Below are 225,748 nucleotides of genomic sequence, written 5' to 3'. Positions count from 1 at the left end.
AGCTCGGTCCGGGTGGGGACCTTGTAGGTGGCCTGGGCGATCTCCATCTGGTTCTCGTCGTTGGAGAGGCACTCGACGAACTCGGCGGCCTTCGCCTGCTTGGCGTCGTCGCCGGTCACGGGCACCGTCCAGACCTCTCCACCCAGGGGCGCGATCGGCGTCGTGCCGGCCTCGTTGACGGGCACCTGCACGGACGCGTATTCGACGCCGGACTCCTCGAGCGCGGGGATCTGCCACGGCCCGTTGACCATCATCGCCAGGTTGCCGGCGACGAACTGGTCCTTGACGTCGCCCTGGGACCAGTTGAGGACGCTCTCCGATGCCGAGCCGGAGTCCACCAGGTCGACCCACAGCTGCAGCGCCTCGGCCGCCTCGGGGCTCGTCAGGTCCGTCTCGTCGGCGCCGTTGCTCCACATGAAGGGCAGGAACTGCCAGGCGCCCTCGTAGGTGGCGACCGCGGAGAAGCCGACGCCGTAGCGGTCGCCCGTGGTCAGCTCCTCGGCCGCGGCCTCGAGCTCGTCCCAGGTCTCCGGCGGCTCGATGCCAGCCTCCTCGAGCATCTCGACGTTGTAGAACAGCCCGAGCGTGTTCACGACCGGGCCGATCCCGTAGACCTCGCCCTCGTACGTGGCCGCGTCCAGGATCCCCTCGGCGAACCCGGAGGTGTCCACGCCGTAGTCGCTCAGCGGGGAGAGCCCGCCCGACTGGGCGATCTCCTGCACGTCCGGGTTGTCGAGCATGAGCACGTCCGGCAGCGTCTTCGAGGAGGAGCGCTGGAGCACCTTCTGGATCAGGTCCTGGCCGGGCACGGTCTCGCGGTCGATGGTCACGCCGATCTCCGCGCCGCAATCGTCGATCGCGGCTTGCATCAGAGACTTGTCCGGCTCGTTGTTGTAGTAGTCCAGGACGGTCAGGGTGTCCGGGTCGGAGCCCTCGCCGCCCGATCCGCCGCCGCAGGCGGTCAGGACCAGGGGCACGACGGCGGCGGTCGCCGCCGCGGACAGCAGCCGCCGGCGGGTGGTGCGTGCGGGTGTCTTCTGCATGGTGTTCTCCTCGGTGGATGTGATGCGTGGGTGGGAAGGTGCGGGCGGATCAGGGGCGCCGGCCGGCGACCGGGGTCATCCGGGAGCCGTCCGCGGAGCTGGCCTCGACGGCGGCGAGGACGCGCTGGACGTAGCCGCCGTCGTCGAACGAGGGCGCGGGGTCGGCGCCGGAGGCGATCGCCCGGGCGAACTCCACGGCCTGGTGCACGAACACGTGGTCGTAGCCGAGCCCGTGCCCGGGCGGCCACCAGGCGCCGGCGAACGGGTGGTCGGGCTCGGTGACGTGGATCCGGCGGAACCCCGCCTCGGCCGCGGGCAGCGTGTGGTCGTGGAACCAGAGCTCGTTGAGGTTCTCGAAGTCGAAGTACACCGAACCGGCGGCCCCGTTGACCTCCAGCTGGATCGCGTTCTTGCGGCCCGTCGCGAAGCGGGTGGCCTCGAAGGAGGCCAGGGCGCCGCCGTCGGTCCGGCCCATGAAGAGCGCGGCGTCGTCGACCGTGACCTCGCCGGTGCCCGCGCCGGCCGTCGCGGAGAGCCCGCCGGAGGCGTCCGGCAGGGGGCGCTGCTTGACGAAGGTCTCGGTCATGGCGCCGACTTCACGCAGACGCTGGCCGGTGACGAAGGCGGCCATGTCGACCAGGTGGGCCCCGATGTCCCCCAGGGCGCCCGAGCCGGCGCGTTCACGCTGGAGCCGCCAGACGAGCGGGAAGTCCTCGTCGACGATCCAGTCCTGCAGGTACCGGGCGCGGATGTGCCGGATCCGCCCCAGGCGGCCGGCCTCCACGAGCTGCCGGGCGTAGGCGATCGCCGGCGTGCCGCGGTAGCTGTACCCGACCATGGACCTCACGCCGTGCGCGGCCGCGGCGCGGGCTGCGGCGACCATCGCCTCGGCCTCCTCGGGCGTGTTCGCCAGCGGCTTCTCGCACAGAACGTGCTTGCCGGCCTCCAGCGCCGCGATGGCGATCGGCGCGTGCAGGTCGCCCGGGACGCAGATGTCGATCACGTCGACGTCGTCCGATTCGACGAACCGCCGCCAGTCGGTCTCGACCCGCCCGATTCCGAACCGCTCCGCGAACTCCCCCGCGCGTCCGGCGTCGCGGCCGCAGACGGCGACGAGTTCGGGCCTCGCGGCGAGGTCGAAGAACTCCGGGGCGCGCCGCCACGCCGCCGCGTGGATGCTGCCCATGAACGAGTGGCCGATCAGGCCGACGCGCAGCCGCCCGGTGTTCGTTGACTCCGGCATCCCGTCTCCTTTCATCGACCGGCGGGCGGGTCGGACCCGCATTGACGTCCCGCCGGTTAAGCGCTTAACTTATTGAGAGTCGAGTATGGAGTGATGCGATTCACATTGTCAACACCCCCGCCGGATGCCGGCAGGCATAATGTGGGGAAACCCCGAGAAGGAGGACAGCATGGCCACCATGCAGGACGTGGCGCGGCGGGCCCAGGTCTCGATCGCCACGGTTTCGTTCGTCCTCAACAACACCAAGCCGGTCACCGCGGCGACCAGGGACCGGGTGGAGGCCGCCATGGCCGAGCTCGGCTACCGGCGCAACCCCGCCGGCAGCGCCCTGGCACGGGGCCGGACGGACATCATCGCGCTCCTCTACCCCGCACTCCAGCGGCAACTGCACGCGACGGCGACCCGGTTCTTCACCAGCGCCGCCGAACGGGCCAGCGAGCGCGGGTTCAGCCTGGTCCTCTGGCCGGCCGCCAACGAGGCCGCGCAGATCGACGAGCTCACGCGCAGCGGCCTCATCGACGGCGTCCTGCTGATGGAGGTCCAGCTGGAGGATGCGCGCGTGGACGCCCTGCGGCGCGGCAGCACGCCGTTCGCGCTGATCGGCCGCACGCAGGATCCGACGGGGCTGCCCTTCGTCGACATCGATTTCGAGCAGACGGTCGTCTCCGCAGTCGAGGAGCTCGTCGCGCGCGGGCACACGGACATCGCGTTCGTCTACGACCATTCGGGCCCCACGACGCTGCACGCCTACGGCGCCATCGCCCGGGCCAGCCGGACGTTCCACGACACGCTGGCGCAGTCCGGGCTGACCGGCACCTCCGTCGACTGCCGCGAGAACCCGCGCGCCGGACGCCGCCTCGGGGAGACCTTCCGCGACGACTTTCCGGACGTCACCGCGGTGCTCATCATGAACGAACTCGCCAGTCCGGGATTCACGACCGGGCTGCGGCGGTCCGGGACCGCGGTCCCGGAGGACCTGTCGGTGCTGTCGATCGTCTCCTCGGAGACCGTCGCCTCGATGTCGGACCCGGAGTTGACGTTCATGCGGGCGCCGGCCGTGGAGCTGGGCCGGCTCGGCGCGGACGCGATCATCGACCGGATCACCGCCCCGGACTCCGCGCTCCCCCACACGCTGGTGCCCTGCGAACTGGTGCCGGGTTCCACGCTCGGCGACGCCCCGGCACGCTAGCCCGCCCGGGCCGGGCAGGCACGCTAGCCCACGTGCCACTCACACTCCGGGGTGATCCGCCGCGCGAACTCCTCGTCGTGGGTGACGAGCAGCAGCGCCCCGCCATAGCCCTCGAGCGCGCTCACCAGCTGGTCCACCGAGTCGAGGTCGAGGTTGTTGGTCGGCTCGTCGAGCAGCATCAGCTGCGGGGCCGGGTCGGCGAGCAGGATCCGCGCCAGCGCGACCCGGAACCGTTCCCCGCCCGAGAGCTGCCCAGCGGGCTCGTCGACGCGCCCGCCGCGGAAGTGGAACCGCGCCAGTTTGGCCCGGATCTCCGCGTCCGTCGATCCCGGCAGCACGGCCCGCACGTTGTCCAGCACGCTGGCGTCGTCGCGCAGGCCCTCCCACCCCTCACCTGCACCGAGGCGTTGGCGCAACCAGCCGACCGGCACGACGGCGGTGCCCGCAACGTACGCGAGCAGCGTCGACTTGCCGGCCCCGTTGCGTCCCGTCACGCGGACGCGCTCCGGGCCGCGCAGGTGCAGGCGCGCGCCGGCGACGGGCGACTGCTCGACGGTCGCGCCGCGGGGCAGCGGGACGTCGTCCAGCGGAACGTCGAGGACAGTACGCCCGGCGGGGACGAGCGTGTCCGGCAGGTCGATGCTGATCGCGGTGTCCGCCGGCAGCTCCTCGCGGGCAGCGTCGAGGTCCGCGCGGGCTGCCCCTTCCCTGCCCGCCCTCATCGTCCGCGTCCGGCCGGCCGTGGCCTCGGCCTGGTTGCGCCGGGCATTGGCCAGGATCTTGGGCATGCTGTCGGCGGCGGCCCGGCCCGACCGCGCGCTCCGGGCGAGCTTGATATCCGCCTCGATCCTCTGCCGGCGCTCGGTCGCGAGGCTGGACTCGGCCTCGCGCACGCGCCGCTCGGCGCCCTCCCGCTCGGCGGCGAGGCCCTGCTGGTAGACCTCCCACGCGTCGTCCGTCCCGGAAGCGCTGAAGGTGCGCAGATCCGCCCGATCGGCGAGCATCGAGCGCACGCCGACGGGGCGCAGCTCGGCGATGGTGTCGACGCGGCGCAGCAGTTCGACGTCGTGGCTGGCCACCATCAGCGTGCGGTCCTCCCGGCCCGCGTTCCACCGCTCCACGGCTGTGTAGAAGCGGCCGCGGGCCACCGAGTCGAGGTTGTTCGTGGGTTCGTCGCACAGAGTGAGGGCTGCACCCGCGCGCTCGACGCCGGCGAGCGCGACGATCATCGCCTCCCCGCCGGAGAGCGTCCCGACGCGGCGGGTGAGGAACCCGGGCCCGTCGACGGGCAGCCCGTACTCGGCCAGGAGCGCGACGCTGCGTTCCTCGAGGTCCCACTCGTCGCCGACGGCCTCCAGGGCGCGGGTCAGGGCGCCTCCGTCGAGGTCTCCGCCGAGCACCCCGCGCAGGGCGGACAGCTGGGAGGAGACGCCGAGCAGGTCCGCGACGGTGTCGTTGGTGCGCAGGGTCGTCTCCTGCGGGAGGTACGCGACGCCGGCGGGCGCGCGGAGGCTGCCCTCGGTCGGCGCCAGGCGCGAGGCGGCGAGCTTGAGCAGAACGGACTTGCCGGTCCCGTTGGGGCCGACGAGGCCGACGGTGCCGGTCAGCGTGGCGGTGAGTTCGTCGAAGATGCGGCGGCCGTCGGGCCAGACGAAGCCGAGGCGGTCGAGCCGCAGGGATGTGCGTGACGAATCGTGACGCGGCATGCGAGGGCGTGCTGACGAGGGGGTTGAAGACATGGGGGCGCTCCCGGGAAGAGATGGATGCGCCGGCGGGGTGCGGCGCGATTCAGCGGAGGGTACGCACGGTCTTCAACGGAATGCCTTGGCTCGACGACGGGAGAACCCCAGCATCCACCATGTCATTGACATAAGTCAACCACTGGCCGGGAACCCGGCACCCAGTGATGGGTGCCACACGCCGTCGGCGGGACTTGAATTAAGAACGAGTTGTATGCGCTTAATGTCATCGCATTAGGCAAGCCTTACTTAAAGGTCGAAGTTTCGGCGGACTGCCCCCCAGCCCACCGCCGCGTCGGCCTCCGTGCTTGTCAGGGATCGAATCATCAGGAGAGTCCATGACACCCGTGAGCACCACCGACCGCTTCGGCGTCCCCCTCGGAACTGCCGAGGCCGCAGTGCCGCTGCACCCGCTGGCGGCCGCCAACCAGCTGCTGGCCGGCGAGACCGTCCACCAGTTCATCGCCGAATCCGGGGCCGCGACGCTGCTGGCGGCCTCCGCCGTCGCCGGCGCGCGCGGCCCCTCGACCGGGCCCACTCCGGAATCGCTCGGCGCGCGAATCGACGCGGTCGACCTCGCCGCCCCGCTCGGCGGCACCAACGCCGCCCTCACGGAGGCTGCGGACCTCTATCTGAAGGACGCGGTCTACTTCCACCATCCCCGCTACCAGGCGCACCTGAACTGCCCGGTCCTGATCCCCGCCGTCGCCGCCGAAGCCCTGGTGACCAGCGTGAACTCCTCGATGGACACGTGGGACCAGTCAGCCGGCGCCACCCTCATCGAGCGCCGCCTGACCCGCTGGACCGCCGCGGACCTGATCGGCCTCGGCGCGGACGCCGACGGCGTCTTCACCTCCGGCGGCACGCAGTCCAACCTCCAGGCGATGCTCATCGCCCGCAACCACGCAGTCGCGACCCGCACCGGCTCGCTGCCCGAGCGCCTGGCCGGCCTGCGGATCTACACCTCGGCCGACTCGCACTTCAGCATCGCCAAGGCCGCCACCCTGCTCGGCATGGGTGAGGACGCCGTCGTCGCCGTCCCGACCGATCGCGCCCACCGCATGGACGCACACGCCCTGCGCGCCGCGATCGAGGCCGACACCGCCGCCGGCCTGACCCCGATGGCGGTCGTGGCGACGGCGGGCACCACGGACTTCGGCGCGATCGACCCGCTGGCCGCCTGCTCCGCCCTGGCCGCCGAGCACGGCGCCTGGTTCCACGTCGACGCCGCCTACGGCTGCGGCCTCCTGGTCTCCCGCCACCGCGACTGCCTGGCCGGCATCGAGGCCGCCGACTCGGTCACCGTGGACTTCCACAAGTCGTTCTTCCAGCCCATCGGCTCCAGCGCGCTCATCCTCGCCGACGACGCGCACTTCGGCCACATCACGCACTACGCGGACTACCTCAACCCGGCCGGCGAGGCCGGCACCGTCCCGAACCAGGTCGACAAGTCGCTGCAGACCACGCGCCGCTTCGACGCGCTGAAGCTGTGGGTCTCGCTGCGTTCGATGGGCACCGACGCCATCGGCGCGCTCTTCGACGAGCTGATCGACCTCGCCGCGACCGCCGCCTCCCTGGTCGCCGCGCACCCCGACCTCGAGCTGGCCGCCGACGTCCAGCTGAGCACCGTGGTCTTCCGGTACCTGCCCGCCGCGCACGACGGCGCCGCACCCCTGGATCCGGCCGCGGTGAACGCACTGCAGGACAGCATCCGCGCGGCCCTGTACTCCTCGGGCGAGGCGATGGTCGCGGCGACGACCGTCGACGGCGCCCGCCACCTGAAACTGACACTGCTGAACCCGCGCGCCACGCTCGCCGACCTCGACGCGGTGCTGGCCGCCGTCGTCGTCGCGGGCGACCGCCTGAGCCGGGAGGCCACCCGATGATCCCCAACCACACCACCGACCTGGCCGATGGCCAGATGTTCGACGCGGTCGGCATCGGCGCCGGCCCCTTCAACCTCGGCTTCGCCGCCCTCGCCGAGGGGGCGCCGGAGCTGCGCGTCGCCGTGTTCGACGCGGCGGACGACTTCGCCTGGCACCCCGGCATGATGCTGCCGGGCACGCACCTGCAGGTCCCGTTCATGGCGGACCTGGTCACACTCGCGGACCCGACCAGCGGGTACAGCTTCCTGAACTACCTCAAGGCCTCCGGGCGCATCTACCCCTTCTACATCCGGGAGAACTTCTATGCGCTGCGCCGCGAATACAGCGACTACCTGCGCTGGGCAGCGCACCGCCTGGGCTCGGTGCGCTTCAACCACGCGGTCACGGACGTCACCCACGACGGCGGCGCCTACCGGATCACCCTGCAGACGCCAGCAGGGACGCGGGAGGTGCGCGCGCTGAACCTCGTCCTCGGCACGGGCACGCAGCCGTGGGTCCCGGACACCGTGGACCCCGTGGCGCTGGCGACGGGCGACGCGTTCCACACCAGCGGGTTCGCGCACCGGCGCGAGGAGCTCGACTCCCGGCACCGGATCGCGGTGGTCGGCAGCGGCCAGTCCGCCGCCGAGGTCGTCTCCGACCTGCTGGAGAACTGGGTCGACACCCCGCACGCCGAGACGGGCGAGCCGCGCGAACTGGTGTGGCTGACGCGCTCGCCGCGGTTCTTCCCGCTCGAATACACCAAGCTCACCCTGGAGCTGACGTCACCCGAGTACATCGACCACTTCCACGGCCTGCCCGCGTCCCGCCGCGACGCCCTGGGGGCCGCGCAGAAAGGCCTCTACAAGGGCATCAACGCGGACCTGATCGACCACATCCACGAGCTCATGTACGTCCGCGACGTCGAATCCGCTCCCGGCCGCGTGCGCCTCATGGCGGCCACCGCGCTGGACGCGCTGACCTCGCGCGTCGACGGGCTGCGCCTGGACGTCCACAACGACGACGACGGCGGCGCCCACGCTCTCGACGTCGACACCGCCGTGCTCGCCACCGGGTACGGCTACCGCGAGCCGGGCTTCCTGTCCGGGATCGAGGACCGCATCCGCCGTCTGCCCGACGGCCGGTTCGACGTGGACCGCGAGTACTCGATCGGCGTGCATGCCGACATCCTGGTCCAGAACGCCGAGCTGCACACGCACGGCTTCACCGCCCCGGACCTCGGCATGGGCGCCTACCGCAACTCCGTGATCGTCAACCGGATCGCCGACCGCGAGGTCTACGCGGTGGAGCAGCGCATCGCCTACCAGGAGTTCGGCTCCCCCGACCCCGACGCCCATGATTCCGCCCGCACCGCAGCACCTCAGGAGGCCACCCGATGACCCTGACCACCGACACGACGCCGGCCGCGACCACCCCCGCCGGCACCGCACCCGGCACCGCCGCCACGTTCACATTCCGGCCGGTGCGCCCGGAGACTGACGCCGCCCTGCTGCACTCCTGGATCGCTACCGAGCACGCCCGCTTCTGGGGCATGCCGGAGGCCACCGAGGCCGAGGTCAGGGACGAGTACCAGCGCCTCGACGCGGACCCGCACCACCGGGCGTTCATCGCCGAATCCGACGGCGCCCCGCAGTTCCTGGCCGAGGTCTACGACCCGGCGCACTCGCAGCTGGCCGGGCAGTACGCCCACCGGGACGGCGACGCCGGGCTGCACCTGCTGCTCCCGGCCGCCGACTCCCCCGTGCCCGGGTTCAGCGAGGCGGCCATGACCGCGGCGCTCGGACACGTGTTCGCGGACCCGTCGGTGGTGCGCGTCGTCGTCGAACCGGACGCGGCCAACACGGCCGTGCACGCGCTGAACTCGCGCGTCGGGTTCCGCCCGCAGGGCCGCGTGGATCTTCCGCCGTTCGGTTCCGACCCCGCCAAGCGGGCGCTGCTCTCCTTCTGCGACCGGTCCGACTTTGCCCGCGCCACCGGCGCCGCCTCGACGATCGCCGCCCATCTGGACCCGCAGCGCTGGGCGGCTGCCAATCGGCACGTGGTCGCCAAGGCGATCGGCGAGTTCGCCCACGAGCGCCTCTTCGAGCCGGAGGCGACGGGCGGCGGGAGGTACGTGCTGAGCGGGACCGGACGCGACGGCGTCGTACACGAATACGCGTTCGCCGCGACGCGGCACCTGCTCAACCACTGGCGCGTGGACGCGGGCTCCGTCCGGCACACCGCCGGCGGGGCGGAGCAGAGCGTCGACGCGCAGGAGTTCGCGGTGCTGTTCCAGGACACGCTGGGGATCTCCGACGCGCAGCTGCCGACGTACATCGAGGAGCTCGGCTCGACCCTGGCCAGCCACTGCTACAAGCAGCTGCACTCGACCGCGACGGCTGCCGAACTCGCCGCCGGGACCGGGGAGACGATGGGCGACTTCCAGCGGATCGAGGCCGCGATGACCGAGGGTCACCCGTGCTTCGTCGCCAACAACGGGCGGCTCGGGCTCGGCGCGCAGGACTACCTGGACTACGCGCCGGAGACCGGGAACGCGGTGGCGATCGAGTGGGTGGCGCTGCACGCATCCCGCGCCCGGTACGACGCCGTCGAGGGGCTCGGGCACCGCGAGCTGCTGGCCGCCGAGCTGGGCATCGGAACGCTCGGCCGGTTCGACGCGCGGCTCGCGGACGCGCTGGCCGGGACGGACCTGGACCCGCGCGACTACCTGTACCTGCCCGTGCACCCGTGGCAGTGGGAGCACCGTCTGGCGGTGACGTTCGCCCCGGACGTGGCGACGCGGAGGATGGTGCATCTGGGCGCCGGCGAGGACCTCTACCAGCCGCAGCAGTCGATCCGGACGTTCTTCAACCGGACCCACCCGGAGAAGCGGTACGTGAAGACGGCCCTGTCCGTGGTGAACATGGGCTTCCTGCGCGGGCTGAGCGCCAAGTACATGGAGTCGACACCGGCGATCAACGAGTGGCTCGAGGAGGTCGTCGCCTCCGACGCGGAGCTGCACGAGCGCCGCGTGGAGCTGCTCAAGGAGGTCGCCGCCGTCGGGTACCGGAACCCGCTCTTCGAGTCCGCGACCGACGCGACGAGCGCGTACCGGAAGATGCTGGCGGCGCTGTGGCGCGAGTCGCCGGCGGACCGGGGCGGCGAGGACGAGCAGCTGGCGACGATGGCCTCGCTGCTGCACGTCGACGCGGACGGCAACTCGCTGGCCGCGGCGATGATCCGCCGCTCCGGCGTGGGCGCCGAGGCGTGGCTGCAGTGCTACCTCGACTCGTACCTCGTCCCGCTGGTGCACTTCCTCGTCCGCTACGACCTGGTGTTCATGCCGCACGGCGAGAACATCATCCTGGTCACCCGCAACGGGCTGCCGGACCGGATGCTCATGAAGGATTTGGCGGAGGAGGTCGCCGTGATCGGGCCTCGCACGCCGCTGCCGGAGGCGGCGGAGCGCATTCGCGTGGACGTGCCGGCCGAGGAGCGCGTCTTCTCGATCTTCACGGACGTCTTCGACTGCTTCTTCCGGTTCCTCGCTCCCCTGCTGGCCGGCGAGGGCCTGATCGGCGAGGACGAGTTCTGGGCCGTGGTGGCGGAGCGGCTGCGCGCCTACCGGGAGCGGAACCCGGAGCTGGCCGCGGACTTCGACGAGCTCGGGCTCTTCGCCGGCGAGTTCTCGCTGTCCTGCCTGAACCGGCTGCAGCTGCGCAACAACCAGCAGATGCTGGACCTGGGCGACCAGGCCGGCGGGCTGATCTACGCCGGGAATCTGGACAACCCGATCGCGTAGCCACCGCGCGCCCCTCCGCAATGACGAGTGGCGGTCCGGCTCCCGAAGCGTGGCCGCCACTCGTCGTTGCGCATCGCCTTGAACGGCCACGCAGCCCGCATCTGAGCCAATACTGGGAGGTGCACCACCGTCGATGGCTCTTGCGCGAACGAGTTCCTGCCCCATGAGATCCGGCCCCGCCCGGCCCCATGTTTGTGGCCGGCCCGCTACTCACGCATGCGTAAGCTGAAGCCATGCGAAAAGCACTCGTACTCGGCGGAACTCAGTTCCTCGGCCTCCACCTTGTGGAGCGCCTCATGGATGCGGGGTACGACGTCACGCTCTGCAACCGCGGGCAGACGAACCCCGGAGCCTTTCCTCAATTGCGGACCATCCCGGGCAACCGTGACGGGAACATGTCCGGTCTAGACGGGACCTGCTGGGACGTCGTCTTCGATCTTTCCGCTGACGGCCCTGAGCACGTAGCGAACGTTGCCGGGCGGATCAATCGCGACACGCGCTACGTCTTCGTTTCCACGATCAACGTCTACGCGGACACGTCCGGGCACGGCCCCGTTACCGAAGACGATAGCGTCTTCACCACGCCGTCGGAACGAGTCGATCCAGAGTCGGCGGAATCGTACGGGCAGCTCAAGGCTCTCGCTGAGTCCGAGGTCCGTAGCAGCTTCCGTGATCACCACATCGTCCGGCCCGGCGTGATCAGTGGACCCGGTGACCCCAGTGACCGACTGGCCTATTGGGTGACCCGGTTCGCTGACTCGGGGTCGCACATCGTCCCGGAACCCGCTGATGCTCCCGTCCAATTCATCGACGTCAGGGATCTCGCAGATTGGCTTGTTGAGCTGGGAACAGTGGCCGGCAACGTCACCTGCAACGCTGTCGGGCAGCGCACCACATTGTCTGCACTGCTCACCGCAGTTGAACGAGTAAGCGGCAGCTCGGTTGAGCGCGTCGCGCTGACTGTAGCCGAGATGCGGAAACACCAGGTTGCGGCGTGGACGGACATCCCGCTGTGGCTCCCGCCGTCGGACACGTCAAAACGATCCTTCTTCAACATGGCCGCGATAGAGGCTGAAGCACAAGGACTTCAGGCGCGCTCGGCTGAAGAAACTATCCAGGACATCCTCAGCTGGGCTGACACGGAACAGCTTCGTTCCGCCCCTCGCTACGGCCTGAGCGCAGCTCGCGAAGCCGAACTCATCTCAGCTATCCGGTCGGAATGATTCACTAGACTGCTCGGACACTGGCGCCAGGGGGTCGGACTGCCCAGCAGCCAGTGGAATCCCCCGTCTACGAGCTAGATGTTCAGGTAATTGCACGATTCGGTTCCGCACGGAATACACGAATTAGCCGAACATCAGGCCGACGAGGCCATGCACTCCACTTCGGCAAGACCAGCAGCCGGCGGATCGCCTCCAGCTCGCCATCGCTCAGCTCGGCGGAGGCTCCGGCGGAGACGTGAATGGCGTGCCATCCGGGGCCTACGCCTGCGCCGCCATCGACGCCCCCATCCGTGATCGAACATGGGTATCCGCGCCGATGCGGGGCCACAAGGCCGGGCCTACTCTCAAGGCATGGACACCATACGCGAAACCTTCGCCACGTTTTCTGCTGATCGAGAGGCTGCGAAAACCGCGCCGAAGGTCACCACGACGCTGAACAACGGATTCGCCCGTGCATCGGCCGGTCCGTTCAACTGGGACATCGACCTGCCGGGCCCCCTCGGCGGCGGCAACCAGTCGCCCTCGCCCACGGCATACTTCCTGGGCGCATTGGCCGGATGCGCCGTCGCATTCATCAACGACACACTCGCCCCGGAATTCGAGGTGGAGATCGAGGGCATCTCGGCGACTGCCGGATGCACTGCCGACCTGAGCGGATTGGTCGGCGTCCCCGGCGCCGACCCTCGTCTGGGTGACCTCAGCCTGACAGTCGAGATCACTTCGACGAGCTCCAGCGAACGACTGTCCGCGTTGCGGCAGGCCTGGAGCGAACGCTGCCCGATCTACCTCGCCATCACGGAACCGAACGACATCGAACTCACCTTCACCTGAACAGGAGTACCATCATGAAACTCCGTCTCGCCCTCGCTTTCGCCGGCGCACTCTTCGTAGCCGGCATCGCCGGTCCCGCGGCCGCGTCCCCGCCGGTCAACCCCGATCAAGGTGGCCACGTGCACCACGTCTGGCTGGGAAACGGCGAATGCCACGAAATCGACGCGGTCACGTGGGAGGCCGCCGACAACGGAATGCACCGGGGCGCCAACTCGTCTGGACCGGGCGCCGGTCCATGGCACGGACCGTGCCCCGCGTAGAGCTACTGTGACAGCAAGCGGGCCACTGCGGCGGCCCGTGCGCTGTGTCCCGAGATGTCCAGTTTGCAGTACACGTTCTGGAAATGCCGCTCCACGGTGCGGACACTCAAGGTCAGACGATCGGCGACCGCATGATTGTCGAGGCCCGTGGCCGCCAGCTGCAAGAGCTCCCTCTCCCGGACCGACAAGGCGGTGATATCTGATTTGTCGGGTTCTCCGGTGCGCAGGAAATGCGCCACCTCGTCTTGGAAGACCGTCCAGGCCGGTTCATCGGCCAGGAGGATGTGGTTTTTGGACTCCAGCGTCACGAGTCGCGCATCGGCAATTGCGGAGCTCAGCGCCGGCCCCCAGCCGAAGGGTGCCGCCTGATCTTCACGCGCATGGAGCACGAGCGTCGATGCGGCAATCAGCGGAAGCTGGCTCTGGACGTCTATCTTCCGGCGCGCGATGCGCGACGCAACGGCGTTCTCGGTGGACGTCGACACACGCTGCAACTCGTCGAGCCAGGTCATCTGTTCCTCGGTCGCGTCGGGGATGAAGACCGAGGTGAATACCCGGCGGAACAAATGCTCGGGCCGCGCCCACCCCGCACGGATCATTGCCTCGAAACCTGCTTCGGCCGCCTCGTCGTCGGTATCGCCGAAGCAGCCGCTGGCCAGGGCCCCGTAGAGTACGAGCCGGTCGATCCTCTCCGGGTGACCGGCAGCGTAGGCGAGTGCTACCGGAGAACCTCCCGACATCCCGAGCATCGAAAAGCGATCGAGGCCGATGTTGCCTACCAGGGTCTCCAGATCACGAAGCCTGGCCTGGAAGCTGAAATCGGTGACATCCCAATCGGACAGGCCGAACCCGCGCTCGTCGTACCGGTAGACCGTGGCAATCGTGCCCAGGAAATCAAGAAAGTGCCGCCATATGGGACTCTGCCAGTCATACTGCAGATTACTCAACCAACACGACGCGATCAGCAGCGGCGGACCCGAACCGTGACGCGCCCATGCCAGCCGCAAACCGTCCTCGGTGCGGCAGAGACGTACTTCCTGCGCCGCCGGCGCAGAGGCTTCGTTGCCCACAGGCGAAATTATACGCCGATCGGGTCCCGCCCACGGTTGCGGGGGCACCCCTTGCCCGTGGCCGGGCGTCGGCTTACGATTCAGGCCAGCAGCCGGCGGATGGCATCCAGCTCGGCGTCGCTCAGCCCGGCGGAGCGGTCTCCGCCCGGCGCCCGGAGCAGCGCCTCGACGTCGGTCGCGGCGAGGAACACGTGCAGCCGCTCGAGCTTCTCAGCCAGCAGCGGACCGATCTTCTCCTCAGGCAGGTGTTCCTCGTACGGGTGCTTGACCGGGCTGACCGCATGCCACGCGTTGATGCCGCGCAGACCCGACGCGTACTGGGATTCGATCAGTTCGGTCCGGCCCGCGAACTTCAGAGCCAGGCTGATGATCAAACCCGTCCGGTCCCGGCCGGCCGAGCAGTGCACGACGACGCCGCCCCCGTGTCCGCCCGCCTGCGCCAGCGCCCGGAACGCTGAGGCGATCCGCTCGGGGAACAGCTCGGCGTTCACCGCGTAGTAGGCGGGATCGCTCAGGTATCGGCCCACGCGGGCCATGAACTCGGCGTTGCCCTGGTCCTCGGTCGGAGCGGACAGCACGCGCACGTCCGGCAGCAGTCCGGCCGGAACCTCGGGGTCCGTGGGACGCCTGACCCGTTCGTCGGGGTTGCGCAGGTCGACGACGGCGCGGACCCCGTCGTCGTACATGTGCTGCCATCCGGCTGCGGTGAGCCACTCGCGCCGGCCCATGCGAAACAGCCGGCCGGCGACGTGGTGGGCGTTGACGGCGCCGTCCCACGGCAGGCTCGAGTGCGCGTCGGGGGCCGTCATGCGCCGTAGCGGGTGAGCCGGTGCCGCAGGTGGGCCCTGACCTGCGGCCACTCGGACTCGACGATCGAGTAGACGCACGTGTCGCGGAGTGCGCCGTCGGCCGTCCGCCGGTGCGCGCGCAGCACGCCGTCGAGCTTCGCGCCGAGTCGCTCGATGGCCTGCCGCGACTGGTGGTTCATCCAGTGGGTCCGGAACTCCACGGCCGGGCAGCCGAGGGTGTCGAACGCGTGCGTCAGCAGCAGCAGCTTGGACTCCGCGTTGGTGCCCGTGCCGTGGGCCGAGACGCGGTTCCACGTGTAGCCGATCTCGACGCGCGGCAACTCGCGGTCGATGTTCGCGAACGTCGTCATGCCCAGCACCTGGCCTCCGGCCGCCACCGCGACGAACGGCATCATCTCGCCGCTACGCTGGCGGGCCAGGCGGGACTCGATCTCCGCCGCCATGGCCTCGGGCCTCGGCACAGTGGTGTACCAGAGGTTCCACAATTCGCCGTCGCCGGCCGCGTCCACGAGCCCGTCGTGGTGATGTTCGGCCAGCGGCTCGAGGGTGACAAGGCGCCCGGAGAGGGTCGGCGTGGTCCACAGTGTCATGACAGTATTCTGCCGCATGCCCAGGTTCAGACGGTCCTAGCACGTTACGCAGGGACAGACCGGGTTCGGCTGCGTCAGCTCCAGTCGAAGAAGCCCTTCCCCGATTTGCGGCCCAGCTCGCCGGCGGCGACCTTGTCGCGCAGGATCTGCGGCGGGGCGAAGCGCGGGCCCAGCTTCGACTCGAGGTACTCGGCGATCCCGAGGCGCACGTCCAGGCCGACGATGTCGGTGGTCTTCAGCGGGCCGGTCGGGTGCTTGTAGCCGAGCACCATGGCGTTGTCGATGTCCTCGGCACTGGCGACGCCCTCTTCGACCATCCGCATGGCCTCGAGCGCGATCGCCACGCCGAGCCGCGACGATGCGAAGCCGGGGGCGTCGTTGACGACAACGGGCGTCTTGCCGAGCGCCTCGGTCCAGCCGCGGGCAGCCTCGACGTGGGCCTCAGCGGTCTGCTCGCCGATGACGACCTCGATCAGGGTCGACGCCGGGACCGGGTTGAAGAAGTGCAGGCCCAGGAACTGCGCCGGGCGCTCCAGCTCGCCAGCCAGAGCGGAGACGGACATCGACGACGTGTTCGAGGCGAGCACGGCGTCGGCGCCGAGGTGCTCCTCGACGGCGCGCAGCGAGGCCACCTTGAGCTCCCAGATCTCGGGCACCGCCTCGACGACGAGCTCGCGGTCGCCGAAGGCGGCGTAGTCGGTGCTGACAGTGAGCTTGTCGAGGTAGTCGCCGTCCGGCAGGCCGCGCTCGAGCGACTTGGCCACGCCGGATTCCACGCGGCCGCGCGCCGCGGTGGCGGCGTCGTCGTTCTGCTCGACGACGACGACATCGGCGCCCTTGATGAGGAAGGCGTGGGCGATGCCCGCGCCCATGCGGCCGCCGCCGAGGACGCCGACGCGAGTGGGGAGGTTCTGTTCTGTCATGGGGTTCCTTCGTTCGTTTCCGGCGCCACGGCTACTTCTTCTTGCGGTCCAGGAAGTCCTGCATGCGCCGGAACTTCTCCTCCGACTCGAAGAGCATGCCCTGGGCGAGCGTGTCGATCATCGGGTGGGTCTCGCGCGGGGCGTGGAAGACCGACTTGGTGAGGCGCACGGCCAGCGGGTCCTGGGCGCCGATGCGGTCGGCGAGGGCGTGCGCGGCGTCGGTCAGCTCCCGGCCGGGGACCAGGTCCGTGATGAGGCCGACGCGCAAGCAGTCCTCGCCCTTGAGGATCTTGCCGGCGAGCAGGATCTCCTTCGCCAGCGGCTCGCCGACGAGCTCCTTGAGCCGCCAGGTAGCGCCGGCGGCGGCCATGATGCCGAGGCCCGTCTCCGGCTGGCCCATGCGCAGCTCGGGGGTGCCGATGCGGAAGTCGGCGGCGTAGGCGAGCTCGGCGCCGCCGCCGAGCGCGTACCCGTCGAGCGCCGCGATGACGGGCATCGGCAGCTTGGCCAGACGGTCGAAGAGCCCCGAGTTGATGCCGGCGAGGGCATCATCACGACGGCGTTCGCGCAGCTGGGCGATGTCCGCGCCCGAGGCGAAGATCCCCTTGACGCCCTTCGGGTTCTCCTCGGTGGGCGGCTGCGAGGAGGTGCCGGCCAGGATCAGGATCTTGGGGCTGGCCTCGAGGTACGCGCAGACGGCGTGCAGCTCGTCGACCATGGCCTGGTCGATCGCGTTGCGGACCTCGGGGCGGTGCAGGCGCACCTCGAGGCGGTCGTCGGCCTCGGTCAGGCGCAGCGTGGTGAAGGCGTCGCCGTTCAGCGATTCGGCCATGGTCAGACCCTTTCCAGCAGCAGGGCCGAGCCCTGGCCGACGCCGACGCACATCGTCGCCAGGCCGAGGGAGCCGGGGGCGGCCTCGCGCTCGAGCCGGCCTAGCAGCGTAATCGCCAGGCGCGAACCCGACGAGCCGAGCGGGTGACCCAGCGAGATCGCGCCGCCGTCGTTGTTGACGATCCCCTCGTCCAGCCCGAGCTCGCGCACGCAGGCGAGGGACTGGGACGCGAAGGCCTCGTTGAGCTCGACGGCGGCGAGCTCGTCGATGCAGCGGCCCGTCCGGTCCATGAGCTTGCGGGTGGCCGGGACCGGGCCGACGCCCATGATCTCCTGCGGGAGTCCGGCCGAGGCCCCGCCGACGACGCGCGCCCGCGGGGTGAGCCCGTACTTCTCGATGGCGGCCTCGGAGGCGACGATGACGGCGGAGGCGCCGTCGTTCAGGGTCGAGGCGTTCCCGGCGGTGACCACTTCGCCGCCCTTGACCACGGGGCGCAGGCCGGCGAGCACGTCGGCGGTGGTTCCGGGGCGCGGGCCCTCGTCGGTGTCGACGATCGTGACCTTGCCCTTGCGGCCCTTGACCTCGACGGGGACGATCTCCGCGGCGAAGCGGCCGGCCTCGATCGCTGCAAGCGCGCGCTCGTGGGAGCGGGCCGCGAACGCGTCGCAGTCCTCGCGGCTGGTGCCGAAGACGCGGGCGACCTCCTCCGCCGTCTCCGGCATGGAGTAGGTGGCCTTGCCGTCGCGGGAGAGCTCGCCGGAGAGGAACTCGGGGTTGGGGAAGCGCCACCCGATCGACGTGTCGTAGGAGGCGCCGGGCTTGGCGAACGCCGTCGTCGGCTTCTCCATCACCCAGGGGGCGCGGGACATCGACTCGACGCCGCCGGCGACCACGATGTCGGCCGCGCCCGCGGCGACCATGTGCTGGGCCATGGTGATGGCGGACATGCCGGACGCGCAGAGGCGGTTGACCGTGATGCCGGGGACGGAGTCCGGGTAGCCGGCGAGCAGCCAGGCCATGCGGGCGACGTTGCGGTTCTCCTCGCCGGCGCCATTGGCGTTGCCGAGGATCACCTCGTCGACGAGCTCCGGGTCGACGCCGGCCCGCTCGACGGCGGCGCGCACCGTGAGTGCGGCGAGGTCGTCGGGGCGCACGGAGCTGAGGGCCCCGCCGTACCGGCCCACGGGGGTGCGGGCACCGCCCACCAAGAATGCTTCTGCCATGAGTGCTCCTTCGGCGTTCGCGACGCTCATCATCGAGCCGCGCCGCGCGTGACTTACTGACCGTTCGTTCACTAATAGTGTCACTCGTCACGACACCGGTCAAGCACTGAGCGCAGCCGTCCAGCGCACACGACGACGCCACCCGCGCCGCGAGTCGTCGCCCAGCACAGTCGGCACGGAACCCTTGCCACGGTGCGGCGCCGGACCTATCTTGTGGATATGAGACCCACGATCCAAATCGTGCTCGACGCCGCCGACCCGCACGAGCTCGCCGCGTGGTGGGCCGAAACCCTGGAGTGGGAGGTCGAGCCCACCGACGAGAACTTCATCCGCAAGATGATCGACGACGGCTACGCGACCGAGGCCGACACCCGAGAGTTCCGTGGGCAGCTCGTCTGGCGGGAGATGGGAGTCATCCGCGAACCGGACGGGCCGGGCCGGATGCTCTTCCAGTTGGTCCCCGAACCGAAAACCACCAAGAACCGGATGCACCTCGATGCGTACTTCGGCGATGGCTCGAGCCCCGTCGCACCGACGGAGCAGGCCCGCGACGAGATCCGGGACCGGCTCGTCGCCCGCGGGGCGACGTTCCTCTACAGCGAGACGCAGGGCCCGTTCGCGTGGCACACGCTCGCCGACCCGGAGGGCAACGAATTCTGCATCGCGTAGGGCCGAGCTCCCTGCGTCGCGCATGGCAACGACCCCCTGGACGCGGCCGTGCTGCCGGCCACCGGCCAAGACCTCATCAGGCGTCGATGCGCTCGTTCTCCAGGCCCGCGGCGGTCGCGTTGCGGCGCACCTTGCGCCAACCCAGCCAGAGGGCGACGGCCATGATCGGCACGCAGCAGATCGTGTAGAGGCCCAGTCGGAAGACCTCGCCCGTGTTCGGGTCGACCATGGTGTCGAAGCTGATCAGGAACCCGATCACCGTCAGGGAGATGAGGCCCGCCCAGCTGGTCCACGGCGATCCGGCCATCGGCAGCTTCGAGACGCGGCCCTTCTGCCGGCGCAGCATGATCTGGCACGCGAAGATCGTCGACCACGTGAACAGCACGCCGATCGAGGCCGTGTTCAGGGCGAGGTCGAACGCGTAGGTTCCGCCGAGCCAGATGTTGACCAGGATGCCGACCAGGTAGACGGCGCCGACGGTCAAGATCGCGACGAACGGGACGTGACGGCTGCTCATGCGGGTGAGCCACGACGGGGCGTGGCCGTTGTTCGCCATGGTGCGGAAGACGCGCCCCAGCGAGTAGAGACCCGAGTTGCAGGAGCTCAGCGCGGCGACGATCACCACGAAGTTCATGACGTCGCCGATCCAGCCGACGCCCAGCTGCGCGAACACGGTCACGAACGGGCTCTCGCCCGCCTTGTACTGGTCCGAGGGCAGCAGCATCGCCAGCAGCAGGACGGAGCCGATGTAGAACACCACGATGCGCACGACGACGGCGCGGATCGCCTTGGGGACTTCGCGTTCCGGGTTCTTCATCTCGCCGGCCGTGATCCCGACGAGCTCCACACCGTTGTAGGCGAAGATGACCGCGTTGAGCACCAGGATGGAGACGAGGAAGCCGGCCGGGAACATGCCGCCGTCGGCGGCGAAGAGGTTCCCGACCGAGGCCTGCGTCTCGCCGACCTGGGCGTTCATGATGACGAGGACGGTGCCGGTCGCGAGGAAGAGCAGGATCGCGGCGACCTTGAGGAACGAGGCCCAGAACTCGACCTCGCCGAACGCCTTGGCGCTGAAGAGGTTCACCGCCACCAGCAGGACGAGAGCGCAGAGTGCGGAGACCTCGACGGAGACGTTCGGGAAGAAGAACTGGAAGTACAGGCCGATCGCGATGAGCTCGGCGATGCCGGTCATGACCCAGTTCAGGACGTACATCCACCCGGAGACGAACGCGCCCTTGGGCCCGAAGAGCTCGCCGGCGTAGCTGACGAACGACCCGGAGGTCTGGCGGTACATGATCAGCTCGCCGAGGGCCCGCATCAGGAAGTAGGCGATCAATCCGGCCAGGGCGTAGGAGAAGACCAGTGCCGGGCCGGTCGAGGCCAGCCGGCCGCCGGCGCCCATGAAGAGGCCGACGCCGATGGCGCCGCCCATGGCGATCATCTGGACGTGGCGGCGGGAGAGGGACTTCTGGTAGCCCTCGCTCGTCAGGTTCGAGGCGGCACCGTTGCCGCCGTCGTGCTGGTCTGCACCGTTCGGCGCGGACTCTCGGGTGTTCGTGGACACACTGACTCCTTGGGATGGTAGAGCCAAATTCGTAAAGAAGGTCGCAGATCGCGACATTTCAGTGTAGGGAACGTCCCAGACACCCGTGAGGCGGGACACCCTGCCGGATGCCCGGGATCACGCCACCCGCACCCGTGGGCACGAGACGCAACTCACACGGAAGCGCTCGCCGAAAGCAGCAGCCGCCGAGCCGTGGCGCGCGTGGACGCGGGCGATAGACTCGGATCGTGAATGCTGAATCGAATGCCCTGCCCGAGAAGGTCTCCGACGTCTTCGACCCCACGCAGTGGCGCATGGTGGAGGGCTTCGACTTCCAGGACCTGACCTACCACCGCCAGGTGGAACGGGACGGCTCGGGGGCCGTGCTGCGGGACCTGCCGGCCGTGCGCATCGCCTTCGACCGGCCCGAGGTGCGCAACGCCTTCCGGCCCGCCACCGTCGACGAGCTGTACCGGGCGCTCGACCACGCCCGGATGACCCCCGACGTGGCGACCGTCCTGCTCACCGGCAACGGCCCCTCCCCCAAGGACGACGGCCACAGCTTCTGCTCGGGCGGCGACCAGCGCATCCGCGGCCGCGACGGCTACCGCTACGCCGGTGGCGACTCCGCTGAATCGATCGACCCGGCGCGCGCCGGCCGCCTGCACATCCTCGAGGTCCAGCGCCTCATGCGCACCATGCCCAAGGTCGTCATCGCCGTGGTCAACGGCTGGGCGGCCGGCGGCGGGCACTCGCTGCACGTGGTCGCCGACCTGACGATCGCCTCCCGCGACCACGGGAAGTTCAAGCAGACGGACGCGACCGTGGGCTCCTTCGACGCCGGCTACGGCTCCGCGCTGCTGGCCCGGCAGGTGGGCCAGAAGTTCGCCCGCGAAATCTTCTTCCGCGCCAAGACGTACACGGCCGACGAGATGGTGGCGATGGGCGCCGTCAACGAGTCCGTGGAGCACGGGAAACTCGAAGAGGTCGCCCTGGACTACGCCGCGGACATCGCCCGCCAGTCCCCGCAGGCCATCCGCATGCTCAAGTTCGCGTTCAACCTGGCCGACGACGGCCTGGCCGGCCAGCAGGTCTTCGCCGGCGAGGCCACCCGCATGGCCTACATGACCGACGAGGCCGTCGAGGGCCGGGACGCCTTCCTGGCCAAGCGCGACCCGGACTGGTCGGACTACCCCTACTACTTCTGAGGCCTCTTGCTCTCCGCTCCCCTGCAGTCCCTGTACTCCCAGCTGGCCGACGCCCTCGACGAGGGGCCGGCGGTCGAACCCGTCGATTCCGGGCTCGCCGGGGACCCTCTCGTGGCGCACCCGGAGGACGGCCCCGAGGGCACCGCCGTCGTCATCCGCACCTCCGGGTCCAGCGGGACGCCGAAGCGCACGGCGCTCACCGTTGAGGCGCTCGCCGCCTCGGCCGAGGCGACGGCCATGCACCTGCGCGCGGACGGGCAGTGGCTGCTCGCGCTCCCGACGCACTACGTCGCGGGCGTCTCCGTCCTCACGCGCAGCCTGTTCGCCGGCACCGCACCCGTGGGGCTCGACGTCGACCAGCCGTTCACCCCCGCCGCGTTCACCGCGGCCGCGTCCGCGATGACCGACCGGGTCCGCCTCACCTCGCTGGTTCCGACCCAGCTCCAGCGCCTCCTGACCGACCCGGACGAGGCGACGCTCGCCGTGCTCAAGCGGTTCGACGCGATCCTCGTCGGCGGCGGCCGCACCCCCGACGCGGTCCGCGCCGAGGCCGCGAAGCACGGCCTCCAGGTGCGTCTGACCTACGGCATGAGCGAGACCTGCGGCGGCTGCGTGTACGACGGCGTCCCGCTGCCCGGCGTGCAGGTGCGCGCCGAGAACGGCCGGCTCTCCCTCGGCGGGCCGATGGTCGCCGCCGGGTACATCGGCGACCCCGGGCTGACGAACACCCACTTCAGCACCGACACGACCGGGGAACGCTGGTTCCTCACCGACGACGTCGGCTCCTTCGACACCGACGGCGGCCTGGTCGACGTCGAGGGCCGGGTCGACGACGTCGTCATCACCGGCGGCGTGAAGGTCTCCGCGGCCGCGGTCCAGCGCGTCGTCGAGGCCGCCCCGGACACCGGGGACGCACTGGTCGTCGGGGTCCCGGACGCGGAGTGGGGCGCCGCCGTCGCGTGCGCCTACACGGGCGGGGCCGACCCCGCCGAGCTCGGCCGGCGCGTGCGCGACGAGCTCGGCGCCCCCGCCGTCCCGAAGCGGTGGCGTCGCGTCGACCTGCTGCCGCGGCTGGCCTCCGGCAAGCCCGACCGCCAGGGCGTCATCGCGCTCTTCTGACCCCCTCGCCCGGCACCCGGATTTCGCCCGGGGCCCCGGAGGAGGGAAAATGGGGCGCTGACGCAACAAATTTCTACCCGAGGGAGACGACGTGGCGAGTCTTGGCCAGTGGATTGAGGGCGCCCGGCTGCGCACGCTGCCGATGGCGGTGGCCCCCGTCATCATCGGCACGGCCGCGGCCTACGACGTCGACGAGAGCTTCCACTGGGTGCGCGCGCTGATGGCCGCCGCCGTCGCACTCCTCCTGCAGATCGGCGTCAACTACTCCAACGACTACTCCGACGGGATCCGGGGCACGGACGACGCGCGGGTCGGCCCGCTGCGGCTGACGGGTTCAGGCGTGGCCGCGCCGAAGCACGTGAAGCTCGCCGCATTCGCCTGCTTCGGACTGGCCGCCCTCATCGGAGCGGCGCTGGTGTTCGTCTCGCAGGCCTGGCCGCTCCTGCTGGTCGGCGTCGCCGCGATCTTCGCCGCCTGGGGCTACACCGGCGGGAAGAACCCCTACGGCTACCAGGGGCTCGGCGACGTGTTCGTCTTCCTGTTCTTCGGACTGGTCGCCACGCTCGGCACCACGTTCACGCAGGTGCTCCAGCTGACCGGACCGGCCTGGGTCGGCGCGGTCTCGACGGGCCTGATCGCCTCGGCGCTGCTGATGGCCAACAACGTCCGCGACATCCCGACCGACCGCCAGGCGGGCAAGATGACGCTCGCCGTGCGCCTCGGCGACGAGTGGGCGCGCGTCGCCTACATCCTGATGCTGGCGCTGGCGCTGCTGCTCCCGCTGCTGCTGATCGCTGAGCACCCCTGGCTCATGCTGGTGGCGCTCGTCGCGCCGCTGTGCGTCGCCCCGTCGCTGACGATGATGCGCTCGGGCCACGGGGAGGGCGCCTCGCGCGGCGCCCTGGTCCCGGTCCTCAAGCAGACCGGTGCCATCAACCTCGGCTACGCGGCCCTCTTCGCCGTGGGCATGGTCATCACCGTGGTGCTGCGCAACAGCTAGTCGCGCCCGCCCCGCTCCGGCTCGTCGCGTTCGGCGGCCTCGGCGGCCGCATCCTCCGCGGCGGCATCCTCGTCGGCGACCTTGTTGCGCTTGGCGCCCCGTCCGGAGACCCGCGCCGCGAGCTCCTCCGAGGCCGACAGGCGCAGGCCGTTGAAGAAGAGGTAGCTGATGGCGAAGGCGAACACGAGGCCGATCCCGGCGCCGATCCACAGGTTCCAGCCGAACACCCAGTAGATGAGCGAGAAGACGGCGGCGAACAGGGCCAGGCGGAGGAGGGTGAATTTCAAGAACTGCACCCCTCGAGTCTACCGGTCCGGCCTGTGGCGGCGGTCCGAACCACTGCCCGTCTCAACTAAACTGGGGGCATGGTCATTCGCCTCGCAATCGCAGCTTCGATCGTCGCGCTGTTCGTCATCATCTACGCGCTGGTGGACTGCCTCCGGACGCCCCCGCACGCCGTCCGCAGCATCTCGAAGCCGGCGTGGGTGCTCACGATCATCCTCCTGCCGCTCATCGGCGCCCTGCTCTGGTTCTTCCTCGGGCGCCCGCGCCCGGGCAGCGCGCCGGAGGAGTTCCGGGCTCCGGGCTCGTCCTCGCGTTCGTCGGCGCCCGACGACGACGCCGCCTTCCTGCGCCGGATCGAGTGGGAGCGCGAGCAGCAGGCCAAGGAGGCCGAGTTCAAGAAGCGCGAGGACGAGCTGAAGAAGCGCGAGGGCAAGAACAAGAAGGATGACGGCGACGAGCCCGACGACGGCAGCGGAAACGGCACCGGCCCCGCGCCGAACGGGCCCGCCACGGACCCCCGCAACAACTGAACGCCGCAGCAGCCGGCGTTCAGCAGTCGAGAAACGGCGGGCCCCCGAGTGCAGATGCGCTCGGGGGCCCGCCGTTGTGGTGCGGGGTCCCTAGACTCCGGCGTAGGAGTGCAGGCCGTCGAAGTAGACGTTCACCACCGTGAAGTTGAAGATCAGGCACGCGTAGCCGACGATGCTCAGCCAGGCAGAGCGGACGCCGGTCCAGCCGCGGGTGGCGCGCGCGTGCAGGTAGCCCGCGTAGACCACCCAGATCACGAAGCTCCAGACCTCCTTGGGGTCCCAGCCCCAGTAGCGGCCCCATGCGGCCTCGGCCCAGATCGCGCCGGCCATGACGGTGAACGTCCAGGTCACGAACGCGACGGCGTTGATGCGGTAGGCGAGGTTCTCCAGCGCGCCCGCGCTCGGCACGAGGCGCAGGAACGGCATGATGTCCCGCCCGCCGGCCTCGAGCTTCGCCTGGCGGCGGTGCTGCATCAGCTGCATGACGCTCGCGACGAACGTGATCGTGAACAGCGCCGAGGAGAGCACGGCGATCGAGACGTGGATGATCAGCCAGTAGGACTGCAGCGCGGGCACCAGGTGTCCGACCGGCGTCGGGAAGCCCATCGTCGCCGCGCACAGCATGACCGTGACCAGCAGCGTCACGAAGACCCCCATGAACCGCAGGTCCTTCTTCAGCAGCACCAGCAGGTAGACGATCGCGACCAGGAGCGCGCCGGTGGAGAGGAACTCGTACATGTTGCCCCACGGGACGCGGCCCGCGGCGAGCGCCCGGGTCACGACGGCGGCGGTGTGCACCACCGCTGCGAGCCAGGTCAGCACGACGGCGATGCGCGCGATGCCGCGCGTGCCCGAGGCCGCCGTGTAGTCCATGGAGTCGTCGACCAGCTGCCTCGGCGGCTGCGCTCCCCCGGTCGATGCGTACGGGTTGGAGTCCGGGGCGCCGACGGTTGCGAACTCCTTCGCCTCGGTGCGCAGCACGTCCTCCTCGATCGCGCGGATCGTCGAGTTCGACTTCGCCAGATCCCAGGCGAAGACGATCAGGGCGACCGCGTACGCGAACGCGGCCAACAGCATGAACATGTCGCTGTACGCGCCGAGTTCCTCATTGATGACTGGCAACATCTGCTACTCCTGGTCCTCGCCGGGCGTGCCCGGACGGTGCTCGGCCGCGGCGGCCGAGAGTTGGCGGCGGATTTCGGTGGCCTCGTGCGAGAGTCTCGGGTCCTCACCGCGGGCCAGCAGCCCGTATTCCATCGTAGGCCCGGCCGCCTCGTCGTCCTCGGCGTCGGACACCTTGACCCAGACGCGGCGGCGGGGTGTGAACAGCGAGACCGCCAGTCCGCCGAGGGCGAGCGTGGCGAAGACCAGCACGGGGGCCTTCGACGGATCGTACTGGATGTCGAGGCCGGCGAACCGCTGCAGCCCGTCGAAGGAGATGGACCCCTTGCCCGCGGGCAGGTCCACCGTCTCTCCGGGGTTGATGACGAGGCCGCCGGCGTCGAGGTTGCGGCTGTTCAGCTCGGTCATCTCGTCCGTGTCGAGCACGTAGACGTTCTGCGGGGTGCCGTCGTCGAGCCCGAGGTCGCCGGTGTACGAGTTCAGCTGCAGCTGCGGCAGGGCCGGGGACGGGTCGAGGGAGATGCCCACACCGTTGGCCTCGCCGGCGGTCGGCAGGAACAGGCCGACGAATCCGAGCTGCTCGGGCTGCGCATCCGGGACCTTGAGCACCATGAGCGAGGTGAAGACGGAGTCCTGCGGCACCGCCGGCATCGGCCCGCGGAACGCGACGTCTCCGTTGCCGTCGCGGACCGTCACCACGGGCGCGTAGCCGTTGCCGACGAGGTAGACGGAGGCGCCGCCGATGCGCAGCGGGTGGTTGACCTTCAGGGTCTGCTCCTGCGGTGCCTCCCCCGGTTCCCGCGTGGTGACGGAGGCCTCGAAGTCGATCTGCTGGCCGAACGAGCTCGTCGTGTCCCGGTCGTAGGTCACCTCGAAGTCGTCGAGGACCACCGAGAAAGGATGCAGCAGCTCCGGGGTGAAGGCCGTGCCGGAGCTGAACGAGTCGTAGGAGACCATCGTGTTCACGAACGACTCCTCCTCCACGAGGATCCGCTGGCCGTTGTAGCCGAACGCGCCGCCGACGGCGACCGAGGCCAGGATGCCGACCAGCGAGATGTGGAAGACGAGATTGCCGACCTCGCGCAGGTAGCCGCGCTCCGCGCCCACCGAGGCGACGGCCCCGCCCTCGCCGGCCGGCCGCTCCTGGACCCGGTAGCCGCGCTTCTTCAGCACGGCCGCGGCGCGGCGCATCGCGCTGTTCCGGGCCTCGTACGACGACGGCGCGCCGCCGTCGTCGTGCCCCCCGCCGCCCGCGGCGCCGAGTCTGAGCGTGCCGTGCTCGGGCAGGCGCGACAGGCGCGCCGGCGTGCGCGGCGGCGGGGTGCGCATCGCCTGGGCGTGCTTCTTCGTCCGCGGCAGGATGCAGCCGATGAGGGAGATGAACAGCAGCAGGTAGACCGCGGAGAACCAGATCGACGAGTACACGTCGAACATCTGGAAGCGGTCGAGCCACTCGCCGGCGGTCGGGTTGTTCTCCAGGTAGGCGGTGACCGCGGCGTCGTTGGCGGCCCGCTGCGGGAACAGCGACCCAGGCACCGCGGCGACCGCGAGCAGCATGAGCAGGAACAGCGCCGTGCGCATGGTCGTCAGCTGGGTCCACGCCCAGCGGATCATGCCGGTGAACCCGAGCGCCGGAGCGGTCACGTCCTGCCGCCGGGCGTTCCGGCCGGGCTTGTCCGGCCCGGCACCCTGCGCCTCGTTGGCGCGATCTTCTCGTACGTTGTCTTCAGCAGCCATCAGATCGGCAACCTCACCTCGTTGGCGAACCAGTTCTGGAGTTCGGCGACCCACGCGCCCCACAGGCCGGTGGCCATGACGAGGCCCAGCACGATCAGCATGGACCCGCCGAACATCGACACCGCGCGCTTGTGCCGGCGGAAGAACGCGAGCGCCCCCATGCCGCGGCGCATCCCGAGCGCGATCAGGATGAACGGGAGCCCCAGACCGACGCAGTACGCGAACGTCAGCAGCGCGCCCTTGCCGATGTCCGGGTTGGCACCCGAGCTGATCGCGAGGACCGCGGCGAGGGTCGGGCCGATGCACGGCGCCCAGCCGAGTCCGAACACGAACCCGAGCACGGGAGCGCCCCACAGCCCGGCGGGCGGACGGTAGCCCAGTTTCCGGGTGCGCTGGAACATGCTCATGCCACCCATGAAGACGAAGCCCAGGATGATCACGACGACGCCGAGCACCTGGGTGACCCACGCGCCCTGGAACCGCATCCAGATGCTGATCTGGGCGAAGAGGACGCCGGCGAGCATGAAGACAGCCGTGAAGCCGAGCACGAACAGCCCGATCCCGGCGACCATGCGGCCGCGTTTCTGCTCGGCCAGGTCCGCGCCGGTCAGGCCGGTGACGTAGCCGAGGTAGCCGGGGACGAGCGGGAGCACGCACGGCGACAAGAAGGAGACGAGACCGGCGAGGACCGCCACCGGCAGCGCCAGCAGCATGGACCCGTCCATGACGATCTCCGCGAAGGGATTCACGCGCCCTCGCTGAGGCGGTCCTCGATGAGCGCGCGCAGCGTGCTCTCCTCCGCCACACCCAGGATGCGGGCCGCGACCCGCCCCTCGGCGTCGAGCACGAGCGTGGTGGGGACGGCCTGCGGGTTCACGTACTTCGTGAGGGAGAGCAGGATCGACCCGTCGGTGTCGGGGGCTGACGGGTACGGGATCTCGTAGGTGCGCTCGAACGCCTCGGCAGTGGCCTTCTGGTCGCGGACGTTGACGCCGTAGAACGAGACGCCCCGGTCCTCGAACGCGTTGGCGAGCGCGGCCAGGTGCGGCGCCTCGACGCGGCAAGGGGCGCATGCGGCGTACCAGAAGTTCAGAACGGTGACCTGGCCGGGCCAGGCGGCGGAGTCCAGTGCCTCGCCGTTGTAGAACGTCCCGGTCAGCTCGACGGGATCGCCGCGGTCGGCCTCGTCGTAGACCTCCACGGAACCGTCGCCGGCGATGTAGTTCTGGTTCGAGACGCCGTCGGAGAGCGGATCGTTGGCGGTCCCGCACGCGGCCAGCGGCGCGGCGGCGGCCAGCAGGACGGCCGAGCGCAGCAGGCTGCGGCGGTTCAGGCCGTTTCGGCCGTTTCGGCCGTTCGCTGACGGTGACAGGTGGGAGTTGAGCATCTCAGTCGGATTCGCAGTACGTCGGGGGAAGGATCAGGCGCCGGGGAGGTTCGCGGCGTTCACGAGCAGGTCGGCGCAGGGTTCGACATAGCGGACGGCGACGAGCTCGTCTCCGTCGAAGTCGAGGCTCGTCACGGAGGCCAGGCTGCAATCGCGCTTGCGCGGGTCGTGCCAGAGCGGGCGCTGCTCGGCGGCGAGCCGGGTCACCCAGATCGGCAGCTGGTGGGCCACGAGGACGGCCTCCGCCCCGTCGCCGGCGGCCTCGACCGCGCGGTCGCGGTGCTCGCGGACGGCCTCGAGGACGCGGTCCGCCTGGTCACGGTAGGGCTCGCCCCACGACGGGCGGAACGGGTTGACCAGCAGCGGCCAGAGGCGCGGATCGCGCAGCTGCTCCTTGACGTTCGACAGGCCCTCGAAGCGGTTGCCCGCCTCGACGATGCGGTGCTCGACGCCGGTCTCGAGGCCCAGCATCTGCGCGGTCGGACGGGCGGTCTCCTGGGCCCGCAGCAGCGGCGAGGCGGCGACGGAGACGATCTTGGCCCCCTGCTCTCGCCGGGCGGCGAAGTACGCGGCCAGGCGGTCGGCCATCTCGTACCCGAGCTCCGAGAGGTGGTATCCGGGCAGGCGGCCATAGAGGACACGGTCCGGGTTGTGCACTTCCCCGTGGCGCGTCAGGTGAACGGTTGCGTGAGCCATGGCCCTCATTCTCTCACTGCTTCCTGTGCTCTCCTAAACGCCCGCCGCCAGTCACAGCGCGCTTTCGGGGACCGCAGGCGCCCCCTCGGGCGGACTCGCCGCTTGACTTCGACGTTTTGTAGAAAACAGGGTCTCCACACCTTTCGCCACCAGCGAACACCCACGCTGAGCGGGTCCGATCCGCGCCAGCGGCAGCTGTTCACGGAGAATTCTCCGGAAACTCGACCCGAGGGGGTAGATATATGCAAAAGCATGTATTATGGTGGTATCAACGGCCCCGCAAGGAATGCCGGTGACCACGCTCCGCACGGGATGCGCGGTCAGCACCGCACACATCCATATCTACCCATCAGGAGACAAAAATGGCCCTCACGACAGAGCTCACCGCAGGCACCTGGAACATCGACAACTCGCACTCGGAGATCGGCTTCTCGGTCCGCCACGCCGGCATCAGCAAGGTTCGCGGCCGCTTCAGCGACGTCGAGGGCACCCTCGCCGTCGCCGAGAACATCAAGGACTCCAAGCTCGACGCAGTGGTGCAGACCGCCTCGGTCGACACCCGCGACGCCAACCGCGACGCGCACCTGAAGAACGAGGACTTCTTCAACGTGGAGGAGTACCCGACCATGACCTTCGCCGGAAAGGACCTGATCGGCGAAGGCAACGAGTTCAAGCTGCACGGCGACCTGACCATCCGCGGCACGACCCTCCCCGTCGAGTTCGACGTCGAGTTCCAGGGCACCGCCGTGGACCCGTTCGGACTGACCCGTGCGGGCTTCGAGGCCACCACGGTCATCTCCCGCAAGGAGTTCGGCCTGACCTGGAACGCCGCCCTCGAGGCCGGCGGCGTCCTGGTCGGCGACAAGATCACCATCATCCTGGACCTCTCCTTCGTGAAGGCCGAGGCCTGATCACCGGACGATCCGGCGGGCACCTGCCCGAAGCATGAACGGCCCCGGCCGCGGCAGTCGCCGCGGCCGGGGCCGTTCCGCGTCTCCACCGCCGCCCGACACTCTGTCTCCAGTGGGGAACTCCCGATAGGCTGAGATCAGGACCATCGAAGAGGAGTGCCATGAGCCAGGACCGGCCAGAGAACAACGACCCCTCCCCGCAGGAGGGATCCCAGCCCTCGCCGCAGCACCAGGAGCCGCCGCAGTACGGCGTCCGGCTGCCGCAGGGGCAGAATCCGCAGCAGCCGAGCCAGCCGGAGTCCAACCCGTCGCCGTACGGGCAGACCCCGGGACAGTACCCGCCGCCCCCGCCGGGCGCCTACGGCCAGGCCGGGCCGGCCCAGGGCGGACAAGGCGGCTACGGCCGGCCGTCCCCGTACGGCCAGCCGGGCGGCTACGCGCAGCCGGCAGGCGGCATGCAGCCGCCGCAGGCACCCGGCAATCCCCCGAAGCAGATCATGATCTCCTTCGGCCTGATCATGGCCGCCGGCGCGCTGACCCTGCTCTCGGGCATCATGCTGCTCCTCACCCCGGTCAACGAGCTGACGCGCGTGCTGGACGAGGTCTACGCCTCGGACCCGATGCTGCAGGAGCAGCTCGCGGCGGCGGGCATGAGCACGGAGACGATCGCGCAGACCGCCAAGACCTTCGGCTTCGTCTTCATCGTCATCGGCGTCCTGCTCTACGCCCTGATCGCGTTCTTCATCCGCCGCGGCAGCAACGGCGCGCGCGTCACCGGCACCGTGCTGGCTGCGATCTCCCTGATCGGCCTGTTCGGCGGCGACATCCTGGGCGTCGTGACGATCCTGCTGGGCATCGCCGGCATCGTCATGGCCTGGACGGCCCCCTCCTCGGCCTACGTCCGGGCCGTGAAGGAGGCCAAGCGCTGGCGGCGGTGACATCCCGTCAGTAGCCGAGAAGGGGGCCGGTTCTTCCGAACCGGCCCCCTTCTCGTGCGCTGCCGCCGCTACGAGCCGACGTCCTCGGCCGGCACGGCGTCCTGGTGCCCGATGTCCTGGTGGGCGTAGTAGGCGAGGATCTGCAGCTCGCGCGACATGTCGACCTTGCGGACGTTGACCCCGTCCGGGGCTTGCAGGACAACGGGCGCGAAATTCAGGATGTTCCGCACGCCGGCCGCGACGAGGCGGTCGCACATCTGCTGGGCGGACGCGCCCGGCAGCGTCATCACGGCCATGTTCACGTGCTCCGACTCGATGGCGGCCTCGAGCGATTCCGCGGGGCGCACGGCCAGCCCGTTGACGATGTTCCCGATGACGTCCGGGTCCATGTCGAAGATCGCCGTCAGCTCGAACCCGTTGTTGCGCAGACCCGCATAGCCGGCGAGGGCCCGGCCGAGGTTTCCCGCGCCGACGATGGCCACACGCCACTGCTCCCGCAGCCCCAGGGTGGTCGCCAGGTGCTCTGCGAGGCGTGCGACGTCGTAGCCGACGCCGCGGCGGCCGAAGCTCCCGCCGAGCAGCGAGAGGTCCTTGCGCAGGATCGCCGAATTCACGCCGGCCGCGTTGGCGAGCACGTCGGAGGAGAGCGTGACCTTGCCCTCGCCCTCGGCGACGTGCAGCACGCGCAGGTAGACGGTCAGCCTCTCCAGCGTGGCTTCGGGGAGCCCCCGGGCGACGGCACCCGCGTCGGGCGCGCCGCCGCCGTCGTGCCGGCCTGCGCCGGTCTCTGCAGCAGGTCTCACGCGCTCAGCAGCCTTTCCAGACGGTCCGGATCGATCACCCAGAAGTCCCGCTGGACACCGTCGATCATCAGGACCGGGACCTCCTCGGCGAAGCGTGCGCGCAGCTGCTCATCGTCGTCGATGCTCAACTCCCGCCACGCCATCCCGTGCCGGGCCACGACGTCGGCCACGGTCTTCCGGGCATCCTCGCACAGGTGGCACCCCTGGCGCGTGATGAGTTCCACGCGGGGTGCGCCGTCAGCCGAATGCATGCCTCCAATGTATCGCCCCGCCGGTGTCCGCCGTGTTTCGAGACCCTCGCGAGTCACGAACACGACGTGAGCCTGTGGGCCGACTCACCGCCGGAGAGCGCGGCGCTGCGGACGTTCCCCTAAACTGGAGGCATGCCCCAGCCGAGTCGCGGTGCCGCCGTCCCCGTTCCCGCTCCCGGCGCCGGAGGTTCCGCGGCGGCCTTCTTCGACGTCGACAACACGATGATGCGCGGCGCGAGCCTCTTCGCGGTGGCGCGGAACACCTACCGGCGCCGCCTGTTCAGCCTCCGGCAGGCGTCCTCCTTCGCGCTCAAGCAGTTCTTCTTCACCCTGCGCGGCGAGACGCTGGGCGACATCCACTCCGTCAGGGACTCCGCACTGAGCATCGCCCGCGGCGTGCCGGCCTCCCTCATGAAGGAGATCGGGGACGAGGTCTACGACGAGTTCATCTCATCACGCATCTGGCCCGGGACCCGCGCCCTCGCGGAGCAGCACCTGCGCTCCGGCCGCCAGGTCTGGCTCGTCACGGCCACCCCGACGGAGGTGGCCGAGGTCATGGCCGCACGACTCGGGCTGACCGGCGCCCTCGGCACCGAGGTCGAGAAGGTCGACGACGTCTACACCGGCCGGCTGGTCGGCGACATCCTGCACGGGCCGGCGAAGGCCGCGGCGGTGCGCCGCCTGGCCGCGCAGACGGGGCTCGACCTGGGGAGCTGCTGGGCCTACAGCGACTCGTCGAACGACGTCCCCCTGCTCGAGGCCGTCGGCCACCCCGTGGCCATCAACCCGGATGCCAGGCTGCGCCGGCACGCCATGGAGCAGAACTGGCCGATCTACGACTACCGCGCCGGCCGGCGGGCCGCCATCTGGGGCCTCAAGGCGCTCACGGCCTCCGGGGCCGCCTACGGCGCCTGGCGCACCGTCGGCCGCCTCACCGGCCGCAGGACGTAGCCGGCGCGCCGTCGTCGTGCTTAAACGCCCGCGGGGTGCGTACCGTTCGGTACGCACCCCGCGGGAAGCACAAGCGGCGTCAGCCGCGCGCCGCTACTTCTTGTTGCGACGCTGGTGACGGGTCTTGCGAAGCAGCTTGCGGTGCTTCTTCTTGGCCATACGCTTGCGGCGCTTCTTGATAACAGAGCCCATTGATTCCTCACTTATCACTTGATTGCATTCCGGCCGCAGGCACACGAGCGCAACCAACGGACGTTAAACGTTCCTTAACAGATTACCTGCTTAAAGCGGTCCTCGCGGACACACCGGTTCCCGGGACGACCGGAAGGCCCTCAGGCGGTGGCAGAGGTCCCGTCGATACGAGCCTTGCGCAGGTATTCCTCCACCGCGGTCTCGGGAACCCGGTAGGAGCGGCCGAAGCGGACGGCAGGCAGTTCTGCGGAGTGCACCAGACGGTACACGGTCATCTTGGAGACGCGCATGACGTCGGCGACCTCCGCCACCGTCATGAAGCGAGCGTCTGCGAAGTTCTGACCTTCCGCCATTGTCACATCTCTCCTGCCTGCGTTCGTCTCGCCCCGTGCACATCCGCTCGTCGCGGCGTGCGGCCATCTCGTGGTCATCGGAGCGCAGGGCCACGTGAGCCCATGCCGCCTCGTAGAGTAACGATAGTGGCCCGTGGGGAGAAAGTGAAACCCCGGCCGACTGTGAATCCGCCGCACGCCGCCTCCGGTGAGGGCCTACCGGCCCTGCGCGACGGCGTCCGCGAGCCGGGCCAGCGCCTCCTGGGTCACGTCCCAGCCCATGCACTTGTCGGTGATCGACCGGCCCCTGACGAGGTCCGCCGGATCGTCCTGGCCCGGCGTGTACTTCTGGGCGCCCGGCTCGAGGAAGCTCTCCGCCATGATGCCGGCGATCTCGGAATCCCCGGCTCCGATGCGCTCGGCCAGTTCGTCGAGGACGAGGGCCTGCCGCTCGTGGTCCTTGCCCGAGTTCGCGTGCGAGGCGTCCACGACGACGCGCGGGTTCTGCCCGGCGGCTGCCATCTTCGCCGACGCGGCGCCCACGGCGTCCGCCGAGTAGTTCGGCCCGCCCGAGCCGCCGCGCAGGATCAGGTGCGCGTCCTTGTTCCCGCGGGTCGCGACGAGGGAGGCCCGGCCGTCGTCGTCGATGCCGAGGAACGCCTGCGGCGCGGACGAGGCCTGGGAGGCGTCGATCGCGACCTGGACGCCGCCGTCGGTCCCGTTCTTGAATCCGACCGGCATCGACAGCCCGGAGACGAGCTGGCGGTGGATCTGACTCTCGGTGGTGCGGGCGCCGATCGCGCCCCACGAGACGAGGTCGGCGACGTACTGCGGGCTGATCGGCTCGAGGAACTCCGTGGCCGTCGGCAGGCCCAGAGCGCCGACGTCGAGGAGGAATTGGCGGGCCGCGCGCAATCCCGCCGGGATGTTGTGGGACCCGTCGAGCTCCGGGTCGTTGATCAGGCCCTTCCACCCCACGGTCGTGCGCGGCTTCTCGAAGTAGGTGCGCATGACGATCAGCAGGTGCTCGCGGTGCTTCTCGGCGAGCCCGGCGAGCCGTGCGGCGTACTCGCGGCCGGCCTCCACGTCGTGGATCGAGCACGGTCCGACGACCACGAGCAGGCGGCGGTCGACGCCGTCGAGGATCGCGCGGATCTCCTGGCGGGCCCGCTCGATCCGGTACTCGAGGACGTCGCCGGCCGGCAGCTCGGCCAGGATCTCTCCCGGGGTCGGCAGCGGGGAGAACTCCGAGACCCGCACATTGTTGGTCGAGTGGGACGGGTTCGCTGCGGTGCCGTGTTCGGTGGCGGTCATGGTGGGCCTTTCGGTGTGGACGGCCCTGCCGCGTCGCCAGCAGAGCCTGAGGAATGAGAAAAGGACCTCGGGCGACTGCCCGGGTCCTCTCGGCTCTGAAGGAAAGTTGGATGCGCTAGTTAGCCGCAGGCCCCTCCAGAGCCGACGCAAAATACGCATACCAACGAGTGTTCATGCGGTTCAGATTACACGGACGGGACCGGCCGTCAAACCGGTCCCGTCACATTCGCTCCGTCCGGCGTCAGCGGCGGCGTCCGAACTTCGGCTTCGGCAGCCGCCCCAGGAGAAGCTGGGCGCGGTCGGCCACCTGCTCGACGGTGGCGTTCACGGACCGGCCGAACTCCTTCGACCCGTGCTCGTCGTCAGCCGCCGGGACAGCGGGCACGACGGCGGCAGCCGACCGGTCGCCGGCGGGGACCTCGCGCTGGGGCCGGGCCCCGGGCCGCGACGGCGCCCCCGGCCGCTGGGCTGCCGGCGGGGCCGCCACGGGTTCCGGCGCGGCATGGGCGATGAAGGGGGCGAACCACGCGGAGGCGGCGGCCAGATCCTCGGGCTCCAGGCGGTAGTAGCGGCGCTGGCCCTCGGCCCGCGTCGAGACGAGTTCGGCGTCGCGCAGGACCTTCAAGTGCTTGGAGACCGTCGGCTGGCTCACGCCGAGCTTCTCGACGAGCTGGCCCACGGCGAGGTCGCCATCAGCCAGCTCCTCCAGGATGCGGCGGCGGGTGGGTTCGGCGAGGACGGGGAAAACTGACTCGTACACCATGTCCATCACCATATCCGCATATACGCAGAGCGGCATTTTAAGGGCGCAACATTTCGACGCGCCCGCGCCGGCCTCAGTCGAACCAGGGATCCAGGCCGTAGAGCGGGAACACCTCTTTGCGCGTGGCGACGATCGCCCGGTCGACCGCGTCCGCCGGGTCGTATCCGACCTCCCACGACCGCCACCAGGTGTCCGCGTCATCACCCATCAGCCGCGGCGCGTCGACGCCGAATCGCTCCCGGACATGCTCGCGCCAGGGCTCGGGAATCTCGGTCCGGAGGGGCACCGGCTGCCCCGATGCGATCGCCAGCAGGTGCGTCCACGCCCGCGGGACGACGTGGGTGATGTTGTACCCGCCGCCGCCGAGCGACACCCAGCGCCCCTCGGTGTGCCGGGCGGCGAGCTCCGCGATGTCCAGCATGTTCTGGCGCTGCCCGTCGACGCTGAGCATGAGATTCGTCAGGTCGTCCTGGCCGTGGCCGTCGCAGCCGTGCTGGCTGACGATGACCTCGGGCTCGAAGGCCGCGGCCAGTTGCGGAACGACCGCGTGGAAGGCCCGCAGCCACCCGGAGTCGCCCGTGCCCATCGGCAGCGCGACGTTCACCGCGCGCCCCTCGGCCTCCGCGGCGCCGATCTCGTTCGGGAACCCGGTCCCGGGGAAGAGGGAGATCCCGGATTCGTGCAGCGAGACCGTGAGCACCCGGTCGTCGTCCCAGAAGATCTGCTGGACGCCGTCGCCGTGGTGGGCGTCGACGTCGATGTAGAGGACGCGCCGCACTCCCCCGTCGAGCAGGCGGCGGATCGCGATCGCGGCGTCGTTGTAGATGCAGAAGCCGCCGGCCCTGCCGCGTCCGGCGTGGTGCATGCCGCCGGCGAAGTTCACGGCGTGCAGCGCGCTCCCGTCCAGGACCGCCTCCGCGGCGAGCACCGAACCTCCCGCCAGCCGGGCGCTCGCGGTATGCATGCCGGCGTAGGCCGGATTGTCCTCGGTCCCGAGCCCTCGCTCCGGGTCGGGAGTCGACGGGTCGGCGCTGACGGCCTTGACCGCCTCGATGTAGTCGGCGTCGTGTACCGTGCGCAGCTGCTCGTCGGTCGCGACGTGCGGCTCGACCACCGTGATCTGCTCCCGGCCGAGGACGTCGAGTGCCTCCGCGAGCCGGACCGTCAGGTCGAGGCGCCGCGGGTCCATGGGGTGGGTCTCGCCGAAGCGGTACTCCATCATGTCCTCGCACCACGTCACCGTCGTTTTCGCCGGGGCGGGTTCGTTGATTCTCGTCACACGGTCAGGCTATCGAAACTTTGCCCGGCTCCCCGACACCCGGCGCCCCGGTGCGCGCATTGCGGACCGGCGGCGCGCCGCGGGCGTGGACTAAGGTGGGGGCATGCCCGCACCGCCGCCCACGTCGACCGTTTCGTGGCCCGTGCGCACCCTGAGCCGGCTCCGCGACGCCGTGGATTCGATCGCGTCCAATTCGCCGTCGCGCCTCTTCCTGTCCGCGCTGTTCCTGGTGATCCTGCTCTTCACCGGGCTGCTCTCGCTCCCGGCGTCCTCGTCGAGGAACATCGTCACACCGATCCACGACGCCCTCTTCACCGCCGCTTCGGCCGTCACCGTGACGGGCCTGACCACCGTCAACTCCGGCGAGCACTGGTCCCAGTTCGGCCTCTCCGTCATCATGGTGGCCATGTTCGTCGGCGGCCTCGGGGTCATCACGCTGGCGTCGATCCTGGCCCTGGCCGTCTCCCGCCGGCTCGGCCTGCGCGGGAAGCTGCTCACCCAGCAGGCCATGGCCGCGGAGTCCAGCGGCCGCCTGGGCGAGGTCGGCACCCTGCTGCGGATCATCATCACCACGACGACGGTCATCCAGCTGGCGCTGGCCGTCCTGCTGATCCCGGCCTTCTACTTCGACGACCACGACCTCGGCGAGGCCCTCTTCCACGGCTCGTTCTACGCCGTCTCCTCGTTCAACAACGGCGGCTTCGTCTCCCACCCCGACGGGCTCGCCGGCTACGAGAGCAACCCGTTCGTCGTCGTGCCCGTCATGGTCGGCGTGTTCGTCGGCAGCCTCGGCTTCCCCGTCCTGATGGTCCTCCTGTCCCTGCGCCACCGCTTCTCCAAGTGGTCGCTGCACGCCAAGCTGACCGTGGTGGTGAGCCTGCTCCTGACCCTCGTGGGCGCCGTCGTCCTCGGCGGGCTCGAGTGGAACAACAAGGCGACGATGGCCGACCTAGGGTTCTGGGACAAGGTCCTGCACTCGTTCTTCGCCTCGGTCAACACCCGCTCCGGCGGGTTCACGCTGATCGACCAGAACGAGATGCACGCCTCGACCATGCTCATCACCGATGCGCTCATGTTCGCCGGCGGCGGCTCCGTCTCCACCGCCGGCGGCATCAAGGTGACCACGATCGCCGTCCTCTTCCTGGCCATGGCCGCCGAGGCGCGCGGCGATTCGGACATCCGCACCTTCGGCCGGCGCATCCCGGACGGCGCCATGCGCGTGGCGCTGTCCGTCGTCGTGCTCGGCGCGACGCTCGTCGCGCTCGGCTGCGCGCTGCTGCTCTGGCTCACCGACGAACCACTCGACCGGGTGCTCTTCGAGAGCATCTCGGCCTTCGCGACGTGCGGCCTCTCCGTGGGGCTGAGCGCGGAGCTCCCGCCGGCGGGCAAGTACGTGCTCGTCGCCCTGATGTTCGCCGGCCGTGTGGGTACCATTACTCTGGCCGCGGCGTTGTCCACCCGCCAGCGCGAGATGCGCTTCCACTACCCCGAGGAGAGGCCGATCATTGGCTGAGAACCGCACCGACCACAACGCACCGGTCCTCGTCATCGGGCTGGGCCGCTTCGGCTCGGCCGTGGCCGAGCAGCTCGTCAAGCAGGGGCGCGAGGTCCTCGCCATCGAGCGCAACTCCTCCCTGGTGCAGAAGTTCGCCGGCGTGCTGACCCACGTCGTCGAGGCCGACGCGACCGACATCGACGCGCTCCGCCAGCTCGGCGCGCAGGACTTCAGCGCCGCCGTCGTCGGGGTCGGCACGTCGATCGAGTCCTCGGTGCTGATCACGGTGAACCTGGTCGACCTCGGCATCGAGCACGTCTGGGTCAAGGCCATCACGCCGGCCCACGGCAAGATCCTCACCCGCATCGGCGCGAACCACGTGGTCTACCCGGAGGCCGACGCCGGCGTCCGCGCCGCCCACCTCGTCGGCGGCCGAATGCTGGACTTCATCGAGTTCGACGACGGCTTCGCGATCGTGAAGATGTACCCGCCGAAGGAGACCCAGGGGTTCACTCTCGGCGAGTCCCAGGTCCGCTCGAAGTACGGCGTCACGATCGTCGGCGTCAAGAGCCCCGGCGAGGACTTCACCTACGCGCAGCCGGACACCAAGGTCTCCCGGCGCGACGTCCTGATCGTCTCGGGGCACGTCGACCTGCTGGAGCGCTTCGCCGCGCGCCCGTAGCGGCTCTCCGCAGCGCCGCATCGGTGCGCCCGACGCCGGGCCGCCGGCCGGGCGCACCCGGACGGCGTTCCGGCGGTCTGATCAGCTGCTGAGGTCGCGCGTGAGCTCGCGGGAGCGCTCGACGCAGGCCGTCTCGGCCTTCAGGACCATCTCCTCCAGGCCCGACGCGGCGAAGCTGTCCAGAGCCGCCGCCGTCGTGCCCTTCGGGCTGGTGACGTTGCGGCGGAGCTGGGCCGCATCCGCGCCCGGCTCAGCGAGCATGCGGCCGGCCCCCGCGACGGTGGCTGCTGCCAGCTCGCGGGCGGTGCCGGCATCGAGCCCGAGCTTCTCGCCGGCGGCGGCCATGGCCTCGGCCATGTAGAAGATGTACGCGGGCCCGGACCCGGAGACGGCCGTGACCGCCTCGATCTGGTCCTCCGCGACGACCTTGACGACGCCGGCGCCCTCGTAGAGCTTCACCACGCTGTCCAGGGTCGACTCGTCGATGCTGGTGCCCGCGGCCACGCCCACGGCGCCCAGGCCCACGGTCAGCGGGGTGTTCGGCATGGAGCGGACCACCGGCTGCCCGTCGCGCAGAGCCGCTTCCATGGCGGCGACGGTGATGCCCGCGGCCACGGAGACGACGGCGGCCGCCGGCTTGAGGGCACCCGCGATCTCGCGGCAGAGGTCCAGGATGCCCACCGGCTTCACGCCGAGGAACACGACGTCGGCCTCGGCCACGGCGGTCAGGTTGGCGTTCTCGTCGTCCTCGGTGGCGATGGCGTTCACGCCGGTCTCGTCGGCGAGGGCGACGGCCTTGGAGGGGGTCCGGACGGTCGCGGTGATGCGCTCCGGCGCGTGCCCGGAGGCGATGATGCCCCGCATGATGGCACCGTTCATGGATCCGGTGCCGAGGAAGGCGAGGTTCAGGTCAGCGGTCGAATTCTGTGCAGTCGTATTGTCGGCCATCCGGCCATTGTGCCAACGAACAGCAGCGAATCCCAGCCGGACCCCGACGGTGACGCCGTGCGCGACGGCGCTGCGGCCGCTACCGGGCTTCGGCCTGCTTCTCACCCGGGACGCCCGAGGTCTCGGCCTCCGGGGCCAGGTGCGCGCGGGCGAAGTCCAGGGTCTCCGCCAGCCATTCCTCGCGGCTGCCGGCCCCCTTGGCCTTGCGGGTGGCCACCTCGACGGCGACGACCCCCTGCCACTTCGTGTCCCGCAGGTGGTGCATCGCCTCGGTGACCGGCTGGGTCCCGCGCCCGGGCACGAGGTGCTCGTCCTTGCCGTTGTTCTGCCCGTCGCACAGGTGCACGTGGGAGAGGCGCTCCCCCAGGTCCTTGAAGGCCTGGTGCGAGTCCATTTCGGCAATCGCGGCGTGGGAGAAGTCCCATGTCACGAAGTCGTAGGGCTGCGGCACCGGGTCCCAGTGCGGCAGGTACATCTTGGCCTCGCGGCCTCGCGCCCGCCACGGGTACATGTTCTCGACGGCGATCCGCACGCCGGTCTCCTCGAAGATGCGCTTCACGCCCTCGGCGAAGCCGGTCGCGTAGGTCCCCTGCCAGCGGAAGGGAGGATGCGCGACGACGACGTCGCACCCGACCTCGCGGGCGAGTTCCGCGCTGCGCTCCATCTTGTTCCAGGCCGAACCCCAGACCTGCTGGGTCAGCAGCAGGGTCGGCGCGTGGATGGCGTGGATCGGCTGGTCGTACCGTTCGACGAGGGACAGCAGCTGGCGCCCGTCCTGCGAGATCCGGTTGCCGGTGACCATGACCTCGACCCCGTCGTACCCGAGGTCGTGGGACACGGCGAACGCGTCGTGCACGTTCAACGGGTAGACGGATGCACTGGAGAGAACCACTGGCGGTACGGCAGTCATGCGGAGCTCCCGTCGGAGGCGGTCAACTTGTCCACGTCTCCCCGGCCGGCGTCGAGCGGAGTCGCCGCCGACGAGGAGATGCTGGGCTCGCGTCGCTGCTGCTTGAGCAGTTCCACGTGTCCCACCCCTACCGTATCGCCGTAGGGTGCCGGACTGTCCAGCAGAAGATGGTCGAATCTTCGCAGAATCAGCCCCTCGCGCAGTGCCCAGGGGCAGATCTTGAGGGACTTCACCTTGAACGCGGCCATCGCCTCGTGGGCGACGATCGCACCGGCGAGCAGTTGCGGGGCCCTGATCGTGGAGACGCCCGGAAGCTCCGCGCGCTGCTCGTGCGTCATCGCGGCCAGCCGGTTCATCCAGAGTTTCAGGTCCTCCCGGCGCAGCACGCGCTTGACGTACGGGCCGTCGCCCGACGGGGCAGCGCCCGTCACCCGGGCGAGCGAACGGAAGGTCTTCGACGTGCCGGCGACGAGGTCCGGCTTCCCGTGCTCGCGCAGCTGGGCCACCGGCTCGGCCAGCACCTCGCGGACGTGGGCGCGCAGATCCCGGATGGCGGAGATCGCCGGCGGATCCTCCGGCAGCCAGTCCCGGGTCAGCCGGCCGGCGCCCAGCGGCACCGAGCGGGCAGAGCGCGGGAACTCGTCCGTACCGACGGCCATCTCGAACGAGCCGCCGCCGATGTCCAGGTCGAGGATGTGGTTGGCCTGCCACCCGAACCAGCGCCGCACGGCGTAGTAGGTCATGCCGGCTTCCTGCTCGCCCGTCAGCTCGGTCAGGTGGACCCCGGTCTCCGTTTCGACGCGGTCGAGGACGGCTTCCCCGTTGGCGGCCTCGCGGATGGCCGACGTGCAGAACGCCAGCATGTCCACCGCCTGGTGCTTGACGGCGAACTCGCTGGCCTCCGTCACGAAGTCGAGCAGCTCGCGCTGCCCGACCTCGTTGATGGCGCCGCCCTCGTCGAGGTACCTCACGAGAGAGAGCGGCCGCTTGTGCGACGCGAACGCCACGGGGCGCGCGCCCGGGTAGGCGTCCACCAGCAACAGGTGGACCGTGTTGGATCCGATGTCCAGAACTCCCAGGCGCATGCTCTGACCTCCCGCGGCTATTTCTTCTTGGCGGTGGTCTTCTTGGCTGGCGCCTTCTTGGCGGGAGCCTTCTTCGCCGGCGTCGTCTTCTTCGCCGCACCCTTCTTGGCCGGCCCCTTGGCGCGCTTCTCCTCGAGCAGCTCGACGGCGCGCTCGCGCGTCAGCTCCTCGACGGAGGAGGACCGCGGCACGGTGATGTTCGTCTCGCCGTCCGTGATGTACGGGCCGAAGCGGCCGTCCTTGACGACGATCGCCTTGCCCGACGTCGGGTCCTCGCCGAACTCGGCCAGCGGCGGGGCGGCCGCACGGCGCCCGCGCTGCTTCGGCTGAGCGTAGATGGCGTTCGCCTCGTCGAGGGTGATCTTGAAGATCTGCTCCTCCGAGTCGATCGACCGCGAGTCCGTGCCCTTCTTCAGGTAGGGACCGAAGCGGCCGTTCTGGACGGTGATCTCCTTGCCCTCCTCATCCACGCCGAGCACGCGCGGCAGCGACAGGATCTGCAGGGCGTCCTCGAGCGTGATCGTCTCGACGTCCATGGTCTTGAACAGCGACCCGGTGCGCGGCTTGACCTTGGCCGGCTTCTTCTTCGGCTTGGGCTTGCCGTTCTTGTAGTACTCGGTCGGCATCGCCTCGAGCTCCTCGTCGGTCATCTCCGTGATGACCTCTGTGACGTAGGGCCCGTAGCGGCCGTCCTTGGCGACGATCGGCCGGCCCGTCTCCGGGTCGGTCCCGAGCTCGCGCTCCTCGGGCCCCTGCTGCTCCATCAGCTCGACCGCCTTCTCGGCGGTCAGCTCGTCGGGGGCCAGATCCTCGGGGACGTTCACGCGCTGCGGGGCCGTGCCCTCGGGCGAGTCGGCCGGGACCGGCTTCTCCAGGTACGGCCCGAACTTGCCCACGCGCAGCACGATCGACTCGGCGATCTCCACCGAGTTGATGGCCCGCGCGTCGATGTCGCCCAGGTTCTCGACGACGTCGCGCAGCCCGCGCACGTCGTCGTCGCCGAAGTAGAAGTGCTTGAGCCAGGCGCCGCGCCCCTTGTGGCCCTTGGCGATCTCGTCGAGGTCGTCCTCGAGCGCGGCGGTGAAGCCGTAGTCGACGTACTGCCCGAAGTGCTCCTCGAGCAGGCGCACGACGGAGAACGCGACCCAGCTCGGCACCAGGGCGCTGCCGCGCTTGGACACGTAGCCGCGGTCCATGATCGTCGAGATCGTCGGCGCGAACGTCGAGGGGCGCCCGATCTCGCGGGCCTCCAGCTCGGCGACGATCGACGCCTCGGTGTAGCGCGCCGGCGGCGTGGTCTCGTGGCCGGAGGCCTCGATCCCGGTGCCGACCAGGGCGTCGCCGTCACTCAGCTGCGGCAGGCGGCGGTCGCCGTCGGCCGCTTCCCTCTCCTCCTCGGAGACGTCCTTGCCCTCCTCGTACGCGGCCATGAAGCCGCGGAAGGTGATGACGGTGCCGGAGGCTGCGAATTCGGCGGCGCGGCCGTCGGTCGCGGTGCCGGTCAGGCGGATGGACGCGGTCGAGCCCTTGGCGTCGGCCATCTGCGAGGCGACGGTGCGCTTCCAGATCAGCTCGTAGAGCTTGAACTCGTCGGCCGAGAGCTGGCTGCGGACGTCGCGCGGGCGGCGGAAGGAGTCGCCGGCGGGACGCACGGCCTCGTGGGCCTCCTGCGCGTTCTCGCTCTTGCCCTTGTAGTACCGGGGCTTGTCCGGGACGAAGTCGCCGCCGTACAGCTCCTCCGCCTGGCGGCGGGCGGCGCCGATGGCCTCGTTCGACAGCGCCACCGAGTCGGTACGCATATACGTGATGTAGCCGTTCTCGTACAGCCGCTGCGCGATCTGCATCGCGATGCGCGAGGACCAGCGCAGCTTGCGGGAGGCCTCCTGCTGCAGCGTCGACGTCGTGAACGGCGCGGCCGGGCGGCGCGTGTACGGCTTGGTGTCGACCCCGGTGACGGCGAAGTCGGCGTCCGTCAGCCCCGCGGTCAGCGACGTCGCCGCCGCCTCGTCCAGACGCACGACGCCGGCGCCCGCCTTGGCGCCGCGGGCCTCCTTGAGGTTTCCCCGGTCGTCGAAGTCGCGGCCGGTGGCCACGCGGGCCCCGTCGACCGAGGCGAGCTTGGCCTTGAAGGATTCGCCGGCGGTGGTCGCGAACTCGCCGGTCAGGTCCCAGTAGCCGGCGGAGCGGAACGCCATGCGCTCCCGCTCGCGCTCGACGACCAGGCGCGTCGCCACGGACTGCACACGGCCCGCCGAGAGGCCGCGGGCGATCTTGCGCCACAGCACCGGGGAGATCTCGTAGCCGTAGAGCCGGTCGAGAACGCGCCGCGTCTCCTGCGCGTCGACGAGGTCCGTGTCGAGCTCGCGGATGTTCTCGAGGGCGCGGGCGATGCCCTCCTTGGTGATCTCCGTGAAGGCCATGCGGTACACGGGGACCTTGGGCTTGAGCACCTCGAGCAGGTGCCACGCGATGGCCTCGCCTTCGCGATCGGCATCGGTTGCGAGATAGAGCTCGTCGGCGTCCTTGAGCGCCGTCTTGAGCTCGGACACCTTCTTCTTCTTGTCCGGGTTGACGACGTAGTACGGCTCGAAGTCGTTGTCCAGGTCGATCGCGAACTTGCCGACGGACGTCTTCTTCAGCTCGGTGGGCAGCTCTGACGGCTGCGGCAGATCACGGATGTGCCCCACGGAAGCGTCCACGACAAAGCCCTCGCCCAGGTACTTGGCGATCGACTTGCTCTTGGCCGGGGACTCTACGATGACTAGCTTCTTGCCGGTCTTTACCTTCGCCTTGGCGGGCACAACACTCCTATTAGCTGCCGGGGTCGAGCGGATGGGCCCCGTGAACTTCACGAATCCCGCTCATACTCGCACTAGGTTAGCGGTTTCTACCTCTTCGGCAAGCCGGGCCTGGTCCACGGCTGGTCGCCGGCGGCGTCTTCGGACTCCTCGAACTCCGGCAGGATCGACAGCATGTAGTAGACGCGTTTGGCATCCACGCTGCGCTCCTCCGGGCCCGCCATCGCCTCGTACTCCCGCATGAGGTCGTACACGCGCGTCATGAACTCCTCGCGCTGGTCGTCGTTGAGGAAGACCATGCCCGTCGTCAGGACGGGCGCCCGGTCCTCGGGCGGTTCGATCCCCGCCTTCGCCTCGGCCTCGCGGCGGGCGATCTCGACGGCGAGGCGGTCCCGGAAGGCCCCCAGCTGGACGTTGAGGAAGGCCCCCTTGGCGGACGGAGCCTGGTTGAAGGACTCGACGATGAGCCGGTCGCCGGCCGCTTTCCAGCGGCGCTCGCGGGCGTCGCCCTCGCTCGCCGCCCGCTCGACGTACCCGTACTTCTCGAGGGCGCGCAAGTGGTAGCTCATGGCGCTCGGCGTCAGCTTGCAGCGCGAGGCGAGCTCCGTCGCCGTCCGGCTGGACTGCGACGCGAAGAGCTCCTCGAGCGCCTCGAGCCTCGCTTCGTGGGCGAGGGCGCGGATCGCCTGCGGGTCGTTGATGACGACCGGGTTGTCGGACTTAGAGCGGGCCACGATGGACACCCTTCCCTGTAGCTTTCACGTCGTCGCCGGGGGTGTCGGGCGCGTCGTGGCGCACATTCGGGGCCCTGCCGGCGCGGCACGTGTCGTAGGTCATATCCGAAAACCTTAGCGTCTCTGAACAGTTTGAGTGAGAAAACCTTCCAGAATAAGTCGGCGCACCCCGGCGAGCAGCGTCGGCTTCAGCTCCGGGTCCTCGTCCCCCAGCAGCGCGGAGACGGCCCCGGCGATCTGGCCGACGCTCAGCTCGCCGTCGCACGCAGAGACGAGGCCGGCCTCGGCCGTGCTCAGCAGGGACGTCCGGCGGAGGCCCGCGCCCTGGCGGAGCAGGATCACGCCCGGGTGCTCGGCGCCGGGGCGCTGGTGCCGCTCCTCGGTCACGTCCTCGGCGACGACCACGTGCAGCCGCTCGAGCGCCGCGTCGGCGGCCGCCGTGTCCCCGCCGGGTGCGGGCACCGCCGCGGCTGCCGCCAGCTCGTCGGCGGCGGCGACCGCCGCCCCCAGGTGCGGACCGACCGGCTGCTCGATCGGGTGCTCGATCTCCTCGAACCGGCGCCCCACGGGCCGGCGGACGGACGCGGAACCCCGCGCGGCGCCGTCGTGCGCCGCGGGACGGCGCAGCCAGACCATGCCGAAGCCGATCTGCTCGACGTCGCGGGAGGCGAAGTCGGCGAGGTAGTCGGCGTAGCGGCGCCGGTAGTGCTCCGGGTCCCGGGCCTCTGCGGCGTCCCGCAGCCAGATCTCGGCGTACTGGAGCGGGGACTCGGTGTCGCGCTGGATGAACCAGGCCTCGGCGCCGGTCTCGGCCGCCGCGCCCGTCTCGAGCCACGCGGACGGGCGCTCGGACCAGTGCCCGGCCCCCGCGGCGACCTCCCAGTTCGCGAGCATCTGCGCGGTGCCGCCCGGCGTCAGCAGGCCCGGCAGCCCGCTGACGAGGTGCGCGACGAGGCTGTCGCCGGGCAGGCCGCCGTCGCGGTACGTGTACCGCTCGCCGTCCGCCTCCCCGGGAGTGCGCGGCGTGATCACGAACGGCGGGTTGGAGACGATCAGGTCGAAGGTCTCGGTCGCGACCGGCTCCAGCAGGCTGCCCAGTCGGAGGTCGACGCGCGCGGACAGGTCGTCCGGGTCGATGCCGAGCGCCGCGTGGTTGAGCAGCAGGTTGAACCGGGTGAAGGCCAGCGCGCGCTCGGAGATGTCGGTGGCGACCACGTGCTCGGCGTGGGCCAGCAGGTGGAAGGTCTGGATGCCGCAGCCGGTGCCGAGGTCGAGGGCGCGGGCGGCCGGGGTGCGCACGGTGGTCTGCGCCAGGGTCAGCGAGGCCTGCCCGATCCCGAGCACGTGGTCGGTGCGCAGCACGCCGGGGCGCTGGTTCGAACCGAGGTCCGCCGCCACCCAGATCTCCGCGTCGGCGTCGGAGGCGTGCGGGCGCAGGTCCACGCGGGAGCGCAGGCCGGCGCCGTGCGGCTCCGCCAGGCCCAGCGCGACCAGGCCGGCGGCGCCGGTGCGCGGCAGGGCCCCGTCGAGGGTCCTGGCCGGCACGGTCCCGGCGATCAGGAAGAGCTCGACGACGACGGCCAGCGCCCGCTCCCGCGCCCCGGCCCCGGCAGCCGGCCCGGAGGCGAGGACGATCCGCGCCGGGACCGTCTGGTCGCGGCCGAGCGCGGCGTGCGCCTCGGCGCCGAGGAGGGCCGTGACGTCGTCGAAGTAGAAACGCGCGTCGGCCAGGTCGGCGGCCAGGGCGTCGAGAAGTCCCTGGTCGCTGCTGACCGGCACATCCGGCAGCGGGGCGCTCACGCGGAGGCTCCCGCGTGAGCGGCCGGCGAGGTCCCGGGCTCCGCCCCGCTGCAGTCCGGGCAGAGGCGCAGGGCGTCGTCGGCGGCGCACACCGCGCAGAACAGGCGCAGGTTGCGGCAGGAGGGGTTGGAACAGTTCTCGAACTTGTTCGTGGCCGCATGGCAGCCGACGCACTCGCCGATCGTCACGGCGTCGGGCGTGAACTCCAGGTGCATGCGCTTGTCGAACACGTAGAGGGACCCCTCCCAGAGGCCCGCGTCCCCGTACTTCTCCCCGTAGCGGGCGATCCCGCCCTGCAGCTGGTAGACCTCGCTGAACCCGCGCTTGACCATGAGCGCGGAGAGGACCTCGCAGCGGATGCCGCCCGTGCAGTACGTGACGATCGGCTTGTCCTTGAGGTCGTCGTACTTGCCGGAATCCAGCTCGGCGATGAAGTCGTGGGTGGTTTCGACGTCGGGGACGACCGCGTTCTTGAACTTCCCGATCTGGGCTTCGAAGGCGTTGCGGCCGTCGAAGAAGACGACCTCCTCGCCGACGGACTTCCTGGCCTCGACCAGCTCGTGCACCTCCTCGGGGCGCAGGTGCGTGCCGCCGCCGACCACGCCGTCGGCGTCGACTTCGAGCTCGCCGGGGGCGCCGAAGGAGACGATCTCGGCGCGGGCCTTCACAGAGATGCGCGGAAAATCCTCAGCGGAGCCCTCGGACCACTTGATGTCCATCTTCTTGAACGCCGGGTATTCGCGGGTGGCCTTCACGTAGGCTTTCACGGCCCGGATCTCGCCGCCGGCGGTCCCGTTGATGCCGTGCTCGGAGACGATGATGCGCCCGCGGAGCCCGTGTTGTTCGAGCAGCGAGCGCTGCCACAGGCGGACCGCCTCCGGGTCCGGCAGAGGGGCAAACGCGTAGAAAAGGACGATTCGGTTCAAAGCCACGCATTAAAGGGTACTGGCCCCGCTCCGGGCGCGCGTGCCGGACATGGCCCTCCCCGCCCCGCGCCTCCGCCGCGGGGTCGCCGCACCGTGACGGCGGCCACTCCGGAACGGACCCACAGGCGGCACGACGGCGGCTCTCACCTGCGACGTCGACGTTGCTTGCGGTTGGGCAACAGTTGAGTACGGCCCCTGCACCGCGCACTGAAGTCGGGGTAGGGTCATCCCATGGGATCCTCCGCAAGCGATGAACTGATTGGAACGTGGGTCACGGGCTGGTCCTCCGGCCGTGGTTACGAGAGCCGGCACGAGGGCCGCGTCCATGCCGCCCTGCGCCACGACACCATCGGCGACTGGGAGTACGTCGTCTGCGAGCCGACCGACGAGGAGCTCGTGGCGGTCGCCGAGACCCTGGCGAAGCACCCCGCCCGCCGGCTGACCGCCTTCGTCAACGAGTCCAACTCGTTCGTCGAGGCGGCTCAGGCCGCCGGCCTGACCGTCCAGCAGGCCGACGAGGTCCTTATGGTCGCCGACATGGAGGACCAGGACGTCGAGGACCCCCGCAGCCCGGACGGCTTCACGATCCAGACGGAGCGCGACGGCACCAACGCCTACGTCTCCGTGCACCTCGAAGAGGACCCGAGCATCGTCGTCGCCAGCGGCCACGTCGCGGTCGTCGAGGAGTACGCCGTCTTCGACCGCATCATCACCTCCCCCGACTTCCGCCGCCGCGGCCTCGGCTCCCTCGTCATGCGCGCCCTGGCGGCCCTGGCGCTCGAACACGACGTCGCCGAAGGCCTCCTCATCGCGACAGTCGACGGCCAGGGACTCTACGGCTACCTGGGCTGGACGACGCTCGGGAACATGGTCACGGTGGAGGCCGCGCAGAACTGAACGACCAGAATCCGCCGGCCGTCTCCGGGCAGCCGGCCTCCGACTTCCAGGTCAGCCACGGCTCGCTGATCCCGCTCCTCGGGCACGGTCAGGCCCCGGAGTCGCTGCAGCACACCCGCGTCCTGGAGGCGAGCGACGCCGTGCACGCGCCGTGGCCGGAGTGGACGCATCCCGACGTGCTCGCCGCCTACGAGCGCCTCGGCATCCACGAACCCTGGCTGCACCAGGTGCAGGCGGCGATGGCCGCCGAGTCGGGCGAGCACGTGATCGTCGCGACCGGCACGGCCTCGGGCAAGTCGCTGGCCTACCAGCTGCCGGCCGTCAACCGGATTCTCACGGCCGGCGAGGCGAGCGCGAACGGCGACGGCGCCGTCGTGCTCTACCTCGCGCCGACCAAGGCCCTGGCCGCCGACCAGCTGGAGGCCGTGGCGTCGCTGCGGCTCCCCCAGGTGCGCGCGTCCACCTACGACGGCGACACCGGGCAGGGCGAGCGCCGGTGGATCCGCGAGCATGCGAACTTCATCCTCGCGAACCCGGACATGCTGCACTACGGCATCCTGCCCAACCACGCGTGGTGGTCGCGCTTCTTCAAGCGGCTCGCGTTCGTCGTGGTCGACGAGGCGCACAGCTACCGCGGCGTCTTCGGGTCCCACGTCGCGAACCTGCTGCGGCGGCTGCGCCGCGTGTGCGAGCACTACGGGGCTGACCCCGTGTTCATCGGGGCCTCCGCGACGAGCGCGGAACCGGACGAGTCCTTCGGCCGCCTCATCGGCTCCCCGGCGACCGCCGTGACGCACGACTTCTCGCCCCGCGGGGCCAAGACGGTCGCCCTCTGGGAACCGCCGCTGACCGACCTGCTCGGCGAGAACGGCGCCCCGCGGCGGCGCACCTCGATCGCCGAGACGAGCGACCTGATGGCGAACCTGATGTGCGAGCAGGTGCGGACGATCTCGTTCATCAAGTCGCGCCGCGGGGCCGAGACGATCTCCTCCATCACGCAGAGCATGCTCGACGAGGTCGACCCCGCGCTGCGCGGCCGGGTCGCGGCCTACCGTTCCGGCTACCTGCCCGAGGAGCGGCGGGAGCTCGAGCGGCGGCTGCGCACCGGGGAGCTGCTCGGCATCGCCTCCACGCCGGCCCTCGAGCTCGGCATCGACGTCTCCGGCCTGGACGCCGTCCTGGTGGCCGGCTGGCCTGGCACCCGGGCCTCCTTCTACCAGCAGATCGGCCGGGCGGGCCGGGCCGGTCAGGACGCCCTGGCCGTGTTCATCGCGAGCGACGACCCCCTCGACACATACCTCGTCCACCATCCGGAGGCGATCTTCGATACGCCGGTGGAGGCGACCGTCTTCGACCCGCTGAACCCGTATGTGCTGGGTCCGCACCTCTGCGCGGCGGCCGCGGAGCAGCCCCTGCGTCCGGAGGATGTCGAGCTCTTCGGCCCCACGGCCCAGGAGCTGCTCGATCAGCTGGTGGAGCGCGGCTACCTGCGCCGCAGGCCCTCCGGCTGGTACTGGACGCACCCGGAGTCGGCCGCTGCGATGGTCAGTCTCCGGGCCGACGGCGGCGGACCGGTGAGCATCATCGATTTCGAGACCGGCGCCCTGCTCGGGACCATGGACTCCCCGCAGACCCACTACCAGGCGCACCCCGACGCCGTTTACGTCCACCAGGGCGCGAGCTACGTCGTCGAGGAGCTCAACGAGCAGGACCACTGCGTGCTGGTGCGCCGGGCGAACCCGAACTACTACACGCAGGCCCGCGACATCACCACGGTCGAGGTCCTCGAGGAGGCCGTCAGCCGGGACTGGGGCAGCGTGCGCGTCCACTTCGGGGACGTGAGGGTGACGACCCAGGTAGTGGGGTTCCAGCGGAAGTCGGTCTCCAGCAACGAGATCCTCGGCGAGGAGCCGCTCGAGCTGGAGCCGCGCGACCTGCACACGAAGGCCGTCTGGTTCACCATCTCCGAGGCGGACATGCTCTCGGCCGGTCTGGTCGCGGGCGACATCCCGGGCGCGCTGCACGCCGCCGAGCACGCGGCGATCGGCCTCCTCCCGCTGGTCGCCTCGAGCGACCGGTGGGACATCGGCGGCGTCTCGACGGCCATCCACGCCGACACGGAATCGCCGACGATCTTCGTCTACGACGGGCACCCGGGCGGCGCGGGGTTCGTCGAGCGCGGGTACCAGAAGGCGGCGGACTGGCTCTCGGCGACCCTCGAGGCGATCCGCGCCTGCGAGTGCGAGACCGGCTGCCCCTCCTGTGTCCAGTCCCCCAAGTGCGGCAACAAGAACAACCCGCTCTCCAAGGCCGGCGCCGAGACGCTGCTCGAGCGGATCCTGCGCGACGCCGGCTGAGGCGGCGGCCCGCGCCGCAGATCCGCGGCGTCAGCCCTCGACCGTGACCTCGACCCGGCGGTTGAGCTGGCGCCCGGCGTCGGTCTCGTTGTCCGCGATGGGCTCGGACTCCCCGCGGCCGGAGACCTCGATGTCGACGCCGCCGCCGAGTGCGGAGGCGATCTCATCGGCGATCGCCTGGGCGCGCCGTTCGGAGAGCCGCTGGTTGTGGTCCTCGTCCTGGACGTCGTCGGTGTGCCCGAGGACGGTGAGTCGGGCCGGGTCGCGCTCCTGCAGTTCCCCGATGAGCGCCTCCAGCTCCCCCTCCGACTCAGGCGTGCGCGTGTGCTCGTTCGGTGCGAAGAAGATCTCGGCCGCCAGCGTGATGGTCTCGCCCTCCTCCTTCACGCCCCCGGAGAGGGTCGCGGAGCCGAACGTCAGCTCCTCGACGGGGAACGTCAGCTCCTCCACGCCGAAGTCCAGCACCTCGACCGGCCCCGGCGCCCCGACCGTCGTCGAGCCGGCCGCCACGGCCGGAGCCCCCGCGACTGCGGCGGAGAGAACGGCGGCGGCGAGACGCCCGGCGCCTCTCACCGCTGGATCTCCACGCCCTCGAAGGCGCCGGCGCTCGGGATGTGCACATCCACGGCGTCGACGGATGCCGGCGGGGCGGCGAACACGGCCGAGTAGGTCGTCGTCGCGCCGGGCTCGGTGTTGCCCTCCACGTCCGTCGAGCAGGCGCAGAGCCCGTCGGCACCCCGGCCGACCAGGTAGCGCTTGCCCTCGCCGGTGACCACGAAGACGCCGTCCACACTGTAGCGCTCGGCGGAGCGCAGCGATTCGTCCTCCTCGTCGGCGGCGCCGTTGCCGAATTCGGACTGGATGTAGAGCTTCTCGCCGTCCGCCTCGTTGGTGTTGGTCAGCGAGAACGTGACCGTCATCGTCGAGTCGTTGGCGCGCACGCTGTTCAGGGTGATGCGCGAGCCGGGTGCCAGGGTGTCCTCCCGCGCGCCCAGATCGCCGAGCGGCTCGCCGGCGGACGAGGGGGCCGCCTGGCCTCCGCCCTCCGGGGCGGAGGAGTCCTCGGCGCCGGTCTGCGCGGCGTTCGCCGCCGGGCCGGACGCGGCCGCTGCTTCCGGGCTCGCGCCGGACGGCTCCCCCGCGCTCGAGCACCCTGAGAGCAGCACCCCCGCGGCCGCCAGCGCGGCCATCTTCCGCCATGTGCTCTGGAGCAACTGTCCCTCTTTCCCGTGAATACCTGCTGACATCGGCTTCGACCCTAGTGCGCGCCGCCGCCGAGTTCCAGACGGCTACCCGGGCAGTTCTGCCCAGGGCGCTGGAGGAGGTCCCGCCCGCGCGGTGGCCCGCGCTTCGAGGCCGACGCCTTCCAGCACCCCGATCCCCTCGCCCAGCCGGACCGCGACGGAGACGTCGACGACGGTCCCCTCCGGGTTGCCCAGCGCGCAGGACGTCACACGCGCGCCGTTCCGTCCGGCCACCCTCGCGGCCACGGCGCAGGTCTCGCCGTCGGTGACGCCGCGGGCCGTGTCGGCGGCGGCCAGCGCCGCGAGGTCCGCTGCCGTGGTCGCCCGCGTGGCCGCAACGGCCGCCTGTCCGATCGTCAGCACGGCCGCCCCGGCGAGCAGCACCGCCGCGGCGAGCCCGACCATCAGCACGGTCCCGGCCCCGCGCGCGCCGTCGAGTGGACCATTCTCAGCCGGCACCGGGGCTCTCCGTCCTGGCCTCGGCGTCGGCGCTGAGCGTGACCACGTGGGTGCCGACAAGCGGGATCCGCACGTCGCGGCGGATCGATACTCTCGAGTAGTCGCCACCGGGGTCAACGGAGATCAAGGCGTCGCCGCCCGCGTGCCGGCGCGCGGCGTCGGCCGCGGCCGGAGCAGACTCGCCGCGGGCCAGTTCCCGGGCAGCCACCCGGGCGCCCTCCTCCAGCTGGATCTGCGTGATGCCGAGCCCGCCGGCCCCGAGCGCGAAGGCCAGCAGGACCGCGAGGGCCGGCAGCAGCACGGCGACCTCGGCCGTGCTGCTGCCGGTTTCGGACCTGCCGGAGTCCCGCCGGATCGGCGGTGCCCTGTGCTGGTTCCTCCCCATGACCGTCTCAGGCCTGCAGTGCCTTGCGGACCAGGGCCATCAACATCTCGCTGACGTCGCCGCTGGAGAGGATGACGACCAGCAGGCCGGCGAAAGCGACGGCCGCGAACGTCACGATGGCGAACTCCGCGGTCGCGATCCCGGCCTCGGCCGCCAACTGCCCGCGGAGCCGTTCGCTGCCGTGCTCCGTCGTGTGCTCCGGCGGCCGGTGGTCGGCCAGTTCGACGACGTTGTCCGGCACGTCGGAGACGGACTCTGCGAGAACCCGGTTCTGCTCCATGATGATGTCCTTTCGTAGTGGATGATCGAGCCGCCGTCCCGGCCGCTCCCCTTCAGCCTCCGCCGCCGGCGGCTCCCCCGGGGCGCCCGGGCCGACGTTCTGGAGAACTCCGCCGGGATGCCCCGCTGTGGATGACAAGTCCACCAGGGCCCGGGTGCCCGTACGGCTACAGGTCGGGCAGCAGCGACACGACCAGCGGGACGATCCCGATGCAGACGAACGCGGGCAGGGCGCACACGCCCAGCGGCACGACGAGCCGCACGGCGAGCGCGGCGGCGTCCTTCTCCGCCCGGCGGACGGCGCTGCGGCGCTGCTCGGCGGCCGTGGTGCGCAGCAGGGTCGCCGCGGCGGCGCCGGACTGGTGGGTGAACCCCAGCGCCTGCACGAGGGGCCGGAATGACTCCGGTGCGGTCTCCCAGGCCCGGTCCCAGGCGACCGAGAGTTCGAGCGCCCGGGCGACCCGGTGCAGGGGTATGCAGCCGGGCACCGTGTCGGCCAGGTGCGTCAGCACGCCGGACACCGGCTGTCCGGCGGCGAGCAGGCTCGCGCTGAGTTCGAGCAGGAGGGCGACGTCGGCGTCGGCCGGCCCGCGTCCGGGCCGCGCGCGGGGGCCGGACGGGTGCCGTCCGCGTTCCCGCCGCCGGAGGCCGAGTCGGCCTCGGGGACCGGGGAGGAGGAGGATCCACACGGCGGCCGCTGCGAGGAGGGCTGCCGGCAGGACGCCGGTCACCTTCGCTCCTCGCCGCCGGCGGCCCGCAGGAGACGGCGCGTCCACCACCAGTGGGCCGCCCAGAGCCCGGCGCCGGTCACGAGCGCGATGCGGCCGGCCGGGTGCCCGATCAGCACGCCGACGGGGTCGGCCCCGAGCAGGGCCGCGAGGGCGAGCCCGAAGGCCGGGAGCAGTGCCAGCATCCGATTCGTCGTGCGGGGCCCGGCGAGCGCAGTCGCTCTGGCCCGTCCGAGGTCCTGTTCGGACTCGAGCTGCTCGGCGACCCGCTCGAGCAGTCCCGCCAGCGACGCGCCGGTGCGCTCCGAGAGCTCGAGGCACCAGCTCACGCGCTCCCACACCCATCCGAAGTCCGAGTGTTCGGCGTGGCCGCCCAGTCCGGTCGAGGTGCGCTGGCCGACGGCGTGGGCCGTCTGGGCCGCGACGGCCGCGGCATGGATGTCTCGGGCGGCTCGGGTGCCGGCGGCTCCGGCATCGCCGGAACCGTCCTGGCGCCCGGTCCGCGCCGGGGGCGCCTCTGCGGCCCATGCGCGGCCCAGCTGGTTCCATGTCCGCTCCGGGGTGCGACCGGTCTCGAAGAGTGCGGCCAGCTGACGCAGGGCTCGCGCGTGTTCAGCGATGTCCTGGGGCTCCCGGCGGACGGCGTCCCTCCACCGCGCCAACGCCCGGGACGGGGATGCGCCTCCGCGCGGCCGGGCGCGCGGCGACGTGCCCCGGGACCGCCGCGAGGCGCCCGTCCCGCCGAGGACCCAGGCGGCGGCCGCGGCGGCGAGGGTGGCAGCGGCGATGGCGGCGCCGCTCATGCGGGAGCCCACCGGATGGCCGCGTCGTCCATGCCCGCGTCGAGCAGCGGCCGGATGTGTTCGCGGGCAGCGGGCAGGAACCGCGGTCCGTCGCCGTCGTCGTGGGCGAGCGGGCGGGCGGCCATCCCGTGCCCGTCGGCGGAGCGCACCAGCTCGAGGACCGCGAGGGTCGCCGGGCCGCGCTGCCCCGGGCCGTGCCCGGGCCTGCGCATCTGGACGACGTAGTCGAGGGCTCCCGCGGCCTGCAGCGCCGTCGCGTCGGCGGTCATCCCGGCCAGGGCGCCCATGGCGGCCAGCCGGGCGGGGACGGCCTCGCAGGAGCTGGCGTGCAGCGTGCCGCCGGCCCCGTCGTGGCCGGTGTTCATCGCCGCGAGGAAGTCGCGGATCTCCGCGCCACGGCATTCGCCGACGATGAGCCGGTCCGGCCGCATCCGCAGCGACTGGCGGACCAGGTCGTCGAGGCCGATGCCGCCGGCGCCCTCGACGTTGCCGGTCCGGCACTGGAGGCTGACCACGTGCGGGTGGTCCGGCTCGAGCTCGCGGGCGTCCTCGCAGACGATGAGGCGCTCCGAGGCTCCGGCCTGACCGAGCATCGCCCCGAGGAGCGTGGTCTTCCCGCTCCCGGTCCCGCCGCTGATGAGGAAGTTGCGGCGGCTGGCGACGACGGCGCGCAGCACCTCGTTCCACGGGCTGCCGGCGCCGAGGATCTCCTCGAGCTCGAGGCGCCGCCGGTGCCGGACGCGGATGGACAGCAGCGGCCCGGCCGCGGCGACCGGCGGCAGGACCGCGTGCACGCGGTAGTCGCCGACGACGACGTCGCCGAACGGCTCGGCGTCGTCGAGCCGCTGCCCGCCGCTGCCCAGGAGCCGCACGGCCAGCCGGCGCACGTCCTCCGTGCTGGCGAAGGTGTATCCGGCGCGGGTCAGGCGGCCCTCCGCCTCGACCCACACGGCCCCGGTCCCGTCGACGAGCACGTCGCTGACGCCCGGCGCGTCGGCCAGCGACTGCAGCGGCCCGAGCCCCGTGAGCTCCTCCTGGAGCATCCGGATGACGTGGGTCGCAGTGCCGCTGCCGACGACCAGGCCGGAGGCCCGCACCGCCTCCGCGACGTCCGCACCGCTGATGCGGCCTCCCTGCTCGATCGCGCGCAGCCGCACCGTCTCGAGCAGTCGCTCGTCCACCTCGCCTCTCATGCCGCACCCGCCCGGTCGGGCCCGCCGTCCCAGAGCGCGGAGACCGGCGCCATCGCCCGGGCCGGGACGCGCTGCCGCGCCAGGTCGAGGACGGTCCCGTCCGCCGCGGCGCGGCGGATCGACCGCAGCGGCGGGACGTACGTCAGCAGCGGCATGCCGGCCTCCGCGGCGATCGAGAACGCGTCGTGCCCGTTCGGCAGCTGCCCCGTCACCAGCGCGAGCCAGTCGACGTCCCCGTCCAGCGCGGACAGCGCCCACTGGCGGTCCGCCGGGAGCACGCAGATCGCCGCATCCGGTGCGCCCCACGCGTGGCCGGTCATCGAGGCGGGGCCGGCCCGGCCGCTGTCGAGAACGACGACGTCGAAGGCCTGCCGGGCCGACGCGACGACCTCCGAGAGCACCCCGGGCGGGACGGGCCCGTCCGGGGCCGGGATCCCGGGGGCGCGCCATTCGGACCAGGTCAGGAACGAGAGCCCCCGTGTGGACGGCAGGACGTCCGCGAGCTGGTGGGGTGGGAGGCGGCCGTCGGCCGTGGCGATGTCGTTCCAGGTGAGCCCCGCGAACGGGGCCGCCCCGCCCGGTTGCGCGTCCGTGCCCGGTCCGCGGGGCCGCCCGAGCGACCGGCCGTCCGTGCCGAGGCGGTGGAAGATCCCGCCGCTGGCCGGGTCCGCATCGATCAGGAGGGTCGTGCGCCCGGCGCGGACCGCGGTCGAGGCCGCCAGCACCGCAGCCGTCGTCGTGCCCGCGCCCCCGACGGCTCCGGCGAACGCGAGCACCTTCCCGGCCCCGCCGCGCAGGCCGCGCTCGCCCAGGAACTCGCCGAGCCACGCCGAGGCCTCGGGCAGAACCGCGACGCGGGTCCCCGGGGTCGCGGCCGCCGCCCGCCACATCCGCTCGTGGTCGCCGGCCCACCCCACCAGGACGGAGTCCGCCCGGCCCGGCGCATGCAGCGGCCCCGTCGCGCCGTCCAGCTGCTCGAGGCGGTCCGCCCCCAGCAGCACCAGCTCGTGCGGGTCCGCCGCCGGCACCGGTGCACCGTCCGCCGCGGACAGGATCCGCAGCTCCGTTCCCGCGGCCGCGACGACGAGGGCCACGTGGTCGATCAGTTTCTCGTCACCGGTCACGAGCGTCGCCCGCGGTACCCGCGGCGGGTCCGGCGGGGCGGCCGGCGGTCCGGATGATCGGGGCGGGCGGCTGGCGACGAAGGGGCGTTCAGTCATGCCCCCACTGTTCGCGCCGGCCGCCGGCCCCGCCACGGGTCAGCGGCCGGTTGTGGAGAACACGGCGCCGGCGCGCGCCTGTGGACGGAGAGTCCGGCGGCCATTCCGCGGCCGCGGCCTGCCACAATGAAGGCGTGCCCATCCCCTCGACCATCCCCGACGGCGCCGCGCCGCGCTTCGTCCTCGTCGCCACCCACGCCGAAGGCGACAGCGGCGTCTTCGACGTGCACGAACTGCGCGGCGAGGACCCGCGCACGGCGCAGCCCTCCCAAAAGGAGTCCCTCCGCGAGGGGCAGGAGCCGGCCGAGGAGTCGCCGGCCGGCGTCGTCCTGATCCTGGACGAGGCCCTGCGGCCTCTCACGGGGCCGCTGTCCTTCTCCTACGAGGACATCGGCGACCTCGTGACCTGGGCCGAGGCGCGCGCCCTGCGCTGGGTGTGGGAGTCCACGCGCTACTGGTACGGGATGTTCCTCACCGACGGGATGACGGTCGAGCGGTGCTGGGACCTGGGGCTGTGCCGGACGATCCTGTCCAGCTCCCCCGCCACCGCCGGCGGCGGCTACGCGGCGGACGCCCGCGACGCACCGGCCGGCGACCTCGACGCGGCGGCCCCGGCCGGACCCGAGCCCGGCGCGCAGGGCTCCCTCTTCGCGGCCCCGGCGCCGCGCGGGGCGAGTGCCCAGACCGTCGGCCGCGAGTTCGCCGCCCAGCGCGCCGCGGTCCCGCGGACGACGGCGGGGCGCAAGCTGGAACTGCTGCTTGCGGCCGAGTCCGCGGGCGCCCTGATCGCCGCCGAGATCCGGGCCACGGGAATGCCGTGGAGCACCCGCGTGCACCGGGCCCTGCTCGAGGACCAGCTCGGCCCGAGGCCGCCCGAGGGCCACCGGCCGCAGAAGCTCGAACGGGTCGTCGAGGAGCTCCGGGCCGCCCTGGGCGCGCCGAAACTGAACCCCGACTCCCCGCAGGAACTCCTGCGCGCCCTGCACCGGGCGGGGATCGACGCGGCCAGCACCAGTCAGTGGGAGCTGGCCGACCACGAGCACCCCGCGCTCGAGGTCCTCGAACGCTACAAGAAGCTCTCCCGCCTCTTCACCTCGAACGGCTGGGCGTGGCTGGCAATGTGGGTGCGCGACGGCAAGTTCTGGCCGGACTACACGGTCGGCGGCGTCGTCACCGGCCGGTGGTCGGCCCGCGGCGGCGGGGCCCTGCAGATCCCGGCCACCGTCCGCTCCGCCGTCCGGGCGGACCCCGGGTGCAAGCTCGTGGTCGCCGACGCCTCCCAGCTCGAACCACGCATCCTGGCCGCGATGAGCCGGGACGAGGCCCTCGCGATCGCCTCCACCGGCAAGGACCTCTACCAGGCGATCGCCAACCGCGGGTTCGGCGGGGACCGGGCGAGCGCGAAGATCGTGATGCTCGGCGCCATGTACGGTCAGACGAGCGGCGATGCCGGCCGGCTCATGCCGCAGCTGGCCAAGACGTACCCGCAGGCCGTGGGGCTGATCGAGCACGCCGCCCGCGAGGGCGAGGCCGGCCGCAACGTCTCCACGTTCCTCGGCCGCGGCTCCCCCGGACCCGACGACGCGTTCGCGGCGGCCCGGCGCGCGGCCAACTCCCTCGACGCGACGCCGGCCGACCAGTCGCGCGCCGACTCGATCGCGCGGTCGCGGGGGCGCTTCACCAGGAACTTCGTCGTCCAGGGGACGGCCGCCGAGTGGGCCCTCTGCTGGCTGGGCCAGGTGCGCCTCGGCATCCGGCGGCAGCTCCCGGATCTGAGCTCGCGCATCGTGTTCTTCCTGCACGACGAGGTCATGCTGCACGTGCCCGCCGACCAGGCCGACGAGGTCGTGAGGATCGTCCACGCCGCCGCGGCGCGCGCCACGGAGCTCGTGTTCCGCTCGGACCTGGTGGAGACGCCCGTGACGGTCGCCGTCGTCGACTCCTACGACCAGGCGAAGTAGGTCTCAGCGGACGCGGTGCTCCCGGGACGCGTCCCAGTCGAGCGTCCAGCCCAGCTCGTCGAAGAGCCGCGAGACCACGATGCCCGTGAACCCCCAGATGAGCGCACCCTGGACGAGGAACGCCGGCGACGTGAACTTCTCCCGTCCCCGCGACACGGAGGCGCTGACCCGGTTCGCGGGGTCGAGCAGGTCGGCCACGGGCACACGGAACACGTGCGCCGATTCGGCCGGGTCGACGGCGAACACCTCCGACGGGCGCGCCCACCACCCCAGCACCGGGGTGACGAGGAAGTTGCTCACCGGCAGCTCGGTCTCGGCCAGCGCACCCAGGACGTCGACGCCGGCCGGGTCCAGGCCCGTCTCCTCCTCGGCCTCGCGCAGGGCCGCGGCGACCGCGCCGTCGTCTCCGGGATCGACCTTGCCGCCCGGGAAGGCGACCTGCCCGGCGTGCTTGCGCAGGGTGTCGGCGCGGCGGACGAACAGCAGGTCGAGCTCGCCGGGCACGACGTCGTGCGGGTGCTCCGCGGGCTGATCGTCCAGCCGGCCGAAGAGGATCAGCACGGCCGCGCGCTTGAGCGCCGCCGGGTCCAACCGCGCGAACCGCCACGACTCGGGCAGGTGCGCATCCGCCGTGCCGGCGGCGACCCGCGCGGCGTGGTCGGCCGCGAGCGCCTCGAGCTGCGCCCGCGCACCCGGCAGTGACTCCGCTCCCCCGCCCGGGGTCGCCATCACGCGTCCAGCCCGTAGCCGAGGGCGCGCAGCTCGCGCCGCGTCCGGCCCGCCGTCATCGCCTCGAGCAGTTCCTCGCGCCCCGGCGCCAGCTCGTACTTGAGCAGCTGGCGCGCGGCCTCCGGCTCGCGCTCACCCGCCCCGAAGGACGGGCACAGGTAGGCCACCGGGCACGCCCCGCACGCGGGCTTGCGGGAGTGGCAGACGCGGCGCCCGTGGAAGACGACGACGTGGGAGAGCATCGTCCAGTCGCGCTTCTCGAACAGCTCCCCGACCGCGTGCTCGACCTTCACGGGGTCGTCCTCCCGCGTCCACCCGAAGCGGCGCGCGAGCCGCCCGAAGTGAGTGTCCACGGTGATGCCGGGGACGCCGAACGCGTTGCCGAGCACGACGTTCGCCGTCTTGCGGCCCACGCCGGGCAGGGCGACCAGGTCCGCCAGCCGGCCGGGTACCTCGCCGTCGTGCTCCTCGACGAGCCGCTGGGCAAGCCGCAGCACGTTCGCGGCCTTGGCCCGGTAGAAGCCGGTCGCGCGGATCAGCTCCTCGAGCTCGATGATCTCCGCGGCGGCCATGGCGCGCGCGTCGGGGAACCGCTCGAAGAGCGCGGGGGTGATCGCGTTGACGCGGACGTCGGTGGTCTGCGCCGAGAGCACGGTCGCCACGAGGAGCTCGAACGGGTTCTCGAAGTCGAGCTCCGGGACGGCGTACGGGTAGGCGTCGACGAGCTGCCGGTAGATCTTGCGCGCCCGGCGCTTGCGCCCGAGCTCCGTCTCCTCACGCGCCGCCACGTCAGGCACGCTCGATTCCGCCGGTCTCGCGCAGCAGGCCCACTCGGCCATCGGCGTGCTGGACCAGCAGCGCGTCCCCGCGGTCGGCGAGCGCGAGCACCCACTGTCCCGGCTCGAGCGTGAACGCCCACATGCCCGTCTGCTCGTCGAAGGCGTCGCGCGGGTGCGGCACCGCGAACCAGAACGGCCCGGCCCCGGGACGGGGGCCGGGCTCCACGGCGGGCTGCACCGCGCCGGTCGGGGGCACGACGGCGTCCGTGGCGGTGCCGGGCACGACGGCGTCCGTGCCGGTGGCGCCCGGGGCGCCGAACGCGTCCGCTCCGGCACGGTCCGTGCCCCGGGCCGGTGCGGAGGGCTTGATGTCGCGGGCGAGCAGGTAGCCGTCACCCGGAACGAAATCGACGGCGAAACCGCCGACGACGTGGGCCGTCGTCGTGCTGGCGACGAGCGCGAGGGCGCCGACGAAGCAGAGCAGGAAGGAGAAGCCCATGCTGTTGACTGCCGCGAAGAAGTAGTAGGCCGCGGCGAGCAGGCCGATGACCGACCCCCACTGGTCCAGGGTGAGCGAGAACAGCGCGACCCGGGAGCGGCCGGCCAGGCGGCGCCACGCGAAGCCGACGGCGATCAGCAGCGGGGCGAGCAGGAAGACGAACTGGTTGAACTGGGTCTGGCTGAACATCCACGCATTGACGATGCGCGTTCCCGCGGCGAAGGGGATGAGCGAGCCGAGCAGGATGACGGCTCCGGCGATCATGACGACGAGTTCGCGCAGCGTGAACGGACCGGCGACGCCGATTGCGGACTCCCCCGGCCCGGTGCCGCGGCCCGCGTCGGCGGCGAGCGGTTCGTCGGGTGTGCCGGCTGGCATGGTCATCGTGCGGCTCCTGCGGTGGCTGGGCGTGCGTTCGCCTCCGAGCTTATCGGTCGGTGGTGTGCGCACCCGAAGCCGCCGGACCGTTTACCGCAGAATCACCCCCATCCACCGGCAGCGGGTGTGACCGCCCGCACAGGGAAGGGCTGCCGGTGTGTAACCTGAGACACAGAATCGAGCCGTAGAGGCACTCCCTGTGACTGAAAGGACCCGTCGTGACTGATGCGACCTCCACGCTGGACAACCTGATGCATGAAGAGCGCGCCTTCGGGCCCAGCGCCGACTTCGCGGCGAACGCCGTCGCCGACGCCTCCCGGTACGAGCGAGCGAAGGCCGACCGGCTCGGCTACTGGGCCGACCGGGCCCGCGAGGTCCTGACCTGGGACACCGACTTCACCGAGACTCTCGACTGGTCGGACGCGCCCGTCGCCAAGTGGTTCGTCGGCGGCAAGGTCAACGCGGCCTACAACGCGCTGGACCGCCACGTCGAGGCCGGCAACGGCGACCGCGTGGCCATCTACTTCGAGGGCGCGCTCGGCGACACCACCACCTACACCTACGCCGAGCTCACCGCCGCCGTGAAGAAGGCGGCCAACGCGTTCGAGTCGCTCGGAGTAGCCAAGGGCGACCGCGTGGCGGTCTACCTGCCGATGATCCCGGAGGCCGTGATCACCATGCTGGCGTGCGCCCGCATCGGCGCCGTCCACTCGGTCGTCTTCGGCGGGTTCTCCGCGGACGCCCTGCGCTCGCGCATCGACGACGCCGAGGCCAAGCTGGTCGTCACCGCGGACGGCACGTGGCGCCGCGGCAAGCCGAGCTCGCTGAAGCCGGCCGTCGACGCCGCCCTGGCCGCGCCCGGGCACACCGTGGAGAACGTGGTGGTCGTCAAGCGCAACTCCGAACCCACGGAATGGAACGACGGGCTCGACAAGTGGTGGAACGACGTCGTGCTGACCGCGAGCGAGGACCACGCCCCGGTCGCGCACGACTCGGAGCACCCGCTGTTCATCCTCTACACCTCCGGCACCACGGGCAAGCCGAAGGGCATCCTGCACACCACCGGCGGATACATCGTGCAGTCGGCGGCGACACTCAAGGACACCTTCGACCTGCACCCGGAGACGGACGTCTACTGGTGCACGGCCGACGTCGGCTGGGTCACCGGACACTCCTACGTCGCCTACGCGCCGCTCGTCAACGGTGCCACCCAGGTCATGTTCGAGGGCACCCCGGACACCCCGCACCAGGGCATCTGGTGGGAGATCGTCGAGAAGTACAAGGTCTCGCTGCTCTACACGGCGCCGACGGCGATCCGCACCTGCATGAAGTGGGGCCGCGAGATCCCGGACGGCTACGACCTCTCGAGCCTGCGCGTGCTCGGCACGGTCGGCGAGCCGATCAACCCGGAGGCCTGGATGTGGTACCGCGACGTGATCGGGGCCAACGCCGGGAAGAACGGCGAGAAGAAGGAGCACCCGGCCCCGATCGTCGACACCTGGTGGCAGACGGAGACCGGCTCCCACATGATCGCCCCGCTGCCGGGCGTGACGCACACGAAGCCGGGCTCGGCCCAGGTGGCCGTGCCGGGCATCTCGATCGACATCGTGGACGAGATGGGCGAATCGGTGGGCGACGGCGAGGGCGGCTACCTCGTCATCCGCGACCCGTGGCCGTCCATGCTGCGCGGCATCTGGGGCGACCCGGAGCGCTTCAAGGAGACGTACTGGTCGCGCTTCGACGGGATGTACTTCGCCGGCGACGGCGCCAAGTACGACGAGGACGGCGACCTGTGGCTGCTCGGCCGCGTCGACGACGTCATGAACGTCTCCGGGCACCGGCTCTCCACCACGGAGATCGAGTCCTCCCTCGTCGCCCACGACAAGGTGGCCGAGGCCGCCGTCGTCGGCGCGAAGGACGCCACGACGGGCGAGGCCGTGGTCGCGTTCGTGATCCTCCGCGGCAGCGCCGAGGAGGGCGAGGACATCGTCACCGAGCTGCGCAACCACGTGGGCAAGCAGATCGGTCCGATCGCGAAGCCGCGCCACGTGCTGGTCGTGCCGGAGCTGCCGAAGACCCGCTCCGGCAAGATCATGCGCCGGCTGCTCAAGGACGCCGCCGAGGGCCGCGAGGTCGGCGACGCCTCGACGCTGGCCGATCCGAGCGTGATGACCAAGATCGCCGAGGACATGCGCAAGTAGTAATAGACGCGCGGCCTCGCCCGAATCGCTCGGGCGGGGCCGCGCGCGTGTGTAGGGTACTTTTATGGCTTCGATTCTGATCCTCAACGGCCCGAACCTGAACCTGCTCGGCACGCGCGAGCCGGAGGTGTACGGGCACGAGTCGCTGGCCGACGTCGAGGCGCTGTGCCGGGCGGAAGCCGCGACGCACGGGCTGGACGTCGAGTTCGCCCAGTCCAACCACGAGGGCGCGCTCATCGACGCCCTCCACGCCGCCCGCGGGACGCACGCCGGCGTCGTCTTCAACCCGGGCGCCTACACGCACACCTCCGTCGCGCTCGCGGACGCCGTCTCCGGCATCCGGCTGCCCGTGATCGAGGTCCACATCTCCAACGTGCACGCGCGCGAGTCCTTCCGGCACCACTCCTTCATCTCCCCGGTGGCGAAGTCGATCGTCGTGGGCGCCGGCACGAACGGCTACCGGCTCGGCATCGCCCAGCTCGCGCACCTCATCGGCTCCGGCCGGGGGTAGCCGTGACCGGCCCGGCCCGCGAGGCGACCGCCCACCTGTTCACCCAGTACGCGCGCGTCTGGTTCCCGTCGCACTCGGCGCTCTACGCCGAGTGGGCCCACGGCGTCGCCGCCGACGCCGACCTGGTCGCGAGGATCGCCACCCTGCCGCCGAACAAGCAGCAGCCCAACCTCGTCTTCGCGGTCGCCCGGTTCCTCGGCTGCCCGGACGCCGGGTTCGCCACGCTCGCCGCGTTCCTGCGCGAACGCTGGGACGACGTCGCCGCGGAGCTCGCCGTCCGCATGACGCAGACCAACGAGCCGGCCCGCTGCGCCACCCTGCTGCCCGTCTTCGAGCAGATCCAGTCCGACTCGGGCAAGCCCCTCGCGCTCATCGAGCTCGGCCCGTCGGCGGGCCTGTGCCTGCTGCCGGACCGCTTCGCCTACCGGTACGACGGCGGCGACGTCCTCGGCGCCGAGAACCTCGCCGCCGGCGCCCCGCTGCTGGAGTGCGCGACGACGGGGAACCCGCCGCTGCCGACGCGCCTGCCGGAGATCGCCTCCCGCACGGGGGTCGACCTGAACCCGCTCGACGGCGCGGACCCGGAGACGGCCCGCTGGCTCAAGTGCCTCGTCTGGCCGGGCCAGACGGAGCGGCTCGACCGCCTGAGCGCGGGCCTCGACGTGCTGACGTCGCTGCCCCGGGACGACCCGGGCGGGCCCGTGACCCTGGTCCGCGGCGACCTGCTCGCGCACGTCGAGACCCTGGTGAACGCGGTCCCGGCGGAGCACACCGCCGTCGTCTACCACTCGGCGGTGACCTCCTACCTGCCGCCCGGGCTGCGGCACGCGTTCCTCGAACTCGTCGCCACCCTGGACTGCCGGTGGATCGCCAACGAGGGGTTCTTCATGTCCGACGCGACCGACGGCGAGATCGCCGTGCCCCGCGAGCGGTCGGGCATGTTCGTCATGACGCTCGACGGCGTGCCGCAGGCCTACACGCACCAGCACGGCGTACAGCTGCACTGGGAGGCCGACGGCGCGTGGCCGGAGGACGGCCAGTCCATCTAGCGCCGCGGCCGCCCGCCGGAGCGGCCCGGCCTCAGATCCAGCCGTTCTCCCAGGCGATCCGCGCGGCCTCGTGCCGGGTGTCGACCCCGATCTTGGCCAGGATCGACGAGACGTGGTTCCGCACCGTTCCCTCGGCGAGGTGCAGCCCGGCGGCGATGACCGCGATCCGGGCGCCGTCGCGGCCGACCCGCAGCACGTCGAGCTCGCGGTCGCTGAGAGGGCATTTCTCCCCCGTCAGGGCGCTCGCCGCGATCTCCGGGTCCACGTAGCGCTTGCCGCGGGCGACCTCCCGGATGACCCGGGCCAGCTCCTCCGCCGGCATGGACTTGGGCGCGAACCCGTTCACGCCCTCGCGCAGCGCCCTCCGCAGTACTCCCGGCCGCGCGTGGCGGGTCACGATGAGCGTCCGCGAGCGGACGCGGCGGCGGATCGCCGCGGCCGCCACGATGCCGTCCGTCGGCGGCATCTCCAGGTCCAGCACGCACACGTCGGGACGGTGCCGGGCGGCCAGCTCCACGGCCTCCTCGGCATCGCCGGTGCTGGCGACGACGCAGAGGTCCTCCTCCAGCCCCAGAAGCGCGACGAGCGCCCCGCGGATGAGGTCCTCGTCGTCCGCCACGAGCACGCGGATCACGGCGCCGTCCGTCCGTCGGCGCGGGCGGCACCGGCGGGTGCGGCCTCCGGCAGAGCGGTCGCGTCGGCGGGCACCGAGGCGGTCACCACGAACCCGTCGCCGCGCGGCCCCGCCTCGAACCGGCCGCCGAGCTGCTCGATCCGGTGCCGCAGCCCCAGCAGTCCGGACGGTTCGACGCCGGCCGGCGACTCCGCCGGGTCCCCGGCGGGTTCGGGCGCGGCGGGCGCGACGCCGTCGTTCTCCACCGTCAGCGTGACCCACTCCCCGTCCTCGACGAGCCGCAGCTCGGCGCGGGTCGCCTGCGCGTGGCGCAGGATGTTGGTCGAGGCCTCGCGGATCACCCAGCCCAGCGCCTGGCGCGGGGCCCCCGTGAGCTCGTGGCCCCAGCCGTGGACGCTGCAGTCGATCCCCGCCGCGCCGAGGACGTCGGCGGCGTTCTCCGCCTCCGTGGAGAAGCCGACCCGCCGCAGGCCGCTGACCACGGCCCGCGTCTCGCCCATCGCCTCGGCCGCGGCCACCCGGACCTTGCCGATCTGCTCGAGTGCGCCGGCGGGGTCGCGCTCGACCAGCCGCTCGGCCAGCTCCGCCTGCAGGGCGATGACCTGCAGGTGGTGCCCCTGGATGTCGTGCAGGTCCGCGGCGATGCGCAGCCGCTCCCGGGCCACGGCCAGCTCGCGCTCGGCGGCCCGGCCGCGCTGCAGCCGGACGATCGCGTCCCACCACCACACCGACCCCAAGACCACCAAGGGAATGAGGAACCCGTAGATCAGGGCGATGAGGCTGTCCGGCGTCCCTGCGACCGACGCGGGCTCGGCCCACCACGCGCCCTCTGGATGCAGCACGAGGAACACGGCGGCGATGAGTACGACGAGGGCCAGCCCGAACCAGAACAGGCGCCACCGGCTGGGCTTGGGCAGCAGCCCGGCGATGTGGGAGACCGCAAGCCAGAACGGGAGCAGCGGCGCGAGACCGCCGGCGTCGTTCCCCCAGGAACTCAGCGCCAGCAGCAGAGGGGCCGTTCCCACGGAAGCGACCGTGCGCCACGGGGTCCGCCCCTCGTCGGGCCAGCCGGACCGGAAGCGCAGGGAGGTCTGGAAGGCGGTGAGTGCCGAGGCCGCCAGGAGGACCACCTGTACCGTGCCGAAGAGCCGGTTGGCGGTGCCGTCGCCGGCGGCATCGTTGCCGATGACCAGGTGTCCGAACGTCACCAGATACATCACGGCGTAGAGGAAGATCAGCGAGGCCCACGTCCACCACCAGAAGGTGTGGAAAGCACGCCGGGTGTTTCGCTCGTTGAAGGTGCTCGGCAGGGTCATGGCTCCAGCGTAGGCCAGTGACATTTGTCAGGGGCACGGCCTGACATCCTCCCGGTGGATACGGGCCGCCGCGGCACTTCTCCACCCCGCCCGCCGCTGATGGACTGGTCCCCTACCGAGCACGACCACCGATCAGGAGAACACCATGGACATCATCAACTGGCTCCAAGAACTCGCCGCACCGCTGCCCGGCTGGCTGCAGTCCTTCGTGATCGCCCTGGCCGGGGCCATCCCGTTCGTCGAGTCCTACACGGGGTCGGTGATCGGCGTGGTCGTCGGACTGCCCGTCTGGGTGGCGGTGCCCGCGGCGGTCGTCGGAAACTGGATCTGCATGTTCCTGCTGGTCACCCTCGGTGCCGGCATCCAGCGCCGGCTCGCCGAGCGGTCCCGCCGGGAGCCCTCCAAGGGCCAGCAGAAGTTCCTGCGGATGTTCAACCGGTTCGGCGTCCCCGGCGTCAGCCTGCTGGGCCAGTGGGTGCTTCCGAGCCAGATCACCTCCATGCTCATGGTGGGGATCGGCGCCGCGAAGAACCAGGTGGTCCTGTGGCAGTCCATCTCGATCGCGCTCTGGGGGGCCGGATTCGGCACGCTGGCCGTCCTCGGCCTGACCGCACTGGGCTCGGTGTAGCCGCGCCCCGGTCAGGCGGCCTTGCAGGCCCCGGAGGAGACGACGTCGTCGTACCCGGCGGCGGCATCGACGAGCGGGGCGACCTCCTCGAGGGAGAGCGCGTAGCCGACGTCCTCGGCGCCGCGCGCCTTCGCGAAGACGACGCCGATGAGGCGCCCCTGCTCGTCCACGAGCGGTCCACCCGAGTTGCCCTGCTCGATGTCCGCACCGAGCTGGTAGATGTTCAACGACGACGGCTCGCCGCCGTAGATGTTCTGGACGGGCACGTCCTCCACCGACTGCACGGTGGCGCCGAGCGCGCGGAACGGCCCGCCGGCCGGGTGCCCCATGAAGACGCTGGTCTCGCCGGTCGCAAGGTCCTGGCCCACGGGGAGCGGGCTCAGCCCCAGGCCCTCGACCTCGAGAACGGCCAGATCCGCGGCCGGGTCGAAGTGGGCGATCGTCGCGGGCAGGGCACGGCCGTCGCGGGTCGTGACCACGGGGTCGGTGACACCGGCGACCACGTGGGCGTTGGTGATGATCCGGTCCTCGGCGGCAGCGAAGCCGCTGCCGGTCTGGTTGACGCCGCATTCGAACGCGGTGCCGCTGACCCTGACCACGGAGTCGGCCGCCGAGTCGATGCCGGGTCCGTCGGGCAGTTGCTCGGGCTCCGGGGCGGGGGCGCTCTCGGTGGGGGCGAACGGGTCGATGAGCTCGGGGATCGTCCCGCCCATGACGGCGGACCGGGCGGAGGCGAGGGCCTCGTCGACGGGCTCGGGGGTGTACTCGCGGATGGTGCTGATGACCTTCGAGTCGGCCAGCGCCTGCGACAGGACGGGGATGCCCATCGCGGCCACCGAGAAGGACAGGGCGGAGACCACGACCGCCGCGACGGCGGTGTTGACGACGGCCCCGATCAACCGGTCGAAGGATTTGAGCGCGGGATAGTTCAGCCACAGGCGGATCCTGGCTCCCAAAGCCGTACCGATACCCTGTCCGATGATGACCAGGACGACGGCGACCGCGACGACCCAGAACAGGCGCCAGCCCGGACTGTGCACCCAGCCGGACACGACGGGCACGGCGTAGAAGGCCGCGACGGCGCCCGCGATCAGGCCGACGATCCGGCCGAGGGTGACGAAGAAGCCCTGTCGCCACCCCGACACCAGGAACGACAGCAACACGATGGCCAGGATGATGTCGAGCCAGCTGAATCCGAAAATCATTGCTCCCGATTCTACGCACGCGTTCTGTGAGTGCTCTGAGCTTAATTGACGCATGACTCACACCGTTTCGCCGTGTGGAAGTCGTCACAAGAGCACTTTGTACGGCAGAATACTCGTTAGCGCTATCTATTTTTTTGGACAGGAGATTCCATGGACATCGAGGTACTTCGCCGCGCACCGCTCTTCCAGACGCTAGGTGACGACGTTTTCTCAGCCCTTACCGACGAACTGACCGAGGTCGACCTCTCCCGCGGCGCTTCCGTCTTCCGCGAGGGCGATCAGGGCGATCAGCTCTACTTCATCGTTTCCGGCAAGATCAAGCTGGGCCGCACGGCGCCGGACGGCCGCGAGAACCTCCTGGCCGTCCTCGGCCCGGGCGAGCTCTTCGGCGAGATGGCCCTGTTCGACCCGAGCCCGCGCAACGCCACCGCCACCGCGGTCTCCGAGACCCGGCTGGCCGGCCTGCGCCACGAGAACCTGCGCAAGGTCATCGAGACCTCCCCCGAGGTGTCGATCCAGCTGCTCCAGGCTCTGGCCCGCCGCCTGCGCCGCACCAACGAGTCGCTGGCCGACCTGGTCTTCTCCGACGTTCCGGGCCGTGTCGCCAAGGCCCTGCTGGACCTGGCCGACCGCTTCGGCCGCCCGGCCACCGACGGCATCCTGGTGGCCCACGAGCTCACGCAGGAGGAGCTGGCCCAGCTGGTCGGCGCGTCCCGCGAGACCGTCAACAAGGCCCTGGCCGAGTTCGTCCAGCGCGGTTGGCTGCGCCTCGAGGCACGCGCCGTCGTGATCCTCGACATCCAGCGCCTGCGCCAGCGCTCGCGCTAAGCGCTCCGCGCCGAGTACGACGACGGCCGCCCCGCCTTCCACAGGCAGGGCGGCCGTTTCGCTCTCACGGACCGGGGCTCAGCGGGACCGCCAGCAGATCCCGCCCTCGCTGGCCGTGCTCACGGAGACCTCGAGGACGAACTGCCCGCCGGCGCTGACCAGTTGCGGGTGGAAGGTCTTGAGCTCGCGCCGGTGGGCCAGGTAGGCGATCGTGCCGCGCGTCGTGGCGATCTTCTCCAGGATGACCTCGACCGCGGGCACCGTGGCCTGGCTCAGCGTCAGGCCGACGGTCTCCTGGTGGTCCACCTCGTCGCCGAGGGCCGTGGTGCCCCGGTCCTCCAGCACGTCCGCCGCGGACTTCCACGCGGACCAGGTGCCTTTGCCCTCGAGGAGCCTGGCCTGCTGCCGCACGGGCATCGCCGCGGCGAAGTACCACGTGTCGAAGCGCCGGTGCGCGAAGTCCGGGCTCACCCAGCGGGCCAGCGGCCGCAGCAGATCCGTGCGCAGCCCGAGCCCCCGCCCGTTGAGGAGCTCGGAGAAGGAGATGTCCTCCTCGGCGACGGCCTGCCGAAGCTCCATCCACTCGTTGCTGGAGCAGTCCTCCAGCACCGAGAGCTCGTCGCCGCCGGCCAGCAGGACGCCCGTCTCCTCGAACAGCTCGCGGGCTGCGCACACGATCCGGGCGCGGGCCTCCCGATGGTCGAGGATGCCGAGCTTGTCCGCCCACTGCCCCGGCGTCGGACCGAACCAGGCGACGTTCGCGTCGTCGTCGTTCCCCTCGCTGCCGCCCGGGAACGCGATCGTTCCGAGCGGCGAGTGGCCGCGGCGGTAGCCGAGGTACGTCTCGACGCCGCGGGTGCCGTCGCGAAGGAGGACCACCGACGACGCGCGACGCGCCGCGCGCGGGGTCCGCTCCCCGTGGTTCACCCAGTTCTCGGCGGCCGGCTGCTGGTCCGGCGGCAGCTCGAAGTGCCGGCTGAGCGTCTCGGTCGCGGGCGCGCCGAGGGAGCGCGCACCGAGGGTGCGCGCTCCGCCTACCGGGCGGCGGCCGTCAGGAGAATTCCGCGACCAGTTCAACTTCAACCGGAGAATCGAGTGGCAGGACGGCGACGCCGACTGCGGATCGGGCGTGGATGCCGGCCTCGCCGAAGATCTCGCCGAGCAGCTCGGAGGCGCCGTTGACGACGCCCGGCTGGCCGGTGAAGGAGGGATCCGAGGAGACGAATCCCACGACCTTGACGATCCGGGTGATGCGGTCAAGGTCCCCGATGACCGACTTCACGGCGGCCAGCGCGTTGAGGACGCAGGTGGCAGCCATCTCCTTGGCGGCCTCCGGGGTCACGTCGGCCCCAACCTTTCCGGCGGCTGGGAGTTCGCCCTTAATGAAGGGCAGCTGGCCGGAGGTGTACGCGTGGTTTCCGCTCGTGACGGCGGGCACATACGCCGCCACCGGCGCGGCGACCTCGGGCAGCGTCAGGCCCAGCTCCACCAGGCGGTTCTCGATGGCCGAAGCACTGTTCGGCGATGTCTTGTTTTCCATGCTGTTCCTCGTCAGAAAGGGGTTACTGCTTCGGGCGCTTCATGTATGCGACATGCCCGGCACCGTTCGGCGCCGGAGTCACGGTCACGAGCTCCCAACCTTCGGAGCCCCACGTGTCCAGGACGTCCTTCGGGGTGTGCAGGGGCAGGGGCGTGATGGTGTATTCCCAAGTGGTCATACCGGCAAGGGTAGTCCCTCCAGTTAGACTGATGGGTATGGCCGGTAGTAAGTCTCCTTTGTTCGATACCGCAACCACCCTCGGCAAGATTGTTGCCTTCTTCGGTGTGAGTGCGATCTGTGGTGTGTTGGCGGCGGGATTGCTCGTCCCGATCGCCTCTCTTGCGGGTTCCAGCGCGAACGCCAGCATCGAGTTCTTCGAAGAGCTCCCGGAGGAGCTGCGGAAGGATCCGCTCTCCGTTCCGTCGACGGTCCTGGCGAACGACGGCACGACGCTGGCCACGTTCTTCGCGGAGAACCGGCAGCCGGTGTCGATCGATAAGATCTCCCAGCCGATGCAGGACGCGATCGTCTCCATCGAGGACGAGCGCTTCTACGAGCACGGCGGCGTCGACCTGCGCGGCACACTGCGCGCGGTCGTCTCCAACTTCACGTCGTCCAGCCAGCAGGGCGCCTCCACCCTGACGATGCAGTACGTCAACAACCAGATCATCAACTCCGGCGTGCTCGCCGGCATCCCGGCCGAGGAGCTGACGATCTCCGGCACCAAGGACTACGGCGACAAGCTCCGGGAGATGAAGCTGGCCATCGCCGTCGAGAAGGAGATGAGCAAGGCCGAGATCCTCGAGGGCTACCTCAACCTCGTCCTCTTCTCCGGCCGGAACTACGGCGTCGAAGCCGCAGCGCAGCGGTTCTTCTCGAAGCCGGCGGCCGAGCTGAACATCCCCGAGTCGGCCATGCTGGCCGGCATGGTGCAGATCCCCAACGTCTACAACCCCCTGACGAACCCCGAGCTGACGCAGAAGCGCCGCGACACGGTGCTCGCGGCCATGCTGCGCAACAGCACCATCACGCAGGAGGAGTACGACGACGCCGTCGCAACCGATCTCGAGTCCATGCTCAAGCCGAGCAACACCAGCTCCGGGTGCATCGCCTCATCCACCGCCCCGCACTTCTGCGACTACGTGACACACCAGATCCTCTCCAACCCGGCGTACGGCGAAACCGTGGAGGCACGCGAGAACCTGCTCTACCGCGGGGGCCTGAAGATCCAGACCACCCTGGACCCGAAGGCCCAGAAGAAGGCCCTCGAAGCCGCGCGCAAAGCCGTGCCGGCGGACGACTCCTCCAACCTCGGCAGCTCGATCGTCTCGGTCGAGCCCGGTACCGGCAAGATCCTGGCGATGGCCCAGAACAAGGAGTACGGCCCGCAGGACGATTCCTCGCATACGGTCTACAACTTCAACGTCGCCCGCGAGGACGGCGGATCGAACGGATTCCAGGGCGGTTCGACCATGAAGCCGTTCACGACGATCGCCTGGCTCCAGTCGGGGCACAACATGTGGGACCGGGTCGACGCGAGCCGGGACGGGTATCCCGATTCCTATCGCTGGAAAGCCTCGTGCCTGACGAAGGGGTACACCCAGACGGTGACGGAGGACGGAGTCTGGGACGTCAACAACTTCACCCGCGGTTACAAGCGGCCCATGACCGTCGAATACGGCCTCTACTGGTCGATCAACACCGCGACCGTCGCACAGGCCGCCCAGGTCGATCTCTGCGACATCGCCAACGCGGCAGACGCGGTCGGGATCGTCGACCAGGACAGCCGCGACGAGGAGACCGGCGAGGCGAGGCCGATCAACCCGGCCAACCCGGCGATGGTTCTCGGCTCCGCCAAGGTCACCCCGTTGTCCCAGGCCGCCGGTTTCGCGGCCTTCGCCAACAACGGCGAATTCTGCGAGCCGCGCGCACTGGTCTCGGTCACGGACTCCTCCGGGAACAGCTACAAGGTCCCGGAGCAGGAGTGCCGACAGGCGCTCAACACGAACGTGGTGCGCAACCTCAACGGGACGCTCTCGAAGATCGCATCGAAGCGCGTCGCCAAGGGCACCATCTCCTCGCCGGTCGCCGGCAAGACGGGCACCAGCAATGGTGCGGCGTCGACGTGGTTCGTCGGGTACACCACTGGTATCTCGACCGCCGCTTGGGTCGGCCGCCACGACGGCAACGCCGACGTGTTCGGGCTCGAGGTCAACGGGGTCACCCCTGAGAACCCGGACTCCTCCTCCTGGGCGGCGCCAATGTGGCTCGACTACATGACCGACGTCATCCCGAACTACGAGGCTGACGAGTTCGGCAGCGCCGATTCGAAGCCGGCACCGCCCCCCGCCCCGGAACCCGAGCCGGAGGACAGCGGCAGCGACGACAACGAAGGCTCCGGCTCGGACGACGAGTCCGAGTCCGAGAGCAGCTCCGAGGACGATTCGAGCGGCGACACCGGTGAAGACGAGGGCAGCGAATCGAGCAGCGCACCGGCCAGCGATTCGACCGGCGACGCCGGGTCCGGCAACACCGACACCCAGCCGGGCGGTCAGGGCGCCGGAAACGGCAGCAATGGCAACGGGAACGGCAACGGAAACAGCGACGACTAGCACGCGGGGGACCGAGACGACATGGCAGATGCGCTGATCCGAGGACTGCGTCGAGGGGCCACCACGGCGGCCGCCGCCGCGGCCGCCGGGACGATGGCGGTGGGCTACGGCCTGTGGGAGCGGAACCAGTTCACGGTCCGCCACGAATCGGTACCGGTACTGCCTCCCGGGGCCCCCACGCTCAAGGTCCTGCACCTCTCCGACATCCACATGGTTCCCGGGCAGCGTGCGAAGGCGGCCTGGCTGAGATCGCTCGCGGACTGGGAACCGGACCTCGTGGTCAACACCGGCGACAACCTGAGCCACCAGCGGGCCGTCGGCCCCCTGCTGGACGCTCTGGAGCCCCTCATGCGCTACCCGGGCGTCTATGTGCCGGGATCCAACTGCTACTTCGCCCCGCGACTGAGCAACCCGTTCAAGTACTTCGCCGGCCCCTCCGCCGCCAAGCGGCCGGACGAGCGGATCGGACTGGACTGGCGGACGATGCACCGCGCCTTCGGCTCGGCCGGCTGGATCAACCTCTCCAACCGGAGCCAGTCCGTGCCCCACGGGCGCCTCCGGCTCGATTTCACCGGCGTGGACGACCCGCACCTCGGATACGACTCCTTCGCCGGCTGGCCCCGCGGTTCCGCCACCGGATCCGACGCGCCCCACGTGCGGATCGCCCTCGCCCACGCGCCCTACCAGCGCGTCCTCGACGAATTCACCGACGCCGGGGCGGACATCATCTTCGCCGGCCACACGCACGGCGGCCAGGTCTGCCTTCCGGGCTACGGCGCGCTCGTGTCCAACTGCGACCTGCCGACGTGGCGCGCCCGCGGGCTCACCACGTGGGAGCACGAGGGCCGCCGGGCCCCGCTGAACGTCTCCGCGGGCATCGGCACCTCCCGGTTCGCCCCGGTGCGCATCGCGTGCCGCCCGGAGGCGGTCATGCTCCGTCTCACCGCGCGCGACGCCTGACGGCCGGGTACGGCTGGTCTGCCCTCGGGGCACGGGCTGACATTCGACGTCGTAATATCTGAAATATCCCCTGAACAGCCGCCGACTAGTGGCAAACTAGAGATCGAATCCAATTGGGCAAGCCCAACCACTGCCACCGGGCACCCGATTGCCAGTCGTCCATTCCCGAGACATCGATCGAGGCTGCCCCGTGGCGCACCACCAGCGAAGCGGCCGGGCTGACACCCGGACCACGACCCTGACCGAGACCTTCGGTCGACTTGTCCCCCACCTTCGACCCATCATGGCGCGGCTCGTCCTCGGCGGCCTCTGCGCACTGCTGGCGAGCGTCGTCGCACTGACCATCCCGCGCGTGCTCGGCTGGCTGGTCAACACAGTCCTCACCGGCGAGGGTGCGGCCTCCGCCGTCTGGCTCGGCGTCGCGATCGTCGCGCTCCTCGGCGCGTTCGAGGCCCTCCTGATCTGGCTGCGGCGCGTCTTCGTCATCTCCCCGACCGCGGGTATCGAGACGTCGCTGCGGCTGAACCTCTTCCGGCACCTGCAGCAACTCCCGGTGGCCTTCCACGACCGCTGGGGGTCCGGCCAGCTGCTCTCCCGCTCCATGGGCGACCTGTCGCTGCTGCGCCGCTGGATGGCTTTCGGATCGATCATGCTGGTCGTCTCCTCCCTGACCGTCATCGCGGGTCTGGCCTTCATGTTCTCCTCGAGCTGGATCCTGGCCCTGATCTATCTGGCCGGCGCCATCCCGATCACCATCCGGGCGTTCAAATTCCGCACGGTGTTCCGCGACGCCAGCCGTCTCAGCCAGGATCAGGCCGGCGACCTCGCCACCACCGTGGAGGAGGCTGTCCACGGCATCCGCGTCATCAAGGCGTTCGGCCGCGGCCGCGAGGCCCTCGACGGGTTCCACGCCCAGGCGCAGAAGCTCCGCGACACGGAGATCCACAAGGCGCGCACCCTCGCAGGCTTCATGGCCCTCGTCGTCGCGCTGCCGGAGGTCACGCTCGGCCTCGGCCTCTTCACGGGCCTGTGGTTGACCGCGGACGGCCAGCTGCTCGTGGGCGATCTCGCGGCCTTCTTCGCGACCGCCGCCTTCCTCGCGGGCCACGTCGAGGGCATCGGCATGCTGCTCGGCATGACGCTGACCACCAAGACCGCGCTCGACCGCCACTATGAAGTCATCGACTCGCCCGCCACCATCACCTCGCCGGATCACCCGCGCGTCCCCGAGAATCCCGCGGGCCACCTCGTGATGCGCGACGTGTCCTTCACCTACCCGGACGCCCCGGGGGCCGCGAACGTCGTCGACGGGCTCGACCTCGAGGTCCGCCCCGGCGAGACCATGGCGCTCGTCGGCGGCACGGGCAGCGGCAAGTCCACGCTGCTGCACCTCGTCCCGCGCCTCTACGAGGCCACCGGCGGGGCCGTCGAGCTCGACGGTCTCGACGTCCGCGAGTACGACGTCGAGGCGTTGCGCACCGCGATCGCGGTCGCCTTCGAGGACTCCATCCTGTTCTCCTCCTCCGTTCGCGAGAACGTCCTGCTCGGCGCGCGGCCGCAGCCCGGACGGACGGCGGACGATCAGCTGGCCGAGGCGCTCGACGTCGCCCAGGCCCAGTTCGTGCACGACCTGCCCGACGGCGTCGAGACCCTCATCGGCGAGGAGGGCCTCTCCCTCTCCGGCGGGCAGCGCCAGCGCCTCGCCCTCGCCCGGGCCATCGCCGCCAAGCCCCGGCTCCTGGTATTGGACGACCCGCTCTCCGCCCTCGACGTCCGCACGGAGGAGGCGGTCACGGCCCGGCTGCGCAGCGTCCTCGAGGGCACGAGCACCCTCATCGTCGCCCACCGCCCGTCGACCGTCATGCTCGCAGACCGGGTTGCCCTGATGGAGCACGGGCGCATCAAGGACGTCGGCACGCACAGCGAGTTGCTCGCCCGGAGCGCGCACTACCGGTTCGTGATCGCCGCCGGCGATGAACCGCCCAGTGTCGAGGAAGTCCTCGACACCGAAGACACCGCCACGGAAGGAGACCCGGCATGAGCGGGATGTCCGGCGTCGCCGGAGAAGACAACATCGAGCTGGGCGCGGACGACCGGCGGCGCGTCCGGCGTCGTTCCCTCCGGCTGCTGAAGACGCTGGCGGGGCCGATCAGAGGCAGGCTCGCCGGCACGGCCCTGCTGGTCCTCGTCTCGGCCGGAGCACGCGCCACGCTGCCGCTGCTGGTGGCCTGGGCGATCGACTCGATGCTGCCGCGCGTCATCGACGGCGACCTGGCCGCGCTCGGATTCGTCGGGGGCGCCTACGTCGCCACGGCCATCACGGCCGGCGGGCTGCTCGGCGTCTACACCTGGGCCGCCGCCAACGTCAGCCAGGCGATGCTGCTGGATTTGAGGCTGCGCGTCTTCCGGCACACGCAGCTGCTGAGCCTCGAATTCCACGAGACCTACACGTCGGGGCGCGTGATCTCCCGCCAGACCTCCGACCTGGAGACCCTGCGGGAGCTGCTCGACCAGGGGATCTCCCAGCTGGTCTCCGGCATCGCCTTCGTCCTCTTCACCGCGATCAGCATGTTCATCCTCGACTGGAAGACCGCGCTCGTCGTCGTGGGTGCCGCGGTCCCCATCGCCATCATCTTCCGCTGGTACCAGGTCCGATCGGAGCTGGTCTACCGCGAATCCCGGGTCTTCTCCGCCCGGGTGATCACCACGTTCGTCGAGACGATGACGGGCATCCGGGCCGTCAAGGCCTTCCGCCGCGAGGCCGCCGGCGACGAGAAGTACACGGACGTGGCACACGAGTACCGCGACAACACCCTGCGCAGCATCTCCCTCTTCGGAATCCTGCAGCCCGTGCTCATGCTCATCGGCAACCTCACCGTCGCCGCCGTGCTCCTCGTCGGCGGCTTCCGGGTCCTCGACGGCTCCCTCGCCGTCGGCGCGCTCATCGGGCTCCTGCTGACCGCCAAACGCGTGTTCCAGCCGATCGAGGCGATCGCGATGTTCTACAACTCGTTCCAGGCGGCCACGGCGGCGCTCGAGAAGGTCTCCGGCCTCCTCGAGGAGCGCCCGACCGTCGTCGAACCCGCCCGGCCGCAGCCCCTGCCGGCCGCCGAAGGCGCCGTCGAGTTCAAGCGGGCGGTCTTCGGGTACGGCGACGGCCCGGTGGTCATGGAGGAGTTCGACCTGACGATCCCGGCCGGGCAGACCGTCGCCGTCGTCGGGCAGACGGGTGCCGGCAAGTCGACGCTCGCGAAGCTGATCGCCCGCTTCTACGACCTGACTGCCGGAGAACTCACCCTCGACGGCGTCGACCTGCGCGATCTCAGCCAGGACGACCTGCGCCGGGCCGTCGTCATGGTCACCCAGGAGGCGTTTCTCTTCTCCGGCTCGGTCGCCGACAACATCGCTCTCGGCCGGCCGGAGGCGACCCGGGAGGAGATCGTCCTGGCCGCCCGGGCCGTCGGCGCCCACGAGTTCATCGAATCGCTGCCCGAGGGCTATGACACGGACGTGAACAAGCGCGGCGGACGCGTCTCGGCCGGGCAGCGGCAGCTGATCTCGTTCGCCCGCGCGTTCCTGGCGGACCCGAGGGTGCTGATCCTCGACGAGGCCACGAGCTCGCTCGACATCCCCAGCGAGCGGCTGGTCCAACAGGCCCTCGAGCGCCTGCTCGGCGAGCGCACAGCCCTGATCATCGCCCACCGCCTCTCGACCGTCGAGATCGCCGACCGGGTGCTCGTGGTGCACGACGGCCGGATCGTCGAGGACGGCAGCCCCTCCGAGCTCATCGCCGCGGGCGGCCGTTTCACCTCCCTGCACCAGGCGTGGCGGGACTCACTGACCTGAGAACGGATCGGCCCGGAAGACGACGCCGGCCCGCAGCGTCCGTGCGGATGCTGCGGGCCGGCGTCGTGCGGGGTTCGCCCATGCCTCAGGCGGCGAACGTCCGCCCGGTGAGGCGCTCGTAGGCGTCGATGTAGCGGGCGCGCGTCTTCTCGACGATGTCGGCCGGCAGGGCCGGCGGCTCCTCGCCGCTCGACTTGTCCCAGCCGGAGGCGTCCGAGGTGAGCCAGTCGCGGACGAACTGCTTGTCGAACGAGGGCTGGGCGCGGCCGGGCTCGTAGGTCTCCGCGTCCCAGAAGCGGGACGAGTCCGGGGTCAGCACCTCGTCGCCGAGCGTGATGGCGCCCGTCGACGGGTCGAGGCCGAACTCGACCTTGGTGTCGGCGAGGACGATGCCGCGGTCGCGGGCGATGGCCTCCGCCGTCGTGTAGACGTCGAGCGTGAGGCGCGCGAGCTCGGCGGCGACGTCCGCGCCCACACGCTCGACGGCCTGCTCGTAGGTGATGTTCTCGTCGTGCTCGCCCACCTCGGCCTTGGCGCTGGGGGTGAAGATCGCCGGCTCCAGCTTGGAGCCGTCGACCAGTCCGGCGGGCAGCGGCAGGGAGCAGACGGTCTGCTCGGCCCTGTACTCGACCAGTCCGGAGCCGGTCAGGTAGCCGCGGGCGATGCACTCGATGGGGTACATCTCCAGCTTCTTGCAGACCATGGCCCGCCCGTCGACCTCGGCCGGGACGTCCGTGGAGATGACGTGGTTCGCGACGGAGAGCTGGTCGAACCACCACAGGCTCAGCTGGGTGAGGACCTTGCCCTTGTCGGGGATCTCGCTGGCGAGGACGAAGTCGTAGGCGCTGATCCGGTCGCTGGCGACCACCAGGACGCGGTCGGTCACCGAGGCGTCCGCGGGGACGTAGAGGTCGCGGACCTTGCCCGAGTAGACGTGCTTCCAGCCGTCGAGGACAGGTGCGTCGGTCTCGAAGCCCGCCATCAGTTCGCCTCCCCCGCCGTGCCGGCCCCGGCGACGTGCCGGCCCCGGGAGGCGTTCGGGACGCTGATCTGCCCGGCCGCCGCCTTCTCGGCGATGTCGCGGCGGAACTGGACGCCTTCCCAGGAGATGCGTGCGACGCCGTCGTACGCTGTGGCGCGCGCGGCGGACAGGTCCGCCCCGAGGCCGACGACGGCGAGCACGCGGCCGCCCGAGGTCACGACCTCGCCGGCATCGTTCGTGGAGGTGCCGGCGTGCAGGACGGACACGTTCTCCAGCGCGGCGGCGGCGTCGATGCCGCCGATCGCGTCGCCCTTGCGGGGACTGTCCGGGTAGTTCGCCGACGCCAGGACGACGCCGACGGCGGACTCGCTGCGCCAGTGCAGCTGCTCCGCATCGTCGAGCTCGCCCTTCGCGGCCGCGAGCAGGACGCCGCCGAGCGGCGTCTTGAGGCGGGCGAGGACCGGCTGGGTCTCCGGGTCGCCGAAGCGGGCGTTGAACTCGATGACGCGCACGCCGCGGCTGGTGACGGCAAGACCGCAGTACAGGACGCCGGCGAACGGGGTGCCGCGGCGCTCCATCTCGTGGATCGTCGGGTACGCGACGCGCTCCATGACCTCGTCGACGAAGCCGGCCGGCAGCCACGTCAGCGGCGTGTACGCGCCCATGCCGCCCGTGTTGGGCCCCTCGTCGCCGTCGAAGATGCGCTTGAAATCCTGGGCGGGCGCAAGCGGCACGGCGTGCTTGCCGTCGGAGATGACGAACAGGGAGACCTCCGGGCCGTCGAGGAATTCCTCGATGACCACGGTGCCGCCGGCGGCGAAGCAGGCCTCCGCGTGGGCCAGCGCCTCGGCGCGGTCCTCCGTGACGACGACGCCCTTGCCCGCGGCGAGGCCGTCGTCCTTGACGACGTAGGGTGCGCCGAACGCGTCCAGGGCGTCGGCCGCCTCCGCGGCGTCGACCGCGACGCGGGCCATTGCCGTCGGGACGGACGCCTCGGCCATGACGTCCTTCGCGAACGCCTTCGAGGCCTCCAGCTGGGCGGCCTCCTTCGACGGGCCGAAGACCGGGAAGCCGGCCGCGCGCACGGCGTCGGAGACGCCCGCGGCGAGCGGGGCCTCCGGTCCGATCACGACGAGGTCGACGCCCAACCCGGTCGCGAGCGCGACCACGGCGGTGGAGTCCTGCGCATCGACCGCATGCGTCGCGACGTCCTGCGCCATCCCGGCATTGCCGGGGGCTGCGTGGACTTCGCTGACGTACGGATCTGCCAGCAGGGAACGGACAAGAGCATGCTCGCGGCCTCCGGGGCCGATCACCAGAACCTTCACGGTCCCCAAGCGTACCGGTCGTCGGCACCCGCGCGGCAGTCGCCCGGCGCGGATGACGCGCACCGCGTCGGCACCACGAGTCGTCGCTGACGGTTGCTCCGGGCCATCCATTCGTCGCTGACGGTTGCCGGGAAGCCGAAACACGACATTCCGCGACGACTCGCGCCGTGGGGCGGGGATGAGGCGGCGTCGACTTCGGCGCATCGGCATGGCGGCGGGACCGAACCAGCGTGCGCGGTCCTGCGCCGGCATGACGCGCGCACCCGCCGGCGTAGGGAACAATGGGGACCATGTCAGTCTCTCCCCGCTCCGGAACGTTCACCACCGGCGACGCCGTCGACCTGGCCTTCGTCGACCGCAACGGATTCGTCGAATCCCGGCACCTCGGCTCGGCCGTCGTCGTCGACCCGGCCGGCGAGGTCCGGCTCGAGCTCGGCGACACCACCACCCCCGTCTTCCCGCGCTCCTCCCTCAAGCCGTTCCAGGCCCTGGCCTCGATGCAGTCGGGCGCCCCGCTGGTCGGCGAGCAGGTGGCCCTGGCCTGCGCGAGCCACGTCGGCAGTGCCGAGCACATGGAGCTGGCCGAGCAGATGCTGCACGCCGCCGGGCTCACCGAGGACCACCTGCGCTGCCCGACCGCCTGGCCGCAGCACGCCGCGACCCGCACCGCCCTGACCCGCGGCGAGCTCGAGATCGGCGGGCGCACCCTGGACGCCGCGCAGTCGCGCCTCTCCTTCAACTGCTCCGGCAAGCACGCGGCGTTCCTGTGGGCGTGCGTGGAGAACGGCTGGGACCTCGAGACCTACCTCGACGCCGACCATCCGCTGCAGCAGCGTGTCGTCGACATCGTCGAGGAGTACGCGGGCGAGAAGATAGCCCATCTTGCGGTCGACGGCTGCGGCGCCCCGGTGCCCGCGATCTCGCTGCGCGGCCTGGCCCGGGCCACCGGCAAGCTGGCCGCGGCGCCGTCGGACAAGTCCTCCAATGCGCGGGCGGCCACGATCGCGACCGCCATGCTCGACTACCCGTGGGCCGTGCACGGGCACGGCGAGGAGAACACCGTGGTCATGGAGGACCTGGGCATCGTCAGCAAGCTCGGCGCCGAGGGCGTGCTCATCCTGGGCGCGCCGGACGGTACGGCCTGCGCGGTCAAGATGCTCGACGGCAACGGCCGCGGGGCCACCCTGGTGGGGCTCACGCTGATGGCGGCGGCCGGAGTGATCGAGGCGAACGCCCTGGGCCCGGTCCTGGCGAAGACGCAGAAGCCGGTCCTCGGCGGCGGCGAGCCCGTCGGCAACGTGCGCCTCGCCGCGCCCGTCGTGGAGATGCTGGACTAGGCACATGGGAGTACGACGACGGATCGCACCCGACGCCGGCAGCGCCGCCGTGGGCGCGTGGCTGCGCGAGGCGGGCTTGGATGCCGCGGCGCCCGAGGCCGAGGTGCTGGCCGCGGTCGACGCGGTCGCGCTGGACCGCAGGACGCTGGCGACGGCGGTGCGGTACGCGCTCGAGGAGCTGTCCGAGGCCGCCGAGGGCGACTCGGTCGAGGTCCGGGTCCCGCCGTTCGGCGTCGCCCAGTGCATCGAGGGGCCGCGGCACACGCGCGGGACCCCGCCCAACGTCGTCGAGATGCCGGCCGGGATCTGGCTCGCACTCGCCACCGGGCGGCTGAGCTGGGACGCGGCGAAGGGCACGCCGACGGTGTCCGCCTCGGGCATCCGCGCCGACCTGGGCGCGGTGCTGCCGCTCGTCTGAGCCGCCCCCGCCCCTGTGCGGCAGGTGTTCTATCTTCGGTAGAATTCAGGTATGGATTCGCACGAGACCCCGGCCACCCCGTCCTCCATCGACGTCGAGGTGCGCCGCTCCCCCAGGTTCTGGCCCTTCATCGGCGCCGGCGCCGCGGTCGGCATCCTCGCGGCGCTGATCTCCGCCTACTCGGGCGAACCGCACGCCGAGTTCACCCGCGGGGCCGTCGCCGGGTTCCTGATGGTGTTCTTCGGGCTCGCCGGGGTGTTCCTGGCCGCTCTGGCCTACCTGCTGGTCGACAAGGTCATGCTGAAGAAGTCCCGGACGATGCGGGCCGAGGAGATCCAGGGCCGCGATGTCACGGACCCGGACCCCGAAGCCTAGTTTACGGAGCTATCGCGTAGCAGAAGAGACGTCCGTCACGTACCCGGACCCGGCTCGTCGAGTACCCGCCGGCACGTGAGAGAATGGGCCTCATGGCGCGAGGCGATGGAATGCTCAATCATGATCTTCTGCCCGATGAAAAGGGGCCGCAGGACGAGTGCGGTGTCTTCGGAGTCTGGGCACCCGGCGAGGACGTCGCGAAACTGGCCTACTACGGCCTGTACGCGATCCAGCACCGCGGCCAGGAGTCCGCGGGCATCGCCACCAGCGACGGCGACCGGATCAACGTCTACAAGGACATGGGCCTGGTCTCCCAGGTGTTCGACGAGAACACCCTGAACGCGATGACCGGGCACATGGCCGTGGGCCACTGCCGGTACTCCACCACCGGCGCCAGCCACTGGGCCAACGCGCAGCCGACCCTGGGCGCGACGAGCGACGGCACGGTCGCCCTCGCCCACAACGGCAACCTCATCAACTCGGCCGAACTGATGGACATGGTCCGCGAAGAACAGGGCGAGAACCTGCGCGGCGAGCTGGCGCAGGGCAATACCACCGACACCGCCCTCGTCACGGCCCTGCTGCGCGGCCACGAGGGCACCACGCTCGAGTCCACCGCCATGGCCCTGCTGCCCAAGCTCCAGGGCGCGTTCAGCTTCGTCTTCATGAACGAGGGCACCCTGTACGCCGCACGCGACCCGCAGGGCGTGCGGCCGCTCGTGCTCGGCCGGCTGGACCGCGGCTGGGTGGTCGCCTCGGAGCAGCCCGCACTCGCCACCGTGGGCGCCAGCTTCATCCGCGAGATCGAGCCCGGCGAGCTCATCGCGATCGACGAGAACGGCGTGCGGAGCCGCCGTTTCGCCGAGGCCAAGCGCGCCGGCTGCGTCTTCGAGTACGTGTACCTGGCCCGGCCGGACGCCTCGATCAACGGCCGCTCGGTCTACGAGTCACGCGTCGAGATGGGTCGGCAGCTCGCCCGCGAGAACGACGCCGAGGCGGACATCGTCATCCCCGTCCCGGAGTCCGGGACCCCCGCCGCGATCGGCTACGCCGAGGAATCGGGCATCCCGTTCGCCCACGGGTTCGTCAAGAACGCCTACGTGGGACGGACATTCATCCAGCCGTCGCAGACGCTGCGCCAGCTCGGCATCAAGCTCAAGCTCAACGCGCTCGAGCCCATCATCAAGGGGAAGCGCGTGATCGTCGTCGACGACTCGATCGTCCGCGGCAACACCCAGCGCGCGATCGTACGGATGCTGCGCGAGGCCGGCGCCGCCGCGATCCACGTGAAGATCTCCTCGCCGCCCATCAAGTGGCCGTGCTTCTACGGCATCGACTTCGCCTCGCGCGCCGAGCTGATCGCCAACGGCGCCACGATCGAGGAGATCACCCAGTCCGTGGGCGCCGACTCGCTCGCCTACATCTCCGAGGACGGGATGATCGGCGCGACCGAGCAGCCGCGCGAGCGGCTCTGCACCGCCTGCTTCACGGGCGACTACCCGATCAAACTGCCGGAGGCGAACCGCCTGGGCAAGAACCTGCTCGAGAACCCGGCCGACCCCGCCGACGGCCCCGAGGGCGGCTGCGACCCCGGGCCCGATGCCGAGTTCGAGGAGTCCCTGACGGACGCCGACCGCATCGCCAACTCGCACGCCTGAGACGCTCCCACCCCCACGACGTAAGGAACCGAAAGCCGCATGAGCGCCCCTGAGAGCAAGTCCGCCGGTATCACCTACGCCTCCGCAGGCGTCGACGTCGAAGCGGGCGACCGCGCCGTCGAACTGATGAAGGACGCCGTGAAGGCGACCCACAACGAATCGGTCCTCGGCGGCTTCGGCGGCTTCGCCGGGCTCTTCGACGCCTCGCGCCTGCTGACCTACAAGAAGCCCCTGCTGGCCACCTCCACGGACGGCGTCGGCACCAAGGTCGCGATCGCCCAGGCCATGGACATCCACCACACCATCGGCCACGACCTCGTCGGCATGGTCGTCGACGACATCGTCGTGGTCGGCGCCGAGCCGCTCTTCATGACCGACTACATCGCCTGCGGCAAGGTCGTCCCGGAGCGCATCGCAGACATCGTCCGCGGCATCGCCGAGGCCTGCTCCATCGCCGGCACCGCCCTGGTCGGCGGCGAGACCGCCGAGCACCCGGGCCTGCTCGGCGAGCACGAGTACGACGTCGCCGGCGCGGCAACGGGCGTCGTCGAGGGCGATTCGGTCCTCGGCCCGGAGCGCGTGGCCGAGGGCGACGTCGTCATCGCGATGGCCTCCTCCGGCATCCACTCCAACGGCTACTCGCTGGTCCGCCGGGTCATCAACCACGCCGGCTGGGCGCTGGACCGCGAGGTCTCCGAGCTCGGCAAGACCCTCGGCGAGGAGCTGCTCGTCCCGACGAAGGTCTACGCGGCCGACTGCCTCGATCTGGTCAAGACCCTCAACACCGACGGCGCGGCCCCGCTGCACGGTTTCAGCCACGTCACCGGCGGCGGCCTGGCCGCGAACCTGGCGCGCGTGCTGCCGCAGGGCCTCATGGCGACCATCGACCGCAGCACGTGGGAGCTGCCGGCGATCTTCCGCGTGGTCGGGCAGCTCGGCGGCGTCCCGCAGGCCGACCTCGAGCGGACCCTGAACCTGGGCGTCGGCATGGTCGCGATCGTCGAGGCCTCCGCGGCCGACGCGGCGGTCGCCCGCCTCAACGAGCGCGGCGTCGCCAGCTGGGTCATGGGCTCGGTCTCACAGGCCACCGACGAGGCCGCGACGGCCGGCTCGGACTTCGTCCAGGGCGCCAAGGGCGTCGACGGCGGCGCCGTCCTCATGCAGGGCGCCTACGCCGGCTGATCCCGCCCGCCCCGCGCAGGGCCCGGCACCGAGCACGGTGCCGGGCCCGCGGTCTGTCCGGAGGGCGGGCCCGTGCGGGACACTGGGCCCATGGGCTCCTACGTGGTGGTGGTCTTCGTCCACCCGCTGGCGGCCGGAACCAGGTTCGGCCGCCGCGAGTGGCCGCTGCATGCGACGCTGCTGCGCTTCGACGCCGCCGGCCCGCCGGCGCTGATCCGACGACTGGCCGGCGGAGCCGTGGCCCGGGTCCGGCGGGGCACCGCCCTGGTGGGCGCCGACGACCGGTTCGGCCGCGGGGGCTCGGTGCCGGTCTCCCTGCTCGCGGAGGCCGAGACGCTGTCGGCCCTGCACCGGGAGCTGCACGCGGCGCTGACCGGTGACCCGGAGGCCGGCACCCGGCTGCCCGGGCCGCGGCACGCCCTCGGCGGGTACCGCCCGCACATCAGCCACACGACGGGACGTCCGCATCCGGGCGAGCGCCTCGAAGTCGCCGAGGCGGCCCTCGTGGACATGCGCCCCGACGGCGACAGCCGGTACCGGAAGGTGCTGGCGGTGTGGCCGCTGGACGACGGCGGCCGCTCCCCGCACGGGGAACGGCCGCCGTCGTCGTCCGGGACGGGCTAGAGCAGATCGTTGCGCAGGCGCTCGAGGGCCGTGCCGACCCGGGCCCGCCACCGCCAGTCCGCCTTGGCGTCGGCGCGGCTCGGCCCGCCGTTGATGATGCCGACCGGCTTGGACTCGCGCACCGCGTCGAGCACGATCTTGTAGCCGCTCATGACGGCGAGCGAGGAGCCGACCACGAGCACCCCGCGCGAGGCGGCCTCCAGTTCAGCGACCGCCTTCTTGCGTTCAGCCGGGACGTTCTCCCCGAAGTAGACGACGTCGGGCTTGAGCTCGACGCTCCCGCACACGATGCACCCGACCATGACGAAGGCGTCCACGTGGCGCTCCTCGAGGGTGACATCGCCGTCGGGGTTCACCGCCGACGGGTCGAGCTCGATGCGCTCCAGGTAGCCGGGGTTGGCTTCGACGAGCCGGGCGTCGAGATTCGGCCGCGACTCGACGTTTCCGCAGTTCAGGCACCGCACGAGCGAGAGGTCGCCGTGCAGCGGGATCACGTTCTCGGAGCCCGCGGCGACGTGCAGGCCGTCGACGTTCTGGGTCACGATGCCGCTGAGCTGGCCGTGCCGCTCGAATTCGGCGAGGAGGTAGTGGCCCCTGTTCGGGGCGGCGGTGTGCATGTGGCGCCACCCGACGAAGCTCCGGGCCCAGTAGCGGTGGCGGGCCGCCGGGTCGTGCTTGAACTCCTGGTAGGTCATCGGCCGGTGCCGCTTGAGGGACCCGTTGGGTCCGCGGTAGTCGGGGATGCCCGAGTCCGTCGAGATGCCGGCGCCCGTGATGACCAGGACGTCGCCGGCGGCGAGCATGCTGTAGATGCCGGCCTCCGCGCGCGCGGGATCCTGCGGCTCCGCCGTCTCGTCGACGACGCGGGCGATCGAACGCAGGGCCGCCTTGTGGGCCGTGTCGATGGCCAGCTCGGCGGCGGGACCCGCACTGCTTAAACGTCCGCGGCCGGGGGTGGCTTCACCACTCCCGGCCCCGTTCGCGAGGACGTTCTCAGCCGAACCGTCGCTCATCCTCATCGTCGCCATCGGCGTATTTGTCCGCGTACTCCGATTCAAAGGGATCGTCGTGCTGCTCCGCCGCCTGGCCGGTGGTACCGAGCTCGCGTTGGAGGGCAGACAAATCAGTGGCCGGGGAGTAGTACTTGATGTCCCGGGCCTGCCGTGTTGCTTTTGCCTTCTGACGGCCGCGCCCCATGGCGAGACCCCCTTCGCGGTAGTGATCCGGAGTTGGTCCCTCAGTCACGAGGGAGGCTCCGGATTAAGTGACTGGATCGTTCGTATTCCAAGGTTAACATGTTTCAGCAGTGAACGCGGCCCGCATGTGACCTATCTCGACATGGCCGATCCTGCGCCCGCAGGCCGACCCGCACCGATATGGTGGTAGTGAAATCGCCGCCTGAGTCCCAACTGCTTGAGCAGGAGCTACGTGGAACCCACCCGTGAACCGGAGTCCTCTCCCTACCAGCCTCCGATACCCGCCGAAACGCAGACCCGACGCCCCTCGCGCGTCTGGCTGCTGGTCGGGATCGTCGCGGTGGTCCTGCTCGTCGTCTACGCGGTGTTCCGGCTCGGCAGCAGCGGCGAGGCACCCCCTGAGGCGGGCGACGACGTCGTGCGCGATTCCGATCCCGGCATCGACGGGATCATCGCCGCGGACGCCCCGGCGTCGAGCTTCGTGGTGGGCGACTGCCTGACGTCGTTCACGAGCCCTCTCGAGCCGGCGACGATCGTCGAATGCGAGACTCCCCACACGGCCCAGTTCATCGGGACCGCCGACCTCGACCCGGACATCCCCTACCCCGGCAAGCCGGACACCACGGAGAAGGCCGCCGAGGCCTGCAAGCAGATCAAGCTCGACACCGACGTGCTGACCTCCCAGCGGTGGGAGTACCAGTTCAGTCAGCCGACGGGCGGCTCGTGGGAGGCCGGCGACCGCTCGGTCGACTGCTTCCTGGCCGTCACATCCCCCGACGAAACCGCGACCGGAACGCTCCTGCCCGCCGAGTCCGCCGAGGAGACCGAGTCCTGACCTCGGCGGGACCGCCGCCCGGCGCTCGACCGGACAGCGGTCCCGACGGCCGCCGCCGGCGCGGCTACGCGCGTTCGACCGTCAGCGCGGCAGCCTCCCCCTCGGCCCCGCCGACATCGACGGCCACCGCGTCGCCGTCGGCAATCGCGCCGGAGAGCAGCGCACGCGCCAGCCGGTCCCCGATCTCGCGCTGGACGAGCCGGCGCAGCGGCCGGGCGCCGTACGCCGGGTCGTACCCGGTCAGCGCCAGCCAGTCGCGAGCCCCCGCGCTGACATCGAGCGCCAGCCGGCGCTCCGCCAGCCGGGCGCCGAGCGCGCGCACCTGCAGGTCGACGATCGAGCCCAGCTGCTCCAGCGAGAGCGGATCGAACATGATGACCTCGTCGAGCCGGTTCAGGAACTCGGGCTTGAACGACGCGTTGACGATGCTCATGACCGCCTCCGACTTCGCCGCGTCCTCCAGGGTCTGGTCCACCAGGAACTGCGAGCCCAGGTTGGAGGTCATCACGAGGATCACGTTGCGGAAGTCGACGGTGCGGCCCTGGCCGTCGGTGAGGCGCCCGTCGTCGAGCACCTGCAGCAGGATGTCGAAGACCTCCGGATGGGCCTTCTCCACCTCGTCCAGCAGGACCACCGAGTACGGGCGGCGGCGCACGGACTCGGTCAGCTGGCCGCCCTCGTCGTAGCCGACATAGCCGGGAGGCGCGCCGACCAGGCGCGAGACCGAGTGCTTCTCGGAGTACTCGGACATGTCGATGCGGATCATGGCTCGCTCGTCGTCGAACAGGAAGTCGGCGAGAGCCTTCGCCAGCTCGGTCTTGCCGACGCCCGTCGGACCGAGGAACAGGAACGAACCGGTCGGCCGGTCGGGGTCGGAAATGCCCGCCCGGGCCCGGCGCACCGCATCGGAGACGGCGCCCACGGCCTTCGTCTGGCCGATGAGACGCTCGCCGAGGAACTGCTCCATCGCGAGCAGCTTGGCCGATTCGCCCTGCAGCATGCGCCCGGCGGGGATGCCGGTCCACGCGCTGATGACCTCGGCGATGTCCTCCGCGGAGACCTCCTCGGAGACCATGAGGTCCCGCTCGCCGGCTTCCGCCTCGGCCGCCTGGGCCTCGGCGAGCTGCTTCTCGAGCGCCGGGATCTCCCCGTACAGCATGCGCGAGGCCTTCTCCAGGTCGCCCTCGCGCTGGAGCTTCTCGGCCTGGCTGCGCAACTCGTCCACCCGGACCTTCAGGTCACCGACGCGGTTCAGGCCGGCCTTCTCCGCCTCCCAGCGCGCATTGAGGCCGTCCAGACGCTCCTTCTTGTCCGCCATGTCGGCCCGCAGCGCCTCGAGGCGCTCGATGGAGGCCGGGTCGGTCTCGGCGGCGAGCGCGAGCTCCTCCATGGTCAGCCGGTCGACGGCGCGGCGGAGCGCGTCGATCTCCTCGGGCGCGGAGTCGATCTCCATGCGCAACCGGGAGGCGGCCTCGTCGACGAGGTCGATGGCCTTGTCCGGCAGCTGGCGCCCGGTGATGTACCGGTTGGACAGGTTGGAGGCCGCGACCAGCGCGGAGTCGGCGATCTGGACCTTGTGGTGCGCCTCGTAGCGCTCCTTGAGCCCGCGCAGGATCCCCACCGTGTCCTCGACGCTGGGCTCCCCCACGTAGACCTGCTGGAAGCGGCGCTCCAGCGCGGCGTCCTTCTCGATGTTCTCCCGGTACTCGTCCAGCGTCGTGGCACCGATGAGGCGCAGTTCGCCGCGGGCCAGCATGGGCTTGAGCATGTTCCCCGCGTCCATGGCGCCCTCGGAGGCGCCGGCGCCGACGACCGTGTGGATCTCGTCGATGAAGGTCACGATCTGGCCGTCGGAGTTCTTGATCTCCTCCAGCACGGCCTTGAGCCGCTCCTCGAACTCGCCGCGGTACTTGGCGCCGGCCACCATGGAGCCGAGGTCGAGGGAGATGAGCGTCTTCCCCCGCAGGGACTCGGGCACGTCGCCGGCGACCATGCGCTGGGCCAGCCCCTCGACGACGGCGGTCTTGCCGACGCCGGGCTCGCCGATGAGGACGGGGTTGTTCTTGGTGCGGCGGGAGAGCACCTGCACGACGCGGCGGATCTCCGCGTCGCGCCCGATGACCGGGTCGAGCTTGCCGGAGCGGGCGATCGCGGTCAGGTCGGTGCCGAACTTCTCGAGCGCCTGGAAGGTCGCCTCCGGGTCCGGATTGTCGACGGTGCGGTCCCCGCGCAGCGACGGCAGGGCGGCGCGCAGGGATTCGGCCGTCGCGCCGGCCTCGCGGAGGATGCCCCCGGCGGCGCCCGTGTCGAGGGCGAGTCCGATGAGCAGGAATTCGGTGGAGACGTAGGAGTCCCCCGCCTCGGAGCTGGACTGCTGGGCGGCCTGAACCACCTGCAGCAGCTGGCGGGAGAACTGGGCCTGGGCCACCGAGGAGCCGGACGACGCCGGCAGCGCCTTGATCGCCGAGCTCGCCTTGGTCGAGACGACGTCGGGGTCGACCTCGACGGACTTCAGGAGGGCGACCGCCACCGAGTCGCGCTTGTCCATGAGCGCCTTGAGCAGGTGGGCGGGCTCGATCTGCGGGTTGCCGGCGGTCGAGGCGTTCATGCCGGCGGCGGAGAGCACCTCTTGGCTCTGGGTCGTGAAATTGTTGTCCACTGACGGTCCTTTCTCTTGGCGGACGAACCACTCAAACTTGAGTCTACCTAACTCAACTTTGCAGAGGGAAGTTCTATTCCCGCCAGGAGGGGCTTCCGCGCGGCGTACGGCGCCTCGTCAGACGCGCGCCGGGCCGGCCGTCAGGAGGCCGCGGCCGCCGCCTCGATCGCCGCGAGATCCAGCCTGCCCATCGGCATGAAGGCCTCTGTCACGCGCCGGCGCACGTCCGGGTCGTCGTCGCCGAACAGCTCGATCAGGCGGCGCGGGACCACCTGCCAGGAGACGCCGAACCGGTCCTTGAGCCAGCCGCACCGCCCCTCCTCGCCGCCATCGGCCAGGGCGTCCCAGTAGTAGTCGATCTCCTCCTGCGTCTCGCAGAGGATCTGGAAGGACACCGCCTCGTCGAAGGAGAACTGGTCCCCGCCGTTGAGCCCCACGAACCGGGTGCCGCCGATCTCGAAGTCGACGGTCAGCGGCTCGCCGCCCCGCTCGTCACCCGCGATCGCATCGCCGACGCGGGCGTCGGGGAAGACGGAGGCGTAGAACGCGGCGGCCTGACGGGCCGTCCCGTCGAACCAGAGGCAGGTCACCAGAGGCTTCATCGATGTCGGTTTCATGGTGCACGCACCGTCCCTCGCGTCGTCGTGGGCGCTTCACGGCCCAAGATACGCCTCGACCGGCCCGCTGATAACCCCGGCCGGGCTAGGCGCGCTGGTAGGTGGGCAGGACGGCGTCGGACGGGACGATCGCCTTGCCGAGCGGGACCAGCGAGACCGGGATCAGCTTCAGGTTGGCGATGCCCAGCGGGATGCCGATGATCGAGATGAACATGGGGATCGCCGTGACCACGTGGCCGATCGCGATCCAGATGCCCGCGACGATGATCCAGATGACGTTGCCGAGCGTGGAGAAGAAGCCGACGTTCGGCCCGCGGTCGACGATGGTGCGGCCGAACGGCCAGAGCGCGTAGAGGCCGATGCGGAACGACGCGATGCCGAACGGGATCGTCACGATCAGGATGCAGCAGATGATGCCGGCTGCGAAATAGCCCAGCGCCAGCCACAGCCCGCCGAAAAGGAGCCAGATGACGTTCAGGACGGCCGAGAGAGTGGTCTTCATACCCCTCATTCTGCCCCAGCGGGTCACCTGCGGCCATGGGGGACACCCCTGATCCGCCCCGGATCTCGCGGTAACCTGTCAGGGATGAACATTCCGGAAGATCGCAAGCGCCCCACCTCCGGCCGCGCCGTCGACGACCCCAGCTACTACCGCACCGAACCCGTCTCCTTCGTCCGCCGCGGATCCCGGCTGCAGGGCCGCCGCCTGCGCGCGTGGGAGGAGTACGCCGGCCAGTACCTCTACGAGGTCCCCCGCGACATCGCGGACACCTCCGTCAGCCGCGAGGCCAGGTTCGACCAGGAAGCCGCCTTCGGGCGCCTGGCCCCGTTGACCGTCGAGGTCGGGTCCGGCCTCGGCGAGGCCATCGTGGCGCAGGCGGCCGAGCATCCCGAGCGCGACTTCCTCGCTGTAGAGGTGTACACCCCCGGACTGGCGCAGCTGATGCTGCGCGCGGGCAAGCTGGGGCTGACGAACATCCGGACGATCCAGGCGAATGCGCCCGAGGTTTTCGAGTTTCTGCTCACACCCGGCTCCGTGGACGAGGTCCAGGTGTTCTTCCCGGACCCCTGGCACAAATCCCGCCACCACAAACGCCGACTGGTGAAACCCGGTTTCGCCGCTCATGTCGCACAAGCCATGGCGCCCGGCGGCACCTGGCGCCTGGCGACCGACTGGCAGGAGTACGCCGAGCACATGCGCGACATACTGGACCCCGACGAGCACTTCGAGAACGTCCACGACGGCTGGGCGCCGCGCTTCGAGGGCCGGATCCAGACGAGTTTCGAAACCAAAGCACTGAAAGCCGGACGCTCGATCTTCGATCTGACCTACCGGAGAAAGTAGCCCTCCCTCACGAACGGGTGTGTCGTAACCCATACGGGTCGCGGTATATTCGCCGTCATGGACCTCTTCCAGAACGAATTCATCGAGGGGTGGCTGTCGGATTCCGGCGGCTGGCTCTGGACATGGATCATCTTGCCCGTGGTCGCCTTCGTCGGCCTGTACTTCACCATCCGCAGCGGTGCCGTGCAGCTGCGGATGATCCCGAACATGATCAAGACGCTCTCCGACAAGGCCCTGATCGGGCCCGACGGAAAGCCCAAGTCGATCTCGGCTTTCCAGGCCTTCACCATCTCCGCGGCATCCCGTGTGGGCACCGGCAACGTCGCCGGTGTCGCCACGGCCATCGCCATCGGCGGCCCTGGTGCCATCTTCTGGATGTGGACCATGGCCTTCATCGGCGGCGCCTCGAGCTTCGTCGAGTCGACGCTCGGCCAGCTCTACAAGGAGAAGCGCCCCGACGGCTACGTCGGCGGCCCGGCCTACTACATGCAGAAGGGCCTGAACGCCCGCTGGCTCGGCATCATCTTCTCCATCATCCTGATCGTCTGCTTCCCGCTCGCCTTCTCGTCGCTGCAGGCGAACACGATCGCGCAGGCCGTCACGGGCGCCGCCGGAACCGACGACCCGTCGCTCATGATCACGATCGCCGTCGTGCTCGCCGTGATGACGGCGCTCGTGGTCTTCGGCGGCATCCGCCGCATCGCCCACGTCAGCCAGGCGCTCGTGCCGGCGATGGCGCTGCTCTACATCCTGTTGGGCATCGTCGTCGTCGTCATGAACATCTCCGAGCTGCCGCGCGTGATCGGCCTGATCTTCTCCGAAGCCTTCAACTTCAACTCCGCCATCGGCGGCGGGCTCGGCGCCGTGATCATGCAGGGCGTCAAGCGCGGCATGTTCTCCAACGAGGCGGGCCTCGGCTCGGCCCCCAACGCCGGCGCGTCCGCCGCCGTGACCCACCCCGCCAAGCAGGGGCTCGTGCAGACCCTCGGCGTCTACTTCGACACCTTCATCATCTGCTCGGTCACCGCGTTCATCATCCTCGTCGCCGTCCCGGACCCCGTCGGCGAGGCCCAGGGCATCGTCCTGACGCAGAACGCGCTGACCGAGTCGCTGGGCGCCTGGTCCTCGATCCTGCTGGCCGTCATCATCCTGCTGCTGGCCTTCAGCTCGATCATCGGAAACTACTACTACGGCGAGGCGAACATCGCCTTCATGACGAAGAGCCCGGCGGTCATGGTCGCCTACCGGACGTTCGCCACGGCCGCCGTGCTGGTCGGCGCACTCGCGACCGTCAACGTCGTCTGGAACTTCGCCGACGGCATCATGGGCCTCATGGCCCTCGTCAACCTGATCGCGATCTTCGCGCTCGGCGGGGTCGCGATGAAGCTGCTCAAGCACTACGCCGCCCAGGCCAAACGGGGTGAGGACCCCGTCTTCGTCGCCTCGGACATGCCCGAACTGCAGGGCGTGACCGCATGGACTCGCGAGGACGTGACAACACACGAGATCAACGTGCAGCGCATCAACCAGATGCGCCGGGACCTGGGCCAGTAGCCCGACGAACACCGCACCAGAAGAGCCCCGCCGCATCTCCACGGACGCCGCGGGGCTCTTTCGCGTCTGTCAACGGTGGACTCCGCGGCCCGCGTGACCGAAACTTGGAGGACGGACCACTCATCGGCCCAGCAGGAGAGGAACCCATCCTCCATGGAGCACCTCGGCCATTTCGCGCGCGAATTCTTCAAAGCGCTGCGGAACCTGCTGCCCATCGTGGCCGTCGTGGTGCTCTTCCAACTGGTCGTCTTCCGCCAGATGCCGGAGGACCCGCTCCAATTGGCCGGCGGCCTCCTGATCATCGGCGTCGGCATCGCGCTCTTCCTGCAGGGGCTGGACCTGAGCGTGTTCCCGGTCGGCAAGAACCTGGCCAACCAGTTCACGCGGCGCGGCAAGCTGGGGCTCCTGCTCCCGTTCGGATTCGCCATCGGGTTCGCCGCATCGATCGCCGAGCCGGCGCTCATCGCGGTCGCCGAGCAGGCTGAACTCATCAGCGACGGGCGGATCAACGGCCTCGTGCTGCGCATCGTGGTGGCCACCTCCGTCGGACTGATCCTGATTCTGGGTATTCTGCGCGTGATGCATGGATGGCCGATCCATTGGATTCTGATCGGTGGCTATTCCATCATTCTGGCGGTGACCTTTTTCGCACCACCGGAGATCATCGGGCTCGCCTACGACTCCGGCGGGGTCACGACCAACGTCGTGACGGTCCCCCTGATCGCCGCGATCGGGATCGGGCTGGCCAACTCGATCCGGGGACGCAGCGCGTTCTCCGACGGCTTCGGCCTGGTGGCTCTGTGCGTCATGGTTCCGATGCTCGGGGTCCAGCTCTACGGCTGGTGGGTCTACGCCTTCGGCTCCACGGGGCCGGCGCCCGCGGCTGCCCCGTCGGAGACCGACCCCGTCCCGTGGCCCGTCGAGCACCTCCTCGGGCTCGGCGAGATGATCCGCGACGTGCTGCCGTTGGTCCTGGTCGTCCTGTTCTTCCAATTCGTGGCACTGCGGCGCCGGCTCTCTCACCCGCTGCGGGTCGCGACCGGATTTCTCATGGTCCTCGTCGGCCTCTACGCGTTCGTCGTAGGCCTGAAGCTGGGGCTCTTCCCACTGGGCACGCAGATGGCGGAGCAGCTCATCGAACGCGACTCGCACGTGATGATCCTGCTCTTCGCGCTGCTCATCGGGTTCGCCGCCACCATGGCCGAGCCGGCGCTCGTGGCGATCGCCGAACAGGCGGCCGAGGTGTCGCCCACACCGATGAACGCGACTGCGCTCCGTTTGCTCGTCGCCGCCGGGGTGGCGGCGGGCATCACCGTGGGGGTCTACCGCATCCTCGTCGGCTTGCCTCTCCAGTTCGTCCTGCTGTCCGCCTACCTCGCCGTGATCGTGCTTGTTCTGCTGGCCCCGAAGCGCATCGTGGCGTTGGCCTTCGACCTCGGTGGAGCGACACCGTCCGCCGTCACGGTCCCGTTGATCACCGCGCTCGGCGTCGGATTGGCCAGCGCCGTCGACGGCCGGAGCCCGATCATCGACGGTTTCGGACTCATCGCCTTCTCCTCGGTCTTCCTGATCATCTCCGTCCTGGTGTATACCTTGATTTTGGAGAGGTTTCCCCGTCTGCGGAAGGACCGCGCATGAAATTCACCGCCGTCGTCGTCATCACTCCGCCCGAACTCGAGGACGAAGCCATCCAGACCGCCCAGCGGGCCGGCGCCACCGGGGTCACCATCCTGACGGGCAAGGGCATCGGCGGGGAGTTGAAGAAGACCTTCTTCGGCCTCACCTTCGAGGGCTCGCAATCGGTGCTGCTCATGGTGGTCGGCACGCACCTGGCCACGCCCATCCTCAAGGCCCTGCACGAGGTCCTCAGCGACGGGGACAACTCGCACGGCATGGCCTTCAACGTCCCCGTGGACCACCTGACCGGTATCGAGACGCGCCAGCTGGTCAAGTTCGAGGAGTACATGCGCCGCGACGACGACGCAACGTCACTGCCCGGCTCTCCCGCCCCGCCCGCACAGGAGGACTCCGTGCTCAAAGTCCAGGACCTCATGGTCCCCGACGTCGTCACCGTCTCCCCGTACGCGACCCTCCGGGAGGCCCTCGCGACGATGCGCGCGAGGAACGTCAAGAGTCTCGTCGTCGAGCGCCAGAACGCCCACGACTCCTACGGCCTGCTCAGCTTCACGGAACTGCTGCGCGCGATCGTCGCCGACGAGGGCGACGTGGACCTGCTCAACGTCTACGATTGCGCCGTGAAGCCGGCCGTGACCGTGGGCGAGGAGCTCTCCGTCCGCCAGGCGGCGGCGCTCATGACGAGCCTGCACCTGAACCGACTCGTGGTCGTGCGCGGCAACGAGCTGGTCGGCCTGCTGGCCATGAACGACATCATCGCGCGGATGATGGACGAGACGATCCGCCGGGACTGAGCCCCGCGCCTACTCCGGGGCCGCAGGCCGCTCGGTGGACCCCTCGGGGCCGAAGCGCTCGGAGTACAGGGCGAACAGCCGGCCGGTGTCCTTGTCGGCGTCTTCGACGTAGCCGCCGACGGACTCGCGCAGGGCGGCCAGGCAGGCATGCCAGCCCGCCCCGTCACGGGCGCCCCGACCTCTGGCTCCGATCGAGGCCGCGAACGTCAGGCGCGTGCCGGCGTCGTACTCCTCGAGGGAGAGGCGCAGCGAGTCCGTCTCCCACGTGAAGGCGAGCTGCCGGCCGGAATCGACATCGACGACCTCGCCGTAGGTCGGTTCGTCGTCGTCGTCGTCGAACGCGAACGTCAGCTCGCGCCCGGGGGTCCACTCCCCCAGCACCCGAGCCGGGAACCAGGCCCCGAGGCCGTCGCGGGTGGTGACGGCGATCCACGCGTCCCAACGGCTCACGGGCAGGTCGACGACGTACTTGAGCAGCCAGCGGTCGCCGGCGGGGCCGAACGTCGCGGGCGTCAGATCGGTGCTGTGCATGCGCCCCACCCTAACGCGCCGGGCCCGCTCTCAGACGGGTTCCTGCCCGGTCGTGACGAGCGCGATGTTGCGCAGGCTGCGCGTGCCGGCGTCGCGGTAGCCGTACGTCGTCTGGCTGCGGCCGGGCACGAAGTGCGAGGAGTTGTGGCCCGTGACGGGGAGCAGGCCCAGCTCCGGCAGGGCCTCGACGGGCAGCCGGCGCCCGAACGGACTGCGGTTGCGCAGGATCCGGCCCGCCAGGCGGCCGAAGCGGGCGATCCAGTCGTCCCTCGCGACGGCGTCGAACACGCGCTCCTCACCGATGCCGAGCCGGCCCGGGTCGCGGCCGAACCGGGCGGGGATCCCCGGGGACCCGATCATGATGAACGCCTTGACGAGCTGCTCGTCGCGCGCGAGCCGGGCCAGTTCGGCGACGGCCCGGCTGGGCCGCTGGTGCCGGTCCCGCTGGGCGATGGCCTCGAGCACGTGCGCGGCGACCGCCGCGCCGTAGGAGTGGCCCTCGAAGCTGATGTGCGGCCGGTCCGGGCGAAAAGTCAGCAGCTGCAGGAAATCCGCGGCGAAGCGCGGCACGGCTGCGCGGGCCCGGTCAGGGAAGAGCGCCTCGACGAAGACCGGGGGCGTGTAGCCGAGCCAGACGATGCCGGCCGGGCGCTCGGCGCCGACGCGGCGCTGCTCGAGCACGATCTGGCCGACCTCCCGCACCGTCCCCCACATCGCCGTGTCGGGGCGGATGCCGACACCGGAGAGGTGCCAGCTGATGTGGGTGGCGGTGTCCAGGTCGCCGACGGCGATGGCCGCGACCGGCGTGGGAGCGGACAGGTCCAGGTAGAGCAGGCGCCGGTCCGGGATGGCCCGGTTCATCGATCCCGGGCGCAGCGCGTGGGCGACGCCGTCGACCGCGCGGCGCTGCTGTTGCGGCAGGGATTCGCGGCGCCGCCACACGCGCCAGAAACGCCGGTGCGCCTCGGCGGTCAGTTCGGCGTAGTTTCGGGCTGTCACACCGAAGAAACTACTACGAACAGGCTGGTCGGAGCACTTCCGGCGGACCGAGCGGCGGTGCTCAGTCCTCGAAGTCGATCACGAGCCGGCCGTCGTCGTACATCGCCGCCGCATACCCGCGCTCGGCGTCGAGGGAGACGAAGTAGCTGGCCGCCCCCTCGAACACGCCCGTGGTGATCGTCTGCTCGATGAAAGTCTCCTGCCCGGACCACCCGGTGTCGAGGACGGCGTGGCCGTGCTCCTCGCCCGCCATCCCCGGCTGCAGGCCGGTGACGTAGACCGCCAGGTAGGCGTCTCCGGCCATCTCGACGTCGCGCCCGCTGCCGGGCTGGACGGGCTGGTCGACGTACTCCGTGCGCCACCCGGGCACGCCGTCGCCGGCGTGCTCGAACACGATCCTCTCGTATCCCGGGTGGCTGCCGACGCGGACGGCCTCCAGCAGCAGCTCGCCGCCCTCGGCGGGGGCGCGCACGGCCTCGGGGAAGCCGTCGCTCTGCGCCGGGTCCGTCGCGTACTCCGCCGGTGCCGAGGCGGAGGCGGCCGACCCGCCGCTCTGCGTCGGCGACGCGCTCGCGTCGGGATCCGGTTCCTCGCTGGTCGCCGGCGCGGTGCTGGACGGCTCCGGTGCCGGCGTCGTTCCGGTCCCGGGCTCCGGGTCGCCGCCGCAGGCGGCAAGGCCCAGTACGACGACGGCGGCCGCCGCCGTGGTGCGCGCGGCTGATTGGCGTGTTGTTCTCCCCATGACTGCCCCTTTCTCTGGGATCACCGTAACGTCAGTGGTCAGCGCAGGGAAGGGGCGTCACCTGATCGACGCGCAACGGTGTCCGCATCGTCACCGGGTCAGCGCCCGTTCTTGCGGGACGGCTGCCAGACGACGAGGGCCTGGCTGCGGGCCCGGGGGCGCTGGCCGCGGGCCAGGGTCACGACGTCGCCGGCGGATCCGGCCGCGAACACGCGGGAGAGGTCCGGGCTGCCGCGGGCGGCGAGGCGCGTCCGGTCGAGCTCGTCGGTCAGTTCGACGACGTGCGACCGCAGCGCGGCGACCTGGTCTTCCAGCTCGATGATGCGCCGGATGCCCTCCAGCGAGACGCCGGCCTTGGACAGCCGCTGGATCTCGCGCAGGGCCTGGACGTCGCGCTGGCTGTAGCGGCGCTGCTTGCCGCGCTGCCGCTGGGGCCTCACCAGGCCCAGACGGTCGTACTGGCGCAGCGTCTGCGGGTGCATGTCGGCGAGCTCGGCCGCTACCGAGATCACGAATACGGCGGAGAACTCGTCCGTCATGGCCACCTCCTACAACGCGGCTTGATCCGCCAGGCCGGCCCGCGGGTCGGCGTCGGCCGTCGCCTCGGCGAACGCCTTGACGGCATCCTCCGCGGCACCGTTGAGGTTCTGCGGCACGACCACGTCGAGCGTGACCAGCAGATCCCCGGTCGCCTTCGAGGTCTTCACGCCCCGGCCCTTCAGCCGCAGCGTGCGCCCCGAGTTCGACCCTGCGGGGACCTTGAGCTTGACCGTATCACCGGTCAGCGTCGGCACCTCGATCTGCCCGCCGAGGGCTGCCTCGGCGAAGGAGACGGGAACGTGGACGCGGATGTTGTTCTCCTCGCGGGCGAAGAAGGCGTGCGGCTTGACCGCCACCTTGACCAGCAGGTCGCCGTTCCCGGCGGGCCCCGGCTGGCCCTTGCCGCGCACGCGGACGCTCTGGCCGTCCTTGATGCCCGCGGGGATCCGCACCTCGACGATCTCGCCGCTGGCCTCGCGCAGGTTCACGACGGTGCCCTTGATCGAGCCGCCGAACGAGATCGACGTGTTCGCCGTCCGGTCACCGCCCTTGCGTGGAGGCTGCTGGAAGCCGCCGCCGAAGCCGCCGCCGCCACCGCCGAAGAGGTCGGCGAATTCGGGCGGGACCTGTCCCCCGCCGCCGAACCCGGCACCGCGGCCGCGGCCCGCCCCGCCGCCTCCGAAGAGGTTGGAGAACACGTCATCGAACCCGGCACCGCCGGCGGCTCCGGCGCCGCCCGACTGGAAGCGGGCCCCCGAGCCCATCGCGCGGATCGCGTCGTACTGCTCGCGCTCCTCGGGGTCCGAGAGCACCGTGTTGGCCTCGGAGACGTCTTTGAATTTCTGCTCGGACGCCGTGTCGCCCGGGTTGGTGTCCGGGTGGTACTTGCGGGCGAGCTTGCGGTACGCCTTCTTGATCTCGGCGTCGGACGCGTCCTTGGAGACGCCAAGGATCGCGTAGAAGTCCTTGTCGACCCAGTCCTGACTGGCCATCAGGCGCCTCCTACTTTCTCGGTTCGTCGTGAAAATCTTGGGGGTGCGGGCGGTCTGCCCGCGAATGCCGCGGCACCGCCGTCGTGGTGTACGACGACGGTGCCGCGCCTTCGGGTGCGTGCGTCGGGTACGGGCTATTCGCCCGTGGAGACGATCACACCGGCGGCGCGCATGACGCGCTCGCCCTTCTTGTAGCCCACGCGCAGGACCTGGGCGACGTGGTCCGAGGGGACCTCGGCGTTCGGCTGCTGCATGAGCGCCTCGTGGAAGTTCGGGTCGAATTCGACGCCGGCCTCCTCGATGCGCTCGAGCCCGTGGCCCTCGAGGATGGTCCCGAGCTTGCGGGCGACCGCCGCGAACGGCCCGTCCTCGAGGTCGCCGTGGGCGCGGGCCGCGTCCAGGTCGTCGAGGACCGGGAGCAGCGAGTTCAGCACGGACTGCACGGCGAGCTCGCGCACCTGCTCCCGGTCGCGCTCGACGCGCTTGCGGTAGTTGACGTACTCGGCCTGCAGGCGGAGCAGGTCGTTGCGCAGCTCGGCCTCAACGTCGGTCGCGGTGGCTTCCAGCGCGGGCTCCGGCTCCTCGCCGGCCTCGTTGATGATGCGCTCGGCCTCGGCGAGGGCCTCGGCTCCGGTGTCCGCCGGGGCGGAGTCCTCCGACTCCGCCTCGGCATCTTCCGTGCCGCGCGGCTGGCCCGTCTCCGGGTCGATCTTGCGCTTGTCGTTGAAGTTCACGGGCTCGTCGCCGTGCTCTTCCTCGTTACCGTGATGCGGCATGGAAGCGAACCGTCCTTACTTCTTCTCGTCCTCGTCGACGACCTCGGCGTCGACGATGTCCTCGTCCGCAGCCTGGGCGTCCTCGGCACCGGCGGCGCCGGCCTCGCCCTCCGCGGCCTGGGCCTGGGAGTAGATCGCCTCGCCCAGCTTGACCTGCGAGGCCTGGAGCTTCTCGAACGCGGCCTTCACCTCGTCGTCGTTGTCCTGCTTCTCCAGCTCGGCCTTGAGGGCGTCGACGTCGGCCTGGACCTCGGTCTTGACCTCTTCCGGCAGCTTGTCCTCGTTGTCCTTGATGAGCTTGTCGACGGAGTACGCGGCCTGCTCGGCGGCGTTGCGGGTCTCGGCTGCCTCGCGGCGGGCCTTGTCCTCGGCTGCGTGCTCCTCGGCCTCCTTGACCATGCGCTCGATGTCCTCCTCGGACAGCGAGGAGCCGCCCGTGATGGTCATCGACTGCTCGGTGCCGGTGCCCTTGTCCTTCGCGGAGACGTGGACGATGCCGTTGGCGTCGATGTCGAAGGTGACCTCGATCTGCGGGACGCCGCGCGGCGCCGGGGCGACACCGCCGAGCTCGAAGGTGCCCAGCGGCTTGTTGTCGCGGGTGAACTCGCGCTCGCCCTGGAAGACCTGCACGGACACGGACGGCTGGTTGTCGTCGGCCGTCGTGAACGTCTCGGAGCGCTTCGTCGGGATGGCCGTGTTGCGCTCGATGAGCTTGGTCATCACGCCGCCCTTGGTCTCGATGCCGAGGGAGAGCGGGGTGACGTCGATGAGCAGGACGTCCTTGCGCTCGCCCTTGAGGACGCCGGCCTGCAGTGCGGCGCCGACGGCGACGACCTCGTCCGGGTTGACGCCCTTGTTGGCCTCCTGGCCGGAGAGGTCCTTGACCAGCTCGGCGACGGCCGGCATGCGGGTCGAGCCGCCGACGAGGATGACGTGCGCGATGTCGGAGACCTTGACGCCGGCCTCCTTGATGACGTCGTTGAACGGCTTCTTGGTGCGGTCGAGCAGATCCGAGGTCAGGTCCTGGAACTTGGCGCGGGAGAGGTGCTCGTCGAGGTGCACCGGGCCCTCCGGGGTGACGGAGAGGTACTGCAGGGAGATGTTGGTGCTGGTCGCGCTGGACAGCTCCTTCTTGGCCTGCTCGGCGGCCTCCTTCAGGCGCTGCAGGGCGATCTTGTCGTTCGACAGGTCGGCGCCCTTGGACTTGGCCTGCGCGAGCAGCCAGTCGACGACGCGCTGATCCCAGTCGTCGCCGCCGAGACGGTTGTCCCCCGAGGTCGAGCGGACCTGGATGGTCGAGAAGCCGTCCTCGTCCTTGCCCACCTCCAGCAGGGAGACGTCGAAGGTGCCGCCGCCGAGGTCGAACACGAGGATGAGCTCGTCCTCCTGGCCCTTGTCCAGGCCGTAGGCCAGTGCGGCCGCGGTCGGCTCGTTGACGATGCGCAGGACGTTCAGGCCCGCGATCTCGCCGGCCTCCTTGGTGGCCTGGCGCTCGGCGTCATTGAAGTAGGCCGGAACGGTCACGACGGCGTCGGTGACCTTCTCGCCCAGGTACGACTCGGCGTCGCTCTTGAGCTTCATCAGCGTGCGCGCGGAGATCTCCTGCGCGGTGTACGTCTTCTCGTCGACGTCGATCTTCCAGTCGGTGCCCATGTGGCGCTTGACGGAGGCGATCGTGCGGTCGATGTTGTTGACGGCCTGGCGCTTGGCGATGTCGCCGACCAGGACTTCGCCGCCCTTGGAGAAGGCGACGACAGACGGGGTGGTGCGGGCGCCTTCGGCGTTGGCGATCACGGTCGGCTCGCCGCCCTCGAGGACGGAGACGACCGAGTTCGTGGTGCCGAGGTCGATACCTACTGCACGGGACATGGGGATTCCTTCTTTCTGACGGTGGTTGCCTGCGCCCCTCCGGACCCGGGCTGCTGCCCGGCGGCTCCGGTTGAGCGTTCTGCACTCAACTCTACTCAGCTGCAGTCGACTGTCAAACCAACCTGAGCGACCTTCACTCAAGTTTCATCCGATTCAACGCGCCGACCTGGCAGATCATTCCCGACTTGATCGAAGGTTCAAGCAATTGTGAAACATGCGTGTTCAATCTTCGCAAAATGTTCAGCAACCCCTTTACGAATGACCTGCATCACATTATGTTCGTCCTCGTGCCCCCGGAAACACCGGGGGCCGACCTCCACCGAGGAAAGGTACGAAATCCATGAAGAAGTGGAAATCAACCACGGCACTCGCCGCCACGGCCCTGCTCGCACTGGCCGGAACGGCGATGCCGTCGATGGCCGCCCCGGACAACGCCCCGGGCCAGGCCGTCAAGAGCCACGTCGTCGAGCGGCCAGAAGCCGCCAACGGCTACTGGACCGCGGAGAAGATGCGCAACGCCATCCCGGGTGAAGTCCTCGCCGAACGCGCAATGGAGCGCGGCGGCGGTGCCGGCAACGCCACGGTCGACCGCGGCTCGGAGAAGAAGATCTCCGGCGTCACTCCGAAGGGCAAGCCGGCCGGAAAGGGCGGCAAGGGCGGCAAGAACAGCTCCTCCGCCGTCGAGGAGACCCCTGTCTCCCACATCGGCAAGGTGTTCTTCACGCTGGGCGGGAACAACTACGTCTGCTCGGGCAACTCGATCATGTCGGGCAACAGCAGCACCGTCTCCACGGCCGGGCACTGCCTGAACGAGGGTCCGGGCGCGTTCGCCACGAACTTCGTGTTCGTCCCCGCCTACGACGACGGCGCCGCACCCTACGGCCAGTGGGCCGCCGAGGAGCTCCACGCCCCGGCCGCCTGGGTCGACAACGGCGACATGGCCTACGACACCGGCTTCGCCGTCGTCGCACCGCTGAACGGCCAGAGCCTCAATGACGCCGTCGGCGCCTCGGGCGTCCAGTTCAACGCGGACCGCGGGCTCGGCTACCAGGCGTACGGCTACCCGGCCGCCAACCCGTTCGACGGCTCGGACCTCTTCTCCTGCCTCGACGGCGACGCGGCGAACGACCCGTACAACCCGCAGTTCAACTCGCAGGGCATCGACTGCAACATGACCGGCGGCTCGTCGGGCGGACCGTGGTTCATCGGCTCCGGCTCCAGCGGCTACCAGAACTCCGTGAACTCCTACGGCTACGGCAGCAACTCCACCACGATGTACGGCCCGTACTGGGGCTCGACCATCTACAACACGTACTCCGCCGCCTCCAACTGAGTCGGCCGCGCAGTCAGCGGGGGCCGTCGGCCGGGACCACCGTCCCGCCGGCGGCCCCCGCCGTCGTGTCAGCTGCCGACGCCGCCCGCAGGTTCGACCGGTGCCGCCTCCGCAGCCGCGACGGACGGGGCGGGCGTACCCTCCGGCCGGCGGAAGAGCCGGGAGGGCCACCAGAGCCACCGGCCGAGTTCGTGGCCCAGGGCCGGCACCAGAAGGGTGCGGACCACGAGGGTGTCGAGCAGGACGCCGAACGCCACGATGAATCCGAGCTGCACCATGAACATGATGGGCACGACCGACAGCGCGGCGAACGTCGCCGCGAGGACGACCCCCGCCGAGGTGATGACGCCGCCGGTCACCGCGAGCGCACGCGTCAGCCCGTCGTGCACGCCCCGCACCAGGACCTCCTCGCGCGCCCGGCTCATCAGGAAGATGTTGTAGTCCACGCCGAGGGCCACCAGGAAGACGAACCCGAAGAGCGGGACCGTGGGGTCCGCTCCCGGGAAGTCGAAGAGCCCGTTGAAGACCAGTGCGGCGACGCCCATGGCCGTCCCGTAGGAGAGGACGGTCGTGAGCACCAGGACCACTGGCGCCACGATCGAACGCAGCAGGAGCATCAGGATGAGAAGGATTGCGACGAAGACCAGGGGAATGATCTTGCGGACGTCCTGCTGCGCCGTCGTCTCCTTGTCCAGCGCGGTCGCCGTCGGGCCGCCGACCAGCGACCCGCCGTCGATCCGGTGCACGGTCGAGCGCAGCTGCACCACCGCCTGTTCTGCATCCGCCGAATCCGCGGGGTCCGCGAGCGTGGTCTCGATCTGCACGCGCCCCTCGACGACCTTCGGCTCCGCCCCCGGCCGTACCGGCCCGCCGGCCTCGGCGGTGACGAAGGCGGAGGCGACGCCGTCGGTGTCCTGCACGGCGTCCAGCACCTCGTCCGCGTCCGCCTCGGCGGCGTAGACGAGTGTCGGCGACCCGGAGCCGGCATCGAAGTGCCGCCCGATGGCCTCCTGCCCGGTGCGCGCATCGGATTCACCGAGCACCAGCGACGACTCGGGCACCCCGGACGCCTGCAGCTGGGTGACGCCGAGGCAGCCGACGGCCAGTACGATCGCGGTCACGATCCACACCGGCCGGTGCCGGCGCCGGACCCACCGGGCGACGGCGGCCCAGCGCCGGTGCCCGCTCCCCTCCTCCGCCGCGTCGCCGGCCGCCGCGACGCGGGGGACGGCAGGCCAGAAGGCGGCACGGCCCAGCAGCCCGAGCAGGGCCGGCAGGAGCGTCATCGCGGCCAGTACGGAGAAGACGATCCCGCTCGCCGCGATGGGGCCCAGGGCCTTGTTGGAGTTCAGGTCGGAGAACATCAGGCACAGCAGGCCGACGACGACGGTTCCCGCCGAGGCCAGGATCGGCTCGACGGACCGTTTCCATGCCTGCCGTACCGCCGCCCAGCGGTCCAGACCGGCCGTCAGGGCCTCGCGGAACCGGGCGACGATCAACAGGCAGTAGTCGGTGGCTGCGCCGATGACCAGGATCGAGAGGATGCCCTGGCTTTGGCCGTCGATGCGGATGATGTCCGCCGAGGCGAGCTCGTACACGACCACGATCGCCGCGCAGAGCGCTGCCACCGCCGTCGTCAAGACCGAAACCGGCAGGAGGACGGATCGGTACACCACCAGCAGGATCACCAGCACGGCCGCGAGCGCGACCGCCAGCAGCACGCCGTCGATTCCGCCGAAGGCTTCGGTCAGATCGGCGGTGAACCCGGCCGGCCCCGTGACGTGGACGCCCGTCCCGGCGGCGAAGTCGCCGCGCTCCTGGGCTTCGGCGCCCAGCTGGCGCACCTGCTCGACCCCGGTCTCGACATCCACGTCCGCAGCCAGCGGGACGATGAGCTGAAGGGCGAAGCCGTCGTCCGAAGGCAGCGGGCCGACCACAGCCTCCGCCGTCAACGCCGAACCGTCGATCTCGGCCGCTTCGATATCCGAGACGAGCCGGCTCGCCGCGGCCGGTGCCACCTGCTCATCGGATTCGATCACGACGATCGCGGGGACGGCTTCCGAGTCGGAGAACTTCTCCTGCCATTCGACGGCCCGCGTGGCCTCGGCGGACGCCGGCAGGAAGGTCGTCCGGTCCGTGCTCTGCACGTTCCCGATCTTCCCGAAGGTGGGCCCTCCGATGGCCATGACCCCCAACCACACGGCGACCGCGACCACGGCGAGCACCGATCTGACGACAGCCCCGCCGACGCCACGACGGCCTGCCCGTCGCCCGTGGTCCGGCTTGCGCACTTCACGCATCCGACGTCCTCCCCATCCAAATAGTTCGATGATGGAAACAATATACCGTCCACGGCGGCATCGCGGGACAATGGGTGCGAGCGACGCCGGAACCCCGGCGCCTGCACAGCCGCCCGGCGAGGAGCCCACGAGTGACCGACGATCCACCCGCAGGACCGGCCCCGTCCGTGCCGGCGGCACTGCCCGAGGCCGCCCGGCTGCGGTGGTCGCTGGCACGGAATCTCCAGGAGATCGCCCTCGCCTCGGAGCGCTACGTCGATGTCGCGGCGCGGACGGACGGCGTCCACCGGACGGATCTGCACGCGCTGAACGAGATCCTCCGCAACCAGGACGCTGACGCGCCGCTGACGGCCTCGGAGCTCGCCGCCCGCCTCGGGTTGTCCGCCCCGGCGACGACCGCCCTGATCGACCGCCTGGAGGGCCACGGCCACGTCAGCCGCGAACGCGACGCCCGCGACCGCCGCCGGGTCGCGGTCCTCGCCACGGACGAGGCCCGGTCGACCGGCTCGCGCATCTTCCGCCCGCTGGCCTCCGCACTGGGCACCCTCGCGGACTCCTACACCGAGGACGAGCTGCGGCTGATCGACGGCTTCCTGAGCCGTGCCGCCACCACCATCGAGCAGGCCGCGGACCCCGGCGGCCGCGACTGACCGCCCGGCCGGTCCGGCGCTCCGGGTGCACCCGGACGCGACGAGGGCCGCCGGCGGGACTCGAAAGTCTCGCCGACGGCCCTCGGTCGTCTACCGGGCTGCGCGCCGATCAGGCGGCGCGGCCGCCCCGGTTGCGTGCACGACGGCGGCCGGCACCGGCCGACGTCGTGCTGCGCTGGCGGCCGCCCTCGCCGCGGGAGGCCGGCTGACCCGCACCACGGGACTCACCCGAACCGCGGGATTCACCGGAACGCTGGCCCGGCTGGCGGCCCTCGTGGCTGGCGACCGGCTGGCCCGCCGCGCGGCCGCGGCCCCGGCCGCCACGGCGGTTGCGGGAGCCACTAGTCGACTTCTCACCCTCGGCCGCGGAGCCGGCGGCGCGCTGGGGCTTGCGAGCCGGCTGTTGGCGGACGGGCGCCTCGTACTCGACGTGCTCGGCCTTGCGTCCGCGCACCGCGGCGACTGCTGCCGCCTCGGGCGTGACGGTCTCGAACGGGACCTTGATCCCGGCGGCCTTGAGCAGCTGGGTGACGTCGCGGCGCTGATCCGGGGTCGCGATCGTGACGACCGTGCCGTCCGATCCGGCGCGCGCGGTGCGGCCGGAGCGGTGCAGGTACGCCTTGTGCTCGGTGGGCGGATCGATGTGGACCACGAGCTCGACGCCGTCGACGTGCACGCCGCGGGCGGCCACGTCGGTGGCGACCAGGACGTTGGCCGATCCGTCGGAGAAGGCCGCGAGGTTGCGGTCGCGCGCGTTCTGGCTCAGGTTGCCGTGCAGGTCCACCGCGGGAACGCCCGCCTTGGACAGCCACAGGGCCATCTTCTTGGCGTGGTGCTTGGTGCGCATGAACATGATGCGGCGCCCCGTGCCGGCGGCGAGCTCGCGGACGAGCTCCTTCTTCAGGTCCGCGTCCACCATGAAGACCTTGTGCTCCATGGTGTTCACGGCGGCCTGCGGCGCATCGACCGAGTGGGTGACCGGGCTGGAGAGGTACCGGGTGACGAGCTTGTCCACGCCGTTGTCCAGGGTCGCGGAGAACAGCATGTGCTGGATGCCGCTCGGCACCTTGTCCAGGATGCGGCGGACGACGGGCAGGAAGCCCATGTCGGCCATGTGGTCGGCCTCGTCCAGGATGGAGATCTCGACGCGGGAGAGGTCGACGATGTTCTGGCCCATCAGGTCGTTCAGGCGGCCCGGGCAGGCGATGAGGATGTCGACGCCCGCGTTCAGCTCCTTCTCCTGGCGGACCTGGGAGACGCCGCCGAACACGACGGCGGTGCGCAGCTTGGCGGCCTCGGCCAGCGGGATCACGGCGCGGGAGATCTGCGTCGCGAGCTCGCGGGTCGGCGCCATGATGAGGGCGCGGGGGAATCGGGCGCGGCGCGGCCGCTCGTCGGCGGACAGGCGGGCGACCAGGGGCAGCGCGAACGCCAGCGTCTTGCCGGATCCGGTCTGGCCGCGGCCGAGGACGTCGCGCCCGGCGAGCGTCGACGGCAGCGTGGCCGTCTGGATGGGGAAGGCCTCGGTGATGCCCTGTGCGGACAGGACGGAGGAAAGGAACTCGGGCACGCCGAGGGAAGCAAAAGTATTAGTCATCTAAGTGCTTTCGGTAGGCGGGCCGTGGTGGCCCGCGGTGGATCGCCGAAGAACACTGAAGTCTTGAGGAGCGCGCTGCATGTCGGCGCGTTGTCAAAGAAAGCAGAATTATCGACGCATGGCGTCTCGATTCCGGCGCGGTGATCGCGCACGGTTTCATCCCGCCGATGGTCGACGGGGCAGCCACAATCATCCAAGTCTACCAGCGCCGGCGCGCGCCCGGAGCCAGTCATCCCGTGAATAACGGCGCGGGCAGCCGACCCCTTAGCATTTCCACGTGACTTTCTCCGTCTGGCTGTCCCTCCTGGGCGCCTGCATCCTCATCAGCTTCACCCCCGGCGCGGGCGCCATCAACACGATGACGAACGCGATCAACTCCGGGTTCCGCCGCTCGTTCTGGGGCATCCTCGGCCAGCAGGCGGCGCTGCTGCTGCACGTGATCGTCGTCGCCGCCGGCGTCGGGCTCCTGGTGGCGAGCTCGCCGATCGCGTTCAACGTCGTCCGCTACGGCGGCGCCGCCTACCTGGTCTATCTCGGGGTGCGGCTGCTGCTGGCCAAGCCCGACGCAGACACCGCCCCCGTAGACCAGCGGGGCCGGGAGCCGTTCCTCTCGATGTTCCGGCGCGGGCTGCTGGTGAACCTGCTCAACCCGAAGGCGATCATCTTCTTCCTCGCCTTCACGCCGCAGTTCATCCGGCCCGACTCCCCCGTCCTGCCGCAGTACATGGTCTTCATCGGCACGGTCATGGCCGTCGACGTCCTGGTCATGTGGTTCTTCTTCGCCGCGGCGGCGAAGTCCTTCCGGCGGTTCACGCGCGGGGCGCGTGGGCAGCGCATCATGAACCTGACGTTCGGCACGCTCTTCATCTTCGTCGCGGTCCTGCTCGCCTTCACGCACTGACCCCGCCACCGGGCGGCGGGCGCCGCGGTCGGGCACGCGGCGTGGGGGTCCTCTGGCACGGCGAGCGCACCGGCGGCTACGGTGAGCGTGACCGACGCCGTCACCCTGTGGGAGAAACGACCATGAGCCTGCCCTTCCTGTCCGCCACGCCCATCGAGACCGCCCTGCGCGGATTCGCCGCCGCGCAACCGAACCTGGTCGCGGTGAACGAGGACCCGCTATTCGCCACGTCGGTGCGGCGCTGCACCCGGCGCCAGGTCGGCCTGGTCTCCGGCGGCGGCTCCGGGCACGAGCCGCTGCACGCCGGGTTCCTCGGCGTGGGCATGCTGGACGCGGCCGTCCCGGGAGCCGTGTTCGCCTCCCCGCACAACACGCAGATCCACGCCGCCTCACGCGCCGTCGCGGGCCCCGGGGGCGTCCTGCACATCGTGAAGAACTACACGGGCGACGTCATCAACTTCGCCATCGCCGCCGAGCGCCTGGCCGCGGAGGGCGTCGAGGTCGCCACGGTCCTGGTTGACGACGACGTCGCCACGGATGCCGACGACACCGCGACCGGGCGCCGCGGCACGGGGGCGACGGTCGTCGTCGAGAAGATCCTCGGCGCCGCCGCCGACGCCGGCCTGTCCCTGGACGAACTCGCCGCGCTGGGGGCCGACGTCGTCGAGCACTCGCGCAGCGTCGCCGTCGCCGCGCGCGCCCAGACCGATTTCCACACCGGCGACGACGCGTTCGAGCTCGATCCCGGACACCTCGAGTACGGGGTCGGCATCCACGGCGAGCGGGCGGCCGCCTCGATCGAGCGGCCGGGCTTCGAGTCTCTGGTGGCGAAGATGGTCGACGAGGTGCTCGAGCAGGTGCCCGGGGACGGCGGCCTCCTGCTCTTCGTCAACGGGCTGGGCGCGACGACGCAGCTCGAGCTGCTCAACGTGTACGCCGCGGCCTCCGACCGCCTGTCCCGCGCCGGGGAGGCGGTGGACGCCCGGCTGGTCGGCAACTACGTCGCCGCCCTGGACATGACCGGGTTCTCCATCACGCTGACCCGGCTGCGTCCCGAATGGCTGCCCTACTGGGAGGGGCCGTCGATCACGCCGTCGTTCCCGGCGGGCCTGGCGGACTCCGGAGCAGCGCCGGAGGCCCTCGTCCGCCAGCCGGTCCCGGACGCGGAGCCCTCCCAGACACTTCCCGCGGCGACGGCCGATCCCGCGGACCAGGCCCGGCACAAGCTGCAGGACGACGTCGTCCGCCGGTTCGCCGAGCTGGTCGAGGAGAACTACGAGGAGCTGACCCGGTTGGACCGGGTGGCGGGCGACGGCGACTTCGGGGACAACCTCCGCGGCGGGCTCCGGGAGGCGCTGCAGCTGATGAACCACGGCTATTCCGGCCTGGCGGCCGCCGAGCGCGCCTTCCTCGACGGGGTCGGCGGGACGAGCGGGCCCCTCCTGGGCCTGCTGTTCAAGTGGCTCGACCACGCCCACCGGCACCAGGGGGCCGGCGACGACGCGGCGGCGGCCTGGGCCCGCGGAACGGCCGAGGGCTGCGCCGCGATCCAGCGCGTGGGCGGGGCGGAGCCGGGCGACCGGACCATCGTCGACGTGCTGGCCCCGGCCGCGAAGGCGCTGCAGTCCGGCTTCGCCGAGGGCGCGCGGGCAGCGGACGAGGCCGCCCGGGCCACGGCCGAACTGGAGGCCAAACGGGGGCGGGCCACCTACGTCGCCGGACGCGGGGCGGGCGAACCGGACGCGGGCGCCGCCGGCGTCGCCCTGCTGTTCCAGGCGGCCGCCGAGGTCCAGGCGTAGGCGACGCGGCCGGCCGATGCGCGGCAGGGGCGCATTCGGCGGCCGCTTTTCCTAGACTGTTCTCATGTTCCGCATCAACGCCGTCTGCACGGGCAACATCTGCCGCTCCCCCATGGCCGAGTACCTCCTCCGCGCCGAGCTGGAGAAGGCCGGGATCGAGGGGATCGAGGTCGTCTCCAGCGCCGTCACCGCGTGGGAGGTCGGCAACCCGGTCGACGACCGCGCCCGCGACCTGCTGACGGAGCACGGCATCGACGCCGCGGAGCACGTCGCCCGCCAGTTCACGCCCGCCGACTACGACGCGTCCGACCTGATCCTCGCCCTCGATACCGACCACTACACCCACCTGCGCCGTGGCGCCCCCGGCCCCGAGGCCGAGGCGAAGGTGAGGATGCTGCGCTCCTTCGACCCGGACGTGGCCGACCGCGGGCCCGCTGACCAGGGGATCTACGACCCCTGGTACGGGGACGAGGCCGACTTCGAGACCACCTACGTCCTGATCAACGGCGCGCTGGAGGGCATCGTCGAGTTCGTGCGCGACGAGAGCACCAGCGACGACTCCCACGAGTCCCAGGCCTGAGGCCCCGGTGCCCTCCGCGACACCCGGCCACCCGGCCCACCCGCGCTCGCCGCGGTCTCCCCGGCCTGTGGTCATCGCCGTCGACGGCCGCTCCGGCGCGGGCAAGAGCACCCTGGCCCTCGAGCTCGTCACGCGTCTTCGCCGGCACCGCACCGTCACGCTCTTCCACCTCGAGGACATCTACCCCGGGTGGGAGGGCCTCGCCGAGGGCGTCGAGGCCTACGCCACGCGGATCCTGCCCGAGCTGGCCGATGGCCGCGACGCCGAGTGGCGCGCCTGGGACTGGGAGGCCGGCGCCGAGGGCGCGGCCCGCATCAGCCGGTCCGCGGAGATCGTCGTCGTGGAGGGGGTCGGCGCCGGTGCGCGCGCCGCGCGCGGCCTGCTCGACGCCCTGATCTGGGTGAGCGAGGACGACGACGTCCGGCGCGAACGCGCGCTCGCCCGCGACGGCGCCACGTACGAGCCCTTCTGGCAGACGTGGGCGGGCCAGGAGTCCCGCTGGCTCGCCGCCGAGACCGCCGGCGGGCGGACGCCCGAGGACGCCGCCGACGTCGTGGTCTCCCAGAGCGGGGACGAGGCGGCGATCGACGACGCGCTGTCGGCCCTGCTGCACCTGCCGCAGCTGCACGAGCCGCTCGCGGCCGAGGCCGCCGAGCGCTCCGCCCACCCCGTGAGCGTGGAGGAGGTGCACCTCGGCGCCGGGGCCCTGGACGACGGCGGCCTCGAACCCGACCTGCGCGTCCCGGCGGGCGCGGTGGTCGCCGCCGAGGTCTTCGGCCGGCTCTACCCCGGGGTCAGCCCCGAGAACGAGCCGGGTGACGACCTCGCCGAACACGCGCTCCTGCTCGAGGCGTCCAACCCCGGGGCCGAGGACCCGGGAGGACGCAACCGCTACAGCATCCTCGCCGACGCCTCCGCGCCGCTGCACCGGCAGCTCGCCGAGCACCGCCTGACGGGCACCGGCGCGCTCACGACCGTGACGACCGGCCGGGCCACCGCACGCGTGCCCGGCCCGTTCTTTGCGTGGCTGGACCGCGTCTGGGACGCGGCCGAACCGGAGCTGACCGGCAACGGCGCCGCGTCCCTCGCGGAGAGCGGCTGCGACTTCCGGACCGGCTGGGTCGGCTGGCTCGGCTACGAGCTCAAGCGCGAATCCGGCGGCTCGACCCTCGCCTCCCCGACCCCGGACGCGGCCCTCTTCCGGGCGGACCGCGCCGTGGTGATCGACCACCACGAGCGCCGCGCCTGGCTCATCACGACCGACCGCGGAGACGACGCGGACGCCGACTGGGGCGAGCGGGCCCGCGAGGCGTTGCGGGTGAGCGCCGGCGTCGTGCCCCTGACGCCCACGCTGGACACGGCGCCGGTCTTCTCCTGCCGCGACACCCGGGAGGAGTACCTGGCGAAGGTGCGCGCGGCGCAGGCGCAGATCGCCGACGGCAACAGCTACGAGGTCTGCGTGACCACCCGCCTGAGCACGCGCGTGCCCGGCTGGGACGCGTGGGCCGCCTACCTGCGGCTGCGGGCGCAGAACCCGGCGCCGTTCGCGGTGTTCGCGCGCTTCGGGCAGGTGGCGATCGCGGGCACCTCGCCGGAGCGGTTCCTGCGCATCGGCGCGGACGGGTGGATGCGCGCGGAGCCGATCAAGGGCACCCGCCGCCGCGCCGTGGACCCCACGGAGGATGCCGGGCTCAAGCAGGACCTCGCGATGAGCGCGAAGGACCGCGCGGAGAACATCATGATCGTGGACCTGCTGCGCAACGACCTGGTCAGGAACGCGGACCCGACCACGCTGCACGTGCCGCGGCTGTGCCACATCGAGTCGTATGCGAGCGTGCACCAGATGGTCTCCACGATCGACGCGCGCCTGCGCCCCGGGGCCTCGCGGGCCGAGGCGCTCGCCGCCGCGTTCCCGCCGGGCTCGATGACCGGCGCCCCGAAGATCTCCACGATGGCGATCCTCGACGAGCTCGAGGACGGCGCGGCGCGCGGCGTGTACTCGGGGGCGCTCGGCTACTTCGCGGACGGGGGCGCGGCGGACACGTCGGTCGTCATCCGGACCCTGGTCATGGAGTACGACGACGCCGGCTGCGCCCTGTCGATGGGCGTCGGCGGCGCCGTGACCGCGGATTCGGTGCCCGAGGAGGAATGGGACGAGGTCCGCACCAAGGCGTTCGGGGTGCTCAGCGCGCTGGACGCCGACTTCCCCGGCTGACTACTGCAGGGTGGCCGTCAGGCGGCACGCGTTGTCGACCCACTTGGCCAGCCGCGGCCGGTGCATCCACTCGATCAGCGTCAGCTCGGTCGAGTTCTCGCGGTACTCGGCCTGGACCCGGTCGAGCTCCTGCACCGCATCCTCCCCGACCAGCATGAGCGAGACCTCCCGGTTGAGCGAGAACGAGCGCATGTCCATGTTGGAGGAGCCGAAGACGGCGACGTCGTCGTCCACGGTGAAGCACTTGGTGTGCAGCACGATCGGTGCCTGGTAGCGGAAGATCCGCACGCCGGCGACCAGCAGCTGGCCGTAGTAGGACTGCTGGGCGTGGTGCACCAGGAACTGGTCGGTCTTCTCGGAGACGAACAGCTCGACGTGCACGCCGCGCTGGGCCGCCGTCGTGATCGCGTAGAGCAGGGAGTCGTCGGGAATGAAATAGGGGCTGGTGATCGTCAGCTTCTCGAGCGCGCCGTAGATCAGCGTGTTGAACAGGCGCAGGTTGTTCTCCGACTCGAACCCGGGTCCGCTCGGCACGATCTGGGCCGTCACGCTGCCCGCATCGGGCGCGACGCCGCCGCTGACGACGTCGTCGAGCAGGTCGTCGTCGCCGGCTTCCTGCGACCAGTCGGTCGCGAACACGACGTCGAGACCCGTCACCATCGGCCCCGTCACGCGCGCCATCAGGTCCACCCACTCGCGGCCGATCTTGTGGGCTGATCCGCGCTTGTAGCCGGGCTCGATGAGGTTCTGGCTGCCCGTGAACGCGACGTCGCCGTCGACGACGACCATCTTGCGGTGGTTGCGCAGGTCCGGGCGGCGCCACTGGCGCGTGCGCGGGGAGATCGGCAGCATCGCCCGCCACTCGATGCCGGCGGCCGTCATCCGCTCGAGCAGGTCGCCGTACCCCTTCACGCGCAGGGTGCCGAGGTGGTCGAACAGCAGGCGCACCTTGACCCCGCGCCCCACCGCCCGCTCGAGCGCGGCCAGGAACGGGCCGACATACTCCGGGTCGTCGCCGATGATGTAGAACTGCACGTGGACGTACTGCTCGGCCGCGTCGACGGCCGCCGTCATCTGCTCGAGGGACTCGCGGTAGTCCGTCACGAACTCGAACTTGTTGCCCGCGTCCAGGGGGAACGCGCCGAGCCGGCGGTTCAGGGCCACGGCGGAGGCGATGGCCGGCGGCACCATGTCGAGGGCGTCGTCGCTCTCCAGGTGCTGGGTGTAGTCGAGCACCTGCTTGTTGATCTCGAGCTGGCGCCGCACGCGCCGCTCGGAGAGCCGGAAGTTCCCGAAGAGCAGGAAGAGGGCCAGGCCCACGGCAGGGATGAAGAAGATCGCGAGCAGCCAGGCCATCGCCGTCGTCGGACGCCGGTTGCCCGGCACGATTCCGAGCATGACCACGCGGATCCCGACGTCGATCACCCATGCGAGCGCGATCAGCCAGAAGGGCAGCTCGCCCAGGCGCTCCAGCAGGCTGACCACGTCGGCACCTCCTCGCGACACTCCTCGGGCGCCCGCGACGCCGTCGTCCCGGCCCAGCACCCTGTGATCTATTCCCTACAGCCTAGTCGGAACCGGCCGGCGGCGGCGTGCGGGCGCGCACCAGAGTAATCTGGGGGCCATGACTGTCTTGGTGTTCGTCGATCCCGCGCATCCGGGCGGCCGCGTGGCCGATCCCGATGCCCCGCAGCTGTCCGTCCTCGACGCGGGGGTCACCCGCGGCGACGGCATCTTCGAGTCCGCGCTCTACACGGGCGGCAGGGTCCGCAAGCTGGAGATGCACCTGTCCCGCATGGCCGTGTCCGCGCAGGTCACCGACCTGATCATCCCGTCGGCCGGCGCGTGGCGCGCGGCGATCGCCACGGCGGTCTCGCAGTACGACGCCGCCGCCTCCCCGGGGGCCGGACCGTCCGAGTCCGTGGTCAAGCTGATCGCGACCCGCGGCGCCGAGTCCGCCGACGGCGTGCACGACTACGGCTCCGCGTGGGTGACCGTCTCCCCCGCCCCGGAGCTCGGCCTGCGCCAGCGCGAGACCGGCGTGGACGTGCTGCTGCTGGACCGCGGCTACGACTCGACGGTCGCCGAGCGCGCACCGTGGCTGCTGATGGGCGCGAAAACGCTCTCCTACGCGGTCAACATGGCCGCGATCCGCCACGCGAAGCGCAACGGGGCCGACGACGTCATCTTCACCTCCTCCGACGGCCGCGTGCTCGAGGGGCCGACGTCGACCGTCCTCCTGGCGACCCGCGAGACGGACGCGGACGGGCACGAGGTCAAGCGCCTCGTGACGCCGACCCTGGAGACCGGGATCCTGCCCGGGACGACGCAGGGCGCGATCTTCGCGGCCGCGAAGTCGGCCGGCTGGGAGCTGGGCTACGGGCCGGTGGAGCCGCGGCACCTGCGCGAGGCCGCGGGCGTCTGGCTCGTCTCCAGCGTGCGGCTGCTGGCGCCGGTCAACTCGCTCGACGGCGAGGCCATCAGCACCGACGCGGAGCTGACGGCCGACCTCTCGGCGATGGTGGACTCGATCAACTAGGCCGCCCGCCGCCGGGAGCGCAGGCGCCCGGCGGCGGGACGGATCACGAGGTCCAGACCACGTTCCACGTCCCCGCGGCCAGCGCGGCCGCAACGGCCGCGCCGCCCACCAGCAGACCCGTCAGCACGATCGCCGCGTCCCGCGGGCGGAACACCGATTCCCGGGCCCACGTTCGCTCGGGCCCGCCGAAGCCCTTGGCCTCCATGCTGACGGCGAGCCGCGACGCCCGCCGGATCGCCTGGACGATCAGCGAGAACGCCTGCCCCGCGTTGGCCCTGGTGCGCTGCCACGCGCTGCCGTGGGAGCCGACCCCGCGCGCCCGCCGCGCCATGGACAGCACCTGCCACTCCTCCGCCAGCAGGCCGACGAGCCGCATCGCCGCCAGCGCGCCCAGGACGAACCGGTGCGGCAGCCGCAGTTTCTGCGCCAGACCGTTCGCCAGATCCGTCGGATTGGTGCTGGCGATCACCAGGACCGCCGGAAGCGCCACCGCGAAGATGCGCACGCCCGTGGCGATGCCCGCCTCGAGCGATCCCGTGGAGATCGTGACGGGCCCGGTGTCGATCAGCATGGCCCCGGACGTTCTCCCCACCAGCGTCGTGCCCCACGCGGCGAAGAGCCCGGCGACCAGCAGCGGCCACGCACGGACCAGGAAGTCCCGGATCCGCACGCCGGACAGCGGCAGCATGGCGAGCGTCGCGGCGACCACCACGGACGCGCTCACGAAGTCCAGGGACACGACCACCGGGGTGGTCGCGAGCGCCACCGCCGCGAGCTTCGCGAGCGGGTTCGCCCTCCCGAGGAAACTGGCCGCGGCCCGGCGGCCCGGCTCCAGCGAGAGCCGCGACGGCTGCGCCGCTCCTCGGTCCCCCGCCGCCACGACGCCGTCGCCCAGGTCCCGCACGTCGATCTGTTCGGCGCCGATCGCGTGCGCGAAGTGCTCGTCGTGGGTGACCGCGACGATCGCGGTGCCCGCTTCCCGCTCCGCGCGGAGCAGCACGGCCAGCTCGCGCCACGTGTTCGCGTCCTGCCCGAACGTCGGCTCGTCGAGGATCAGCATGCGGGGGCGGGTCGCCAGAACGGCCGCCACGGACAGCCGCCGCTTCTCCCCACCGGACAGCGTGAAGGGGTTGGCGTCGGCCAGGTCCGCCAACCCGAGCCGGGCGAGCAGCTCGTCGGTACGGGCCGCGATCCGGGCCTCGCCCAGCAGGGGCCGACCGTCGGTCCCGCGCGCATGGCGCTGCCCGTATTCGAGCTCCTCCCGCACTGTCTGCGCGACGAACTGGTGCTCCGGCTCCTGGAAGACCGACCCGATGCGGCTCACCAGTTCCCCGGCCCGCCACGCATACGGACGCGCCGGCTCCCCGTCCGTCCCCTCCGCGAAGGAGAGCTCGCCGCCGAACTCGGGCAGCAGCCCGCCCAGCGTGAGCGCCAGCGTCGACTTGCCCGCCCCGTTCGGGCCGGTCACGCAGATCGCCCGGCCGGCGGTCAGGTCGAGCCCGATCCCGGTGAGCGCCGGGATGCCGTTCTTCTTCGGGTTGCCGCGTCCGACCGCGAGGTCGAGCGCGGACAGCCGCGCCGCCGTCGTGCGGTCGGCGCTGGCCCTGTGCGAGGCGGGCACGGCGGGGAGCTCGGGCACGTAGCCGGGCACCCAGACCCCGGCGGCGATCAGCCGTTCCCGGACGGGCCCGGGCGCGAACAGCTCCCCGGGGGTGCCGGCGGCGACGATCCCGCCGCCGGGTTCGAGCACGAGCACGCGGTCCACGTGCGGCGCCCACGCGGCGAGCCGGTGCTCGACGATCACGGCGGTCGCCCCCGTGGAGTCCAGGACGCGCACGACGGCGTCGCGCACCTCGCCCACGCCGTCCGGGTCGAGGTTGGCGGTGGGCTCGTCGAGCAGGAGCACCTTCGGGGCCATCGCGAGCAGGCCCGCGAGCGCGAGCCGCTGCTTCTGGCCGCCGGAGAGCGCGGAGGTGGACGCGTCGAGCCCGACGTCGAGCCCGACCGCGTCCAGTGCGCCGGCCACGCGGGCCGGGATCTGCTCACGCGGGACGGCGTGGTTCTCGCAGCCGAAGGCGACGTCGTCGCCGACCGTCGACTGGACCACCTGGGTCTCCGGGTCCTGCTGCATCAGGCCCGTGGCGCCCTTGAGCTCGTGGGCGGGCACGCCGTCGACGGTCAGGCTGCCGGCGGACTCGGACTCCTCGTCGTCCTCGTGGATCACACCGGCGAGCGCGTGCAGCAGCGTCGACTTGCCGGCGCCGGACGGGCCGACCACCAGGACGCGCTCGCCCGGGGCGACCCGCAGATCGAGGCCGGAGACGGCCGGCTTCGTGCGGTCAGCGTGGCGCCACCCCCACCCGGAGGCGACGATCTCCGCCCCGGCGAGGCGGGGTGCGGGATCGACCGTCCTCATCTCAGCCCCCGACCGGTTCCCGCGCGGCCCCGCGCGAGGCGACCGAGGACAGCGCGCCCGTCCTGGCCAGCGCCCGGGTGGCGATCCACGAGAGCAGTCCCGCGATGACCAGGCCGGAGACCAGGCAGAAGCCCATGTAGGAGAACTTCATGGGCAGCGTGTACGCGGGGTACCAGTTCACGATGAACAGGGCGTTGACCGCGGCGAAGAGCGCCGCACCGAAGCCGGCGAGCAGGGCGCTGGGCAGGCCGAAGCGCCGGTACCGGACCGCAGCGAACGCGGCCTCGGCGCCGAGCCCCTGGACGAGCCCGGAGATCAGGACCGTCATGCCGAACTGGGAGCCCATGAACATCTCGGTGGCGGCCGCGACGACCTCGCAGTAGAGCGCGGCGCCGGGCTTGCGGATGATCAGCCCGCCGACGACGGCCGGGAACAGCCACATCCCCAGGACCAGCCCGGACGACGGCGGGAACGCGACCCACAGGAACTCGAGGCCCGCGTAGGAGAAGTTCCACGCCCAGAAGATGACGCCGGAGACGACGGCGATGACGGATGCGATGACGATGTCGACGACGCGCCAGGTGCGCTTCGCCGGCAGGATGGCGGATGGTGCTGCCATGGTGTTCCTCCTTGGATGGCAAGGAGGGGAGGACGCACTGCTGGCGTCCCAAGAGATCTCGACTCCCTTCGCCGGTACTAGCCGGATCAGGTTCGAGGGTCTGCGCCTGACGCGCACTCTCAGCGTTCTGCCGCGATGGCAAACGCTCCCCTGTCGTTGGTGATGTGCTGGCCAGTGTAGCCCCGCGCTATGCTGGGCGGGTAATCGCCAAGCCACGACGGGAGTAATGCACGTGAACCTGATTCTGAAGCTGCTCGGGACCGCGGTTTCGTTCGGCGCCGGTTTCGCCGGCTCGAAGATTCTCGACACCGTCTGGCTCAAAGCCACCGGTCAGAAGCCGCCGAAGCCCGGCGACGAGGAGGCCCAGGCCGAGGCCAGCCTGCGCCAGGCCATCGGCTTCGCCGTCGCCTCGGCGGTCGTTGCCTCGGTGATCCAGGTCCTGACGAAGCGCGGGACCGACAACGCCATCACGTACTTCAAGCGGACCGCGGACGAGGTCTAGGGCCTCCCTCCGCGCGCTGCCCGTCGAGAGGGCGGCGGACGCACACCCCGCCGGGTCGTGCCTCCGCCGCCCTCTCGGCGTCTCCGGCTGCTCCGTGTCAGTCCACCCGGTCGGAGTGGGCGGTGACGACGGCGTCGAGCTCGTCGCGCTCGAGCGTCTCCCGCTTCAGGTGCCGGGTGCGGTACCCGGCGCGGCTGACCATGTGCGCGCTGACGGGCGCCGTGACCAGCTGCAGGAGCCACGCGAAGACGAGGATCGGCACGGTTCCCCAGCTGGCCGTCTGCAGCGCGACGGCGGTCAGCAGCAGCAGCAGTCCGAGCACCTGCGGCTTCGTCGCCGCGTGCATGCGCGAGAGCAGGTCCGGGAACCGGAGCATGCCGAGCGCGGCGGCGAAGGACATGAGCGACCCGGCGACCAGGCAGATCGCGGTCGCGACATCGCGGATGGTCTCCCACATCACGAGTTCCTCCGATCGGTCACGTAGCGCGAGATCGTCACGGATCCGATGAATCCGAGCACGCAGGCCACGACCACGAACGCCAGGTGGTTGGTGTGGTGGTTGACGGCCATGTCGACGCAGAGGGCGGCGATGATGATCGCGAGCAGCACGTCCATGGCGATGGCCCGCTCCAGGATCGACGGCCCGCGCATCATGCGGACGATCACCAGGACCGTGGCCAGGCCGAGCAGGATCCCGGAGATCCAGGCGGCGACTACCAGCATCAGGCGTCCTCCTTCTTCAGCTCGTCCAGTTGGGCGCGCGTGCCCATCACCCGGATCAGCCGGGCCTCGGTGTTGCGCGCCGAGGCCCGGAACGACTCCGCGTCGTCGTCGGTGGCCACATTCAGCACGTGCATGTAGAGGGTCGAGGAGCGGCGGTCGACCTCCACCACAACCGACCCGGGGATCAGGGTGAGCGTGTGCGCGACGAGGGTCACCATGAGGTCGTCGTGGCTGCGCAGCGGCACGCCGATGATCGCCGAGCGCACCCGCGGGCCGCGGAAGAGCGCCAGGCGGAACACCTGCAGGCTCGCCACGAGGACGTCTCCGAGGAACCAGAGCACGAACCGCAGCGCCTGCCAGAGGTTGAACCGGCCGGAGATGTGGACCGGGGGCAGCCGGAACGCGGAGACGATCCCGAGCGAGATCAGGAACCCGAAGATCAGGTTCCCCGCGCTGAAGTCGATCCACATCGACCCCCACAGCAGGGTCATGCCGACGATCAGCGGCAGCTCGACCGCGAACCGCCGGCGCCGGCGCCGCAGGACCGCCTTGACGTGCCGGACCCTGCGCTCGCGTTCGGTGGCCTGGCGCATCACGGCCCCTCACCTCCGACGAATTCTGGGCTGCGCGGGTCCGGGACGTACCCTTCGAAGGCGTCCGGCCCCAGGACGGCCTCGATGTAGGGGGTGCGCTCGTACATGTGCCGCGCCGCCTGGTCGGAGAACTCGAACAGCGGCCCCGCGAACACGGTGAGCGCCACGCCCAGGGCGACGAGCGCCGCCGTCGCCCCCACCATCGTCGCCGGCAGCGTCCGACGGCGGGTGGCGACCGCCGTCGTGCCGTCCTCCTCCGCGAGGGACGCCAGCAGTTGCGGGTGGGGATCCTCGGCGTCCTCCGCTCGGCGCCAGAACGCCCGGTTCCACACGCGGGCCACCGCGAGCAGCGTCAGCAGCGAGGTGACGACGGCACCCGCGAGCAGGATCCAGGCGACCGGGGTGCCGAGGGAGACGCCGCCCTGCATCAGGCCGAGCTTGCCGAGGAACCCGGAGAACGGCGGGATGCCGGCGAGGTTCATCGCCGGCACGAAGAAGAGGATCGCCAGCAGCGGGGAGAGCTTCGCCAGCGACCCCAGCCGGTCCACGCTCGAGCTGCCGGCCCGGCGCTCGATGAGGCCGGTGACGAGGAAGAGAGAGGTCTGGACGATGATGTGGTGGGCGACGTAGTAGACGGTGGCACCGAGGGCCGCCACGTTGCCGACGCCGAGACCGAAGACCATGTAGCCGATGTGGCTGGTCAGCGTGAACGAGAGCAGTCGCTTGATGTCCTGCTGGGCGATCGCGCCGAGGATCCCGACGAGCATGGTCAGCAGCGCCACGATCATCAGCAGGGTGTTGATGCGGTCGCCCGGGAAGAGCAGGGTCTCGGTGCGGACCATCGCGTAGACGCCGACCTTGGTGAGCAGGCCCGCGAACACGGCCGTCACCGGCGCGGGCGCCGTCGGGTAGGAGTCCGGCAGCCAGAAGGACAGCGGGAAGACGGCCGCCTTGACGCCGAACGCGACCAGCAGCATCAGGTGCAGGACCATCTGCAGGCCCGGGGCGAGCTCGCCGAGCTTGAGGCCGAGGTCGGCCATGTTCACCGTGCCGGTCGCCGCGTAGATCATGCCGATCGCGATGAGGAACAGCACCGAGGACACCACGGAGACGACGACGTAGGTGATGCCCGCCCGGATGCGCGGGGCCGTCCCGCCGAGGGTGAGCAGGACGTAGGACGCCGTCAGCAGGATCTCGAACCCGACGTAGAGGTTGAAGAGGTCGCCGGCGAGGAAGGCGTTCGAGATACCCGCGACCAGCACGAGGTAGGTCGGGTGGAAGATCGAGATCGGGCCGTCCTCGTCGCCGTCGGCGATGCCCTGCGCCGTCGCGTAGACGAGAACCGCCAGCGACACCGCCGTCGAGACGACGAGCATCAGGGCCGAGAACTCGTCGACCACCATGCTGATGCCGAACGGGGCCTCCCAGCCGCCCAGCTGGACGGCCTGGGTCCCGTGCGTCGCGGCCGAGGCCAGGAGGGAGATCTCGAACAGCAGCGTCAGGCTGAGGGCGCCGATGGTGATGATGCGCTGGGCCCGCGGGTTGCGGCGCAGCACGAACGCGAGCGCGGCGCCGAAGATCGGCAGCGCGACGGCCACCGGGGCGACGGACGCGAGGAACGCGAGCACTGTGTGGATCACGGGCGCGCCCCCTTGGCGTCGACGTCGTCCTGCGTGAACTCGCTGGTGTCGGCGGCGACCTCGGCGTCCTCTTCGACGTCGAAGTGGCCCTTCTCGGCGATGCGGAGGTCCTCGTCGTCGTCCACGACCTCGTCGCGCTTCGCGATGACCCAGGAACGGTAGATCAGCGCGAGCATGAAGGCCGTCACAGCGAACGTGATGACGATGGCCGTCAGCACCAGCGCCTGCGGCAGCGGGTCGGCGTACTCCTCAGGCGGGATGTCCTTCTCGTAGAGCGGTGCCAGCCCGGCCGGGCCGCCCGCGATGACGATCAGCAGGTTCACCGCGTTCCCGACGAGGATGATCCCGAGCAGCACGCGGGTCAGGCTGCGCTCCAGCAGCAGGTAGATGCCGGTCGCGAAGAGCACGCCCATGACCAGCAGGAGGAGCACGTTGATGCTCATCGGATCGTTGGTGTCGGAGACGTCCTCGGCGACGCTCGCCAGAATCGCGGTGGTGGTCATCGGGCCGCCCCCTCGGTCGTGCCGTGCACGTCGTCGTGCCGTTCGGTGATGCCGCGCCCTTCGGAGCGCTCGTCGATCTCCGAGCCGAGGCTGCGGATCACGTCGAGGACGAGCCCGATCACCACGAGGTAGACGCCGACGTCGAAGATCGTGGACGTGACGAACTTGTGCTCGCCGAAGACCGGCAGCACGAACTCGAGGGCGGCCGACTGGAAGAGCTCGCCGCCCACCAGCACGGGACCCACGACGCTGGTCGCCGCGATCGCCAGGCCGAGGCCGAGCAGCGTTCCGGGGCTGATGGGAGTGGCCTCGGCCAGCTCGTACCGCCCGCCGGCGAGGTAGCGGATCACGAACGCGAGCCCGGCCAGCAGGCCGCCGGCGAAGCCGCCGCCGGGCAGGTTGTGACCGGCCAGCAGGAGGTAGACGCTGATGAGCAGCAGCGAGTGGAAGAGCAGCCGCGTGACGACCTCGAAGATGATCGACCGGCGCTCCGGGGCCAGCGTCCGGCCCGCCACGATCCAGGCCTCGCGGGCCGACTCGGCGAAGTGGCGCGCGATGGCCAGCGCGGCCGTCCTCCGCGACGACGAGTGGATGTGCTCGGTTCCGCGGCCGACGGAGCCCGGCTCCACGTCGGCGGTCGCGCGCCCGCCGTCGCCGCGCCCGCGCACGTAGATCAGGCTGGCGACGCCGGTCGCGGCGGCGACCAGGACGGTGATCTCCCCGAAGGTGTCCCAGGCGCGGATGTCCACCAGGATGACGTTGACGATGTTGTGCCCGTTGCCGATCTCGTAGGCCATCTTCGGCAGACTCAGCGAGATCGGGTCCGCGACGCGGCCGGCCTGCGCGGCGACGGCGATGGCGACCATGACGGCCGCGAAGCCGATGCCGATGACGGCGCGCAGCCACTTCTTGCCCGACGGGTTCGACTCCCACAGGCGGGCCGGCAGGCTGCGCAGCGCGAGGACCATCGCGACCAGCACGATCGTCTCGACGAGCAGCTGGGTCAGCGCCAGGTCCGGCGCCCCGTGCAGCGCGAAGATGATCGCCATGCCGTACCCGGTCACGCCGACCATGAGGACCGCGAGGAACCGCTTGTTCGCCCGCACCGCCAGCAGCGCCCCGGCGATCATGCACAGTCCGATCACCAGCTGGGTGGGCGTCTCGAAGGCGAGGGCGGAGAGCGGCACGGGCTGCTCCATGAAGATCGCGGCGACCGCCGGCGTCGCGCCGCCGACGATGAGGATGACCATCAGGTAGTACTGCAGCGAACCGCTCTGCGTGCGGCCCGTGACCCAGACCGCCACGTTGTCCAGCCCGCCGATGGTGTACCGGTAGAACTTCTCCGCGTCGATCAGCGGATACAGCTTGTCCTGGACCCGCGCGACGGCGCCGCGCGCCGCGAACATCGCCGCACCCCCCAGCACGACGACGGCCGAGAGGCCCAGCGCGGGCGTCAGCCCGTGCCACAGGCCCAGGTGGATCGGCTCGGGCGACTCGCCGAACAGCCCCGCATACGGGGCCGCCAGCGTCTCGACGGTACCCGGGATCCACGCCAGCACGACCGTGCCGGCCGTCAGGACCGCGGGGGCCGCGAGGAACATCCAGGCGACGGGGCGGAACTCCGTGGCGGGGACCGAGGCCTTGGTCGCGAACGCGCCCCAGACGAAGCGGGCGCTGTAGGCGAAGGTCAGCACGGAGCCCGCCACGATCCCGACCAGCACCCACCCGGCGACCCCGAGGCCGAGGAACCGCCCGTCCGCCAGGGAGGGAGCGGCGAGCACCGACTCGAAGACCGCCTCTTTGGCGACGAACCCGAAGAGGGGCGGCAGCCCGGCCATGGACGCGGCGCTGAGCAGGGAGACGACGAACAGTTTCGGGGCGCTGCGGGCGAGCCCGGAGAGCTTGCGCACGTCGCGCGTCCCGGTCTGGTGGTCGATGATGCCCACGATCAGGAACAGGGCCGCTTTGAAGAGGGCGTGCGCCGTCAGCAGGGCCATCGCCGCCAGCGCGGCGTCCGGCGTGCCGATCGCGGTCACCACGATCAGGAAGCCGAGCTGGGAGACGGTGCCGTAGGCCAGGATCAGCTTGATGTCGGTCTGGCGCAGCGCCCTCCAACCGCCCACGAACAGGGTCGCGAGGCCGAGGACGATGAGCGTGGGGTGCCAGAACGCCGTCGTGCTGAATCCCGGCGCGAGCCGGGCGATCAGGTAGACGCCCGCCTTCACCATGGCGGCGGCGTGCAGGTAGGCGGAGACCGGCGTCGGGGCGGCCATCGCACCGGGCAGCCAGAAGTGGAACGGCACGAGCGCTGATTTGGAGACCGCGCCGACGAGGATGAGCGCGATGGCGATGTCGGCCGCCGTACCGGCGAGCTCCGGGACCCCGTCTGCCGCGGCCGCGAGGATCGACGAGAGCCGGTAGGTGCCGGCGAGCTGGCCGAGCAGGACGAGGCCCAGCAGCATGGACAGGCCGCCGAAGGTCGTGACGATCAGTGCCTGGAGCGCCGACCGACGTGCATATATGCGTGTTCTGGCATATCCGATGAGCAGGTACGACAGCACCGTCGTCAGCTCCCAGAAGATGAAGAGCACGATCAGGTCGTCAGCGGTCACGAGACCGAACATGGAGGCCGCGAACGCCGTCAGCTGGGCGCCGAACGGCCCGATGTTCGGATCGTCGTTCTTGAAGTACCGCGCGCAGTAGAACAGCACGAGTGCGCCGACCCCGAGGACCAGTATCCCCAGCAGCGCGGAGAGGGCGTCGAGGCGGAAGGCGAAGTGGACGTCGAGCGCCGGGATCCACGGGACGGAGAACCCGGGGGGCGCCGAATCGCTCCCGGTCGGCGCCGTCTGCTCGGCGGCCAGCACGGCCGGCAGCTGCGCGAGGAGCCAGACCAGGCCCGCGGCGGGGACGGCGGCGAGGACGTAGAAGGTGCTGCGGCCGAGACGGCGGAAGACCAGCGGTGCTGCAAATGCCGCGACGAAGAGCGCAGTCGTCACGACGAGCATATTCGCCCCCTTTAAATCGGCTTGGGCCAGCTTATCCTGATTTTCTCGATAGCCGCTGTGACGCAATGCGCACTATGCTTCGAAGATGGACACGCAGCGGCCCCGGCTCTTCACGAAGCAGGTACTCGCCTGGGCCTCGTGGGACTGGGGTTCCGCGGCGATCAACGCGGTGATGACGACCTTCGTCTTCACGGTCTACCTCACCAGCTCGACCTTCGGCGACGTGGACGAGAACTCCGCCGCCCTCGGCACGGGACTCGCGATCGCCGGCTTCGCCATCGCGCTGCTCGCGCCCGTGACCGGCCAGCGCTCGGATGCCGGCGGGCGCCGGCGCTTCTGGCTGGGGGTCAACTCGGTCCTGGTGGCCCTGACGACGGCGGCCTGCTTCTTCGTCTATCCGGAACCCGGTTTCCTGGTTTTCGGCATCACCCTGATCGCCCTCTCCAGCGTGTTCGCCGAGTTCGCGACCGTGAACTACTACGCGATGCTCCCCCAGATCTCGACGCCGGCCACGATCGGCCGCGTCTCCGGGTTCGGCTGGTCGATGGGGTACCTCGGCGGCATCCTCGCCCTGGCGATCGTGCTCTTCGGCTTCGTCCAGCCCGCCTTCGACTGGCCCGGTGCCAGCGAGGACAACGCCTTCAACCTCCGCCTCGTCGCCGTCTTCTCGGCGCTCTGGTTCTTCGCCTTCGCCCTGCCGGTCCTTTTCGCGGTCCCGGAGAACAAACGGACCGTCGCCATCGGGAAGGTCAGCATCCTGGAGAGCTACCGGCAGCTCGGCCGGCACATCGCGCGCCTGTTCCGCACCAGCCGGCACACGCTGTACTTCCTGCTCGCGTCGGCCGTGTTCCGCGACGGGCTGGCGGCCGTCTTCACGTTCGGCGGCATCGTGGCGGCGGGGACCTTCGGCTTCGAGACGTCCGAGGTGATCATCTTCGCGATCGTCGGCAACGTGGTCGCCGCCCTCGGAGCACTCATCGGCGGCGTGCTCGACGACCGGGTCGGGCCGAAGGCCGTGATCGTCGCCGCCCTGCTCGGGCTGATCGTCGCCGGCCTCGGCGTCTTCCTGGCCCCGGTCACGTTCGCGGAACCGACCACCGGCTTCTGGATCTTCGGGCTGGCGCTGACCTTCTTCGTCGGGCCGGCGCAGTCGTCCTCCCGCGCGTACATCGCCCGCCTGGCCGATGAGGGCCGCGAAGGCGAGATCTTCGGCCTCTACGCCACGACGGGCCGGGCCGTCAGCTTCATGGCCCCCGGGATGTTCACGCTCGCCATCGTGTTTGCGACGCCGCACGTCGGCCAGGGCGAGGCGCAGCGCTTCGGCATCCTCGGGATCCTGGTGGTCCTGGTCGCCGGGCTGGCCCTGCTGCTGCCGGTCCGCAAACCGGCCGTACACGTTTCCGACGTCTCAGATCCCCGCCGCGGCTGACCTGTCGGCCTGGAGCGCGGTCAGGGTCCGCTCGGCCCGGGTGAGGACCTGCGCCCGTGGAACTGCCGCAACCATCGTCTCGATCTGCTCGACGACGCGGGCGCCCAATCGGTCGGACAGCACTGCCTCGAGCCGGCGGTACCGTTCGATGTCCTGGCCGACGGGTCTCGGCGCGGTGGCGGCACCCCGGGCCGCGGCGAGGAAGAACGCCGCGTCGGACCACCGCGTCGTTTCGGCGAGAAGTTCGGCGAGCAGCCGCAGCAGGGTCCCTACCTGCGTCCACGCACCCAGTCGGCGCAATCGGACCACGAGACCGGACCCCAGGTCGATTGCTTCGGCATGTCGGCCAGCGCGCACCAGCAGGGCGAAGAGCGCCACCCGGGCGACGCGGCCGACCTGTTCCGCACCCACGCGGTCGGCCTCCGAGGCCGCGTCCGCCAGCAGTGCCGCACCGCTCGACGGGTCGGTCCGCGCCGTGACTTCACCCGCGGCATACCGGGCGAAGGCAGCGGACGCGTCGCTGCCCGACGGGGCGGCGACGAGCGCTATCTCCGCGTGCTCCCGCGCACCGGCCAGGTCGTCGGAGTAGCAGTCGATCAGAGCCAGCGAGGTGTTCGCCTCCCCGGTGAACGCGGGGAGGCGGGCGAGCCCGCGGAACCACCGCGCAGAATCCGCGAGGTCCCCGGCGTACATCGCGGCCACGGCGAGGGCCAACGTCGCGGTGGCCCCTGAATCGGGATCCCGGGACGCCTCCAGGGCGATGGTTCCGAGCCTCCGGGCGTTCGCCGGCTCGCCCTGCTCGCCGAGGGAGAACGCAGCGGCGGCGATCCCGCCCGCAACGTCGGGGGCCGGGGCCGCTGCCCCACGCTGCCCGACCTCGATCACCAGGTCGCGCAGTGCCAGGCTGGGCGTCCAGTGCAGGCAGCGCGCCACCGCGTGCGTGATCTCCGAAGCCGGAACGAGTTCCCCGGCGTCGAGCGCGCGGCGCAGAGCGCTGCCCACCTCCGCACTGCATCCGGTCAGGCGTCCGGCCGCGACGGCGCCGTCGACCCGCGGCCAGTCGTCCCGGATCCGGGTCACCACGTCTCGCACCCATGCGCCGTGCGCGGATCCGGTAGCTGCCGTGCGCCCGGTCTCCTCCAGACGGTGCCCGGCGAAGATCCTGACCATCTCCAGCAGCCTGTAGCGGGAGCCCTCAGCCGACTCGTGGTGCACGACGAGCGAGGACTCGACCAGTTCGGCGAGCAGTGGGCCCACATCGCCCGACCACCCGGGAACATGCGCCATGAGGCCGGCAGCCGCGTCGGAGGAGAAGTCCCCGGCGAAGATGGAAAGGGAATCGAGCAGAGCCTGCTGGGCGGAGTCGAGCAGTTGATAGGACCATGCCACCACCGCCCGCAGTCTCCCCGACCCGCCGACGATCTCCCCCGGGATCCGGGCGAGCACACCACGGACATCCGCGGTCGCGGTCCGGGACGCCGCGAGTTCGATAGCCAGCGGAAGGCCCTCGCAGCGGCGGCACACCTCGGCCACCTCGACGACGTTGGCGTCGGTGACGGCGAAGGCGGACCGCAGCCGGCGGACCCGGTCGCCGAACAGCCGGACGGAGGCCGACGTGCTCTGCTCGCCGACGCTGGAGCCCGGGGCGGGAACGCGCAGGGGGCCGAGCGGGACGACCAGCTCCGATGTCAGACCGAGACGCCGCCGGCTCGTGACCAGTACCCGCGCGGCCCGGCAGCGCCGGGCGATGGCGGACGCCAGCGACGCGACCTCGTCCCGCACGTGTTCGCAATTGTCGAGCACCAGCAACCGCGGGGCCGCACCGAGGTATTCCACGATGTCGTCGACGACCGGGACGGGCCCGGAGCCGGTCGCCGGCCGCAGGCCGAGCACATCCGCCACCGCCATCGCGACCCGCCCCGCCGTGACCGGCGCGAGTTCGACCACTGCGACCGGGAGACCCAGCCGGGCGTGCAGGGCTGCGATCGACTCGGCCGCGAGCCGGGTCTTGCCGACCCCTCCGGGGCCCGTGACGACGGAGATCCGGTTCTCCGAGACGGCGGCGACGAGGTCGGCCAGCTCGTCCTCGCGGCCGACGAACGCGGTCGAGGTGTCCAACCACTCGGGCACACCCGGCGCCTCGGCGCGGACCGGTGCCAGCACGTGCCCGAGGACGCGCGCCTCCAACGACTCGAGTTCCGGCGAGGGGTCGAGCCCCAGCTCCGCTCCGAGGCGGGCACGGTAGGCCCGCAGCCGCTCCAGCGCCTCGGTCTGGCGGCCCGCGTGGTACAGGGCCGTGACGAACAGTTCCACCGCATGCTCGCGGAACGGCTGCTCGGACAGCATCCCCTCCAGCAGCACCGCGGCCGCACCCGGCTCGCCGGCGTGGACGAGCGCTCCGGCGCGCGACTCCACGGCGTCCCACCGCAGCTGGTCCAGGCGCATGGCAGCGGTCGTGGCGAAGGGCGCGTCGGCGTACTCCCCGTAGGCCGGCCCGCGCCACAGGGCCAGCGCCCGTCCGAGGAGGTCGCCGGCCAGGCGCGCCTCCGCCGTTCTGGCCCGCTCCACCAGGACCTCGAACTCCTCGGCGTCGACCGTCGCGCCCGCAATCCTGTAGCCGGCTGGTCCGGTCTCGATCGCGTCGCGGCCCAGCACCGTGCGGAGGCGGGAGAGGACCGTGCGCAGCGCCTTGGGCGGGTCCTGCGGCGAATCATCGCGCCACACCGCTTCGATCAGCGCGTCGGCCGAGACCGGAAATCCGGCGTGCACCAGCAAGCACGTCAACAGGGCCCGTCGACGACCGGGCGGTACGACGCGCTCGCGCCCGTCGACGAGTACTTCGAGCTCCCCGAGGACACCGAATCGCAGCTCAGGCATCTTCCTCACTGTATCCGAGGCTCCCGTGAAACTCCCGTGAATCCCCTGGGGCGCAGGCTGAACCTGTCAATCCAATGAGGAGGAATCATGACAACCGCAGCACTTGACATGCAGAAGGTCGGCGCGTTCGCCCAGCAGGTCGGCGGCGTACTGGCCAGCGGGGCGACGACCGCGATGATGGTGGTCGGCGACCGGGCCGGATTCTATGCCGCCCTGGCCGCCGGCGGCGCGTCCACCCCGGAGCAGCTCGCCCGGCGGACCGGGACGGCTGAGCGCTACGTCCGCGAGTGGCTCTCGCAGCAGGCGGCGGCCGGCATCGTCGCCTTCGACCCGTCCGAAGGGTCCTTCATCCTGCCTCCGGAGCACGCCGCCGTGCTGGCCTCCGACGACTCGCCGGCTGCGATGATCGGGGCAGCCCCGCTGATCAGCGGGATGCACCGAAGGATCGACCAGCTGGTGGACGCGTTCCGCAGCGGCGCCGGCATCCCCTGGTCGGACCAGGACCCGGCCACGTTCGAGTCGACGGAGAGGTTCTTCCGCGTCGGCTACCGCAACAACCTGGTGAGCGAGTGGATCCCCGCGCTGTCCGACGTCCACGACAAGCTGGAGGCGGGCGCCACGGTGGTCGACGTCGGCTGCGGGCGAGGCGCCCCCGTCCTGTTGATGGCCGAGGCGTATCCGAAGTCCCAGTTCGTCGGCTACGACGCGCACCCGCCGTCGATCGAGACGGCCACGGCGCGGGCCGTCGAGGCCGGGGTCTCGGACCGGGTGCGGTTCCAGACCGGCCACTGCCACGGATACCCGGATACCGGCGTGGACATCATCACCTTTTTCGATGCTTTCCACGACCTCGGCGACCCGGTGGGGGCGGCTGCGCACGCCCGGCGGGCCCTCGCCCCCGACGGCACCCTGGTGCTGGTGGAGCCGTTGGCCGCTGATGATCTCGCGACGACGCTGGCCACCGTGCCGATGGCGGCGATCGGCTACGCGGCATCGACCTTCATGTGCACGCCGAACTCGTTGTCCCAGCCGGTCGGGCTGGCACTGGGAGCGCACGCCGGCGAGACCCGGCTGAGGGAGGTGCTCGACGAGGCCGGCTACCGTTCGGTGCGCCGGGCCGCCGAGAACGACTTCAACATGGTTCTCGAGGCGAAGCCGTAGCGTCCTGCCGCGACGCTCCCGGCGGGCACGGGCCCGCCGGGAGCGTCGCGCTACGTGGCGAGGTCGGTGCGGTGGTAGTTCAGGTGGCTGCGCGACGCCGTCGGGCCGCGCTGGCCCTGGTAGCGGTTCCCGTACTTGCCGGAGCCGTACGGGTGGTCGGACGGCGACGTCAGCCGGAAGAAGCACAGCTGCCCGATCTTCGAACCCGGCCAGAGCTTGATCGGCAGCGTCGCCATGTTCGACAGCTCGAGCGTGACGTGCCCCGTGAAGCCGGGGTCGATGAAGCCGGCGGTGGAGTGCGTGAGCAGCCCCAGGCGGCCGAGCGAGGACTTGCCCTCGAGGCGCGCCGCGACGTCGTCCGGCAGGGAGACCTGCTCGTAGGTCGCCCCGAGCACGAACTCCCCCGGGTGCAGGATGAACGCCTCGTCGGGATCGACCTCGACGAGGCGCGTCAGCTCGGGCTGGTCCGCTGCGGGGTCGATGTGGGCGTACTTGTGGTTGTCGAACAGCCGGAAGAAGCGGTCCAGGCGCACGTCCACGCTGGACGGCTGGATCATGGACGGTTCATACGGGTCGAGCCCGATGCGTCCGGAGTCGAGTTCGGAGCGGATATCACGATCAGAGAGCAGCACGCACCCCAAAATATCCTATCTGTCGCCGCTCAGCTTCCTTGGCTACGATTGGTGGAAGCATGCACTTCCACGATTCAGACCGCACCCCGTCCCGCAGCCGGCGCGGATCCGCACCCCCGGCCGTGCTGCGCCGCGCCCTCGCGGCTGTCGCCCTGCTGGCGGCGGCCGTCGTCGTCGCACCCTCCGCCGTCGCCGCGGCCCCGACCGTGGACGAGACCCAGGACCCCGCGTCGCCGGCCGCCATCGTGAACCCCGCCCGACCGCTCGACCCCGTGGACTACGTCCCGGAGGAGCTGGAGACCGTCTCCAGCTCCGGCGACCAGCTGGTCCCCGAGGCCGCTGCCGCCACACGCGAACTCGTCGACGCCGCGGCCGCCGCGGGCCACGCGCTGGCCGTCGAGAGCGGCTACCGGTCCTACGACCGGCAGCACCAGCTCTTCGACTCCTACGCGGCCCGCTACGGCGAGGCCTACGCCTCCCGCATCTCCGCGGAACCGGGCACCAGCGAGCACCAGCTCGGCCTGGCAGTCGACCTGGGCCTGGCCAGCGGCCTGTGCTCCCTGCAGACCTGCTTCGGGGACACCCCGGCCGGGCAGTGGATCGCCGAGCACGCCGGGGAGTTCGGATTCATCGTCCGCTACCCCGAGGCGGCCGAGGAGCAGACCGGCTACTCGTACGAGCCGTGGCACCTGCGCTACCTCGGGGACGCGACCGTCGCCGACTTCACCGCTTCGAAGGCGGGCACCTACGAGGAGTACGTGGCCGCGCTCGAGGCGGCGGCCGACGTCGTCTCCGAACCGCTGACCGGGCAGTCCCCGCTCAGCCCGCTGCGCATCGACGTGACGGACGGCCTCTTCCGGCTGCCGAGCTGGGCCGGGGCCGAGTAGGCCCGGCCCGCCCGAGACCGAGGCGGGGCGTCAGGCGCCGATCTCGGTGCGGACGGCCAGCAGCTCGGGGAAGAACGTGAGCTCGAGGGCGCGCTTCAGGAAGCCGACGCCGGACGATCCGGCCGTTCCGCGCTTGAAACCGATGGTGCGCTCGACCGTCTTCATGTGGCGGAAGCGCCAGAGCTGGAAGTTCTCCTCGAGGTCGACGAGCTCCTCGCAGGCCTCGTAGAGGTCCCAGTACTCGGACGCGTTCTCGTAGATCTCCTTGTAGACCGCGACGAGCCCCTCGGAGAACACGTGCGCCTGTGTGACGTCGCGGTCCAGCAGTTCGGCCGGCACGTCGAAGCCCTTGCGGGCGAGCAGGCGGACGAACTCGTCGTAGATGCTCGGCAGGTTCAGCAGCTCGGTCAGCACCTGCTGGGCTTCCGGATCGGCCTCGAAGACCTTGACCATGCCCGCGTTCTTGTTCCCCAGCAGGAACTCGACTGCGCGGTACTGGTAGGACTGGAAGCCGCTGGAGGCGCCCAGGTCGCCGCGGAACTCGGCGTACTCGCTCGGCGTCAACGTCGCCAGCACGCTCCACTGCTCAGTCAGGGACCGCTGGATGTGCTTCACCCGCGCGATGTGCTTGAGCGCGAACCGCAGGTCGTCCTCGCGCAGACGGCGCCGGATCGCCTTGAGCTCGTGCAGCATCAGCTTGAGCCAGAGCTCCGACGTCTGATGCTGGATGATGAACAGCATCTCGTCGTGGTGCTCGGGCCGGCTCACGGGGTGTTGCGAGTTCAGCAGAGTTTCCAGGCCCAGGTAGGAGCCGTAACTCATCTTGTCGCGGAAATCGGTCTCGATCTCCGCCTCTAGTGCTCGGGTGTTCTTGTCTACAGTCACAGCACACAGCCTAGTCGCGTCCGAGGCGCGGGACACATCGCCGGCCCCGGACGCGGGCCGCCTACTTGGAGCGGACCGGGATGCCTGTGAACGTCGGCGTCATGGTCGCGGCGAAGAAGTCCTCCCCCTTGTCGTCGACGACGATGAACGCCGGGAAGTCCTCGACCTCGATCTTCCAGACGGCCTCCATGCCGAGCTCCTCGTACTCGAGCACGTCGACCTTCTTGATGCAGTCGAGGGCCAGGCGGGCGGCCGGGCCGCCGATGGAGCCCAGGTAGAACCCGCCGTGCTCATTGCAGGCGTCCGTGACCTGGCGGGAGCGGTTGCCCTTGGCCAGCATGACCATCGAGCCGCCGGCGGCCTGGAACTGGTCGACGTACGAGTCCATGCGGCCGGCCGTCGTCGGACCGAACGAACCCGAGGCCATGCCCTCCGGGGTCTTCGCCGGGCCCGCGTAGTAGACGGGGTGGTCCTTCATGTACTGCGGCATCTCCTCGCCGGCGTCGAGGCGCTCCTTGATCTTGGAGTGCGCGATGTCGCGGGCGACGACGAGCGGGCCCGTCAGGGACAGGCGCGTCTTGACCGGGTGCCTGGTCAGCTCGGCGAGGATCTGGTCCATCGGCTGGTTGAGGTCGATCTTGACCACGGAGCTGCCTCCGGTGCCGGAGACGCCGTCGGTCTCGTCGTCGTGCGCGGCGACGGCCGGGTGCGACTCGTCCGGCATGTACTGGGCCGGATCGGTCTCGAGCTGCTCGACGAAGACGCCGTCCTCGGTGATCTTCGCGAGCATCTGGCGGTCGGCCGAGCAGGAGACGGCGATCGCGACCGGCAGCGAGGCGCCGTGGCGCGGCAGGCGGACGACGCGCACGTCGTGGCAGAAGTACTTGCCGCCGAACTGGGCGCCGATGCCGAAGTCCCGCGTCAGCTGGTGGACCTTCTCCTCGAGGTCGGTGTCGCGGAAGCCGCGGCCGGTCATCGCCCCCTCGGTCGGCAGGGTGTCGAGGTACTTCGCCGACGCGTACTTCGCCGTCTTCATCGCGAACTCGGCGCTCGTACCGCCGATGACGATGGCGAGGTGGTACGGCGGGCAGGCCGCCGTGCCGAGCGAGCGCAGCTTCTCGTCCAGGAACTTCAGCATGGCGTTCTCGTTCAGGATCGCCTTGGTCTCCTGGTAGAGGAAGGACTTGTTGGCCGATCCGCCGCCCTTGGCCATGAACAGGAACTTGTACTGGTTCTCGTGGCCCGGCTCGGTGTCCGAGTAGATCTCCACCTGGGCCGGCAGGTTGTTGCCGGTCTGCTTCTCCTCCCAGGTCGTGAGCGGGGCGAGCTGCGAGTAGCGCAGGTTCAGCTGGGTGTAGGCGTCGTAGATGCCCTTCGACAGGGCCTTCTCGTCCGGGCCGTCGGTCAGGACGTGCTGGCCGCGCTTGCCCATCACGATCGCGGTGCCGGTGTCCTGGCACATGGGCAGGATTCCGCCGGCCGCGATATTGGCGTTCTTCAGCAGGTCCAGCGCGACGAACTTGTCGTTCGCGCTCGCCTCCTCGTCGTCGAGGATGTTGCGCAGCTGCTGCAGGTGCGCCGGGCGCAGGTAGTGGGAGATGTCGTGCAGGGCGGTCGTGGCCAGTTCCTGCAGCGTCTCCGGCGCCACCTCCAGGAACCTCCGGCCGCCCGGACCCTCGACGGCCCGGACGCCCTCGGTGGTCAGCAGGCGGTAGGGGGTTTCGTCGGCGCCGATCGGCAGCAGATCCTCATAGCGGAATTCGGTCATCATGCTTCCTTGCAAATGCTTGGTAGTGGCGGCCCGGCACTGGGCGCCCTACCACTTTAGGCCGTGACGCCTCCGGGGCACGAAACCGATTCGGCGGAACAATGTTGCGCCACGACCTCAAGCGTGGTCGGGTGTAGGCATGAGCGAGACGCCTGAGACCAACGAAACGCCCACCGCCGACGCCGGGGAATTCACCCCCGAGGAGCCCCAGAACGACCTGGAGGCCACGCTGCTGGCCGGCCAGCAGGACCCCGAGAAGGCCGGCGACGTCATCGCCACCTTCCTGAACTCCGAGGTCTTCTTCCTCAGCAGCGAAGAGGTGACCGAGGAGTCCAAGGACGTGGCGCCGCTCGTGCTGCAGAACCCGGACGGCGAGCCGCGCATCGCCGTGTTCTCCGACCTGCGCCGTGTCCCGCAGCAATACATCGAGGCCGCACCGTTCGGCGTGAAGGTCACCGGCGCCGCCGTCGTGCAGAACCTCAATGGCGCCGGCCTGGTCCTCAACGCCGGCCACCAGATCGGCTTCGAGATCCCTGCCGAGGGCGTCGACGCCATCCGCCGCGACTTCCAGCCGGTCGACTCCGAGGACGACGGCGCCCCGACCGCCTGACTTCCGCCCTCCCGCGTACTTAATAGTGGGAATTAACTAATCAATCGGCCGGTGACGGGCGAGTTTTCGATACTGTCTATCTGGTGACCGATGACTCGCCCGTTTCCAAACGCCCGCGCTACGTTCCGAGCGTCAAATACATCCTGATGCTCGGCGCCCTCGCGGCGCTTCCGGCCGTGACGGTGGACATGTATCTGCCGTCCCTCCCGACGGTCGCCGCGGAGTTGCACGCCAGCCACGCGGCTGTGCAGTTCACCGTCTCCGCCATGCTGCTCGGCGGCGGCGTCGGCCAGCTGGTGATCGGCCCGTTCTCGGACCGGTTCGGCCGCCGCCTGCCGCTGCTGATCGGCATCAGCCTGCACGTCGCCTTCTCGATCCTGTGCTCCCTGGCCACCAACATCGAGACCCTCATCGCGCTCCGGTGCCTGCAGGGGTTCTTCAACGCCGCGGCGGGCGTGGTCGCGATCGCCGTCATCCGCGACCGGTTCGTGGGTTCCGACGCGGCGCGGCTGCTGTCGAGGCTGATGCTCGTGATCGGCGTCGCGCCCCTCTTCGCGCCGACCATCGGCCAGGCGATCGCCGGCGTCTGGCACTGGCGGGCGGTCTTCTACGCGCTCGCCCTGATCGGCGTCGTCCTGGTCGCGATCGTCTGGCGCTGGATGCCGGAGACCCTTCCGCCCGCGTCCCGCCGGCCCAAGGGGTCGATCGGCGTCCTGCGCGCCTACGGCGTCCTCCTGCGCGACCGCCGCTTCCTGGCCCTCGCCATCGTCCCGGGGCTCGGCATGGCCGTGATCCTCAGCTACGTGGTGGGGTCGCCGTTCGTGTTCCAGAACGAGTTCGGGCTCTCCCCGGGGCAGTTCGCCCTGCTCTTCGCCGTGAACGGCTGCGCCCTGGTGGGATCGGCCCAGATCAACGCGTCGCTGGTCCGGCGGGTCTCCCCCGCCAGGATCCTGCGCGTGGCGGTGCTGGTCCAGCTCGTCTGCGCGCTGCTGCTGCTGGCGGTGGCGGCCACCGGGTTCGGCGGGCTTCCCGCCCTGCTCGGCGCGCTGTGGCTGGTGCTCGGCACGCAGGGCATGATCCCTCCGAACGCCTCCGTCCTGGCCCTCAACGACTACGGGCACATGGCCGGGACGGCGGCCGCCGTGATCGGGGCCCTGCAGGCCGGCGTCGCGGGGCTCGTCAGCCCGCTGGTCGGCGTCTTCGGCGGCGATTCGGTCGCCATGGCCTCGGTGATGCTCGCCGCGGTGACGACGACCGTCGTCGTCCTGCTGTTCGGCACGCCGTTCTACCGTCGGGACGGGTGGCGGCAGCCGACGTCGGCCGCACCCGACGCCTGATTTCGATCCACCTCGCCACCTGCGGTAGAGTGAAGCGCGTTGTTCACGCTCGGGCTGAAAAGCCCGACGCGCGGCTGTAGCTCAATGGTAGAGCCTCTGCTTCCCAAGCAGATTACGCGGGTTCGATTCCCGTCAGCCGCTCGCCCGTCGCGGGAGGATCCAGATCCTCCCGCGACTTTTTTGCATCCCCCGCCGCAGCGGCCGCAGTGGAACAGACCACAGCGCGGCCGCAGCGCGGGGCGTAGAATGGACCTGCCATGAAACGCACAATGTTCAAGTCCAAGATCCACCGCGCGACCGTCACGCAGGCCGACCTGCACTACGTGGGTTCCGTGACGGTCGACTCCGACCTGCTCGACGCCGCCGACATCCTGCCCGGCGAACTCGTGCACATCGTCGACGTGACCAACGGAGCGCGCCTGGAGACGTACACGATCGCCGGCGAGCGCGGCAGCGGCGTGATCGGCATCAACGGGGCCGCCGCCCACCTGATCACCCCCGGCGACACCGTCATCCTCATCAGCTACGCCGAGATGGAGACGGCCGAGGCCCGCGCCTACACCCCCCGCGTGGTGCACGTGAATGCGGACAACGAGATGATCGAGCTCGGCAGCGACCCGGCAGAGGCCGTGTCCGATTCCGTGTCCCGCCCTCCGCACTCCCTGGCCGCCCGCAGCGGCTCCGTCTCCTAAGCCTTGCTCGGGGTCCTGTCGGGGTTCGCCGTCGTCTGGACGGTGATCCTCGTCGGATACGCCGTCGGGCGGACCGGCGTTCTGGGACCCCAGGCCCGCTACGTCCTGAACCGGCTCACCTTCTTCGTCGCGAGCCCGGCGCTGCTCTTCACGACGCTCAAGGACTCCGAACCGACGACGGTCCTGGGGCCCGCCCTCTGGGTCGCCCTCCTCTCCGCGTCGGCCGTCGCACTCACCTACTTCCTCATCACCCGCTGGTGGCTGCGCCGCGAGCCCGCCGAGGCCCTGCTGGGGGCCATGAGCGCCTCGACCGTGAACTCGGCGAACCTCGGCCTGCCGATCGCCGTCTACGTGCTCGGCGACATCACCCAGGCGGCCCCGATCATCCTGTTCCAGCTGGCGCTGTTCAGCCCGGTCTTCCTGACCCTGCTGGACGCGACGACGTCCAAGCACCGCACCACGCCGACGGCGATGCTGCTGCACTCGGCGCGGAACCCCATGATCATCGGCTCCCTGCTCGGCCTGCTCTTCGCGCTCTTCGGCTGGGAGCTTCCGCAGCAGGTCGCGGACCCGATAGAGCTCATCGGCGGCGCGTCCATCCCGGCCATGCTCCTGGCCTTCGGAATCTCGCTCGTCAACTCGCGGCCGCTGGCCAGGGCCGGCGGCCGGCGCGTGGATACGATCGTCGCCTCCGTCCTCAAGCTCTTCCTGCACCCGGTCTTCGCGTGGCTGATCGGCGCGTTCGCCTTCCGGCTCGAGGGCGCCGAGCTCTTCGCCGTCGTCGTCATGGCCGCCCTGCCCACGGCTCAGAACGTCTTCGTGACGGCCTCCCGCTACGAGCGCGGCGTGGTGATCGCCAAGGACACCGTGCTGCTGACCACGATCGCCGCGATCCCGGCCATGATGCTCGTCCCGCTCCTGCTACCGCACTAGCTGTGGAGGGAGTCCTCCCCTGACGCGGAGGGGCGCGCTAGGGTATCGGTAGCACCGCGGAATAATGGCGCCGGCACGCACGCTGAAGCATGGTGGCGCCCCACGCCGTTCACTCGACTTCCAGACCCACCAGAAGGATCCCCGACATGACTCGCTTCCTCCCGTCGATCCCGCTCACCCGCCGCGCGCTGGGCCTCGCGGCCGCAGCCGGTGCCGCCCTCGCCCTCGCCGCCTGCGGCTCCACCGGGTCCGAGACGGGCGGGGAGCCCGCGGAGGCCTCCGCGTCCGGTGTGACGTGGGAGTCGGTCCAGGAGTCGGGCAAGCTGACCATCGGCACCGAGGGCACCTACCGGCCGTTCTCCTACCACGAGGGAGGCGACGGCGAGCTGACGGGGTACGACGTCGAGGTCGCCCGCGCGGTCGGCGAGAAGCTGGGCGTGGAGATCGAATTCGCAGAGACCCAGTGGGACGCGATGTTCGCCGGCCTGAACGCCGGTCGCTTCGACGCGGTCGCCAACCAGGTCACGATGACGCCCGACCGCATGGAGGAGTACCTCTTCAGCACGCCCTACACCGTCAGCACCGGTGTCATCGTCACGTTGGCCGACAACGACTCGATCACCAGCTTCGATGACCTCGAGAGCCAGCGCACGGCACAGTCGCGCGCGAGCAACTGGTACACCCTCGCGGTCGACTCCGGCGCCGAGGTGGAACCGGTCGAGGGTTGGGCGCAATCCGTCACGCTCCTCGAGCAGGGCCGCGTCGACGCCACGATCAACGACAAGCTGACGGTACTGGACTACCAGAAGACCGAGGACAACCAGAACATCAAGATCGCCGCTGAGACGGAGGAGACCTCCGAGGTCGCGTTCGCGTTCCCGAAGGGCTCCGAGTCCGTCGTCGAACAGGTCGACTCGGCTCTGGCGGAACTCGCCGCTGACGGGACGCTCGCCGAGATCTCCACGGAGTACTTCGGCGAGGACGTCTCCCAGTAACCCGGCCACAGGCAGGAGCCATCCATGGGTTTCGACTGGACCCTCTTCTTCGAGTCCCTCGGCCCGATCGCGCTCGCGGGGCTGAAGGGCACGATCCCCCTGGCGCTGTCCAGCTTCGCGCTGGGGCTGGCCCTCGCCGTCGTCGTCGCCCTCATGCGCATCAGCCGCAACAAGGTGCTCTCGTCGATCGCGCGCGGGTACGTCTCGGTCATCCGCGGAACACCGCTGTTGGTGCAGCTCTTCGTCATCTTCTACGGGCTGCCCTCGGTCGGGGTGACGCTGGATCCCTGGCCGAGCGCGATCATCGCGTTCTCGCTCAACGTGGGCGGCTACGCGGCCGAGGTCATCCGCGCCGCCATCCTGTCGGTTCCCAAGGGCCAGTGGGAGGCCGGGTACACGATCGGAATGTCCCGGACGACGACGCTGCGCCGCCTCATCCTGCCCCAGGCCGCCCGCGTCTCCGTTCCGCCGCTGTCCAACACGTTCATCTCCCTGGTCAAGGACACGTCACTGGCCTCGCTCATCCTGGTCAACGAGGCCTTCAAGGAGGCCCAGAACATCGCTGCCTTCAGCCAGAAGTTCATGGTCATCTATCTGGCCGCCGCGCTGGTGTACTGGGTGTTCTGCACCGTCCTCTCCGCCGGCCAGAACCAACTCGAGAAGAAGCTGGACCGCTATGTCGCCCACTGAATCCGCCCCGATGCTGCGGGTGTCCGATCTGCAGAAGTCGTTCGGGGACCACCAGGTCCTCCGCTCGATCGATCTGGCCGTCGAGCCCGGCGAGGTGCTGGCCCTGATCGGCCCGTCGGGTTCCGGCAAGACCACCGTCCTGCGCTGCCTGAACGGCCTCGAGCATCCCGACGGCGGCAACGTCGCTTTCGCGTCCGGACCCGTCGTGGACTTCTCGGCGAAAACCACCAAGCGCCAGCGCGACAGTCTGCGCACCCGCAGCGCCATGGTGTTCCAGAGCTACAACCTGTTCCCGCATATGACCGTGCTGCAGAACGTGATCGAGGGCCCGGTGACGGTGCAGAAGCGCAAGCGCGCGGACGCGGTGGCCGAGGCCGAGCAGCTCCTCGAACGCGTCGGTCTGGGAGCCAAGAAGGCCGCCTACCCGCACGAGCTCTCCGGCGGTCAGCAGCAGCGCGTCGGCATCGTCCGCGCGCTCGCCCTCAAGCCGTCGCTGCTGCTGTTCGACGAGCCGACGTCTGCCCTCGACCCCGAGCTGGTCGGCGACGTCCTGACCGTCATCAAGGAGCTCGCGGAGGAGGGCTGGACGATGGTCCTGGTGACGCACGAGCTGGCCTTCGCCCGGGAGGTCGCCGACGAGGTCGTCTTCATGGACGGCGGCGTCGTCGTCGAGCGCGGACACCCGGACCAGGTCCTGCGCGAGCCGCGCGAAGACCGGACCCGGCAGTTCGTCCACCGCCTCCTGAACCCCTTCTAGCCCGAGTCGGCAGCAGAGTTCGCGGCTGCCGCACATCGAGTCGTCACTGGCGGTGGTTGGCGCCGGGCCCCGCGCGTCGAGTCGTCATTGGTTGCAGCCAAATCCGGCTTTCCCGACACTCAGCGACGATTCGCTGCGGCCTGGCAGGCAATTCTCGACGCTCAGCGACGACTCGTGGGGCGGTGCCGGCCGCCCGCTGACCAAGAGGCAGCGGACGGCCGGATTTGAGAGCACTCAGGCCGCTTGGACAACCCCTCGCGCAGCCCTGACCGCGGCCAGGGCGTCGGCGATGTCCTCCGTGAGGTCGGCGAGATCCTCGACGCCCACCGAGAGGCGGACCAGGTCCGTCGGCACGGCCAGCTCGGTCCCGCGCACGGACGCGTGCGTCATCTCCGAGCAGTAGCAGGCCAGCGACTCGACCCCGCCCAGGCTGACCGACAGCGCGAACAGCGTGGTCGACTCCGCGAACGTCCGCGCCGCAGCCTCGTCGCCGAAGCGCAGGGAGACGATCCCGCCGAAGCCGCTCATCTGCCGCTTGGCGAGCTCGTGTCCGGGGTGCTCCGGCAGGCCCGGATACAGGACCTGGGCGACGCCGTCCTGCTCGCGCGCCCACTCGGCGAGCTGCTGCGCGTTGGCACTGTGCCGTTCCATGCGCAGCCCGAGCGTCTTGAGTCCGCGGGCGGCCAGGTAGCTGTCCTGCGGACCAGCCACCGCTCCCCCGGCGAACTGCTGGAATCCGACCGCCTCGGCGAGGCTCTTGCCGCGGAATTCCCGGTCCGAGACGATCACTGCGCCGCCGAGGACGTCCGAGTGGCCGCCGATGTACTTGGTGGTCGAGTGCACCACGACGTCGGCGCCCAGCGCGAGCGGCCGCTGCAGGTACGGCGAGGCGAAGGTGTTGTCGACGACGAGCAGCGCGTCGGCCTCGCGGGCGATCTGCGCCCACGCCGCGATGTCCGCGATGCCGAGCAGCGGATTCGACGGCGTCTCCAGCCACAGCACGCGCGTGGCACCCGGCCGCACAGCCGCACGCACCGCGTCGGTGTCGGTGATGTCGACGGCCGTGTTGGACACGCCCCAGCGGCCGAACAACTGGTTGACAAGTCGATTGGTTCCACCGTAGCCGTCGCCGCCGAGCACGATGTGGTCCCCCGGCTCCAGGACGGCACGCAGCAGCGCGTCCTCCCCGGCGAGGCCGGACGCGAAGGCGAAGCCGGCGTGCCCGCCCTCGAGCGCGGCGAGCTGCGTCTGGAAGCCGTCGCGCGTCGGGTTGGAGCCGCGCGAGTACTCGTGGCCGCCGCGCAGGACGTTGATCCCGTCCTGCACGAACGTCGACGTCTGGTAGATCGGCGGGATCACGGCCCCGGTCAGCGGGTCCGGCTCCTGTCCGGCGTGGATGGCGAGGGTGTTGAATCCGCGGGCGTCGCTCATCGGGCCACGCCTCCTTCCGTGGTGGTCAGTCCGGCAGTGGCGTCGCTGACGGTCAGCAGCGCCTGGTCGAGGTCGTCGATGATGTCCGCAGGCTCCTCGAGGCCGATCGAGACGCGGATCGTGGTCTCGGAGATTCCGGCCGCGGCCCGCTGCGCGCGTGTCATGCGGCAGTGGGTCATCGCGGCCGGGTGCGAGACGAGGGAGCGGGTGTCGCCGAGGTTGGCGACCAGCTTGAACACGCCGAGCGCGTCGATGAAGCGCTCGACGGCGCGCGGATCCTCGTCCGCGTCCGCGGCCAGGTCGAAGGCGAACACCGACCCGGCACCGGCCGGGAAGTCCCGGGCGAGGACGCGCGAGGTGACGGCCTCCGGTTCCTGCTCGATCAACACGGACGGGTGGTGGACCCGCGAGACGGCCGGATGCCGGGCCAGGTGGGCGGCGACGGCCCGGGCGTTCTGCCCGTGCCGTGCCACACGCAGCTCGAGCGTCTCGACTCCGCGCAGGATCTCGGCGGAGGCGCTGGGCGAGAGCGCGGGGCCGAGGTCGTGCAGGTACTTGGTCCGGACCAGGGCGGCGAAAGCGCGTTTTCCGTAGCGCTCGACGAGGGTGGCCCCGGCGCTGGCGCCGGCGGCGTAGCGCTCCTTGTCGCCGGCCAGTTGCTGCCACTTCGCGGGGTCGGCGGCGAAGTCGAACGTGCCGGCGTCGACGAGGACCCCGGCCAGCGTGCTGCCGTGACCCCCGAGGAACTTCGTCGCCGAATGCACCACGACGTCGGCGCCGTGCTCGATCGGCCGGTAGAGCGCCGGCGTCGCCAGCGTGTTGTCGACGACGACGGGCACTCCGGCGGCGTGCGCGATCTCCGCGATCGCGGGCAGGTCCGGCAGCTCGGCGAGCGGGTTCGTGATCGACTCGAGCAGCACGGCGCGGGTCTGCGGCGTGACGGCCGTGCGCCAGGCGTCGAGGTCCTGGTGGTCGACGAAGTCCACGTGGTAGCCGAAGTCGGCGAAGGTGTCGGTGAGCAGGTCCATGGTGCCGCCGTACAGCTGGTGGGCCGCGACGATCCGGCGCCCGGCGCCGTCGTGCTCCGCTCCGCCGGCGCGCTCGGCGTCGCCGCGCCCGAGCAGGGCGAGCAGGGCGAGCGCGACGGCGGACTGGCCGCTGGAGGTCGCGACGGCGGCGACGCCGCCCTCCAGCTCCGCGACGCGCGCTTCCAGCACCGCGACGGTCGGGTTGCCGGTGCGCGTGTAGGTGAAGCCCGGCTTGGTCTGGGCGAACATCTGCTGCGCGTCCGCGTAGGACGGGAACTCGTAGGCGGTGGTCTGCAGGACCGGGACGGACACCGGGTAGTGCGGACCCTGCGGTGTGTAGCCGGAGTGGATGGAGGTGGTTGAACTCATGGAAGGGGCTCCTCAAGTCCTGAGTTCCCGTGCCGGGCGGGCGGGGCGGCGCACATTTGGTGCGCCGCCCGCCCGGCGTGCGGAGAGGGGTGGATGGTAGGTGGTGCGCCCGGGCGCGGCGGCTGCCGCGCCCGGGGGACGGGGCGTGCCTAGGCCGGGACCTCGGCCAGCAGGGCGGCGCGGGCCGACTCGGTGGCGGCGACGACGTTGCGCAGCGACGCGACGGTCTCCTCGTAGCCGCGGGTCTTCAGCCCGCAGTCCGGGTTGATCCAGAGCTGCGGCAGCGGCACGTTGGCGATGGCCGTCTTGATGAGCGACTCGACCTCCTCGGTGGACGGCACACGCGGCGAGTGGATGTCGTAGACGCCCGGGCCGACGCCGCGGCGGTAGCCGAACTCGGCGAGGTCGGCGGCGACCTCCATCTTGGAGCGGGCGGCCTCGATGCTCGTCACGTCCGCGTTCAGGCCGTCGATGCCGGCGATGACCTCGCCGAACTCCGAGTAGCAGAGGTGCGTGTGGATCTGCGTGTCCGGGCGCACGCCGGAGGTCGCCAGGCGGAACGACTCGACCGACCACTTCAGGTAGGACGCCTGGTCCGCGGCGCGCAGCGGCAGCAGCTCGCGCAGCGCCGGCTCGTCGACCTGGATGATGGCCGTGCCGTCGGCCTCGAGGTCGGCGATCTCGTCGCGCAGGGCCAGTGCCACCTGGTCGGCGGTCTCGCCGAGCGGCTGGTCGTTGCGGACGAAGGACCACGCCAGGATGGTCACCGGGCCGGTGAGCATGCCCTTGAGCGGCTTCTCGGTCAGCGACTGCGCGTAGCGGGTCCACGGCGCCGTGAACGCCGCCGGGCGGGTCACGTCGCCCCAGAGGATCGACGGGCGCGTGCAGCGCGAGCCGTAGGACTGCACCCAGCCGTTGACGGTCTCGGCGAAGCCGTCGAAGTTCTCGGCGAAGTACTGGACCATGTCGTTGCGCTCCGGCTCGCCGTGCACCAGGACGTCGAGGCCGAGATCCTCCTGGAGTGCCACCACGCGGGCGATCTCCTCCTTGAGGAACTGGTCGTACTGCTCGGCGGTGATCTTGCCGGCGCGGAACTCGGCGCGGGCCTTCCGGACCTCGCCCGTCTGCGGGAAGGAGCCGATCGTGGTGGTGGGCAGGTCCGGCAGGTTCAGCCGGGCCTTCTGCGCCTCGGCGCGCTGCTCGGCCGGCGCGCGGTCGATGTCCTGCTCGGTCAGGGCGGCCTGGCGCTGCCGGACCGACTCGACCCGGGTGCCGGCGAAGGATGCACGGTGCTCGATGGCGGCGTCGGAGGCGGCGATCTCCGCCTCGATGCCGGCCGTCCCGTCGGCCAGGCCCTTCGCGAGGGTGAGGACCTCGGCGACCTTCTGGTCGGCGAAGGCCAGCCAGCCCGGCAGGTGCTCCGGCAGGCTCGGCTCCAGCGTCACGTCGTGCGGGACGTGCAGCATCGAGGTGGTCGTGGCGACGGCGAGGTCGCCCGCCACGGCCGACTCCAGACCCACGAGGGTCTGCAGCGAGGCGGCGAGGTCGTTGCGCCAGATGTTGCGCCCGTCGACGACGCCCGCGACGAGGCGGGTCGCCCCGAGAGCCGTCAGCTGGCCGGCGGCCGGGATCGCGCCGCGGACCAGGTCCGCGTGCACGGCCTCGATGCCGGTCGACGCCAGGGCGGCCAGGCCGGCACCCGGTGCGGTGATGTCGCCCGCGGTCCCGTAGCCCGTGGTGACGAACAGGGAGGGGCGCGCGACGCCGTCGTACTCCTTCTCGCCGGCGAGGGCGGCGTAGGCCTTCTCGGCGAGCGGGACGAGCGTGCTGCCGCGCTCGGTGACCAGGCCCGGCTCGTCGAGCTGGACCCATTCGGCGCCGGCGGCGGCCAGCTGGGCGATGATGCCGCGGTAGGCGGCGACCGCGTCGTCGAGGCGGTCCAGCGGGTCGAAGCCCTCCGGGGCGCCCTCCTCCGGCTTGGACAGCAGCAGGTACGTCACGGGGCCGACGAGGACCGGGCGCAGCGTGTTGCCGCGGGCGGACTGGCGCTTGACGATCCCGGCGAGGCCGTCGGCCAGGGCGCGGAACGGGGTCTCGGGGCCGATCTCCGGGACGAGGTAGTGGTAGTTGGTGTCGAACCACTTGGTCATCTCCAGCGGCTGGCGCTCCTTGTCGCCGCGGGCGAGGGTGAAGTAGGCGTCGGTGCCGACCTCTCCGTCCGGTCCGCCCAGGTCGGCGAAGCGCTGCGGCAGCGCGCCGAGGGCGGCCGTGGTGTCGAGGACCTGGTCATACAGGGCGAAGTCGGCCGGGATCGAGGAGTCCGCAGCCGAGAGGCCCAGCTCGACGAGGCGGTCGATGGTGCGGTCCTGCAGGGCCTCGGCCGCGGCGTTCAGCTCGGCGTGCGTGCTGTCGCCCTTCCAGTAGGACTCGACGGCCTTCTTCAGCTCGCGGTTCGGGCCGATTCGCGGGTAGCCGAGGATCGTGGCGTTCGGGAAGGTGTTGCTGCTCATGGTGCTGCTCCTTGCGGGTTGTGTCGTCTGGGAGGTCGTGGGTGGTCGGTCAGGCGTGGGCGAGTCGGGACGCGGCGCTGAGGGCGTCGGCGTCCCCGTAGTCGGCGCCCTCGCGGGCGTCGGCGGTGCCGGAACCCGTCAGCTGCAGGGCGTCGACGACGTCGAGCGGGCTGCGGGCGTCGTTGAACGTGTAGAGGTGCAGGCCGGGGGCGCCGCCGTCGAACGCGGCCTGGGCCAGCTCGGCGGCGTGTCCGACGCCGATGCGGTGGCGCTCGGCGTCCGAGGAGGCGTCGGCGAGCCGGGCCCGCAGCGCCTCGTCGGGTTCCAGCCCCGAGAGTTCGCAGAGGCGCAGCAGTCGGCGCTCGTTGTTCACGGGCATGATGCCCGGGACGATCGGGATGGTCACTCCGGCGGCACGGGCTTCGCGGACGAGGTTCGTGTAGTCGGCGGGGTCGAAATAGATCTGGGTGATCGCGAAGTTCGCCCCGGCGCGCTCCTTGGCGAGCAGGACCTCGACGTCGTGCCGGAACGTCGGCGACTCGGGGTGGCGCGTGGGGTAGGCGGCCACGCCGATCGCCAGGCGGCCGGCGGCCAGCGAGGCGGAGCGCCGGTTCTCCACGTTGCGGATGAGCTCCACCAGGTAGCGGGCGAAGGGCAGTTCGCCGTGGGCCGACGCGGCGTCGTGCTCGGCGCCCTCCGGCTTGTCGCCCCGCAGGGCCAGGACGCCCCGGACGCCGAGCGCCACCAGGTGGTTCACGAGCCGGTCGAGCGACTCGCGGGTCTCGCCGACGCAGGTCAGGTGGGCCAGCGGACGCAGCCGGGTGTGCTCGATCAGGTGCCCGATGAGCTCCACCGAGGCGCGCCGGCGCTCCGGGGTGCCGTTGTAGGTCACGGAGACGTAGTCCGGTGCGCTGGCCGCGAGTGCGGAGATCACGTCGACGGTTTTCGACTTGGCCTGGTCGTTGCGCGGCGGATAGAGCTCGTAGGACAACGACGGCGCTACCGCCGAGGCCGCGTATTCAGTCATTTCTTCTCCTCGCTGATCCGCGAAGGAGGACACCACGAACAACGCCCGCGTACAGGCCGCCGAGGGGCGGACCGTCTGCAGGCGTGGACGACGTGGATGCGTCTCCATCGCTTCTGGCGGTAGCACCGTTCCTCAGTCCCCGGCTCGTGCTCCGGGTCCCTCGGATGGTTGCTGCGGCGTCGTCGATCCAGATCTCTCGGCCGCTCTTGATGGGTTGGTGATTCCATCGTGAGTCCAGCCGCGCCGTCGGCACAAGTGCGCCGCCGCAGGGCGCTTCACAGTGCTGCACATGACATGTCGTGACCGTTTGCTGCTCGATGTGTCGCCTGTTTCCGGGCCGTTCGAGACTCAAGAGCGTCACAAGACGCGACTGTGACGCCCGATTCGGCCGGCACCCTCCCCCCGCCGCGCGCCCGGGCCGACTACTCTGGTGCCATGGCAAAGAAGTCACCCGCGGAACGCGCAGAAACCATCGCCAACGGATACGTCTTCGACGGGAGCTCCCTCGCCCTGGGCGCGGCGCTCGTCGACGGAGAGGTCTTCCCCGATGCGCAGGTGGCCCTGCCGCTGCGGATGATGAACCGCCACGGTCTCGTCGCCGGCGCGACGGGCACCGGCAAGACCATCACCCTGCAGGTCATGGCGGAGCAGCTCTCCGAGGCCGGGGTCCCGACGTTCCTCGCCGACATCAAAGGCGACCTGACCGGCCTGTCCACTGCGGGAACGAGCTCCGAGAAGCTGCTCGAGCGCACCGCCTCGATCGGCATGGACTGGGAGTCGAAGACCTACCCCGTCGACTACTTCTCGCTCGGCGGCAAGGGCGCCGGCGTCCCGATCCGCGCGACCGTCTCCTCCTTCGGGCCGCTCCTGCTCTCCCGTGTGCTCGGCCTGAACGAGACGCAGGAGTCCTCGCTCATGCTGGTCTTCCACTACGCGGACAAGAAGGACCTGGAACTCGACGACCTCAAGGACCTGCGCGCCGTCATCGGGCACCTGACCAGCGACGAGGGCAAGGCCGAGCTGGCGGACCTCGGCGGCCTGAACTCGGCCACGGCCGGCGTGATCCTGCGCAACCTCGTCACCCTCGAGACACAGGGCGGGGACCGGTTCTTCGGCGAGCCGGAGTTCGACACCGCCGAGCTCCTGCGCACCGCCGAGGACGGCCGCGGCGTGATCTCGTGCCTCGAACTGCCCAGCCTGCTGCAGCAGCCGCTGCTCTTCTCCACGTTCCTGATGTGGCTCCTCGCGGACCTCTTCGAGGAGCTGCCCGAGGTCGGCGACGCCGACAAGCCCAAGCTGGTCTTCTTCCTCGACGAGGCCCACCTGCTCTTCAAGGACGCCTCCAAGGCGTTCATGGACTCCATCACGACGACGGTGCGCCTGATCCGCTCGAAGGGCGTCGGGGTCTTCTTCGTCACCCAGACGCCCCAGGACGTGCCGTCCGAGGTCCTCGGCCAGCTCGCCAACCGCGTCCAGCACGCGCTGCGCGCGTTCACCCCCGACGACGCGAAGGCCCTCCGGGCCACCGCCTCCACGTTCCCCCACTCCGACTACGACCTCGAAGAGGCCATCACCGGAGCCGGCACCGGCGAGGCCATCGTCACGGTCATGAACGAGAAGGGCGCCCCGACCCCGGTCGCTTGGACGCGCATGTTCTCCCCGCGGTCGAAGATGGGCGCGTCCGCCGGGGACGTCGTCGACGAGGTCGTGGCCGGCTCATCCCTGCTGGGCGCCTACGGCACTGCCGAGGACCAGGAGTCCGCGTACGAGAAGCTGAAAGCCGACTCCGCCCGGGCCGAGCGGTCCGACGGTGGCGAGCGTGCCGCCGGCGGCCGCCGTCGTACCGAGTCGACCGGGGACGCGGCCGCCCGCCCGGCACCGAAGGGCACCGGCTCCCGCCCCGCATCGCGCACGAGCAGGCAGGACAACCCCATGGTGGACGCCGCCGTGAAGGTCGCCGGGATCCTCGGCAAGGAGCTCATGCGGGGGCTCTTCGGCACCCGCCGTCGACGCCGCCGCTGATAACGTGTCATCCGTGGATAAATCGTCTCGCTCCGGCTCGGACATCGTCCGGGTCGCCGCCACCTGGGCCATGGTCCTGATCGTGGTCCTCGTCGCCGCCGCCATGACGATCGCCGTCGCGAACGCCCGCATCTTCGGGCCCGAGCGCGTCGTCGGGGACTACATGAAGACGCTCGAACAGGGAGACGGCGCGACCGCGCTGGGGCACCTCGGGCTCGAGGCCCCCGCGGGCAACGGGCTGATGCTCTCCGGCGACCCCCTGAAGGCCTCGACCGCCGCGCTCGGCGACTACGAGGTCGAGGAGACCGCGCAGGAGGAGGACCGCGCCTCCGTCCGCGTCTCCTACGACGTCGGAGGGAACCGGCACCACGCGGACTTCCGCCTGGTGCGCACCGGGCGCGACTGGCTGTTCTTCGACGAGTGGCAGATCCAGATGGGCAAGCTGCCGGTCGTGACCGTGAACGCCTCCAACACGACCGACATCCGGGTCAACGACGTCGAGTCGCCCGTCGCCGCAGGAGAGCAGGCGTTCCCCGTACTGCCGCCGGCCGTCGTGACCGCCTCGTTCGAGAAGGAGTTCTTCCACGCCGAGGACACGACCCGGGTCGTCGACGGCGTCGACGACACCGACGAGCAGCTCCAGCTGGTCTCCCAGCCCACGCAGGCGCTGGAGGACGCGGTGGACCGGCAGCTGCGCGAGTACCTCGACGGGTGCGCCGGGCAGCAGGTCCTCATGCCGACGGGCTGCCCGCTGGCGTACGACACGGCCGCCCGCGTGGACCCGTCGACCATCGACTGGGAGATCGCCGACTACCCCGACGTGGAGATCGCCGGGTTCGACGGCGGCTGGGTGCTGCGCCCGCTCGACGTCGACGTCGACCTGGAGCTCGTCGAGCAGGACCTGGCGACGGGGGCGACGACCAGCGTGGACCTCACCGAGACGTACACCTTCACCGCCAAGCTGGAGCTGACGTCCTCGGACGTGTCCGTGACGCCCGTCGTCATCGAGTAGCCGCCGGAGGTCCGGGGGCGGCACGGATCAGGCCGGCTTGACCACCGGGACCGACCCCGTCGCCGGGTTGTCGTCGCGGATCGAGAACCGCCCGCGCAGCACCAGGTAGAGCGCCCAGAGCCCGGCGAGCAGCGCGACGCCGGCGCCCAGCCCCACCGCCCAGCGGGGGCCCAGCACGTCGCCGATCCAGCCGATGAGCGGCGCCCCGATCGGCGTTCCACCCTGGACCACGGCCATGTACAGGGCCAGGACGCGGCCGCGGAAGCGCGGCTGCACCGAGAGCTGGATCGACGTGTTGCAGCTGTTGAGGAACGTGACCGATGTCAGCCCCACGACCACCAGCAGCGCCGCGTACCACCAGAACGAGGGCATCAGGCTCGCCGCGACGCCGGCGGCGCCGAAGCCGAGCGCGCCGCCGATGAGGTAGCGCGTCCGGAAGCGGCCCCGGATGGCCGCGAGGATCGCCGCGGACAGGGTCCCGACGGCGATCAGCGAGCCGAGCACCCCGTACTCCGTGGGACCGCGCTCGAAGACGGTCGTCGCCATCATGGCGTTGGTGATCTGGAAGTTGAAGCCGAACGTCCCGACGAGGAACGCCATCACCAGGATCACCACCAGGTCCGGGCGCCCCTTGACGTAGGCCAGCCCCTCGCGGATCTGGCGCTTGCCGCGCGGCACCGGGGCGGCGCGCCGCAGCGCGGAGACGTCCATCCGCCAGATGCCGAACAGGACGGCCACGAAGCTGGCGGCGTTGATCATGAACGCGGGGGCGGTGCCCACCCAGGCGATGAGCAGGCCGGCGATGCCGGGGCCGGCGAGCCGGGCCATGTTGAAGGAGGCGCTGTTGAGCGCGACCGCGTTGGGGATGTCGGGCTTGGCGACGACCTCCGACACGAACGCCTGGCGGGCCGGGGCGTCGAAGGCGCTGGCGACGCCGAGGACCAGGGCGATCACGTAGACGTGCCACAGCTCGGCGACGCCGAACCAGACGAGCAGGCCGAGAGCGAGGGCGGTCAGGCCCATGACGGTCTGCGTGACCATCAACAGCTTCCGCTTGTCGTAGCGGTCGGCGACGAGCCCGGCCCAGGCGCCGAGGAACAGGATGGGGAGGAACTGCAGGCCCGTCGTGATGCCGACGGCGGTCCCGCTGTTGTCGGTGAGCTCGGTGAGCACCAGCCAGTCCTGGGCGACCCGCTGCATCCACGTGCCGATGTTGGAGATCAGCGCCCCGGCGACCCACAGACGGTAGTTCGGGCTCTTCAGTGCGCTGAACATGTTGGGCACGTCGGGTGGCACGCTCCTTGCTGTCGTGAACGCGGGGTTAACGACTTCCACCCTAGTAGTTGCTCCGCGCAACTACTAGGGTGGGCGTCACATTCGGTGGAGGATCAGTCGAGCCCGCGCAGGTCCAGGGTCAGGCCCGTGTCGCCGTCGGCGTCGAGCACCACCGGGATGCCCCAGTCCTGCTGGTAGAGGTGGCAGGCGGCGTGGTCGGGGATCTCGCCGCCCGGCTCGCCGTCGCAGGCCGCCGCGCGGGCGGTGATGTGCAGGACGCCGTCGGCGACGTCCGGGTTCAGCGCCAGGGTGCGGGTCAGGCCCACCGAGGTGCCGCCCCCGTCCAGCAGCAGCTCCTCCGGCGAGGAGGAGATCTTCAGCTGCGTCGGGTCGCCCCACCGGTCGTCGAGCTTCTGGCCCTTCGGCGCCGAGAACCGCACCACGATCTCGTGGGCGCCGGCCGCGACGGGCGTCTTCGGTCTCTGCGTCTGCGACGCGCCCTCGTCGACCGTGAGCGCCTCCTTCGGCAGCGGCACGCGCACGAGCCGGTGCTGGTTCGTCTCCACGACGAGCAGGACGGGGTCCCCCTCGACCGAGCCGTCGAGCAGCACGTCGGACGGCTCGGCCAGGCCGCGGGCCAGGGTCGAGACCGTCTTCGCGGCCGGGTCGTAGCGGCGCACGGCGCCGTTGTAGGTGTCGGCGATCGCCACGGAGCCGTCCGGCAGCACGGTGACGCCCAGCGGGTGCTGGAGGCGGGCCTGGCCGGCCTCGCCGTCGCGGAAGCCGAAGTCGAAGAGCCCGGCGCCGATCGCGGTCTCGACGGACGCGGCCGCCCCGTCGTCGTCCAGGACGATCCGGCGGACGGCGGAGGTCTCCGAGTCCGCGACCCAGAGGTCGCCGGCGGCGTCGAACACGAGCCCCGACGACTGGGCGAACCAGCTCTCGGCTGCCCCGCCGTCCTGCAGGCCCTCGAGCCCGGTGCCGGCGAACACGGCGACCGCTCCGGTGAGCGGGTCGAAGGAGAAGATTTGGTGCGTTCCGGCCATGGCCACGATGAGCGCCCCCGTCTTCTCCGACCAGGCGACGTCCCAGGGCGAGGAGAGCGACGTGTCCAGGGGTTCGGATCCGAGGTCCCACTGCCAGTCGTCGGACCGGTTCCCGCGGGCGCGCTCCGCGTCGAGGAGCCGCTGCACGCCGTTGCCGGCGAGGGTCGTCACGTGGCCGGTCTCCAGCTCCACCCCGCGCAGGCGGTGGTTGACCGTGTCGGCGACGACGACGTCGTACCCGGCCTGGGCGGCCACGGCCGGCGGCAGCAGGGTCAGGCCCTGGAGTTCGTTGAAGCGCGCGGTCTCCGGGCCGCCGTCGGCGTACCCCTTGACGCCCTCGCCGATGGTGCGGACGACGGTGACCAGGTCCGGTGCGAGCTCGACCAGGCGGTGGTGCCCGGAGTCGCCGACGAGGAAGTTCCCGTTCTCGAGGGCGATGACCTTGCCCGGGAAGCGCAGGTCTCCCTCGCGGGCGGGCGGGGCCACGTACGGACCGTCGCCGCGGTGCAGCGTGCCCTTGGCCTCGTGCTCCTCGATCAGCTCGCCGATGAGGACGTCCAGACCGTTGGCGTGGCCCTCGCCGGAGAGGTGCGCGGCGATGTAGCCCTCCGGGTCGAGGACGGTCAGCGTCGGCCAGGCGCGCGCCGAGTAGGCCTCCCACGTGGTCAGCTCCGGGTCGTCGAGGACCGGGTGGTGGATCTCGTAGCGCTCGACGGCGGCGGCCAGGGCCTCCGGGTCGGCCTCGTGCTCGAACTTCGGCGAGTGCACGCCGACGATCACGAGCTCGTCCTGGTACTTCTCCTCCAGCGGACGCAGCTCGTCGAGGACGTGCAGGCAGTTGATGCAGCAGAAGGTCCAGAAGTCGAGGATGACGATCTTGCCGCGCAGGTCCTCCAGGGTGACCGTCTTGCCGCCCGTGTTCAGCCAGTTGCGGCCCACGAGTTCGGAGGCGCGAACCTTGTAGCTCGCACGGACGGATTCTGTGCTGGTCTCGGTCACCGGGGGTCTCCTCTTTGTCGGCTGACGTCTGGCAGGGATAACCCATTATCGCCTGCGATGATTCCCGCGCCGACGTCGATGACGGCGTGAGTCCGGCAACAGCCTACTTCTGCTGCTGCGCCTCGAGCTCGAGCACCGTGACCTCGAGGATGGACTCGGCCATCTGCGTGAATTCGGGGTCGGAGATGTTCTCCGGCCCGCTGAAGGACACCATGGCGACATAGTCGCCGGCCTCCCTGATCAGGACGAGGGACTGCTGCTTCTGGTCCTCGAGGTTCGGCAGCAGCGACCAGAAGACGGCCGAGTCGGTCGGGTACCCGGTCTCCGGCTCGCTGTGCTTCAGGGGTCCGCTCGTGGGGACCACTCCCCCTTCGGCCCCGGGCTTCTGCAGGTTCAGCGTCACCGACGAGCACTCGTCGAGCAGGGTCCGGACGGTCGCGTAGTGCGCGTCCAGCTGCTCGCGGTCGTCGATCCTCGCGACCTCGATCGAGCCGATCGCGGCCACGTCCCCGGCACGGAACTGCGTCAGGGCCGCCTCGTCGGCCGAGTCGGCCACGAGCGTCGGCGACCAGTTCATCTGCGCCAGCGGTGCCTCGCACGACGACGGTGCGACCACGACGCCGGCCATGGGGTCGGCCGGATCATCGCGCAGTTGCGTGAGCTGCTCCGCCGTCGCGTCGGAGGAGAGGTCGAAGCCGAGCCCGCTGGCCTGCAGGACTCCGGCCGCCACCCCGACGCGCGGAATCGTCACGGCCGCGCCGTCGTCCGGTGCCGGCGAGCCGGCGGAAGGCGAGGCGCTCGCGGCGGAATGATCGGCGTCGTCGGGCATCTCCGCGGGCCCGCCGCACGCGGTCGCGCCCAGCAGGACGACGGCGGCCGCGGCGGCAAGTGCCAAGCGGCGGGGCCGGGCTGTGGTGCCGGTGTCAACGGCCATGGATGCCTCGTTTCTCGTCCTGCTCGTTCAACTGGCTGATCATCGCGTTGTACGCGGCGAGCTCGGCGTCGTCGTCCCGGTCGGCCTTGCGGTCCGAGCGCTTGGCCTCGCGCTCGGAGGACCGGCTCCACTGGAACATCACCCCGAGCGCGAGCAGCAGGGTCGGCACCTCGCCGATCCCCCACATCGCTCCGGCTCCGAACTTCTGGTCCTCCATCGGGTCCATGCCCCACTCGCGGCCCATGTTGCCGAACCAGGACGCCTGGATGAGGGACTCGCTGCTCATGATCGAGACCCCGTAGAAGGCGTGGAAGCTCATCGTCGCCAGCAGGATCACGAGCCGCAGCGGGAAGGCCGCGCGGCGCGGCAGCGGGTCGGAGCCGATCATGTTCAGCGCGAAGATGTAGCCCGTGAGCAGGAAGTGGACGTTCATCAGCTCGTGGCCGACGTGCTCGGACAGCGCGAAGAGGAAGAGGTCGGTGTTGTAGAAGATGACGATCGACCCGGCGAAGTTCGCTGCGGCGAAGAGCGGGTGCGTGACCAGCTTCGAGAACCACGAGTGCACGATCGCGAGGATCCATTCGCGCGGGCCCCGGGTGCCGTCGGTGCGCGCGGGGACGGCCTTCAGGGCGAGGGTGACGGGCGCGCCGATGACCAGGAAGAACGGGACGACCATCGTCAGCGCCATGTGGGCGATCATGTGGGAGGAGAACAGCACCATCCCGTAGACGGCCAGCACACCGGAGGTGATGTAGAGCAGGGCGGCCAGGCCGACGAACCAGCTGACCATGCGGATCACCGGCCACTTGTCGCCGCGGCGGCGCACCGTGACAAACCCGATCACGTAGAACACCGCGAGGATCGCGATGATCGCCACCCACAGCCAGTCGATCCGCCAGGTGTCCAGCCATGCCTGCCCGGTGAGCTCGCCCGGCAGCTCGTAGCCGGTCAGGTAGCGGGCGGGGCTCGGGCTCTCGGGCTCGAGCTCCGGCACGGGCGGGGCGGTGCGGCCGAGCACGGCCGCGACCGCCATGACGACCGCGATGATCGCGGCCTCGACGCCGACGATCCGCCACGCGGCCTTCGCCGCCGACAGCTTCCCGGCGAGCAGCTGCGGGATCGTCAGCTGGCGGTGCATCCAGCCCAGGGCCGCCAGGATCAGCGTCAGCGCGGTCTTGACGACCAGCAGCACGCCGTACGGCGTCGTCAGGTCGGCGAGGCTGCTGATGCGCAGCGAGGCGCTGACCACGCCGGAGACCGCGACGAGCAGGATCGCGACCGTCGCCAGCCACGAGAACCGCCGCAGCACGACGCCGGTGAGCACCGGCGTCGTCTGCTCCCCGGCGCCGGGCGTCCGGCCGGGCGCGGGCTTGTCGAGCGTGCCCGCCAGGCAGGCGAGTACCGCGATGCCGCCCACCCACAGGCACACGCCCGCCAGGTGCAGCAGCATGCCGTTCACGGCGGCCCAGTGGTCGTCGGCCCCGCCGGCGTGGCCGATGAGCGAGAGCGGCAGGATGCCGGACATCGCGAACACGGCGCCGAGCCCGATACCGGCCGGCGAACGCACCCCGAACGCCCAGGTGGCGGTCACGGCGGCGATGACGATCATCCACGCCCAGGCCTGCCCGGTACCGATGTTGAGGATGAAGTCGAGCATCCCGCTGGTGTACATCTCGGAGCCGGCCAGCGGCAGGCCGGACACGTCGGAGAACGTGAGGACGAGGACGGCGGCCGCGGCGAGCGTCCAGACCGTGGCCGCTCCGGCCGCGACGTTCATGGCCCGGTCGAACGCGGGGTGGTGCCCGCCGGCGTCGGCGTCGGAGCGGGTCGGCTTGAGGCCGCGCGGCAGGATCGCGGCCGCGAAGACGAGGGCGCCGACGCTCGTGGCCATCGCCGTGTGGTGGATGGTGCGCGCCAGCGGCAGGCCCCAGCGGGTGACGGCGCCCGGGTCGGCCAGTGTCCCCGCCGCCGCCGACCCCGTGTACAGGAGGGCGGCCACGAGGGCGACGAGCCCGGCGGCGAACGCCGGGACGGTCAGCTGGGTTGGCTTCACGGGTCCCCGCTACTTCTGCTGGTTGCGGACCTTGGCGATCACGACGACGACGGCGGCGATCGCGGCGACGGCCAGGCCGATGATGACGAGCGGGGCGACCCAGGCGTTCGAGTCGTCGAGTTCGAGTTCGACGGGGCCGCTGGTGGCGGGATCGTCGGGATTCAGCGCGGATTCCGAGGCCTCGGCCGGCACTTCGCTGGCGGTCGCCTCGGACGCGCTGGCGGCGTCGTCCCCGCCGGCGGCGACCGAGAACTCGACCGCCCCGCCGTTGTCGACGGTGCCCTCGATGGGGTGCCCGTCGCTTGAGGTCACGCGCCAGGAGAGGGTGTAGTCCCCGGCGGGCAGCGCCGCCTGCGGGGTGATCGCGAGATCGCCGCGGTCCGCCGCGAGGTCGACCGCGTGCTCGGCGCCCTCGGCGTCGACGAGTTCGACGGTCGTGCCGATGTCCTGGATCTCGCCGCTGAAGGTCAGCGTCAGCTGCTCGGGCGGCGCCTCGAGGGCGGCGCCATCGGCGGGATCGGTGGAGATGAGCTGGTCGTGCGCGTGGGCCGTGGAAGCACTGGCGAGTGAAACCGCCGTCGCGGCGCCGACGGCCAGGAGCAGGGCGGCGAACAGCGCGGCGAGCGCGGTGGAACGGGTGGTGTTCCGCGTGGAGATCATGGCGTCCTAACGAGATCGAAGGCTTACACATTCTACGCCACGTAGAAAGGCCCACCCGGTCGCCGGAGCGACCGAATGGACCTTTCCGCTTCCCGGTGTGGGGAAGAAAACAGGCGCAGGGCCCTTACTTGGCGACAGCGGCCTTCAGCTTGGAGCCGGCGGTCAGCTTCACGGAGTGGCCGGCCGGGATCTGGATGGCCTCGCCGGTCTGCGGGTTGCGGCCCGTGCGGGCGGCGCGGTCGGTGCGCTCGACGGCCATCCAGCCCGGGATCGAAACCTTCTCGCCCTTGGAGATCTGCTCGACGAAAACATCGAAGACGGAATCCAGCACGCCGTTCACGGCGACCTGGGAGTTGCCGGTCTTCTCGGCGACAGCTGCAACAAGCTCACTACGGTTCATAGCCAATGTGTGTCCTCCTGGACTGCTCTTCCCCCGGGCCTTGCGGGCCGGGTTGCCCCGCGGTCGCGGGGACTTCTGAGTGAAAACTATCAGCCATGGGGCCCTGACACGCCCAGATCCCGTCGATTCGGCCGGATTTTTTTGATTTTCCGCGGAATTCCAAGGGTTTTTGGAGGTTCGGGGGCCTTTTCGCCCTGAAACGACCGCCCCGGTTCGGTCCAGGTCGCCCCTCCTCCGCCCGGGATCCGGCGCGCACCGACCCTCGCTCTCCCCCACGGGCAGCGTTAGACTGACCACCATCAGACACCCTGTGCAGGAGGTGCGCGGTGCGGGCACGGCACGACGACGAGGACCGGGACGGCGAGCCGCCGCTGCGGGACACCGACCCACTGCTGCGCGCGGCCCGGTACCAGGACCAGCAGGATCTCGACGACGCCCCGGCCGCCCGCCGCTTCGAGGACGACTCGCCGCGCGTCGACATCGGCCCCGGGCACACCGCCCCGGAGATCCATCCGACGTTCCGCCGGAACGACGACGTCGGCGAGGTGGCGACGGGCGCCGTCGACCAGGCGGTCGCCCGCAGCGATTTCGACAACCTCGCCTACGCGGGCAAACCCCTCCCGAACCCGGGCGGCACACACGATCCCGACTGGTGGGTCAAGGGGCTGATCGAGCGCGAGAACATCAGCGGGCTGGGGCCGCCGGCGATCTCCCTGCGGCAGGAGTCCGCCGGACTGGCCGAGCGGCTGGACCGCCTCGGCAGCGAGGGGCAGGTCCGCGACGCGCTGCGGGACTTCAACGACCGCGTCGTCGAGGCCCGGCGGCAGCTGCTCGGCGGGCCTCCCGTGGTGACGCCGACGCGCGATGTCGACGAGGAGGTCCTGCAGTGGCGGCAGCGACGCGAGTCGGCCGCAGCGGCAGCCGACGCCGAGCGCCGCAGGCAGCAGGACCTCGCGGACCGCGAACGCGCCGAGCGCCGTTCCCGCCGCCTGCGCCGCTGGATCCCCTGGGCCTGACGACCGGCGGCGGCCAACGGATGCACCGCTAGATCCATCCCTTGCTGGCGGCGGCCACCCCCAGCTGGAAACGCGTGGCGACTTCCGCCTTGGTCATGAGCAGCTGCAGCCTCCGCTGCACGGTGCGCAGGCTCATGCCGAGCTGCCCGGCGATCGCCTTGTCGGTCAGGCCGGCGCGCAGCAGCACGAGCAGGTGCTGGTCCACATCGTCGAGGTCGGGACGTTCGGCAACCCGCTCGGGGGGCAGATAGGTCGGCTGAGCCCGCTGCCAGCTCAACTCGAAGAGCGCGCACATGGCGTCGAGCAGTCCGCTGGGCCGCAACAGCAACGCACCGACTTCATCACCATTGGACGATTCGCTCGCGAGCGGGAGCAGGGCAAGCTCCTTGTCGGCTATCACCATGCGCAGGGGCAGTACCTCGACCGCGCGAATTTCTTCGCCGGAGGCCGCGGTGACAGCCACCTGATGTGCGAATCCCGGCTTGTTGAGCGCCTGCGCCTCGATGATCACACGGTAGTCGACCCCGCGCGCGATCGCGGCCGCTTCGTCCACGTTCTCGGCAGAATCCACAACCAGCACATCGGGCTTGACCATGGCCCATACCGACCGCTTGGCCCCGCGCTGAAGCTGCGCGAAATGCTGGGCCACCGCCTGAGGTCCACGGACCACGTCGATGACATCCAGACTGACCCGTCCGGTCGCCGACTTGTGGAAGAGATCGGTCAACGCGTGGAGCTCGAGCTCGGCCCTGCGGATGTCCTGCTGCCGCTCGACGATGAGCGAACCAAGGGCAAGCTCCGGCGGCGAGGCGATGAAATGATCATGGGTTGCCACCGAACGAGCCACCAGCCCCAGAGACTCCAACGATTCCAGGGTCAGGCGCACGTCGCCGAGGCCCACGCCCAATTCATGGGCGAGCCCCTCCGCCGCGGCAGAGGGCATCGCCACGAGCTCGCGATAGACGAGCTCCTGCAATTCGGTTAGTCCCAGCACGCTCAGCATCATTGCACCTTTACGACATCGGCCCTTGCCCCACATGATGACAGAAAGTGGCCATGGCACTTATCCGCCATTGTGGATGCTACTCATGTTTGACACATTTGTGTCAACCGCACATCCACATCTGGTTCCCGAAAGGTCATCATGTCCAGAATCAAACGATCAGGGGCCGGCGTCGCGGCGCTGGCCCTCGGCGCCAGCCTGCTGGGTCTGGCCGCGCCCGCAGCGACGGCCACCCCGCAGGGTCCGGAAGACACGATCGTCGGTCACGACGCCGCCGGAGAACCGCAGGGCGTGACCTTGATCAACGGCGACACGATCCTCGTCAGCACGACGTCCGAGGGCCACCCAACGGCCATCGTGCCCAGCGGAAGCGACTACTTCACACGCATCGTCAACGAGGACCTCTACGTAGTCCCCTCTGATGCCCAGGGCCTCATCGCCTCCGGCCAGTTGGACAGCGAGCTCTTCAATGTCACCGGGTTGATCCGACAGGGGTATGCGGATGCCGAGTCCGATTCGCTGCCGCTGATCATGCAGGGCACAACTTCCGCCTTCACCCGTACCGCCGGGCTCGACGTCGTGACCACTCTCGATTCCATCGATGCGACCGCCCTGACGATGGACAAGGAAACCGCGGCCCGGAGCTACCAACAGCTGCTGGGCGCCAAGGCCTTCAGCAGCAACGCCATCACGAAGGTCTGGCTGGATGCGCGCGTGGAGCCAAGCGAAATAGCCCTGGATCCCGCCACCGGCGTGGAGCAGGCCGGTGCCGCCGATGCCTGGGACCTGGGCTTCAACGGTCGAGGGACCAAGGTCGCCGTGCTGGATACCGGCTACGATTCCGATCACCCGGACCTGGCCGACCAGGTCACCGACGCCAAGGACTTCACCGGCGAAGGTATCGACGACAGTCAGGGACACGGCACCCACGTGGCCTCCACCATCGGCGGGTCCGGGGCCTCCGACGCCTCCAAGACGGGCATGGCGCCGGAATCAGAGTTGCTGATCGGCAAGGTACTCGGCACCTACGGAGGCCAGACCTCCTGGATCATCGCCGGCATGGAATGGGCCGTTGAGGAGGAGGCCGACGTAGTCAACATGAGCCTCGGCTCGACCCAGCCGACCGACTGCACCGATCCGCTGTCCTTGGCCGGCGAGGAACTCTCCGCGCAGGGCACGACCCTGTTCGTCGCGGCGGCCGGCAACGCCGGCGCTCGCGAAACGGTGAGCGCCCCGGGCTGCGCCGAAGGGATACTCACTGTGGGAGCAGTGGACGCCGAGGGCGATCCGGCAGCATTCTCCAGCCGCGGAGCAACCCTGGGCGGACACAACGTCAAGCCCGACCTGGCGGCCCCCGGAGTGGATATCCTGGGCGCCAAAGCCGGCGGTGCCGAGGGTGGTGCCTACGTGAAGATGTCCGGCACCTCGATGGCCGCGCCGCACGTGGCGGGAGCCGCAGCACTGCTGCGTCAGGCCCACCCCGGCTATTCCGCACAGCAGCTCAAGGCGGCCCTGGTCTCCTCCGCCAAGCCCGACGCCGCAGGCGACGTCTACGCCCAAGGTTCCGGTGAGCTGTGGGCCCCGGGCGCCATTACAACCGAACTGACCAGCGACGTCAGCGTGGAACTCGGCACGTTCGACTGGCCGCACGGCAAATCCCAGCGTTCCACCGAGGACGTCACCTACACCAACACCTCCGACAAGCCGGTCACGCTGAACCTGAAGATCGAAGACCTCGCGGGTGCCGACGGCCGATCGGTCCCGGCGCACCTGATCAAGCTCGGTGCCAGACAGATCACCGTTCCGGCCAACGGCAGCGCGGGCGTGGAGGTCACCGCCAGCGGCGACGCGAAGAATCTGCGCGAAGAGGCCTACGGCGAGATCGGCGCACGTATTCTGGCCACCCAGGCAGGCGACGAGGAGGCCCGCGCGACCACCTCCGTCGGCTTCTGGCTGGAACCGGAGACCGTCAACGTGACCGTCAAGGGCATCGACCGCAACGGCGAGCCCGCCGTCAACGGCTATCTCGACCTCACCGACATGCACCAGCCGGCCCGCACCGTGAACTACTTCTCCGGCGAGGATCTCACCCTGCGGGTACGCGCCGGAGACTACGTCGTCTCCTCGTTCATCGGCACCACAGGCGAAGAAGGACCGAGGTCCTACGCCTACGTGGGCGACCCGGAGATGAGCCTGACCGAAGACACCACGGTGGTGCTCGACGCCAGGCAGGCCGTCCCGGTCGAGGCCTCCGGCGACCGCCCGATGGAGATTCGCTCCGGCTCGCTCAGTATCGACAGGAACTGGGACGACAAGTGGCGGCTGGCCAACTCGTTCACCGCGGGGACGACGACCGAGCTCTACGCCTCCCCCACAGACAAGGTCAAGAACGGCGAATTCAGCTTCGGCAGCTTCCTGCGCACCTTCGACCCGGCGGAGGCCACTGAAGCAAGCGCCTACGTCTACAACCTAGCTTTCACCGAAGAGGACAGGGTATCCAAGGACCAGAGCCACGAGGTCCCCGATTCGGCTCTCGGTTCGGTCGAGGAAAGCTGGTACGCCCAGGGGGCCGAACCCTGGAAGGCGCAGGACTGGACGCGTGTCATGCCCGAAGATGCCGACACCGGCCCCTTCTTCACCTCCGTCGGGTCGCCGCTGACTGCCCCGATGAAGCGCACCGCCTACTACACCGCGGACCTGCCCTGGCAGCAGCTGGCCCAGTCGGGACAGCTCAACCAGTTCCCCGAAATCTGGTTCGATCCGGTACGCCGCTACCAGGCCGGGGCGCGGTCGACTCTGGATTGGTTCAAGCTGCCCACGAACACCGGAATGGCTGTGACTGATACCGGCGAGCCAGGCCGAGTCGCCGAGCGACAAGGCAATCTCGTGGGCTTCAGCTTCCCGCAGTGGAAGGACTCCGAGGCCGGCCGCGTCGGACTCGGCGGCCTCGCCGACGTCGGCAACCTGTCGATCTACGAGAACGGTCGACTGCTCCAGGACCTTCCGGTTCCCTCGGGCATCGCGCAGCTCGCCCACGAGAGCTCCCAGGTGACCGCGGTCGTCGACCAGCGCCGGCTGCGCCGCGACAACTACTGGGACCTGAGCCTGCGGACCCGCACGTCGTTCAGCTTCGACACGCAGGCCCCTGCCGGCGACGAGATCGTGCCGCTGCCGATCGCACTGCCGAAGCTGGATGCCGGGGTGGACGGCTTCAACCGGGCTCCGTCCGAGGCGGAGTTCCCGGTCTCGGTCAGCCTGCAGGGTCAGAACGGCTACGACCCGGGCGGCATCGCCACCATGACCGCTCAGGTCGACTACGAGAAGCATCAAGCGATCGACGACGTGCCGGTCGAGGACTTCGAGTGGAACGAGGCGAGGGTCGTCGAACAGGATGGGCAGTGGAAGGTCCTGGTGGACAACACGGCCGCGGTGAACGGTTTCGTGACACTGCGTCTGAACATCGAGGACGCCAACGGCACCTCGATCGATCAGACCATCGAGCATTTCTACGGAGTCGACAACTGAGCAGGTAGGTTGTTCCTGCCCAGAGGCAGAGTTGAGCGGTCCGCGGCTGGTAGTCGTGGACCGCTCTTCCGTGTTCCCGCCGGCCGCCGCAGGGGCCCCGGGCCAACCTGCCGCCCGGCGGCTTCAACGCACGGAAGGCCCCCGCTGTGATCAGCGGGGGCCTTCCGTTTCCGGATCAGCCGGCAGCTAGCGCTGCGGCTCGCGCACCGAAGTGCGTGAACGGCTTACCAGGAGGACTTGGTGATGCCCGGCAGCTCGCCCTTGTGGGCCATGTCGCGGAAGCGAACACGGGAGATGCCGAACTTCTGGAACGTACCGCGCGGGCGGCCGTCGATGGCGTCGCGGTTGCGGACGCGCACGGGCGAGGCGTTGCGCGGCAGCTTCTGCAGGCCGAGGCGTGCCTCTTCGCGGGCTTCCTCGGTGGCCGTCGGGTCAACCAGGGTCTTCTTCAGCTCGGCACGCTTTGCGGCGTAACGCTCGACGATGACCTTGCGCTGCTCGTTCTTGGCAATCTTGGACTTCTTGGCCATGTCTTAGCGCTCCTCTCGGAATTCGACGTGCTTGCGGATGACCGGGTCGTACTTCTTCAGGACCATGCGGTCCGGATTGTTACGACGGTTCTTGCGGGTCACGTAGGTGAAGCCGGTCCCAGCGGTGGACTTCATCTTGATAATCGGACGTACGTCCTTGTCCTTAGCCACTAGAGCTTCACTCCCTTCGCGAGCAGCTCGGTCACCACGGCGTCGATTCCGCGGACGTCGATGGTCTTGATGCCCTTGACCGACAGCGTCAGCGTGACGTTGCGGCGCAGGGACGGAACCCAGTAGCGCTTCTTCTGGATGTTCGGGTCGAACCGACGCTTCGTGCGGCGGTGCGAGTGGGAGATGCTGTGGCCGAAGTTCGGCACTGCACCGGTCACCTGGCAAACTGCTGCCATGATCACTCCTCAGTAGTAGTAGTCAAACGGCGGTACTCTTCAAACAGGCGCGCGCCACGGAAGCGGCTCGTGCCTGATACTGCGTTGAAGCGTCCCGCCACCAGTTGTGACACCGTTCTTTACTGCTTGAAGGTAACCAGGCTGGGTGAGATCCAACCGAAGCGCCCTGTCTTGCGCGATTTACGGTGAATTCGGCAAACCCGCGGGATCACCTTTCGATGTTTCCCTATCCCACAGGTCGCTTTATTCGGTTTACGGGCAACCATGCCTGCTCGCACGAACGAGGTCCGCGCACAGCGCAGGCATGACTTAACGCCTTACTATCCTAGTTCGCCGGGGCGTCCAGCGCAAAACGAGCCGGGAGTACGCTCAGTCACCCTGGTCGTGGAAGATCCAGTGGTCGGAGTCGAGGCCCCGCACGACCTTCTGGCCGATGCGGGTCAGGTCCGAGACGTCCTGGGCGTCGAGCTGGTCGAACATCAGCCGGCGCACCGACTCGACGTGCTCGGGAGCAAGCGCCTCCACGGAGGCGATCCCCTCGTCGGTGAGGATCGCCATCGTCACGCGCGCGTCGACCGGGGACTGCTTCCGTTCGAGCCAGCCGCGGTTCTCCAGCTTCTTGACCACGTGGCTCAGCCGCGACAGCGACGCGTTGGTCTTGCCGGCCAGCTGGCTCATCGTGAGCGTCCGGTCGTCCTGCTCGGAGAGCATCGCGAGCACGTTGTAGTCGAAGATCGTCAGCCGGGCCTGCTTGTGCAGCTCGCTGTCCAGCGTACTGGGGAGCTTCAGCATCACGGCCCAGAGCGCCAGCCATGCCTCCCGCTCTTCGGGCGTCAACCAGCGTGGTTCCGTCATGAGCTCAATTCTGACACACCTCGGGATGGTTGCGCTGGGAAACGGCCATGTTTGACTAGGTCTTTAGGGCGGATCAGCATTCGACGACGTTGACCGCCAGGCCCCCGAGCGCCGTCTCCTTGTACTTGTGGCTCATGTCCTTGCCGGTCTCGCGCATGGTCACGATGACCTCGTCGAGGCTCACCCGGTGGTCGCCGTCGCCCATCAGCGCCATCTTCGCCGCATTGATCGCCTTCGCGGCCGCGATCGCGTTCCGCTCGATGCACGGGACCTGCACCAGGCCCCCGATGGGATCGCAGGTCAGGCCCAGGTTGTGCTCCATCGCGATCTCCGCCGCGTTCTCCACCTGCTCCGGCGTCCCGCCGAGGATCTCGGCCAGCCCCGCGGCCGCCATGGACGACGCCGACCCGACCTCGCCCTGGCACCCGACCTCGGCCCCGGAGATCGACGCCTGCTCCTTGTAGAGCACGCCGATCGCGGCGGAGGTGAGCAGGAAGCGCACGATCACGTCCCGCTTGACCGCCTCCAGCTCCTCGTCGGCCGCGTCGCGGATCGCCGGCGAGTAGTGCGTCGCGTAGAACATCACCGCGGGGATGATGCCGGCGGCGCCGTTCGTCGGGGCCGTCACCACCCGGCCGCCGGAGGCGTTCTCCTCGTTGACCGCGAGCGCGACCAGGTTGACCCACTCCTGCCAGTAGCCGGGGTCCCGGTCCGGGTCCTGCCCGGTGAGGCGGGCGTGCCAGGCCGGCGCCCGGCGTCGTACGCTGAGCCCGCCGGGCAGCAGCCCGGTGCGCTCGAGCGCGTTGTCCTTGGACGCCTCCATGACGTCCCACAGGTGCAGGACCCCGGCGCGGACCTCGTCGGCATCGCGCATGGACGACTCGTTGGCGAGCATGATCGAGCTGATGCTCGCCCCCTGCTCACGGCAGTGGCCCAGGAGTTCGACGGCGGTGCGGAACGGGTGCGGGACGCTCGCCAGGTCCTCCTCGATCTCCTGCACCACGGCGTCCTCCTCACCCTCGCGCACGATGAAGCCGCCGCCGATCGAGAAGTAGGTCTCGTCGGCGAGCTGCCCGCCGTCGGCGTCGAGCGCGATGAACCGCATGCCGTTCGTGTGGCGCTCCAGCACGGTCAGCGGGTGCAGGACCATGTCCGCCACGCCGTAGTCCAGGGTGACCGCGGGCCCGTCCAGCTGTGCGGCGACGTCGATCCGGCCGGTCTCCGCGTGCGCCGCCATCCGCGCCTCGGCCTCCGCGGGCAGGACGTCCTCCGCGGCGTAGCCCTCCAGACCCAGCAGGATCGCGGTGAACGTCCCGTGCCCGCGCCCGGTCGCGGCGAGCGACCCGTAGAGGTCGATGCGCAGGCCGGCGAGCCGGCCGAGCACGTCCGTGTCGGCCAGGTGCCGGGCGAACCCCGCGGCGGCCCGCAGGGGGCCGACGGTGTGGGACGACGACGGGCCGAGCCCGACGCTGAAGAGGTCGAAAACGCTGAGTGCCATGGGGAGGGTCCTAACGAGAGGGGTGCGGGTCGTTAAGTCACGACGACGCCGGCGGTGGTGGCGCCGGCGTCGTCGACAGGGGTGCGTGCGGCGCCGGAGGTCGTCCGCGGCACCGTCCGCGGTGGTGCGGGGGTCCTACTCGACGTCCCCGCCGTTGCTCGAGGCGTACTCCTCGGCGGAGAGCAGCGGGCCCTCTTCGGAGACCTCGACCGTGAACAGCCAGCCGGTGCCGTACGGGTCCTCGTTGAGGACGGCCGGGTTGTCGACGGGCTCCTGGTTGACCTCGACGACCTTGCCCGTGACCGGGGAGAAGATCTCGGAGACCGACTTGGTGGACTCGACCTCGCCGCACGGCTCGCCGGCAGTCAGTTCGGCGCCGACCTCGGGCATGTCGACGTAGACGACGTCACCGAGGGCGTCGGCGGCGATCTGGGAGATGCCGACCTTCGTCGGGGAGGCCGCGTCGACCCACTCGTGTTCGGCGGAGTAGCGGAGGGTGGAGAGAACCTTGCTCATGGGCGTTCCTTTTCGGTAGGTGGTGCTTGAAGACGACGGGGGTGCTTCTACGTTACTTCTCGCGCCGGTAGAACGGCAGGGACACGACCTCGAACGGCTGCGGCTTCCCGCGCAGGTCGACGTCCAGCGCGGTGCCGGTCTCGGCGAATTCGGTGTCGACGTAGCCCATGACGACCGGGTATCCGAGCGTCGGCGACGGCTGCCCCGAGGTGACGACGCCGACCTCGGCGCCGTCCTTGAGGACCGGGTAGCCGGAGCGGCCGGCGCGGCGGCCGAGCCCCTTGAGCCCGACGAGCTTGCGGCTCGTCCCGGCCGCCTTGGCCTCCTCGAGCGCGGCGCGCCCGACGAAGTCGTCCTCCTTCTTCAGGGAGACGATGGGGCCGAGGCCGGCGTCGTACGGCGTGGTCTCGAGGGACAGCTCGTTGCCGTAGAGCGGCATGCCGGCCTCCAGGCGCAGCGAGTCGCGCGCGGCCAGACCCGCCGGGATGAGTCCCGAGCCTGCACCGGCCTCCAGCAGCGCCTTCCACAGCGCGACGGCGTCATCGTTGCCCACGTAGAGCTCGAACCCGTCCTCGCCCGTGTAGCCGGTGCGCGCGAGCAGCACGTCGATGCCGGCGACCGCGACGTCGTCGGCCGCGTAGTACTTCATCTCGGTGACGATGCCGGCCTGATCACCGGAGACCTGCGAGAGGAGGATCGCCTCCGCCGCCGGCCCCTGGAGGGCGATCATCGAGGTCTCGGCGGAGGCGTCCCGCACCTCGACCTCGAAGTTCGCGGCCCGCTCCGAGAGGTCGGCGGCGACCGTCGGCGCGTTGCCGGCGTTGGCGACGACCAGATACTTCTCCTCGCCGCGGCGGTAGACGATCAGGTCGTCGATGATGCCGCCGGAGGCGTTGACGATCATCGTGTACTTGGCCTTGCCGACCTTGACCGCGGCCAGGTTGCCGACGAGGGCGTAGTTGAGGAACGCGGCGGCGGCCGGGCCCTCGATCCAGATCTCGCCCATGTGCGAGATGTCGAACAGGCCGGCTGCCTCGCGGACCGCCTGGTGCTCGGCCAGTTCCGAGGCGTACTTCAGGGGCATGTCCCAGCCGCCGAAGTCCGTGAACGAGGCACCGAGGGCGTCGTGTTCTTCGTAGAGCGCGGTTTTCTGCGTCATGATTGCGCGTTTCCTCTCGGTTAGTTCGCGTCCTCGGCGGGGGCCTCGAAGGCCTCCGGAGGCGGGCAGGAGCAGATCAGGTTGCGGTCGCCGCGGGCGCCGTCGACGCGGCCGACCGGCGGGAAGTACTTGTCCTGGCGCAGGCGGGCCACCGGGAACGCGGCCTGCTCGCGGCTGTACGCGCGGTCCCAGTCGCTGCTGGCGACGGCGATCGCCGTGTGCGGGGCGTTGCGCAGGGCGGATTCCTCCACCGCGATGTCGCCGGCCGCGATCTCCTGGATCTCGGCGTGGATGGTGACCATGGCCTCGATGAACCGGTCGAGCTCGCCCAGGTCCTCGGACTCGGTCGGCTCCACCATCAGCGTGCCGGCGACCGGGAAGGCCAGGGTCGGCGCGTGGAAGCCGAAGTCGATCAGGCGCTTGGCCACGTCCTCGGCGGTCACACCGGACTTCGCGGTCAGCTCGCGCAGGTCGAGGATGCACTCGTGGGCCACGAGTCCCCCGTTGCCCGTGTAGAGCGTCGGGAAGTACTCGGCGAGCGACTTCGAGACGTAGTTCGCGGCGAGCAGTGCGTTGGAGGTGGCGGCGGTCAGGCCCTCGGCGCCCATCATCGCGACGTACGCCCAGGAGATCGGCAGCACGCCGGCCGAGCCGTACGCGGTCGACGCGACGGGGGTCCCGTGGTGGCCGTTGCTCGGGCCGGTCGGGGCCCCGGGCAGGAACGGCAGCAGGTGCTCGGCCACGGCCACCGGGCCGACGCCGGGTCCGCCGCCGCCGTGCGGGATGCAGAAGGTCTTGTGCAGGTTCAGGTGGGAGACGTCGCCGCCGAACTGGCCCGGCTGGGCCAGTCCCACGAGCGCGTTCATGTTGGCGCCGTCGATGTAGACCTGGCCGCCGGCGGCGTGCACCTTGTCGCAGACCTCGCGCACGTCGGCGTCGTAGACGCCGTGGGTGGACGGGTAGGTGACCATGATGCCGGCGATCGAGTCGCGGTGCTTGTCGATCTTGGCGTCGAGGTCGGCGGCGGAGATCGTTCCGTCCTCGGCCGTCTTGACCACCACGACCTTGAGCCCGGCGAGCACCGCCGAGGAGGCGTTGGTGCCGTGGGCGGAGGCCGGGATGAGGCAGATGTCGCGCGCGGTGTCGCCGTTGGCCACGTGGTACTGGCGGATCGCCAGCAGGCCCGCGTACTCGCCCTGGGAGCCGGCGTTCGGCTGGATCGAGACGCCCGCGTACCCGGTGATCGCGGCCAGGCGCGACTCGAGGTCGTGGATCAGGTGGCGCCACCCGGCGGTCTGGTGCTCTGGGGCGTACGGGTGGATCGAGGAGAACTCGGGCCAGGAGATGGCCTGCATCTCGGCCGTCGCGTTGAGCTTCATGGTGCAGGAGCCGAGCGGGATCATCGTCCGGTCCAGCGCCAGGTCGCGGTCCGAGAGGCGGCGCAGGTAGCGCAGCATCTGCGTCTCGGAGCGGACCGTGTGGAAGATCGGGTGCGTCATGTACTCGGACGTGCGCACGACGTCGTCGCCCAGTGCCGTCGCCGTCTCGCCGAAGGCGGCCTCGGCTTCCGCGACGGCGTCCGCCGCGTTCGCGACGCCGAAGGCGGCGGCCACGACGGCGAGGTGGGCCGGCGTCGTCGTCTCGTCGGTGGAGACGGCCAGGGTGTTCTGGTCGATCAGGCGCAGGTTCACGCCCTCGACCTCGGCGTCGGCGACGATCGACTCGGCGCGGTCCTCGGCGGTGACCGTGAGGGTGTCGAAGTAGTTCTCGGCGGCCAGTGCGAAGCCGGCGCCCGTGAGGACGGAGGCCAGGGTGCGGGCGCGCAGGTGGGTGCGCTCCGCGATCTTCTTCAGGCCGGCCGGGCCGTGGTAGACGCCGTACATGCCGGCGGTGATCGCGAGCAGGGCCTGCGCGGTGCAGATGTTGCTCGTGGCCTTCTCGCGGCGGATGTGCTGCTCGCGGGTCTGCAGGGCGAGGCGGTAGGCGGCGGTGCCGGCGTCGTCGTAGGAGACGCCCACGATGCGGCCGGGCAGGTTGCGCTCCAGGCCCTCGCGCACGGCGATGTAGGCCGCGTGCGGTCCGCCGAAGAACAGCGGGACGCCGAGGCGCTGGGTGTTGCCGACGGCGATGTCGGCGCCCTGCTCGCCCGGGGGCGTGATGAGCGCCAGGGAGAGGATGTCGGCGGCGACGGCGACCATCGCGCCGCGTTCCTTGGCCGCCGCGATCACGGCGGACTGGTCGACGACGCGACCGGAGTTGCCCGGCTGCTGCAGGACGATGCCGGAGATCTCGCCGTCGGGCAGGCCCTTGGACAGGTCCGCGATCTCGACCTCGAAGCCGAGCGCCTCGGCGCGGCCGGCGACGACCGCGAGGGTCTGCGGGAACAGGTCGGCGTCGAGGACCGTCTTCGCGTCGGCCTTCTTCTTGTTCGCGCGGCGCATCAGCAGCACGGCCTCGGCGACGGCGGACGCCTCGTCGAGCAGGGAGGCGTTGGCCACGGGCAGACCCGTCAGGTCGCCGATCATGGTCTGGAAGTTCAGCAGCGCCTCGAGGCGGCCCTGGGAGATCTCCGGCTGGTACGGGGTGTAGGCGGTGTACCAGGCCGGGTCCTCGAGGACGTTGCGCAGGATGACCGGCGGGGTGTCGGTGCCGTAGAAGCCCTGCCCGATCATCTGGGTCTTGATGACGTTCTTGGCGGCGATGGCGCGCAGGTCGTCGAGGACCTCGGCCTCGCTGCGGGCGGCCGGGAGGTCGAGGGCGGAGGGCTGGCGGATGTCGGCCGGGACGGCCGCGTCGACGAGGGCTTCGAGGCTCTCGAAGCCGATAGCCGAGAGCATGTGCTCAGTGGCCGCGCCGCGCGGACCGATGTGGCGGTCGGCGAAGTTGGCGGCGTCGTCGTGCAGGTGCACGGTGGGCGTGGCGGTGATGACGGTCATCGAGGGACTTCCTGGTCTACGTGGCGGTCGGGCGCTTCGACCGGCGTCCGAACCGGACACCGGAGGCTTTCCCTCCCCGCTCTGTATTGGACCTGAGAGTTTCCGCGGGCCGCACGGCCCGCTTGCACCTTCGGTGAGTGGCACCGCCGGCCGCGCTGGGCGCGGCAGGGTCCACTGCTTTCCAGAGTCGCCTCTCCGCGGCGGTACGGGGGCCTGAGAGATTCCCGGGGAGGAAATTGCTCCTACGGCGCCCGACCGTGGCTTCGGCCGGGGCTCTCCCGCCGCATGTCGAAAGCGTGCGCACGGCGGCGTGAACCGCCGAGCACAATCCCAGTGTAGTTGGCCGCGGAGACGCGGCCAACACCACCGGGTTGTCCATCACACGCCGGCGCCTCCCAGCGCGCCGGCGATCGCCGCCGTCGCGGCGCGGACGGCGGTGGTCAGCGTGGGTTCCATGACCGGGGCGAACTCCGGCGAGTGGTTCACGGGAACGGTGTCGGCCTCGAGCTGCTCGGCGGTGTAGCCGCCGAAGAACCAGTACACGGACGGCACGTCGATCGCCGTCGCGAGCGCCCCGAAGTCCTCGGAGCCCATGAGCGGGCGGACCTCCGTGACGGCGTCGGCGCCGAGCTCCGCCGCGACGTCGGCCATCCGCGCGTCCGTGGCCTCCGGGTCGTTGAAGTTCCGCGGGAAGCGGTACAGCTCCTCGATCACCGGCTCGGGCGCGCCGGAGACGGAGGCCTCGGCCGTGATGATGCGGCGCACGGCGGCCAGGACGCGCTCGCGTACGGCGTCGTCGAGGGTCCGGATGTTCAGGGTGAACTCCGCGCTGGCGGGGATGATGTTCTCCTTCAGCCCGGCGTGGAACGTCCCGACGGTGACGACGGCGGCTTCGCGGGCGTCGATCTCCCGGGAGACCACCGTCTGGAGCCGGGTGACGATGTGCGCGCCGAGCACGATCGGGTCGATCGCGTCCTGCGGCTGCGACCCGTGCGACTGCCGGCCGTGCAGCGTGACCTTCCACGAGTCGGCATAGCTCATCGCGCTGCCACGGGGGTACTGGACCGTCCCGGCGAGCCCGGGCATGACGTGCTGGCCGAGCACCACGGCCGGGCGCGGGGCGCGGTCCCAGAGGCCGTCGTCGACCATGGCGCGGGCGCCGGCGCCGGTCTCCTCGCCGGGCTGGAAGATCAGCACGAGCGTCCCCGTCCAGGCATCGGGGGCGGAAACGAAGACCTCGGTCGCGGCGAGCAGGCTCGCGACGTGGGTGTCGTGCCCGCAGCCGTGCATGACCGGGACCTCGGTCCCGTCCTCGAGCCGGCCGGTGGCCTCGCTCGCGTACTCGAACCCGGTGTCCTCGGCGATGGGCAGGCCGTCGCTGTCGGCCCGGAAGGCGACCACGGGGCCGTCGCCGTTGCGGACGACGCCCACGACGCCGGTCCCGCCGCAGCGGAAGTGCTCCACGCCGAGGGCGGAGAGGCGCTCCTCGATGAACTCCGCGGTACGAAACTCCTGCATGGACAACTCCGGGTTGCGGTGCAGGTGGCGGTAGACGTCGTGCATGCGCTCGCGCATGCCGTCGGTGAGGACGAGGTCGTTATTCGGCAAGGGTGTTCTCCTTCTTCTCTGCGCGGCGGTCGCGGGCGAACCAGGCGACGACCGCCGTCGTGATGACGACGATGCCGGTGGCCGCGAGCCACAGGGACGGGACTGCGGGGACCAGCACGAGCTGGACGATCAGGGCGATGGCGACGGCGATGACCACCGGGCGGACCTGCTTGACGGTCATGACGGCCTGGACGAACACTGCGCCGAAGATCGCCGGCGAGATGTAGGTCCGCACGACCTCCATCATCTCGGGCGGGACGACCGTGATCAGCCACGTGCCGAGGATGCCGACGAAGACCAGCAGCGAGGTCAGGTGGATGGTCGCCGCGCCGCAGATGGCCATGACGGCGGCGAGGCTGCCCTTGGGGGTGCCGCCCTTGACGCCCAGGTTGGCCTGGGCGACCAGCGCCGACGGGAGCAGCTTGTTGGAGATGTTGCCGATCATGAAGGCCTGGTACATTGCGGCCGGGCCCAGGATCGGGAAGTAGGTGACCGGTTCGACGAGCCAGATCACGAAGAACGTGCTGGCGACGACCGCGAAGCCGGTGAAGAGGAGCGAGGGTTCGATGTCGAGGCCGCTGAAGAAGCCGAGGTAGACGGATCCCGAGAGGGAGACGACCAGCCCGATCAGCATCGTGAGGCGGCCCCAGCGGCTGGTCGTCCGGTCGAAGGCTGCCATGCCGGTGGCCACGGCGGCCGGCGGAGTCTGCGTGCTCATCTTGTTGTTCCTTTCGACGCGTGCGTTCAGGCCGCCGGGCCGAGGCCCGCGGTGTGGGAGAAGTAGGCCGCAGCGAGGGCGATGATGATGGAGAGGCCGAGCCCCCACTCGCGCAGCCACGGCATCTTCGCCTTGGCCGCGACGAGTCCGAAGAGGGCCATGCTGGCGGCGGCGGCCACGAGGGTCACGAGGTGCGCGTCGGACTTGGGGACCTCGCCGATGCCGAGGGACGCGAACGCGGCGATCAGGGCCGCGCCCGGGACGACGGTCAGCACGGCCGGGTTGACCTTCTCCATCCTGTCCTCGCCGCGCTTGAGCAGCGGAGTCATGATGAGCGTCGCCACCATCCACATGGCGCCGCCCAGGCTCATCGAGAAGAAGGCGACGGCGAAGACCGACTGCGTGTAGTCGTCCCCGCCGAGGGTGGCGCCGGCAGCGCCCGCCGCGATGTTGGCCGCTCCGGTCTCGAAGGCGGCGGACCCGATCAACCCGATGCGGACCAGCGTCGCCGGCGTGCCGAAGACCGCCAGCAGGGCGACGGCCACAATGACGACGGCGAGGGACGGTCCGATCGCGGCCACGGCGCCGGAGCGGTAGGCGGAGAAGAGCTGCGAACCGCTCAGACCGACGCTCGGGGCGGCCTTGCGGGCAGCCCGGATGTAGATGACGGACTGCACGATGATCACCACGAAGACGCCGAGCGCACAGGCCCACAGGAACGGATGGTTGGCCGCGGCGAGGACGTCGGTCGACTGCCCGTCGAGTGATGGCGATTGCATGGGTACCTCCGTAGGGGACGACGAGCCGTTCGAACTCGCCGGAGAGCTGCTATCGATTGTGGTGTGATGCCCGTCACCAGCGTAGAATCGCAGTAAATTTACACTGATCCCCACATTTGGACAGGAAATGAACACTTATCTTCAGAATCTGCTGGCTGAGGAGGATCTGCGGCTCATCAACGCGCTGCAGATCCACCCGCGGCAGACCTGGACGGTGCTCGGCGACGTGCTCGGGCAGCACCCCACGTCCCTCGCCAAGCGCTGGAACCGGCTTGTCGAGCGCGGCCTCGCCTGGATCTCCTGCCACCCGATCGGGGACCCGAACCAGATGTCGCTCGCCTTCCTCGACGTCCAGTGCGAGCCGCGCACGCGCAGCCGGGTGGTGCGCGAGCTGGTGGCGATGACCGACGTGTTCAGCATCGAGGAGTGCTCGCGGGCGCGCGATCTGATGCTCACCGTCGTCACCCCGTACCCGACCTGGATGACGGAGTCCGTCTACCCGCAGCTCGACGCGGTCGAGGGCATCACCCGCTACGAGACCTCGTTCTGCACCAAGCTGCACCGCGGCGCGTACGACTGGCGGATCAACGCGCTCTCCAAGCGGGAGGAGGCGTCGCTGCAGCGCGCCGCGCCGGGGTCGCCGCCCGCCCGCGGACCGCTCCCCAGCCACTACGCCGAGATCGCCGCCCTGCTGAACGCGAACGGGCGCGCCACCGCCGCGGACGTCGCCGGGGCCACCGGCCTGCACCCGGCCACGGCGCGCCGCCAGCTGCAGCGCGTCCTCGATTCGCGCACGCTGGCCTTCCGCTGCGAGGTCGCCCACCGCGCGGCGGGATTCCCGGTCGTCTGCCAGTGGTTCGGACGCCTCCCGGCCACCCTGCACGACGACGCGGCGCGCGCCCTGGCGCGCCTGGGCACCCTGCGCATCTGCGCCTCCATCACCGGAACGGCCAACTTCATGTTCATGATGTGGCTGCGCTCGGCCGCCGACGTCATGGAGGTCGAGAGCTACGTCGGCAGGCACCTGCCGGAACTCGACCTCGTCGAGAGCGCCGTCATCACGAACATCCCCAAACGCGTGGGCTGGGAGCTCGACCCCCACGGCTTCGCGACCGGTCGGACCGTCGGTCCCGGCGACGTCTGGTCGCGGCTCACGCCCTAGCGCGAATCGTCGTTCCGGATGGTTCCCCCGCCGGCCAGCGGCACGTGCCATTCGAGCCGGATGGAGAGCACCCGCAGGACGAAGACGAACACGGCGATCAGGCAGCCGGCCACGACGCCGAACCAGCCGAGCTCGAGCGTCAGAACGGTCAGGGACGAACCCAGCATGGCCGGGATCGCGTAGACGCCGCGCGGATTGAAGACCTGCGGCACCTCGTTGGCGACGACGTCGCGCATGACGCCGCCGCCGACGGCGGTGGTCAAGCCCAGCAGCGCGGCCGACACCGCGTGGAGACCGGCCTGGTGCGCCGTGATCGTGCCGACGATGCAGAACAGGGCCAGCCCGGCGGCGTCGAACAGCAGGAGGGGCCGGCGCACCCGCGTCTCGCGGACGAGGCGGGTCGCCACGAGCATCGTCGCCAGCAGGGGCGGGACGAGGTAGACGGGCTGGAGGAACGCGTTGGGCACCTGGCCGATGATGACGTCGCGGCTGACACCGCCGCCGAGGCCGACGAGCGAGGCGAGCAGCAGCGAGCCCACGACGTCGAACTTCTTGCGCGCCGCCAGCAGGGAGCCGGAGACGGCGAAGAAGAACGTGCCGAGGAGGTCGAGAATGAGCATGGACATCGGCTCAAGATCCTAGCCGCCTGCCGCGCGGCCGCGCCACGCGGGGACCTCAGCTGGTCGCCCTGTTGCGCGCCCGCCGGGCCGCGAGGGAGCCGACCAGCACGGCGGCGGCGCCCCACACCGCCCAGCTGACGGCGTTGTACCCCCAGTACGCGCCGGCGGGCAGCGCGGCGGCATCCGTCATGAGGTTCGAGTAGGCGAAGACCAGCACCGTGTTGAGCATCGCGTGGCCGGCGACCGCCGGCCAGACCGAGCGGGTCAGGTAGCGCACGCCCGCGAGGACGAGCGCCGCCAGGAAGAGGTTGACCGTCGTGGCGGCGACCTCGCGCCAGGAGGAGACGCCGCCGACCGCGTAGGCGGCGGTCAGCGGCAGGTGCCAGAGGGCCCAGAACGCGCCGATCGCGGCTGCCGAGCGCCAGAAGCCCCAGGGGGCGAGCGTCGAGGCGAGGTAGCCGCGCCACGCGAACTCCTCGCCGAGGGTCAAGAGCATGGTCGCTGCGATCAGCGGCAGGACCCACACGGCCAGCCCGCTGGCCTCCGGGGACGGGGAGAACTCGACGAACCCGAAGGCGGCCGCCAGGCCGATGACGGCGGCGGGGACCGCCAGCATGAGGACGAGGAGGGCGGCGATCCCGCCGACGATCCGCTTGAACGGGGCGCCGCGCAGCCCGGCCCAGGTCAGCAGCGGCACGGGCCGGCCGAACGCGAAGTGCAGGATCACCACCGCGACCGCGGGTGCCCACATCACCACCGGGGTCAGCACTTCCAGATAGGCCGAGCCGGCCCCGGCGAGCGCCGGCGCGCAGAGGGCGCCGACGAGCGCCAGCATCAGGACCGCGAAGACGATGAGGAATCGCGGAGCCCAGGCAGGAAGACGCCGGCCGGGCTCGAAGGACAGCCGGGGCGCGGAGGGCGGTGCGGTCAGCGGTGGGGTGCTCATGGCTCTCATGCTTCTCCGCCGCCCCGCCGCGGCCAAGGCCTTTCCGCGGATCTCAGGGCGAACCCCAACTGATTTCGGGCACTCCCCCGAGGCGCGGCCGGGGGTTCTCCCCTAGTCCGGGGACACCTGCACGTAGTCGGGGTATCTGGGCTCCATGTGGTCGCCGGAGCTCTTGCCGGTCAGGCGGCGCTGGACCCACGGCAGCAGGTGCGTCCTGGCCCATTGGGCGTTCTGCTTGATGTGGTCGACGCGGCCGCGCGAGGCCGGGGTGTGCAGCTCGGGCACCTCGATCGTGTGGTCGCGGCGCAGCAGGTCGAGGATCCGCGTGGCCATGAGGCGGTGGCCGTAGGTGTTCATGTGCAGCCGGTCCTCGTCCCAGTAGCCGTAGTTCTGGAATTCGCGCCACCGCCAGTAGTCGGCGATCACGATTCCGTGCCGGTCGGCGATTTCCCGGAGGCGCTCGTTGAAGAGGGCCACGCGGCCGAGGGTCGGGCTGAAGATCGGCGAGGTGGAGACGTCGAACCCGGTGAAGACGACGACGTCCGCGCCGGTCGTCTTGAGCTGCTGGAGGGCGCCGTCGAGCTGGGCGGCGATGCCCTCGACGTCGACGCGGGGGCGGAGGATGTCGTTCCCGCCGGCGGAGATGGTCACGAGCGTCGGCTTCAGCGCGATCGCCTGCGGCACCTGCTCGGCGACGATCTGCGGCAGTTTCTTGCCGCGGATGGCCAGGTTGGCGTAGCCCCAGGCCGGATCGGCGGCGATGAGCTGCTCCGCGACGCGGTCGGCCCAGCCGCGCACCCCGTTCGGGCGGTCCGGCGCCGGGTCCCCGACGCCCTCGCTGAACGAATCCCCTATGGCCACGTACCGTTTCTCGAAATCCACGTGGTTCACCCTAGACCACCTCGCGCCGATCCTCACGCGATATCGAAACTCTTGGCTGCAATCCGGCCGGCATCAGTGGGATTCGGCCCGCTACCCGCCGGCGAGCGCCTGCAGGACGGCCTGCCGAACGCGGACGCTCAGCTGCCCGTTGCGGGAGAGGGTGCCGCCGTCCTCGCCGCGGGCCGGAACGTACCCGAACGCGATGCCGTAGGACGGGTCTGCGTACCCGAAGGAGCCGTTGGCGCCCTCGTGGCCGAACACGCGCCAGGAGCCGAAGTCCTTCTCGGGCGTCGGCTTCATGAAGACCACGCCGAACGCCTTGACGAGGCCGTCGGCCCGGTCCGGCCCGAACACCTGGTCCTCGGCCATGATGGTCTGCGTGTGCTCCGTCAGCAGCGGTTCGCTGCGCGTCCCGTCCTCCCCCACGATGCCGGTGCTCGCCGCCGCGTACAGCCTCGCCAGTCCGCGGGCGTTGGCGACGCCGCCGGCCGAGGACATGCCGGCCGCGCGGATCGCGCGGTCGTTCGGCAGGTCGAGCAGCTCGCCGGGCTCGCCGTCCTCCCGGGTGAATCCGCCGGTCGAGTTGAAGGCCGTGCCGAGGTACCCGAAGGGGTCGATGAAGGGCAGCGGCCCGGCCTCGGGTTTGAGCACGTCCCGGTAGCGGGGCTCCTCCGACTCGGGCAGGCCCAGGTAGAAGTCGATGCCGTGCGGGGCGCGGATGCGCTCCTCGTAGACCTCCTGCAGGGTGCTCCCCGTGATGCGGCGGACGAGCTCCTCCATGAGGATGCCGATGCTCAGCCCGTGGTAGGAGAAGACGGCCCCGGGGCGCCAGTTGGGCGGCGCGGCCGCGAGTCTGGCGGCGGCGAGCTGGGAGTTGTTGTACTCCTCGACGGTGAATCCGCCGGCGACGCCGAGGGAACCGGCCTGGTGGCTGAGGGCCTGGCGGACCGTCGTCGCCTCCTTGCCGGCCTGCCCGTACTCGGGCCAGTAGGCCGCGACGGGCGCGTCCAGGTCCAAGACGCCGTCCTGGACGAGCAGCGCCATGACCACGCCGGCCGCCCCCTTGCTGCAGGAGAAGACGCCTGTCATGACCTCCCGCGTGAAGGCCGGGTCCTCCGCTCCGCCGTCCCCGCCCGGCTCGGGCCGGGCCTGCGGGGCCCGGTCCGGGCCGACGGAGAGGTCGAGCACGGGCTCGCCCCGGTAGTAGAGGGCCAGCTGCCCGGCGTAGGCCGGGTCCTCCTGGGCGAAGCGCTCGAACAGCTCGGCGACGGGGGCGAAGCGGGGGTCGGTCGGCGTCACGGGTTCTCCTTGCAGAAGCGTGGTGGACGGGTCGGTCGGCGTCACGGATCCCCCTTCCGGAGGCGTCGGCGGCGGGCGGTGGCTCTAGCGTTCGGGCGTCGACTGGCGGAAGCGCAGGCGCCAGCGCCCCTCCGCCTGCACCCAGAGGGAGCCGACGACGCTCGCGTACCCGGTGCCGGAGAGCCGGTAGGTGATCATCACGGCGTCATCGACGGCGGCCGCGTCGAGCAGCTCGAAGGTTCCGGCCGGCGCGGAGGCGGTCTCTTCGAGCACCGAGATCGCGGTGTCGCGGTCGTGCACGTGACCGCGGGAGCCGATCTGCCGGAAATCGGCGTGCAGGAGGTAGGACACGGCCGATGCGTCGGCGCGAACCTCGGGCTCGAGCAGCTCGCGCTCGAGCGTGACGACGGCGTCCAGCTTCGCCTCGCCCGTACCGGATTCCTGGACGTCCTCGAACGAGGTGAAGAGATCGGGCTCGGCGGGTGCGGGTCCGGCGGGCGACGCCGGCGCGGGGGCCGGTGCCGTCGTCGTGCTCGCGGCGGCCACGGGGGCCGGACCGCCGGCCAGACCGGGACCCGCCTCCGGGGCGAGGCCGCGCTGGTGGGCGGTGGCGGCCGCGCGGGCGCGGTCGTCGGCGGCCTCGTTCAAGTCGTGCCCGGCGTGGCCCTTGACCCACTCGAACTCGTAGGTGCGCCCGATGAGGGCCGCATCGATCTGCTTGAGCAGCTCGACGTTGAGGACCGGCTTGCCGTCCTTCTTCTTCCAGCCCTTCTTCTTCCAGCCGGGCATCCACTTGGTGACCGAGTTGATGACGTACTGCGAGTCGCAGAGGATGTGCAGCGGCTCGTCGGGGCGGTGGGCGGTGCAGTGGAGGAGATCCAGGACGGCCATCAGCTCGCCCATGTTGTTGGTCCCGTGGTCCCAGCCGCCGGCGCGCCAGTTCGCGTCGTCGATGTACCAGGCCCACCCGGCCGGACCCGGGTTGCCGAGCGCGGATCCGTCTGCTGCAGCGGTGATCGTCATGGCGTCAATCCTGCCATGTCGGCCCCGCAGAACGAGTGGCCGGCCGGTTCACCGCCGGCGGCCGGGAGGGATCCCGGTGCGGTGGGCGACTGGACGCCTCCATGGAAAATGTGAGAAGCTTCACAGGTTTTGCTGTGGTGTGCAACATAGATGACATCAAAGACGTGCATCATGGGACGCATCACTCGGCCCTTCATGGAGGAACCTCACACAATGAGCGAAGTCTTATCCGAAATCAACAAGGTCATCTGGAGCGACTGGCTGGTCTACCTCTGCCTCGCTACCGGTGTCTACTTCTCCGTACGTTCCCGCTTCCTACAGGTGCGGCACGTCAAGGGGATGCTCGAGCAGCTGGTCCGCGGCGAGCGTTCGCCGTCCGGTGTCTCGTCGTTCCAAGCCCTGGCCATGTCCCTGTCCGGACGCGTCGGCACCGGTAACATCGCCGGCGTCGCCACCGCCATCGCCTTCGGCGGCCCCGGCGCCCTGTTCTGGATGTGGATGGTCGCCTTCCTCGGCGCCTCCACCTCCTTCATCGAGTCGACCCTGGGCCAGATCTACAAGACCCGCGACCCGCTGACCGGCGAGTACCGCGGCGGCCCGGCCTACTACCTCTCCCGCGCGCTCGCCCACACCAAGGGCGCCGGCTTCTTCAAGGTCTACGGCTACGTTTTCGCCGCCGTGACCGTGCTCGCCTGCGGCCTGCTGCTGCCGGGCGTGCAGGCCAACTCGATGGCCACCGCCATCGACGGCGCCTGGGCGGTCCCGTCGTGGACCGTCGCCGTCGGCGCGGTCATCGTGCTCGCGTTCGTGATCATCGGCGGCGTCAAGCGCATCGCCAACTTCGCGGCCTTCGTCGTGCCGTTCATGGCGGTCGCGTACATCATCCTGGCCCTGGTCGTCGTGTTCGTGAACGCGGCCGAGCTGCCGAACATGATCGCCATGGTCTTCCGCAGCGCGTTCGGCATGGACTCCGCGTTCGGCGCGGTCGTCGGCCTGGCCGTGATGTGGGGCGTCAAGCGCGGCGTCTACTCGAACGAGGCCGGCCAGGGCACGGGCCCGCACGCCGCCGCGGCGGCCGAGGTCTCGCACCCGGCCAAGCAGGGACTGGTGCAGTCCTTCGCCGTCTACATCGACACCCTGTTCGTCTGCTCGGCCACGGGCTTCCTGATCCTCTCGACGGGCGCCTACCGCGTCTTCGAGGGCGGCGACGCGGACAGCCCGGTGCTCGCCGAGGGCGGCCTGCTCTCGACGTCCGCCGTCGCGGGCCCGCAGTTCGTGCAGGCCGGCTTCGACAGCGTCTTCGCCGGCTTCGGCGCCTCGTTCATCGCCGTCACGCTGATGTTCTTCTGCCTCACGACGATCATCGCGTACTACTACATGGCGGAGACCAACCTCCGCTTCCTCGTGGGGAAGTCGTCCAAGACGGTCATCCCGGGGGTCAAGGCCTCCGTCGGCCGCGTGACCACGATGGCCCTGCAGGTCGCCATCCTGATCGCCGTCGCCTTCGGCTGCGTCAACACGGCCTCGGACGCGTGGGCGATGGGCGACATCGGCGTGGGCCTCATGGCCTGGCTGAACATCATCGGCATCCTGATCCTGCAGCAGCCGGCGTTCAAGGCGCTGAAGGACTTCGAGGCGCAGAAGAAGCTGGGCCTGGACCCGGTCTTCGACCCGAAGGCCTTGAGCATCACGGGCGCCACGTTCTGGGAGACCTACAAGGTGGACCGCGACAAGGAACCGGCCAAGCTGTAGGCCCGTCCCGCGCGCCCCGCTCATCACGGGGCGCGCGGGCATCACTCGCACACGCGAGAAGCCAGCGGTCCGGCGTCGTACCGATCAGGTACGACGCCGGCACGCCGGCTTTTGCGCGTCAGCCACCGGGGCGAGCCCGGTCGCCGTCAGTTCCGCCTAGTACTGCGCGAAAACACTAGTTGAAACTGGCGGCGGTGACGCTGTTAGGCGGGGTAGAGCGGGTTGCAGCCGGCGGCGACGCGCTCGTCCTCGCGGACGGGACCCGGCGCGGTGCCGTCGCCGAACGGGGTGCCGCCGAGCGTCTCGCGGCCGTGCTCGGTCAGCCAGCCGGACAGCTCCGGGCCCTTGGGGACGATCCCGGTCGGGTTGATGTCCTCGTGCACCTCGTAGTAGTGCCGCTTGATCTGCTCGAAGTCCACGGTGTCGCCGAATCCGGGCGTCTGGAACAGGTCGCGGGCGTACCCCCAGAGCGCCGGCATCTGCTCGAGCTTGTTCCGGTTGCACTTGAAGTGGCCGTGGTAGACCGGGTCGAAGCGCACGAGCGTGGTGAAGAGGCGGACGTCCGCCTCGGTGATGGTCTCCCCCATCAGGTAGCGTTGCGTGGACAGCCGCTCCTCGAGCCAGTCCATGGCCGTCCAGAGGCGGTCGTAGGCGTCGTCGTAGGCCTCCTGGCTGCCGGCGAACCCGCAGCGGTAGACGCCGTTGTTGACCTCGGTGAAGATGCGCTTGATGACCGGCAGCATCTCCTCCATCTTGTCCTGCGGCAGCAGGTCCGGGGCGCCCTCGCGGTGGAACCGCCTCCACTCGGTCGAGAAGTCCAGGGTCATCTGCGGGTAGTTGTTGGTGACCACGCCGCCGGAGTCGATATCCACGACGGCCGGGACGGTGATGCCGCGCGGGTAGTCCGGGAAGCGGGCGAAGTAGTTCTCCTGCAGCCGCTCGGTCCCGAGCACCGGGTCCCGCCCGCCCTCGTCCAGGTCGAACGTCCAGGAGCGGACGTCGTGGGTCGGGCCGGGCGTGCCCATCGAGATCGCGTCCTCGAGGCCGAGCAGGCGGCGGACGATGATCGCCCGGTTGGCCCACGGGCACGCGCGCGCCGCGACGAGCCGGTACCGCCCGGGCTCGGCCGGCCAGGCCTGCGCCCCCTCGGTCAGCCCGCCCCCGGGCTGACCGATCGTGCTGGACTCGGCGGTCGGCAGGGCCGAGACCGCGCCGACGTCGGCGACGATGCGGTCCTCGATGTAGTTGGTGTCGCGGGTGAACTCGCCACCGGTGACGTACGCTCCCCGGGTGGAGAAGTCGGCGCCGGTCGCGTTCTGGTTCTCTGTCATGGTCTCGCCTGCTTTCGTACTGTTTCGAGGGCTCTGGTCCATGCGACGACCTGTTCGAGCATCTTGGACAGGGCGTCCGCCGCCCGCTCCGACGGGGTGAAGACCCCGTCCGTGAAATCGGTCCCCAGTGCGAACATGACGGTCCTCTGGACGTGGGCGATGCCGACGGCGGAGAGGAGGCCGCGCAGGACCTCGGTCGAGCGCGCTCCCTTGACCCCGCCGTAGGAGACGATGCCGGCGGCCTTGTCCGCCCACTCGTAGTACAGGTAGTCGACGGCGTTGGTCAGGGCCGGCGACAGCGAGTGGTTGTACTCCGGCGTGACGAACACGAAGCCGTCGAAGGCGGCGATCTTCGCCGACCAGACCTTGGTGTGCTCGTTCTGGTACTTCCGGGCGGAGGCCGGATAGGGCTCGTCGAGCAGCGGGAGGGAGTAGTCGGCGATGTCGACGAGCTCGAACTCGACGTCGGGCACAGCCCGCTCGGCCTCGGCCAGCGCCCACTCGGCCACCTGGGGATTCAGGCGGCCGGGGCGCGTGGACCCGGTCAGGATGGCGATCCTGGTCATGCGAATCTCCTCGATCGAAACAGAATCCGTTCGCGGATCAATTTACATGTTTTTGCATCTACAGGCAGCCGGGGCCGCTGCGCCTACTTCAGCGCATCGAGGTGGGCCGGCTTCACGGAGACGACGTGCTCGCCGAATTCGTCCTTGTGCCGCGTCACGTACTTCTTGATGTAGGGGCAGACGGGGACGATCTTCAGGCCCGCCTCCACGGTCGCATCCAGCGCGAACTTCGCTAGCATGCCGGCCAGCCCGCGCCCGCCGTAGGACTCGTCGACCACCGTGTGGTAGAAGATCCGCTCGTCCTCGCCGTGTCCCACGTAGTAGGTCTCGCCGACGACCGGGCGCCCCTCGGCCCCGGTGTCCACGAGCTCGTAGCGGTGCTTCTCGGTGTTGTTCTGCGCCAGGATGGCGGCGTTCTCATCATGCTCGGTCATGTTGTCCTCTCGGGGGTTACTGTTCACGGGAGCGCAGGCGCGCGTTGGGCAGGACGGGTGCGGGCAGCGCGTCCGGCTCGCCCTCGGGGAAGGTGCCGAACCGCGGGTAGGGGGCGCCGTCGTCGTACGATCCGCCCGCGGGGGCGGGCGCCGGCTCGGCGCCGATCTCCGCCTGCCAGGCCGCACGGTAGGCGATGACCTCCTCGTGCTCGCGGCCGACGAAGTTCCACCACATGATGATCTTCTCCTCGAACGGGGTGCCGCCGATGACCAGCGCGCGCACGCTCTCCGCGCCCGCGCTCAGCACGAGCCCGTCGCGTCCGGTGGGCAGATACGCCAGGTGGTCCTTCGGCAGCTCCGTGTCGTCGAGCGACAGGTCGCCCGCGTCGAGCAGGATCCCGTACTCGAACGAGGGGTCCAGGTCCAGGACGATCTCCTGCCCCGCCTCGATCAGGATCTCGGCGCCGAGCGTGGGGTGGTGCGTGGTGACCGGGGACGTGCTGCCGGCCAGCGAGCCGAGGAAGACGCGCAGCTCGGTGCCCTCGCCGGTGACGGGCTCGGGCTCGTAGTGCTCGAAGGTCGGCTCCATCTGGCGGGCAGCATCCGGCAGCGCGAGCCACAGCTGGGCCCCGTGCAGCGTGTCCGTCTCCGGGGTCGAGAACTCCGAGTGGCTGATGCCGCGGCCGGCAGTCATCAGGTTGACCTCCCCCGGCTTCACGACCGCCTGGTACCCGGCCGAATCCTTGTGCTCGATCGCGCCGGTGAACAGCCAGCTGACCGTCTGCAGGCCGGTGTGCGGGTGGCGGGGGACGTTCATGCCGCCGGACGCCGACACGCGGTCCGGGCCGTAGTGGTCCAGGAAGCACCACGCGCCGATCAGGCTGCGGTTCCGCTGCGGCAGGGTCCGGCGCACGTTCATGTGCCGGGGGCCGCCGAGCGGAACCTCGCGGGGTTCCAGGAAGATCACGCCGTCGCACGAGTCGCCGGCTTCGCACATCACGGCGTCGGGGGCCGTCTGGAGGTCGCTCATGGTGCCAGCCTAACCGGCACCGGCGGCGCCGTCAGCAGACAGCGCGGTCCGAGCACGCCGCGCGGATGCCGGGCTCCCCGCGTGCGGCGGGCGCCGGCGCCTACTCGGGCCGGACCGGGTGGCCGCTGAGGATCGAGATGCGGTTGAACGCGTTCATGGCCAGCGCGAGCCATTCGACGGCGGCGAAGGCCTGGTCGCCGAGGACGCCGCGGGCCGCGGCCAGGTCGGCGTGGGACTCCTCGGACAGCGGCAGCCGCGTCGCCGCCTCGGCAACCGCCAGGGCGGCGTGCTCCGTGGCGTCGAACAGGCCGTCGCCGGGGTCGGTCTCGCGCCAGGCGGCCAGCACGCCGAGCCGCCGGCTCGTCTCGCCGGCCTTGAGCGCGCGCTTGGTGTGCAGGTCGAGGCAGTACGCGCAGCCGTTGATCTGCGAGACGCGCAGGTTCACGAGCTCCATGCAGCGCTTGGAGATGCCGGCCGCCGCCACGGTCCGCGCGACCTCCTCGCCGAGGGCGGAGATGGCCTTCCAGCTGGCGGGGTCGGCCTTGTCGAGGAACAGGTGCCGGCTCACGATTCCACTCCCTGCTGCTTGGCCTCCGGGCGGCGGCCGAACCATTCCAGCAGCCAGGCCGCGAGGACGTGGATCGTCGCCGGCAGCGTCATCGCGTACGCCACCCAGCCCCAGGTCTGGCCGTCGGGCCACATCATCGGCGCCCCGGTGACGATCGTTCCCGCGGAGAACTGCAGCAGCCACATGACGAATCCGAGCGCGTAGGCGACGGCCGTCGTCGTCAGCACGGTGAGCAGCCGGCGCTTGCGCGAGGTCCGCAGCTCCTCCGCCCGCTTCAGCAGCAGCGGCCGCGACGCGATGAGCAGCACGAGGTGGGCCACATAGTAGCCCGCGGACAGGAACAGGGTCAGGACGACGAGCGACCCGGTGGTCGTCGCGCCGACGAGAAGCGCGCCGGCCAGGCTCGCGGCGAGGGCCCACCACTGGCGGGCGACGAACTTCTTCAGCGGCACGTCTGGCGCCGGCAGGAGGGACGGGAGCATGCTGAAACTTTACCCGCTGGGCGCCCGCGGAACGGAAGCGGCGTCGTCGTGCGCCCGATTCCCGGCGTGGCGGTGACCGCTGGCGGGCCGGCGTGCAAAAGTAGGCGTATGACAGGTACCACCTTGCTGATCCTGGGCGCCTCCGGCGACCTGACCTCGCGCCTGCTCCTGCCCGGGCTGGCCACCCTGCTGACCGTCGAAGGCGAGCGCAGCGTCACGGTCGTGGGCTCAGACCTGCCCGAGATGACCGCGGACGCGTGGGAGGCCCGCGTGACGTCGTCGTTCGAAGCGGCGAAGGCCGCGGAAGCCCTGCCCCGCGTGCTCGACGACACCCGCTACGTCGCCGGCGACGCGACGGACCGGGACACGCTGGCCGGCCTGATCGGCTCCCTCGACGTCGACGCCGACAACCCGCTGGTCGTCTACTTCGCCCTGCCGCCGCAGGTCAGCGCCAAGGTCTGCACGACGCTGGCGGGCATCGACCTGCCGGCCAACACGACGCTCGCCCTCGAGAAGCCGTTCGGCTACGACGCGCAGTCCGCCAAGGAGCTCAACGAGCTGCTCGCGCAGTCCGTGCCGGAGGACCGGGTGTTCCGGATCGACCACTTCCTGGGCCTCTACACCGTGCTGAACCTGCTGGGGCTGCGGTTCGCCAACCGGCTGCTCGAGCCCGTGTGGAACCGCGATTCGATCGAGAAGGTGGAGATCTTCTACGACGAGACCGTCACCCTCGAGGGGCGTGCCGGCTACTTCGACCGGGCGGGCGCCCTGCGCGACATGATCCAGTCGCACCTCCTGCAGGTCATGGCCGTCGTGGCGATGGACCCGCCCGCGAGCGTCGGCCAGCGGGACCTGCGCGACGCGATCGGCCAGATCCTGCGCGCGGCCACGGTCGTGGACCCGGTCGCGTGCTCCCGCCGCGCCCGCTACACCGCCGGCTCCATCGGCGACCGCCGGGTCCCCGACTACGCGGCCGAGGAGGGCGTCGACCCGGACCTCGGCACCGAGACGCTGGCGGAGGTCGAGGTGGAGATCGCCAACCACCGGTGGGCCGGCGTCCCGTTCATCCTGCGCAGCGGCAAGTCCTTCGGCCGGGTGCGCAAGCAGGTCGTCGTCCACTTCAAGCCGCCGGCGCACGTGCCCGACGGCCTGCTGGGACGCGACACCCCGGACACGCTGACGATCGACCTGCGCCCCGACACCTTCACGCTCTCGCTGACGACCAACGGCGCCGGCGACGCCTTCACGCTGGGCCGGACCGACCTCGTCGGCGAGCTCGGGGGCAGCCAGCTGGAGCCCTACGGCGAGGTCCTCTCCTCGATGCTGGACTGCAACCCGCGGCTGGCCGTGCGCGGCGACGCGGCCGAGGAATGCTGGCGCATCGTCGAGCCCGTCCTCGACGCGTGGGAGCGCGACGACGTCGAGCTGGAGACCTACCCGGCCGGTTCGCAGGGGCCGGACAACTGGTCCAGCACGCGCTGACCGGCGGGCCTCAAGCCCCCGCGGCCTCCAGCTGCTCGCCGTGGCGCGGCAGGTGGTCGGCGGCCAGCCCGCCCACGATCTCCTCGAGCGTCAGCGTCGCGTCCAGCACGACGTCGTCGCCCGAGACGAGCAGGGCGGGCACCTTCCGCGCCAGTTCCGGATCGGACAGCACCGATCCCACGAGCAGGCCCAGGGCCGCACCCTGGCTGCGGATGCGCTCGATGAGGCCCGCGGCCCCGCCGGCCGCGGCGATGGTCGCCCCGATCGTCGACGCGTCCAGCGAGACCCGGTTGTCGTAGACGGCCCGCCCGCCGGCGGCGATCCGCGCGGCGGCCTCCAGGGTCGCCGCGTCCACGAGTGCGACGTGGGCCAGGACCTGCTCGGCGCTCCACCCGCCGTCGTCACCCGGGCGGGAGACGTCCCGCTCGGCGACGACGCGCTCCGCCGTCGCGAGGAACGCGTCGTAGGCGCGCTCCAGCGTCTGCGTCTCCACGCTCACGCCACCTCCCACGGCTGCTGCGGGAGGACCTTGCCGGTCTCCAGCAGCGACTTGAGGTTCGCGAGGACAGCGGGCCAGCCCTTGGCGATCCCGTTGTACATGTCGCGGTTCGGCAGCTTCTCGTGCGTGACGGTCAGCCTCACGATGTCCTCGTGCGGCTCGATGAGGAACGTGACCACCGAGGCCTCGCGCTTCTCGACCTCGTCGAGGCTGTCCTCGAAGGTGATCACGAGCCGGTGCGGCCGCGCGTTCTCGAGGACGCGCCCGACGACGTCCACGGTCCCGGGTTCCCCGGCGCGGCGGTGCTCCCAGATGGAGCCCTCCTGCCAGTCGGAGACGTTCGCGTGCCCCCAGTACTGCTCGGTGAGGTCGTCGTCGGTCAGCGCCTTCCAGACGTCCTCGGCGCTGGCGGCGATGTAGGTGACGTACACGTAGTTCGGAACGGTTTCTTCGGTGCTCATGGCGTTCTCCTCCGCGGTGTTCCTGATGGCACGCAGGGCATCCAGCCGGGGGCGGTCGAATCCGGAGATCCACCGCTCGTCGATCTCGTGGATCGGGGCCGGGTTGAGGTAGTGGAGTCGTTCCCGTCCGTGCCGGACGACGGTCACGAGGTCGGCGCCGATCAGGATGTCCAGATGCCGGGTCACCGATTGGCGTCGCATGTCCAGGCGGTCGCCCAGCGCGCTGAGCGTCTGCCCGTTCTGCTCCCGCAGTCGATCGAGGAGACGACGGCGCGTGGGATCGGCCAGCGCCTTGAACGCCGCGTCCATCCGGTCCGTGTCCCCGCTCACACACCCAATATGCAGTCGATTGCCTGCATATGTCAATGGTTCCGACCGGCCGCGGCTACATCTCCGACTTGCCGCGGCGCCAGTAGCCCATGAAGGAGACCTGCTTGCGGTTCATGCCGGCATCGCGGACCAGGTACCGGCGCAGCTCCTTGATGGTCCCGGCCTCGCCCGCCAGCCACGCGTAGAACGGCTGGTTGCCGCCGCCGGCCGTCTCCCACAGGATGGTCTCGTCGACGTCGATGTCCTCCGGCTCCCGGCCGGCGACGACTGCGCCGGCCGCCGGGATCGCGACCGCGGAGCGCACCGCGTTGTCCAGCATCTCGCCGTGCGGGTTGGAGCCGCGCGGCAGCCACTGCACGGAGACGCCCGAGCGCGTGAAGGACCCCTGGATGTCGTCGACGGTCGGGACCTCGATGAACGCGTTGCCGGTCATGCCCGGCGGCAGCGTCTCCAGGATCGAGCAGATCGCGGGGGCGGCGGTCTCGTCGCCCGCGAGCAGGATGCGCCGCGCGGAGCCGGGCCGGAACTCGATGCCCGCGTAGTCGGGCCCGCAGCGGTTCGCGTTCGGGCCGAGCATCGTGATCGTGTCCCCGGGCTCAGCCGTCGCCGCCCACACCGACGCCGGCCCGCCGACGAGCCTTCCGTCCTCCCGCTTGACGTGCAGGACGAAGTCGACGTCGATCTCCGCGTGCCCGCCCATGTTTCCGGGGTGCCCGGCCGGGCGGAAGGACCGGATCGAGTAGGTCCGCAGCCACCCGCGCTCGGCCGGGTCGATCTGCAGCCAGTTGCGGTACCAGCCGGTCACGTCGGCGTCGGCGATCCGGCCGTCAGGGCGCAGCGCCGCGAAGTGGTCGACTCCCCCGCCCTCCCCCGGGATGACGAGCTTGATGCGCAGGTCCAGCGGGTGCCCGCCGGTGCCGAAGTGCGCCAGGTCCTCGCCCGTGAACGTCACGCGGCGGTAGCTCGGGCTGAGGGTCGTCGCGGCCACGGCGGTGAGGGTGTAGGCGAGCGTGGGGCACGCCTCGAGGGCCGGACGCAGTCCGGCGCCCTCGGCAGGTACGACGCCGTCGCCCCCCGACTGCCGGTCGTCGCCGTCCGCCGGGCGGACCCCCTCCCCGGCGGCCGCCGCCGCGGGGACCGGCGGCAGCGTCCCCGTCGGGCGGCCGGCGGCGGCGCGGGCCGCGTTCTCGTCGTGGTTGATGTCGCGCACCACGCGGTTGCGGCCGATCGGCAGCACGAGCGGCGTGCCGGCCACCGGGTCCGGGATGACGCGGGACGGCATGCCGAACACGTCGTGGACCATCGTCTCCGTCACGACGGCGGCCGGGTGGCCCTGCGCGTAGATCTCGCCGTCCTTGAGGGCGACCAGGTGGTCGGCGTAGCGGGCGGCGAGGTTCAGGTCGTGCAGGACGATCGCCACCGTGGTGTTGCGGCGGCGGTTGAGGTCGGCGACGACGTCGAGGACCTCGAGCTGGTGGGCGACGTCGAGGTAGGTGGTCGGCTCGTCGAGCAGCAGCAGGTCCGTCTCCTGGGCGAGCGCCATGGCGATCCAGACGCGCTGGCGCTGGCCGCCGGAGAGCTCGTCGATCGGCCGGTCGGAGAGCTCCTCGGTGCCGGTGGCGTGCATGGCGCGCGCGACGGCGTCGTCATCCTCGGAGGACCACCGGCGGAACCAGCCCTGGTGCGGGTAGCGGCCGCGGCCGACCAGCTCGCGCACCGTGATGCCGTCGGGCGCGATCGGCGTCTGCGGCAGCAGGCCGAGGACCTTGGCGATCTCGCGCGCGGGCTGGGCGTGGATGTCCTTGCCGTCGAGGACGACGGACCCGCCGGACGGCTTGAGCAGCCGGGACATCCCGCGCAGGAGGGTCGACTTGCCGCAGCCGTTGGCGCCGACGATCATCGTCACCTCGCCGGCCGGCAGCTCCAGTGACAGGTCGGCGACGATGGTGGACTTGTCGTATCCCAGGCTCAGCGACCGGGCAGTAAGTTGGGCCATGTCAGCCTCCCATTCCTTGTTTGTTGGAGCGCACCAGCAGCCAGAGGAGGAACGGGGCGCCGAGGGCGCCCGTGATCACTCCCGCCGGGAGACTGATGTCGCCGAAGAGGTTGGCTCCGGCGAAGTCGGCGGCCAGCACGAGGGCCGCGCCGACGAACGCCGAGCACGCGAAGTTGGTGCGGCCGGCCAGCAGGCGGGCCAGGGGCCCGGCCAGGAACGCGACGAACGCGATCGGGCCGGTCACCGCGATGGTGCAGGCGCTCAGCGCGACGCCCAGGACGACGAGCGCGGCGCGGGTGCGGCGCACGTCGAGCCCGAGCCCGCTGGCCGCGTCGTCGCCGAGCTCGAGGATCTTCAGTTTGGACACGGCCAGGGCGGTCAGCGGCACGAGCACCACCAGGCTGAGCAGGATCGTCCCGGCCCGCTCCCACGTGCTCGAGGACAGGGATCCGACGAGCCAGTGCAGCGCGTCGCCGGCGGCGCGGACGTCCGTGCGGGTCAGCAGGTAGTTCAAGACGGCCTGCAGCATGGCGGCGACGCCGATGCCGATCAGGATGAACCTGCCGCCCGTGTGCTTGCCGGAGTCCGCCATGAAGTACACGAAGAGCGCGACCACGAGGCCGCCGGCGAACGCGACAGCGCTCAGCAGCGGCCCGGCCAGCCCGAACGCGAGCATGCCGGTCACCGCGGCCGTCGCCGCGCCGTAGCCGACGCCGATGACGTCCGGACTGGCCAGCGGGTTGCGCAACAGGGTCTGGAAGACCGTGCCGGACAGGCCCAGCGCCGCGCCGGCCATCGCGCCGACTGATGCGGCGGGCAGCCGGTGCTCCAGCACGATGAAGCTGAGCCCGGGAACCGTCTCGCCCGCGAGGATCTGCGCCAGCTGATCGAGGTAGACCACCGGGCTGCCGAGGACCACCCGGGCGATAAAGAGCACGACGACGGCGCCCGCGAGGACAGCTCCCACGCGGCGCACGCGGCGCCCGGTGCCGCGGGCGGCGCTCGAATCGGCGCCGATGCTGGCGCTGAGCGCGGCCTCCCGGGAGGCGTTCGCGTCCGCGGGGGCCGTGGCCGGGGCGGTGTCGGCACGTTTGAGCATCTAGAGGGTCACCTGCTTCCGGGTCCGGATCAGCCAGATGAACACGGGCGCGCCGATCACGGCCGTCATGACGCCGACCTGCACCTCGCTCGGGGGCAGGATGATGCGGCCCAGGACGTCGGCCCCGAGCAGCAGCACCGGCCCGGCGAGCACGCTCAGCGGCATGAGGCTCCGGTAGTCGGCCCCGGTGAGCAGCCGGATCGCGTGCGGGATGACGAGGCCCAGGAACGCGATGGGACCGGCCAGCGCGGTGCCCCCGCCGGCGAGCAGGACGACGCCGAGGCCCGCCGTGATCCGGCCGCGCCCGACGCGCACGCCGAGTCCGGTGGCGGCGTCGTCGCCGAGGGCCAGCGCGTTGAAGAGGCGCGTCGACGCGAACACGAGCAGTGCCCCGGCGGCGAAGAACGGCAGCAGCGTCGCCACGTCGGAGAGGCTGCGGGCGCCGAGGACGCCGACCTGCCAGAACCGGAACCCGTCAAGGGCGGCCTGGTCCATGAGCAGGATCGCGTGCATGACGGACATCAGCCCGGCGGCCAGCGCGGCACCGGCAAGCGCGAGCTTGACCGGCGTCGCGCCCTCGCGGCCGAGACTCGCGACGAGGTAGATCACGACCGCCGAGAAGGCCGCCCCGGCGAACGCGAACCAGATGTAGCCGGTGACGGTTCCGATGCCGAAGAGGTGGATGCCGAGGACGACGGCGAGCGCGGCGCCCGCGTTGAGGCCGAGGATGCCGGGGTCCGCGAGCGGGTTCCGCGTGATGCCCTGCATGGCGGCCCCGGCGAGGGCGAGTGCGGCGCCGACGACGATGCCGGTCACCGTCCGGGGGATGCGCGTGTGGATGACGACGTGATCGGTGTTCGCGGGATCGAAGTCCACCAGCGCGTCCCAAACGACGGGCAGGCTGGTCGCCCGCGCGCCGACGGCCAGGGACAGCCCGGCCAGGACGACGACGCCCGCGGCCAGCACGAGTCCCACGACCACGGCGCGGCTGACGTCGACCCGCTTCGGCGGCGCGGTCCGCCCCGAGGCGGGCACGGCCGGCCGCGGCCCCGCGTCACGGGAGCGAAGCGTCTCGGTCATGCGCTCAACCTCTCCGACGTCCGGCGATCGGAGCCGGAGGTGCGACGCGCACCTGTCGGCGCCGTCGTCGTTCTCTCTAGACTGGTCATATGGTCGACTCTCCTCAGCCAACGCCCTTGTCCGCGTACGCCTCGATGCTGCTGGCGCCGAACCCGTCGCCGATGACGCTCGACGGCACGCAATCCTACGCCGTGCGGTTCCCGGGCCACGAGTCGGTCGTCATCGTCGATCCGGGACCCGCCGACGACCCGCACCTGGAGGCGCTGGCCGCGCTCGGCAACGTCGCGCTGATCCTGATCACGCACCGCCACGCCGACCACACCGCCGGCATCGACCGGCTGCACGAGCTGACCGGGGCCCCCGTGCGCGCCGCCGCGGCAGAGTTCTGCCGGCCCGCCGCCGCCGGGCCCCCGGCCCACGACACCGCCGTCGGCTTCGGCGACCCGCTGCGCCACGGCGAGCTGATCACGGAGGCCGGCGTGGACATCAAGGTCCTGGCGACGCCCGGGCACACCTCCGACTCGATGAGCTTCTTCCTGCCCGAGGACGGAACCCACGGCGCGATGATCACCGGCGACACGATCCTGGGCCGGGGCACCACCATCCTGGACTTCCCGGACGGGACCCTCGGCGACTACCTCGAAACCCTCGACCTGCTCGCCGGCTTCGGCGATGCGACGGTCCTGCCCGCCCACGGCGGGACCCTCCCGAGCCTCGCGTCGATCGCCCGGGCGTACCGGACGCACCGCGAGGAGCGGCTCGCCCAGGTGCGCGCCGCCGTCGCGCAGGTGGAGTCCTCCCGTGCGAACGCCGGGAGCCCCGCAGCGGCGACCGTGGCCGAGGTGGCCGACGTCGTCTATGCGGACGTCGACCCCTCGGTCCGGTCGGCTGCGGAGCACTCCGTGGCCGCCCAGCTGGCGTACCTGCGCGGCGGGGATCACCGGTAGTCGTTCATTCGGGCGCCGTTATTCCTTGACGGACTCGACGGTCTCGACGATCTCCGGGACGTAGTTCTCCAGCGCCCACGGCAGGCTCAGCGCACTGGCGGCGGAGATGGAGAGCGTGGTGTGGTCGTCGTTGGTGGTGAACAGGCCGCCGTCGGCGACGGCCGGGATCTGCTTGAAGAGGTCGTTGCCCTCGATGTCGGCGTTGTCGCTGCCGGCCGGGATCCACGTGTAGATCACGTCGGAGTCGAGCTCGTCGCCGCGCTCGGAGGACCAGTCGAAGTAGAACTCGCCCTCCGGGGCGTTCTCCGCGACAACGGGAGCCTCGGTCATGCCGAGGGCCTTGAAGAAGCGCGGGCGTGTGTCGTCGCCCGTGTAGAGGCTGATGACGTTCTGCGCCGTGTCCAGGTTGGAGGCGATGAAGGTCGTCTCCGTCAGCGCCGGGTGCTCCTCGGAGACGGCGGCGATCTGCGCTTCGACGTCCTCGATGACCGCGGCGGCCTCGTCCTGCTTGCCCAGGGCCTTGCCGGTGGCCTCGGTGACCGACTGCCAGGAGGCGAGGTAGTTCTCCTTCTGCGGGCCGACGACGGGCGCGATCTTGGAGAGCTTGTCGTAGTCCTCCTGCGTCAGGCCCGAGTAGCCGGCCAGGATGACGTCCGGCTGCAGCTCGGCGATGGCCTCGAAGTTCACGCCGTCGGCCTCGCTGTAGAGCTCCGGCCCGTCCTCGGAGCCGATCGGGGCCCCGAGCTCCTCGAGCTTCGCGTCGTTCCAGTCGGTCGAGCCGTTCTCGTTCATACCCCAGGTGACCTCGGGCATCCCGACGGGTACGACGCCGAGGGCGAGCGCGGTGTCGGCATTGACCCACGACAACGTGACGACGCGTTCCGGCTCGGCCGGGATCTCGGTCTCGCCGTAGATGCTCTCGACGGACACGGGGAAGCCCCCGGAGGCGGCGTCCGAGGAATCTGAGGAGGCCGTCGACGCACCCGAGCAGGCGGAGGCGGCGAGGACGGTGGCAGCTGCTGCAGCGAGCAGGCCGGCGCGGCGGGTGAAGGCCATGGGAAGTCCTTGGGGTCTGTAGTGATTGCGGGTGGGCCACGAGGGCCGTCGAAGTAAGGCTAGCCTCAGTGAGCCGCATTACGCAAAACAAACGTAGCCGAATTACCGGGGTCGGGGCGCGTGACGTCCTTCGGATTTGAACTAAGGCAACCCTTCCTATAGCTTCATCTTCGAGCACACATTTTCGTAATACATTCATTCGCTAATTAGATGGGCGACCCGTGGTCGCTCGTCCGTCCTCTGGAGAAGAAGATGAAGATTTCCCTCAAGTCCGCGCTGACCAGCGGAGCCGCAGCGGCCGCACTCGTGACACTGACGGCGTGCGGCGGCAGCACCAGCGCGGCGGAGGGCGGCGACGAAGCCACCGCGGAGACCATCACCGTCGAGACCAACAACGGACCGGTCGACATCCCGGCGGACGTGGAGCGCGTAGCAGTTCTCAACAACACGACCTTCGCCACGTTGAAGTCGTTCGGCATCGACCCCGTGGCCGTGCCGAAGCCGCTGCTGCCGAACGAGGGCTACGAGGACTGGGAGTCCGACGAGGCGATCTTCGATGCCGGCTCGCACCGCGAGGCCGATCTGGAGGCCGTGAGCGAGGCCGCTCCCGACCTGATCATCGGCGGCGGCCGCTTCGCCGAGTACACCGGGGAGCTGGAGAAGATCGCCCCGGTCGTCGACGTCCAGCCGGACGAGGAGTCCGAGGACGGGTGGGTCGGCGGCCTGCGCCACCAGACCGAGGTCCTCGGCGAGATCTTCGACGAGGAGGAGGCGGCCGGCGAGCTCGTCGCGGCCCTCGACGAGGCCCAGGCTGCAGCCGGCGAGGCCACCGGCGGCGAGACCGTCTTCCTGGCCAACGCCTCCGGCGGCAAGATCGACAACGGCGCAGGCCGCATCGGCCGCCTGCTCGAGGGCCTCGACCTCGAGGACTCGTTCGCCAGCGAGGACCTCGACGGCGAGTCCGTGCACAACGACTCCGGCCTGGCCCCGGAGACCGTCGCCGAGGCGGACCCGGACTGGATGATCGTCATGGACCGCGACGCCGCCGTCTCCACCGCCGACGACGAGTTCACCCCGGCCGAATCCCTGATCGGCGCTCTCGACAATGTCTGGGCCGACACGACGTTCTTCTCGGAGGACCAGATCATCTACCTCGAGAAGTACTTCTACGTCACCGAGGGCATCGAGGCCTACACCGCCGCCTACGGGCAGATCGCCGAGGCGTTCACCAAGTAGGCGACGCGAGACACGGCCGCCCGGCGCCGGCCCACGGCGCCGGACGGCCGCCGTCGTTCACGCGGCGCACCACCACAGACCAAGGCCTCCATGCGCACCCTCTCCACCCGGCTCTTCCCCGCCGCGACCGTCGTCGCAGCGGTCGGGCTGATCGCCGCCTCCCTGCTCGTCGGCGGCTACAGCATCACGATCGACAAGCTGCTGCACGACCCCGCCGCCCAGCACATGTTCCTCGTCTCGCGCGTGCCGCGGACCCTCGCCCTCGTCTTCGCCGCCGCCGCCATGAGCGTGTGCGGGGTGATCATGCAGCTGATCACGCAGAACAAGTTCGTCGAGCCGACCACCGCCGGCACCGCCCAGTGGGCCGGTCTCGGCATGCTCGCCATCATGCTGGTCGACCCGGGCGCCGCGCCCCTGGCCAAGATGGCCGTCGCGATCGTCTTCGCGTTCGCCGGCACGTGGGTCTTCATCGCGTTCCTGAACCGCGTGCGGGTGAAAAACTCGCTGGTGGTCCCGCTCGTCGGGATCATGCTCGGCGCGGTCGTCGGCGCGTTCTCGACCTTCCTCGCGGGCACCTTCGACCTGCTGCAGACCATGTCGGCGTGGCGCTCGGGCGGTTTCAGCGGGATCGTCGAGGGCTTCTACGAGCCGTTGTGGCTGGCCGCCGTCGTCTGCGTCGCCGCCTACTTCGTCGCCGACCGCTTCACCGTCGCCGGCCTCGGGAAGGACGTCGCGACCAACGTGGGCCTGAACTACAGCCGCGTCGTCTTCCTGGGCGTCACGATGGTGGCGCTGGCGACGGGCGTGACGACCGTCGTCGTCGGCTTCATCCCGTTCCTCGGGCTGATCGTGCCGAACCTCGTCTCGATGATCCTGGGCGACGACCTCCGCAGGAACCTCCCCTGGGTCGCCGCGCTCGGCATCGTCTTCCTGCTGACGTGCGACCTGATCGGGCGCACCATCATCATGCCGATGGAACTGCCCGCCTCCGTCATCCTCGGCGTCATCGGCGCCGCGGCCTTCATCGCCCTCGTTCTCAGGCAGCGCCGATATGTCAACGCTTAGCTCACCCACGACCTCCCCGGCCGCCCGCACGACGCCGGCGCCCGCCACCGCCGTCCCGCCGCCATCCGGCGGGGCTCCCGGGCCCCGGAGCGAGACCGCGCAGCAGAAGCGGCGGCTCTCCCCCGGCGCGCGGATCGCGATCGCGGCCGGCCTCGTCGCCGCCGCCTCCGCCTGCTTCCTGCTCCTGTTCATCCGGGGATCGTTCGAGTTCGCGTTCGACCGCCGGCTGACCATGTGGGGGACGATGGTCGTCGTCGCCTTCACGCAGGGCGTCGGCACCGTCGTCTTCCACACCGTCACGCACAACCGGATCCTCACCCCCTCGATCATGGGGTTCGACTCGATCTACACGTTCATGCAGACGGTCCTCGTCGCCGTGTTCGGCGGGCTGTTCCTCGCCGACGCGGAGGGCATCCCGATGCTGCTGGGCCAGACCGCCGCGATGGTCGTCTTCGCGACGGTGCTCTACCGGTGGCTGTTCTCCGGGAAGTTCGGCAGCCTCTACATCCTGCTGCTCGTCGGCGTCGTCTTCGGCATGGCCTTCGACTCGATCTCGACCTTCATGCAGCGCCTGCTGAACCCGACCGACTACGACATGCTCTCGGTCGAGCTGATGGGCCGGATGAGCGCCGTCGACGCCTCCTACCTCCCGTGGGCGTTCGCGGTCTGCGCCGGCGTCGGCTGGGTCCTGTGGCGCCGCCGGTACCGGCTCGACGTCCTGCTGCTCGGCCGCGACACCGCCCAGGGCCTCGGCATCGACCACAAGCGCGAGCTGACGCTCATGCTGATCCTCATCGCCGTCATGGTGGCGTTCTCCACCGCGCTCGCGGGACCGATGACGTTCTTCGGCTTCATCGTCGCGACGCTCGCCTACCAGGTCGCCGGGACCCACGAGCACCGCTTCGTGCTGCCGATGGCGTTCCTGCTGGGGCTGTTCACGCTGGTCGCCGGCCAGTTCGTGCTCCAGCACGTCTTCTACGCGGGCGGCTTCCTGACCGTCATCATCGAATTCGTCGGCGGGGCGCTCTTCCTGCTGATCCTGCTGCGAAAGGGCAAGATGTGATCACCTTCACCGAGGTCCACAAGGCCTACAACGAATCGACCGTCCTGGGGCCCGTCACCGGCCGGATCGCCTCCGGCGGGATGACGGCGCTCATCGGCCCCAACGGCGCCGGCAAGTCGACCCTGCTGACGATCATCGGGCGCCTCCTGGATCCGACGGCCGGGCACATCACGGTCAAGGGCAACGACATCTCGACGACCAGGAGCGCCGACCTGGCGAAGCTGATGTCGATCCTGCGCCAGGAGAACCACATGACGGCGCGCCTGACCGTGCGGGATCTGGTGGGCTTCGGCCGGTACCCGCATTCGAAGGGCCGGCTGTCACCCGGCTGCCACGCGGCGATCGACTCGGCCCTCGAGTTCCTGAACCTGACCGGGCTGCAGGAGCGGTTCATGGACCAGCTCTCGGGCGGCCAGCGCCAGCGCGCCTACGTCGCCATGGTCCTCGCCCAGGACACGGAGTACATCCTGCTCGACGAGCCGCTGAACAACCTCGACATGAAGCACGCGGTGCTCATGATGCGCCAGCTGCGCCGCGCGGCGAACGAGCTCGGCAAGACGATCGTGATCGTCATCCACGACATCAACTTCGCCGCCGCCTACGCCGACCACATCGTGGCCCTGCGCGGCGGCCAGATCGCGTTCGCGGGCGAACCCCGCGAGATCATGCGCGACGCCGTGCTCACGGACGTCTTCGACACCGGCGTGCGCGTGCACGAGATCGACGGCCGCCCCACCGCGGTCTTCGACCTCTGACCCGCTGCGCCCGAGCGCCCGCAAGCACCCCCACTCCCCTAGTCAAGTCGCCGCTCCCCGGTCGACTCACCCGCACCACCCCCGCATGCGCCTCACTCCCCTAGTCATGTCGCCGCTCCCCGGCCTGCGCAGACCACATTCCGGCCCGACCTCGCTCAGTCCCCTACCAGCTGCAGTTTTCTCTGGGTCATGACCCCGAGAATGAGTGCGCCACGAGGAGAGTGAACGCTGGTCCAGCGAGAACCGGTCCAGTTGACCCGGGGAGTTCTGATATCAACCGGGGAGCAGGAACCGGGGACGATTCGCGACCGGTAGCCGCCCGGGGAGTCTCGCACCAGAGCGGGGAGCTAGCGACCCCGTCGTGGAATACCCGCTCCTGTCAGGATCCGCCGTAGCCTCTCGGGCCGCATCAAGTCCTCCCAGACCCAGCGGACCACCGGGCGGCCGGTTCGCCGGATGCGGTCCTCGCGCTTCTTCTCGGCCGCCACGATGTCGCCCTCCGACATCCCCGCCTTCGCGGCCGCGCGCCCGTACTTCACACGGCCGTCGAACTCGCCAACTGTCCGCACGGCCTCCCAGTAGTAGTCGCTTCTGGCGAACACCCGTCCGTCTTCCCGGATCTTGTACTGCAGCACGGGCGGGGCGAAGCCCAGCTGGTAGATCAGCACGCGGCCGAGCGATTCTCCCGGAGACTCGGACTCCGGAGTCGAGAACTCGAAGACTCTGCGGGCGCGCCGCCGGTTCCGCGCGCTGGCGATGGCGTCGATGGCCCGCCGGAGATCCGTGTCCTCCAAGTGAAGCGTGCTCCCCGGGCGCCGCGCCGCATCCATGACGACCACGGCGTCCGGAAAATCCAGGTACTGCGCGCACTGCACTACCGTGCCGAGCCGCGACGGCACGGAAACGCCCGAGTCCGGCAGCTGGACGGCGGGGAGCACGGGCACGGCTCGACGCCGCACGGCGAACCCGCGCATCCTGGCCGGTGCGCCCGGCGGCACGATGCTGCGCGCCGGCGTGGTGCCCGACCGGCTCGCGCTTTCCGCTTGGACGACCACCGCCGCCGGGGGCCTGACCACGGGGTAGCCCCACAGGAGGGCCGCGGATTCGGCGATGACCATCCGCCCCGGGGTCTCCTCCCCGACCGCCCGTGCGAAGAGCCGGTACCTGTCTTCAGGCCAGGCGGCCTTCCACGACCCCGCCGAGCAGTAGAAGCCGGGCCGCAATCGCAGCAGCTCCCCGCGCTGGAACCTCTGCCGCAACTGCATGTTGTACGCCCGGTCCGATGCTTCGTCTCGGGACCTCACGAGTTCGTTGTCCATGTCCCCCAGCATCGTCCGGGGCGCGGCGCCCGCGCTCGCCTCGCCGGCGGGTTGTGGACAACCTCCCCGGTATGGGCGGCCCGTCGGCCCCGGCAGGGAGTACCTCGGCCGCGGCGGGCAGTACGACGGCGGCGGCGCCCCGACGCTCAGTAGTTGAGTGCCGCCGGGCCGTAGTCCGCCCGCTGCGCCGCCCGCTCCCGCGCCACCTGGGTCCTGGCGTGCAGCAGGTCGATCAGGCGGTTCGCATTGGCGATGAGATCGGCGATGGCCGAGTCGTCGCGGTCGACCCAGACGTGCTTCGGGACGTCGTGCAGCGGCCGGAAGTCGCGGTGCTCCTCCCACACCATGAGTGTGCGTTCGGCGCCGATCACGTACTGCTGCCACCAGACCTGGCGCAGGTAGTGTTTGGGGATCCGGCCCCACGCCTTGTTGGTGGTCTTGATCTCGGCGAGCTCGACCCGGCCGTCCGGCCGCAGCGCGATGCCGTCCGGGGTGGCCAGGTGGCGCACCTCGTCCGCGGAGTGGAACAGCAGGGAGCTCGGCTCGATCCCGAAGTGCTCCTGCACCCACGCGGCGATCACGGGCTCGCGCCGCCGGCCGTACTCCGTGTAGGGGTTCCCGGCGAATCCGGATCCGTTCAGTTTCGAGTCGGCGGCCGCCTCGATGCTCCGCGGCGTGGAGAGCTTGGCGGCGTCGGTCGCCGTGATCCCGCGGGTCCGCGCCCGCAGCCAGTTCACGCGGTCGCTCGAGTCGGCCACGACGCGTGCCATGCACAGGTGCTCCGCCGGCGTCGGCCGCAGCGGGACGCCCGGGACGACGCCGGCTCCCGGTTCCGCCGGCTGTCGGGCGGGCGGCTGCGGGGCGGTCTCGTCGAATGGCACCCGACCATTCTGCCCCATGGACGGCCCCGGACCCCGGCAGCCAACGCCGCCGGGGCCCGATCGCGCGGATGGACCGTCGTCCGGCTAGGCGTTTCCGGTCCGGATCACCGGCTGCGGCAGCGAGTCGGGGTGGTTCTGCTGCAGCTCGGTCACGAGCACCTCGCGCACGGCGTTGTGCAGGTCCCAGAGCTCCCCTGCGTTGCGCGCGCTCAGCCAGATGAAGACGGTCATCAGGCCGCCCTTGGCATCGGTGACGGAGAGGTCGGAGGCTCTCCCGTCCCAGAGTTCGTTCCGGCCGAGCTCCTCGTCGAGCTTCGCCCGCAGGACGTCGACGGGCGCCTTCCACGTGAGCTCCAGCGAGATCCCGCCGGAGACCTCGCTGGTCCCGCGCGAGTAGTTCCGGAACGGCGTCGTCGTGAAGTAGATGGAGGGCAGGATCAGCCGCACGTCGTCGATCAGGTTCACGACCACGTAGGTCAGCGTGATCTCCTCGACGTTGCCGCGCGCGCCCTCGACGAACACCGTGTCCTCGACCCGCAGGGAGTCGGTGAACGCGATCTGCAGGCCGGCGAACACGTTCGACAATGTGGACTGCACGGCCATGCCGGCGATGACCGAGATCAGGCCGGCGGACGCGAGGATTCCGGCGCCCAGCGCGCGCACCGACGGGATGAGCAGCAGGACGCCGGCGACGGCGACCACCAGCACGACGGCGACGGCGACCCGGCGCAGCAGTCCCACCTGGGTGCGCAGCTTGGCCATGCGGCGCGCGTCCACGGACTTCTCCGCGCGGTACTTCGACAGCAGCACGGACTCGACCAGGTGCAGCAGGACGACGAGCAGCCACGCGAACATCGCGATCATGCCGGCCAGCAGCAGGAAGTTGGCGGCGTCGCGCCAGCCGGCGTCGGGGGCCGTGACCCGGAGCGAGCCCATGGTCCCGGCGAAAGTGAGAAGGAAGAAGATCGGCCAGCGGGCGCGCCCCACGTCGTCCCGGAGCTCCGGCTTGCGGTGCAGGACGCGCCTGACGAGGAAGGCGCCGATCCAGGTGACGATGAACGCCACGACGACGGCGATCGCGGCGCCGACCAGGGGTTGCAGGAAGGCCGGCAGGCCGGAGACGGCGGACTGGGTCAGTTCGCCCATGCCGCCGTCGTCGGGCACGACACGGTCCGGATCGACGACGGGAGTCGGGGATTCGCTCGCGGCAGTCAGTACAGGAGAACGCATGCCTCCAGACTGCCACAGCACCCCCGGCGCGCGCTGGGCGGGACGCGTGTGCGGCGGCGCGCTCCGCCGCCGGCGAAACGTCTGGTCACGTTCGCGCGCATTCGCCCCCGCGCGCCTCCGGATGTGCCACGATTCAACCATGGCCGACGTCTCCCCTCAGCATGTCCCGTTCAAGCAGGTCGATGTGTTCTCCGCCGTCCCCTACCTCGGCAACGCGCTGGCGGTGGTCCTCGACGCGACCGGGTTCGACACCGATGCCATGCAGGCGTTCGCGAAGTGGACGAACCTCGCGGAGACGACGTTCGTCCTCCCGCCCACGCAGCCGGGCGCCGACTACCGCGTCCGGATCTTCACGTCGACGACGGAGCTCCCCTTCGCCGGCCACCCCACCCTGGGCACGGCGCACGCCTGGCTCGAGTCCGGCGGCGTGCCCGCGAGCAGCGACGTCGTCGTCCAGGAGTGCGGGGCGGGCCTGATCCAGGTGCGCATCGACGAGAACGACGGCGTCGCGCCGCGCCTGGCGCTGAAGACGCCCGAGCTCACCCGGACCGGGCCGCTCGAACCGGACGTGCTCGAGTGGGCGATCACCGGGCTGGGGCTGCACCCGGACGACGTCGTCGCGCACCAGTGGCTGGTGAACGGGCCCAACTGGGCCGGGCTGCTGCTCCGCGACGCGGAGACGGTCCTGCGGCTCGATCCGGACTTCCCGTCGCTCGAGGGACTCGAGGTCGGGGTCATCGGCCCGCATCTGGCGACGCCGTCGGAGAACATCCTCACCGGGCGCGACCCGCGCGACGAGGCGAAGCGGCCGACCGGCGCCCGCGCCGAGCTGGAGCCGCTGCCCGACACGGGGGCGATCAGCATGGGGGCGTTCGCCTCCGCGATCGCGCAGGTTCCGGCCGACTTCGAGGTCCGCGCGTTCTGCCCGGGCGAGGCCATGCCGGAGGACCCGGTGACGGGCAGCCTCAACGCGGGCTTCGCGCGCTGGCTGATCTCCGAGAAGATGGCGGAGCCGAACTACACGGTGCGCCAGGGCACGCGCGTCGGCCGGGCCGGCGACGTGTTCGCAAGCCGCGACGACGAGGGCATCTGGATCGCCGGGCACGCCGTGACGTGCATCGACGGATCCGTCCTCGTCCCGTAGACCCGTGACCGGACAGCGCACGGAGACGAAGGAGCGGACGCCCGAGGAACGGCAGGCGTGGGGCGCCCTGTGGGCCCTGGCCATCGGCTTCTTCATGATCCTCGTCGACTCGACGATCGTCACGACCGCGATGCCCGCGATCATGGCCGGGCTGGACACCGGCGTCTCCGGCGTCGTCTGGGTCCACAGCTCGTACCTGCTCGCGTTCGTCGTGCCGCTGCTCGTGACCGGGCGCATGGGCGACCGCTTCGGCCCGAAGAACCTGTACCTGATCGGTCTGGCCGTCTTCACGCTGGCCTCCCTCTGGTGCGGGCTGGCCCCCGACCTGGGAAACCTCGTCGCCGCCCGCGTGGCCCAGGGGCTCGGGGCCGCGCTCATGACGCCGCAGTCGATGACGTTCATCACCCGCCTCTTCCCCGCCCACCGCCGCGGGGCCGCCATGGGGATCTGGGGCGCGGTGGCCGGCATCGCCACCCTGGCCGGACCGCTGCTCGGCGGCGTCCTGACCGACACCCTCGGCTGGGAGTGGATCTTCTTCGTGAACCTGCCGATCGGTGCGGTCAGCTTCTGGCGGGTCCGGCTCAAGGTCCCGCACCTGCCCACGCACGCGCGCAGCTTCGACGTGCCCGGGGTGGTGCTCTCGGCGATCGGCATCTTCCTGATCGTCTTCGGTTTCCAGGAGGCGGAGACGTTCGGCTGGGGCCCGGTGATCGGCTGGTTCGGCATCTGGCACATGATCGCGCTGGGCGTGCTGGTCATGGCCGCCTTCATCCTGTGGCAGCGCTTCACGCGGACGGAGCCGCTGCTGCCGCTCTCCCTCTTCGGGGACCGGAACTTCGCCCTGGCCGCGAGCGCGATCACGTGCATGGGCCTGGTCATCACCACGCTGAACATCCCGATCATGTTCTACCTGCAGTCGGTGCGCGGGCTCACCCCCACGCAGGCGGCGCTGCTGATCGCGCCGATGGCCATCACCGGCGCCCTCCTCGCGCGCTTCGCCGGAGTCCGCGTGAACCGCCGGGACCCGCGGGGCCAGGCTGCGCTCGGGTTCTTCGGCTTCGGCGTCATGATCGTCGCCTACGGCCTGCTGCTGCCGACCGGCCTGCCGGTGCTGTGGCTGCTGGTCCCGGCCGCGGTCATGGGGGTCTCGAGCGCCCTGGTGTGGCCGGCGGTCTCGCTGACGGCCACGCGCGACCTCGGACCCGAGAACGCCGGCGCCGGCTCCGGCGTCTACAACACGACCCGGCAGCTCGGCGCGGTGCTCGGCTCGGCGATGATGGCCGCACTGATCGAGTCCCGCATCGCCGCGCACCTCGCCGGCCCGGACTCGGGATCGGGCGGGCTCGGCGCCGTCATGTCCGGCCGGGTCCCGGAGGCCGTGTCCTCGGCCGTCTCCTCGGGCCTCGGCGAGGCCCTCTTCCTGCCGGGCGCGGCGGCGCTGCTCGGCTGCGCACTGTGCCTCGGGTTCCGCCGCTCCTCCCACCACGCCGGGTGAGCCCGACGTGCTAGATTCGCCGCCATGACCACCTCTGCAATCCCCGTCGACGCCCTCCGGCTGCTGGTGCACCGGGGCTTCGACGCGACCAGCGTGGACCAGCTCGCGGCCGCCGCGGGCATGAGCCGCAGCACCTTCTTCCGCCGGTTCGGCTCCAAGGAGGGCATGGTCTTCGCCGACATGGAGCGGGTCATCGACTCCGTCTCCGAGCGCCTCGGCGAGCGCGACGCGCGCTCCACCGCCGACGTCGTCGTGCGGGCCGCCCTCGGCGTCTTCGACCATCTGACCGCGGACGCCGAGCGGGCGGACCTGCGCCGCCAGCTGCTCGCGGCGGTTCCGGCGCTGCGCGACCGCGAGCTCGTGAGCACGCACCGCTTCGAGTCCGCCTTCCGGCACGGCCTGGCGGACGTCTTCGCGGACGAGGAGAGCGCGTCCGTCGCCTACAGCGCCGCCGTCGTCGCGCTGCACAACTACCACCTGCGCCGCTGGCTGGCGGCGCCTGGTCCCGAACCGCGGACCGCCCTGGAGGCCGACGTGCGCCGGCTCTGCCGCCGCTACGCCGAGGTGGTCGACCCGCCCTCCGGCGACGCCGCAGACCGTACGACGGCGTCCGGGGCGCCGCGCGCGGGCGGCGGCGCCGTCGTCGTCACCGTGGTGCAGCCGGCGCCGGACGGCGAGGCCGCGGTCCTGGACGCCGTGCGGGACCAGCTGCGCGCGCTCGGCCGCGGGCCGGGCGCCTGATGGCGGTCACGGCGCGGGAGCCCCGGCTCGATTCGCCGGATCCCGCGGCGCAGCTCGCCGCCTATCTCGACTACTACCGGGCCTCGATCGAGCGGAAGCTGGACGGTCTGGACGACCGGGCGCTGCGCACTTCGCGCCTGCCGTCCGGGTGGACGCCGCTGGAGCTGCTCGCGCACCTCGTGCACATGGAGCAGCGGTGGTTCGTCTGGGGTTTCCTCGCCGAGGACGTGGCGGAGCCGTGGGGCGACCACGCCGGCGGGGCGGACGGCGGGCGCTGGGCCGTCCCGGCCGACGCGGGGCGGGCCTTCGCGGACGGGCTGCTCGAACGGCTGCACGCGACCGGGCGGCGGACGAGCGGGATCCTGGCCTCGACGCCGCTCGAGACGCGGGGCGCGCTCGGCGGGCGGTTCACCGGGGACGATCCGGCGCCGAGCCTGCTGTGGATCGGGTTCCACGTCCTGCAGGAGTACGCCCGGCACGCCGGCCATCTGGACATCGTGCGCGAGCTCCACGACGGGGGCACCGGGGAGTAGGCGGGCAACACCCGTGGAACTCGGTTTCTTGACGTGGGACTGAGTTTCAGCACATAGTGGTGTCCACCACAGCCGTCGCGACACCCGGGAGCCAACCATGCCTGCTGAGACCAGTTCCGAGAAGCCCGCCACCGATTTCCCCGACGGCGTCACGGCGCCCGCCTACGAGGTGTGGGGCGACGTCGAGGTGGACCCCGCGGGCGTGTTCGCCGACGTCCCGGACGCCGACCGCGCCTACTGGGACACCGCCCGCGCCTTCGGCCGCGACGAGGTGGCCCCGGTCATCGACGACTACTGGAACCGCGCCGACTACCCGCTCCACCTGGGGCGCCGCCTCGGCGAGCTCGACCTCCTGCGCGACGGCGTCGACATCGCCGGCCACTCCCCCATGAGCACGCTGGCCGCCGGCCTGGTCAACATGGAACTCTCCCGGGCGGACGGATCGGTCGGCACCATCTGCGGCGTCCAGGCCGGCCTGGCCCTGCGGTCGATCGCCCAGTGCGGAACGCCCGAGCAGATCGAGACGTGGGTCCCGAAGCTGGCGCGGGCGGAGGTCTGGGGCGCGTTCGCCCTGACGGAGCCGACCCACGGCTCGGATTCGGTCTCCCTGGAGACCAGGGCGACGCCCGTCGACGGCGGCTACCTGCTCAGCGGCGAGAAGAAGTGGATCGGCAACGCCTCGCTGGCCGACACCCCCGAGGGCGGCATCACCGTGGTCTGGGCGCGGGTCGACGGCGGCGAGCACGACGGCAACGTGCGCGGCTTCATCGTCCAGCAGGAGTGGGGCGGCTACGCCGCCACGACCATCGAGAACAAGCTGAGCCTGCGGGCGATCTGGCAGGCCCACATCCGCATGGACGACGTGTTCGTCCCCGACAGCCACGTGCTCCAGCGCTCGTCCACCTTCAAGGACACGGCCCGCGTCCTCTTCGCCACCCGGCTGGGCGTCGCCTGGTCCGCCGTCGGCCACGCGACCGCGTGCTACGAGACCGCGGTCCAGTACGCCGGGCAGCGCACGCAGTTCGGGCGGCCGCTCGCGGCGAGCCAGATCGTCCAGGAGCGCCTGACGCGCATGCAGTCCGAGCTCGTCTCCATGCAGCTCATGGTCCGCCAGATGACCGGCCGCGAGGAGGCCGGAACACTCACCCCGGAGCAGGCCTCGCTGGCCAAGTACACGTGCACCCGTGCCGCCCGCCGGATCGCCGCCAACGCCCGGGACCTGCTCGGCGGCAACGGGATCCTCCTCGAGCACCGGGTCGCCCGCCACTTCGCCGACATCGAGGCCATCCACACCTACGAGGGCACCGAGACGGTCCAGGCCCTGATCATCGGCCGCTCGATCACGGGCATCTCCGCCTTCGCATCCTAGTCAACGGCCTGATTCACACTCGCTTAATGAGAATTACGCAGCCAATCCTCAGGTTGAAGCCCTAGGGTTCAGAGCACCTCATGAAGGTGCGAGTGATGCGAGCACCGGTCGGATCAACGGTTTCCCCCCAAGCCGCCGACCGGTGCTCGACTCGTTCGATCCCGTTTCCGCCCGGGCGCCGGCGGGTTGCGGCGATTCCCAGACGATCCCCACCGCCACCGAAGCGACAGCACAGTCCCGGCACAGGTTCGACCCCTAGATTTTTAAGCACCTCATGAAGGTGCGAGTGATGAGAGCACCGGTCGGAGAAATGGTTTCCCCCCGAACCATCCGGCCGGTGCTCGTCGTTTAACGGCCGGCCGGCCCCAGCGGCGCGGCCACCGAAAACACTGGCCAAAGCGGCTTCCACACAGCAGACTGGGGGTATCCGATCCGAGAGGAGCAGAGTCATGACGGCCACCGAATCCGGCAACGGCGTCAGCGCCGAGTCAGCCCAGGGCACCGACGAGGAGATTGCGAAGAAGAAGAAGCACGACCACGAAGACGAGATGGTCGATGAGTGGGAGGAGGAGTCCTTCCCGGCCTCCGACCCGCCCTCGAATTACTAGAGCGCCCATGCGAGACGGCAGGAAGTCGGGCCGCCCAGGTCCGAGTTCACCTGCAATTCGCTGGAACCTCAGTGGCTTCCTACCTCGCACTCAGGTGATCTCAAGGTACGGCCCCTAGGCTGAAGTCACCTTCTCAAGGTGCGAGTGATCATGAAGCACCGACCGCGGCGGTTTATCGCCTCCTTGTCCGCAGCGGTCGGTGCTTCGCTCTTTTAACACCCCGACGCGGACCCGGCGCGAACCTCCACCGGACGCCGATACCCGATAGCATGATGACGACCCCGACGTGTCCCGGCTCACCCCGGGATCCGCCGCCACGATCCAGGAGGACACGTGCCCGAGCACCGCATCGACCGCACCCACGAGACGCACCGGCCCTACGCGGCCGCCGAGGACCGCTACGACTCGATCGCGTACCGCCCGGTCGGCGGCTCGGGACTGGTGCTGCCGCCGCTGAGCCTGGGACTGTGGTGGAACTTCGGCGACAACCGGCCGTTCGCCACCCAGCGCGAGATCCTGCGCCACGCGTTCGACCGCGGCATCACCCACTTCGACCTGGCCAACAACTACGGCCCGCCGTACGGCAGCGCCGAGGAGAACTTCGGCCGCATGATGGTCAAGGACTTCGCACCGTACCGCGACGAGATCGTCGTCTCCTCGAAGGCCGGGTACGACATGTGGCCGGGGCCGTACGGCCTCGGCGGCTCCCGCAAGTACATCCTCGCCTCGGCCGAGGCCTCCCTGCAGCGGATGAACCTGGACTACGTCGACATCTTCTACTCGCACCGGCCCACCCCCGACGTCCCCCTCGAGGAGACCATCGGCGCGCTCGACACCCTCGTCCGCCAGGGCAAGGCGCTCTATGTCGGCATCTCCTCCTACTCGCCCGAGCGCACGGCCGAGGCCGCCGAGATCGCGCGCCGGCTGGGCACGCCCCTCGTCATCCACCAGCCCTCGTACTCGCTGCTGAACCGCTGGGTCGAGGACGGGCTGCTCGAGACCCTCGAGCGCGAGAACATGGGCTCGATCGCGTTCACCCCGCTGGCCCAGGGGCTGCTGACCAACAAGTACCTGGAGAACCCGGACGCGACCCCGTCGGGCGGCCGCAGCTCGCTGGCCGGTCTGACGGAGGAGAACCTCGCGATCGTCAAGAACCTCGGCCGCCTCGCCGCCGAGCGCGGGCAGACGCTCGCGCAGATGTCCATCGCGTGGCTGCTTCGTTCCGGCGGCGTCACCTCGGTGCTCATCGGTTCCTCCTCGACCAACCAGCTCGACGACAACCTCGGCGCCCTCGCCAACACGCGGTTCACCGACGCCGAGCTCCAGCTGATCGACCGGATCACTGCGGGCGAGCCCGGCGTCGACCTCTGGCGCTCCCAGTCCGAGGTCTGACGCCCCCATGGCAGCGTCCCGCCCCCGGCACGGTTCCGCCACGCGGAGCACGACGACGGCCCGCCCGGTCGTCGCGGTCCTCGCCGCGCTGCTGGTCGCCTGCGGGCTGTCGACGGCGGGGCTCGTCTCCGCGGCCGGCCCCGCCGCGGCCGCGGCGCCGGCCGGCGTGGAGGTCGTGGACACGTCCGACGTCCTCGACGACGCCGCCGTCGCCGAGTCGATCCGCGACCTGGACTTCCACGTGGCGACCGACGTCGTCGTGCTGACTCTCGACGGGCGCGGCGCGAACCACCTGAACGAGGCGGTCCTGGACTACGCGCGGGCCAGCAGCCCGGCCTGGATCTCCGGGGACGGCGAGAACTGGTCCGACGGGCTCTTCATCCTGGCGGTCGACCCGCGCGGGCGCCAGGTCGGCACCTACTTCGGCGACGACCGCGAGGTCTCGCAGGCCGCCCAGGACAGCATCCAGGAGGCCACCAAGGGCGACTTCCGGAAGAACCGCTGGGAGGAGGGCGCCGTCGCCGGCGTCGAGGAGGCGGCCGGGCTGATCGGCCGGCCGTGGTACCAGCACCCCGGCGTGTTCGTCCTCGGCCTCCTCCTCGTCCTCGGCGGACTCGTCACCACCCTCGCCATCGGTTTCACCCGGCGGGGCTGCCGCCAGCGGGTCGAGGCGGCCCTCGTCCGCGGCGACGGGCACCGCTCCAGCGTGGCCTCCGACCTGGGGGCCACCGAGGCGAACGCCGGACGGATCCCGGCGACGTCGTCGTACGGGAAGAGGGTGCTCGCGAAGTACGCGACGTTCGTGGACGACTACCGGGGCGTCCTCGCCGAGCGCGAGGAACTCGAGGCCCTCGACGTGCGCGCGCGCTCCGAGAAGGCGGCCGCGGTGCGCGCCGAGGCGTGGGCGGATCGCGCGGCGCGGCTGGACGCGTTCGACGACGTCGTCGCGGACGCCGCCGACCTGCTGTCGATGACCGGCCAGTGGCAGGCGGCGTGGAAGCGGCAGGCGGCCGGGTTCCGCGAGGATCTGGACGCCGTGCCGGGAATCGTGGACCTCGAGCCGGACGCGGCCGGAACCGCCGAGGCCGGCGATCTGCTGGACGTCGCCGGGCGCGCCCGCGTCGAGCTGAGCTCGGTCGGGTCACGTCTGACGGCGCGGCAGATCACCGCCGAGCTGGCCCTGGACGAGCTGCAGAGGCTGCGCACGGAGCTCTCCGACCTGTTCGAGCGGTACTCGCTCGTGGTGATCGACTCCTACGCCCAGACCAGCGAGGAGCGGGAGAAGATGCAGGAGGAGATGGCCTCGACCCGACGCTCCTACACGGGCTCCCACGCGAACATCCTCGACGTGTCGTTCCCGACCCTCTTCCTCTTCCACGGCGCCGCGTTCAGCAGCTGGCACGCCAGCGGGACGTCCGCGGTGGACGCGACCCGGTCCGAGGGGACGAGCACGGGGTACGGCTCCGGCAGCGGCGGATTCTCCGGTGCCGGATCGTCCTCCAGCTTCTAGCCCCGAACACCCTGTAACCTGATCACAGGTTTATCCACCCTGTGGTGATCCCCGGGGGCGGGATCGCCGTCGAATCTCCCCACCAACGAAGGAGCGCCATGTCATTCGGTCTTTTCCGACGCCGCCGCATGGAGGCCGACACCCGCCCGGGCATCGACCGCCCGGAACGGAAGCAGGCTGCCGGCCGGGTTGTCGGCATGTGGGGCGACTTCCTCGGCATCACCGCCACCCGATCGGCCCAGCTGCTGCTCGTCCTCGCCGTCATCCTGGTGGCGGCCATGGGCTTCCGCCAGGTCAGCCTGGCCGTGCTGCCGCTGCTCATCGCGCTCATCCTGGCGTGCGCCCTGTGGCCGCTGGTGCGCCTGTTCCGGAAGATCATGAGCCCCCTGCTCGCGGCGTGGTCGGTCTTCGTCACGGCCATCGCGGTGCTCGGCGGCATCGGCTGGGGGCTGGTGGTCTCCGTGATCAACGAATGGCCGCGGCTGGTCCAGCAGGCGGTCGAGGGCTTCGGCCAGGTGCAGGGGATGCTCCAGCACGTCTCCGAGGACCTGCCCTTCAACCTGAGCCAGGACGAGGTGAACAAGGCGGTCGACGACGCGGTGAACTCCGTGGCCGACTTCTTGACCAGCAGCCAGTTCGGCGCGGGCGCCATCAGCGGGATCTCCGCCGCCGGCAGCTTCGTCGCGGGCACCATCCTGCTGCTGGTCATCCTCTTCTTCTTCCTCAAGGACGGCGACCGGATCTGGGAGTTCTTCCTCTCCTGGGTCCCGGAGCGCCACCTGCCGCGCTGGCGCGCCTCCGGCGCGGAGACCGTCGACACGTTCGGCGGCTACATCCGCGGCACGGCGATCATCGCGGCCGTGGACGCGCTCGGCATCGGCATCGCCCTGGCGATCCTCGGCGTCCCGCTCGCCCTGCCGCTGGCCGTGATCGTCTTCCTCGCCTCGTTCATCCCCATGGTCGGCGCCACGATCGCCGGCGTGCTCGCCACCCTCGTGGCCCTCGTCGCCAACGGCTGGATCATCGCGCTGGTGGTCCTCGGCGTCGTGATCCTCGTCAACCAGCTCGAGGGCAACTTCCTGCAGCCGATCGTCATGGCCCGCGCGTTGAGCCTGCACGCGCTCGTCATCCTGCTCGCCCTGACGATGGGCACCGTGGTCGGCGGGCTCGTCGGAGCGGTGCTCGCGGTGCCGCTGACGGCCGCCGTGTGGGCCGTGGTCAAGGTCTGGACCGGCCGCTCGGACCGGGAGACCGACGAGGAGCCGGCCCGGGCGGAGTAGCCCGCCCCGGGCCGAACGGGGATCCTAGAGGCCGTCGAGCAGGTCCTGCATGCGGCCGATCTCGGCCGACTGACTCGAGGACATGTGCGTCGACATCTGCTGCACCGTCTCGTCGATGCCCTCGATCTGCGCCACGTCGCACATCATGATGGCGCCCTCGTGGTGCTTGATCATGCCCTCGAGGAAGAGCCGGTCGAATTCGGCGCCCTCGGCGTCGGCGAGCGCGGCCATCTCCTCGTCGGTCAGCATCCCGTGCATGTGCATCCCGCCCGGGGCCCAGCCGTCCTCGGCCTCCGCCGGAACGTCGAGGCCGCGCGCGGTCAGCCAGTCGACCATGTACTGGATCTCGGCACCCTGCTCCAGGTTCATCCGGTGCGCGAGGTTCTTCAGCTCCTCCGAGGCCGCCTGCCCGGGCACCATGTCCGTCATGGTCACGGCCTGCGCGTGGTGCGGGACCATCATCGTCATGAACTCGGCGTCCGCCTCGTTCCACTGCGGCCCCTCGTCCGGGTCCCCCGTCTCCGGGGCGCCGGTCTCGTTGCCCCCGCCGGGGGCGCCCGGCACGACGACGGCCGGGGCCGTTGCGGTCGCCGTCGGCTTGGGCTTCTTCTTCGACTCCTTGTCGGCCGGAGCGGCGCCGGCGGAGACACACGATGCGAGCACGAGGCTCAGAACAGCCGCGGTCAGACCCGCGGCGATGGAGCGGAGCCGGCCAGGGCGCCTCCGTGTCGATTGCTTGAATCTTGTACCTTGACTAGGAGCGTCATGTTCCATGCCCGAATCCTCCTGTTTTCCTGCCTCGCTGTGCCCAACCTTTGAAAAGGGGTGGACGAACCTGTGTGCTACAGGACACACTACAGACACCCGATACAGGAGGTGAAGACGCACCATGCGTCTAAACGACATCACGCGCTCGAGGGGGCGCACCGCACTGGCAGCCGCAGCAACCCTGCTGCTGGCCGGGTCGGCGGCCGCCATCACGGCCCCCGCCCACGCTGTCCCCGCTGAAGACGACCCGTTCGAGCTCAACTACTCGGTCCCCCAGGACGCCCAGAACCCGTCCGCCCGGCAGTTCTCGGCCCAGGAGGAAGCCGCGGCCCCGGACGTGGCCCCCGGCGAGGTCGAGAGCTCCAACATGGAGCACTTGGGCAACATCCCCATGGACGGCACCCTGCAGGGGACCGGGTCCGACCTGGCATTCCAGGGCGACTACGCCTACGCCGGCAACTACGACGGCTTCACCGTGTACGACCTGTCGAACCCCGAGCAGCCGGCCAAGCTGACCGAGGTCTACTGCCCCGGCGCGCAGAACGACGTCTCCGTCTACGGCGACATCCTCATCGCGTCCGTGGACGCCCGCATGGCCGATTCGTCCTGCGGCAGCGAGCGCACCTCGGATCCGGAGAACTACTGGGAGGGCGTCCGCGTCTTCGACATCAGCGACCCGGCCTCGCCGCAGTACGTGCAGGCCGTCGAGACCAAGTGCGGATCGCACACCAACTCGATGGCGCCGTCGAAGAACGGCCAGGACCTGTACGTCTACGTCTCCTCGTACTCGCCGAACTCCGCTCTGTCCAACTGCCAGCCCCCGCACGACCTCATCTCGGTCGTCAAGGTGCCGGTGAAGGATCCGGCGTCGGCCGCCGTCGTGTCCGAGCCGTCCCTGTTCCCGGACGGCGGCTACGAGGGCGGCGGCAACGGCAGCGCCACCTCCGGCTGCCACGACATCACGACCTACGTCGAGAAGGACCTCGCCGCCGGCGCCTGCATGGGCGACGGCATCATCATGGACATCTCCGACCGCGAGAACCCCGTGGTCACGGAGCGCGTCCGCGACACCGAGAACTTCGCGTTCTGGCACTCGGCCACGTTCAACAACGACGCCACCAAGGTCGTCTTCACCGACGAGCTCGGCGGCGGCGGCTGGGCCACCTGCACGGAGGAGTTCGGACCGGAGCTGGGCGCGAACGCGATCTACGAGATCACGGACGACGGCCTCGACTTCGCCTCGTACTACAAGATCCCGCGCATGAACACCGAGAACGAGAACTGCGTGGCCCACAACGGCTCGCTGATCCCGGTCAAGGGCAAGGACCTCATGGTGCAGTCCTGGTACCAGGGCGGCACGTCGGTCTTCGACTTCACCGATGCCGAGAACCCGAAGGAGGTCGCCTGGTTCGACCGCGGCGAGGGCGTCTCCGACGGCGGCACCTGGTCGTCGTACTACTACAACGGCTACGTCTACTCGAACGATCTGGACCTCGGCCTGGACACGTTCCAGCTGGATCCGTCGATCGACGACAAGGCCAAGAAGCTGAAGGAGCTCAACCCGCAGCAGCAGCAGCGGTTCTAAGCACCCCGCGCCTCACCCGGTGAGGAGCACGACGGCGGCGGGTCCCGTGACGGGGCCCGCCGCTGTCCGTGCCCGGTCGCGCCCGCACCATACCCACCCGGCATCCGGTCATGCTGATGCGGACGGAACACTTGTCCGATAAGTTGCGAACTTGAACGATAGGTTCATGACCACCACACCAGACACCATCCGCCACGTCCGCCTCTCCACCGCCACGCTCCCCCTGGCCACGCCGATCTCCGACGCGAAGGTCTTCACCGGCCGCCAGCGGCCCATGACGGAGGTCGTCTTCCTCTTCGCCGAGATCCGCACGGAACAAGGCCACGAGGGGCTCGGCTTCTCCTACTCCAAGCGCGCCGGCGGGCCGGCCCAGTTCGCGCACGCCGCCGAGGTCGCCGAGCCGGCCATCGGCGAGGACCCCAGCGACATCGCAAAGATCTACACCAAGCTGCTCTGGGCCGGCGCCTCGGTCGGCCGCTCCGGCGTCGCCACCCAGGCGCTGGCCGCGATCGACATCGCGCTCTACGATCTGAAGGCCAAGCGGGCGTCCCTGCCGCTGGCGAAACTCCTCGGCGCACACCGCGACTCCGTCCGCACCTACAACACCTCCGGCGGCTTCCTGCACGCGGGCGTGGAGGAGATCAAGGACCGGGCCACGGCGTCGCTGGAGGCCGGCATCGGCGGCATCAAGATGAAGGTCGGGCTGCCGGACACGCGCGAAGATCTGCGCCGGGTGAGTGCTGTGCGCGAGCACCTCGGCGCCGACGTGCCGCTCATGGTGGACGCGAACCAGCAATGGGACCGTGCCACGGCCCTGCGCATGGGCCGCCGTCTGGAGGAGTTCGACCTGGTGTGGATCGAGGAACCGCTCGATGCCTACGACGCCGAGGGCCACGCCGATCTCACGCGGCGCCTCGACACCCCGATCGCCACGGGTGAGATGCTCTCCTCGGTCGCCGAGCACGTCCACCTGATCGAGGCCCGCGCGTGCGACATCATCCAACCGGACGCCCCGCGCGTCGGCGGCATCACCAACTTCCTCCGCCTCGCCGCACTCGCCGACCACGCCGGCCTCGAGTTGGCGCCGCACTTCGCCATGGAGATCCACCTGCATCTGGCGGCCTGCTACCCGCGGGAGCCGTGGGTCGAGCACTTCGACTGGCTGGACCCGCTGTTCAACGAGCGGCTCGAGACCCGCGACGGGCGCATGATCGTCCCGGACCGCCCCGGACTGGGCGTGACGCTGAGCGAGCAGGCGCGCGCTTGGACGACCGACTCGGTCGAGTTCGGCCGGTCCTGACCGTGACGCGGAGCCGGCCCGCCGAACTCCACAGCGACCTGCGCCGTCGGATCGTGGACGGGCGGATCGCCCCGGGCGAGAAGCTGCCGAGCGAATCGGCGCTGATCGAGACCTGGGGGCTCGGCCGGTCCGCGGTGCGCGAGGTGCTGGCCCGGCTGCAAGCCGAGGGGCTCGTCCACACGCGGCGGGGCGCCGGCAGTTTCGCCCTCACCCCTCCGCCCGAACCGACCGCGTCGCTGCCGGCGGTCCGCACCCTCGAGGACCGGCTGGCCCTGCTCGAGTACCGGATCGCCCTCGAGTCCGAGTCCGCCGCCCTGGCCGCCGCGCGCATCAGCGGGCCGGAGCTCGCAGTGCTCGCGGACGCCGTCGTGCTGTGCGAGGCCTCGGCCGGGAATCCGGCCGAGGCAGTCGGTCACGACTTCGCCTTCCACCGCGGCATCGCCGCCGCGACGGGCAACGCGTTCCTGCTCGACGCGGTCGACAAGCTGGGCGCCGTCATGATCGCGATGCCGCGCGCCCGACTGGAGACCGCCGCCGGCTCCGGCGCCGGCGCCGAGCACCGAGCGGTCCTCGACGCCCTGCGCGACGGCGACCCGGCCGGCGCCGCGGCCGCCATGCGCACCCATCTGACGGCCAGCCGTCGGCGACTCAGACGTGAGGCCGGCCACACTCCGCGATAGGATGCACAGTCAGACCCCTCGCGCCTTCTTCGATACCCGGAGTGCATAGTGTTTACGTTGGACCAGATCAAGAGCTTCGTCGCCGTCGCGGAGGAGCTCCACTTCGGCCGCGCCGCCGAGCGCCTGAACATGACGCAGCCGCCGCTGAGCCGGCAGATCCAGAAACTGGAGAAGACCGTCGGCGTGCAGCTCGTCGAGCGCGACAACCGCAAGGTCGCCCTCACGGCGGCAGGGAACGCCTTCCTCCAGGACGCGCGCAAGCTCCTTGTCGCCGCCGAACAGGCGCCGTCCACCGCCCGGCGCATCGCGCAGGGCCAGGCCGGCGTGCTGCGCATCGGCTTCACGGCGACGTCCGGCTTCAGCGTGCTCGGCACGCTGCTGGCCCGCCTCGGCCGCGCGCTGCCCGATGTGGACCTCGACCTGCGCGAACAGGTCACCAGCGAGCAGCTGCAGGCCCTGGCCGACGGGGAGCTCGACGTGGGGCTGGCCCGCCCGCCGTTCGACACGGAGCAGTTCGCCTCCCGACTGCTCCTCGCCGAGTCCCTGCTGCTCGCCGTGCCGGAGAACCACCGCCTGGCCGAGGCCGCCCACCCCGTCACCGCTCAGGACCTGCGGTCCGTGCCGCTCATCATGCATTCACCGATCAAGGCCCGGTACTTCTACGATCTGGCGATCCGGCACATGCCCGTCGAGCACGGGAACGTCGTGCACACCGTCAGCCAGATCCTGACCATGGTCTCGCTCGTAGCGGCCGGTCGCGGCGTCGCATTCGTTCCGGAGTCGGCGAGGCGCCTCGGGATCGAGGGCGTGCGCTACCTGCCGATCGCCGGGGAGGCCGCGAACGCCGTCGAGCTGCACGCCATCTGGCGCCGCGGGGCCAAGAATCCGGCGCTGCGCCGCCTGACCGATCTGCTTTCCCGCGACGGCCAGCCCGCCCGAGCATGATGCCTTGACGGTATCCACCCATCTAATTTCGGGCTTGGACAGGCATGAACGGCCCCGCCTAGGCTGACGGTGACAGCACCACCTGCACTGCGGGCGGTTCGCCAGCCTGCCGGGCGGGCCATCCCGCACGCAACCACCCCCAAGGACGGATTCTCGTGACCCAGTACTCGCCTGCCGAGCTTGCCGCCAGACTCAAGGACGGCCTCCTCTCGTTCCCCGTCACCGCATTCGACGCCGATCTGAACGTCGACGAGGAGGCCTACCGGCGCCACCTCGACTGGCAGGCCGGATTCGACGTCGCCGGCCTGTTCGCCGCCGGGGGCACCGGTGAGGGCTTCAGCCTCTCACCCGAAGAGTCGGCCCGCGTCGTCGCGATGGCCGTCGAGGAGGCGGGCGACCGCACGCCGGTCCTCGCGTCCGCGGGAGGAGCGACCTGCCAGGCGGTCGAGAACGCCCGCGCCGCCGAGGCCGCCGGTGCCGAGGGCCTGCTGCTGCTGCCGCCCTACCTGACCGAGTGCGACCAGCAGGGCCTGCTCGCCCACGCCAACGCGGTCTGCGCGGCCACGAACGTCAGCGTGATCGTCTACAACCGGGCCAACGCCATCTACAGTGCGGAGACGGTCGCGGCGCTGGCCGACCGGCACCCGAACTTCATCGGCTTCAAGGACGCCACCGGCGACATCGAGGCCGTCACGCGTGTGGTCGCCAAAAACGGCGACCGACTGTTCTACTTGGGCGGCCTGCCCACGGCCGAGACCTTCGCCCTGCCGATGCTGCAGCTGGGCATGAGCACCTACTCCTCGGCGATGTTCAACTTCGTCCCGGAGTTCGCCCTCGAGTTCTACGCCGACGTCCGCCGCCAGGACCGCGTGGCCGTGACGGAGAAGCTGAACCGCTTCGTGCTGCCCTACCTCGACATCCGCGACCGCGTGAAAGGCTACGGCGTCTCGATCGTCAAGGCCGGGCTGCAGGCCGTCGGCCGCGACGCCGGGAGCGTCCGCCCGCCGCTGCAGGACTTGACCGAACGCGACGCCGCCGATCTGTCCGCGCTGATCGAGGCGGCTGGAATCCGGCCGTCGGCCGCGGCCCTGCAGAACGCCTAGACGTCCGGCATCCGGGCCGCCCGGATCCGCCGGCCAACTGACGAACGCGCACACGAAGGAGCAGAAGATGCCCACCACGAATATCACCCTCACGGGCCACTCGATCATCGCCGGTGTTACGACCCCCGGCACGGGCAAGAGCGTCAACGGCTTCAACCCGGCCACCAACGAGCCACTCGAGCCGGCCTACTCGCTCATCGACGCCGAGCAGCTCGCAGCCGCCACCGCCGCAGCCGCCGACGCGTTCGACGCGTTCCGCAGCCTCGACGTCGAAACCCACGCCTCCTTCCTCGAGAAGATCGCGGAGAACATCGAGGCCGCGGGCAGCGCGATCGTCGCCCGCGCCATGGAGGAGACAGGCCTCCCCGAGGCCCGCCTGGTCGGCGAGCGCGGCCGCACCGCCAACCAGCTGCGCCTCTTCGCCGGCGTCGTGCGGTCCGGGAACCACCGGGGCGTCCGAGTCGACCCGGCGCTGCCCGACCGCGCCCCGCTCCCCCGTCCGGACATCCGCCAGCGCAAGATCCCGCTGGGCCCGGTCGCGGTGTTCGGCGCCAGCAACTTCCCGCTCGCGTTCTCGACTGCCGGCGGCGACACCGCCAGCGCCCTCGCGGCCGGCTGCCCCGTGGTCTTCAAGGCCCACAACGCGCACCCGGGCACGAGCGAGCTGGTCGGCGCGGCCATCACGTCCGCCGTCGAGGAGTTCGGCCTGCCCGTGGGCGTGTTCTCGCTGATCTACGGCCCCGGCTCGACCATCGGCCAGGCCCTCGCGACCGACCCGGCCATCAAGGCCGTGGGATTCACCGGTTCCCGCGGTGCCGGCACCTCCCTCATGCAGGCGGCCGCCGCCCGCCCCGAGCCGATCCCGGTCTACGCCGAGATGAGCTCCATCAACCCGGTGTTCTTCTTCGACGGGGCCCTGACCGGCGACCTCGACGCGCTCGCCACCGCCTACCTGGGGTCGGTCACCGGCTCCAGCGGCCAGCTGTGCACCTCACCCGGCCTCGTGTTCGTGCCCGCCTCGGCGCAGGGCGACGCGCTGGTCGAGGCGATCGGCCGGGCGGCGGCGGCCCACGCCGGCCAGACCATGCTGACCCGCGGCATCGCCGAGTCGTGGACCGCCGGCGCCGACGCGCTGGGCGGACAGGACGGGGTCGAGGTGGTCGGCCGGGGCAGCGACGGCGCCACCGCCAACGCGCCGGCCCCCGTGGTCTACGGCACGGACACGCCGACCTTCCTGGCCAACCCGGTCCTGCACGAGGAGATCTTCGGCGCGGCCTCGCTGGTCATCCGCTACTCGAGCACGGAGGAGCTCGTCGCGGCGGCCGAGCGGCTCGAGGGCCAGCTCACCGCCACCCTCCACCTGGGTGACGACGACCACGCGGCGGCCTCCGCCCTGCTCCCCGTGCTGGAGCGCCGGGTCGGGCGCATCCTGGCGGGCGGCTGGCCGACGGGCGTGGACGTGGGCCACGCGATGGTCCACGGCGGGCCCTTCCCCGCGACGTCGGACAGCCGGACGACGTCGGTCGGCAGCCTCGCGATCGACCGCTTCCTGCGGCCCGTGGCCTACCAGAACCTGCCGGCTGCGCTGCTGCCGGAGGACCTCCAGGAGGCCAACCCGCGCCGCCTCACCCGGCAGATCGACGGCCAGGTGACGCCGGCGGGCTGACGCCGGACGGCAGCTGGGACACAGAACGACGGCGGCGCGTGCCGCCGTCGTTCTGTGTTTCTGGGCTCATCCCAATCGGGGGTGTAGGAGTTGGGGTCTGAAGCCGCCGGTCTCGAGCAGGCTTCGGGCGATGTAGTTGGTCAGGTTGCGGAACCCGAGTGCGGAGCCGCGCAGGTGTTCGAGCCGTCCGTTGAGCGCCTCGGTCGGCCCGTTGCTGGTGCCGGGTCGTTCGAAGTAGGCGAGCACGTCAGCGGCTCGCTTCTCCAGGGTCCGGCCCAGGGTGGTGAGCTCGGTGAGCACCTTGGGGATGCCGGCGCTGAGGTCGGTGATCAGCTTCTCCATGCGCTCGCGGCCACGTTGCCGGTCCTCGTGGCGATAGGCGGCGATCATGCGCTGGTAGACACCCCAGGTCGCCTCGACCTCGATGTGAGCGTCATCAACGAACAGTGCGCGTAGCCTGTCGCTCTGCTTGTCGGTGAGCAGGTCCGCGCCGGTGTGCAGCGTGCGCCGCGACTTGTAGAGCGGGTCGTCCCTGAACCCACGGTGCCCGTGGATCGCGAGTTGGACCCGGCGCCGGCACCTGTCGAGGGCGTCACCGGCCAAGCGCACGACGTGGAAGGGATCCATCACCGTGACCGCGTCCGGGATCTCCTCTGCAGCGGCGGTCTTGAACCCGGTGAAGCCGTCCATCGCGACCACCTCGACCGCGTCACGGAAGGCGTCGTCGCGGTCGGCGAGCCAGGTCTTGAACGCCGTCTTCGACCGGCCCTCGACCATGTCCAGCAGCCTTGCTGGGCCGGCCCCATCGCGGACCGGGGTGAGGTCGATGATCACGGTGACGTACTTGTCGCCACGCCTGGTGTGGCGCC

205 protein-coding genes, 1 tRNA gene, 1 pseudogene and 2 riboswitches (1 of these 209 cut by a window edge) are annotated in these 225,748 nt (G+C 70.7%); of the genes and pseudogenes, 86 read left to right on the top strand and 121 right to left on the bottom strand.

The window, feature by feature from the left end; genetic code table 11:
* On the bottom strand, nucleotides 1-1,043 hold the 5' portion of the coding sequence (locus tag IE069_RS04640; RefSeq protein ID WP_189348930.1) for a sugar ABC transporter substrate-binding protein. 193 nt of this gene lie to the left of the window's left edge; only the first 1,043 of its 1,236 coding nucleotides appear in the window; it begins with the start codon at nucleotides 1,041-1,043; its stop codon lies beyond the left edge, outside the window.
* Between the two features lie 49 nt (nucleotides 1,044-1,092).
* On the bottom strand, nucleotides 1,093-2,286 hold the full coding sequence (locus IE069_RS04635; protein ID WP_189348929.1) for a Gfo/Idh/MocA family protein: 1,194 nt from the start codon (nucleotides 2,284-2,286) through the stop codon (nucleotides 1,093-1,095).
* 169 nt (nucleotides 2,287-2,455) lie between these two features.
* Between IE069_RS04635 and IE069_RS04630 the strand changes: the two genes are divergently transcribed.
* Nucleotides 2,456-3,475 carry a LacI family DNA-binding transcriptional regulator gene (locus tag IE069_RS04630; protein WP_189348928.1) on the top strand — a complete coding sequence of 340 codons (1,020 nt, stop codon included), beginning with the start codon at nucleotides 2,456-2,458 and terminating at the stop codon, nucleotides 3,473-3,475.
* 23 nt (nucleotides 3,476-3,498) lie between these two features.
* Here the strand turns inward: IE069_RS04630 and IE069_RS04625 are convergent, their stop codons facing one another.
* A complete protein-coding gene (locus tag IE069_RS04625; protein ID WP_189348927.1) occupies nucleotides 3,499-5,181 on the bottom strand; it encodes an ATP-binding cassette domain-containing protein in 1,683 nt (560 codons plus the stop codon).
* Nucleotides 5,182-5,552: 371 nt separating this feature from the next.
* Here IE069_RS04625 and IE069_RS04620 point away from each other — a divergent pair, with 371 nt between their 5' ends.
* The 6 genes from IE069_RS04620 to IE069_RS04595 all read left to right on the top strand — a co-directional run bounded on the left by IE069_RS04620 (nucleotide 5,553) and on the right by IE069_RS04595 (nucleotide 13,195).
* The gene (locus IE069_RS04620; protein ID WP_189348926.1) at nucleotides 5,553-7,100 is read left to right on the top strand and encodes a pyridoxal phosphate-dependent decarboxylase family protein; all 1,548 of its coding nucleotides are present in this window, start codon (nucleotides 5,553-5,555) and stop codon (nucleotides 7,098-7,100) included.
* On the top strand, nucleotides 7,097-8,479 hold the full coding sequence (locus IE069_RS04615) for a lysine N(6)-hydroxylase/L-ornithine N(5)-oxygenase family protein (RefSeq protein ID WP_189348925.1): 1,383 nt from the start codon (nucleotides 7,097-7,099) through the stop codon (nucleotides 8,477-8,479). Before IE069_RS04620 ends, IE069_RS04615 begins: the two co-directional genes overlap by 4 nt.
* The gene (locus IE069_RS04610; protein WP_189348924.1) at nucleotides 8,476-10,881 is read left to right on the top strand and encodes a GNAT family N-acetyltransferase; all 2,406 of its coding nucleotides are present in this window, start codon (nucleotides 8,476-8,478) and stop codon (nucleotides 10,879-10,881) included. The genes IE069_RS04615 and IE069_RS04610 overlap by 4 nt, the downstream gene beginning before the upstream one ends.
* Before the next feature lie 233 nt (nucleotides 10,882-11,114).
* Nucleotides 11,115-12,104 carry an NAD-dependent epimerase/dehydratase family protein gene (locus tag IE069_RS04605; protein WP_189348923.1) on the top strand — a complete coding sequence of 330 codons (990 nt, stop codon included), beginning with the start codon at nucleotides 11,115-11,117 and terminating at the stop codon, nucleotides 12,102-12,104.
* 300 nt (nucleotides 12,105-12,404) lie between these two features.
* Nucleotides 12,405-12,935, top strand: a complete 531-nt coding sequence (locus IE069_RS04600) for an OsmC family protein (protein WP_229790946.1) — start codon at nucleotides 12,405-12,407, stop codon at nucleotides 12,933-12,935.
* A gap of 14 nt (nucleotides 12,936-12,949) precedes the next feature.
* Entirely contained in the window at nucleotides 12,950-13,195 is a 246-nt protein-coding gene (locus IE069_RS04595) for a hypothetical protein (RefSeq protein WP_189348922.1), read from the top strand.
* 2 nt (nucleotides 13,196-13,197) lie between these two features.
* Here IE069_RS04595 and IE069_RS04590 read toward each other — a convergent pair whose 3' ends face one another.
* The 6 genes from IE069_RS04590 to IE069_RS04565 all read right to left on the bottom strand — a co-directional run bounded on the left by IE069_RS04590 (nucleotide 13,198) and on the right by IE069_RS04565 (nucleotide 18,642).
* Nucleotides 13,198-14,265: an alpha/beta fold hydrolase gene (locus tag IE069_RS04590; RefSeq protein WP_189348921.1), complete on the bottom strand. Its 1,068-nt coding sequence runs from the start codon at nucleotides 14,263-14,265 to the stop codon at nucleotides 13,198-13,200.
* Nucleotides 14,266-14,345: 80 nt separating this feature from the next.
* Nucleotides 14,346-15,074 carry a tyrosine-protein phosphatase gene (locus IE069_RS04585; protein WP_189348920.1) on the bottom strand — a complete coding sequence of 243 codons (729 nt, stop codon included), beginning with the start codon at nucleotides 15,072-15,074 and terminating at the stop codon, nucleotides 14,346-14,348.
* Complete coding sequence (locus tag IE069_RS04580; RefSeq protein ID WP_189348919.1) at nucleotides 15,071-15,664, bottom strand: GNAT family N-acetyltransferase; 594 nt, start codon at nucleotides 15,662-15,664, stop codon at nucleotides 15,071-15,073. The genes IE069_RS04585 and IE069_RS04580 overlap by 4 nt, the downstream gene beginning before the upstream one ends.
* Before the next feature lie 74 nt (nucleotides 15,665-15,738).
* Nucleotides 15,739-16,587, bottom strand: a complete 849-nt coding sequence (locus tag IE069_RS04575; RefSeq protein ID WP_189348918.1) for a 3-hydroxyacyl-CoA dehydrogenase family protein — start codon at nucleotides 16,585-16,587, stop codon at nucleotides 15,739-15,741.
* 31 nt (nucleotides 16,588-16,618) lie between these two features.
* Nucleotides 16,619-17,419 (bottom strand): enoyl-CoA hydratase/isomerase family protein, encoded by an 801-nt coding sequence (locus IE069_RS04570; RefSeq protein WP_189348917.1) that lies wholly within the window; start codon nucleotides 17,417-17,419, stop codon nucleotides 16,619-16,621.
* A 2-nt stretch (nucleotides 17,420-17,421) separates the two neighbouring features.
* Nucleotides 17,422-18,642, bottom strand: a complete 1,221-nt coding sequence (locus IE069_RS04565; RefSeq protein WP_189348916.1) for an acetyl-CoA C-acyltransferase — start codon at nucleotides 18,640-18,642, stop codon at nucleotides 17,422-17,424.
* Nucleotides 18,643-18,861: 219 nt separating this feature from the next.
* Between IE069_RS04565 and IE069_RS04560 the strand changes: the two genes are divergently transcribed.
* A complete protein-coding gene (locus tag IE069_RS04560) occupies nucleotides 18,862-19,311 on the top strand; it encodes a VOC family protein (protein ID WP_189348915.1) in 450 nt (149 codons plus the stop codon).
* A gap of 76 nt (nucleotides 19,312-19,387) precedes the next feature.
* Here IE069_RS04560 and IE069_RS04555 read toward each other — a convergent pair whose 3' ends face one another.
* On the bottom strand, nucleotides 19,388-20,875 hold the full coding sequence (locus tag IE069_RS04555) for an amino acid permease (RefSeq protein ID WP_373287792.1): 1,488 nt from the start codon (nucleotides 20,873-20,875) through the stop codon (nucleotides 19,388-19,390).
* Nucleotides 20,876-21,102: 227 nt separating this feature from the next.
* On the opposite strand from IE069_RS04555, the gene IE069_RS04550 reads away from it, so the two are divergent.
* The 3 genes from IE069_RS04550 (at nucleotide 21,103) to IE069_RS04540 (ending at nucleotide 24,181) form a co-directional block, all read left to right on the top strand.
* A complete protein-coding gene (locus IE069_RS04550) occupies nucleotides 21,103-22,062 on the top strand; it encodes a 1,4-dihydroxy-2-naphthoyl-CoA synthase (RefSeq protein WP_373287791.1) in 960 nt (319 codons plus the stop codon).
* A 6-nt stretch (nucleotides 22,063-22,068) separates the two neighbouring features.
* Nucleotides 22,069-23,181, top strand: coding sequence for an AMP-binding protein (locus IE069_RS04545; protein ID WP_229790945.1), 1,113 nt, complete (start codon nucleotides 22,069-22,071; stop codon nucleotides 23,179-23,181).
* A gap of 91 nt (nucleotides 23,182-23,272) precedes the next feature.
* A complete protein-coding gene (locus IE069_RS04540; protein WP_189348913.1) occupies nucleotides 23,273-24,181 on the top strand; it encodes a 1,4-dihydroxy-2-naphthoate polyprenyltransferase in 909 nt (302 codons plus the stop codon).
* Here the strand turns inward: IE069_RS04540 and IE069_RS04535 are convergent.
* Nucleotides 24,178-24,477, bottom strand: coding sequence for a DUF4229 domain-containing protein (locus tag IE069_RS04535; protein ID WP_189348912.1), 300 nt, complete (start codon nucleotides 24,475-24,477; stop codon nucleotides 24,178-24,180). The two genes, IE069_RS04540 and IE069_RS04535, sit on opposite strands and share 4 nt — an antisense overlap.
* Before the next feature lie 69 nt (nucleotides 24,478-24,546).
* Between IE069_RS04535 and IE069_RS04530 the strand changes: the two genes are divergently transcribed.
* A complete protein-coding gene (locus IE069_RS04530) occupies nucleotides 24,547-24,996 on the top strand; it encodes a PLD nuclease N-terminal domain-containing protein (RefSeq protein ID WP_189348911.1) in 450 nt (149 codons plus the stop codon).
* Between the two features lie 90 nt (nucleotides 24,997-25,086).
* Here the strand turns inward: IE069_RS04530 and ccsB are convergent, their stop codons facing one another.
* The 5 genes from ccsB to IE069_RS04505 are packed head-to-tail and all read right to left on the bottom strand — an operon-like array spanning nucleotide 25,087 to nucleotide 29,938.
* On the bottom strand, nucleotides 25,087-26,118 hold the full coding sequence (gene ccsB / locus IE069_RS04525; RefSeq protein ID WP_189349011.1) for a c-type cytochrome biogenesis protein CcsB: 1,032 nt from the start codon (nucleotides 26,116-26,118) through the stop codon (nucleotides 25,087-25,089).
* Nucleotides 26,119-26,124: 6 nt separating this feature from the next.
* Nucleotides 26,125-27,855 carry a cytochrome c biogenesis protein ResB gene (gene resB / locus IE069_RS04520; RefSeq protein ID WP_189348910.1) on the bottom strand — a complete coding sequence of 577 codons (1,731 nt, stop codon included), beginning with the start codon at nucleotides 27,853-27,855 and terminating at the stop codon, nucleotides 26,125-26,127.
* Entirely contained in the window at nucleotides 27,855-28,580 is a 726-nt protein-coding gene (locus IE069_RS04515) for a cytochrome c biogenesis CcdA family protein (protein ID WP_189349010.1), read from the bottom strand. Before IE069_RS04515 ends, resB begins: the two co-directional genes overlap by 1 nt.
* A gap of 20 nt (nucleotides 28,581-28,600) precedes the next feature.
* Nucleotides 28,601-29,242, bottom strand: coding sequence for a TlpA family protein disulfide reductase (locus IE069_RS04510; protein ID WP_189348909.1), 642 nt, complete (start codon nucleotides 29,240-29,242; stop codon nucleotides 28,601-28,603).
* Nucleotides 29,243-29,275: 33 nt separating this feature from the next.
* The gene (locus tag IE069_RS04505; RefSeq protein ID WP_189348908.1) at nucleotides 29,276-29,938 is read right to left on the bottom strand and encodes a histidine phosphatase family protein; all 663 of its coding nucleotides are present in this window, start codon (nucleotides 29,936-29,938) and stop codon (nucleotides 29,276-29,278) included.
* A gap of 362 nt (nucleotides 29,939-30,300) precedes the next feature.
* Between IE069_RS04505 and IE069_RS04500 the strand changes: the two genes are divergently transcribed.
* Nucleotides 30,301-30,849: a YceI family protein gene (locus IE069_RS04500; protein WP_189348907.1), complete on the top strand. Its 549-nt coding sequence runs from the start codon at nucleotides 30,301-30,303 to the stop codon at nucleotides 30,847-30,849.
* A gap of 161 nt (nucleotides 30,850-31,010) precedes the next feature.
* The gene (locus tag IE069_RS04495; protein WP_189348906.1) at nucleotides 31,011-31,787 is read left to right on the top strand and encodes a hypothetical protein; all 777 of its coding nucleotides are present in this window, start codon (nucleotides 31,011-31,013) and stop codon (nucleotides 31,785-31,787) included.
* 68 nt (nucleotides 31,788-31,855) lie between these two features.
* Here the strand turns inward: IE069_RS04495 and IE069_RS04490 are convergent, their stop codons facing one another.
* Nucleotides 31,856-32,590 carry a redox-sensing transcriptional repressor Rex gene (locus IE069_RS04490; RefSeq protein WP_189348905.1) on the bottom strand — a complete coding sequence of 245 codons (735 nt, stop codon included), beginning with the start codon at nucleotides 32,588-32,590 and terminating at the stop codon, nucleotides 31,856-31,858.
* Nucleotides 32,587-32,841: a glutaredoxin family protein gene (locus IE069_RS04485; protein WP_189348904.1), complete on the bottom strand. Its 255-nt coding sequence runs from the start codon at nucleotides 32,839-32,841 to the stop codon at nucleotides 32,587-32,589. Before IE069_RS04485 ends, IE069_RS04490 begins: the two co-directional genes overlap by 4 nt.
* Before the next feature lie 132 nt (nucleotides 32,842-32,973).
* Here IE069_RS04485 and IE069_RS04480 point away from each other — a divergent pair, with 132 nt between their 5' ends.
* Nucleotides 32,974-33,792: an HAD family hydrolase gene (locus IE069_RS04480; protein WP_189348903.1), complete on the top strand. Its 819-nt coding sequence runs from the start codon at nucleotides 32,974-32,976 to the stop codon at nucleotides 33,790-33,792.
* Between the two features lie 93 nt (nucleotides 33,793-33,885).
* On the opposite strand, the gene IE069_RS04475 is transcribed toward IE069_RS04480, so the two are convergent.
* The 5 genes from IE069_RS04475 to IE069_RS04455 form a co-directional block, all read right to left on the bottom strand.
* Nucleotides 33,886-33,984 (bottom strand): 30S ribosomal protein bS22, encoded by a 99-nt coding sequence (locus IE069_RS04475; protein ID WP_003792170.1) that lies wholly within the window; start codon nucleotides 33,982-33,984, stop codon nucleotides 33,886-33,888.
* Between the two features lie 140 nt (nucleotides 33,985-34,124).
* Nucleotides 34,125-34,337: a helix-turn-helix domain-containing protein gene (locus tag IE069_RS04470; RefSeq protein ID WP_102157341.1), complete on the bottom strand. Its 213-nt coding sequence runs from the start codon at nucleotides 34,335-34,337 to the stop codon at nucleotides 34,125-34,127.
* Nucleotides 34,338-34,532: 195 nt separating this feature from the next.
* Nucleotides 34,533-35,630: a 3-deoxy-7-phosphoheptulonate synthase gene (locus IE069_RS04465; protein ID WP_189348902.1), complete on the bottom strand. Its 1,098-nt coding sequence runs from the start codon at nucleotides 35,628-35,630 to the stop codon at nucleotides 34,533-34,535.
* A gap of 241 nt (nucleotides 35,631-35,871) precedes the next feature.
* Nucleotides 35,872-36,393 (bottom strand): ArsR/SmtB family transcription factor, encoded by a 522-nt coding sequence (locus tag IE069_RS04460; RefSeq protein WP_189348901.1) that lies wholly within the window; start codon nucleotides 36,391-36,393, stop codon nucleotides 35,872-35,874.
* Nucleotides 36,394-36,466: 73 nt separating this feature from the next.
* The gene (locus IE069_RS04455; protein WP_189349009.1) at nucleotides 36,467-37,615 is read right to left on the bottom strand and encodes an acetoin utilization protein AcuC; all 1,149 of its coding nucleotides are present in this window, start codon (nucleotides 37,613-37,615) and stop codon (nucleotides 36,467-36,469) included.
* A 160-nt stretch (nucleotides 37,616-37,775) separates the two neighbouring features.
* Between IE069_RS04455 and IE069_RS04450 the strand changes: the two genes are divergently transcribed.
* Both IE069_RS04450 and IE069_RS04445 read left to right on the top strand, forming a co-directional pair.
* Nucleotides 37,776-39,185: a TrkH family potassium uptake protein gene (locus IE069_RS04450; RefSeq protein WP_189348900.1), complete on the top strand. Its 1,410-nt coding sequence runs from the start codon at nucleotides 37,776-37,778 to the stop codon at nucleotides 39,183-39,185.
* The gene (locus IE069_RS04445; protein ID WP_189348899.1) at nucleotides 39,178-39,849 is read left to right on the top strand and encodes a potassium channel family protein; all 672 of its coding nucleotides are present in this window, start codon (nucleotides 39,178-39,180) and stop codon (nucleotides 39,847-39,849) included. The genes IE069_RS04450 and IE069_RS04445 overlap by 8 nt, the downstream gene beginning before the upstream one ends.
* 81 nt (nucleotides 39,850-39,930) lie before the next feature.
* On the opposite strand, the gene proC is transcribed toward IE069_RS04445, so the two are convergent.
* The 7 genes from proC to trhO all read right to left on the bottom strand — a co-directional run bounded on the left by proC (nucleotide 39,931) and on the right by trhO (nucleotide 49,056).
* Complete coding sequence (gene proC / locus IE069_RS04440; protein ID WP_189348898.1) at nucleotides 39,931-40,797, bottom strand: pyrroline-5-carboxylate reductase; 867 nt, start codon at nucleotides 40,795-40,797, stop codon at nucleotides 39,931-39,933.
* Nucleotides 40,798-40,876: 79 nt separating this feature from the next.
* Entirely contained in the window at nucleotides 40,877-41,707 is an 831-nt protein-coding gene (locus IE069_RS04435) for a sugar phosphate isomerase/epimerase family protein (RefSeq protein ID WP_189348897.1), read from the bottom strand.
* Nucleotides 41,704-42,792: a Ppx/GppA phosphatase family protein gene (locus IE069_RS04430; RefSeq protein WP_189348896.1), complete on the bottom strand. Its 1,089-nt coding sequence runs from the start codon at nucleotides 42,790-42,792 to the stop codon at nucleotides 41,704-41,706. Before IE069_RS04430 ends, IE069_RS04435 begins: the two co-directional genes overlap by 4 nt.
* 17 nt (nucleotides 42,793-42,809) lie before the next feature.
* The gene (gene topA, locus IE069_RS04425; RefSeq protein WP_189348895.1) at nucleotides 42,810-45,593 is read right to left on the bottom strand and encodes a type I DNA topoisomerase; all 2,784 of its coding nucleotides are present in this window, start codon (nucleotides 45,591-45,593) and stop codon (nucleotides 42,810-42,812) included.
* A gap of 86 nt (nucleotides 45,594-45,679) precedes the next feature.
* Nucleotides 45,680-46,324, bottom strand: coding sequence for a winged helix-turn-helix domain-containing protein (locus IE069_RS04420; RefSeq protein ID WP_229790944.1), 645 nt, complete (start codon nucleotides 46,322-46,324; stop codon nucleotides 45,680-45,682).
* Nucleotides 46,325-46,438: 114 nt separating this feature from the next.
* Nucleotides 46,439-48,124: a DUF7059 domain-containing protein gene (locus IE069_RS04415; RefSeq protein ID WP_189348893.1), complete on the bottom strand. Its 1,686-nt coding sequence runs from the start codon at nucleotides 48,122-48,124 to the stop codon at nucleotides 46,439-46,441.
* The gene (gene trhO / locus IE069_RS04410) at nucleotides 48,121-49,056 is read right to left on the bottom strand and encodes an oxygen-dependent tRNA uridine(34) hydroxylase TrhO (protein WP_189348892.1); all 936 of its coding nucleotides are present in this window, start codon (nucleotides 49,054-49,056) and stop codon (nucleotides 48,121-48,123) included. Before trhO ends, IE069_RS04415 begins: the two co-directional genes overlap by 4 nt.
* 225 nt (nucleotides 49,057-49,281) lie before the next feature.
* On the opposite strand from trhO, the gene IE069_RS04405 reads away from it, so the two are divergent.
* The gene (locus tag IE069_RS04405; RefSeq protein WP_189348891.1) at nucleotides 49,282-49,947 is read left to right on the top strand and encodes a GNAT family N-acetyltransferase; all 666 of its coding nucleotides are present in this window, start codon (nucleotides 49,282-49,284) and stop codon (nucleotides 49,945-49,947) included.
* Between the two features lie 65 nt (nucleotides 49,948-50,012).
* Nucleotides 50,013-52,304, top strand: a complete 2,292-nt coding sequence (sftH, locus tag IE069_RS04400) for a DEAD/DEAH box helicase (protein WP_229790958.1) — start codon at nucleotides 50,013-50,015, stop codon at nucleotides 52,302-52,304.
* Between the two features lie 30 nt (nucleotides 52,305-52,334).
* On the opposite strand, the gene IE069_RS04395 is transcribed toward sftH, so the two are convergent.
* From IE069_RS04395 to ssd, 9 genes are all read right to left on the bottom strand, one after another.
* The gene (locus IE069_RS04395; RefSeq protein WP_189348890.1) at nucleotides 52,335-52,877 is read right to left on the bottom strand and encodes an OmpA family protein; all 543 of its coding nucleotides are present in this window, start codon (nucleotides 52,875-52,877) and stop codon (nucleotides 52,335-52,337) included.
* The gene (locus IE069_RS04390) at nucleotides 52,874-53,518 is read right to left on the bottom strand and encodes a hypothetical protein (RefSeq protein WP_189348889.1); all 645 of its coding nucleotides are present in this window, start codon (nucleotides 53,516-53,518) and stop codon (nucleotides 52,874-52,876) included. The genes IE069_RS04395 and IE069_RS04390 overlap by 4 nt, the downstream gene beginning before the upstream one ends.
* A gap of 75 nt (nucleotides 53,519-53,593) precedes the next feature.
* Entirely contained in the window at nucleotides 53,594-54,007 is a 414-nt protein-coding gene (locus tag IE069_RS04385; RefSeq protein ID WP_229790943.1) for an Rv3654c family TadE-like protein, read from the bottom strand.
* Complete coding sequence (locus tag IE069_RS04380; RefSeq protein WP_189348888.1) at nucleotides 53,997-54,392, bottom strand: TadE family type IV pilus minor pilin; 396 nt, start codon at nucleotides 54,390-54,392, stop codon at nucleotides 53,997-53,999. Before IE069_RS04380 ends, IE069_RS04385 begins: the two co-directional genes overlap by 11 nt.
* Nucleotides 54,393-54,399: 7 nt before the next feature.
* Nucleotides 54,400-54,672: a DUF4244 domain-containing protein gene (locus IE069_RS04375; RefSeq protein ID WP_189348887.1), complete on the bottom strand. Its 273-nt coding sequence runs from the start codon at nucleotides 54,670-54,672 to the stop codon at nucleotides 54,400-54,402.
* A gap of 166 nt (nucleotides 54,673-54,838) precedes the next feature.
* Nucleotides 54,839-55,402 carry a type II secretion system F family protein gene (locus IE069_RS04370; protein ID WP_189348886.1) on the bottom strand — a complete coding sequence of 188 codons (564 nt, stop codon included), beginning with the start codon at nucleotides 55,400-55,402 and terminating at the stop codon, nucleotides 54,839-54,841.
* On the bottom strand, nucleotides 55,399-56,202 hold the full coding sequence (locus IE069_RS04365) for a type II secretion system F family protein (protein ID WP_189348885.1): 804 nt from the start codon (nucleotides 56,200-56,202) through the stop codon (nucleotides 55,399-55,401). The genes IE069_RS04370 and IE069_RS04365 overlap by 4 nt, the downstream gene beginning before the upstream one ends.
* Nucleotides 56,199-57,395 (bottom strand): TadA family conjugal transfer-associated ATPase, encoded by a 1,197-nt coding sequence (locus IE069_RS04360; RefSeq protein WP_189348884.1) that lies wholly within the window; start codon nucleotides 57,393-57,395, stop codon nucleotides 56,199-56,201. Before IE069_RS04360 ends, IE069_RS04365 begins: the two co-directional genes overlap by 4 nt.
* The gene (gene ssd / locus IE069_RS04355) at nucleotides 57,392-58,615 is read right to left on the bottom strand and encodes a septum site-determining protein Ssd (protein WP_189348883.1); all 1,224 of its coding nucleotides are present in this window, start codon (nucleotides 58,613-58,615) and stop codon (nucleotides 57,392-57,394) included. Before ssd ends, IE069_RS04360 begins: the two co-directional genes overlap by 4 nt.
* A gap of 134 nt (nucleotides 58,616-58,749) precedes the next feature.
* Between ssd and IE069_RS04350 the strand changes: the two genes are divergently transcribed.
* Nucleotides 58,750-60,576 carry a bifunctional 3'-5' exonuclease/DNA polymerase gene (locus tag IE069_RS04350; protein ID WP_229790942.1) on the top strand — a complete coding sequence of 609 codons (1,827 nt, stop codon included), beginning with the start codon at nucleotides 58,750-58,752 and terminating at the stop codon, nucleotides 60,574-60,576.
* Between the two features lie 3 nt (nucleotides 60,577-60,579).
* Here IE069_RS04350 and IE069_RS04345 read toward each other — a convergent pair whose 3' ends face one another.
* The 3 genes from IE069_RS04345 to IE069_RS04335 are packed head-to-tail and all read right to left on the bottom strand — an operon-like array spanning nucleotide 60,580 to nucleotide 62,967.
* Nucleotides 60,580-61,305, bottom strand: a complete 726-nt coding sequence (locus IE069_RS04345) for an NUDIX hydrolase (RefSeq protein ID WP_189349005.1) — start codon at nucleotides 61,303-61,305, stop codon at nucleotides 60,580-60,582.
* Nucleotides 61,305-62,102, bottom strand: a complete 798-nt coding sequence (gene nth / locus IE069_RS04340; RefSeq protein WP_373287790.1) for an endonuclease III — start codon at nucleotides 62,100-62,102, stop codon at nucleotides 61,305-61,307. Before nth ends, IE069_RS04345 begins: the two co-directional genes overlap by 1 nt.
* On the bottom strand, nucleotides 62,095-62,967 hold the full coding sequence (locus IE069_RS04335) for a hypothetical protein (protein WP_189348881.1): 873 nt from the start codon (nucleotides 62,965-62,967) through the stop codon (nucleotides 62,095-62,097). Before IE069_RS04335 ends, nth begins: the two co-directional genes overlap by 8 nt.
* A 245-nt stretch (nucleotides 62,968-63,212) precedes the next feature.
* Here IE069_RS04335 and acs point away from each other — a divergent pair, with 245 nt between their 5' ends.
* From acs to IE069_RS04320, 3 genes are all read left to right on the top strand, one after another.
* Nucleotides 63,213-65,162 (top strand): acetate--CoA ligase, encoded by a 1,950-nt coding sequence (acs, locus tag IE069_RS04330; RefSeq protein ID WP_189349004.1) that lies wholly within the window; start codon nucleotides 63,213-63,215, stop codon nucleotides 65,160-65,162.
* Nucleotides 65,163-65,226: 64 nt separating this feature from the next.
* The gene (gene aroQ / locus IE069_RS04325; RefSeq protein WP_189348880.1) at nucleotides 65,227-65,673 is read left to right on the top strand and encodes a type II 3-dehydroquinate dehydratase; all 447 of its coding nucleotides are present in this window, start codon (nucleotides 65,227-65,229) and stop codon (nucleotides 65,671-65,673) included.
* Between the two features lie 2 nt (nucleotides 65,674-65,675).
* Nucleotides 65,676-66,722, top strand: a complete 1,047-nt coding sequence (locus IE069_RS04320) for a DUF2332 domain-containing protein (RefSeq protein ID WP_229790941.1) — start codon at nucleotides 65,676-65,678, stop codon at nucleotides 66,720-66,722.
* 31 nt (nucleotides 66,723-66,753) lie between these two features.
* On the opposite strand, the gene IE069_RS04315 is transcribed toward IE069_RS04320, so the two are convergent.
* Entirely contained in the window at nucleotides 66,754-67,356 is a 603-nt protein-coding gene (locus IE069_RS04315) for a response regulator transcription factor (RefSeq protein ID WP_189348879.1), read from the bottom strand.
* On the bottom strand, nucleotides 67,353-68,672 hold the full coding sequence (locus IE069_RS04310; protein WP_189348878.1) for a sensor histidine kinase: 1,320 nt from the start codon (nucleotides 68,670-68,672) through the stop codon (nucleotides 67,353-67,355). The genes IE069_RS04315 and IE069_RS04310 overlap by 4 nt, the downstream gene beginning before the upstream one ends.
* Before the next feature lie 145 nt (nucleotides 68,673-68,817).
* Between IE069_RS04310 and IE069_RS04305 the strand changes: the two genes are divergently transcribed.
* Nucleotides 68,818-69,300, top strand: a complete 483-nt coding sequence (locus IE069_RS04305) for a hypothetical protein (protein WP_229790940.1) — start codon at nucleotides 68,818-68,820, stop codon at nucleotides 69,298-69,300.
* Nucleotides 69,301-69,311: 11 nt separating this feature from the next.
* Here the strand turns inward: IE069_RS04305 and IE069_RS04300 are convergent, their stop codons facing one another.
* Nucleotides 69,312-70,505 carry a MarP family serine protease gene (locus IE069_RS04300; RefSeq protein ID WP_229790939.1) on the bottom strand — a complete coding sequence of 398 codons (1,194 nt, stop codon included), beginning with the start codon at nucleotides 70,503-70,505 and terminating at the stop codon, nucleotides 69,312-69,314.
* A 150-nt stretch (nucleotides 70,506-70,655) separates the two neighbouring features.
* Between IE069_RS04300 and IE069_RS04295 the strand changes: the two genes are divergently transcribed.
* Entirely contained in the window at nucleotides 70,656-71,333 is a 678-nt protein-coding gene (locus tag IE069_RS04295; protein WP_102157366.1) for a Crp/Fnr family transcriptional regulator, read from the top strand.
* 78 nt (nucleotides 71,334-71,411) lie between these two features.
* Here the strand turns inward: IE069_RS04295 and IE069_RS04290 are convergent, their stop codons facing one another.
* From IE069_RS04290 to sp36, 3 genes are all read right to left on the bottom strand, one after another.
* Nucleotides 71,412-72,296 (bottom strand): NUDIX hydrolase, encoded by an 885-nt coding sequence (locus IE069_RS04290; protein ID WP_189349000.1) that lies wholly within the window; start codon nucleotides 72,294-72,296, stop codon nucleotides 71,412-71,414.
* Nucleotides 72,297-72,384: 88 nt separating this feature from the next.
* A complete protein-coding gene (locus IE069_RS04285; RefSeq protein ID WP_189348877.1) occupies nucleotides 72,385-72,873 on the bottom strand; it encodes a RidA family protein in 489 nt (162 codons plus the stop codon).
* Between the two features lie 22 nt (nucleotides 72,874-72,895).
* Entirely contained in the window at nucleotides 72,896-73,051 is a 156-nt protein-coding gene (sp36, locus tag IE069_RS04280; protein ID WP_189348876.1) for a Sp36 family protein, read from the bottom strand.
* A gap of 58 nt (nucleotides 73,052-73,109) precedes the next feature.
* On the opposite strand from sp36, the gene IE069_RS04275 reads away from it, so the two are divergent.
* The 4 genes from IE069_RS04275 (at nucleotide 73,110) to IE069_RS04260 (ending at nucleotide 80,291) form a co-directional block, all read left to right on the top strand.
* Nucleotides 73,110-75,485 carry a transglycosylase domain-containing protein gene (locus IE069_RS04275; protein ID WP_229790938.1) on the top strand — a complete coding sequence of 792 codons (2,376 nt, stop codon included), beginning with the start codon at nucleotides 73,110-73,112 and terminating at the stop codon, nucleotides 75,483-75,485.
* 21 nt (nucleotides 75,486-75,506) lie between these two features.
* The gene (locus tag IE069_RS04270) at nucleotides 75,507-76,445 is read left to right on the top strand and encodes a metallophosphoesterase (protein WP_189348874.1); all 939 of its coding nucleotides are present in this window, start codon (nucleotides 75,507-75,509) and stop codon (nucleotides 76,443-76,445) included.
* Nucleotides 76,446-76,635: 190 nt separating this feature from the next.
* Nucleotides 76,636-78,486 carry an ABC transporter ATP-binding protein gene (locus IE069_RS04265; RefSeq protein WP_373287789.1) on the top strand — a complete coding sequence of 617 codons (1,851 nt, stop codon included), beginning with the start codon at nucleotides 76,636-76,638 and terminating at the stop codon, nucleotides 78,484-78,486.
* On the top strand, nucleotides 78,483-80,291 hold the full coding sequence (locus IE069_RS04260; RefSeq protein WP_189348873.1) for an ABC transporter ATP-binding protein: 1,809 nt from the start codon (nucleotides 78,483-78,485) through the stop codon (nucleotides 80,289-80,291). The genes IE069_RS04265 and IE069_RS04260 overlap by 4 nt, the downstream gene beginning before the upstream one ends.
* Before the next feature lie 85 nt (nucleotides 80,292-80,376).
* Here the strand turns inward: IE069_RS04260 and IE069_RS04255 are convergent, their stop codons facing one another.
* Complete coding sequence (locus IE069_RS04255) at nucleotides 80,377-81,273, bottom strand: phosphoribosylaminoimidazolesuccinocarboxamide synthase (protein ID WP_189348872.1); 897 nt, start codon at nucleotides 81,271-81,273, stop codon at nucleotides 80,377-80,379.
* Entirely contained in the window at nucleotides 81,273-82,601 is a 1,329-nt protein-coding gene (gene purD / locus IE069_RS04250) for a phosphoribosylamine--glycine ligase (protein WP_229790937.1), read from the bottom strand. The genes IE069_RS04255 and purD overlap by 1 nt, the downstream gene beginning before the upstream one ends.
* Nucleotides 82,602-82,891: 290 nt before the next feature.
* On the opposite strand from purD, the gene IE069_RS04245 reads away from it, so the two are divergent.
* The 6 genes from IE069_RS04245 to IE069_RS04220 all read left to right on the top strand — a co-directional run bounded on the left by IE069_RS04245 (nucleotide 82,892) and on the right by IE069_RS04220 (nucleotide 88,195).
* Nucleotides 82,892-83,938, top strand: a complete 1,047-nt coding sequence (locus tag IE069_RS04245; RefSeq protein WP_189348870.1) for an asparaginase — start codon at nucleotides 82,892-82,894, stop codon at nucleotides 83,936-83,938.
* 4 nt (nucleotides 83,939-83,942) lie between these two features.
* Nucleotides 83,943-84,356 carry a sterol carrier family protein gene (locus tag IE069_RS04240; protein ID WP_189348869.1) on the top strand — a complete coding sequence of 138 codons (414 nt, stop codon included), beginning with the start codon at nucleotides 83,943-83,945 and terminating at the stop codon, nucleotides 84,354-84,356.
* A 51-nt stretch (nucleotides 84,357-84,407) separates the two neighbouring features.
* The gene (locus tag IE069_RS04235) at nucleotides 84,408-84,731 is read left to right on the top strand and encodes a hypothetical protein (RefSeq protein ID WP_189348868.1); all 324 of its coding nucleotides are present in this window, start codon (nucleotides 84,408-84,410) and stop codon (nucleotides 84,729-84,731) included.
* Between the two features lie 92 nt (nucleotides 84,732-84,823).
* On the top strand, nucleotides 84,824-86,389 hold the full coding sequence (purF, locus tag IE069_RS04230; RefSeq protein WP_189348867.1) for an amidophosphoribosyltransferase: 1,566 nt from the start codon (nucleotides 84,824-84,826) through the stop codon (nucleotides 86,387-86,389).
* A 39-nt stretch (nucleotides 86,390-86,428) separates the two neighbouring features.
* A complete protein-coding gene (gene purM / locus IE069_RS04225; protein ID WP_189348866.1) occupies nucleotides 86,429-87,571 on the top strand; it encodes a phosphoribosylformylglycinamidine cyclo-ligase in 1,143 nt (380 codons plus the stop codon).
* Between the two features lie 90 nt (nucleotides 87,572-87,661).
* Complete coding sequence (locus IE069_RS04220) at nucleotides 87,662-88,195, top strand: hypothetical protein (protein WP_189348865.1); 534 nt, start codon at nucleotides 87,662-87,664, stop codon at nucleotides 88,193-88,195.
* On the opposite strand, the gene IE069_RS04215 is transcribed toward IE069_RS04220, so the two are convergent.
* Nucleotides 88,192-89,223: a Sir2 family NAD-dependent protein deacetylase gene (locus tag IE069_RS04215; RefSeq protein WP_229790936.1), complete on the bottom strand. Its 1,032-nt coding sequence runs from the start codon at nucleotides 89,221-89,223 to the stop codon at nucleotides 88,192-88,194. The genes IE069_RS04220 and IE069_RS04215 overlap by 4 nt on opposite strands.
* A complete protein-coding gene (locus IE069_RS04210) occupies nucleotides 89,189-89,392 on the bottom strand; it encodes a DUF3073 domain-containing protein (protein ID WP_102159072.1) in 204 nt (67 codons plus the stop codon). Before IE069_RS04210 ends, IE069_RS04215 begins: the two co-directional genes overlap by 35 nt.
* Nucleotides 89,393-89,623: 231 nt before the next feature.
* Between IE069_RS04210 and IE069_RS04205 the strand changes: the two genes are divergently transcribed.
* Entirely contained in the window at nucleotides 89,624-90,226 is a 603-nt protein-coding gene (locus IE069_RS04205) for a septum formation family protein (protein ID WP_189348864.1), read from the top strand.
* A gap of 64 nt (nucleotides 90,227-90,290) precedes the next feature.
* Here IE069_RS04205 and clpB read toward each other — a convergent pair whose 3' ends face one another.
* From clpB to IE069_RS04190, 3 genes are all read right to left on the bottom strand, one after another.
* Complete coding sequence (clpB, locus tag IE069_RS04200; RefSeq protein ID WP_189348863.1) at nucleotides 90,291-92,885, bottom strand: ATP-dependent chaperone ClpB; 2,595 nt, start codon at nucleotides 92,883-92,885, stop codon at nucleotides 90,291-90,293.
* Nucleotides 92,886-93,025: 140 nt separating this feature from the next.
* Nucleotides 93,026-93,502 (bottom strand): VOC family protein, encoded by a 477-nt coding sequence (locus IE069_RS04195; protein WP_229790935.1) that lies wholly within the window; start codon nucleotides 93,500-93,502, stop codon nucleotides 93,026-93,028.
* 85 nt (nucleotides 93,503-93,587) lie between these two features.
* Complete coding sequence (locus tag IE069_RS04190; protein WP_189348862.1) at nucleotides 93,588-94,004, bottom strand: YccF domain-containing protein; 417 nt, start codon at nucleotides 94,002-94,004, stop codon at nucleotides 93,588-93,590.
* Between the two features lie 84 nt (nucleotides 94,005-94,088).
* Between IE069_RS04190 and trmB the strand changes: the two genes are divergently transcribed.
* From trmB to IE069_RS15565, 4 genes are all read left to right on the top strand, one after another.
* The gene (trmB, locus tag IE069_RS04185) at nucleotides 94,089-94,847 is read left to right on the top strand and encodes a tRNA (guanosine(46)-N7)-methyltransferase TrmB (protein ID WP_189348861.1); all 759 of its coding nucleotides are present in this window, start codon (nucleotides 94,089-94,091) and stop codon (nucleotides 94,845-94,847) included.
* A gap of 57 nt (nucleotides 94,848-94,904) precedes the next feature.
* On the top strand, nucleotides 94,905-96,401 hold the full coding sequence (locus IE069_RS04180) for an alanine/glycine:cation symporter family protein (RefSeq protein ID WP_189348860.1): 1,497 nt from the start codon (nucleotides 94,905-94,907) through the stop codon (nucleotides 96,399-96,401).
* Nucleotides 96,402-96,554: 153 nt separating this feature from the next.
* Nucleotides 96,555-98,039: a DUF1538 domain-containing protein gene (locus tag IE069_RS04175; RefSeq protein WP_189348859.1), complete on the top strand. Its 1,485-nt coding sequence runs from the start codon at nucleotides 96,555-96,557 to the stop codon at nucleotides 98,037-98,039.
* A complete protein-coding gene (locus IE069_RS15565; RefSeq protein WP_229790934.1) occupies nucleotides 98,036-98,830 on the top strand; it encodes a CBS domain-containing protein in 795 nt (264 codons plus the stop codon). Before IE069_RS04175 ends, IE069_RS15565 begins: the two co-directional genes overlap by 4 nt.
* A gap of 9 nt (nucleotides 98,831-98,839) precedes the next feature.
* Here IE069_RS15565 and IE069_RS04160 read toward each other — a convergent pair whose 3' ends face one another.
* From IE069_RS04160 to dnaK, 7 genes are all read right to left on the bottom strand, one after another.
* A complete protein-coding gene (locus IE069_RS04160) occupies nucleotides 98,840-99,361 on the bottom strand; it encodes an SRPBCC domain-containing protein (protein ID WP_189348858.1) in 522 nt (173 codons plus the stop codon).
* Between the two features lie 30 nt (nucleotides 99,362-99,391).
* Nucleotides 99,392-100,360 carry an alpha/beta hydrolase gene (locus IE069_RS04155; protein ID WP_189348857.1) on the bottom strand — a complete coding sequence of 323 codons (969 nt, stop codon included), beginning with the start codon at nucleotides 100,358-100,360 and terminating at the stop codon, nucleotides 99,392-99,394.
* 61 nt (nucleotides 100,361-100,421) lie between these two features.
* Complete coding sequence (locus tag IE069_RS04150; RefSeq protein ID WP_189348856.1) at nucleotides 100,422-101,102, bottom strand: AMIN-like domain-containing (lipo)protein; 681 nt, start codon at nucleotides 101,100-101,102, stop codon at nucleotides 100,422-100,424.
* Nucleotides 101,103-101,200: 98 nt separating this feature from the next.
* On the bottom strand, nucleotides 101,201-101,641 hold the full coding sequence (locus tag IE069_RS04145; protein WP_189348855.1) for a heat shock protein transcriptional repressor HspR: 441 nt from the start codon (nucleotides 101,639-101,641) through the stop codon (nucleotides 101,201-101,203).
* Between the two features lie 9 nt (nucleotides 101,642-101,650).
* Nucleotides 101,651-102,634: a DnaJ C-terminal domain-containing protein gene (locus IE069_RS04140; protein WP_189348854.1), complete on the bottom strand. Its 984-nt coding sequence runs from the start codon at nucleotides 102,632-102,634 to the stop codon at nucleotides 101,651-101,653.
* Between the two features lie 134 nt (nucleotides 102,635-102,768).
* On the bottom strand, nucleotides 102,769-103,410 hold the full coding sequence (locus IE069_RS04135) for a nucleotide exchange factor GrpE (RefSeq protein WP_189348853.1): 642 nt from the start codon (nucleotides 103,408-103,410) through the stop codon (nucleotides 102,769-102,771).
* Between the two features lie 15 nt (nucleotides 103,411-103,425).
* Complete coding sequence (dnaK, locus tag IE069_RS04130; RefSeq protein ID WP_189348852.1) at nucleotides 103,426-105,279, bottom strand: molecular chaperone DnaK; 1,854 nt, start codon at nucleotides 105,277-105,279, stop codon at nucleotides 103,426-103,428.
* Between the two features lie 340 nt (nucleotides 105,280-105,619).
* On the opposite strand from dnaK, the gene IE069_RS04125 reads away from it, so the two are divergent.
* Entirely contained in the window at nucleotides 105,620-106,612 is a 993-nt protein-coding gene (locus IE069_RS04125; protein ID WP_189348851.1) for a trypsin-like serine peptidase, read from the top strand.
* A 68-nt stretch (nucleotides 106,613-106,680) separates the two neighbouring features.
* Here the strand turns inward: IE069_RS04125 and IE069_RS04120 are convergent, their stop codons facing one another.
* The gene (locus IE069_RS04120; RefSeq protein WP_189348850.1) at nucleotides 106,681-108,912 is read right to left on the bottom strand and encodes an MMPL family transporter; all 2,232 of its coding nucleotides are present in this window, start codon (nucleotides 108,910-108,912) and stop codon (nucleotides 106,681-106,683) included.
* Nucleotides 108,913-109,043: 131 nt separating this feature from the next.
* Between IE069_RS04120 and IE069_RS04115 the strand changes: the two genes are divergently transcribed.
* Nucleotides 109,044-109,562, top strand: a complete 519-nt coding sequence (locus tag IE069_RS04115; protein ID WP_189348849.1) for a MarR family winged helix-turn-helix transcriptional regulator — start codon at nucleotides 109,044-109,046, stop codon at nucleotides 109,560-109,562.
* A 109-nt stretch (nucleotides 109,563-109,671) separates the two neighbouring features.
* Here the strand turns inward: IE069_RS04115 and IE069_RS04110 are convergent, their stop codons facing one another.
* Nucleotides 109,672-111,159 (bottom strand): DEAD/DEAH box helicase, encoded by a 1,488-nt coding sequence (locus tag IE069_RS04110; protein ID WP_189348848.1) that lies wholly within the window; start codon nucleotides 111,157-111,159, stop codon nucleotides 109,672-109,674.
* A gap of 277 nt (nucleotides 111,160-111,436) precedes the next feature.
* Here IE069_RS04110 and IE069_RS04105 point away from each other — a divergent pair, with 277 nt between their 5' ends.
* The 4 genes from IE069_RS04105 (at nucleotide 111,437) to IE069_RS04090 (ending at nucleotide 116,654) form a co-directional block, all read left to right on the top strand.
* Complete coding sequence (locus tag IE069_RS04105; protein WP_189348847.1) at nucleotides 111,437-112,060, top strand: LysE family transporter; 624 nt, start codon at nucleotides 111,437-111,439, stop codon at nucleotides 112,058-112,060.
* 122 nt (nucleotides 112,061-112,182) lie between these two features.
* Entirely contained in the window at nucleotides 112,183-113,859 is a 1,677-nt protein-coding gene (locus IE069_RS04100) for a dihydroxyacetone kinase subunit DhaK (RefSeq protein ID WP_189348846.1), read from the top strand.
* 64 nt (nucleotides 113,860-113,923) lie between these two features.
* Nucleotides 113,924-114,439, top strand: a complete 516-nt coding sequence (locus IE069_RS04095; RefSeq protein ID WP_189348845.1) for a low molecular weight protein-tyrosine-phosphatase — start codon at nucleotides 113,924-113,926, stop codon at nucleotides 114,437-114,439.
* A gap of 67 nt (nucleotides 114,440-114,506) precedes the next feature.
* Nucleotides 114,507-116,654 carry a chorismate-binding protein gene (locus IE069_RS04090; RefSeq protein ID WP_229790933.1) on the top strand — a complete coding sequence of 716 codons (2,148 nt, stop codon included), beginning with the start codon at nucleotides 114,507-114,509 and terminating at the stop codon, nucleotides 116,652-116,654.
* On the opposite strand, the gene cls is transcribed toward IE069_RS04090, so the two are convergent.
* Nucleotides 116,655-118,052, bottom strand: a complete 1,398-nt coding sequence (gene cls / locus IE069_RS04085) for a cardiolipin synthase (protein WP_229790955.1) — start codon at nucleotides 118,050-118,052, stop codon at nucleotides 116,655-116,657.
* A gap of 226 nt (nucleotides 118,053-118,278) precedes the next feature.
* Between cls and IE069_RS04080 the strand changes: the two genes are divergently transcribed.
* Nucleotides 118,279-119,193 carry an aminodeoxychorismate lyase gene (locus IE069_RS04080; RefSeq protein ID WP_189348843.1) on the top strand — a complete coding sequence of 305 codons (915 nt, stop codon included), beginning with the start codon at nucleotides 118,279-118,281 and terminating at the stop codon, nucleotides 119,191-119,193.
* A 43-nt stretch (nucleotides 119,194-119,236) separates the two neighbouring features.
* Here the strand turns inward: IE069_RS04080 and IE069_RS04075 are convergent, their stop codons facing one another.
* Nucleotides 119,237-121,609, bottom strand: coding sequence for an ATP-binding cassette domain-containing protein (locus IE069_RS04075; protein WP_189348842.1), 2,373 nt, complete (start codon nucleotides 121,607-121,609; stop codon nucleotides 119,237-119,239).
* A gap of 1 nt (nucleotide 121,610) precedes the next feature.
* The gene (locus IE069_RS04070) at nucleotides 121,611-122,228 is read right to left on the bottom strand and encodes an ECF transporter S component (RefSeq protein ID WP_189348841.1); all 618 of its coding nucleotides are present in this window, start codon (nucleotides 122,226-122,228) and stop codon (nucleotides 121,611-121,613) included.
* A gap of 46 nt (nucleotides 122,229-122,274) precedes the next feature.
* Nucleotides 122,275-122,390, bottom strand: a riboswitch (TPP riboswitch).
* A gap of 70 nt (nucleotides 122,391-122,460) precedes the next feature.
* Here IE069_RS04070 and IE069_RS04065 point away from each other — a divergent pair.
* Entirely contained in the window at nucleotides 122,461-122,730 is a 270-nt protein-coding gene (locus IE069_RS04065; protein WP_189348840.1) for a DUF4235 domain-containing protein, read from the top strand.
* A gap of 97 nt (nucleotides 122,731-122,827) precedes the next feature.
* Here the strand turns inward: IE069_RS04065 and mnhG are convergent, their stop codons facing one another.
* From mnhG to IE069_RS04040, 6 genes are read right to left on the bottom strand one after another with little or no spacing between them, the layout of a single operon-like run.
* A complete protein-coding gene (mnhG, locus tag IE069_RS04060; RefSeq protein WP_189348839.1) occupies nucleotides 122,828-123,187 on the bottom strand; it encodes a monovalent cation/H(+) antiporter subunit G in 360 nt (119 codons plus the stop codon).
* Nucleotides 123,187-123,453, bottom strand: a complete 267-nt coding sequence (locus IE069_RS04055) for an MrpF/PhaF family protein (RefSeq protein ID WP_189348838.1) — start codon at nucleotides 123,451-123,453, stop codon at nucleotides 123,187-123,189. Before IE069_RS04055 ends, mnhG begins: the two co-directional genes overlap by 1 nt.
* The gene (locus tag IE069_RS04050; RefSeq protein WP_189348994.1) at nucleotides 123,453-124,046 is read right to left on the bottom strand and encodes a Na+/H+ antiporter subunit E; all 594 of its coding nucleotides are present in this window, start codon (nucleotides 124,044-124,046) and stop codon (nucleotides 123,453-123,455) included. Before IE069_RS04050 ends, IE069_RS04055 begins: the two co-directional genes overlap by 1 nt.
* A complete protein-coding gene (locus tag IE069_RS04045) occupies nucleotides 124,046-125,686 on the bottom strand; it encodes a Na+/H+ antiporter subunit D (protein WP_229790931.1) in 1,641 nt (546 codons plus the stop codon). The genes IE069_RS04050 and IE069_RS04045 overlap by 1 nt, the downstream gene beginning before the upstream one ends.
* The gene (locus IE069_RS15560; protein ID WP_308425371.1) at nucleotides 125,683-126,189 is read right to left on the bottom strand and encodes a Na(+)/H(+) antiporter subunit C; all 507 of its coding nucleotides are present in this window, start codon (nucleotides 126,187-126,189) and stop codon (nucleotides 125,683-125,685) included. The genes IE069_RS04045 and IE069_RS15560 overlap by 4 nt, the downstream gene beginning before the upstream one ends.
* Complete coding sequence (locus tag IE069_RS04040; protein WP_189348837.1) at nucleotides 126,186-129,197, bottom strand: Na+/H+ antiporter subunit A; 3,012 nt, start codon at nucleotides 129,195-129,197, stop codon at nucleotides 126,186-126,188. Before IE069_RS04040 ends, IE069_RS15560 begins: the two co-directional genes overlap by 4 nt.
* An 85-nt stretch (nucleotides 129,198-129,282) precedes the next feature.
* On the opposite strand from IE069_RS04040, the gene IE069_RS04035 reads away from it, so the two are divergent.
* A complete protein-coding gene (locus IE069_RS04035) occupies nucleotides 129,283-130,626 on the top strand; it encodes an MFS transporter (protein ID WP_189348836.1) in 1,344 nt (447 codons plus the stop codon).
* Here the strand turns inward: IE069_RS04035 and IE069_RS04030 are convergent.
* On the bottom strand, nucleotides 130,606-133,503 hold the full coding sequence (locus IE069_RS04030) for an ATP-binding protein (RefSeq protein ID WP_189348835.1): 2,898 nt from the start codon (nucleotides 133,501-133,503) through the stop codon (nucleotides 130,606-130,608). The genes IE069_RS04035 and IE069_RS04030 overlap by 21 nt on opposite strands.
* A gap of 87 nt (nucleotides 133,504-133,590) precedes the next feature.
* Between IE069_RS04030 and IE069_RS04025 the strand changes: the two genes are divergently transcribed.
* A complete protein-coding gene (locus tag IE069_RS04025) occupies nucleotides 133,591-134,664 on the top strand; it encodes a class I SAM-dependent methyltransferase (protein WP_189348834.1) in 1,074 nt (357 codons plus the stop codon).
* A gap of 50 nt (nucleotides 134,665-134,714) precedes the next feature.
* Here the strand turns inward: IE069_RS04025 and dcd are convergent, their stop codons facing one another.
* Complete coding sequence (gene dcd / locus IE069_RS04020) at nucleotides 134,715-135,296, bottom strand: dCTP deaminase (RefSeq protein WP_189348833.1); 582 nt, start codon at nucleotides 135,294-135,296, stop codon at nucleotides 134,715-134,717.
* A gap of 59 nt (nucleotides 135,297-135,355) precedes the next feature.
* On the opposite strand from dcd, the gene IE069_RS04015 reads away from it, so the two are divergent.
* Nucleotides 135,356-136,183, top strand: coding sequence for a M15 family metallopeptidase (locus IE069_RS04015; RefSeq protein ID WP_189348832.1), 828 nt, complete (start codon nucleotides 135,356-135,358; stop codon nucleotides 136,181-136,183).
* Nucleotides 136,184-136,213: 30 nt separating this feature from the next.
* Here IE069_RS04015 and kynA read toward each other — a convergent pair whose 3' ends face one another.
* Both kynA and IE069_RS04005 read right to left on the bottom strand, forming a co-directional pair.
* Nucleotides 136,214-137,068 (bottom strand): tryptophan 2,3-dioxygenase, encoded by an 855-nt coding sequence (gene kynA / locus IE069_RS04010; protein ID WP_189348831.1) that lies wholly within the window; start codon nucleotides 137,066-137,068, stop codon nucleotides 136,214-136,216.
* A gap of 61 nt (nucleotides 137,069-137,129) precedes the next feature.
* Nucleotides 137,130-138,836 carry a fumarate hydratase gene (locus tag IE069_RS04005; protein WP_189348992.1) on the bottom strand — a complete coding sequence of 569 codons (1,707 nt, stop codon included), beginning with the start codon at nucleotides 138,834-138,836 and terminating at the stop codon, nucleotides 137,130-137,132.
* Between the two features lie 139 nt (nucleotides 138,837-138,975).
* On the opposite strand from IE069_RS04005, the gene IE069_RS04000 reads away from it, so the two are divergent.
* From IE069_RS04000 to IE069_RS03965, 8 genes are all read left to right on the top strand, one after another.
* The gene (locus IE069_RS04000; RefSeq protein WP_189348830.1) at nucleotides 138,976-139,446 is read left to right on the top strand and encodes an SseB family protein; all 471 of its coding nucleotides are present in this window, start codon (nucleotides 138,976-138,978) and stop codon (nucleotides 139,444-139,446) included.
* Between the two features lie 83 nt (nucleotides 139,447-139,529).
* The gene (locus tag IE069_RS03995; protein WP_229790930.1) at nucleotides 139,530-140,783 is read left to right on the top strand and encodes a multidrug effflux MFS transporter; all 1,254 of its coding nucleotides are present in this window, start codon (nucleotides 139,530-139,532) and stop codon (nucleotides 140,781-140,783) included.
* A gap of 70 nt (nucleotides 140,784-140,853) precedes the next feature.
* Nucleotides 140,854-140,924, top strand: a tRNA-Gly gene (locus IE069_RS03990).
* Nucleotides 140,925-141,040: 116 nt separating this feature from the next.
* Nucleotides 141,041-141,475 carry an aspartate 1-decarboxylase gene (gene panD / locus IE069_RS03985; protein ID WP_189348829.1) on the top strand — a complete coding sequence of 145 codons (435 nt, stop codon included), beginning with the start codon at nucleotides 141,041-141,043 and terminating at the stop codon, nucleotides 141,473-141,475.
* A 3-nt stretch (nucleotides 141,476-141,478) separates the two neighbouring features.
* Complete coding sequence (locus IE069_RS03980; RefSeq protein WP_189348828.1) at nucleotides 141,479-142,408, top strand: AEC family transporter; 930 nt, start codon at nucleotides 141,479-141,481, stop codon at nucleotides 142,406-142,408.
* 146 nt (nucleotides 142,409-142,554) lie between these two features.
* Nucleotides 142,555-143,403 carry an amino acid ABC transporter substrate-binding protein gene (locus IE069_RS03975; protein WP_189348827.1) on the top strand — a complete coding sequence of 283 codons (849 nt, stop codon included), beginning with the start codon at nucleotides 142,555-142,557 and terminating at the stop codon, nucleotides 143,401-143,403.
* 24 nt (nucleotides 143,404-143,427) lie between these two features.
* A complete protein-coding gene (locus tag IE069_RS03970) occupies nucleotides 143,428-144,093 on the top strand; it encodes an amino acid ABC transporter permease (RefSeq protein ID WP_189348826.1) in 666 nt (221 codons plus the stop codon).
* Nucleotides 144,080-144,850, top strand: a complete 771-nt coding sequence (locus tag IE069_RS03965) for an amino acid ABC transporter ATP-binding protein (RefSeq protein WP_308425370.1) — start codon at nucleotides 144,080-144,082, stop codon at nucleotides 144,848-144,850. Before IE069_RS03970 ends, IE069_RS03965 begins: the two co-directional genes overlap by 14 nt.
* 234 nt (nucleotides 144,851-145,084) lie before the next feature.
* On the opposite strand, the gene IE069_RS03960 is transcribed toward IE069_RS03965, so the two are convergent.
* From IE069_RS03960 to IE069_RS03945, 4 genes are all read right to left on the bottom strand, one after another.
* On the bottom strand, nucleotides 145,085-146,281 hold the full coding sequence (locus tag IE069_RS03960; protein WP_189348825.1) for a cystathionine gamma-synthase: 1,197 nt from the start codon (nucleotides 146,279-146,281) through the stop codon (nucleotides 145,085-145,087).
* Complete coding sequence (locus IE069_RS03955; RefSeq protein ID WP_189348824.1) at nucleotides 146,278-147,678, bottom strand: O-acetylhomoserine aminocarboxypropyltransferase/cysteine synthase family protein; 1,401 nt, start codon at nucleotides 147,676-147,678, stop codon at nucleotides 146,278-146,280. The genes IE069_RS03960 and IE069_RS03955 overlap by 4 nt, the downstream gene beginning before the upstream one ends.
* Before the next feature lie 149 nt (nucleotides 147,679-147,827).
* Nucleotides 147,828-150,188 carry a 5-methyltetrahydropteroyltriglutamate--homocysteine S-methyltransferase gene (metE, locus tag IE069_RS03950; protein ID WP_189348823.1) on the bottom strand — a complete coding sequence of 787 codons (2,361 nt, stop codon included), beginning with the start codon at nucleotides 150,186-150,188 and terminating at the stop codon, nucleotides 147,828-147,830.
* A gap of 49 nt (nucleotides 150,189-150,237) precedes the next feature.
* Nucleotides 150,238-151,215: a methylenetetrahydrofolate reductase gene (locus tag IE069_RS03945; protein ID WP_189348822.1), complete on the bottom strand. Its 978-nt coding sequence runs from the start codon at nucleotides 151,213-151,215 to the stop codon at nucleotides 150,238-150,240.
* Nucleotides 151,216-151,587: 372 nt separating this feature from the next.
* Here IE069_RS03945 and IE069_RS03940 point away from each other — a divergent pair, with 372 nt between their 5' ends.
* Nucleotides 151,588-153,237, top strand: coding sequence for a helicase HerA-like domain-containing protein (locus IE069_RS03940; RefSeq protein ID WP_444545866.1), 1,650 nt, complete (start codon nucleotides 151,588-151,590; stop codon nucleotides 153,235-153,237).
* Nucleotides 153,238-153,250: 13 nt separating this feature from the next.
* Complete coding sequence (locus IE069_RS03935) at nucleotides 153,251-154,249, top strand: zinc ribbon domain-containing protein (RefSeq protein ID WP_189348820.1); 999 nt, start codon at nucleotides 153,251-153,253, stop codon at nucleotides 154,247-154,249.
* 27 nt (nucleotides 154,250-154,276) lie between these two features.
* Here the strand turns inward: IE069_RS03935 and IE069_RS03930 are convergent, their stop codons facing one another.
* The 6 genes from IE069_RS03930 to IE069_RS03905 form a co-directional block, all read right to left on the bottom strand.
* Nucleotides 154,277-155,524 (bottom strand): MFS transporter, encoded by a 1,248-nt coding sequence (locus tag IE069_RS03930; RefSeq protein WP_189348989.1) that lies wholly within the window; start codon nucleotides 155,522-155,524, stop codon nucleotides 154,277-154,279.
* A 113-nt stretch (nucleotides 155,525-155,637) separates the two neighbouring features.
* Nucleotides 155,638-157,569 carry an NHL domain-containing thioredoxin family protein gene (locus tag IE069_RS03925; protein ID WP_189348819.1) on the bottom strand — a complete coding sequence of 644 codons (1,932 nt, stop codon included), beginning with the start codon at nucleotides 157,567-157,569 and terminating at the stop codon, nucleotides 155,638-155,640.
* A 103-nt stretch (nucleotides 157,570-157,672) separates the two neighbouring features.
* Nucleotides 157,673-158,503: a hypothetical protein gene (locus IE069_RS03920; protein WP_189348818.1), complete on the bottom strand. Its 831-nt coding sequence runs from the start codon at nucleotides 158,501-158,503 to the stop codon at nucleotides 157,673-157,675.
* A complete protein-coding gene (locus IE069_RS03915; protein WP_229790929.1) occupies nucleotides 158,493-160,556 on the bottom strand; it encodes a bifunctional copper resistance protein CopD/cytochrome c oxidase assembly protein in 2,064 nt (687 codons plus the stop codon). The genes IE069_RS03920 and IE069_RS03915 overlap by 11 nt, the downstream gene beginning before the upstream one ends.
* A gap of 9 nt (nucleotides 160,557-160,565) precedes the next feature.
* The gene (locus IE069_RS03910; RefSeq protein WP_189348817.1) at nucleotides 160,566-161,216 is read right to left on the bottom strand and encodes a copper resistance CopC family protein; all 651 of its coding nucleotides are present in this window, start codon (nucleotides 161,214-161,216) and stop codon (nucleotides 160,566-160,568) included.
* Nucleotides 161,217-161,340: 124 nt separating this feature from the next.
* Nucleotides 161,341-161,622, bottom strand: a complete 282-nt coding sequence (locus tag IE069_RS03905; RefSeq protein WP_308425369.1) for an HU family DNA-binding protein — start codon at nucleotides 161,620-161,622, stop codon at nucleotides 161,341-161,343.
* 320 nt (nucleotides 161,623-161,942) lie between these two features.
* On the opposite strand from IE069_RS03905, the gene IE069_RS03900 reads away from it, so the two are divergent.
* Nucleotides 161,943-162,632: a DnaJ family domain-containing protein gene (locus IE069_RS03900; RefSeq protein WP_229790928.1), complete on the top strand. Its 690-nt coding sequence runs from the start codon at nucleotides 161,943-161,945 to the stop codon at nucleotides 162,630-162,632.
* A 28-nt stretch (nucleotides 162,633-162,660) separates the two neighbouring features.
* On the opposite strand, the gene IE069_RS03895 is transcribed toward IE069_RS03900, so the two are convergent.
* Entirely contained in the window at nucleotides 162,661-163,638 is a 978-nt protein-coding gene (locus IE069_RS03895) for a helix-turn-helix domain-containing protein (RefSeq protein WP_189348815.1), read from the bottom strand.
* Nucleotides 163,639-163,776: 138 nt separating this feature from the next.
* On the opposite strand from IE069_RS03895, the gene IE069_RS03890 reads away from it, so the two are divergent.
* Nucleotides 163,777-167,160, top strand: a complete 3,384-nt coding sequence (locus IE069_RS03890; protein ID WP_189348814.1) for a S8 family serine peptidase — start codon at nucleotides 163,777-163,779, stop codon at nucleotides 167,158-167,160.
* 224 nt (nucleotides 167,161-167,384) lie between these two features.
* Here IE069_RS03890 and rpsN read toward each other — a convergent pair whose 3' ends face one another.
* The 11 genes from rpsN to IE069_RS03835 all read right to left on the bottom strand — a co-directional run bounded on the left by rpsN (nucleotide 167,385) and on the right by IE069_RS03835 (nucleotide 178,166).
* Nucleotides 167,385-167,690, bottom strand: a complete 306-nt coding sequence (gene rpsN / locus IE069_RS03885) for a 30S ribosomal protein S14 (RefSeq protein WP_189348813.1) — start codon at nucleotides 167,688-167,690, stop codon at nucleotides 167,385-167,387.
* Between the two features lie 3 nt (nucleotides 167,691-167,693).
* Nucleotides 167,694-167,861 carry a 50S ribosomal protein L33 gene (gene rpmG / locus IE069_RS03880; RefSeq protein WP_102157951.1) on the bottom strand — a complete coding sequence of 56 codons (168 nt, stop codon included), beginning with the start codon at nucleotides 167,859-167,861 and terminating at the stop codon, nucleotides 167,694-167,696.
* Nucleotides 167,861-168,097, bottom strand: a complete 237-nt coding sequence (rpmB, locus tag IE069_RS03875; RefSeq protein WP_102157952.1) for a 50S ribosomal protein L28 — start codon at nucleotides 168,095-168,097, stop codon at nucleotides 167,861-167,863. Before rpmB ends, rpmG begins: the two co-directional genes overlap by 1 nt.
* 369 nt (nucleotides 168,098-168,466) lie before the next feature.
* A complete protein-coding gene (locus IE069_RS03870; RefSeq protein WP_189348812.1) occupies nucleotides 168,467-168,952 on the bottom strand; it encodes a MarR family winged helix-turn-helix transcriptional regulator in 486 nt (161 codons plus the stop codon).
* 73 nt (nucleotides 168,953-169,025) lie between these two features.
* A complete protein-coding gene (locus IE069_RS03865) occupies nucleotides 169,026-170,450 on the bottom strand; it encodes an L-serine ammonia-lyase (RefSeq protein ID WP_189348811.1) in 1,425 nt (474 codons plus the stop codon).
* Nucleotides 170,451-170,585: 135 nt separating this feature from the next.
* A complete protein-coding gene (gcvH, locus tag IE069_RS03860) occupies nucleotides 170,586-170,966 on the bottom strand; it encodes a glycine cleavage system protein GcvH (RefSeq protein ID WP_189348810.1) in 381 nt (126 codons plus the stop codon).
* 52 nt (nucleotides 170,967-171,018) lie between these two features.
* Nucleotides 171,019-172,125, bottom strand: a complete 1,107-nt coding sequence (gene gcvT, locus IE069_RS03855) for a glycine cleavage system aminomethyltransferase GcvT (protein WP_189348809.1) — start codon at nucleotides 172,123-172,125, stop codon at nucleotides 171,019-171,021.
* Nucleotides 172,126-172,145: 20 nt separating this feature from the next.
* Nucleotides 172,146-175,061: an aminomethyl-transferring glycine dehydrogenase gene (gcvP, locus tag IE069_RS03850; RefSeq protein WP_189348808.1), complete on the bottom strand. Its 2,916-nt coding sequence runs from the start codon at nucleotides 175,059-175,061 to the stop codon at nucleotides 172,146-172,148.
* A 191-nt stretch (nucleotides 175,062-175,252) separates the two neighbouring features.
* Nucleotides 175,253-175,352, bottom strand: a riboswitch (glycine riboswitch).
* Nucleotides 175,353-175,439: 87 nt separating this feature from the next.
* Nucleotides 175,440-176,636 carry an amidohydrolase gene (locus IE069_RS03845; protein WP_189348986.1) on the bottom strand — a complete coding sequence of 399 codons (1,197 nt, stop codon included), beginning with the start codon at nucleotides 176,634-176,636 and terminating at the stop codon, nucleotides 175,440-175,442.
* A gap of 22 nt (nucleotides 176,637-176,658) precedes the next feature.
* The gene (locus IE069_RS03840; protein WP_189348807.1) at nucleotides 176,659-177,387 is read right to left on the bottom strand and encodes a hypothetical protein; all 729 of its coding nucleotides are present in this window, start codon (nucleotides 177,385-177,387) and stop codon (nucleotides 176,659-176,661) included.
* Between the two features lie 26 nt (nucleotides 177,388-177,413).
* Entirely contained in the window at nucleotides 177,414-178,166 is a 753-nt protein-coding gene (locus IE069_RS03835; RefSeq protein ID WP_189348806.1) for a DUF5058 family protein, read from the bottom strand.
* Between the two features lie 127 nt (nucleotides 178,167-178,293).
* Between IE069_RS03835 and IE069_RS03830 the strand changes: the two genes are divergently transcribed.
* On the top strand, nucleotides 178,294-179,328 hold the full coding sequence (locus tag IE069_RS03830; protein ID WP_189348805.1) for an Lrp/AsnC family transcriptional regulator: 1,035 nt from the start codon (nucleotides 178,294-178,296) through the stop codon (nucleotides 179,326-179,328).
* Here the strand turns inward: IE069_RS03830 and IE069_RS03825 are convergent.
* From IE069_RS03825 to IE069_RS03805, 5 genes are all read right to left on the bottom strand, one after another.
* Complete coding sequence (locus tag IE069_RS03825; protein WP_189348804.1) at nucleotides 179,325-179,954, bottom strand: trimeric intracellular cation channel family protein; 630 nt, start codon at nucleotides 179,952-179,954, stop codon at nucleotides 179,325-179,327. The two genes, IE069_RS03830 and IE069_RS03825, sit on opposite strands and share 4 nt — an antisense overlap.
* Before the next feature lie 49 nt (nucleotides 179,955-180,003).
* Entirely contained in the window at nucleotides 180,004-180,894 is an 891-nt protein-coding gene (locus tag IE069_RS03820; protein ID WP_189348803.1) for a CPBP family intramembrane glutamic endopeptidase, read from the bottom strand.
* A 111-nt stretch (nucleotides 180,895-181,005) separates the two neighbouring features.
* The gene (locus IE069_RS03815) at nucleotides 181,006-181,776 is read right to left on the bottom strand and encodes an SGNH/GDSL hydrolase family protein (RefSeq protein WP_189348802.1); all 771 of its coding nucleotides are present in this window, start codon (nucleotides 181,774-181,776) and stop codon (nucleotides 181,006-181,008) included.
* Between the two features lie 90 nt (nucleotides 181,777-181,866).
* On the bottom strand, nucleotides 181,867-183,075 hold the full coding sequence (locus tag IE069_RS03810) for a serine hydrolase domain-containing protein (RefSeq protein ID WP_189348801.1): 1,209 nt from the start codon (nucleotides 183,073-183,075) through the stop codon (nucleotides 181,867-181,869).
* A gap of 84 nt (nucleotides 183,076-183,159) precedes the next feature.
* A complete protein-coding gene (locus IE069_RS03805; protein ID WP_189348800.1) occupies nucleotides 183,160-184,098 on the bottom strand; it encodes an RNase H family protein in 939 nt (312 codons plus the stop codon).
* A 213-nt stretch (nucleotides 184,099-184,311) separates the two neighbouring features.
* Here IE069_RS03805 and IE069_RS03800 point away from each other — a divergent pair, with 213 nt between their 5' ends.
* Nucleotides 184,312-185,850: an alanine/glycine:cation symporter family protein gene (locus IE069_RS03800; RefSeq protein WP_189348799.1), complete on the top strand. Its 1,539-nt coding sequence runs from the start codon at nucleotides 184,312-184,314 to the stop codon at nucleotides 185,848-185,850.
* A gap of 203 nt (nucleotides 185,851-186,053) precedes the next feature.
* Here IE069_RS03800 and IE069_RS03795 read toward each other — a convergent pair whose 3' ends face one another.
* From IE069_RS03795 to IE069_RS03770, 6 genes are all read right to left on the bottom strand, one after another.
* Nucleotides 186,054-187,181 carry a glutathione S-transferase family protein gene (locus IE069_RS03795; protein ID WP_189348798.1) on the bottom strand — a complete coding sequence of 376 codons (1,128 nt, stop codon included), beginning with the start codon at nucleotides 187,179-187,181 and terminating at the stop codon, nucleotides 186,054-186,056.
* Nucleotides 187,178-187,747, bottom strand: coding sequence for an NADPH-dependent FMN reductase (locus IE069_RS03790; protein ID WP_189348797.1), 570 nt, complete (start codon nucleotides 187,745-187,747; stop codon nucleotides 187,178-187,180). Before IE069_RS03790 ends, IE069_RS03795 begins: the two co-directional genes overlap by 4 nt.
* An 83-nt stretch (nucleotides 187,748-187,830) precedes the next feature.
* A complete protein-coding gene (locus IE069_RS03785; RefSeq protein WP_189348796.1) occupies nucleotides 187,831-188,181 on the bottom strand; it encodes a GNAT family N-acetyltransferase in 351 nt (116 codons plus the stop codon).
* 16 nt (nucleotides 188,182-188,197) lie between these two features.
* Nucleotides 188,198-189,211 (bottom strand): pirin family protein, encoded by a 1,014-nt coding sequence (locus IE069_RS03780; protein ID WP_189348795.1) that lies wholly within the window; start codon nucleotides 189,209-189,211, stop codon nucleotides 188,198-188,200.
* Between the two features lie 100 nt (nucleotides 189,212-189,311).
* Nucleotides 189,312-189,779, bottom strand: a complete 468-nt coding sequence (locus tag IE069_RS03775) for a carboxymuconolactone decarboxylase family protein (protein WP_229790927.1) — start codon at nucleotides 189,777-189,779, stop codon at nucleotides 189,312-189,314.
* Nucleotides 189,776-190,261, bottom strand: a complete 486-nt coding sequence (locus tag IE069_RS03770) for a hypothetical protein (protein ID WP_189348793.1) — start codon at nucleotides 190,259-190,261, stop codon at nucleotides 189,776-189,778. Before IE069_RS03770 ends, IE069_RS03775 begins: the two co-directional genes overlap by 4 nt.
* Before the next feature lie 108 nt (nucleotides 190,262-190,369).
* On the opposite strand from IE069_RS03770, the gene IE069_RS03765 reads away from it, so the two are divergent.
* A complete protein-coding gene (locus tag IE069_RS03765) occupies nucleotides 190,370-191,743 on the top strand; it encodes a glucose-6-phosphate dehydrogenase (RefSeq protein ID WP_189348792.1) in 1,374 nt (457 codons plus the stop codon).
* A gap of 10 nt (nucleotides 191,744-191,753) precedes the next feature.
* Here the strand turns inward: IE069_RS03765 and IE069_RS03760 are convergent, their stop codons facing one another.
* From IE069_RS03760 to IE069_RS03740, 5 genes are read right to left on the bottom strand one after another with little or no spacing between them, the layout of a single operon-like run.
* On the bottom strand, nucleotides 191,754-192,236 hold the full coding sequence (locus tag IE069_RS03760; protein ID WP_189348791.1) for a DinB family protein: 483 nt from the start codon (nucleotides 192,234-192,236) through the stop codon (nucleotides 191,754-191,756).
* A gap of 2 nt (nucleotides 192,237-192,238) precedes the next feature.
* On the bottom strand, nucleotides 192,239-193,033 hold the full coding sequence (locus tag IE069_RS03755; RefSeq protein ID WP_229790926.1) for an ArsR/SmtB family transcription factor: 795 nt from the start codon (nucleotides 193,031-193,033) through the stop codon (nucleotides 192,239-192,241).
* A gap of 55 nt (nucleotides 193,034-193,088) precedes the next feature.
* Complete coding sequence (locus tag IE069_RS03750; protein WP_189348790.1) at nucleotides 193,089-195,029, bottom strand: ATP-binding cassette domain-containing protein; 1,941 nt, start codon at nucleotides 195,027-195,029, stop codon at nucleotides 193,089-193,091.
* A gap of 1 nt (nucleotide 195,030) precedes the next feature.
* Entirely contained in the window at nucleotides 195,031-196,128 is a 1,098-nt protein-coding gene (locus IE069_RS03745; RefSeq protein ID WP_189348789.1) for a FecCD family ABC transporter permease, read from the bottom strand.
* A complete protein-coding gene (locus tag IE069_RS03740; protein WP_189348788.1) occupies nucleotides 196,129-197,208 on the bottom strand; it encodes a FecCD family ABC transporter permease in 1,080 nt (359 codons plus the stop codon).
* Nucleotides 197,209-197,297: 89 nt separating this feature from the next.
* On the opposite strand from IE069_RS03740, the gene IE069_RS03735 reads away from it, so the two are divergent.
* Nucleotides 197,298-198,155, top strand: coding sequence for an MBL fold metallo-hydrolase (locus tag IE069_RS03735; RefSeq protein WP_189348787.1), 858 nt, complete (start codon nucleotides 197,298-197,300; stop codon nucleotides 198,153-198,155).
* A gap of 18 nt (nucleotides 198,156-198,173) precedes the next feature.
* Here the strand turns inward: IE069_RS03735 and IE069_RS03730 are convergent, their stop codons facing one another.
* The gene (locus tag IE069_RS03730; RefSeq protein WP_189348786.1) at nucleotides 198,174-199,211 is read right to left on the bottom strand and encodes an iron-siderophore ABC transporter substrate-binding protein; all 1,038 of its coding nucleotides are present in this window, start codon (nucleotides 199,209-199,211) and stop codon (nucleotides 198,174-198,176) included.
* A 252-nt stretch (nucleotides 199,212-199,463) separates the two neighbouring features.
* Here IE069_RS03730 and IE069_RS03725 point away from each other — a divergent pair, with 252 nt between their 5' ends.
* The 4 genes from IE069_RS03725 to IE069_RS03710 all read left to right on the top strand — a co-directional run bounded on the left by IE069_RS03725 (nucleotide 199,464) and on the right by IE069_RS03710 (nucleotide 203,330).
* A complete protein-coding gene (locus tag IE069_RS03725) occupies nucleotides 199,464-200,447 on the top strand; it encodes an ABC transporter substrate-binding protein (protein WP_189348785.1) in 984 nt (327 codons plus the stop codon).
* Between the two features lie 90 nt (nucleotides 200,448-200,537).
* Nucleotides 200,538-201,512, top strand: a complete 975-nt coding sequence (locus tag IE069_RS03720; RefSeq protein ID WP_189348784.1) for an ABC transporter permease — start codon at nucleotides 200,538-200,540, stop codon at nucleotides 201,510-201,512.
* A complete protein-coding gene (locus IE069_RS03715; protein ID WP_189348783.1) occupies nucleotides 201,499-202,575 on the top strand; it encodes an iron chelate uptake ABC transporter family permease subunit in 1,077 nt (358 codons plus the stop codon). Before IE069_RS03720 ends, IE069_RS03715 begins: the two co-directional genes overlap by 14 nt.
* Nucleotides 202,572-203,330: an iron ABC transporter ATP-binding protein gene (locus IE069_RS03710; protein ID WP_189348782.1), complete on the top strand. Its 759-nt coding sequence runs from the start codon at nucleotides 202,572-202,574 to the stop codon at nucleotides 203,328-203,330. Before IE069_RS03715 ends, IE069_RS03710 begins: the two co-directional genes overlap by 4 nt.
* Nucleotides 203,331-203,677: 347 nt before the next feature.
* On the opposite strand, the gene IE069_RS03705 is transcribed toward IE069_RS03710, so the two are convergent.
* The 3 genes from IE069_RS03705 to IE069_RS03695 form a co-directional block, all read right to left on the bottom strand.
* On the bottom strand, nucleotides 203,678-204,649 hold the full coding sequence (locus tag IE069_RS03705; protein WP_189348781.1) for a hypothetical protein: 972 nt from the start codon (nucleotides 204,647-204,649) through the stop codon (nucleotides 203,678-203,680).
* 146 nt (nucleotides 204,650-204,795) lie between these two features.
* The gene (locus IE069_RS03700; RefSeq protein ID WP_229790953.1) at nucleotides 204,796-205,419 is read right to left on the bottom strand and encodes a YqaJ viral recombinase family protein; all 624 of its coding nucleotides are present in this window, start codon (nucleotides 205,417-205,419) and stop codon (nucleotides 204,796-204,798) included.
* Between the two features lie 195 nt (nucleotides 205,420-205,614).
* Nucleotides 205,615-206,760, bottom strand: coding sequence for a mechanosensitive ion channel family protein (locus IE069_RS03695; RefSeq protein ID WP_189348779.1), 1,146 nt, complete (start codon nucleotides 206,758-206,760; stop codon nucleotides 205,615-205,617).
* A gap of 139 nt (nucleotides 206,761-206,899) precedes the next feature.
* Between IE069_RS03695 and IE069_RS03690 the strand changes: the two genes are divergently transcribed.
* The 9 genes from IE069_RS03690 to IE069_RS03650 all read left to right on the top strand — a co-directional run bounded on the left by IE069_RS03690 (nucleotide 206,900) and on the right by IE069_RS03650 (nucleotide 216,832).
* On the top strand, nucleotides 206,900-207,904 hold the full coding sequence (locus IE069_RS03690) for a PhzF family phenazine biosynthesis protein (RefSeq protein ID WP_189348778.1): 1,005 nt from the start codon (nucleotides 206,900-206,902) through the stop codon (nucleotides 207,902-207,904).
* Between the two features lie 4 nt (nucleotides 207,905-207,908).
* Complete coding sequence (locus tag IE069_RS03685) at nucleotides 207,909-209,399, top strand: DHA2 family efflux MFS transporter permease subunit (RefSeq protein ID WP_229790925.1); 1,491 nt, start codon at nucleotides 207,909-207,911, stop codon at nucleotides 209,397-209,399.
* Between the two features lie 24 nt (nucleotides 209,400-209,423).
* Nucleotides 209,424-210,140, top strand: a complete 717-nt coding sequence (locus IE069_RS03680) for a TetR family transcriptional regulator (protein WP_189348777.1) — start codon at nucleotides 209,424-209,426, stop codon at nucleotides 210,138-210,140.
* Nucleotides 210,140-210,673: a mycothiol transferase gene (locus IE069_RS03675; protein WP_189348776.1), complete on the top strand. Its 534-nt coding sequence runs from the start codon at nucleotides 210,140-210,142 to the stop codon at nucleotides 210,671-210,673. Before IE069_RS03680 ends, IE069_RS03675 begins: the two co-directional genes overlap by 1 nt.
* A gap of 97 nt (nucleotides 210,674-210,770) precedes the next feature.
* Nucleotides 210,771-212,042 carry an acyl-CoA dehydrogenase family protein gene (locus IE069_RS03670; protein WP_189348775.1) on the top strand — a complete coding sequence of 424 codons (1,272 nt, stop codon included), beginning with the start codon at nucleotides 210,771-210,773 and terminating at the stop codon, nucleotides 212,040-212,042.
* Between the two features lie 449 nt (nucleotides 212,043-212,491).
* Entirely contained in the window at nucleotides 212,492-212,650 is a 159-nt protein-coding gene (locus tag IE069_RS03665; protein ID WP_189348774.1) for a hypothetical protein, read from the top strand.
* A 333-nt stretch (nucleotides 212,651-212,983) separates the two neighbouring features.
* Nucleotides 212,984-214,042, top strand: coding sequence for an aldo/keto reductase (locus IE069_RS03660; RefSeq protein ID WP_229790924.1), 1,059 nt, complete (start codon nucleotides 212,984-212,986; stop codon nucleotides 214,040-214,042).
* 7 nt (nucleotides 214,043-214,049) lie between these two features.
* The gene (locus IE069_RS03655) at nucleotides 214,050-215,552 is read left to right on the top strand and encodes a DUF5129 domain-containing protein (protein ID WP_189348773.1); all 1,503 of its coding nucleotides are present in this window, start codon (nucleotides 214,050-214,052) and stop codon (nucleotides 215,550-215,552) included.
* A 98-nt stretch (nucleotides 215,553-215,650) separates the two neighbouring features.
* Nucleotides 215,651-216,832: an AI-2E family transporter gene (locus tag IE069_RS03650; RefSeq protein WP_189348772.1), complete on the top strand. Its 1,182-nt coding sequence runs from the start codon at nucleotides 215,651-215,653 to the stop codon at nucleotides 216,830-216,832.
* Nucleotides 216,833-216,856: 24 nt separating this feature from the next.
* Here IE069_RS03650 and IE069_RS03645 read toward each other — a convergent pair whose 3' ends face one another.
* Nucleotides 216,857-217,495: a DUF305 domain-containing protein gene (locus IE069_RS03645; RefSeq protein WP_189348771.1), complete on the bottom strand. Its 639-nt coding sequence runs from the start codon at nucleotides 217,493-217,495 to the stop codon at nucleotides 216,857-216,859.
* Between the two features lie 226 nt (nucleotides 217,496-217,721).
* On the opposite strand from IE069_RS03645, the gene IE069_RS03640 reads away from it, so the two are divergent.
* From IE069_RS03640 to IE069_RS03615, 6 genes are all read left to right on the top strand, one after another.
* Nucleotides 217,722-219,185: an LVIVD repeat-containing protein gene (locus IE069_RS03640; protein ID WP_189348770.1), complete on the top strand. Its 1,464-nt coding sequence runs from the start codon at nucleotides 217,722-217,724 to the stop codon at nucleotides 219,183-219,185.
* Between the two features lie 166 nt (nucleotides 219,186-219,351).
* The gene (locus tag IE069_RS03635; protein ID WP_189348769.1) at nucleotides 219,352-220,485 is read left to right on the top strand and encodes an L-talarate/galactarate dehydratase; all 1,134 of its coding nucleotides are present in this window, start codon (nucleotides 219,352-219,354) and stop codon (nucleotides 220,483-220,485) included.
* Nucleotides 220,486-220,487: 2 nt separating this feature from the next.
* Nucleotides 220,488-221,165 carry a FadR/GntR family transcriptional regulator gene (locus IE069_RS03630; RefSeq protein ID WP_189348768.1) on the top strand — a complete coding sequence of 226 codons (678 nt, stop codon included), beginning with the start codon at nucleotides 220,488-220,490 and terminating at the stop codon, nucleotides 221,163-221,165.
* Between the two features lie 48 nt (nucleotides 221,166-221,213).
* A complete protein-coding gene (locus IE069_RS03625; RefSeq protein WP_189348767.1) occupies nucleotides 221,214-222,110 on the top strand; it encodes a LysR family transcriptional regulator in 897 nt (298 codons plus the stop codon).
* A 155-nt stretch (nucleotides 222,111-222,265) separates the two neighbouring features.
* Nucleotides 222,266-223,213 carry a 5-dehydro-4-deoxyglucarate dehydratase gene (kdgD, locus tag IE069_RS03620; RefSeq protein ID WP_189348766.1) on the top strand — a complete coding sequence of 316 codons (948 nt, stop codon included), beginning with the start codon at nucleotides 222,266-222,268 and terminating at the stop codon, nucleotides 223,211-223,213.
* 67 nt (nucleotides 223,214-223,280) lie between these two features.
* Nucleotides 223,281-224,879 carry an aldehyde dehydrogenase (NADP(+)) gene (locus tag IE069_RS03615; protein ID WP_229790923.1) on the top strand — a complete coding sequence of 533 codons (1,599 nt, stop codon included), beginning with the start codon at nucleotides 223,281-223,283 and terminating at the stop codon, nucleotides 224,877-224,879.
* Nucleotides 224,880-224,945: 66 nt separating this feature from the next.
* Here IE069_RS03615 and IE069_RS03610 read toward each other — a convergent pair.
* A pseudogene (locus IE069_RS03610) lies at nucleotides 224,946-225,748 on the bottom strand (ISL3-like element ISPfr2 family transposase); the annotation flags it as partial.

This window comes from Zhihengliuella salsuginis (genome assembly GCF_014651715.1).
GTDB classification, from domain to species: Bacteria; Actinomycetota; Actinomycetes; order Actinomycetales; family Micrococcaceae; genus Zhihengliuella; species Zhihengliuella salsuginis.
This window is presented reverse-complemented; position numbering and strand designations above follow the sequence as displayed.

What these genes read in the sequence shown, in the direction of transcription:
- IE069_RS04635 (WP_189348929.1), bottom strand. Translation starts at nt 2,286, where the DNA reads ATGCCGGAGTCAACGAACACCGGGCGGCTGCGCGTCGGCCTGATCGGC.
- IE069_RS04630 (WP_189348928.1), top strand. Translation starts at nt 2,456, where the DNA reads ATGGCCACCATGCAGGACGTGGCGCGGCGGGCCCAGGTCTCGATCGCC.
- IE069_RS04625 (WP_189348927.1), bottom strand. Translation starts at nt 5,181, where the DNA reads ATGCCGCGTCACGATTCGTCACGCACATCCCTGCGGCTCGACCGCCTC.
- IE069_RS04620 (WP_189348926.1), top strand. Translation starts at nt 5,553, where the DNA reads ATGACACCCGTGAGCACCACCGACCGCTTCGGCGTCCCCCTCGGAACT.
- IE069_RS04615 (WP_189348925.1), top strand. Translation starts at nt 7,097, where the DNA reads ATGATCCCCAACCACACCACCGACCTGGCCGATGGCCAGATGTTCGAC.
- IE069_RS04610 (WP_189348924.1), top strand. Translation starts at nt 8,476, where the DNA reads ATGACCCTGACCACCGACACGACGCCGGCCGCGACCACCCCCGCCGGC.
- IE069_RS04605 (WP_189348923.1), top strand. Translation starts at nt 11,115, where the DNA reads ATGCGAAAAGCACTCGTACTCGGCGGAACTCAGTTCCTCGGCCTCCAC.
- IE069_RS04600 (WP_229790946.1), top strand. Translation starts at nt 12,405, where the DNA reads ATGGGTATCCGCGCCGATGCGGGGCCACAAGGCCGGGCCTACTCTCAA.
- IE069_RS04595 (WP_189348922.1), top strand. Translation starts at nt 12,950, where the DNA reads ATGAAACTCCGTCTCGCCCTCGCTTTCGCCGGCGCACTCTTCGTAGCC.
- IE069_RS04585 (WP_189348920.1), bottom strand. Translation starts at nt 15,074, where the DNA reads ATGACGGCCCCCGACGCGCACTCGAGCCTGCCGTGGGACGGCGCCGTC.
- IE069_RS04580 (WP_189348919.1), bottom strand. Translation starts at nt 15,664, where the DNA reads ATGACACTGTGGACCACGCCGACCCTCTCCGGGCGCCTTGTCACCCTC.
- IE069_RS04575 (WP_189348918.1), bottom strand. Translation starts at nt 16,587, where the DNA reads ATGACAGAACAGAACCTCCCCACTCGCGTCGGCGTCCTCGGCGGCGGC.
- IE069_RS04570 (WP_189348917.1), bottom strand. Translation starts at nt 17,419, where the DNA reads ATGGCCGAATCGCTGAACGGCGACGCCTTCACCACGCTGCGCCTGACC.
- IE069_RS04565 (WP_189348916.1), bottom strand. Translation starts at nt 18,642, where the DNA reads ATGGCAGAAGCATTCTTGGTGGGCGGTGCCCGCACCCCCGTGGGCCGG.
- IE069_RS04560 (WP_189348915.1), top strand. Translation starts at nt 18,862, where the DNA reads ATGAGACCCACGATCCAAATCGTGCTCGACGCCGCCGACCCGCACGAG.
- IE069_RS04530 (WP_189348911.1), top strand. Translation starts at nt 24,547, where the DNA reads ATGGTCATTCGCCTCGCAATCGCAGCTTCGATCGTCGCGCTGTTCGTC.
- resB (WP_189348910.1), bottom strand. Translation starts at nt 27,855, where the DNA reads ATGGCTGCTGAAGACAACGTACGAGAAGATCGCGCCAACGAGGCGCAG.
- IE069_RS04515 (WP_189349010.1), bottom strand. Translation starts at nt 28,580, where the DNA reads ATGGACGGGTCCATGCTGCTGGCGCTGCCGGTGGCGGTCCTCGCCGGT.
- IE069_RS04510 (WP_189348909.1), bottom strand. Translation starts at nt 29,242, where the DNA reads ATGCTCAACTCCCACCTGTCACCGTCAGCGAACGGCCGAAACGGCCGA.
- IE069_RS04505 (WP_189348908.1), bottom strand. Translation starts at nt 29,938, where the DNA reads ATGGCTCACGCAACCGTTCACCTGACGCGCCACGGGGAAGTGCACAAC.
- IE069_RS04500 (WP_189348907.1), top strand. Translation starts at nt 30,301, where the DNA reads ATGGCCCTCACGACAGAGCTCACCGCAGGCACCTGGAACATCGACAAC.
- IE069_RS04495 (WP_189348906.1), top strand. Translation starts at nt 31,011, where the DNA reads ATGAGCCAGGACCGGCCAGAGAACAACGACCCCTCCCCGCAGGAGGGA.
- IE069_RS04485 (WP_189348904.1), bottom strand. Translation starts at nt 32,841, where the DNA reads ATGCATTCGGCTGACGGCGCACCCCGCGTGGAACTCATCACGCGCCAG.
- IE069_RS04480 (WP_189348903.1), top strand. Translation starts at nt 32,974, where the DNA reads ATGCCCCAGCCGAGTCGCGGTGCCGCCGTCCCCGTTCCCGCTCCCGGC.
- IE069_RS04475 (WP_003792170.1), bottom strand. Translation starts at nt 33,984, where the DNA reads ATGGGCTCTGTTATCAAGAAGCGCCGCAAGCGTATGGCCAAGAAGAAG.
- IE069_RS04470 (WP_102157341.1), bottom strand. Translation starts at nt 34,337, where the DNA reads ATGGCGGAAGGTCAGAACTTCGCAGACGCTCGCTTCATGACGGTGGCG.
- IE069_RS04465 (WP_189348902.1), bottom strand. Translation starts at nt 35,630, where the DNA reads ATGACCGCCACCGAACACGGCACCGCAGCGAACCCGTCCCACTCGACC.
- IE069_RS04460 (WP_189348901.1), bottom strand. Translation starts at nt 36,393, where the DNA reads ATGGTGTACGAGTCAGTTTTCCCCGTCCTCGCCGAACCCACCCGCCGC.
- IE069_RS04455 (WP_189349009.1), bottom strand. Translation starts at nt 37,615, where the DNA reads ATGATGGAGTACCGCTTCGGCGAGACCCACCCCATGGACCCGCGGCGC.
- IE069_RS04450 (WP_189348900.1), top strand. Translation starts at nt 37,776, where the DNA reads ATGCCCGCACCGCCGCCCACGTCGACCGTTTCGTGGCCCGTGCGCACC.
- proC (WP_189348898.1), bottom strand. Translation starts at nt 40,797, where the DNA reads ATGGCCGACAATACGACTGCACAGAATTCGACCGCTGACCTGAACCTC.
- IE069_RS04435 (WP_189348897.1), bottom strand. Translation starts at nt 41,707, where the DNA reads ATGACTGCCGTACCGCCAGTGGTTCTCTCCAGTGCATCCGTCTACCCG.
- IE069_RS04430 (WP_189348896.1), bottom strand. Translation starts at nt 42,792, where the DNA reads ATGCGCCTGGGAGTTCTGGACATCGGATCCAACACGGTCCACCTGTTG.
- IE069_RS04405 (WP_189348891.1), top strand. Translation starts at nt 49,282, where the DNA reads ATGGGATCCTCCGCAAGCGATGAACTGATTGGAACGTGGGTCACGGGC.
- IE069_RS04380 (WP_189348888.1), bottom strand. Translation starts at nt 54,392, where the DNA reads ATGGGGAGGAACCAGCACAGGGCACCGCCGATCCGGCGGGACTCCGGC.
- IE069_RS04375 (WP_189348887.1), bottom strand. Translation starts at nt 54,672, where the DNA reads ATGGAGCAGAACCGGGTTCTCGCAGAGTCCGTCTCCGACGTGCCGGAC.
- IE069_RS04365 (WP_189348885.1), bottom strand. Translation starts at nt 56,202, where the DNA reads ATGAGCGGCGCCGCCATCGCCGCTGCCACCCTCGCCGCCGCGGCCGCC.
- IE069_RS04360 (WP_189348884.1), bottom strand. Translation starts at nt 57,395, where the DNA reads ATGAGAGGCGAGGTGGACGAGCGACTGCTCGAGACGGTGCGGCTGCGC.
- ssd (WP_189348883.1), bottom strand. Translation starts at nt 58,615, where the DNA reads ATGACTGAACGCCCCTTCGTCGCCAGCCGCCCGCCCCGATCATCCGGA.
- IE069_RS04345 (WP_189349005.1), bottom strand. Translation starts at nt 61,305, where the DNA reads ATGGCGACCCCGGGCGGGGGAGCGGAGTCACTGCCGGGTGCGCGGGCG.
- IE069_RS04335 (WP_189348881.1), bottom strand. Translation starts at nt 62,967, where the DNA reads ATGACCATGCCAGCCGGCACACCCGACGAACCGCTCGCCGCCGACGCG.
- acs (WP_189349004.1), top strand. Translation starts at nt 63,213, where the DNA reads ATGCATGAAGAGCGCGCCTTCGGGCCCAGCGCCGACTTCGCGGCGAAC.
- aroQ (WP_189348880.1), top strand. Translation starts at nt 65,227, where the DNA reads ATGGCTTCGATTCTGATCCTCAACGGCCCGAACCTGAACCTGCTCGGC.
- IE069_RS04310 (WP_189348878.1), bottom strand. Translation starts at nt 68,672, where the DNA reads ATGACCCTGCCGAGCACCTTCAACGAGCGAAACACCCGGCGTGCTTTC.
- IE069_RS04305 (WP_229790940.1), top strand. Translation starts at nt 68,818, where the DNA reads ATGGACATCATCAACTGGCTCCAAGAACTCGCCGCACCGCTGCCCGGC.
- IE069_RS04300 (WP_229790939.1), bottom strand. Translation starts at nt 70,505, where the DNA reads ATGATTTTCGGATTCAGCTGGCTCGACATCATCCTGGCCATCGTGTTG.
- IE069_RS04295 (WP_102157366.1), top strand. Translation starts at nt 70,656, where the DNA reads ATGGACATCGAGGTACTTCGCCGCGCACCGCTCTTCCAGACGCTAGGT.
- IE069_RS04285 (WP_189348877.1), bottom strand. Translation starts at nt 72,873, where the DNA reads ATGGAAAACAAGACATCGCCGAACAGTGCTTCGGCCATCGAGAACCGC.
- sp36 (WP_189348876.1), bottom strand. Translation starts at nt 73,051, where the DNA reads ATGACCACTTGGGAATACACCATCACGCCCCTGCCCCTGCACACCCCG.
- IE069_RS04270 (WP_189348874.1), top strand. Translation starts at nt 75,507, where the DNA reads ATGGCAGATGCGCTGATCCGAGGACTGCGTCGAGGGGCCACCACGGCG.
- IE069_RS04260 (WP_189348873.1), top strand. Translation starts at nt 78,483, where the DNA reads ATGAGCGGGATGTCCGGCGTCGCCGGAGAAGACAACATCGAGCTGGGC.
- IE069_RS04255 (WP_189348872.1), bottom strand. Translation starts at nt 81,273, where the DNA reads ATGGCGGGCTTCGAGACCGACGCACCTGTCCTCGACGGCTGGAAGCAC.
- IE069_RS04245 (WP_189348870.1), top strand. Translation starts at nt 82,892, where the DNA reads ATGTCAGTCTCTCCCCGCTCCGGAACGTTCACCACCGGCGACGCCGTC.
- IE069_RS04240 (WP_189348869.1), top strand. Translation starts at nt 83,943, where the DNA reads ATGGGAGTACGACGACGGATCGCACCCGACGCCGGCAGCGCCGCCGTG.
- IE069_RS04235 (WP_189348868.1), top strand. Translation starts at nt 84,408, where the DNA reads ATGGATTCGCACGAGACCCCGGCCACCCCGTCCTCCATCGACGTCGAG.
- purF (WP_189348867.1), top strand. Translation starts at nt 84,824, where the DNA reads ATGGCGCGAGGCGATGGAATGCTCAATCATGATCTTCTGCCCGATGAA.
- purM (WP_189348866.1), top strand. Translation starts at nt 86,429, where the DNA reads ATGAGCGCCCCTGAGAGCAAGTCCGCCGGTATCACCTACGCCTCCGCA.
- IE069_RS04220 (WP_189348865.1), top strand. Translation starts at nt 87,662, where the DNA reads ATGGGCTCCTACGTGGTGGTGGTCTTCGTCCACCCGCTGGCGGCCGGA.
- IE069_RS04215 (WP_229790936.1), bottom strand. Translation starts at nt 89,223, where the DNA reads ATGGCGACGATGAGGATGAGCGACGGTTCGGCTGAGAACGTCCTCGCG.
- IE069_RS04210 (WP_102159072.1), bottom strand. Translation starts at nt 89,392, where the DNA reads ATGGGGCGCGGCCGTCAGAAGGCAAAAGCAACACGGCAGGCCCGGGAC.
- IE069_RS04195 (WP_229790935.1), bottom strand. Translation starts at nt 93,502, where the DNA reads ATGAAACCGACATCGATGAAGCCTCTGGTGACCTGCCTCTGGTTCGAC.
- IE069_RS04190 (WP_189348862.1), bottom strand. Translation starts at nt 94,004, where the DNA reads ATGAAGACCACTCTCTCGGCCGTCCTGAACGTCATCTGGCTCCTTTTC.
- trmB (WP_189348861.1), top strand. Translation starts at nt 94,089, where the DNA reads ATGAACATTCCGGAAGATCGCAAGCGCCCCACCTCCGGCCGCGCCGTC.
- IE069_RS04180 (WP_189348860.1), top strand. Translation starts at nt 94,905, where the DNA reads ATGGACCTCTTCCAGAACGAATTCATCGAGGGGTGGCTGTCGGATTCC.
- IE069_RS04175 (WP_189348859.1), top strand. Translation starts at nt 96,555, where the DNA reads ATGGAGCACCTCGGCCATTTCGCGCGCGAATTCTTCAAAGCGCTGCGG.
- IE069_RS15565 (WP_229790934.1), top strand. Translation starts at nt 98,036, where the DNA reads ATGAAATTCACCGCCGTCGTCGTCATCACTCCGCCCGAACTCGAGGAC.
- IE069_RS04160 (WP_189348858.1), bottom strand. Translation starts at nt 99,361, where the DNA reads ATGCACAGCACCGATCTGACGCCCGCGACGTTCGGCCCCGCCGGCGAC.
- IE069_RS04150 (WP_189348856.1), bottom strand. Translation starts at nt 101,102, where the DNA reads ATGGGGAGAACAACACGCCAATCAGCCGCGCGCACCACGGCGGCGGCC.
- IE069_RS04145 (WP_189348855.1), bottom strand. Translation starts at nt 101,641, where the DNA reads ATGACGGACGAGTTCTCCGCCGTATTCGTGATCTCGGTAGCGGCCGAG.
- IE069_RS04140 (WP_189348854.1), bottom strand. Translation starts at nt 102,634, where the DNA reads ATGGCCAGTCAGGACTGGGTCGACAAGGACTTCTACGCGATCCTTGGC.
- IE069_RS04135 (WP_189348853.1), bottom strand. Translation starts at nt 103,410, where the DNA reads ATGCCGCATCACGGTAACGAGGAAGAGCACGGCGACGAGCCCGTGAAC.
- dnaK (WP_189348852.1), bottom strand. Translation starts at nt 105,279, where the DNA reads ATGTCCCGTGCAGTAGGTATCGACCTCGGCACCACGAACTCGGTCGTC.
- IE069_RS04125 (WP_189348851.1), top strand. Translation starts at nt 105,620, where the DNA reads ATGAAGAAGTGGAAATCAACCACGGCACTCGCCGCCACGGCCCTGCTC.
- IE069_RS04120 (WP_189348850.1), bottom strand. Translation starts at nt 108,912, where the DNA reads ATGCGTGAAGTGCGCAAGCCGGACCACGGGCGACGGGCAGGCCGTCGT.
- IE069_RS04110 (WP_189348848.1), bottom strand. Translation starts at nt 111,159, where the DNA reads ATGACTAATACTTTTGCTTCCCTCGGCGTGCCCGAGTTCCTTTCCTCC.
- IE069_RS04100 (WP_189348846.1), top strand. Translation starts at nt 112,183, where the DNA reads ATGAGCCTGCCCTTCCTGTCCGCCACGCCCATCGAGACCGCCCTGCGC.
- IE069_RS04095 (WP_189348845.1), top strand. Translation starts at nt 113,924, where the DNA reads ATGTTCCGCATCAACGCCGTCTGCACGGGCAACATCTGCCGCTCCCCC.
- cls (WP_229790955.1), bottom strand. Translation starts at nt 118,052, where the DNA reads ATGCTCGGAATCGTGCCGGGCAACCGGCGTCCGACGACGGCGATGGCC.
- IE069_RS04080 (WP_189348843.1), top strand. Translation starts at nt 118,279, where the DNA reads ATGACTGTCTTGGTGTTCGTCGATCCCGCGCATCCGGGCGGCCGCGTG.
- IE069_RS04075 (WP_189348842.1), bottom strand. Translation starts at nt 121,609, where the DNA reads ATGAGGACGGTCGATCCCGCACCCCGCCTCGCCGGGGCGGAGATCGTC.
- IE069_RS04070 (WP_189348841.1), bottom strand. Translation starts at nt 122,228, where the DNA reads ATGGCAGCACCATCCGCCATCCTGCCGGCGAAGCGCACCTGGCGCGTC.
- mnhG (WP_189348839.1), bottom strand. Translation starts at nt 123,187, where the DNA reads ATGTGGGAGACCATCCGCGATGTCGCGACCGCGATCTGCCTGGTCGCC.
- IE069_RS04055 (WP_189348838.1), bottom strand. Translation starts at nt 123,453, where the DNA reads ATGCTGGTAGTCGCCGCCTGGATCTCCGGGATCCTGCTCGGCCTGGCC.
- IE069_RS04050 (WP_189348994.1), bottom strand. Translation starts at nt 124,046, where the DNA reads ATGCGCCAGGCCACCGAACGCGAGCGCAGGGTCCGGCACGTCAAGGCG.
- IE069_RS15560 (WP_308425371.1), bottom strand. Translation starts at nt 126,189, where the DNA reads ATGACCACCACCGCGATTCTGGCGAGCGTCGCCGAGGACGTCTCCGAC.
- IE069_RS04040 (WP_189348837.1), bottom strand. Translation starts at nt 129,197, where the DNA reads ATGCTCGTCGTGACGACTGCGCTCTTCGTCGCGGCATTTGCAGCACCG.
- IE069_RS04035 (WP_189348836.1), top strand. Translation starts at nt 129,283, where the DNA reads ATGGACACGCAGCGGCCCCGGCTCTTCACGAAGCAGGTACTCGCCTGG.
- IE069_RS04030 (WP_189348835.1), bottom strand. Translation starts at nt 133,503, where the DNA reads ATGCCTGAGCTGCGATTCGGTGTCCTCGGGGAGCTCGAAGTACTCGTC.
- IE069_RS04025 (WP_189348834.1), top strand. Translation starts at nt 133,591, where the DNA reads ATGACAACCGCAGCACTTGACATGCAGAAGGTCGGCGCGTTCGCCCAG.
- IE069_RS04015 (WP_189348832.1), top strand. Translation starts at nt 135,356, where the DNA reads ATGCACTTCCACGATTCAGACCGCACCCCGTCCCGCAGCCGGCGCGGA.
- IE069_RS04005 (WP_189348992.1), bottom strand. Translation starts at nt 138,836, where the DNA reads ATGACCGAATTCCGCTATGAGGATCTGCTGCCGATCGGCGCCGACGAA.
- IE069_RS04000 (WP_189348830.1), top strand. Translation starts at nt 138,976, where the DNA reads ATGAGCGAGACGCCTGAGACCAACGAAACGCCCACCGCCGACGCCGGG.
- panD (WP_189348829.1), top strand. Translation starts at nt 141,041, where the DNA reads ATGAAACGCACAATGTTCAAGTCCAAGATCCACCGCGCGACCGTCACG.
- IE069_RS03975 (WP_189348827.1), top strand. Translation starts at nt 142,555, where the DNA reads ATGACTCGCTTCCTCCCGTCGATCCCGCTCACCCGCCGCGCGCTGGGC.
- IE069_RS03970 (WP_189348826.1), top strand. Translation starts at nt 143,428, where the DNA reads ATGGGTTTCGACTGGACCCTCTTCTTCGAGTCCCTCGGCCCGATCGCG.
- IE069_RS03965 (WP_308425370.1), top strand. Translation starts at nt 144,080, where the DNA reads ATGTCGCCCACTGAATCCGCCCCGATGCTGCGGGTGTCCGATCTGCAG.
- IE069_RS03960 (WP_189348825.1), bottom strand. Translation starts at nt 146,281, where the DNA reads ATGAGCGACGCCCGCGGATTCAACACCCTCGCCATCCACGCCGGACAG.
- IE069_RS03955 (WP_189348824.1), bottom strand. Translation starts at nt 147,678, where the DNA reads ATGAGTTCAACCACCTCCATCCACTCCGGCTACACACCGCAGGGTCCG.
- metE (WP_189348823.1), bottom strand. Translation starts at nt 150,188, where the DNA reads ATGAGCAGCAACACCTTCCCGAACGCCACGATCCTCGGCTACCCGCGA.
- IE069_RS03945 (WP_189348822.1), bottom strand. Translation starts at nt 151,215, where the DNA reads ATGACTGAATACGCGGCCTCGGCGGTAGCGCCGTCGTTGTCCTACGAG.
- IE069_RS03930 (WP_189348989.1), bottom strand. Translation starts at nt 155,524, where the DNA reads ATGTTCAGCGCACTGAAGAGCCCGAACTACCGTCTGTGGGTCGCCGGG.
- IE069_RS03920 (WP_189348818.1), bottom strand. Translation starts at nt 158,503, where the DNA reads ATGGCCGTTGACACCGGCACCACAGCCCGGCCCCGCCGCTTGGCACTT.
- IE069_RS03910 (WP_189348817.1), bottom strand. Translation starts at nt 161,216, where the DNA reads ATGATCTCCACGCGGAACACCACCCGTTCCACCGCGCTCGCCGCGCTG.
- IE069_RS03895 (WP_189348815.1), bottom strand. Translation starts at nt 163,638, where the DNA reads ATGATGCTGAGCGTGCTGGGACTAACCGAATTGCAGGAGCTCGTCTAT.
- IE069_RS03890 (WP_189348814.1), top strand. Translation starts at nt 163,777, where the DNA reads ATGTCCAGAATCAAACGATCAGGGGCCGGCGTCGCGGCGCTGGCCCTC.
- rpsN (WP_189348813.1), bottom strand. Translation starts at nt 167,690, where the DNA reads ATGGCCAAGAAGTCCAAGATTGCCAAGAACGAGCAGCGCAAGGTCATC.
- rpmB (WP_102157952.1), bottom strand. Translation starts at nt 168,097, where the DNA reads ATGGCAGCAGTTTGCCAGGTGACCGGTGCAGTGCCGAACTTCGGCCAC.
- IE069_RS03870 (WP_189348812.1), bottom strand. Translation starts at nt 168,952, where the DNA reads ATGACGGAACCACGCTGGTTGACGCCCGAAGAGCGGGAGGCATGGCTG.
- IE069_RS03865 (WP_189348811.1), bottom strand. Translation starts at nt 170,450, where the DNA reads ATGGCACTCAGCGTTTTCGACCTCTTCAGCGTCGGGCTCGGCCCGTCG.
- gcvH (WP_189348810.1), bottom strand. Translation starts at nt 170,966, where the DNA reads ATGAGCAAGGTTCTCTCCACCCTCCGCTACTCCGCCGAACACGAGTGG.
- gcvT (WP_189348809.1), bottom strand. Translation starts at nt 172,125, where the DNA reads ATGACGCAGAAAACCGCGCTCTACGAAGAACACGACGCCCTCGGTGCC.
- gcvP (WP_189348808.1), bottom strand. Translation starts at nt 175,061, where the DNA reads ATGACCGTCATCACCGCCACGCCCACCGTGCACCTGCACGACGACGCC.
- IE069_RS03845 (WP_189348986.1), bottom strand. Translation starts at nt 176,636, where the DNA reads ATGCGCGAGCGCATGCACGACGTCTACCGCCACCTGCACCGCAACCCG.
- IE069_RS03840 (WP_189348807.1), bottom strand. Translation starts at nt 177,387, where the DNA reads ATGAGCACGCAGACTCCGCCGGCCGCCGTGGCCACCGGCATGGCAGCC.
- IE069_RS03835 (WP_189348806.1), bottom strand. Translation starts at nt 178,166, where the DNA reads ATGCAATCGCCATCACTCGACGGGCAGTCGACCGACGTCCTCGCCGCG.
- IE069_RS03830 (WP_189348805.1), top strand. Translation starts at nt 178,294, where the DNA reads ATGAACACTTATCTTCAGAATCTGCTGGCTGAGGAGGATCTGCGGCTC.
- IE069_RS03825 (WP_189348804.1), bottom strand. Translation starts at nt 179,954, where the DNA reads ATGTCCATGCTCATTCTCGACCTCCTCGGCACGTTCTTCTTCGCCGTC.
- IE069_RS03820 (WP_189348803.1), bottom strand. Translation starts at nt 180,894, where the DNA reads ATGAGCACCCCACCGCTGACCGCACCGCCCTCCGCGCCCCGGCTGTCC.
- IE069_RS03805 (WP_189348800.1), bottom strand. Translation starts at nt 184,098, where the DNA reads ATGACGATCACCGCTGCAGCAGACGGATCCGCGCTCGGCAACCCGGGT.
- IE069_RS03800 (WP_189348799.1), top strand. Translation starts at nt 184,312, where the DNA reads ATGAGCGAAGTCTTATCCGAAATCAACAAGGTCATCTGGAGCGACTGG.
- IE069_RS03795 (WP_189348798.1), bottom strand. Translation starts at nt 187,181, where the DNA reads ATGACAGAGAACCAGAACGCGACCGGCGCCGACTTCTCCACCCGGGGA.
- IE069_RS03790 (WP_189348797.1), bottom strand. Translation starts at nt 187,747, where the DNA reads ATGACCAGGATCGCCATCCTGACCGGGTCCACGCGCCCCGGCCGCCTG.
- IE069_RS03785 (WP_189348796.1), bottom strand. Translation starts at nt 188,181, where the DNA reads ATGACCGAGCATGATGAGAACGCCGCCATCCTGGCGCAGAACAACACC.
- IE069_RS03780 (WP_189348795.1), bottom strand. Translation starts at nt 189,211, where the DNA reads ATGAGCGACCTCCAGACGGCCCCCGACGCCGTGATGTGCGAAGCCGGC.
- IE069_RS03770 (WP_189348793.1), bottom strand. Translation starts at nt 190,261, where the DNA reads ATGCTCCCGTCCCTCCTGCCGGCGCCAGACGTGCCGCTGAAGAAGTTC.
- IE069_RS03765 (WP_189348792.1), top strand. Translation starts at nt 190,370, where the DNA reads ATGACAGGTACCACCTTGCTGATCCTGGGCGCCTCCGGCGACCTGACC.
- IE069_RS03750 (WP_189348790.1), bottom strand. Translation starts at nt 195,029, where the DNA reads ATGGCCCAACTTACTGCCCGGTCGCTGAGCCTGGGATACGACAAGTCC.
- IE069_RS03745 (WP_189348789.1), bottom strand. Translation starts at nt 196,128, where the DNA reads ATGCTCAAACGTGCCGACACCGCCCCGGCCACGGCCCCCGCGGACGCG.
- IE069_RS03740 (WP_189348788.1), bottom strand. Translation starts at nt 197,208, where the DNA reads ATGACCGAGACGCTTCGCTCCCGTGACGCGGGGCCGCGGCCGGCCGTG.
- IE069_RS03735 (WP_189348787.1), top strand. Translation starts at nt 197,298, where the DNA reads ATGGTCGACTCTCCTCAGCCAACGCCCTTGTCCGCGTACGCCTCGATG.
- IE069_RS03730 (WP_189348786.1), bottom strand. Translation starts at nt 199,211, where the DNA reads ATGGCCTTCACCCGCCGCGCCGGCCTGCTCGCTGCAGCAGCTGCCACC.
- IE069_RS03725 (WP_189348785.1), top strand. Translation starts at nt 199,464, where the DNA reads ATGAAGATTTCCCTCAAGTCCGCGCTGACCAGCGGAGCCGCAGCGGCC.
- IE069_RS03720 (WP_189348784.1), top strand. Translation starts at nt 200,538, where the DNA reads ATGCGCACCCTCTCCACCCGGCTCTTCCCCGCCGCGACCGTCGTCGCA.
- IE069_RS03715 (WP_189348783.1), top strand. Translation starts at nt 201,499, where the DNA reads ATGTCAACGCTTAGCTCACCCACGACCTCCCCGGCCGCCCGCACGACG.
- IE069_RS03705 (WP_189348781.1), bottom strand. Translation starts at nt 204,649, where the DNA reads ATGGACAACGAACTCGTGAGGTCCCGAGACGAAGCATCGGACCGGGCG.
- IE069_RS03700 (WP_229790953.1), bottom strand. Translation starts at nt 205,419, where the DNA reads ATGGCACGCGTCGTGGCCGACTCGAGCGACCGCGTGAACTGGCTGCGG.
- IE069_RS03695 (WP_189348779.1), bottom strand. Translation starts at nt 206,760, where the DNA reads ATGCGTTCTCCTGTACTGACTGCCGCGAGCGAATCCCCGACTCCCGTC.
- IE069_RS03690 (WP_189348778.1), top strand. Translation starts at nt 206,900, where the DNA reads ATGGCCGACGTCTCCCCTCAGCATGTCCCGTTCAAGCAGGTCGATGTG.
- IE069_RS03680 (WP_189348777.1), top strand. Translation starts at nt 209,424, where the DNA reads ATGACCACCTCTGCAATCCCCGTCGACGCCCTCCGGCTGCTGGTGCAC.
- IE069_RS03675 (WP_189348776.1), top strand. Translation starts at nt 210,140, where the DNA reads ATGGCGGTCACGGCGCGGGAGCCCCGGCTCGATTCGCCGGATCCCGCG.
- IE069_RS03670 (WP_189348775.1), top strand. Translation starts at nt 210,771, where the DNA reads ATGCCTGCTGAGACCAGTTCCGAGAAGCCCGCCACCGATTTCCCCGAC.
- IE069_RS03665 (WP_189348774.1), top strand. Translation starts at nt 212,492, where the DNA reads ATGACGGCCACCGAATCCGGCAACGGCGTCAGCGCCGAGTCAGCCCAG.
- IE069_RS03655 (WP_189348773.1), top strand. Translation starts at nt 214,050, where the DNA reads ATGGCAGCGTCCCGCCCCCGGCACGGTTCCGCCACGCGGAGCACGACG.
- IE069_RS03650 (WP_189348772.1), top strand. Translation starts at nt 215,651, where the DNA reads ATGTCATTCGGTCTTTTCCGACGCCGCCGCATGGAGGCCGACACCCGC.
- IE069_RS03640 (WP_189348770.1), top strand. Translation starts at nt 217,722, where the DNA reads ATGCGTCTAAACGACATCACGCGCTCGAGGGGGCGCACCGCACTGGCA.
- IE069_RS03635 (WP_189348769.1), top strand. Translation starts at nt 219,352, where the DNA reads ATGACCACCACACCAGACACCATCCGCCACGTCCGCCTCTCCACCGCC.
- IE069_RS03615 (WP_229790923.1), top strand. Translation starts at nt 223,281, where the DNA reads ATGCCCACCACGAATATCACCCTCACGGGCCACTCGATCATCGCCGGT.